Here is a 230,686-nt window from a genome sequence, read left to right as displayed (position 1 = left end):
CCATTGGAGGTCGCGAGGATCTCACGAATATCCTGATTGACGATGGTATCGAAGATGATCGGGCGAAATCCGTCCTTTTCGGCGGCATTGTTGATTTGTTGTACCATGGCCCGCGCTTTGTCCACGCTGTCGATGTACGGCCGTATGGCTTTGCTGAAGGTAATGTTTTCGAACTGCGCCAACAGGCTTTGACCCAGGGTTTCGGCTGTAATGCCCGTGCCATCGGAGATAAAGAAAGCAGATCGTTTCATTTGCGCCTTGGGCCTTAAGCTGGTGACGATTCTTGGATATGATAGGCGCGGTTTGTCGGCCTCGGATGGCCCGCATTCTCACTTATTTTCCAGGTCCAGGCCATATCGCCGGCAAACGCTCCCATTGAGCAGCCGGTGTTCTGAGCTTTTCCAACACAGCTAGTGGAGAGATCACCTTGGTAGAGTACGTAGTTTCCCTCGATAAGCTCGGCGTCCATGATGTAGAGCATGTGGGGGGCAAGAACGCATCCCTGGGCGAGATGATCAGTAACCTTGCGGGTGCCGGTGTATCGGTTCCCGGTGGCTTTGCTACAACGGCTCAGGCTTACCGTGACTTCCTTGAGTTAAGTGGTCTGAACAACCAGATCCACGCCGCCCTTGATGCGCTGGACGTCGATGACGTGAATGCCCTGGCCAAAACCGGCGCGCAAATTCGTCAATGGATCATGGAGGCCGAGTTTCCGGAGAAGCTCAACGCCGAAATCCGCACCGCGTTCGCCACGCTGTCGGCCGGCAACCCCGACATGGCGGTGGCCGTGCGCTCCTCGGCGACCGCCGAAGACCTGCCGGACGCCTCTTTCGCCGGTCAGCAGGAAACCTTCCTGAACATCCGTGGCGTCGAGAACGTCATTCGCGCTGCCAAGGAAGTGTTTGCTTCCCTGTTCAACGATCGCGCCATTTCCTACCGTGTACACCAGGGTTTCGACCACAAGCTGGTCGCCCTGTCCGCTGGCGTGCAGCGCATGGTGCGCTCGGAAACCGGCACCGCCGGCGTGATGTTCACCCTGGATACCGAGTCGGGCTTCCGTGACGTGGTGTTCATCACCGGCGCCTACGGCCTGGGCGAAACCGTCGTACAAGGCGCGGTGAACCCGGATGAGTTCTACGTCCACAAAGGCACGCTGGCAGCCGGTCGCCCGGCAATCCTGCGCCGCAACCTGGGCAGTAAAGCCATCAAGATGATCTACGGCGACGAAGCCAAGGCCGGTCGTTCGGTCAAGACTGTCGATGTCGACAAGGCCGAACGCGCGCGCTTCTGCCTGACCGACGCCGAAGTCAGCGAACTGGCCAAGCAGGCGATGATCATCGAGAAGCACTACAAGTGCCCGATGGACATCGAATGGGCCAAAGACGGTGACGACGGCAAGCTGTACATCGTTCAGGCCCGCCCTGAAACCGTGAAGAGCCGCACCCAGGCGAACGTCATGGAACGTTACCTGTTGAAAGAAACCGGCACCGTGCTGGTAGAAGGTCGCGCCATCGGTCAGCGCATCGGCGCCGGCAAGGTGCGGATCATCAGAGACGTTTCCGAGATGGACAAGGTTCAGCCGGGCGACGTTCTGGTGTCCGACATGACCGATCCGGACTGGGAACCGGTCATGAAGCGCGCCAGCGCCATCGTCACCAACCGTGGCGGGCGTACGTGCCACGCGGCGATCATCGCTCGCGAGCTGGGCATCCCGGCCGTGGTGGGTTGCGGCAATGCCACCCAACTGTTGAAAGACGGCCAGGGCGTTACCGTGTCCTGCGCTGAAGGCGACACCGGTTTCATCTTCGAAGGCCAGTTGGGCTTCGATATCAAGAAGAACTCCGTCGACGCCATGCCTGATCTGCCGTTCAAGATCATGATGAACGTCGGTAACCCGGATCGTGCCTTCGATTTCGCCCAGTTGCCGAACGCCGGTGTGGGTCTGGCCCGTCTGGAATTCATCATCAACCGCATGATCGGTGTGCACCCCAAGGCACTGCTGAACTACGCCGGGTTGCCGCAGGAGATCAAGGAAAGCGTCGACAAGCGCATCGCCGGCTACGATGACCCGGTCGGCTTCTACGTCGAGAAACTGGTCGAAGGCATCAGTACCCTGGCGGCTGCGTTCTGGCCGAAAAAGGTCATCGTGCGTCTGTCGGACTTCAAGTCCAATGAATACGCGAACCTGATCGGCGGCAAGCTGTACGAACCGGAAGAAGAGAACCCGATGCTGGGTTTCCGTGGCGCATCGCGTTACATCAGCGAATCGTTCCGTGACTGCTTCGAGCTCGAATGCCGCGCTCTCAAGCGTGTTCGCAACGAGATGGGCCTGACTAACGTCGAAATCATGGTGCCGTTCGTCCGTACCCTGGGCGAAGCCAGCCAGGTCGTCGATCTGCTGGCGGAAAACGGTCTGGCGCGGGGTGAAAACGGTCTGCGCATCATCATGATGTGCGAACTGCCGTCCAACGCCATTCTGGCCGAAGAGTTCCTCGAGTTCTTCGACGGCTTCTCCATCGGTTCCAACGACCTGACCCAGCTGACCCTGGGCCTGGACCGTGACTCCGGGATCATCGCGCACCTGTTCGACGAGCGAAATCCAGCGGTCAAGAAACTGTTGGCCAATGCCATCCAGGCGTGCAACAAGGCTGGCAAATACATTGGTATTTGCGGTCAGGGCCCTTCCGACCACCCTGATCTGGCCAAATGGCTGATGGAGCAGGGCATCGAAAGCGTCTCGTTGAACCCCGATTCCGTACTGGAAACCTGGTTCTTCCTGGCTGAAGGTCAGGCCTCGGCCTGATGGTGTTGTTGTAGGAGCAGCCGGTCGACGCTCGATTGCTCGCGATGGACGCTAACGATGACGCGTGCTTGCTGGATAAAGCGCGGTGTTCTGAAGTCCATCGCGAGCAATCGAGCGTCGACCGGCTGCTCCTGCACAGATCGACATTGCGGTCATTGATTGGCCTTTTTAGATATTCAAGTAGGGCGGGCATCCATCTGAATGCCGCCCTTTTTTGTGCAAGGCATTATGCAAAGCAGCAGCAATCTATTTCCTGTCGCCCTGATCAGCGCCGAGCGGCGCGGTGATCTGAGCGAAGACGTCTACCGTTTGAAGCCTGGCAATAGTCCTGATGGCACCGTTGAGCTGGCGGTCACCCGCTTGGGCATGGCGGATGCGCCTGAGGTTCGCGGCGTCCCGGTGGTGCTGCTTCATGGCAGTTTTTCCAACCGGCGATTCTGGTACTCGCCCAAAGGTCTGGGGCTGGGCGCTTATCTGGCGCGGGCCGGTTTTGATGTGTGGATTCCGGAGATGCGCGGTCATGGCTTGTCCCGGCGCAATCAGGACTACAGCAAGAACCGCGTCGCCGACTATGCCCGCTACGATCTGCCAGCGATTGCCGCGTTCGTGCGTGAGCAAAGTGGTCAGATTCCCCATTGGTTGGGACATTCTCTGGGCGGCATCACTCTCGCGGCGGCGTTGGGCGGCCAGTATCTGGGCGCGCCTGCCGTTGCGTCTGCAGCGTTTTTCGGCACCCAGGTCAGTCGTACTTACTGGCCATTGAAAATCCCGCCGGTGGAGTGGAGCGGGCGATTCATTTTGAAGCGATTTGCCCGGATATCGGGTTCCCGGCTCAAGCGCGGACCCGAGGATGAGCCGATTGGGCTGGCCCTGGAAGGCATGCGCTGGTACGGGCTGTTCGGTCGTTTTGGTGACTCGGAGAAGGACTGGTGGGCGGGGCTGGCTGAGAGTCAGGTGCCGGTGTTGGGCGTGAGCGCAGCGGGTGATCATCAAGACCCGACGTGGGCCTGCCGTAAACTTTTCGATCAGTTTGGCTCCGAGCTGCGGCAGTTCGTTTGCCTGGGACGGGAGCAGGGCTTTAGCGACAATTTTGGCCATGTGGAGATGCTGGTCAGTAAAAATGCCCAGACTGAGGTCTGGCCATTGGTGGAGCGCTGGTTGAAAGATCAGGAAACTCCGTTGCTGACCCAGGAGTCGAATCTCGCCGCTGCGGTCTGAGCGGTGCGCTCTGACAAGGGCATTTCGCTCTGGTCGGCTTACGGCTAAGATATGACGCGTTGGGCTGTTTTGGTCACATTCAGTTACTGAGTCAGCATTTATGTTCGTGCCGCTTGAGCGTCTGATCAATCTGGATGAAGGTTACCGACGAACTTTTCAGGTCGGCGGGCGTAGCCTGTTGCTCTTGGTGCTGGACAATCAGCCGTTGCTGATTGAGGACAGCTGTCCGCATCGAGGCGCGCCGTTGTCTGCCGGCACGGTGGTGGGCAATGTGTTGCGTTGCGCGCGGCATGGCATGGAGTTCCAGTTGCCCGGCGGGCTTGCCTTGCAGCCGTCCTGCCCTGGCCTGAACATGTTGAAACTGGCGTATGAAGGTGACCGTATCGGTATCGACGTATAAGGTGATGTTTTGAAGATCCAGCGCCGATGCTCGCTTTAACAGCGTATCTCTGAAATTTTCGACAGCCCCGTTCGTGTTTTTTTCTCTTACAGGAGTTTCTCGATGAACCATTACCTTACTCCCGATCTGTGCGACGCCTACCCGGAACTGGTGCAGGTGCTCGAACCGATGTTCAGCAATTTTGGCGGTCGTGATTCCTTCGGCGGCGAAATCGTTACCATCAAGTGCTTCGAAGACAACTCGCTGGTCAAGGAGCAGGTCGAGCTCAAAGGGAATGGCAAGGTACTGGTGGTCGATGGCGGTGGTTCACTGCGCCGTGCGTTGTTGGGCGACATGCTGGCCGAGAAAGCCGCGAAAAACGGTTGGGAAGGGCTGGTCATCTATGGCTGTATCCGTGATGTCGACGTCATCGCGCAAACCGATCTGGGCGTACAGGCGCTCGCCAGTCACCCGATGAAGACCGACAAGCGTGGCATTGGCGATCTCAACGTTGCTGTGACCTTTGCCGGCGTGACGTTCCGTCCGGGCGAATATATCTATGCGGATAACAACGGCGTGATCATCTCGCCAAGTCCGCTGAAGATGCCTGAATAAAATATCGAGTCACAGAAGGGGTGAGGATGTTCGAGGAAGAAAACGCGCAGTGGGGGCTGGTTCATGCCCTGGTGCTGGATGGTAAAGGCGGTGCGCGTTCGATAGCCCGGACTGAACTGGATGACCTGCAACTGCAATCTCACGAAAGCCTCTGGCTGCACTGGGATCGCAGTCACCCGCAAACCCAGACCTGGCTGCGTAAATCCAGTGGTCTGAGTGAGTTCAGCTGCGATCTGTTGCTTGAAGAAAATACCCGACCACGCCTGCTGGCGCTGCCGGACAGCGAACTGCTGCTGTTTTTGCGCGGGATTAACCTCAATCCTGGCGCTGAGCCGGAAGACATGGTTTCAGTGCGGATCTTCGCTTCCGCCCAGCGCGTCATTTCATTGCGCTTGCGGCCATTGCGAGCCACCGATGAGTTATTGGTGCAGCTCACCGAAGGCAAGGGGCCGAAAAGCGCCTCGGAATTGATCCTTTATCTGGCTCAGTACCTGACGAACAAGGTCCAGGATCTGGTCAGCGATCTCTCGGAAATTGTCGACAATGAAGAAGAAAAGCTGGATTCCGACGAGCGGTATTCACCGGAGCATGGATCCGTTTTGCAGATCCGTCGGCGGGCTGCCGGGCTGAAACGTTTCCTCGCTCCGCAGCGGGATATTTTCGGTCAGCTTACCCGGATCAAATTGCCATGGTTCGTCAATGACGATGGCGACTACTGGAACGAATTGAACAACAGCCTGACGCGCTATCTGGAAGAGCTGGAATTGACCCGGGAGCGCGTGGGGCTTGTGCTGGATACCGATGAGCGACGTTTGAACGTGCGGATGAATCGCACGATGTACCGCTTCGGATTTATCACCTGGATCTTTCTGCCGATGAGTTTTCTGACCGGTTTGCTGGGGGTAAATGTCGGTGGATTGCCCTTCTCGGGGAACCCATATGGCTTCCTCATTGCCTGCCTGATGATGGTTTCCGTGGCTCTGGGTCAATGGTGGTTGTTCCGGCGTTTACGTTGGGTCTGATGTTTGGGCATGTGACCCGAGGAATTTTGATCGCGTCTTTCACAGACATCTCGAGAGGTGCGTATGCACGATCCGTTCGAACAGTCTCTGCGTGACATGCTTAAAGCGACGCCGTCCACCCGTGACGACGCTGCTTGCCTGGGCCGTGTACTGAAAACCGCCAACCGTCAGGTGGGGGCGGGTGATCTGTTCAGTTTGCTGGGGCGTTGGTTGCCAGCGCTGATGATTGCCCTCAATAACGGCTCGGCCCACGTCTCGCCGGTTTCCCGTCGTAAACCTATTGCTCGCACTGCTGATAAGGCTGATTGAATATGGAACTTGATCTCTGGACTCAGAGCCTCGTCACTGCGATGACTGCGTTGTGGACCAAGGTAGCGAACTTCATTCCGAACCTGTTCGGCGCACTGGTTGTGTTGCTGTTGGGTTTTGTCGTGGCCAAGCTGCTCGACACCTTGCTCTCCAAATTGCTGGCCAAACTGGGCCTGGATCGCCTGATGGGCGGTACCGGTTTGACCAAATTGCTGTCTCGCGCGGGCCTGCAGGTTCCGATCTCGACCTTGATCGGCAAGATCGTTTATTGGTTCATTTTGCTGATTTTTCTGGTTTCTGCTGCAGAATCACTCGGCCTTGAGCGGGTTTCGGCTACGCTCGACATGCTGGCGCTGTATGTGCCGAAAGTATTCGGTGCGGCGCTGGTGTTGCTGGTAGGGGTGTTGCTGGCGCAGCTGGCCAATGGGCTGGTACGTGGCGCGGCAGAAGGCGTAGGCCTGGATTACGCCGCCGGTCTTGGGCGTATTGCTCAGGGCCTGGTGATCATCATCAGTATTTCGGTCGCGATCAGCCAGTTGGAGGTCAAAACAGACCTGCTCAACCATGTGATCGTGATTGTACTGATAACCGTTGGTCTGGCGGTTGCCTTGGCCATGGGGTTGGGAAGCCGGGAAATTGCCGGGCAAATTCTTGCGGGAATTTATGTGCGTGAGTTGTATGAGGTTGGGCAACAAGTACGTGTTGGTGAGGTCGAAGGCCAGATCGAAGAGATCGGCACGGTTAAAACTACATTGCTGACCGATGAGGGTGAGCTAGTCTCTCTCTCCAATCGGATACTGCTGGAACAGCATGTTAGTAGCCGCTAACCCGGCAAACCCTGCTAATGTATGCCGCCGCAAAATGCCCGCTCACACGGGTTGCGGCGGACATTGACCTGACTGTCGGCACGACTCGTTTTGAATAAAACCCAATCGCTAACCATGCGCTACGACCCCCGAGAGCTCTCCGATGAGGAGTTGGTTGAGCGTTCGCACGGGGAGCTGTTTCACGTAACGCGCGCCTATGAAGAATTGATGCGGCGCTATCAGAGAACCCTATTTAACGTTTGTGCACGTTATTTAGGGAACGATCGTGATGCAGATGATGTCTGTCAGGAAGTGATGTTGAAGGTGTTGTACGGTTTGAAGAACTTCGAGGGCAAATCGAAGTTCAAGACATGGTTGTACAGCATCACATACAACGAGTGCATCACGCAGTATCGCAAGGAGCGGCGAAAGCGTCGCTTGATGGATGCCTTGAGTCTCGACCCCCTTGAGGAAGCATCTGAAGAGAAGATGCCGAAACCTGAGGATAAAGGTGGACTTGATCGCTGGTTGGTGTACGTGAACCCGATCGATCGGGAAATTCTGGTGCTACGATTTGTCGCAGAGCTGGAGTTTCAGGAGATCGCAGACATAATGCACATGGGTTTGAGCGCAACAAAAATGCGGTACAAGCGTGCTCTTGATAAATTGCGTGAGAAATTTGCAGGCATTGCTGAAACTTAGTTCGGCGCAAATATCTCTTACGTGCAGGCAAGTTCTGTTAGACTTGCCGCCGAGTTGTCCCCCGGTTTGCGGGACTGCTTTACAATCACCAGATGGGGATTTAACGGATGAAACTGAAAAACACCTTGGGCTTGGCCATTGGTTCTCTTATTGCCGCTACTTCGTTCGGCGCTCTGGCACAAGGCCAAGGCGCGGTCGAGGGTGAGGCTTTCTACAAGAAGCAGTACAACGACAGCATCAACGACGTTGAAGACGGTCGCCGTCCAGGCGTTTCGATCGGTTACTTCCTGACCGACGACGTTTCGGTCAACGCTACTTACGAGAAAGACGATTACACTCGTTCGAACAACAACACTGGCGGCCAGAAGATCAAAGGCGATCACTTCGGTCTGAAGGCCCAGTACCACTTCCTGCCAGTTGGCAGCCCAGTGCGCCCTTACGTTGAAGGCGGTGTTTCCCACGGCAGCATGACCAACGTCGCTGCTGATGGCCACACTGGTCGTGACAAGTCCACCTTCCTGACCACTGGCGCTGGCGCCAAGTGGTACATCACCGACAACCTGTACGCTCGTGCCGGCGTTGAAGCCGACTACAAGCTGGACAACGGTCGTTGGGACTACGCTCCTGTGATCGGTCTGGGTGTTAACTTCGGTGGCGGCTCCAAGCCTGCCCCGGCACCAGTTCCAGTTGCAGCTCCAGTAGCTGAGCCAGCTCCAGAAACTCCGGTTGCTGAAGTAGTTCGTGTTCAGCTGGACGTGAAGTTCGACTTCAACAAGGCTGTTGTCAAGCCAAACAGCTACGGCGACGTGAAGAACCTGGCTGACTTCATGAAGCAGTACCCGAACACCACCACCGTTGTTGAAGGTCACACTGACAACGTCGGTCCTGACGCTTACAACCAGAAACTGTCCCAGCGTCGTGCCGACGCTGTTAAACAAGTCCTGGTCAAGGATGGTGTTGACACTAACCGCGTTCACTCGGTTGGTTATGGCAAGTCCCGCCCAATTGCTGACAACGCAACTGAAGCTGGTCGTGCTATGAACCGTCGCGTAGAAGCGCAGGTTGAAGCTACCGCTAAGTAATTAGCTTTGTAGTTCGGAAAAGCCCGGCTTAGGCCGGGCTTTTCTTTGTCCTGGATTTGGTGTCGAGCGAAGATTTGCAATGGCATTGAAGATATCGGCGGCTTCAGCAACTCCTGCGCGAGAATGCGCTCAAGCGCGTTCCTGTAGGCGCTGCCGCAGGCTGCAATCTTTTGACGATTGTTCACGTGCTGCGACCGCGCCAATCACCAGAATGGCCGGGCTTTTTAGCTGGAAGACGAGGGCATCTTCCTGCATGGCTGTCAGATCGCTCCGGCATTCCCTTTGCTGGGGTAGCGAAGCGTTTTCGATCATCGCCACTGGTGTGTCAGCGGCAAGGCCGCCGGCCAGCAATTGATCGCGAATTTCGCTCAGCTTGGCGACGCCCATGTAAATCACCAGCGTCGTGCCGCTTTGGGCCAGGGCCTGCCAGTTCAGGCTGCTATCGTCCTGAGTGTGGGCCGTCACCAGGGTCACGCCACGACTGATGCCACGCAGTGTCAACGGGATATCGCATTGCGTCGCACCGGCAAGACCTGCTGTGATGCCATTGACCATTTCGACTTCAACCCCATGGACTCTGAGCCACTGTGCCTCTTCACCGCCACGCCCGAAAATGCACGGATCGCCGCCCTTGAGCCGCACCACGCATTTACCCTGGCGGGCATAGCGCAGCATCAAGCGATGAATGAACTCTTGCGGCGTGGAGCGACAGCCCCCGCGTTTGCCCACCGGGATGATGCGAGCTGTCGGGCAGTGAACCAGAACGGCCTCGTTCACCAGATCATCGATCAGCACCACATCGGCTTCGCCCAGTGCCCGTACCGCTTTGAGGGTCAGCAATTCAGGATCGCCAGGACCTGCGCCTACCAGCCAGACTTTTGCGCTCATGTTCAATTCCTCACGAAGTGATTGCTATCGGTTGGGCAGTGACAGCCAACAGACGCTTGATTTCCGGTACGCAGGAGCCGCATTGAGTGCCGCAGCCCAGTTCTTGTTTCAAACCCTTCAAATCCAGACCGCGACTGATGCCGGCGCAGACCGCGCTTTCGCTGACGTTTTTGCAGTTGCATAAGGTTTTGCTACTGGAGGTGTGGCTAGCGTTGTTGCCTGGTGGGGCGCTCAATGGCGCCAGCAGCCAGCGACGCAATTGCTCGTCGGCGCGACCTTCGAGCCACAGGTTTTGTAACCAATGCCGGGCCAGGGTTTCACCGGCCAGGCGTATGGCCGTGATTCGCCCGTTCTCGATCCGGACCCGTTTACCGATGGAGCGCCGAGGGTCGTCATAGGCCAATACCGGCCCATCGTTGAGCCTCAACAGTTGATCAATGTCCCTGAGCAACTGCGGATCCGGCGCCTGAGCGCTGGCGGCACGAATCAACAGCGCCGGACGCTCGCGGCCGGCCAGACTGAGGCTGACGTAGGCAAAGCCCTCGCAGAGCGGTCTCAGGGCCTCGAAATGCTGCTGCACATCGCCTTCGATCAAGGCAAACAACTGCCAGGGCAACTGCACCGGCTCGATGCGTACGCCGCTGTGTTTGAGCTCCGGTTGTTTGGACAAGGGGTCGAACGCCGGTTGCGTGACGGCATTGATGCCACCCTTGAGGAAACGATCGCCCCAGTGCATCGGCAAGAAGGCCTGGCCCGGGCGCACGCTGTCATCGCTACCCACTGCAACGATCACGTGACCGCGACGGCTTTTGAGGCTGACCAGATCACCGGATTGCAGCCGATGCCGATGCAGTTCATCGGGGTGCAGGCTCAAAACGGCTTCGCTGACATGCCCGAACAGTTGTGCGGCAGTGCCGGTGCGGCTCATACCGTGCCATTGATCGCGCAGACGCCCGGTGATCAGGGTCAACGGGAAGCGAGCGTCACGTTGCTCTTTGGCGGCGCGGTAGGGATCAGCAACGAAGTTCGCCCGGCCGCTTGATGTCGGGAATATGCCATCGCCGTACAAGCGCGCCGTGCCGATTTGTGCCCCATGGGGGAAGGGCCACTGTTGTGGACCGATTTCGTCGAGCAGGGCATGGCTGATGCCGGACAGGTCGAGGTCGCGGTCGCGGGTCAGCTCTTTGTATTCATCGAATACCTGCGCCGGATTGTTGAAGGCGAACAGGCTTGGCTGTGCCGGGCGCAGGCGCTGCTCCAGGCGCTGAGCGAAGTCTACTGTGATCGCCCAGTCAGCCCGTGCTTCTCCCGGGGCGGCAATGGCGCGGCGAACGTGGGAAATACGCCGCTCCGAATTGGTCACCGTGCCTTCCTTCTCTCCCCAGCTGGCGGCGGGCAACAACAGGTCGGCAAACGGCGCGGTTTCGGTGGTGCGAAAGGCTTCCTGCAGTACCACGAACGGGCACGCCTTCAAGGCTTCGCGCACCGCATTCTGATCCGGAAGCGATTGCGCCGGGTTGGTGCAAGCGATCCACAGGGCTTTGATCTTGCCGCTCTGGAGGTGCTCGAACAGCTCGATGGCTGTCAGCCCGGCACTTTCGGGCAAGCGTTCGACACCCCAATAGGCGGCGACTTCTGCTCGGTGTTCCGGGTTGATGGCCTCGCGGTGGCCCGGCAACAGGTTCGACAGGCTGCCGGTCTCGCGACCGCCCATGGCGTTGGGCTGACCCGTCAGGGAGAACGGTCCGGCACCCGGCCGGCCGATTTGCCCGGTGGCCAGGTGCAGGTTGATCAGCGCGCTGTTTTTTGCGCTGCCGGCCGTGGACTGGTTGAGCCCCATGCACCACAGTGACAGGAAGCTCGGTGAGGTGCCGATCCACTCCGCGCATTGCTGCAGTTGCTCGACACTGATCCCGCACAGTTGGGCAACCATTTGCGGGGTGTAATCGCGCACCAGGTTTTTCAGTTCAGCCAGGCCTTCGGTGTGGGCTTTGATGAAGTCACGGTCGACCCAGTCTTCCCACAGCAGCAGATGCAGAATCCCATGAAACAGCGCGACATCGGTGCCTGGCAGAATCGCCATATGCATGTCCGCGAGATCGCAGGTATCGGTGCGCCGAGGGTCGATGACGATGACTTTCATCTGAGGTCGGCGGCTTTTGGCTTCTTCCAGTCGACGAAACAGTACCGGGTGGGCGTAGGCCATGTTACTGCCGACGATCATCACGCAGTCGCTCAGCTCAAGGTCTTCATAGCTGCACGGTGGAGCGTCGGCACCGAGGCTGCGCTTGTAGCCGACCACCGCCGAGGACATGCACAGCCGTGAATTGCTGTCGATATTGTTGGTGCCGACCAGTGCTCGTGCCAGCTTGTTGAAGGTGTAGTAGTCCTCGGTCAGCAGTTGCCCGGAGATGTAAAACGCAACGCTGTCCGGGCCGTGTTCGGTGATGGTGTCGGCAAACACATTGGCCGCGTGATCCAGTGCGGTATCCCAATCGGTGCGGCTGCGGGCCAGGCTTTTGCCCAGCCGCAGTTCCGGGTACAGCGCCCGTGCCGCGAGGTCGCCAGTCAGGTGCAGACTGGCTCCTTTGCTGCACAGTTTGCCGAAGTTGGCCGGGTGTGTCGGGTCGCCGCTGACGCCGAGAATGTGCTCGCCGTCATGCTCGATCAGCACACCGCAACCGACCCCGCAATAACAGCAGGTCGAGGCGGTCGTCTGGCGGTTCATCAGCTCGCATCCCGTAGTGCCAGCATGACCCGGCCATTCTCCACGCGCGCCAGATGGTGGTGCGCGCAGCCAATGTCCGGGGCCTGGGCTTCGCCGGTTTCGAGGTCGATCTGCCAGTTGTGCAGCGGGCAGGCGACCCGTTTGCCATAGATCAACCCTTGAGAGAGAGGACCACCCTTGTGCGGACAGCGGTCGTCGAGGGCGAAGACTTCATCGTCACTGGTACGAAAGATCGCGATATCGCCTTTTGGGCCGTTGATGATGCGTGAACCCAGGGCGTTGATTTCTTCCAGTGCGCAGATATCCAGCCAGTTCATGCCGGCACCTCCAGTTGTTTCACGGCGATGGTGTCGAACTCCTTCTTCAGCAGCGGTTGCTCCAGACGCTCCTTCCAGGGGTCCTGCTCGAACGACAGGGAGAATTGCAGGCGATCATTGAGTGCCTTGCGCCGTTGCGGGTCTTCCAGCACAGCCTTCTTGATGTGCTCCATGCCGACCCGTTGCAGGTAGTGCACGGTGCGCTCCAGGTAGAAGGCTTCTTCGCGGTAAAGCTGCAGGAAAGCGCCGTTGTACTCGCGCACTTCTTCGGCGGTTTTCAGTTTGACGAAGAACTCCGCGACCTCGGTTTTAATCCCGCCGTTACCGCCGATGTACATCTCCCAGCCCGAATCCACGCCGATGATGCCGACGTCTTTGATCCCGGCTTCCGAGCAGTTGCGCGGGCAACCGGAGACCGCCAGTTTGACCTTGTGCGGTGACCACATGTTGAACAGGTCATGCTCCAGCTCGATGCCCAGTTGGGTGGAGTTTTGCGTGCCGAAGCGGCAGAACTCGCTGCCGACACAGGTCTTCACGGTGCGGATGGATTTGCCGTAGGCGTGGCCGGATGGCATATCGAGGTCTTTCCAGACGCCCGGCAAGTCTTGCTTCTTGATCCCCAGCAAGTCGATGCGCTGTCCGCCAGTGACCTTGACCATTGGTACGTTGTACTTGTCCGCCACATCCGCGATGCGCCGTAACTCGGCAGGGTTGGTCACGCCGCCCCACATCCGTGGCACCACTGAATAGGTGCCGTCTTTCTGGATGTTGGCGTGGGCCCGCTCGTTGATCAGGCGCGACTGCGGATCGTCTCTGGCTTCGCCTGGCCAGGTGGAAATCAGGTAGTAGTTCAGCGCCGGACGGCAGGTGGCGCAGCCGTTCGGGGTGCGCCAGTTCAGGTAGCTCATGGTGCCAGCGATAGTCAGCAAGTGCTGTTCGCGGATGGCCTGACGGATCTGCCCGTGGTTGAGATCGCTACAGCCGCAGATGGCTTTTTCGCTTTTCGGTTTGACGTCGGCCGCGCCACCGACGGTATTGATCAGGATCTGCTCTACCAACCCGGCGCAGGAACCGCAGGAGCTGGCAGCCTTGGTGTGCTTCTTGACCTCATCGACGCTGAACAGACCGTGTTCCTGAATCGCTTTGACGATGGTGCCTTTGCACACGCCGTTGCAACCGCAGACTTCCGCGGTGTCAGCCATGCTCATGGCTTTGTCCTGACCCTGGTGGCCGACGTCGCCGAGTGCGTTTTCGCCGAACATCAGGTGGTCGCGGATTTCGCTGATGCCATGGTTCTCGCGGATCTGCCGGAAATACCAGCCGCCGTCGGCAGTGTCGCCATACAGGCAGGCACCGACCAGCACGTCATCCTTGATCACCAGTTTCTTGTAGACACCGCCGATGGGGTCGGAAAGGGTGATGGTTTCGGTGCCTTCGCCGCCCATGAAATCACCGGCGGAGAACAGGTCGATGCCGGTGACTTTCAACTTGGTCGAGGTGACCGAACCTTGATAGCGGGCGAACCCCAGTTGCGCGAGGTGGTTGGCGCAGACTTTCGCCTGCTCGAACAACGGCGCGACCAGGCCGTAGGCAATGCCCCGGTGGCTGGCGCATTCGCCGATGGCATAGATACGCGGGTCGTAGGTTTGTAGCGTGTCGTTGACCAGGATCCCGCGATTGCAGGGAATGCCGGATTTTTCCGCGAGTTCGGTGTTCGGCCGAATACCGGCGGCCATTACCACCAGGTCGGCAGGAATCACGTCACCGTTCTTGAACTGCACCGAGCCGACCCGACCGTTGCCGGCGTCGTGCAAGGCCTGGGTCTGTTCGCACAGACGAAAGTTCAGACCACGGCTTTCCAGGGCGCTTTGCAGCAGCTCGCCGCTGGTTTTGTCCAATTGCCGCTCCAGCAGCCATTCGCCGATGTGCACCACGGTCACGTGCATGCCGCGCAGCATCAGGCCGTTGGCGGCTTCAAGGCCCAGCAGGCCGCCGCCGATGACCACCGCGTGTTTGTGGGTCTTGGCGGTGTCGATCATGGCCTGGGTGTCGGCGATGTCGCGGTAGCCGATCACGCCCTGCAAGGTATTGCCAGGAATCGGCAGAATGAACGGCGTCGAGCCAGTGGCGATCAGCAGGCGGTCGTATTCGGCTTCGGTGCCGTCCTCGGCGATCACCCGGCGTTTGACCCGGTCGATCTGCACCACTTTGCGGTTGAGCAGCAACTTGATGTTGTTTTCCAGGTACCAACTCAAATCGTTGAGCACGATCTCTTCGAACGTCTGCTCACCGGCGAGCACTGGCGACAGCAGAATGCGGTTGTAGTTGGTATGGGGTTCGGCGCCGAAGACCGTGATGTCGTACAGCTCGTTACTCAGCTTGAGCAGCTCTTCCAGGGTGCGAACCCCGGCCATGCCGTTGCCGATCATCACCAGTTTGAGTTTTTTCATAAAAATCTCCGGGGAGCTCAGGCCTGCCTCATCAGGGCGGTCGGGCTGGCTCGACAAATTTTGCGCAAACAAAAAAAGGCGTCCCGCTAGTTACCTAGCGAGGACGCCTTTGTCCTGATCCCGTTCTCTCGGGAAGCGCAACCTTCATCGTTGAAGGCTGGGCTTTATGTCTGTTGCAGGAGCTAATGCAGCGGTTGTGCCAAGTTGTACGGAGCGTGGTTTTATTGGGCTTTGAGCCATGATTTGGCGTTTGGCTTGAGTTTTATGCACCGATTCAAGGCGCTGCGCACACTAGTGGAGCGCAAATCCCTGTAGCAGCTGCCGAAGGCTGCGTTCGGCTGCGAAGCAGTCGTAAATGGGCGTACCGCATTTTTGGCCATGGGTTGGTTGTATGAATTGCGACTGCTGCGCCCGAGCACGGACCGAGCCGAACGCAGGCTTCGCCAGCTGCTACGCAAACAGATCGTCAGCCGTGAAACACCCAATACAGCAGCACCAGATTGATCAGCAACGACACCAGCGCCAAGGTCCGCCAAACCTTCAGCGGCTCTCGCTCCAGCAGCGGCCTGGGTCGAACGTTCAAGCTGCGGCGTTCGCCCTGTTCCAATAGCAGCAACCATTCCTCCGCTGTTTCAAAGCGTTGAGCAGGATTGACTGAAACCGAGCGCTCCAGGCTTTGCTCCAGCCAGTCCGGCAGGTCCGGCCGATAGCGGTTGGCGCTGACTGGCATCCCGAAGCGCGGTCGTTGAAAGGCTTCTATTTCCCCATAGGGATATTGGCCCGTCAGCAGGAAATACAGAGTCACGCCCACCGCATACAGATCCTGTTGCGCCGTGGGTGCGTCGCCATTGAAGGCTTCCGGGGCGATGTAACTTGGCGTTCCCGGAAGCAGGTGTGCCTGGTCCTCCGAGAGGCCAGGGCAATAGGCCAAACCAAAATCCAGCAGGCGCAATTCGCCGTCTTCACCCAGCAGCAGGTTTTCCGGTTTGATATCCCGGTGCAGGATCTGCCGCCGATGCAGCATGCCCACCGCCCGCAGCAGGCGCTCGGCCAGTTCCTGCCATTGAGCCAATGGCAGCGGGCCGTTTTGTGCGAACAGTTCGGCCAGCGTCGCGCCTGGGTACTCGCGCATCACGTAATACAAATGCTGACGCTGACTGGCGGCATGCACTTCGGGGAAGTGTCGACCGGCGACCCGCCGCAGAAACCACTCTTCAGACAGCAGGCCTTGCCCGGCCTGGTTATCGTCATGCAAGTGGGCTGGCAAGGTTTTCAGCAGCCAGGGTTGCTGCTGGGCGTCGCGAACGCGATAGAGCAGGGACTGCTGGCTCTGCCCGAGCAGTGTCTCGACTTGCCAGCCTTCGAACGACTGACCTGGTTTCAAGGGGGGCGGTAACGGCCATTGCTGTAAATGGATCAGCGCATCACCGATGGTCGCCTCACCAAGGGCGTCGACCCGCACCAGTAACGCGCTGGCATTATCCTGACTGCCTGCCAGATGCGCGGCGTTGACCAGCGTCTGCGCGGCGCTATCGAGGTCGGGCTGGTCACGCAGGATCGAGGTGATCGCCGTGTCACCAAGAACCGCCCAGATGCCGTCGCTGAGCAGCACGAAGCTCTCGCCCTGACGCAGTTCACCGTCGAGAAAGTCCAGCACCAGATGTTGATCCAGACCCAATGCACGCTTGAGTACATGCTGCATGCCCGGTTGTTCCCAGACATGATCGTCCGTGATGCGCTGCAACCCCTCGGCGTACCAGCGATAGACCCGGCAATCGCCGACATGGGCCAGGGTAAAGCGCCGGCCACGCAGCACCAGTGCGCTGACGGTGGTGAGCAATGGCTGCCCGCCACCGTTGGCTTGCAGCCAGCGATTCTGTGCCAGCAGCAACCGATCGAGGGCTTGCGCCACGCCCCAGGTTTCCGGTGTGGCGTAGTAGTCCAGCGCCAATGCCTGCAAGGTCGAACGAGCGGCGAGGCCACCGTCGGCGCACTGGCTGACGCCGTCTGCGATGGCGAACAGATTGCCCTTGCTGGCCGCCAGCGCCGGGGTCGGTGTGACCAGACGCAAGGCGTCCTGATTTTCATCGCGTGGGCCGATGGCGCTGGCTTGGGCGAAGCTCAGTTGCAGGCTCATTGATGTGTCAGACCCTTGCCGCGGTCACGGCTGCCGAACCCCAAGTGGTTCTCCAGCGGCGTTTGACCCCGTGCAGACCGAACCAGGCCAACACACCGAGGCTGGCGAATAACCATAGCGCAAGCTGATAGCTGCCGGTGCTCTGCTTGATCGCCCCCATGCCTGCGGCGAGGGCAAAGCCGCCAATGCCGCCAGCCATGCCGATCAGGCCGGTCATCACGCCGATCTCCCGGCGAAAACGCTGCGGTACCAATTGGAAGACCGCGCCATTACCGGCACCAAGACCGAGCATGGTGCAGACGAACAGGGCGAGGGCGGCGTAGGAGCTCGGCAGATTGAAACCCACCACAGTCATGCAGATTGCCGCCACGGTGTACATGCCGAGCAAGGTGCGAATGCCACCGAAGCGATCCGCCAGGGCGCCACCCAACGGGCGCATCAGGCTGCCACCGAATACGCAGGCGGCGGTGTAGTAGCCAGCGGTGACCGGACTCAGGCCGTACTGGTCGTTGAAGTAGCCGGGCAGCGCGCTGGCCAGACCGATAAAGCCACCGAAGGTCACGCAGTAGAAAAACATGAACCACCAGCTATCGCGGTCGCCCAGAGCCTTGAAGTAGTCAGCCATGGATTTTGTTTTTGGCCGCTCCGGGGCATTTTTCGCCAGCCAGGCAAAGACGATCAGGGTCAGGGCCAGGGGGATCAGCGCAAAACCGAACACATTGCTCCAGCCAAACGCCGCCGCCAGCATCGGGGCGATCAACGCCGCGAACACCGTACCGGAGTTGCCCGCACCGGCAATGCCCATGGCCTTGCCTTGATGCTGCGGTGGATACCACTGGGAGGCCAGGGGCAGAGCGACGGCGAACGAGGCGCCGGCCATACCGAGAAACAGGCCAAGCACCAGTGCCTGTTCGTAGCTGTGAATGCCCAGCTTCCAGGCGCCGAACAGCGCGCAGATCACGATGACCTGGCCGATCAGCCCGGCGGTTTTCGGTGACAGGCGATCCGCCAGCAAGCCCATTACAAAGCGCAGAAACGCACCGGCCAGAATCGGCGTGGCGACCACCAGCCCGCGTTGCTGGGTAGTCAGTTGCAGGTCGGCAGCGATTTGCACCGCCAAAGGGCCGAGCAGGTACCAGACCATGAAGCTCAGGTCAAAATAGAGGAAGGCCGAGAACAATGTCGGGGTATGGCCGGATTTCCAGAAGCTTGAATTCATCGCGCACCTCAGCTGTGAAGAGTCTCGAAAGGAGTCATGAGCTTTCAGGTGGGGGCCCATAACGGCCGCACCACCGGCCCCGGGCTGTGGGGCCAAAAACGAAAAAAACGCCGCAACCCGATTCGCTGCGTGGGCGAGTAGGGTGTGCGACGTCTTTGTCGTAGGTGGGGCAACCGCCGTTGGTTACCTGTATGGATTACCTAGCAAGAGCCGCGCCAGGATCAAGATGATCGTTCCCACGCTCTGCGTGGGAATGCATCCCGTGACGCTCCGCGTCACAGCCTGATACGGACGCGGAGCGTCCAGGGCGTGCGCTACCACGCAGAGCGTGGGGGCGATCCTGTTAGCCCAGCAACTCGCTCATGGCGATGATCTGCTCAGCCACCTGAATCAGCTTCTGTTGGCGGCTCATGGCCTGGCGGCGCATCAGGGTGTAGGCCTCTTCTTCCTTGCAGTCCTTCATCTTCATCAGTAAGCCCTTGGCCAGTTCGATGCGCTTGCGCTCGGCCAGTTGCTGGTCGCGGGCCAGTAGCTGCGCGCGCAAGGCCTGGTCGCTTTCAAAGCGGGCCATGGCCACGTCGAGGATCGGTTGCAGGCGCGAGGCGAGGATACCTTCGACGATGTAGGCACTGACCCCGGACTTGATCGCCTGACGCATCACGTCCGGGTCATGTTCATCGGTAAACATCACGATTGGCCGTGGCTGGTCGCGGCTGACCAGTACCACTTGTTCCATCACATCGCGGCTCGGTGACTCGGTATCGATCAAAATCACATCCGGGCGCACCGTTTCGACGCGCGCCGGCAGGTCGATGGTCAGGCCGGATTCATCGATAACTTCAAACCCGGCCTCGGTCAGGGCGGCTTTGAGCCGTCCGACTTTTTTTGCAGTGTCGTTGATCAGCAGGATACGCAACATGTTCGCAGGCTCCTGTCAGCGGCTGGCAAGAAGGGCGGAGGGGGCGTTCATGGCGTGCAGGGTGAAGCTGCGGGCATAACCGGCCGGGTCCGAACCGTCCCAGATCTTGCCGTCGATCAATTGGCTGCTGCGCATTGCCTCCCCAGAGTGGCTCACGCCTACTGCGGTGGCCGCCTCGCGGTACAGGTCCAGTTGCTGAACCTGGCGAGCGACGCCGAGGTAATCCGGGTCGTCACGCAACAAGCCCCAGCGGCGGAATTGGGTCATGAACCACATTCCATCTGTAAAGTATGGCAGGTTGACCTCGCCCGCGCCGTGGAAGCGCAGTGCATGGGGGTCTTGCCAGCGATTGCCGAGGCCATCGGCATAGTCGCCGAGCAAGCGTGGCTGGATGCAGTCTACGGGCGTGTCCAGATATTCTCGACCGCTCAACAGTTGCGCGGTGCTTTGACGGTTCTCGGTGCTCTGTTCGATAAAGCGACTGGCTTCGAGGATCGCCATGACCAGTGCGCGGGCGGTGTTGGGGTACTGTTCGACAAATGCGCGGGTGCAGCCCAGCACTTTCTCCGGGTGATCGGGCCAGATGGTTTGGCTGGTGGCCATGGTGAACCCCAGATCCTGCTTCACTGCACTGGCGCTCCACGGCTCGCCGACACAAAAGCCGTCGATGCGCCCGGCCTGCAAATGCGCGACCATTTGCGGCGGCGGCACCACCACGCTGTCGACATCCTGCAGCGGATGGATGCCTTGGCTGGCGAGCCAGTAATAGAGCCACATGGCGTGGGTGCCGGTGGGGAACGTCTGGGCGAAGGTCAGCTTTGCGCGACTTTGGTGCACGTGCAGGTGAAGCGCTTCAGGACTGGTCACGCCAAGGGCTTGCAGGCCGTGGGACAGATTGATGCTTTGACCGTTCTGGTTCAGACCCATGAGCACCGCCATGTCGCTGGCCGCGATGCCGCCGATGCCCAGGTGCACGGCGTAGATCAAGCCATACAGGCTGTGAGCGGCATCCAGCTCGCCGCTGACCAGTTTGTCCCGCAGGTTGGCCCAGGATGACTGGCGCTTGAGGTTCAAGGTCAGCCCATAGGGCTGGGCGAAGCCCTGGGTGGCGGCGACCACCACCGAGGCGCAATCGCTCAGGGCCATGAAGCCCAGATTGATCGCACTCTTTTCCGGGGCATCGCTGCCATTGACCCAGGCCAGTGGATTGGCTGGAAACTCATTCATCAGGTGTGCACCTTCCATAAAAAAGCGTCGTACCCAGGTCCCTTGCCAAAGCAAAGCCGGGTGACGACGCCGTTGTCCTTCGACTCATCCCGCTGTTGGCATGAGAGCTGATGCAATCGATGGTGCAAGGCATATGCCACTCTCCATTGATTTCATCGCGTGCCTCGCTTGCGGCACCGTTGCCCGGCTATAATCGCCGCCTCATTTCGCCGCCAACCGAGTCAAGCCCGCCCATGTATACCCTGGCCCGCCAGCTATTGTTCAAACTCTCCCCGGAAACCTCCCACGATCTGTCCCTGGACCTGATCGGTGCGGGCGGGCGTTTGGGTCTCAATGGCTTGCTGTGCAAGGCGCCTTTGCAACTGCCGGTGAATGTCATGGGGCTGGATTTCCCCAATCCGGTCGGTCTGGCAGCGGGCCTGGACAAGAATGGCGCGGCCATTGATGGTTTTGCCCAGCTGGGCTTCGGCTTTGTCGAGATCGGCACCATCACCCCACGTCCACAACCGGGTAATCCGAAACCACGGATTTTCCGTTTGCCGCAAGCTGAGGCGATCATCAACCGTATGGGGTTCAACAACCTCGGCGTCGATTACTTGCTGGCACGGGTGGCAGCGGCCAGGTACAAAGGCATTCTGGGTATCAATATCGGCAAGAATTTCGACACACCGGTCGAGCGTGCGGTCGATGATTACCTGATCTGTCTGGACAAGGTGTACGCCCATGCCAGCTATGTAACGGTCAACGTCAGCTCACCGAACACTCCAGGCCTGCGCAGCCTGCAATTCGGCGATTCGCTCAAGCAGTTGCTCGAAGCGCTGCGTCAACGCCAGGAAGACCTGACGCAGCGTCACGGCAAGCGTGTACCACTGGCGATCAAGATAGCCCCGGACATGACCGATGAAGAAACCGTACAGGTCGCGCAAGCATTGATCGAGACGGGGATGGATGCGGTGATCGCTACCAACACCACCCTCAGCCGCGTCGGCGTCGAAGGCATGGAGCATGGCAACGAGGCAGGCGGTCTGTCGGGCGCGCCGGTTCGCGACAAGAGCACCCACACCGTCAAGGTGCTGGCCGGCGAATTGGCCGGTCGCTTGCCGATCATCGCTGTGGGCGGTATCACCGAAGGCCAGCACGCGGCTGAGAAAATCGCCGCTGGCGCGAGCCTGGTGCAGTTGTATTCGGGCTTTATCTACAAGGGCCCGGCGTTGATTCGCCAGTCGGTGGATGCGATCGCGGCATTGCGGTAAGGGCGGTCCATTGTGGCGAGGGGCAAGCCCCCCGGCCACAAAGGTGATTTTTTCAGGCATAAAAAAGGGCTCCGTGAAGGAGCCCCTGGGCCGAAGCCCGCCGTCCGGATGGGACGTGCGTGGTTAAGTCGTTGCGTAATCAGGTGTTGGTGTCGGAATGTGTGCCCTGTTCAGCCGACGGCGTGAAGTTCGTTGAGTCTGTGGATCCCCGCAGTGCCAGTCATACCGTCCCAGTTGTCGCCGCGTCCTTCTCGCCAGCCATTGATCCACGCTTGGCGTACTGACGGTAGAGTAAATGGGCAAAGCTCACGGGATTTGCCACCAACGCCATATTGATATCCGCGTAAAAATGCTCTTTCCAACGGATCACGCTTAAGTCTTCTCATAGGGTGTTTCCCTCAATGTTGACTGTGTAATGTCCTGTCGGCCTCAATCGAGGCCGGGCAGAAAGTCTCTGCCGTTGGTGGCTCGCTGCCGGCGTCGCGAGCCAAGGTGTTGACGTCATTGCGGCGTCAACCTGTATTGAGTTCTAACCAATGCGTCACATCGAGGGAATGATCGTTTTGTCATAAGGACGTAACGATAATGATGTTAAGGCGATAAGCTGGACGGGTTTCGCGACCTGTTTTTTGAGCAAAGCCCGCTATGATCAGCCTCCTGCCAGATTCGGAGGTTAATTCACTCGCGAAAATGTCGGCCTGTTGCAGTCGGGTATTTTTCGACGAAGGGTCGAGATATGACATTTTGTTGCAACGAATTTTTTATCTGCCCTTGCATCTAAGCTCATTTAACCTCTTGGTTGGCTGAGCAGCCGGGGTGGGACGGCACACCTTCGTGCCACGCGAGCGCTCTTCGAGAAAAGCGCTTGATTGAAAACCGGGCGGGCAATGCGTTGCCCGTTCACTCATTGCTTAAAGGCCCTGGAACTCCCCATGTCGGATCGTTACGAACTCTTCCTCACTTGCCCTAAAGGTCTCGAAGGCCTGCTTATCGAGGAAGCCGTCGGGCTTGGCCTTGAGGAAGCGCGCGAGCACACCTCCGCCGTGCGCGGCATGGCCAGCATGGAGACGGCTTATCGCCTGTGTCTGTGGTCGCGTCTGGCCAACCGGGTGTTGCTGGTCCTCAAGCGCTTCCCGATGAAGGACGCTGAAGACCTCTACCACGGTGTGCTGGATGTCGAGTGGCAGGACCATATGCTCAACGATGGCACCCTGGCCGTGGAGTTCAGCGGTCACGGTTCAGGCATCGACAACACTCACTTCGGCGCCTTGAAGGTCAAGGATGCGATTGTCGACAAGCTGCGCACTGCGTCGGGCGAGCGTCCATCCATCGACAAGATCAACCCGGACCTGCGCATTCACCTGCGTCTGGACCGTGGCGAAGCGATTCTGTCTCTCGATCTGTCTGGCCACAGCCTCCACCAGCGCGGTTACCGTCTGCAGCAAGGTGCGGCACCGCTGAAGGAAAACCTCGCGGCAGCGATTCTGATTCGTGCCGGTTGGCCGCGCATTGCTGCCGACGGCGGCGCGCTGGCTGACCCGATGTGCGGTGTGGGCACCTTCCTGGTGGAAGCTGCAATGATCGCCGCGGACATGGCACCGAACCTGCGACGCGAGCAGTGGGGCTTCACCGCCTGGCTCGGCCATGTGCCGGCGCTGTGGAAAAAGCTCCATGAAGAAGCCAAGGCACGTGCCGCTGCCGGTATGGCCAAGCCACCGCTGTGGATTCGCGGTTACGAAGCCGACCCACGACTGATTCAGCCGGGCCGCAACAACATCGAACGTGCTGGCCTGAGCGACTGGATCAAGGTGTACCAGGGTGAAGTCGCGACCTTCGAGCCGCGTCCGGACCAGAACCAGAAAGGCCTGGTGATCTGCAACCCTCCGTATGGCGAGCGTCTGGGTGATGAGGCGAGCCTGCTCTATCTCTACCAGAATCTCGGCGAACGTCTGCGTCAGGCCTGCCTGAACTGGGAAGCCGCGGTGTTTACCGGCGCGCCGGATCTGGGCAAACGCATGGGCATCCGCAGCCACAAACAGTATTCGTTCTGGAACGGCGCCTTGCCGTGCAAATTGCTGCTGATCAAGGTACTGCCGGATCAGTTCGTCACCGGTGAGCGTCGTACCCCGGAACAGCGTCAGGCCGAACGTGAACAGGCGGCCTACGATCAGTCGCCGACCGAGCCGCAAGAGCGTCAGTACAATAAGAACGGCAATCCGATCAAGCCGACGCCTGCACCGGCTCCAGTAGTTGAACAGGCACGTCTGAGCGAAGGCGGGCAGATGTTTGCCAACCGCCTGCAAAAGAATCTCAAGGCCATGGGCAAGTGGGTCAAGCGCGAAGGTATCGACTGCTACCGCGTCTACGATGCCGATATGCCGGAGTACTCGATGGCCATCGACCTGTATCACGACTGGGTCCATGTTCAGGAATACGCGGCACCGAAGTCGATCGATCCGGAAAAAGCCTCGGCGCGTATGTTCGATGCCCTGGCGGCCATTCCGCAGGCGCTGAACATCGACAAGAGCCGCGTGATCGTCAAGCGTCGTGAGCGCCAGAGCGGCACCAAGCAGTACGAGCGCCAAAGCGCCCAAGGCAAGTTTACCGAGGTCAGCGAAGGCGGCGTGAAGTTGCTGGTCAACTTGACCGACTACCTCGACACCGGGCTGTTCCTGGATCACCGGCCGATGCGCCTGCGGATTCAGAAAGAGGCCGCCGGCAAGCGCTTCCTCAACCTGTATTGCTACACCGCGACGGCCAGCGTGCACGCAGCCAAGGGCGGCGCGCGCAGCACGACCAGCGTCGACTTGTCGAAAACCTATCTGGACTGGGCGCGACGCAACCTGTCGCTCAACGGCTTCTCCGACAAGAACCGTCTGGAGCAGGGCGACGTAATGGCCTGGCTGGATACCTGCCGCGATGAGTTCGATCTGATCTTTATCGACCCGCCGACTTTCTCCAACTCCAAGCGCATGGAAGGGATCTTCGACGTGCAGCGCGATCAGGTGCAATTGATCGATCTGGCAATGGCGCGTCTTGCCCCAGGCGGTGTGTTGTATTTCTCCAACAACTTCCGCAAGTTCCAGCTTGAGGAAAACCTCACAACGCGTTACGCCGTTGAGGAAATCACCGCACAAACTATCGACCCGGATTTTTCGCGTAACGGAAAAATCCACCGTGCCTGGAAAATTACCGCCCGCTAAATAGTGATTGGATCCATAGAGCCTTGATTTTTAAAGGCTCTTGGCTCTTTTTACGCTGGTCAAATTAGTGGCAAATAGCTATAACTCAGTCAAAGCCCATGTGACGCCCAAGCTCGCTGGCGTTTTGAGTTCTGCTTATGTCGTTGCATGCCGTACGCCCGAAAATTCTGGGATTCATCAGCGAAGATGTTTCGGCCTGGCTGGTCGCGATACTGGTATTGCTCGCCGGAGGCATTCTGACGGGATTGCTGGCCTGGGCGACGTTCAATCTGTATCAGCAACAATTGCGTCAGCGCTTTCAGTTGCTGGTCAGCGAGCGTTACAGCCGAATTGAGGAGCGTTTCGAAGACCAGGAGCAGCGCCTCGACAGTCTGCGGCGATTTTTTACTTACTCCGATTCGGTAACCCGCCAGGAATTTGATGGCTACGCCAAGCCATTGTTACTCCGAACTCAAGCCTACTCTTGGGCGCCGCGAGTCACTGGCGTCGAACGCTCGTTGTTCGAGCGCAACGTGCGAGCGCAGGGGCTGGCAGGCTTTTCCATTCGTGAATTGAATGCTGCGGGTCAATTGCAACTGGCTGCCGAGCGCGATGAGTACGTGCCGGTGTTGTTCAGCCAGACGCAAAGTGTTCTCGGTGTACCGTTGGGCTATGACTTGCTGGCCCAGCCTTTGCGTCGCTCGACCCTGGAGCGCGCACGCAACCACGGATCTCTGGCGGTCTCGCAACCGATGGACCTGGTCGGGATCGAGCCGGCCTATGCTCGCGGCGTCTTGTTAGTCGCACCGGTCAGCATGCACTCATCCAGCGCAAGCCCGACGCCTGAACCCTATGGCTATGTCATGGCAGTGATCAGCATCCGTCAGTTGGTGGCTGACGGTTTGCCTGAGGCGAGTCATGACAACCTGGCGATACACATTCTCGACCTGTCCACCGGGAATAAGCACGAAACGCTCTATGAATCGGATAATCGGCCAGTGCAAAGTGAGTTATTGGCGTCTCGTACGCTGCGCTTTGCGGATCACGATTATCAGGTGGATATCCGGCCCAGCGCGGCATTTATGCGGGCCAATCATTTTTCGGTCATCAGCCTGGCGGTGCCCGGCGGTTTGCTCAGCGTCCTGCTCAGCGCCTTGCTTTATGTCCTGGTCAGCCAGCGACAACGGGCCTTGGCGCTGGTCGAACAACGCACCCGTGAATTGCGCCTGCGCGAGCAGGAACTGCGCGGTGCCCATGGGCAGTTGCGCAGTGTGTTGAATGCGGCGACGCAGGTGGCGATTATCGCGACGGACTTGCGCGGCGTGATCAGCACCTTCAATGCCGGCGCCGAGCAAATGCTCGGTTATCGAAGTGTCGATGTGCTGGAACACATGACACTGGAAAGCCTGCACCTGGCCACTGAGTTGCAGGCGCGAGCGGAGCAACTGAGTCGGCGTTATGGCAAACCGATCCCGATATGCCAGGCGATGCTCGTCGAGGGTGGCGAAGAGGGTGGGCATGAGGCTCGCGAGTGGACGCTGGTGCGTGAGGATGGCACCCGTCTGACGGTCAATATGCTGGTGGCGCCGGTGTTCGATGAGTTGGGCCTCTGGATCGGGCATCTGGCGATTTGCATCGATATTACTGAGCGTAAGCGGGTGCACGAAGCACTGGCGGCGCGCGATAGCCTGCTGAAGAAGCTCAGCGCACATGTGCCGGGCGGGATTTACCAATTCAAGATGGCGGCTGACGGCAAGTTCAGCGTCATCTATGTCAGTGACGGCATTCGTGACATTTACGAGATTGAGCCGGATGTGCTGCAAACAAACGCGGAGGCAATCTTCGAGCGAATCTATCCGCAAGACTCGACCAGAGTCCGCGCCTCGATTCGCTCCTCTGCCCAGAAGCTTAGCCCGTGGCGTGAGGAGTACCGTGTGCAGCTGCCCCAGCGTGGGCTGCGCTGGGTGCGTGGTGAGGCGACGCCGGAAGAGTTACCCGGTGGCGGGGTGCTTTGGCACGGCTATGTCTCGGATATCTCTGATATGAAGCGGGTTGAGGAGGAACTGCGCGCGCTTTCGGTTACCGACTCCCTGACCGGGATTCACAATCGGCGTTATTTCCAGGAGCGCCTTAAAACCGAAATGGCCCGGGTTGCGCGCGGTGTCGGAGAACTGGCGGTCATCATGCTTGATATCGACCATTTCAAGCGTATCAATGATCAGCACGGTCATGCGGTGGGTGATCGGGTGCTGCAAGGCGTCTGTCAGCGCATCGGCCAGCGGCTGCGGCGTACCGATGTGTTCTGTCGTTTAGGCGGCGAGGAGTTCATGGTGCTGTGTCCGGACACTGATGCGCGGCAGGCTTATACCCTTGCGGTAGAGCTTTGGCAGGGGCTGCGCAGTTTACCGATCGATGGGGTAGGTTCAGTGACAGCGAGCTTCGGGATTGCCAGCTGGCGGTCAGGTGAGGGAGCTGATGCGTTGCTGCTGCGGGCCGACTCGGGTGTGTATGCGGCCAAGCAGGCGGGGCGGGATCGGGTTGAGACGGAGTTGGTTTAAGTTCTGATGCGCTGATCGTTCCCACGCTCTGCGTGGGAATGCATCACTGGACGCTCCGCGTCCGCTCTGAATGTGACGCAGAGCGTCACGGGCTGATCGTTCCCACGCTCCCGCGTGGGAATGATCAGCAATGGTTTTGAGGGTTACAGCGCCGAAGCCGTCGCCGCCGATTTCGGCTGACGGTAAAGATCCAGCAGTACCTGATCGAGCACCGAGGACGCGCCAAATGGTTTCGGATCATTGAGGATCGCCACCACTGCCCAGGTGTTACCGTTGCTGTCACGGCTGAAGCCGGCGATGGCGCGTACGGTATTCAGGGTGCCGGTCTTGATATGCGCTTCACCGGCCATGGCTGTGCGTTTCAGGCGTTTGCGCATGGTGCCGTCCGTGCCGGCAATCGGCATCGAACTGATGAACTCGGCTGAGTACGGGCTTCTCCAGGCCGCCTGCAGCAGCGCGCCCATTTCCCGGGCGCTGACCCGTTCGGCGCGAGACAGGCCGGAACCGTTCTCCATGACCAGATGCGGCGCAGTGATGCCTTTCTTCACCAGCCACTGGCGAACTACGCGTTGGGCGGCTTTGGCGTCATCTGCGTCGGCATCGTTGCGGTATTGAGCGCCGAGGCTGAGGAACAGTTGCTGGGCCATGGTGTTGTTACTGTATTTGTTGATGTCGCGGATGATCTCTGCCAGATCCGGCGAGAACGCCCGGGCCAGAACCTTGGCATCTTTAGGCACGGCGGCCAGACGATCCTTGCCCTGAATGCTGCCGCCCAATTCCTGCCAAATCGCCCGCACGGCACCGGCGGTGTAGGTCGCGTGGTCGAGCAGAGACAGGTAGGTCTGCGAACTGCAGCCGTCACCCAACTGGCCGTTGACTGTCACGTTCACGCCGCCGTCGGCCCGGGTTACCGGGTTGTAGCGCACGTTACCGGTGCACTGCTTGGAGTTGATGGCTTTGACCTGATTGTCGATTTGAATGCTGGCGATTGGCGGTTCGACGGAAATCAGTACCTTGCCCGAGTCATTGCGAGCGACAAAGCGCAACGCCTTGAGGTTGACCATCAATGAATCGGGTTTGACCAGAAACGGTTTGTTCTCGTCATTGCCGTCGTCATTGAACTCCGGCAATTGCGGTTGTACGAAGAAATTGCGGTCCAGCACCAGATCGCCGGTGACTTGCTGCACGCCATTGGCCCGCAGGTCACGCATCAGCAGCCAGAGTTTTTCCATGTTCAGCTTCGGATCGCCGCCACCCTTGAGGTACAGGTTACCGTTGAGGATGCCGCCGCTGAGGGTGCCGTCGGTGTAGAACTCGGTCTTCCACTGGTGGTTCGGACCGAGCATTTCCAGGGCGGCATAGGTGGTGACCAGCTTCATGGTCGATGCCGGGTTGACCGAGACGTCGGCATTGAAGATGGTCGGGGTGCCGGGGCCGTTGAGCGGGATCATCACCAGGGACAAGGCGCTGTCCTGCAACTTGCTGGCCTTGAGGGCCTTTTCAACGTTGGGTGACAGGGCGGTATTGATCGGGGCAGCAGAAACAGGGAGCGCCAGGGGCAAAAGAAGACTGGCAAGCAGCAATGGACGCAAAGATTTGATCATGTGAAGTAAAACCCTACAGCCGAGGGGAAAAAGATGAGGGCATGTTGATAAATTCCCTCAGTGGTCATGAAAGTGTCGGCATTATGCCCCAAGGTGGAGTGGCTTGTGCCTTAGGCTGCCCCCCTAATTCGCTATTTTTTTACCAGCGGTAGGCCCAAGCCCCCAGAGAGTCAGGCAATCGGCGGCTTAAACTGCTAAAGTGCCGCCCGTTATTACTTATGAGGATTGTTCCATGGCGACTAACCGTTCCCAGCGTCTGCGCAAAAAACTGTGCGTCGATGAATTTCAAGAGCTGGGTTTCGAGCTGAACCTGGATTTCAAAGAAGATTTGGCTGATGAAGCTATTGACGCTTTCCTCGACGCGTTCCTGAATCAAGCGATGGAAGCCAACGGCCTCGGCTATGTTGGCGGCGATGACTACGGTCTGGTTTGCCTGATCAAGCGCGGTTCGGTCAGCGAAGAGCAACGCGCCACGGTTGAGTCCTGGCTCAAAGCCCGCACCGAGCTGACCAGCGTTGAAGTCAGCCCGCTGCTGGACGTCTGGTACCCGGAAAAACCAATCAATCCGGTAGCCTGATGTCATGAATCAGCGGCCCGCCCGGGCCGCTGATTCGATACTGCTCTGTAGCAGCTGCCGCCAGGCTGCGTTCGGCCGCGAAGCGGTCGTAAAATCAGTTTGCGCATTTATTCAGAATGACCGCGATATCCATATTGCGACCGCTGCGCGGCCGAACGCAGGCTTCGCCAGCTGCTACGCCCTACGCCAGTTCAGAATCACCAGCGTCAACACCCCCGCCACAATCCCCCAGAACGCCGAACCAATCGAAAACAGCGTCAGTCCCGATGCGGTGACCATGAAGGTTATCAGCGCTGCTTCGCGTTCTTTCACTTCGTACATGGCGATGCTCAGGCCGTTGATGATCGAGCCGAACAAGGCCAGGGCGGCAATCGACAGCACCAGTTCTTTCGGCAACGCAGCGAACAGCGCCGCCAGTGTGGCGCCGAACACCCCGGCAATCCCGTAGAAAATCCCGCACCAGACCGCAGCGGTGTAGCGCTTGTTGCGGTCTTCATGGGCATGCGGCCCGGTGCAAATGGCGGCGCTGATCGCCGCGAGGTTGATGCCGTGGGAACCGAACGGGGCCAGCAGCAGTGAAGCAATGCCGGTGGTGGTGATCAGTGGCGACGCTGGCACGTTGTAACCGTCGGCGCGCAGCACGGCGATGCCCGGCATGTTCTGCGAGGTCATCGCCACTACGAACAGTGGAATGCCAATGCTGATGGTCGCAGCCAGGGAAAAGTGCGGCGTGGTCCAGATCGGCGTGGCGGCCTCAAGGCTGAAGCCGCTGAAGTCCAGCAGCCCCATCAGGCTGGAGAGCGCAGTGCCGATCAGTAACGCGGCAAGCACCGCATAGCGGGGCGACAGGCGCTTGATAACCAGATAGGTGAAAAACATGCCCAGCACCAGTGCCGTGCGGTGTTGCGCGGCGACGAAAATTTCGCTGCCGATCTTGAACAGAATCCCGGCCAGCAACGCCGCGGCCAGCGAGGCAGGAATACGCTTGACCAAGCGTTCGAAACTCCCGGTCAGCCCGCAGATGGTCACCAGCACCGCACAGGTTATATAGGCGCCAATGGCTTCGCCGTAGGTCACGCCGCCCAGGCTGGTGATCAACAGCGCCGCGCCCGGGGTCGACCAGGCGATGGTGATGGGAGTGCGATAGCGCAGGGACAGACCGATGCTGCACACCGCCATGCCGATCGAGATCGCCCAGATCCAGGACGAGATCTGTCCGCTGGTCAGTCCGGCCGCCTGGCCAGCCTGAAACATCAGCACCAGCGAGCTGGTGTAGCCGGTCATCATCGCGATGAAGCCAGCGACGATGGCTGACGGCGAAGTGTCGGCCAACGGGCGTAACTGCACTTGAGTGGCGTCGTTCATGGAGCGGTGTTCCTTGTTTTGGTCAAGATGATCCGTGGCCAGAGCGCAGGAGCTGCCGCAGATTCTATGTTCAAGCCTAAACTCAAACGTATCTGATCATTGCAATACAGCCGCGGGCGTAAACTGCCGTACAGTCGTGTTAGCACAGCCGGTTGTGTACAATGTGCCATGTTTTTTACGCGATACTTGCCCGCGACCCGCCGTGTCGTATTACAGTCACGGTTAATTCGCCGCAGTTTTCCTCACTCGAGCGCCCATGAACGAACAGTTGCAACCCCTCAAGAAACAACCGCGCGCAGGCAAGGCCGGCCGCAGCGGAACCCAGGACGATATTGTCTATGCACATATCTTCGAGGCTATCCTCGAACAGCGTCTGGCGCCCGGCACCAAGTTGAGCGAAGAAGCGCTGGGGGAAATTTTCGGGGTCAGTCGCACCATCATCCGCCGCGCCTTGTCGCGTCTGGCCCATGAAGGCGTGGTGTTGTTGCGGCCCAATCGCGGTGCGGTGGTCGCCAGCCCGAGCGTCGAGGAAGCCCGTCAGGTATTCCTTGCACGACGTTTGGTCGAGCGGGCGATTACCGAGCTGGCGGTGCAGCATGCGACGGCCGAGCAATTGACCGAGCTGCGGCAGATGGTCAACGAGGAGCGCGACAGCTTCTCGCGTGGCGATCGCGGGGCGGGTATCCGGCTTTCCGGCGAGTTCCACTTGAAACTGGCTGAAGCGGCGAAGAATGCACCGCTGATCAGCTTCCAGCGCAGCCTGGTGTCCCAGACTTCATTGATCATCGCCCAGTACGAAAGCGGCAACCGCTCGCACTGCTCCTACGATGAGCACACTCAATTGATCGATGCCATCGAGGCTCGCGACGCGACGCTTGCGGTGGACCTGATGATGCATCACATGGATCACATCGACAGCAAGCTCAACCTCGACGAAGAAGGCGCCTCGGACGACCTGCACGCAGTGTTCTCGCATCTGTTGCAGATCAAGAAACCAGGGCGTTCCGCGGCGAAGATTTGAATCTTTGATCGTTCCCACGCTCCGCGTGGGAACGCCTCTAGGGACGCTCCGCGTCCAGTGACGCAGAGCGTCACGGGCTGCATTCCCACGCAGAGCATGGGAACGATCAATGTCCGGAAAATCTAGCGCTGATGCACCAGATTCCCTGCCGCATAGGTCTGCAATACCGTCCGGTCATCCCCTAGCGTCATCAATACAAACAACGTCTCGGCGATGTTACTGGCCTGTTTCAGGCGATAGCTGAGCAACGGCGTGGCGTTGTAGTCGAGTACCAGGAAGTCGGCGTCGGTACCCGGTTGCAGCGTGCCGATTTTGTCTTCCAGACGCAGTGCCCGAGCACCGCCGAGGGTGGCCAGGTACAACGATTTGAACGGGCTCAGACGTGCACCCTGCAATTGCATGACCTTGTACGCTTCGTTCAGGGTTTGCAGCAGCGAGAAACTGGTGCCGCCGCCGACATCCGTCCCCAGTCCGACATTCAACTTGTGCTTCTCGGCCATCGGCAGGTTGAACAGGCCGCTGCCGAGGAAGAAGTTCGAAGTCGGGCAGAAGGCGATTGCCGAACCGGTTTCGGCCAGACGCGCGCATTCGTCGTCGCACAGATGCACGCCGTGGGCGAACACCGAGCGTTCGCCCAGCAGTTTGTAGTGGTCGTACACGTCCAGGTAGCCGCTGCGCTGCGGGAACAATTCCTTGACCCATTGCACTTCCTGCAGGTTCTCGCTGATGTGCGTCTGCATGTACAGGTCGGGGTATTCGCTGAGCAATTGCCCGGCCAGCGTCAGTTGCTCCGGGGTGCTGGTTGGCGCGAAGCGCGGGGTCACCGCGTAGTGCAGGCGGCCCTTGCCGTGCCAGCGTTCGATCAGCGCTTTGCTTTCGAGGTAGCCGGATTCGGCGGTGTCGGTCAGGTAGTCCGGCGCGTTGCGGTCCATCATCACCTTGCCGGCGATCATCCGCAGGTTCAGCTGCTCGGCAGCCTGGAAGAACGAAGTCACCGATTGCGGGTGCACACTGCCGAATACCAGCGCGGTGGTGGTGCCGTTGCGCAGCAGTTCCTTGATGAATATGTCCGCGACTTCTTCGGCGTGGGCTTTATCGGCGAACTGGCTTTCGCACGGGAAGGTGTAGGTGTTGAGCCAGTCCAGCAGTTGCTCACCGTAGGCACCGACCATCCCGGTCTGCGGCAAATGGATGTGGGTGTCGATGAAACCGGGAGTGATCAGCGCATCCTGATAATGGGTGACATCGATATCGGCTGGCAGCCTGGCGAGTAGTTCGCTGGCATGGCCGATGGCGCTGATCTGGCCGTTTTCAGTCACCAACAAGCCGTCCTCGAAATACTCGTAAGAGGCTTCGATACCAACCACGGCAGGGTCGGCGATACTGTGCAGGATGGCCGCGCGGTAGGCTTTGCGAGTCAAAGGCATGGGATTTCTCAGTTCGTGGCTTGGCTGCGGCGTGAGGCAGGCAGCAGTTTTGCAATGGGTTCGGCTTTCGCGGTGTGCTGGCCGAAATTTGCGTTATAGGTGGCGATGATTTCGCCGGCGATGGAGATGGCGATTTCCACAGGCAGCTTGCCTTTGACTTCGCCGATACCCATCGGGCAGCGCATGCGTTGCAGCAGCGCGTTGTCGAAACCGCGGTCACGCAGGCGATGTTCGAACTTGACCCGTTTGGTTTTCGAGCCGATCAGGCCGAAGTAGGCGAAGTCGTTGCGCTTGAGGATCGCGGCGGTCAATTCCAGATCGAGCTGATGGTTATGGGTCATGACGATGCAGTAGCTGCCGGCGGGCAGATTGTCGATTTCATCCACCGGCTCTTCGCTGACGATCTTGAGCACGCCATGAGGGATCTGTTCGGGGAACTCCTGCTCCCGTGAGTCGATCCAGCGCACCCGGCAGGGCAGGCTGGCCAGTAGCGGTACCAGCGCCCGACCAACATGGCCGGCGCCGAAGACCGCGATCTGCGCCTGGACCTGGCCCATCGGTTCGAACAGCAACACGGTCACGCCGCCGCAGCACTGGCCAAGGCTTGCGCCCAGGGTGAAGCGCTCCAGGTGGGTGTCCTGTTTGCCGCTGGCAAGCATTTCCCGGGCGACCTGCATTGCCTTGTATTCCAGGTGCCCGCCGCCGATGGTATCGAAAGCCTGCGTAGCACTGACGACCATCTTCGAACCGGCATTACGCGGTGTCGAGCCGAGCTCTTCGATGATGGTCACCAACACGCAGGGTTCGCCCTGGTTCTGCAGGTCGGCGAGTGCGCTGATCCAGTTGTACATACACACCTCACAGATCGTTCCCACGCTCTGCGTGGGAATGCATCTCTGGACGCTCCGCGTCCGCTCTTGAAATGTGACGCAGAGCGTCACGGGCTGCATTCCCACGCAGAGCGTGGGAACGATCAACGATCATCACGAAGAAGCCAGTTCAGCCTCGGCTTCCACGGCTTTCGCCGCCTTCAACTGGCGCATCTGCTCACAGCCCCATAACACCCGCTCCGGGGTCGCCGGTGCGTCGATTTTTGGCTGGTGACGGTAATCGCCCAGGCTTGCCACCGCATCCTTGATCGCGCACCAGACGGAGATGCCGAGCATGAACGGCGGTTCGCCGACGGCCTTGGAATGGAACACGGTGTCTTCCGGATTCTTGCGGTTTTCCACCAGTTTCACTCGCAGGTCCAACGGCATGTCCGCGACCGCCGGGATCTTGTAGCTGGCCGGGCCGTTGGTCATCAGCTTGCCCTTGGCATTCCACACCAGCTCTTCCATGGTCAGCCAGCCCATGCCCTGAATGAAGCCACCCTCGACCTGACCGATATCGATGGCCGGGTTCAGCGAGGCGCCGACGTCGTGGAGGATGTCAGTACGCAGCATCTTGTATTCGCCGGTCAGGGTGTCGACGATCACTTCGGTACAGGCCGCACCGTAGGCGAAATAGTAGAACGGCCGACCACGGGCCTGACTGCGGTCGTAATAGATTTTCGGGGTCTTGTAGAAGCCGGTGCTGGACAACGACACTTGAGCGAAATACGCCTGCTGGACCAGCGCTTCGAAGGTCAGGATGTGATCGCGCACCCGTACATGGCCGTTGTGGAATTCAACGTCTTCTTCGCTGACTTTGTATTGGCGTGCGGCAAACTCCACCAAGCGCTGCTTGATGATTTCAGCGGCGTTCTGTGCGGCCTTGCCGTTCAGGTCGGCGCCACTGGAGGCGGCAGTCGGCGAGGTGTTCGGAACCTTGTCGGTATTGGTTGCGGTGATCTGCACCCGATCAATCTCGACCTGGAACACCTGGGCCACAACCTGCGCGACTTTGACGTTCAAACCCTGGCCCATCTCCGTGCCGCCGTGGTTCAAATGGATGCTGCCGTCGGTGTAGATATGGATCAGCGCGCCTGCCTGGTTGAGGAAGCTGGCGGTGAAGGAAATACCGAATTTCACCGGTGTCAGCGCCAGACCTTTTTTCAAAATCGGGCTGTTGGCGTTGTAGCGACGGATCGCTTCACGCCGCTCGGCGTACTGACTGCTTTGTTCAAGTTCAGCGGTCATTTCCTCGAGCATGTTGTGCTCGACGGTCTGGTAGTAATGGGTGACGTTGCGCTCGGTCTTGCCATAGTAGTTGGCCTTGCGCACCGCCAGAGGATCGAGGGCCAGATGGCGGGCGATGGCGTCCATCACTTCTTCGATGGCGACCATGCCTTGCGGGCCGCCAAAGCCCCGATAGGCGGTGTTCGACGCTATATTGGTCTTGCAGCGGTGACCGTTGATGGTCGCATCGCCCAGGTAGTAGGAGTTGTCGGCGTGGAACATTGCGCGGTCGACGATCGACGCCGAAAGGTCCGGCGAGCAGCCGCAGTTACCCGCCAGTTCCAGTTGAATGCCATGTAAGCGGCCAGTGCTGTCGAAGCCGACGTCGTACTCGATGTAGAACGGATGACGCTTGCCGGTCATCAGCATGTCTTCGACCCGCGGCAGACGCATTTTGGTCGGCTGGCCGGTCAGGTGCGCAACCACGGCGCAGAGGCATGCCGGGCTCGCCGCCTGGGTTTCCTTGCCGCCGAAACCACCGCCCATGCGGCGCATGTCGACGACGATTTTGTTCATCGATACGTCGAGCACTTCCGCCACCAGTTTCTGCACTTCGGTGGGGTTCTGGGTCGAGCAGTAAACAATCATGCCGCCGTCTTCGGTGGGCATTACCGAAGAGACCTGGGTTTCCAGATAGAAGTGTTCCTGGCCGCCGATGTGCAGCGTGCCCTGGATGCGATGCTCTGCGGTAGAGAGTGCGGTTGCCGAATCGCCCCGCTGATGGGTATGGCTATCGAGCACAAAATGGCGTTTGCGCAGCGCTTCGACCACGTCAAGCACGGGCTCCAGATCTTCATATTCGATGATCGCGGCCATGGCCGCTTTGCGCGCGGTTTCCAGATCTCTGGCCGCTACTGCCAGTACCACCTGGCCGACGAACTGCACATCATCGATGGCCAGCAACGGGTCGCCGGGCAGCAGCGGCCCGATGTCTTTAAGGCCTGGCACATCTTCATGGGTGATGACGATGCGCACGCCTTCAAAGGCGTAGCACGGCGCGGTGTCGATGCTGATGATTTTCGCGTGGGCACGGTCGGACAGCCGCGCGTACAGGTGCAGCTGATTCGGGAACTCCAGGCGGTCGTCGATGTACACCGCCTCACCGGACACATGTTTGTCCGCGCTATCGTGCTTGACGCTGCGGCCGACGCCGGTGGTCAGGTCCTGGGCAAACAGTTCGGCGAGTTCAGACTGAGTCTTTTCTACGGCGTGATGATTAGACATAAGCGGTCACCCGAGTCTCGATGTGCGGTGTTTGCAGTTCGATGAAGTATTTGCGCAGCAGGTTTTGCGCGCTGAGCAGGCGGTATTCCTTGCTCGCGCGGAAGTCCGAAAGCGGCGTGAAGTCCTCGCCCAAAGCGACGCAGGCGCGTTCGACGGTAGTTGAGTTCCACGGCGAGCCGAGCAGGGCTGCTTCACAGCTTTTGGCGCGTTTTGGCGTTGCGGCCATGCCGCCGAAAGCGACGCGGGCGTCAGCGACCACGCCATTTTCAATGCGCAGATTGAATGCCGCGCAGACCGCAGAGATATCGTCGTCCAGGCGCTTGGAAACCTTGTAGGCGCGGAACATCTGTTGGGTTGTGGCGCGGGGCACGATGATCTTTTCGATGAACTCGCTTTCCTGGCGCGCGGTCACCCGGTAATCGATGAAATAGTCTTCCAGCATCAGTGTGCGGCGGGTTTGGCCTTTGCACAAAACAATTTGCGCGCCGAGGGCGATCAGCAGCGGTGGCGAGTCACCGATCGGTGAGGCGTTGCCGATGTTGCCGCCCAGCGTGCCCTGGTTGCGGATTTGCAGCGAGGCGAAGCGTTGCAGCAGTTCGCCGAAGTCCGGGTACTCGGCCTTGAGTGCTTCATAGCAATCGGACAGCGAGGTGGCGGCGCCGATTTCCAGGCGATCGTCAAAGCGTTCGACGCGCTTCATTTCGGCGACGTTGCCGACATAGATCATTACTGGCAAGGCACGGTGGAACTGTGTCACTTCCAGCGCCAGGTCGGTACCACCGGCCAGCAAGCGTGCTTGCGGGTAGGCATCGTAAAGGTCGGCCAGATCAGCGACGGTCAAGGGCACCAGGCAACGTTTATCGCCGCTGTTGAGTTCGCCGGTTTCGGTCGGCGCGATGGCTTTCAGGCGTGCAATGGTTTCGGCTTCGCGGGCATCGAATTGGTCGCTCGGCTTGCCGCAGCAAGCCTGTTCGGCAGCGGCGAGAATCGGTCGATAGCCGGTGCAACGACAGAGGTTGCCGGCCAACGCTTCGTGGGCTTTATGGGAGTCCGGCTGATCACTGTTCTTTTGCAGCGCGAACAATGACATGACAAAGCCGGGCGTGCAGAAACCGCATTGCGAACCGTGGCACTCGACCATGGCTTTTTGCACGCTGTGAAGCTGACCCTGGTGTTTGAGGTCTTCAACGCTGATCAGCTGTTTGCCATGCAGCGACGATACGAAGGTCAGGCACGAGTTGAGGCTGCGATAGCGAATGTGCTCGCGGCCGTCGTCTTGCGTCTGCAACTCGCCGACGACCACGGTGCAGGCGCCACAATCACCGCTGGCGCAACCTTCTTTTGTGCCGGGTTTGCCCACGTGCTCGCGCAGATAATTGAGCACGGTCAGGTTCGGGTCCAGGGAGTGCTCGCTACGGAGTTCCTGGTTTAGTAAAAACTGGATCACGGAAGGCCTCGCAGACTCATTATTGTTGTTAACCGATTTGTACCGAATTTAGTCATGTCTGACTTTTCGGTCAATGATTTTCTGACTTAAAGGTCAGGAAATTCTGTTTTACCGATTAACGACCCCTCCAATCATTATTGACCCTCCCGGGGTACGGTGCTTTTAGCTTATTTCGTGCCAGATTCAGCGCCCTGGTCATTACCATTCAGCGCCCTGCGCCATGACCTGGCAATTGCGCTACACTGCGCCGCTTGTACCGATCGAAGATTTTGAAGGAAAACCATGACGTTCAAGGCGCCGGACAGCCTCGCCGAGCAAATCGCCCACTACCTCGCCGAACGTATCATTCGCGGGGATCTCAAGCCCGGGGAGCGCATCCAGGAACAGAAGGTTACGCAGGCCCTCAATGTCAGCCGCGGATCGGTGCGCGAAGCGTTGCTGATCCTCGAGCGCCGCCACCTGGTTGCGATCCTGCCGCGTCGCGGCGCCCACGTGACCGAACTCTCCGGACACAAGGTGCAGAGCCTGTGCACGCTAATGAGCGAGCTGTACATCCTGCTTGGCAATTCGGTTGCCAACGGTTGGGCGGTTCAGGCTGATATGGCGCCGTTCCTGCAAATCCAGCAGCGGCTGGTCGCCAGTTACGAACGTCAGGACATCCGCACGTTTGTCGAAGAAAGCTTCAATGTGATGCGTGCTGCGTACCCCTTCGCCAATAACCCGTATTTGCAGGAAACTGTCGAAAATCTGCAGCCGGCCATGAGCCGCGCGTATTTCCTCGCGCTGGAACAACGCAAGGCTGAGATGAGCGGGTTCCTGGACCTGTTCGAGCAACTGCTGGCTGCCGTGCTGGCCCGTGACTTGCCGCAGATTCGCGTAGTGCTCTCGGCTTATGCCCAGCGTAGTTGCGATCTGGTGCTGTCAGCGTTGACGGTTGCCTGAACGTGCGGCTCAAGTGCATCAAACTGGCGGGGTTCAAATCCTTCGTCGACCCGACCACGGTGAACTTCCCCAGTAACATGGCGGCGGTGGTCGGGCCCAACGGTTGCGGCAAGTCGAACATCATCGACGCCGTGCGCTGGGTGATGGGCGAGAGCTCGGCAAAAAACCTGCGTGGCGAGTCGATGACCGACGTCATCTTCAACGGCTCCACCAGTCGTAAGCCCGTCAGCCAGGCCAGCATCGAACTGGTCTTCGATAACTCCGACAGCACGCTGGTCGGGGAATACGCGGCGTATGCGGAGATTTCCATCCGCCGCAAAGTCACCCGCGACAGCCAGAACAGCTACTTCCTCAACGGCGCCAAATGCCGCCGTCGAGACATCACCGATATCTTCCTTGGCACCGGCCTGGGTCCGCGCAGCTACTCGATCATCGAGCAGGGGATGATCTCCAAGCTGATCGAGGCCAAGCCCGAGGACTTGCGCAATTTTATTGAAGAAGCGGCGGGGATCTCCAAATACAAGGAGCGCCGGCGCGAAACCGAAAACCGCATCCGCCGCACTCACGAAAACCTCGCCCGCCTGACCGACCTGCGTGATGAGCTGGAACGTCAGCTCGAGCGTTTGCACCGTCAGGCTCAGGCCGCCGAGAAGTATCAGGAATATAAAGGCGAAGAGCGTCAGCTCAAGGCCCAACTATCAGCGTTGCGCTGGCAGGCGTTGAACGAGCAGGTGGGGCAGCGCGAATCGATTATCGGCACCCAGGAAATCAGTTTCGAAGCCCTGGTTGCCGAACAGCGCAACGCCGATGCCAGCATCGAGCGGTTGCGCGATGGCCATCACGACCTCTCCGAGCGCTTCAATCTGGTGCAAGGGCGTTTCTATTCGGTCGGCGGCGATATCGCACGGGTCGAGCAAAGCATTCAGCATGGCCAACAACGTTTGCGTCAGTTGCAGGACGACTTGCGCGAAGCCGAGCGTTCGCGGCTGGAAACCGAGTCCCATCTGGGCCACGACCGCACCTTGCTGGCGACCCTGGGCGAAGAGCTGCAGATGCTCGAGCCCGAGCAGGAAGTGACCAGTGCCGCCGCTGAAGAAGCCGCCGCTACGTTGGAAGAGTCGGAAACCACCATGCATGGCTGGCAGGAGCAGTGGGACAGTTTCAACCTGCGCTCCGCCGAGCCGCGTCGCCAGGCCGAAGTGCAGCAGTCGCGGATCCAGCAGCTGGAAACCAGCATGGAGCGCCTGGCCGATCGTCAACGTCGCTTGGCCGAGGAGCGTGACTTGCTGTCGGCGGACCCGGAAGATGCGGCGATACTCGACCTCAGCGAACAGCTCGCCGCCAGCCAGGCAACACTCGAAGATTTGCAGGCCAGCGAAGAAGCGCAGGTCGAGCGGCTTGAGCAATTGCGTCAAGCGCTGCAACTGGCTCTGCAAAACCAGCAGCAGGCGCAGGGCGACTTGCAACGACTTAACGGCCGTCTGGCTTCGCTGGAGGCGTTGCAGCAAGCAGCGCTTGATCCGGGCACCGGCGCCGCCGAGTGGTTGCGCGAACAACATCTGGCCGAGCGTCCGCGCCTGGCCGAAGGCTTGAAAGTAGAGGCGGGTTGGGAGCTGGCGGTGGAAACCGTGCTCGGTGCCGATCTGCAAGCGGTGCTGGTCGACGATTTTGCCGGTTTCGATCTGTCCGGGTTTGTCCAGGGCGATCTGCGCTTGCTCAGCCCGGCCAGTGACAGTGTGCGGATCCCCGGCAGTCTGCTCGACAAGGTTGAGGCGCTGATCGATCTGTCGCCGTGGCTGGGGCAGGTCAAACCGGTGGACAGCCTCGAACAGGCGTTGACGCTGCGCGGCCAGTTGTCGAGCGGCGAAAGCCTGATCAGCCGTGACGGCTACTGGGTTGGGCGGCACTTTTTGCGGGTACGCCGCGCCAGTGAAGCCGAGAGCGGCATGTTGGCGCGCGGACAGGAAATCCAGCGTCTGGGGCTTGAACGCGAAGAGCGCGAAGCCACAGTGCAAACCCTGGAAACCACATTGCAAAACCTGCGCGCCCAGCAACGTCAGCAGGAGGGCGGTCGCGAACACCTGCGCCGTTTGCTGCAGGACGAAGCGCGCCAGCAGGGCGAATTGAAAGCTCAGCTGTCCGCCGGTAAAGCCAAGGCCGAGCAGTTGACGTTACGCCGCACTCGACTTGATGAAGAACTCGGTGAGCTGGGCGAACAGCGCGCTCTGGAGCATGAACAGGTTGGCGAGGCGCGTCTGCAATTGCAGGACGCTCTGGACAGCATGGCGGTCGACACCGAGCAGCGCGAGTTGCTGCTGGCTCAACGCGACAGCTTGCGTGAGCGTCTCGACCGAGTGCGCCAGGAAGCCCGCCAGCATAAAGACCACGCGCACCAATTGGCGGTGCGTCTGGGCTCGCTCAAGGCGCAGTACGATTCAACCCGTCAGGCGCTGGAGCGGCTGGAATTGCAATCCGAGCGTCTGACCGAAAAGCGCGAACAGCTCAGCCTTAATCTGGAGGAGGGCGAAGCGCCGCTGGAAGAGTTGCGGCTCAAGCTTGAAGAGTTGCTCGACAAGCGCCTGAGCGTCGACGAAGAGCTGAGGACCGCGCAGATCGCCCTGGAAGATGCCGACCGCGAATTGCGTGACGCCGAGAAGCGCCGCAGCCAGGCCGAGCAGCAATCGCAGTTGATCCGCGGTCAGCTCGAGCAGCAGCGCATGGAATGGCAGGCTCTGACCGTGCGCCGCAAGACCTTGCAGGATCAATTGCTCGAAGACGGCTACGACTTGCACGGAGTGCTCGCCACACTGGTGGCAGAAGCCAACGAAAAAGAAGCCGAAGAAGAACTTGAACGTATTGCTGCGCGAATTCAGCGACTGGGCGCGATCAACCTCGCGGCCATCGACGAGTACCAGCAGCAGTCCGAGCGCAAGCGTTATCTGGATGCTCAGGATGCCGATCTGGTCGAAGCCCTCGATACACTGGAAAACGTGATTCGCAAGATCGACAAGGAAACCCGCAATCGCTTTAAAGATACCTTTGATCAGATCAATGGTGGTTTACAGGCACTATTTCCAAAAGTTTTCGGTGGCGGCAGCGCTTATTTGGAACTGACGGGCGAAGATCTACTCGATACAGGGGTAACGATCATGGCGCGTCCACCCGGAAAGAAGAACAGCACCATTCATCTGCTCTCCGGTGGTGAGAAGGCGCTGACTGCGCTGGCACTGGTTTTTGCGATCTTCAAATTGAATCCGGCGCCATTCTGCATGCTCGACGAAGTTGACGCGCCGCTGGATGACGCTAACGTTGGACGCTACGCCCGATTGGTGAAAGAGATGTCGCAGACGGTGCAATTCATCTATATCACCCACAACAAGATCGCCATGGAAATGGCCGATCAGTTGATGGGGGTGACGATGCATGAGCCCGGTTGTTCACGCCTTGTGGCAGTTGATGTTGAGGAGGCGATGGCAATGGTGGAGGCATAAGTCGTTGTGCGGAATATGATTTTCTACGGGCTGTAGGAGGTTTTATTTTCCGCGACTTGCTGGCCAATCGACATATTGGCTCAAGCCATTGCGACAGACGGTGTAAAGTTATCTTTGGTCGTGCTAGTTTAATGTCAATTTTTCGTATGCGTGGGTAAAACGCCTGTCAGAACATAGAGTTGGCGCCACGTTTTAAAGGGGTTTGCAGCTTGCTAAGCCCTTTATTCATCAGCATTTTTTATAGAGGCACGGGATTACATGGAAATCGGTCTGCGCGAGTGGCTGATAGTCATCGGCATTGTGGTCATTGCCGGTATTCTTTTTGATGGCTGGCGCCGCATGCGCGGTGGCAAGGGCAAGCTGAAATTTCGTCTGGACCGGAGCCTGTCCAATTTGCCCGACGAAGACACTGCTGCCGAATTGCTGGGCCCGCCGCGTGTGCTGGATAATCATAAAGAACCGCAGCTCGACGAGCACGATTTGCCGTCGGTGAGCATGCCTGCCCGTGAACCCCGTGAATCGGGTTCCAAGCGTGGCAAGCGTGGCGGTGAACCGCATCAGGGTGACTTGAATCTCAACCTCGACCTGGATGGCGGCCCGAGCTTCAGCAGTCGTGACGATGACTTCCCGAATGAAACCCGCTCTTCCAGTGCGGCTCAAGAAAAAGATCAGCCTCAAGCGGAAGAAGTCCTGGTGATCAGCGTGATCTGCCGTGATGCTGGCGGCTTCAAAGGTCCGGCGCTGTTGCAGAACATTTTGGAAAGCGGACTGCGTTTTGGTGAGATGGACATCTTCCACCGTCACGAAAGCATGGCCGGCAATGGCGAAGTCCTGTTCTCCATGGCGAACGCGGTCAAGCCGGGCGTGTTCGATCTGGACGATATCGATCACTTCAGCACGCCAGCCGTGAGCTTTTTCCTCGGTTTGCCAGGTCCGCGTCATCCAAAGCAGGCTTTCGATGTGATGGTTGCCGCAGCCCGCAAGCTGTCCCAGGAACTCAATGGCGAACTCAAGGACGATCAGCGCAGCGTACTGACCGCCCAGACCATCGAGCACTACCGTCAACGCATCGTCGAATTCGAACGCCGCGCCCTGACCCAGAAGCGCTAAGGCCCAAGCAGGCCCCTCGCCACGGGGTTTGCTTCTTACGCTATCGTATTTTGAAGATTGAGCAGCCTCGGCTGCTCTTTTGCTTTATGAGAGAACACCCATGACCGCCGTCGAAAACCGCATCCTGGAACTGCGCGCTGAGCTGGATCAGCACAACTACCGATACCACGTCCTCGACGAGCCGAGTATTCCGGACGCCGAGTACGATCGGCTGTTCCATGAACTCAAGGCGCTGGAAGCGGCGAATCCCGAGCTGGTTACCAGTGACTCGCCGACCCAGCGAGTCGGCAGTGCGGCGCTTTTGGCATTCACTCAGGTGCGCCACGAAGTGCCGATGCTCAGTCTCGGCAATGCCTTCGAAGAAACCGACATGCGCGAGTTCGATCGCCGGGTGAACGAAGGCCTCGACCTGCCAGCCGGCGATTTGTTTGGTGGTGGCGCGGCGGTGGAATATAGCTGCGAGCCGAAGCTCGATGGCCTGGCGGTCAGCCTGCTGTATCAGGATGGCGTGCTGGTGCGCGGCGCGACCCGTGGCGATGGCACCACTGGCGAAGACATCAGTGTCAATGTGCGAACCGTGCGCAACATCCCGCTGAAGCTGCAAGGCAGTGGCTGGCCGGCGACTCTGGAAGTGCGCGGCGAAGTCTATATGTCAAAGGCCGGTTTCGAGCGGCTCAACGCCACGCAACTGGAAGTCGGCGGCAAGACCTTTGCCAATCCACGCAACGCCGCTGCCGGCAGTCTGCGGCAGCTGGACTCGAAGATCACGGCTAGCCGTCCATTGGAGTTTTGTTGCTACGGCCTCGGACAGGTGTCGGTCGAGTTTGCCGATACCCATATTGGCAATCTGCTGCAATTGAAAGCCTGGGGCATGCCGGTCAGTCGCGAACTGAAACTGGCCACGGGTATCGACGAATGCCTGGACTACTACCGCGATATCGGTGAGCGCCGTAATGCGCTGCCCTATGAAATCGACGGGGTGGTGTTCAAGGTCAACAGCTTGGCGTCGCAGCGCGAACTCGGTTTTCGGGCTCGCGAACCACGGTGGGCTATTGCCCATAAATTTCCGGCAATGGAAGAGCTCACCGAGCTGCTTGACGTGGAATTCCAGGTGGGCCGCACCGGTGCCGTGACCCCGGTAGCGCGCTTGAAGCCGGTCAAGGTCGCAGGCGTCACTGTCTCCAACGCCACGTTGCACAACATGGATGAAGTGGCCCGGCTCGGCCTGATGATCGGTGACACAGTGATCATTCGTCGCGCAGGTGACGTGATCCCGCAAGTGGCGCAAGTGGTTACCGAACGTCGCCCGGAAAACGCCCGGCCGGTGCAGATTCCCGAACACTGCCCGGTGTGTGGCTCTCATGTCGAGCGCACGCAGCTTGTGAAGCGCAGCAAAGGGCGCGAAACCGTCAGCGAAGGCGCAGTCTATCGCTGCGTCGGCCGACTGGCCTGTGGAGCACAGCTCAAGCAGGCAATTATCCATTTCGTCTCGCGGCGTGCCATGGACATCGAAGGTCTGGGCGAAAAGAGTGTCGAGCAACTGGTGGATGAGGGGCTGGTGACGTCGCCGGCGGATCTCTACACCTTGAGCTTCGAACAGATTGTCGACCTTGAAGGCTTCGCCGAGCTGTCCAGTAAAAACCTGCTCGGCGCCATCGCCGACAGTAAAACACCGGGCCTCGCTCGCTTCATCTACGCACTGGGTATTCCCGATGTCGGCGAAGAGACCGCCAAGGTGCTCGCTCGCTCGCTGGCGTCCCTGGAGCGCGTTCAGCAAGCATTGCCGGAAGTGCTGACGTACTTGCCGGATGTCGGGCTGGAAGTGGCCTACGAGATTCACAGCTTCTTCGAGGACAAGCACAACACCACGGTGATCGAGCAGTTGCTGGCGCGTGGCCTGGATATTCAGGACCAGGGTGAGCTGGGTGCAGAGTTCGCTGCCAGCACGACCCTGGGAGGCTTGATCGACAAGTTGCATATTCCTTCGGTCGGCCCGGGCGGAGCGCAGAAACTGGCCGACAAGTTCGGTTCGCTCGAAGGTGTCATCAAGGCCGACTGGCTGGACATGCGTCAGGCGCTTGCCGAGAAGCAGGCGAAAGCGGTGCGTGAATTCTTCGATCATCCTGGGCACGCTGAGCGTGCGCTGCAGATCGAGACGCAGCTCAGAGCCTTTGGCATGCATTGGCAGAGCGAAAAGAAGGTCGTCGAAGGCCTGCCGCTGGCCGGCCAGACCTGGGTGCTGACCGGCTCCCTGGAGCTGATGAGTCGCGACATCGCCAAGGACAAGCTCGAAAGCCTGGGCGCCAAGGTGGCAGGCTCGGTGTCGGCGAAAACCCATTGCGTGGTGGCCGGGCCGGGTGCCGGCTCCAAACTGGCCAAGGCCAATGAGCTGGGATTGAAGGTGCTGGATGAAGAGGCATTTGTCGCGTTTCTGGGCAAGCACAACATCACCGTGTGATTTTTGATCGTTCCCACGCTCCGCGTGGTAACGCATCCCGTGACGCTCTGCGTCACAGCCGAAGGCGATTGCTGCGCATCCATGGCGGCATTCCCACGCAGAGCGTGGGAATGATCGGGTTCTAAACATGATCCAGTCTTGGCAGGCCCCAGGGAGAGATCGCCATGTACCGTTTCTTCGAACAGCTGAGCTCACGCATCACCGCCCCCTTAATGGGGGAGAGCAGCCGCAACAGTAAGGTCTGGCATTGTCGCTGCGGACAGTCGCTGTTCTTTCGCAACAGTCAATGCCTGGCCTGCCTGGCAGCGCTGGGGTATCAGCCGGAACTGGGGCGCTTGTCATCGCTGCAACCCGGGCCGCAAGTGGATACCTGGCAACTCGATGCGCAACCGCAAGCAGGGCTGTTGCGCCGCTGCGCCAATCTCGATACGCCGGCAGCCTGCAACTGGCTGCTGCCAGCTCACAGCGCAGGCGTTCACTGTGTTGCCTGTAGTCTGAATCGCACCATTCCCGACCTGTCGATCCCCGAGAATCATGAGCGCTGGCGCAAGGTGGAAACTGCCAAGCGTCGCCTCGTCGCGCAGTTACTCGGCCTGGGTTTGAAGGTCATCCCGAAAACCCAGGATGAAGATATAGGTATTTCCTTTGATTTCGTCGGTATGGATCTTGAAGGAAAACCGCCGACCACCGGCCACGCCAACGGCCTGATCACCCTCGATGTCAAAGAGGCGGATGACGTCTATCGGGAACAGGTCCGTGTGCAAATGCACGAACCGTATCGCACCTTGCTCGGGCATTTTCGTCATGAAACGGGGCATTACTACTGGGACCGGCTGATCGCCAGCCGTCACTGGCTCGAACCATTCCGCAACCTGTTCGGCGACGAGCGCGCCAGCTATGTCCAGGCGCTGGAGCGGCATTACCAGCAGGGCGCGCCGGGCGATTGGCAGCAGGGCTATGTCAGCGCCTACGCCACCATGCACCCATGGGAAGACTGGGCGGAAACCTGGGCTCACTACCTGCACATGATGGACGCGGTCGACACCGCTCTGGGCTTCGGCATGAGCGCCCGGGAGATGGATTTCGACTACCAGCCATTCCCGCTCGAGACACTCTACGACCCGCAGCATCCCGGTGGCGCGGCATTCCTGTCCTTCATCAACGCCTGGATCGAATTGGCCGGCATGCTCAATGAGCTGTCCCGCAGCATGGGGCAGCCGGATTTCTATCCGTTTGTCCTGCCACCGCCGGTCATAGCCAAATTGCACTTTATCCATCTGGTCATCCAGCAAGAGGGTGGCCGGGCGAATGATGTGTTGCAGGTGTAGGCGCTGCCGCAGGTTCGGGCCGCGTTCGGACGATCTTTTCCAGAGCAACGCAGGTCCTTGACCTTGCTCATATTTTTTATCTGAAACCGACGGTTGTAAGTTCTTGTCAGATCGGTACAATGGCGCGGCTCGCCACTGGCGAGCGTCGTTATGGTGACCCCATCGGTCCCCCCGCAACGATCAGCCGTGAACCCGGTCAGGCCTGGAAGGGAGCAGCCGCAGCGGTGACATTGTGTGCCGGGGTGTGGCTGGTGGGGTCGCCACCTATCTCTAAATCCTTGATTCTACAAGGATTTGTCAGTAAAAATCTCGAAGTGTGAAAGCGTTCAGGTACACCGAAGTGGTGCACCATACGAGGCGGGTCAGCTTCACGTTCGCACTCTTCAAAGCCTCACTGCATCTTCTCATTTTCTGCACGCTCCAGTTTCCTTTCTGTGGCATGTCTGCACGCTTTCTCACTGCTGGCCTGGGTTGGCAAACTGCCTTGCGCTGGGCGCGTCGTGAGTCAGTGGAGGGAGATAGCAAATTCACCGTAGCCATTTATCACGACCAGGAGTCTTGGTGGCCCGATCAGGAATAATTTCCTGCTGCCCTTCTTGTGTTTGCCGGAGTAATCACCTTAGGCAAATCGAATATCTGGTCATGTTGTTATGAAGATTCGATATTTGCGCGGTTTGCCATTTGGTCCTATTTGTTATTAGCGACAAATGTTTGATTCGATCAAGTTGTAAAGCATAAAAACGCCAGAGCACAAAGATAGGTGTGTATTTAGCGAAAAATCGTGAGAGTGTCAGCATTTTGTCTTGCCGGAAAGTCAGGCAGGGACGGCCTTCGATCTTGCTTTTAGAGTGTTTGCGGGATGGCGCTTGAAGCTTAATCGCCAGTCCCGGCTATGATGATCAGTGATGACGCAATCACAGCATCGAGAATGCCAGTGGGTCAGGGGCGTGTAAGTCAGGGCGCCTCGACATGGATTTGGGTTGCTTTCCAGGCAGGAGTGTGTGGCATGAGTTCATTGTCTGCAGTACTGCAGTCGAGGCGGGTCGGATTTTATAGCGGAGTTGTCCTCGCGGGGGTGTGGGGTGTTTTTGCTTATATTCATTTGACTCAATTTCAAGAAACGCATAAGTGGACTCTGCTTTTGTTCTGTCTCTCCGAAACGCTGACAGCGGTTTTGTACGTTTTTCGAAGCGATCCAAAGACGGTTTCGGTCATTCCTGTCGACTGGTTGATGGCGGTGGTTGGGACTTCTGCCCCGTTATTTTTCCGCCCGGAGGCTTGGGGGGTGTTCCCTTCGGCAAGTGCTCTGATAGTTGTGGGCATGACAATTCAGGTGCTGGGTTTGATTTCTCTAAATCGCAGCTTTGCACTCGTTGCAGCAAAACGGGTTATCAAGACTGCGTGGATGTATCGCGTGGTGCGTCATCCAATCTATGCCAGTTACTGTCTGATGTACACGGGCTATATATTGGCCAATACATCGCCGGCGAATGTCACTATCTATGCAGTAACTATCTGTTTTCTGATCGCGCGAATATTTCGAGAGGAAGCGCATCTTTCTCTCGATCCCTTATATCGAGAGTATATGCAGGGTGTTCGTTATCGGCTTGTTCCATTCGTATTTTAGTCTCCGAGAGTTGGCTAACACGCTTACAAGACCGCCTGGTCAGGAGTAGCCGCAACGATGAGATTGTGTGTCGGGGGGCTGATGGGGTTACCACCTTGACGTCAAGCCTTCGTTCAGCAAGGCTTCTTTGCGCAGCCCCCCGATTTTCTCCTCTCTGTACGCTCATCGATCCTTCTGGATCAGTGTTTGACGCTGTCTGATTTGTCCTTTTTCGTGATCAGTGACGCGTCACTCGGGCGCAAGCGCAAATACCCGCAAGCGATGTCCGTCCGGATCCAGCGCAACGAAGGTGTAACCGAAATCCAGCGCAATCGGTGCCTGGATTATGGACAATCCCTGCATGGTCCACTCTGTATACAAGGTGTCGACGCTCTGGTTGTCGGCAACCGAAAACGCCAGTTCACCGCCACCGCCCGCAGCCTGGGCTGCCGGCTCCACCGTATGCCGGGACCAAAGTCCGAGCTTCAGGCCTGAATCCAGAGCAAAGAGCGCGAAGGTCGGTGACAGCTCGATGGGTGGCTTGTCCAGCAGGCGACTGTAGAGGTTGGCGCTGGTCGCGGGGCTGTCGACGTAAAGCAGAAGATAGTGACTGGCGTTCATGGTGACTCCCTTGTCCTGATTGGGGTTATGCAGTGCGCTCAAGTTTAGTGCTGCGCGCTGTCAGTTCCTGTCAGGAGTCATTAGCAAAAGAGGAGGCGGATTTATCGGGATCGATAAGTCTGCCTCCTCTTTTTTGTTGCTCGGCTCTCAAGGCTTGGACAAGGCTAGGTCTACCGCTGCTATCAGCTTTCCCAGATCCTTCGGGGTGGCTTTGTGAATGACACCGAACAAATAAGCTCGCTGTTCGTCTTCGTCGCCTAAATCCGCGAAAAAGGCTTTCAGCTTTACCCCCAGCACATCGGCGAGCAGGAACAGGGCTTCCACGCTGGGGGTATAGGTGCCGGTTTCGAAGCGGCTGATGGTTTTAGGATCAAAACCGGTTTTCTCGCCTAGTTCAGCCTGAGTAAGCCCTGCTACCTTGCGGTAGCGCCTGATGGCTGGACCCAAACTTGAAATGTGCATTGCTCAATTCCCATTTAGAATCAAGAACTTAACGATAAATCCTTACATTGTACAACGCCATGATTCATCACCTTGCTTTGCAAAATGTGATGTATTTCGTAGAATTGACACTTAAGACGGGTGTTTGGTGATCTGGTTCCAGAAGGCGGGTTTATGGGACAGGAACTCGTTGCATTTGCGTTGTGCCTTTAAACCAGGGACCCGGCAGAGGCGAAAGGGCTTCGTCAATCGTTGCCGACACTGCGCGCTCCAGCCTTGCCTGATTTAATCCTGGTTGATCTTCACCGATCCGAAGTGGAAACGCCGTATAAAACGCTGTGTTGCAGGTAACCGGGCGATCAACCCGGTTGTACAGCGCCGTCAGGGAAAGACGCGAATCATCCGGTCGCCAGTCAAGTCTGGGGCAGGGCATATCGAATGTTGTCTATGGAGTTTTAACGTGCGTCTGAATTGGCCATTCCCTTCTGTTAAACAGGCTCTTGCGGATCCGCTGCGGCTTTTTTTCGCCACCGATTGCAATGGCCTTGGCACTGAGCCTGAAAGCATCTCCTCCGGGTTCGCCCTGGTCGAGCGGTTCAACCGCTAGCGACAGCGAGCCTGACTCATGGATGAGCGATACCGTAGGGCTGTGGATGCAGCCGCCATTTTCTCCGAAACTGACCTTGCGGGGCGGATCACCCATGTCAATGACCAGTTTTGTCTGATCTCCGGGTACAGCCGAGAGGAGTTGCTGGGCGAAAACCACCGGATGCTCAGTTCGGGACTGCATCCTGCCGATTTTTTTACCTCGATGTGGCGCACCATTGCTCTGGGCAAGGTCTGGAAAGGCGAGATTTGTAACCGCGCCAAGGACGGTACGCTGTATTGGGTCGACAGCACCGTGGTGCCGTTACTCGACGATGAGACCGGGCGGGTGCAAAGGTATGTGTCGATTCGTTTCGACATCAGCGAGAAACGTCAGCTCCTGCATTCTCTGCAATGGCGGGTTGGCCATGATGTGCTGACCGGTCTGCCCAATCGTGCCTTCCTGTCCGACCTGCTCGATCAGGCGCTGGCTTATTCCCGGCTGGAGAATATTCCGCTGGCGGTATGCATGCTCGACCTCGACGGCTTCAAGGCCGTCAACGATGGTTACGGCCACGCCAGCGGTGATTTGTTGTTGGTGGAGGTGGCGAAGCGATTGCGCACGATCATTCGCGGTGAGGATGTGGTGGCGCGGTTGGCGGGTGACGAGTTCGTGCTGATTTTGCGCTACGTGCGCGATGTCCCTGAATTACGCGCTGCATTGAATCGAGTGCTGGGAGCGATATCCACGCCTTATTCGATACTCGACAAAGAGATCAAGGTGTTCGCCAGCATCGGCGTCACGCTATTCCCCGCTGACAACGAAGATGCAGAAACCCTCTTGCGTCATGCCGATCAGGCTATGTACGTGGCCAAGCAGGGGGGGCGAAATCGGTTCCACTTGTTCGACGTGTCCCGCGACAGGGAGGTCAAGGTGACCCATCAGGCCGTCGAGCGGGTGCGTCAGGCACTGGCCAGGGGGGAGCTGTGTTTGCACTTTCAACCCAAGGTCAATATGCGCCGCGGTTCCGTCGTCGGTTTCGAGGCGTTGTTGCGCTGGGAACATCCACAAAGCGGGATGGTGCCGCCCAAGGAGTTTTTGCCGCTGGTGATGGAAACGGATCTGATCATCGACATCGGCGAATGGGTGATGGATCAAGTCATGACGCAATTGTATCAATGGCAAGTGGCGGGACAGAGCTGGCCAGTCAGCATCAACATCGCTGCCCGGCATTTTCAGCGGGCGGACTTTGTCGAGCGGCTCAAGGGCGTGCTCGAGCGTCATGCCCGGGTGGCACCACAGCTGCTCGACCTGGAAATAGTCGAGTCGGTAGCCATCGAGAACATCCAGCATGTCAGTGCGTGCCTTGAGGCGTGCCAGGCGTTGGGAGTGCAGTTCTCTCTTGGCGATTTTGGCACCGGTCACTTTTCGCTGAGTTACCTCAAGCGTCTGCGCACGCAAACCATCAAGATCGACAAATCATTTGTCCGCGACATCCTCAGCGACAAGGATGATCTGGCCCTGACCACGGCCGTCATTGGTCTGGCCCGGGCTTTTGGTCGGGAGGTGATCGCCGAGGGACTGGAAACCCTGGAGCACGGTGAGTTATTGCTGCGCCTGGGCTGCGAAGTGGCTCAAGGCTATTTCATAGCCCGGCCTATGCCCGCCAGCGAAGTGCCAGGCTGGGTGGCGACCTTCAAGGCGCCGGTGCAATGGCAGGCGCTGGAGCGAGCGGTCTGACCGTCACTGCCTGCGAGCGGTTTTGCGCAGCGTCCGGCGGTTCGTTAATGCCGGTGTAGAGTTTGATGATGCCATCGATTTCCCCGGACATCTTCATCTTCACCAGTGTGCGCAGAATACGTTGTACCGGCAATTTCGGGTCGTTGCGTACATAACAGCCGACATTTTGCTCCTGTAACACCGCGACTCCATGCAATTGTTTGTCAGGCATCAGCTTGTGATTGAACCAGTCCAGCGTCCATTGGTTGCTCACCGCATACTGATAGCGACCGGCCAGGAGTTTTTCCAATACCTGTTCTTGATTGCGTGCATCGTCGCGCTGCAGTTGGCCGTTGTCGAACAGCGGCTGCAGGCTTGGGTAGCTGTAGCCGAGCACCGTGCCGATATTCTGCAAGGGCAGGTTCGCAGGTAACACGAGCGCTGGCAGGTTTTGCGTACTGACCAGCAGATCGCGCTGAAACAGCAGTGGAATGCTCCACAGATAGTCGCCTGAGGGGTTGGGCAGCCAGGATTGCGCGGCATAGCAACGAACATCGATGTCGCCATGCTCCATGGCGCTTTGCACCCGGGCACGGGCCAGCACGTGAAACTCGGCAGGGTGGCCGACCTGGGTCGCCAGGCTCAGCATCATGTCATGCAAAATACCCTGGGTCGGCTGGCCGTCTTCGATTTGCACCATGGGCATGGCCCAGCTGTCGGTAACCGCGAAACGCAATGGCGCTTCTGCGGCAAAGCCGCTTGCGGTAATCAGCAGCAAAGCTCCCCAGGCTAAATGCATAAACTCTCCGGCAAGACCCCGGCAAGGGTAGAAAAAAGCCTACTCTAGAGCAGCTTAGCCAGATTAGACGAGCGCACCGGATGCAATTTCGCCCTTGCTCCGCTAGCATTACCGGCTTCCGCTTCCCAGTTGCGACGGTTTTCGATGAGTTATCAGGTTCTTGCACGTAAATGGCGTCCGCGCTCGTTCCGCGAAATGGTCGGCCAGACCCATGTGCTCAAGGCTCTGATCAATGCCTTGGACAGCCAGCGGCTGCACCACGCCTATCTTTTTACCGGCACGCGCGGGGTGGGCAAGACCACCATTGCGCGGATCATTGCCAAATGCCTGAACTGTGAAACAGGTATCACGTCGACGCCGTGCGGCACCTGCTCGGTATGCCGGGAAATTGATGAAGGGCGTTTTGTCGACCTGATCGAGATCGACGCCGCGAGCCGGACCAAGGTCGAGGACACCCGTGAGCTGCTGGACAATGTGCAGTACGCGCCAAGCCGCGGGCGCTTCAAGGTCTACCTGATCGACGAAGTGCACATGCTGTCCAGCCATTCGTTCAATGCGCTGTTGAAAACCCTCGAAGAGCCGCCGCCGTACGTCAAATTCATCCTGGCGACCACTGATCCGCAGAAACTTCCTGCGACAATACTGTCGCGTTGCCTGCAGTTCTCCCTGAAAAACATGACACCGGAGCGTGTGGTCGAGCATTTGACCCATGTACTGGGCGTCGAGAACGTACCGTTCGAAGAGGATGCGCTGTGGCTGCTGGGCCGCGCTGCCGATGGTTCGATGCGCGACGCCATGAGTCTGACCGACCAGGCGATCGCTTTCGGTGAAGGCAAGGTCATGGCCGCCGATGTGCGGGCGATGCTCGGTACGCTTGATCACGGCCAGGTCTACGACGTACTGCATTCGTTGCTCGACGGCGATGCCAAGGCGCTGCTTGAAGCCGTTCGCCGTCTGGCCGAGCACGGTCCGGACTGGAATGGCGTGCTTTCGGAAATCCTCAACGTGCTGCACCGCGTCGCTATCGCCCAGGCATTGCCTGAAGGCGTCGACAACGGCTATGGCGACCGCGATCGGGTACTGGCGCTGGCCCAGGCCTTGCCGGCCGAAGATGTGCAGTTCTATTACCAGATGGGGCTGATCGGCCGCCGCGATTTGCCGCTGGCGCCGGACCCGCGCGGTGGTTTTGAAATGGTCCTGCTGCGCATGCTGGCCTTCCGCCCGGCAGACACACTGGACGCGCCGAAGCAGCCGCTAAAGCCAGTGGGGATCAGCCAGGCCACAGTTGATTCCGCAAACTCCGTGGCTGCCGCACCTGTCGTTGCGCCGGTGGTTGTTGCCCCTGCTGCGCCTGTTATCGCGGCACCGGTCGAGCCTGTCGCTGCGGTTGCGGCGCCAGCTCCAGAGCCGGTTGCCCCTGTCGTGGCGCCGGAGCCTGCACCGGTGTTTATGCCGCCGGTTGTGGAACCTGCGGTTGTCGCCGCTGAAGTGGTGGATCTGCCCTGGAATGACCCGGTAGAGCCGGTGATCGAGCAACAGCCGGCGGTAGAGCCGATGCTTGAGACTGTCGCCGAGCAGCCTGATTTGACCCCGATGCCTGTGCCGACGCCTGACAGCGCGGTGCCGGATGTACCCGAGTGGGTGGCAGCACCTGTCCCTGAGCCTTCCGTTGCCCAGGTCGATGCGGCCACGCCAGGAATGGATCTGGATGACGAACCGCCGCTGGATGAGGACTACATCGAGCCGGACATGGATTCGGCGTACAGCTATCTCGATGACCTGGCCAGCGAACACGCTGCCGAGCCGACCCCGGAACCCGAGCCCGCACCAGCGTTGCTACCGGCGACCGGTCTGGCTCTGGAGTGGCTGGAATTGTTCCCGAAACTGCCGATTTCCGGCATGACTGGCAGTATTGCCGCCAACTGCACCTTGATTGCAGTCGATGGCGATCACTGGTTGCTGCACCTGGACCCGGCGCATAGCGCGCTATTCAACGCGACCCAGCAGCGCCGCCTTAACGATGCGCTGAATCAGTATCACCAGCGCACGCTGACCGTGAGCATCGAGCTGATCAAGCCCGAGCAGGAAACCCCGGCCCAGGCGGCGTCCCGGCGCCGTGGCGAGCGTCAGCGCGAGGCCGAAGAGTCGATCCACGGTGATCCGTTCATCCAGCAAATGATGGAACAGTTCGGTGCGGTGATCCGTAACGATACTATTGAACCTGTCGAGGCTCTGGTCAGTCAGGGCTAATAACTCAATGGCGTCCGGCCTGATCGGCCGGGCGCAGTTTTTATCCAAGTACTTTGAGGTGATTCCCATGATGAAAGGTGGCATGGCCGGCCTGATGAAGCAGGCGCAGCAGATGCAGGAAAAAATGGCCAAGATGCAGGAAGAACTGGCCAACGCCGAAGTGACCGGCAAAGCTGGTGGCGATATGGTGACGGTAGTGATGACCGGTCGTCATGACGTCAAACGCGTCACTGTGGATCCGAGCCTGGTTGAAGGCCTGAGCGAAGATGACAAGGAAATGCTGGAGGCCTTGTTCGCTGCCGCCGTCAACGACGCCGTGCGCAAGATCGAAGCCAACAGCCAGGACAAAATGTCCGGCATGACCGCTGGCATGCAATTGCCACCAGGCATGAAGCTGCCGTTCTAAGTCGCCTTGGCGAGTTGGATGCACAACAAGAATGCCAGGCTCATGGCCCAATGCCAGTCAGTTAAGGGTATGTAGGAGCGAGCTTGCTCGCGATGGACCTGAGGGCGACGCGTTTATCCAGCAAACACGCGTCATCGTTAACGTCCATATCGCGAGCAAGCTCGCTCCTACAAAGGCTGCGTTCGCTTAACTGACCGGCATTAGGCTCATGGCCTGGCATTCTTGTTTATGGCGGTTGCCTCGAGAGAGGCAGGTGGGCTCAGTGAATGCTCGACGCCAACTCGAAGATCGGCATGTACATGAGAATCACGATCACACCGATCAGCAAGCCGATAAAGGCCATCAGCAGCGGCTCGAACAGGCGCACGAACCATTCGAGCCAGCGGCTGATTTCCTCGTCATAGAAGTCGGCGCTGCGCTCCATCATGTAGCCCAGATTGCCTGATTGCTCACCGGCCCGCAGCAGACGCAGCGAAACCGGTGTGGTCAGCGCGTTGTGCTCCAGCGCGGCGGACAGCGCGTGTCCCTCCCGGATACGCTCGCTGGCCGAATCCAGCCGGGTTCTGGAGCCGACATTGAGCAGCCCGCGCACCATGCCCATGGCGGTGAGAATGGGGATACCGCCTTGCAGCAATATCCCAAGTGAGCGGTAGAAACGTGCCAATTCGTACATGACGATCCGCCGATGGATCGCCGGTACACGTTCCAGTACGCGGTCGACGCCGCGGCGAAAGCGCGGCTGACGCATCAGCAGCCCCAACGCCACGATAGTTGCGAACAGGCTGGCGAAGAACTCGGTCTGATGGTTGTGCAGGAACATGCCGCTGGACATCAGCACCTGCGACATCCAGGGAAGGTTGGAGCCCAGTCCTTCAAAGACCAGGCTGAAGCGCGGCACGACGTAACCCATCAGAAACAGCACCACACCGCCGCCGACAATCAGCAGCAACACCGGATAGATAGACGCGCTGACGATCTTTTGCCGAACCTCATTCATACGCTGTTGGTAGACCACATAGCGGCCAAGGGCTTCGCTGACGTTGCCGGTTTTCTCGCTGGACTGCACCAGCGCGATGTACAGCGGAGGGAACACTTCCGACAACTGGCTCAGGGCCTGGGAAAAGGATTTGCCTTCGTATAACAGTCGTACCAGTTCGCTGAGGGTCTTGCGTGCCTGGGGTGCGGTTTCTTTTTCCGCCAGGCTTTCCAGGGCGTCGATCAGCGCCAGGCCCGCGTTGAGCAGAGTGGTCAATTCCTGACTGAACAGCAGCAGGGGAAATGCCTCATGACGCCGCCAGGCGCTAAACCTCCAACGCTGTTCGGCACGCAGGCTGATCAAACGCAGCCCCTGTTCCTCGGCCATGTGTCGGGCTTCGACGGGGCCTTGCGCATCGACCACCAGCGCGCTGATGCCACCTTTGCCCATGACCTTCAGATGAAAACGCATGACGGTGCCCTCACTCATTGCCAACTGGTGATTTCGGCGTTTTCGCCTTCGCCACCGGGCTGGCCATCCTTGCCCAACGACAGCAGATCGTATTCGCCGTTCTCGCCGGGGCAGCGATAGATGTAATTGCGCCCCCACGGGTCCTGCGGGATTTTTTTCTGCAAGTAAGGCCCGGCCCAGCGCGGTTCGTCACTAGGTGCGGTATTCAGGGCAGCCAACCCTTGTTCGCTACTGGGGTAGTGCCCCAGTTCGAGCCGGTACAGATCCAGCGCTTTTCCCAGGCCTTCGATCTGCGCCTTGGCCACCTTGGCTTCGGAGCGGCCCAGCTGACTGAAATATTTAGGCGCAACGATCCCGGCCAGCAGGCCGAGGACCACCAGTACCACCAGCAATTCAAGCAAGGTGAAGCCGCTTTGCTGCCGTCGGGTATTTCGAAGATGACCGGACATGTTGACCTCCTTGAGTGGGTAGGTCTGCTTATGCAATTGCTGTGCTCGCGGTCCTGTGTTGCTCTGCAGGCCACGTAATTGCTGGGCTCGCCAGTGCGGCACAGAGCTTGCGTGACCCCTTGAGAATCCTGGTGAGTGGGGCAACAGCCCCAAAAAACGGGGATTATCGAGGGAGAATCGAGCATGCGAGTACTGACAACGGGTTTACTGGTCTGGCTAGCCACGACCTGCGCTGCCCAGGCGGACATTTATGTCTCACGTTCAGCCGACGGTGCTTATAAGCTGTCGAATGTCTATCGACCGGGACACCACTATGAAAAGGTCATCAGCGAGCCGAAGGTGGCGGCTGTAGCGCCTTCTTCGAAGCCGCAAATGATCGCGCAGATGCCCTATGCCGAGATGGTCGCCGCTGCCGCTACAGCCAACGATTTGCCGCCGGCCCTGTTACATGCGGTCATTCAGACCGAGTCGCACTACAACGCGGATGCACGCTCGGTCAAAGGTGCAGTGGGGCTCATGCAATTGATGCCCCGGACTGCCAGGGAAATGGGGGTAACCGATGCGCTCGATCCCGCTGCCAATATCCAGGGCGGGGCGCGCTACCTCAAGCGTCTGATGGTGATGTTCGACAACAATATTTCACTCGCCGTGGCCGCCTACAACGCTGGCCCCGATGCTGTGCTCAGCCGCGGTCGGATCATTCCACCGTTCGCCGAAACCCAGCGTTACGTGCCCAGCGTGCTTCGTCAGTACCGGCGCTTGCAGGGGTTGGCGGTCGACTCGCCGCTGTAGCATTCCCCACATGTGGGGACTCCTGAAAACCGGTTTTTCTTGGTTCTTCACGGAATCCCGGGAAACACAGAAACAAGAACGCCGATTTGATTGATGATGTTCGTGCGAGCAAACACATCTAACAAATCGGCGTTGTTATGCGCGATATTAATACTTTCCTTCCGTTTTGGGAGGGCTTTTCTGTCGTCACGATCAAGCCTGATGGTGACGCGCTACAGATCGATCTGATTCCCCACGCCACCCGATTCCCTTCCTGTGGCGGGAGCCAAAAACCTTGTTCAACTACTCATGAGTATTGCGAACGAATCGTTCGTGATTTGCCCATTCTCGGTCGTGCCGTGCGCCTCAGCGTTTTGCTCAGGCGTGTTGGCTGTCGTGACTGTGGCAAACGCATGGAGGCCGTCGGTTGGCTGGATCGCTACGCCAGCGTTGTCCTGGATGCAGATACACGACGCGTGCTGTGGATTGGCGAAGGCCGCAGCCGGGCGGCGGTCAGGCCATTTTTCGAAGAACTGGGACCCGAGGGGTGCGCTCGAATCGAAGCAGTGGCGATGGACATGAACACCGCTTTTGACCTGGAGGTTCGCCAGCACTGCCCCACAGCACGAGTGGTCTAGACCTCTTCCATGTGGTGGCCAAATATGGCCGAGAGGTGATTGATCGGGTCCGCGTCGACGAAGCTAATCGGCTGCGTCATGACAAGCCTGCTCGTAAGGTCATCAAGCAAGCGCGATGGCTGCTGCTGCGCAACCCGGAGAACCTGAAAAAGCCGGAACAGCAGGTCCGCTTGCAGGATTTGTTGGCGGCTAATCAGGCGTTGATGACGACCTGTCTGATGAAAGCCGAACTTAAAACGCTGTGGACGCCGAGTACTGCCTGGGGCTGGAGATCGGCCTGGAAGCAATGGCTGCGCCACGCCCATGAAAGCGCGATACCTGCGCTGGTCCAGTTCGCCAAACGGCTAAAGAATTACTGGCGGGGCATCGTAAGTCGGGTTCGCTGGCCGATGCACACGGGGCAGTTGGAAGGAATAAACAATCGAATAAAGGTCATCAAGCGGATGGCGTACGGTTACCGGGATAGCGGGTTCTTTTTCATGAAGATCAAGAGCGTCTTTCCCGGTAATCCGTGGAGAACCATTTTTTTGGGGGGCAGGTTCACCCAGTCAACGTTAGTTTTTTTACTTAAGTTATTGAATATAAATAAAAAATTAATTGGCATGGTGATTGCTGCGTCCATTTCACCGATGAACGCGACGCGAGGCCCTCCACCATGAAAGGGACCCACCCAACCGAACGGCTCAATCTGCTCATCCTGCTGAGCGGCTCCCTGCCGGGCCGGTACCAATGCCGCTGTTTCCCGAGGCGAATACAGCCACTCGGAACCAGCGTTTCAAGGAGCAGGACGTGAATAAAACAACCCCACTATGTATCGCAGCGTGCAGTGCGTTGTTGGTGGTTGGTCTGGGTGGATGGCTATTGATTCGGCACGACGTAGCGTCGGCGCATGCCGGCCCTGAGGGGCAGCGTCTGGTTCGCGATGGCGTGGCCATCGAGTTCCAGATACGCCCGATTGATGGCGACGACACGCTGATCGAAGGTGACTTCGCCGACGTGCGCTTCAGAGTTACCGACAGTAACTCGGGTCAGCCGCTGTCGGGCGTTGCGCCCGGCGCCTGGCTCGATCCGGGTCTGCTGGGACTGAGCCACACCGAACCAAAAAACAGCTGCAAATCACGGGTCGAGAAGTTTCTCAAAGGCAGCGTCGGTGCGCGACCGTTGCTTGACCTCACCCGTGACTTCCTGTTGGTGCTGAACAAAGACGCGAGCCTGACGGTGATCGATCCGTCGGATTCGGTGGACACCACCAGCACCCCGATGCAAATCGAGCTCAAGCAGCCACCGATGGACTGGATCAGCAGCGGCGACAACAAACGTGTGTTCGTTTCCATGCCAGCGGCGGGCCAGATCGCCGTGATCGATGCAGAGCAATTCCAGGTGACCGGCAACGTGGCTGCCGGGGTCGAGCCGCTGCGGGTCGCCTTGCAACCGGACGAACGCCTGCTCTGGGTTGGCAATGACACGCACGATGCCGGCAGTAGCGGCGTGACGGTGATCGACAGTTATTCACTCAAGCCCCTCGCGCAACTGGCAACCGGTGTGGGTCACCATGAGATCGCCTTCAGCAAGGATTCGCACTACGCCTTCGTCAGCAACGGCGACAGCGGCACTCTGAGCGTTATCGATATTGCGACGCTGAAGCTGCTTCGGCAGATCAACACCGGACCGCATCCGTTGTCCGTGGCCTATTCAGCATTGTCCGAAGCGGTCTACGTGGCCGACGGCAAGGATGGCAGCATTAGCGTGATCGATGCCCACAGTCTGGCGCTGCGCAAAGTCATTCAGGACAGTCAGGGGCTAGGCCCGATGCGTTTCATCCGCGACGGGCGCTTTGCTTTTGTGCTCAATAGCCTGGAAGACCGCGCATTGGTCATCGACGCGGCCAGCGACACATTGATCCATCGCCTGGAGGTGGCCGACGAACCCTATCAAGTGACGTTCACCGCCGCATACGCCTATATCCGCGGGCTGTCTTCACCCAAGGTCACGATGGTCAATCTGGGCTCGTTGGGGCAGGACCGCGAGCCCATCAGCCAAGACTTCGAGGCGGGGCCGGCGGCACCGCATCAGGCGGGTGACCTGCCGCTGGCCCAGAGCCTGGCGCCGGGTCGCGATGACAACTCGGTCTTCGTCGTCAACCCGGTGGATAACACCACCTATTTCTACGCCGAAGGTATGAACGCGCCGATGTCCGGTTACCCCAACCGCGGTCATACCGCCCGGGCGGCGATGGTGATCGATCGCAGTCTGCACGAAGTCGAACCCGGGGTTTACAGCACGCGGGTGCGCTTGCCGGCAGCAGGGCGCTTCGACGTGGTTTTTCTGATCAACCAGCCGCAGATCATTCACTGCTTCACGGCACAGGTCGAGCCCAACCCAGCGCAACAGCAGTGCCTGGCTATGCCAAAGGTTGGGCCTTTCACCGTGTCGCTGGGTAATCGGTTCCAGTCCCGCGAGGGGCTGGACAAGGCCGGTGCGTGGTACCTGCATGAGCGAGCGGCTTCGTTGGGGGTGGACTTTGGCACCAACACTTACACCAGCCTGCGGGTGTTACCCGCGACAACCTGCCGGTCTACCTATTAAGGAGCGTCATCATGAAACGAGTGACCTCACGGCTCTTGCTCACCTTCTGCACGCTGACACTGGCTCTCTCGACCAGCCTGGCCCAGGCCCATTCAGCCGAGGACCATAGCGAGTACACCAGCCACGGTACACCGGTGGTCTCACCCCAGGGGGCGGTGGTGAAAATCGTCGACGTGCCGCTGATCGATCAACACGGTCGGTCGGTGAGCCTGCAACGAGACCTGGTGGGCGACCGCATCGTGATCATGGGATTCATCTACACCCGCTGCACCACGGTCTGCCCGCTGGTGTCCTCAATCATGGGCAAGGTGCAAAAACAACTGGGCAGGCGGGCCGGAGGTGAGGTGCAACTGGTGTCTATCAGCATCGATCCGCAGCACGATAGTCCGCAGCGGTTGCTCGACTATTCCCGCAAGTTTCAGGACGGGCCGGGCTGGAGCTGGCTGACGGGTGCGCCTGGGGCCATCGCTGCGACCCTCGAGGGGCTGGGCAGTGGCGATGGGAACTTCGAAAATCATGCACCGCTGATTCTCGTGGGGGACGGTACGAGCACCCACTGGACTCGTTTTTACGGTTTCACGGATCCGGCAGTGCTGCTCAAAGAGATCGACCAGCTCAGCCAGAAACGCTTGCATGCCAGGCCAACCGCCATCGCCCAGGAGTCCAGCCATGAGACTTTTTGACTGGATCAGCCTGGTGGTTTGCTTCGAGCAATTGCTCACCCGGCCTGTAGCCGGGCGCTGAGAACAGGTGAACGCCATGTGGCTCACGGCCCGCCGGTGCATGATTCTGCTGATTTGCCTGAGCATGTCGGCCGCGGGGGGCGAACTGACGCCTCGGCTCGGTACTTTGCTGCCGAGCACCATGCGGTGATGCAGGTGAGCGCGTATTGTCACCGTCGATCTGGAGCTACTGCAGTTCTATTTGGTGGCCCCATGTCCCGCTCGACACGACGCCCCTGGGGCAAGGCCGGATCATGATAAAGGTGGGGATTTTGGCTATTTTTCGCGCTCAACGAGGGGGCCCGAGTTCGAGGCCATGGTCTTTTCCCTGTCAGCGGGAGAGATTAGTGATCCGGCGCAAACAAAGTTTGGCTGGCAGTTGATTATCATGGAGAACAATCAACCCCGACAGGATGTCGAACGGCAGCAGAGGCTTGCCATGGCCAGGATCTATCTGGCTGGCCGGGCAGGCCCTGACCCAGGCGCAAAAGAATGCTCTGGCGCGTTTGCGATAGGTGAGTCATGTTGAACAGATTGACGATCGCTGAGGCCTGCTCTCAAACGGATAGACGATCACTCAGGCTTCCCCCAACATTGGGGAAAGGTTCTGGACAGGCCCGCATGCTTCCCCAGCTCTGGGGGAAGCAGGCTACAGCGGAAAAAAATTTCTTATGAAATCAAGAGCATAAATCCAGCGTCAAGCCTGGCATGAAGCGTGCGTAAGCCTAAGTAAGGCACGCACTCCCAGGTTCGACATCGGACCTGAACAGTTTCAAGGAGTCTGCCTTGTTAAACAAAGTACTGGTAGTCGAAGACGAACAGATCCTGGCGCAGAACCTTGGAGCGTATCTCGAGGCTCAAGGCCTGGAAGTCCGAGTCGCCTATGACGGTGGAAAGGCCGTAGCAATGGTTCAGGGTTTTTCACCCGATGTTGTAGTGCTCGATTTCCGTTTGCCCGATATGGACGGTTTTCAGGTGCTCGACGCTGTCCGCCAACACAGGGACTGCCACTTCGTGCTGATTACTGCGCATCCGACCAATGAGGTCTGTGAGCGCGCCGTGCAGCTGGGTGTCAGCCATATCCTGTTCAAACCGTTCCCGTTGGCGGAACTGGCCCGTGCAGTCTGTGACCTGGTGGGTATACGCCGCGAGCCTCGAGCAGGGGCAAACATGTCGGAAGGGTTTGTCGAACGACGTCAGAGCAGGAATGAGAATTTCCCCCTGCAGTTGTACGACGGTAGCTGGTTACTGGCGGATCGCAGACGAATGTCGTCGCCCTCGCCACCAGTCAACGACGAGCCACTGCTTACCGGGGAATAGTGGCGCGATAAGCGTTCAAGGCCCCCGCCGATGACCTGCCGCGCCGAATGGGCAATAGCCCCCGGGACGTTGGAGTGCAGGTCATGGAGTTTCTGTCTTTGGCTGCCGAGCCGGCATCGGCCGTTCGTGCGCCGTCGCGTTTCACCAGTGAGCAACTGGCTCAGGCCAGAACCCTTGCCGCCAGCTCTGGCGAGCGAGCCCTTCACACGCTGGAATCCCTTAGCGAACTGGACCCGGCAGCCTTTGTCCGGTGTTTGGGCACAACCCTGCATTACCCGATACTCGACAGCGCAAGCCTGTTCAAGGCCACGCCACTGTTCGATCGGGTCAGCCTGGCCCAGGCGCTCAAGCACGAGTTCATTCTGTTGCAGCATGGCGATCAATTGCTTGGCGTGTTTGCCGACCCGTTCGACCCGGCGCGCCTTGCCAGGATCGATGATTACCTGCAAGGTGCGCCCCTCTTTCTGGTCCATGCTGCTGACCTCAAGACTTGCCTGGCCCGGCATGAAGAAAGCTTTCACGCCGTTGATGCGCTGGATGCCCAGGCTGACGGCAGCAACGATCACAACAAAGACAACCTGCACAGCCTGTCGCTGACCAGCATCAGCGAAGACGCCAGCGCCGTCGTCAAACTGGTCAACTCCACGCTCTACGATGCGCTGAAAATACATGCCAGCGACATCCATCTGGGCATGACCGGTAACGGGCTGGTGATCAAATACCGGGTCGACGGCGTTCTCAACAACATCAGCAAGGTTCAAGGCAGCGAGTTCGCTGACCAGGTCATCTCGCGGATCAAGGTCATGGCCGAACTGGACATCGGCGAGAAGCGCGTGCCTCAGGACGGGCGCTTCAAGATCGGCATCAGCGGCCGGCAGATCGACTTTCGGGTGTCTATCATGCCGAGCATCTTCGGTGAGGATGCGGTGCTGCGGGTCCTCGATAAACAGGACCTGGCCGACCGGGTCAGCGGTGTACAGCTGCAGGCCCTGGGTTTCGCCGATGAGACTCTGCGCAGCCTGCGCCGACTGGCCGCCGAACCCTATGGAATGATCCTCGTCACCGGGCCCACCGGTAGCGGCAAGACCACCACGCTCTACGCGATGATCACCGAGATCAACCACGGCGTAGACAAGATCATCACCATCGAAGATCCGGTGGAATACCAGCTGCCGGGTGTCTTGCAGATCCCGGTCAACGAAAAGAAAGGCCTGACGTTTGCTCGCGGCCTGCGCTCGATCCTGCGTCATGACCCGGACAAGATCATGGTGGGCGAAATCCGCGACCCCGATACCGCGCAGATTGCCGTGCAGTCGGCTCTCACCGGGCACCTGGTGTTCACCACGATTCACGCCAACAACGTGTTCGACGTCATCGGCCGCTTCAGTCAGATGCAGGTCGACCCCTACAGCTTCGTTTCCGCGCTCAATGCCGTGCTGGCCCAGCGTTTGATTCGTCTGGTGTGCCCGGCGTGTGCGGTCCCGCGTACGCCGGGCAACGAGGAGCTGCTGGCCTGCGGGCTCGACCCGCAGGCCGTGGCCGATTACCGCTTTGTCCACGGCGTCGGCTGCAGTCATTGCCGGGGCACCGGCTATCGCGGGCGCACCGCCATCGCAGAACTGCTGCACCTGGACGACGAAATCCGTCAGCTCATTGTCGAGCGCCAACCCCTGTCGAAAATCAAGGCTGTGGCCTGCAGCCGAGGCTTGCGTCTACTGCGCAGCTCGGCGCTGGAACTGGTGCGCGAAGGGCGCACGACACTGGAGGAGATCAATCGTGTCACTTTTATCGCGTGATCTTTATATCGCCGTGCTGGGTGCCAACGGTATTGGTCTGTGCCACCGGCATGGCCATGAAAACCATTGGCTGGGCAGCGTTGGCCTGATCGGCGAGCGCTACGTAGACTGGTCACTGGCCGTGGATACTCTGGAGCGCCTGCTCGGCGAACAAGCCACTCAGGGCGCTGAACTGTGTGTGGTGCTGTCGGCGCATTACCAACGCTACTGCCTGATCCCCTGGAGCGCACAGATCAGTAGTCCAAAGGAATTACTCGTTTATGCCCAGGCCTGCTTCGACGAGATCTACGGTGTGTCGGCGCAGCGCTGGAGCGTTACGCTATCTCCCGAAGCTGCGGGCTCAAGCCGGGTCGCCGCGGCGCTGCCGCAGGAGCTTCTGCTGAGGTTGCGGGAGCTGGCCACTCAACGCGGTCTTCGTCTGTGTTCAGTCCAACCTTATCTGATGACAGCCTTCAACCGGTTCCACCGCCAATTGGGGCGGGGCGACTTGCTTTTTGTGGTCGCTGAACCGCTGCGCAGTGTGTTGCTGCTCAAGCGTGCCGGTCAGTGGCACGCAGTGCATTCGATGGGGTGCGCCGACAGCGACGAGGCCCTGACGGCGCTTATCGCTCGTCAGTGCGAACTGCAAGACAACCCTGACGCACCGACCTTGAGTGTTTACCTGCACGCACCGGGACGTCTGAACGATTTGCCGGCTCTGGCCGTCGTGCAACTGTGTGTCGAGCCCCAGAGTCCGGTGCTGATGCGTGATGTGTTGTTCACTATGTCCCGGGCGGTGGCTTGACATGCGCCCCTTACTGCTCGACTTCCAGCCTCGTCGGCACACTCCGGTTCTCGGCTTCAGCCTGCTGCTCGCCGCTGTCTTGCTGGTGCTGGCTTGCGCCGCACTGTATCGGTACCTCAGCGAACAGGAACAACTCCAGCAGCAACAGCTGCAGCAGGCCCAGCACCAATTGGGCGGAGATGTTCCCGGCAAGGCCGGCCTGACGCCTGCCGAAAGCCGTGAACAGGAACAGAATCTGGCGCAGATGCGCCAGGTCTCACAGCAAATGCGCAGGCCTTGGGAGCGGTTATTCACCATGCTCGAGTCGCTGCCGCAGGAGGATGTCGCGTTGCTCTCGCTGACTCCCGATGCGCACAAGGGCCAGATCAGTATCAGTGCCGAGGCGCGCAATCTGGAGGCCATGCTGGATTTTCACCGGCGTCTGGAGAGCAGCGCGCAACTGAGCGACGTGTCGTTGCTCAATCACGAAATCCTCGCGCAATCGCCCGATCACGCAGTGCAGTTCAACCTGTCGGCCACTTGGGAGATCAGCGATGGCAATCCCTAGATTGATCGTCCACGAGTATGTGCAGAGCCTCGGCTGGCCCGGGCTTGCGGGTGCGTCGCTGATGGTGTTTGCCATGGCCTTCGGGGTGCTGGGCTTGTTGCCTGGCTGGCAGGCCCTGGAAAACGTTCGTCAACGCAGTCTTGAAGCCGGTGACTATCTGGTGCGTATCGAACAGGGCAGCGCCAGCGCGCCCGTGGTGCCCCAGCGTCAACTGGACGAGTTTCACCGGCAGTTGCCGGCGCAGCCCGAAGCCACGGTGGCCATCGACCGGATCTATGCGCTGGCAGCCGAACAGAACATCACCCTGTCTCGCGGCGAGTACGCCCTGGGGATCGATCCGAAGACGCATCTGGCGCGTTATCAGGTTCTCCTGCCGGTACGCGGCAGCTACCCGCAACTGCGTCGCTTCCTTCACGAATTGTTGGGTCAGTTGCCGGCGATGGTGCTCGAGGATGTCGACTTTCAACGTAAGCGGATCGACGACAGTGAACTGACCGGGCGTATCCGCATGACTCTGTATCTGTCGAGGTCCAAATGAACAGAAAACGCGCCTTTGGCTGGGCAGCTTTCCTGGCGATCACCGGTGCGCTCGCCTGGGGGCCGGAGATGTTTTTCAACGACGGGGAAAATCCGCCCGAGGCGACAAAAATCGCAGCAGCACCGGCCAGCGCCGGCAAGGTTCACTCCGGCGCAGCGGCGGACAAGGCAGCAGCCGTTTCGGCAAAACCCCTGAACATGACCCGCGACCTGTTTGCAGCCAAGAGCTGGAAGCCAGCGCCAACCCTGGCAACGCTGACCGATGAACAAGCGGCTGCAGCACTGCAAGCGACAGTCAAACCGAGCGCACCGCCACTGCCTTTTCAATTCATCGGTCGGATGGACGATCGCAGCGACCTGCAGGTGTTCCTGCAGAGCGGCGAAAAACTCTACGTCGTGCGGCTAGGCGACGTTATCGACGATACCTATCGGATCGAGCACATCTCCGCCACGGAGCTGAGCCTGGTCTACCTGCCCTTGCATCTGTCCCAGACTCTGTCTGTAGGGAGTGCACAATGAAGTCTCTCCGTTGGGTCTCGCCCATGCCTTGCCTGGTTCTCGCGGTTTGCGTGAGCCTGGCCGGATGCGGTGCCACCTCCGCCAGAAAACAGGGCATGGCCCTGATTGAAGATGGTCAGTACGAGGCTGGACTGGCCCGTTTTGAGGAAGGGTTGAAAAAGTACCCCCGCGATACCGAACTGAACATTGCGTTGAGCGCGGGCCATGCCCGTTCGGTCAAGGCGCTGCTGGCCGAGGCCGATCAGGATCGTGCCAAGCGTGACTTCGCTTCTGCACGACAGAGCTACGGGCGAGTGCTGACTATCGAACCCAATAATGTTCGTGCCCTCGATTCACTGCATCAGCTCGATCAGTTGCGCAATGTGGATGACTATCTGCGTCAGGGGCAAGCCGACTTGCGCCGTGGCGACGTGATCGGTGCCCAGCGTCAGGCTCACGACATTCTTGCCCTCGATCCGAAAAACGAAAGCGCACTGGAACTGCGCCGCAGCATCGAACAGATACAAAGCCGCAACGTTGTCTCTTATCCGCAACTGCGCATGCGCATGGATCGCCCGGTCACTCTGGAGTTTCGTGACGCCAACCTGAAGACCATTTTCGAGGTGCTGTCCCAGGTCGCAGGCCTGAATTTTATCTTCGACAAGGACATGCGTCCGGACATGAAAGCCACCATCTTCGTGCGCGATGTGCGCATCGAAGACGCAGTGGCGCTGCTGCTGCAACAGAATCAACTGCATCAAAAGGTGGTCAACGAGAACACGCTGCTGATCTACCCCGACTCACCGCAGAAGATCAAAGACTATCAAGAGCTGGTCATGCGCACCTTTTACCTGACCAGCATCGACGCCAACACGGCGCTGAACATGGTCAAGACCATGCTCAAGACTCGCGATGTATTCGTCGATGAGCGCCTCAATACCCTGAGCATGCGCGACACCCCCGATGCGGTGCGCATGGCCGAAAAACTCCTCCAGTCCCAGGATCAGTCCAACCCCGAAGTGGTGCTGGAAGTCGAGGTCCTGGAAGTGTCCCGGCAACGCATTCTCGACCTTGGCATGCAATGGCCCAACACCTTCGGCGTGGTCAACGGCGACGGCACCGGGGTGAGCATTCTCAACCAACTGCACGGCATAAATTCCGGCCGGATCTCCATGTCGCCGTCACCGCAATTGAAGATCAATGCCCAGGACAACGACATCAATACCCTGGCAAGTCCCGTGATTCGCGTCAGCAATCGCGAGCAGGCCCGTATCCACATCGGTCAGCGGGTGCCGGTCATCAGCGCCACGTCGATGCCGTCGACCCAGGGGCCGGTGATCACCGAGAGCGTCACCTACCTGGATGTCGGTCTCAAGCTGGAAGTAACCCCCATCGTCCACCTGAACAACGAAGTGGCGATCAAGATCGCCCTCGAGGTCAGCAACGCCACGCCGCTGGAACCGACCCGTCAGGGCACGATCCCGGTCCAGATCGATACCCGCAACGCCCAGACCACCCTGCGTCTGCATGATGGCGAAACCCAGGTGCTGGCCGGCCTGGTGCGCAATGATCATGGCGCCACCGGCAACAAGATTCCAGGGCTAGGTGACATTCCTGGACTAGGCCGGCTGTTCGGCAGCAACAAGGATTCGGTGGGCAAATCCGAACTGGTGCTGTCCATCACTCCACGGATTGTGCGCAACCTGCCTTACCAAAGCCCTTCGGACATGGAGTTCCCGACCGGCACCGAGACCAGCATGCATACCCAGAACCTGGACCGCTCGAAGGAACCGTCCGAGTCGAATGGGCCGGCCACTGACGCCGCACCGCTGGCAGCAATGCGTACTACTGCGAGACCTTGAATCATGAAACGCAGCCAAGGGTTCACGCTGATCGAAGTGGTGGTCACGCTGGCGCTGATCGGGCTACTTGCGGGTATCGCTGCGCCCCTGACCGAAACCGTGGTGCGGCGGGGCAAGGAGCAGGAACTGAAGACCGCGCTGTATCAGATTCGCGATGCCATCGATGCCTACAAGCGTGCGTCCGATGCCGGGTACATCGAAAAATCCGTCAGCAGCAACGGCTATCCGCCCAGCCTGCAGGTGCTGGTGGAGGGCGTGCGTGACGTGCGCAGCGCCAAGGGCGCCAAGTTCTATTTCCTGCGACGTCTGCCGCGCGATCCCTTCGTCACGGCGAAGCACAACGACAAGGACGGCTGGGGACTGCGCTCCTATGGCAGTTCCGCCCAGAGCCCGCACGAAGGCGAAGACGTATTCGACGTGTATTCGCTGGCCCATGGCAAGGGCCTCAACGACATCGCCTACAAAGAGTGGTGAAGGTATGCGCCAGAGCAAAGGTTTTACCCTGATCGAGTTGATGGTGGTCATGGCCATCATCGCCACGCTGATGACGATTGCCGTGCCGCGCTACTTCACCAGCCTGGAAAACTCCCGGGAAACCACATTGCGCCAAAGCCTGGCGGTGATGCGCGAGGCGCTGGATCACTACTACGGCGACACCGGGCGTTATCCCGATTCCATCGACCAGTTGGTGGAGCAGCGCTACTTGCGCAGCCAGCCGCTGGACCCGATCACTCAACGCAAGGATCTCTGGGTACTGGTGTCACCACCGGCCGGTGTTGCCGGCGGGGTCGCCGACGTCAAGAGCGGAGCCACCGGGAGGGCGCGTGATGGCAGCCTCTATTCGCAGTGGTAGTGGGCAACGTCAACAGGGGTTCACTTACCTGGGCATGCTGTTTTTGATCGTCTTGATGGGCGCGGCATTGGCCAGCACCGGCCAGGTCTGGTCGAACGTCGCCCGCCGCGACCACGAGCGTGAACTGCTCTGGGTCGGCACTCAGTACGCCCAGGCGCTGCTCAGTTATTACCGCAGTTCGCCGGGCCTGGCGCAGTACCCTGAAAAACTGGAAGAACTACTCGAAGATCACCGCTTTCCGTCCCCCAAACGGCACTTGCGCCGGCTCTATCCGGACCCGATCGGCAGCACCGGTGAATGGGGTTTGTTGCGTGGTTTCGACAACCGCATCACCGGTGTCTACAGCCAGTCCCAGGAGCAGCCGCTGAAGCAGGCTGGCTTTCCCGCCGAGTGGGTCGATTTCAACGGCATGAACCATTACTCAGACTGGCAGTTCATCGCGCAAAAAGACTTTGTCGACAACGCGGGTGGCGCGGCGACAGGCTCGTCCAGTCCGCTGAGTCCGCTGAGTCCGTTAAGTCCGTCCAGTCCATTGAGTCCGTCCAGTCCATTGAGTCCGCAGAGCCCCTGAGTCCTGACAAGGGGAGTCGGCAGCTTCATACAAATGCGCGGGTTTAACCGCAAACCCTTGTACTCAAGCCTTCGCGGCACTGTAGGAGCGTGGCGCAGTCTCGCCGGGACTGGGTGGCTGCCCCCTCGGGTTGGGGGACAAGCGGGGGCGGACCAAGCCGACGCAGCGCTGCGCATTGAGCTATAACCAATGCAAATGCCCCCGGACATCCATCATGCAGACACACGAGCACGCTGCCTCGCTCGATCCGGAAGCGACCAAAGAGCAACCCGCTGAAGCGCAACAGCGCTTCATCCTGCTGCGCTGGTTTTCCTGGGTAAGCCTGGTCGTCGTTGGCTCGGTGGTAGTGGTGCTGGGGGGGCTCTCCACCCGCTTTGTGGTGGTTGAATGTGTCCAGCGTGATGCGTTGCTGACTGCCCAGTTCATCCAGGCCATCGCTTCGACGGAGGTGCGGTACACCTCGATACCGGACCTGCGGACCATGGGTGAGTTGCTCGATCCGCGTCAGGACAAGGACTACCCCGACATCGTCGTGCAAAAGCGGATGAACTCGCGTTGGCAGTTTTTCGACCATGTCGAGCATTTGCCGGACGTGTTGCTGGCCAACGTTTACGCGCCCGACCGGACGATCATCTGGTCGACCAATGCGCAGTTGATTGGCCAGCGGATCATCGATGACGATGATCTCGAGGAGGCCTTTCGTCTCAAGGCCAATGTTTTCATCAGCTACCATGACGGCGACAACGCTCGGGCGCAGCGGAAATTTCCGGTTGTCCCGGATTCGTTTTTCATCGAGAACTACGTTCCGCTCTTCGATGTCGACGAGAACAAGGTCATGGTCATGGTCGAGGTCTACAAGGAGCCCAAGGATCTGATTATCCAAATGATGCGCGGGCTGATCCTGGTCTGGCTGGCGACGCTGCTGAGTGGCGCACTGATCTATTTCGGTCTGCATTGGCTCATGCGCCGCGCCGCGGATTTGCTGGCCGCACAGCAGAAGCAACTGATCACCAATGAAACCTTCGTCGCCCTCGGCGAGATGTCCTCGGCGGTCGCCCATAGCCTGCGAAATCCATTGGCGTCCATTCGCTCGAGTGCCGAGTTGGTACAAGGCATTGAAACCGGTCCGGCGCACAAGAACATCACCGACATCGTCAACCAGGTAGACCGCATGTCGAAATGGGTTCGCGAGCTCCTACAGTCGCTACGCCCGCTCAATGAAGAGGCCGACGCGGTGGATCTGGTGGCCACCGTGCGTGACAGCCTTCAGGCATTCGAACAACAGATCGCCCGAGCCGGGGTTCAGGTGAACTTCGAACCCGCGCAGGTGCCTTTGGTGCTCAGCCAGGAGGTATTGCTCAGTCAGATACTCAACAGCGTCATCGCCAACGCGCTGGAGGCCATGAGCGCGGGCGGGGTGCTGAGCATCGGGATCCAGCAAAACGCCGGGGGTCTGTTGCTGACCCTCGCCGATACGGGCAATGGCATGAGTGCGCAACAGAAACGCATGGTGTTCAAGCCGTTCTATACCACCAAGCAGGGCGGATTGGGGGTCGGTTTGATGCTGGTCAAACGCATCATGGAGCGCTTCGGCGGTTCGGTCACCTTGAACAGTCGTGAACAGCAGGGCACTTGCGTGAGCCTGCGATTCAAGGTGGCAGCAGAAACCGGTTGCTCAACTTAGGTGTAAGTGTTTCCCCGCCTATGGGGCCCATTCCCCAGTTTTTTCCCCTGTTGTTTAGTCTGGATTATTTCTAATCATTTGTTTTGTATTGATTTTTTTATCTGTGCATATTTTGTCACGACTTTGGCGAGGTATTTGCTCAGTTGCATTTATCCCCTGCACGATTTCAGGGTGACGAGGATGGACAGGCAACCGTGTTCGAGCTTTTTTCGAGCCACTGTATCGCGCCTTTTGGGTGTGATGTTGATGCTGATGGGGTGCCTGGATCTCTATGCCAGTCCCATTGATGGAGGCACCCGGTGCACGTGGACTTTGAGGAAGGGATCTTTCTCAGCCGCGGTGGCAAGGCCCCGTCGGAGTGGGAAAAGTGGGCGCGCAAGGACGTCTATCGCATCGGCAGCGAAGACGATGGCAAGGATAACGTCGAGTTCGTGATCAACTTCCGCGAGTTTGCCGCCACCTACATGGAGCACTGTCATAACACCCGGCATGAGGACAACTCGATGCTACTGCGCCGGAATATCGAACACCCTGGACAGTTCCAGTTGATGCCCACGCCGTTGCCGTCCCGGGATGGCGTCAGGTACGTGAATTCCGCTGCGCTGCCGACCTGCCGCAACGGTGATGGCTGGGGCCCGCAAGTCAAGGTCAGCAACTAGCCACCGAGGAGGCGATGTCATGCAACTCAATCGTCAGCATGGCTGGAAAGTCTGGACGCAGCGAGCCCTGATGCTCCTGACCTGTACCCTGAGCAGCCTGGCGCTGGCCGATAACGTGCCATCGGCCACGCCCTGGGGGGCGGACTATTTCCCCAATACGTTGCTGACTGATCAGGATGGCCGACAGCTGCGCTTTTTCGACGATCTGATCAAGGACAAGGTGGTGGTGATCAACTTCATCTTCACCTCGTGCACCGACTCGTGTCCGCTGGAGACCGCCCGCTTGCGCCAGGTTCAACAGTTGTTGGGCGAGCGGGTAGGGCGCGATGTGTTTTTCTACTCCATCAGCATCGACCCGCAGACCGATACACCGCCAGTCCTCAAAAACTATGCGCAGAAGTTCAAGGTTGCGCCGGGCTGGTTGTTCCTGACCGGCGACAATGAAGAGATTACTCAGCTACGGAAAAAACTCGGCCTGTTTATCGATGGCGTCGACAACGGCCGCAGCAAGGATCACAACCTCAGCCTGATCGTCGGCAACCAGGCCACCGGCCGCTGGATGAAAGCCTCACCGTTTGAAAATCCGTGGATTCTGGCTGACCAGCTCGGCAACAGCCTGCAGAACTGGAAGGTCGCAAGCCAAGAGGGCAGCTATGCCGATGCGCCGCAAATTCGCCCGCCGAGCATGGGTGAGGAGCTATTTCGCACCCGCTGCGCTTCCTGCCATACGCTGGGAGTGCTGGACGGGCAGGGCGTTGGTCTGCGTTCGATAGGTCCCGATCTGTTGGACGTGACCCGTCAACGCGACCCGCTTTGGCTCAGTCGCTGGATCAGGGAACCCGACCGGCTGCTGGCCGAGAAGGATCCGCTGGCGCTGGAGTTGTTCGAGCGTTACAGCCGGGTGGCCATGCCCAATCTGCGCCTTGACGAGACCGCCGCCGCAGCGGTGCTGACGTACTTGCAGGAAGAGACCGACCGCCAGCACCCGCCAACGGTTCAGGCAGTCGAGGCGCATGTGCACCAAATACACCAAATGGATCACATGGATCACATGGATCACATGGATCATTCCGGCCACGAGCCGAGAATCCAGCCTATGATCCAGTAGCGGCTGACTACTATTAAGGCGAGCCCTGTTATAGGTAATGATTTTCGACTGCTGACGGGGTGTCGACGATAAGGTTCCAGGCAAGCATCCAGGACGTACCTTATGCAGGTGCTCAAGCACAATAAAATATTCGCCCAGGGACCGTTCAACCTTCTGTACTGGTTCTCCCTGGCCAGCCTGTTCATCATCGCCGCCGTCGCCGTGGGGCTCGGATATACCTCCACACGTCTGGTGGTCAGTGAGAGTGTCCAACGCGACGGACTGCTGACGGCACAGTTCATCCATACCATAGGCGCAGCGGAAGTCCGACACGTCGGTATTCCGCCAAGCCAGACCATCGGCAATCTACTCGACATCCGCGATTTGAGCGCCCGGACCGAACTTGATCGCGATCGCATTATCGCGGCCCGGGGGGAGTTCCTCGACCATATCCAACACTTGCCGGACATTCTGATGGCCACTGTCTATGCCCGGGATCGAACGATCATCTGGTCGACCAACCCGGCGTTGATCGGCGTACGGATCGAGGGCGACAAGGATCTGGACGAGTCGTTCGGATCGAAAGTGCAGGTTTCATCCGAATACCATAAGACCGATGAGAGTCGTCAGGAGCAGAAGTTCCTTCGCCACCCCAGGTACCTGTTTATCGAACACTATATTCCAATGTTCGACGCCGCCGGTGACAAGGTCCTGGCCACGGTCGAGATCTACAAGGAACCTCAGGATCTGGTTTTGCGTATCCAGCGCGGTTTCAAGCTGATCTGGGTGGCGACGATCCTCGGAGGCTGCCTGATCTATTTCGGGCTGTTCTGGATCGTGCGGCGGGCCGCGCGGATGCTGCAGTCGCAACAGAAACAACTGATCACCAGCGAAACCTTTGTCGCGCTGGGTGAAATGTCCTCGGCCGTCGCCCATAGCCTGCGCAATCCGCTGGCGACCATTCGATCCAGTGCCGAACTGGCCCAGGAGATCTCCAGCCAGCCTGCGCAAAAGAACATTTCCGACATCATCAACCAGGTCGATCGCATGTCTCGCTGGGTACGCGAGTTGTTGGTCTCGCTGCAACCGTTGAACTCCGATAGCGAGGCAGTCGACCTGGGCCTGGCCATCGAGGAAGTCGTGCAGGCCTTCGACCAGCAAATCAAGAGCGCCAATGTCCGGGTCCATCTGTCGATACCGCCGCTACCCTCGGTCGTCAGTCAGCACATGCACCTGGTCCAGATACTCAATAGTCTGTTCGCCAATGCCCTGGAAGCCATGGCGGACGGGGGATTACTGATGATCGAGGTCGAGCCGGCGGCGGATGGGCACGTGCGAATGACCTTGACCGATACCGGCAAAGGCATGACCCGGCAGCAAGTACGCATGGCGTTCAAACCGTTTTTCACCACCAAGCAGGGGGGCCTCGGCGTTGGCCTGATGCTGGTCAAACGTGTCATGGAGCGATTCAATGGCTCGGTCAGCCTGACCAGCCGGGAACAGGAAGGAACCCGAATAAGCCTGATTTTCAAGGTGACGGGAGGAGACCGTGGAACACAGTATTCTGTTGGTTGAGGATGATCAGCTCCTCGCCGAAAATATTCAGACGTTTCTGGAACGCAAGGACTTCGAGGTCACTATCTGCCATTCGGCTGAAGAGGCGCTTGAATGCCTGCAGACCTGTCAGCCGGATGCGGTGCTGACCGATAACTCGCTGCCCGGCATGAGTGGGCACGAATTGATTCAGCGTCTGCGGGTCAGCGCGCCGGACCTGAAAGTGATCATGATGACCGGCTATGGCAATGTCGAAGATGCCGTGACGGCGATGAAAGAAGGCGCCTTTCACTACCTGACCAAGCCGGTGGCGCTGGCGGAACTCAAGCTGTTGCTGGACAAGGCGCTGGCCGCTGACCGTCTGGAGCGCACGCTGACGTTCTATCAGGAACGCGAGGCGCAGAAGTCGGGGGTGCAGGCGCTGATCGGCGATTCCCCGGTGATGCTGGCGATGAAAAACACCATCGGCCAGTTGCTCGATGCCGAACGGCGCATGGCCAGCGGCGACTTGCCGCCGGTGCTGGTAGAAGGTGACACCGGCACGGGCAAAGAGCTGGTGGCCCGCGCGCTGCATTTTGACGGACCACGCAGCAAGGGCCCGTTCATCGAGTTCAACTGTGCCTCTATTCCCTCCAACCTTCTGGAAGCCGAATTGTTCGGCCACGAAAAAGGTGCATTCACCGACGCCAGGGATCGTCGGATCGGCCTCGTCGAAGCCGCCGATGGCGGTACGTTGTTTCTCGATGAAATCGGTGAAATGGATCTGCTGCTGCAGGCCAAGCTGCTCAAGTTGCTGGAAGACCGCACCATTCGCCGGATCGGCGCGGTCAAGGAGCGCAAGGTCGACTTGCGGATCATCAGCGCGACCAACTGCAACCTCGAACAGATGGTGCAGCAGGGCAAGTTTCGCCGGGATTTGTTTTTCCGTTTACGCATCATTTCCATCAAGGTTCCGCGCCTGAGTGCTCGCGGCGAAGACGTGTTGAAACTGGCCACGCATTTTCTCGCTCATCATGGCAAGCGCTATGGCAAACCCAACCTGTATTTCAGCCCGCAGGCGGAGGCTCTGTTGCGCGGTTACAGCTGGCCCGGCAATGTACGTGAACTGCGCAACATGCTTGAGCAGACGGTACTGTTGGCTGTCCATGAGATGGTCGGGCCGAGCCAGCTGAACGTCTGCCTGAGCCTGGTCGACGAGCCACTGAGCCTGTCGGTACAGCCTCAACCTCAATCTGAGGCGTACAACCACGGTGAAGACATGACGTCCATGAACCTGCCGGAAGTCGAGCGGGACATGGTCAGGAAAGTGCTCGACAGGACCGACTGGAATGTCACCAAGTCGGCACGCTTGCTGGGCTTGAGCCGTGACATGCTACGCTACCGGATTGAAAAACTGGGTCTCGCCCGGCCGGACAAGCGGCAATGGTGACGCCTTCGGGCGAACGGACGCCGTGTGTATTTGACGGTGAACTGAGGCGCGAGTATAAACCGCGTCTCGTTGTTTTGTCGGACCTTTGCCCATGAGCTTCAGCCCCCTGATTCGCCAACTGATCGATGCTCTGCGCATTTTGCCGGGAGTGGGTCAGAAAACTGCCCAGCGTATGGCGCTGCAACTGCTTGAGCGTGATCGCAGCGGTGGTTCGCGGCTGGCTCAGGCCTTGAGCCAGGCCATGGAAGGAGTCGGGCATTGTCGTTTGTGCCGCACGCTCACTGAAGACGATCTTTGCCCGCAATGCGCCGATCCGCGCCGCGATGACACGATATTGTGTGTGGTCGAAGGGCCGATGGACGTGTATGCGGTAGAGCAGACCGGTTTTCGCGGACGCTACTTTGTGCTCAAGGGCCATTTGTCACCGCTTGACGGGCTCGGCCCAGAGGCCATTGGCATTCCGCAATTGATGGCGCGGATCGAAGAGCAGGGCAGCTTCACCGAAATCATTCTCGCCACCAACCCGACGGTTGAAGGCGAAGCCACGGCCCATTACATCGCGCAGTTGCTGACCAACAAAGGCCTGATCACCTCGCGCATCGCCCATGGCGTGCCGTTGGGTGGCGAACTGGAGCTGGTGGATGGCGGCACTCTGGCGCATTCGTTTGCCGGGCGTAAGCCGATCGCATTGTAGTCATTGGTCAAGGTGATGGTGTCAGACCCATCGCCATCGCGGGCAAGTCGGATCGCCGCCCGCTCGCTCCTACATTCAATCACTGGTGTACACAAAATATGTGTCCGCAGGTGGTCCAGTAGGAGCGAGCTTGCTCGCGATGGCGTCAGTACAGACGACGCCTTACTTATCCGCTAACGCAAACTGCGTCAGGCAGAAGGTCGGTATGCCCATGTCTTCCAGGCGCTGAGAGCCGCCCAGTTCAGGCAGATCGATAATCGCTGCGGCTTCGAAGATCCGTGCGCCCATGCGGCGAACCAGGTTGGCTGCGGCAATCAGGGTGCCGCCGGTGGCGATCAAATCATCGCACATCAGCACCGAGTCGCCTTCACACAGGCTGTCGGCGTGGACTTCAAGGAAGGCTTCGCCGTATTCAGTCTGATAGCCCTCGCTAAGTACTTCGGCGGGCAATTTGCCTTGCTTACGGAACAGAATCAGCGGTTTGTTCAACTGATAAGCGAGGATCGAGCCGATCAGGAAACCGCGGGCATCCATCGCGCCGATGTGCGTGAAGTCGGCTTCGACATAACGATGGGCAAAGCTGTCCGCCACCAGACGCAAGGCTTTTGGCGACTGGAACAGTGGCGTGATGTCGCGAAAGATCACCCCAGGCTTGGGGAAGTCGATCACCGGGCGGATCAGGGATTTGATGTCGAAGGAGTCGAAGACCATCGTCGAAGTGTCCTGGCGGGCTGGAGAAGGGCGGCTCGACAGTATAAACCCGGCCGAGCCTGTTCGCTCGGCCGCAAGGTGGCTGGATCAGCCTTCCAGCGAGCCACCGGCCAGGGCGCAGAGCTGGATCGGATCGAGAATGTGCACTTCCTTGCCTTCGGCAGCGATCAGCTCGTTCTGCTGGAAACGGGTGAACACCCGGGACACGGTTTCCACCGCCAGACCCAGGTAGTTACCGATTTCGTTGCGCGACATGCTCAGACGGAACTGATTGGCCGAGAACCCGCGAGCGCGGAAACGCGCCGACAGGTTGACCAGGAAAGTGGCGATGCGCTCGTCGGCGGTTTTTTTCGAGAGCAGCAGCATCATTTGCTGGTCGTCACGAATCTCGCGGCTCATTACGCGCATCAACTGGCGGCGCAGTTGCGGCAGTAGCAGTGCCAGTTCGTCGAGGCGTTCGAAGGGGATTTCACAGACCGAAGTGGTTTCCAGCACTTGTGCCGACACCGGGTGTTTTTCGGTGTCCATGCCCGACAGGCCGACCAGCTCGCTGGGCAGGTGGAAACCGGTGATCTGCTCCTCGCCGCTGTCGCTCAGGCTGAAGGTTTTCAAGGCCCCGGAGCGTACTGCATAGACGGAATCGAACTCATCGCCCTGGCGAAAAAGGAATTCGCCTTTTTTCAGCGGGCGACCACGTTTGACGATTTCGTCCAGCGCATCCATGTCTTCCAGATTCAGAGAAAGTGGCAGGCAGAGGGGGGCCAGGCTGCAATCCTTGCAATGGGCCTGGTTGTGAGCGCGCAGCTTAACTGGCTCGGACATTTCTTAAATCCTTGTGAGAAAACACACATAAGACGTAAGGGTAACCCACGGGGGGACGTTGAGGCCAGCCTGCGCCATGATGGCATATTGTCATAGGGCATCGGGTGATCGGTTGATGGCCACCTGGGAGATGAAGTCCTAAATCACTCGTGAGAAGCGTTGGCGATTCTGCTGTTCCAGGTACGCATCAAAGACCATGCACACCGAACGTACCAGCAGCCGCCCGGCTGGCAACACGCTGATCCGCTCATTGTCGAGTTCGATCAGGCCATCCCCGGCCATGGCTTGTAACTGCGGCCAGAGATCGGCGAAGTAACCGCGAAAATCGATATTGAAGGCCTGTTCGATCACCGCGAATTCCAGGCTGAAATGACAAATCAATTGCTGAATCACTTCCCGACGCAGGCGATCGTCCCGATTGCATATCAGACCGCGGCTGGTGGCCAGTTGCGTGCCGCCCAAGGCGTTCTGGTAGTGGTTCAGATCGCTGCTGTTCTGGCAGTACAGGTCACCGATCTGGCTGATGGCCGATACGCCGAGGCCAATCAAATCGCAATGACCATGGGTGGTATAGCCCTGGAAGTTGCGTTGCAAGGTCGACTCTTCCTGAGCAATGGCCAGCTCGTCGTCAGGCAGGGCGAAGTGATCCATGCCGATGTATCGGTAACCCGCCGCGGTCAGCTGCTCGATCGTGCGTTGCAGCATTTCCAGCTTTTCGGCGGGGGCCGGAAGGTCGTTGCCGTTGATCCGCCGTTGCGGCATGAAGCGCTCAGGCAAATGCGCGTAGTTGAACACTGAGAGCCGGTCCGGTTGCAGGTTGATGACTTCGTCCACGGTGCGGGCGAAGTTGTCCGGTGTTTGCTTGGGCAGGCCGTAGATCAGGTCGATGTTGATCGAACGAAACTGCAAGGTACGGGAGGCGTCGATCACCGCACGGGTTTCTTCCAGGCTTTGCAGGCGATTGACTGCCCGCTGGACCACCGGGTCGAGGTCCTGCACGCCGATGCTGACGCGGTTCAAACCCAGTTCGCGGAGCAGGCCCATGGTCGACCAGTCGGCTTCCCGAGGATCGATTTCGATGCCGTAGTCGCCGGAGTCATCGTCCAGCAGATTGAAGTGCTTGCGCAACCGGGCCATCAGTTGGCGCAGCTCGTCATGGCTGAGAAAGGTCGGAGTGCCGCCGCCAAAGTGCAGTTGCTCGACCTTCTGGTTCGGGTCGAGGTGGCAGGCAATCAGCTGGATCTCTTGCTCCAGGCGCTGCAAATAGGGCAAGGCACGACCACGGTCCTTGGTGATGACCTTGTTACAGGCGCAGTAGTAGCAAATGTTCGCGCAGAACGGCACATGCACATACAGCGACAACGGTCGCAGCGCCTTGCGGCTTTCGCGCAGGGCGTGGAGCAGGTCGAAGGTGCCGACCTGACTGTTGAATTGCACCGCAGTCGGGTACGAGGTGTAGCGCGGTCCCGCCAGGTCATAGCGGCGGATCAGATCTGTGTCCCAACGAATGGCGTCGAGCATGCGGGCATTCCCCCGGATAGGCTGGCAGTGTTCGCGAGTCTAGGGGGTTCACAGGAGCGGCATGTTGATTTGCATCAAGGGTGGTTGGGCCTCTGCGCTGAGATTGTGTTCGCCAGGGATGACGCCATCGCGAGCAAGCTCGCTCCTACATTTGCTCGATGTCGTGCACAAAATTTGTGTACACCGGAGATCAACTGTAGGAGCGAGCTTGCTCGCGATGGGCGCGCCGCCGATTTAATGCCCCATCAACCAATGCTGATGCGGCCCCGGCAGCGTCCAGATGCCAAACAGCATCACCAACAATCCGCCGCTCATGCGCACACTTTTTTTGCGCAAGAGTGCCGTAACCCGCTCGGCGGCCAGGCCAGTGGCAAGCAGCACCGGCCAGGTACCGAGCCCGAAGGCGAGCATCAGCAGCGCGCTGTCCAGGGCATTGCCCTGGCTGGCGGACCAGAGCAGCGTGCTGTAGACCAAACCGCATGGCAGCCAGCCCCAAAGTGCGCCCAGCAACAAGGCACGGGGCAGGCTCGACACCGGCAGCAAGCGGTTGGCAATCGGCTGGATATGTTTCCAGAGGCCGCGTCCGAGGCTTTCGATACGGGTCAGGCCGCTCCACCAGCCAGCCAGGTACAGGCCCATGGCGATCAGCAGCAGTCCGGCAAGAACTCGCATGAGCATCGCCGCCGGGCTGCTGGCGACTGCCCAACCCGCAAGTCCGATCAGCAGGCCTGCCGTTGCATAGCTGAGAATTCGTCCCAGGTTGTACGCCAGCAGCAGGCGAAAGCGTCGGCTGCGTTGCTCCTTGGGAATTGCCAGGGTCAGCGCGCCCATCAGGCCGCCACACATCCCCAGACAATGACCGCCACCCAGCAAGCCGAGGATCACTGCGGAAATCAGAAGCGGAGCCAGCTCAAGCATGGGGTGGGGCCTTGTCTTTTGATTGGGACGCAGTGGCGGCAGGCGGGTGGCCACTGGCTTCGTCGACGGCGGCCTGATGGTTCGGGTCCTGGTCGTCGAACAGAATGCTGTGGGCCGGGCCGTCGAGGTCGTCGTACTGACCGCTGTCGACCGCCCAGAAGAAGATGTAGATAGCGATGGCCACGATCAGCAGCGCGGCCGGGATCATCACGTAGAGAGCTGGCATGTGAACTCCATGCCCGCGCGGCTCAGGCCGGCAGCGGGCGGGTTGCTGGGGTGGTGTTGGCGGCTGGCGTTCTCGGCATGCGAGTCAGACGCAGCGCATTCAACACCACGGTCAACGAACTGAGCGACATGCCGATCGCCGCCCAGACCGGCGTGATCCAGCCGAGGGCGGCGAACGGCAACATGAGGCCATTGTACAGCCCGGCCCACAGCAGGTTCTCGATGATTACCCGGCGCGTGCGTCGAGCCAGGCTGAACGCTTGCACCAGCGCGTCAAGGCGATTGGACAGCAGCACCGCATCGGCGCTGGTTTTCGCCAGATCGGTGGCCGAACCCATGGCCACGCTGATATCCGCGGCGGCCAGCACCGGTACGTCGTTCACCCCGTCGCCAAGCATCAACACCTTGCGACCTTCTTTATGCAACTGTTGCAGCACTTGCAGCTTGTCATCGGGACGCAGACCGCCACGGGCCTCGTCGATGCCCAGCTCAAAGGCGACGCTGGCGACCATCGGTGAGCTGTCGCCGGACAGCAGCAGCGTGCGCCAGCCACGGGCCTTGCAGGCGGCGAGCAGGGTGGGAGCGTCGGCCCGCAAGCGGTCGTCAAGGACGAACCAGGCCAATGCGCCCTGGCTATCGCCGAGCAGCAGCCATTGGCCTGGCTCATCGGGCATCGCCGGTATCGAGCAGCTGCTGAGCTCACAAACAAACACCGGTTGGCCGATCCGCAGTCGCTGCTCACCTACCAGGCCTTCAAGGCCCAGCCCCGGCGTGCTGAGGACTTCTTCGGCGGCCAGGGGCGCGCGGCCAAAGGCACGGGCGATCGGATGTTCTGAGCGGTTTTCCAGAGCAGCGGCAAGGCCCAGGCACTGGTCACTGTTCAATGCGCCCAGTGTTCGGATCGAACGCAGCGCCAGACGACCTTCGGTGAGGGTGCCGGTCTTGTCGAAAATGACCGTGTCGATCTGGTTCAGGCCTTCGAGCACATGACCGCGAGTCAGCAGCAGGCCGAGTTTGTGCAACGTGCCAGTGGCGGCGGTCAGGGCGGTCGGCGTGGCCAGGGACAAGGCGCAAGGGCAAGTGGCGACCAGCATCGCCAGGACGATCCAGAATGCCCGGGATGAATCCAGCTCCCACCACAGCAGGCCAATGGCGGCGGCTGCCATCAGTGAAAGCAGCAGGAACCATTGCGCGGCGCGGTCGGCGATTTCCGCCAGTCTGGGTTTTTCGGCCTGGGCACGCTCCAGCAGACGGACAATGGCTGACAAGCGTGTGTCTTGACCCAAGGCCAGCACTTCGACGGTCAACGCGCCTTCGACGTTCAGGGTGCCGGCAGTAACCGCGTCGCTCACGGTGCGCGGCTGTGGCAAGTACTCGCCGGTCAGCAGCGACTCATCGATGCTCGACTGGCCGTCGAGGATCCTGCCGTCGGCCGGCAGAATGGCCCCGGGATGCACCAGCACCCGGTCACCCAGGCGCAATTCGCTGAGCAGGATGCGCTCGCTCTGACCGTCATCGCTCATGCGCAGGCAAGAGGCGGGGAGTAAATTGACCAGCTGCGCGGTGGCGGCGGCCGTGCGCTCTCGGGCGCGGCGCTCCAGATAACGACCGGCCAGCAGGAACAGTGCAAACATCCCGACCGCATCGAAATACAACTCGCCCGCTCCGCTGATCGAGGTCCAGATACCGGCGATGTACGCGCTGCCAATCGCCAGCGATACCGAGACGTCCATTGTCAGGTGGCGGGTACGCAAGTCGCGTATGGCGCCTTTGAAGAAGGGCACGCAGCTGTAGAAAACGATCGGGGTGGTAAGGAACAGCGCGACCCAACGCAAGATGGTGTGCAGCTCGGGGCTCAGGTCGATATTGAATTCCGGCCAGGTGGCCATGGTCGCCATCATTGCCTGAAACCACAGCAGGCCGGCGACGCCCAATTGTCGCAAGGCCAGGCGGTTTTCGCTGGCCAGTTGTTCGGCAGCACGGTCGGCCTGATACGGATGCGCGGCATAACCGATGTGCCGCAGTTCTCCGAGCACCTTGCTCAGCGGCAACTGGCTATCGGCCCAGCGCACGTGCAGCCGATGGTTGGACAGGTTCAGCCGCGCTTCGGCCACCGCCGGCAGGCTGCGCAAGTGTTTCTCGATCAGCCAGCCGCAAGCGGCGCAACTGATGCCTTCCATCAACAGGGTGGTTTCGGCGAGGTCGCCTTCGTGGCGGACAAAAGGTTCCTGCACATCGGCGCGATCGTACAGCGCCAGCTCGTCCACCAATTGCACCGGCAAGGCTTCGGGGTTGGCTGAGGCCTCACTGCGGTGGCTGTAATAGCCTTCCAGACCACCGGCGACAATCGCCTCGGCCACAGCCTGACAGCCAGGGCAGCAAAGCTCGCGGGTTTCGCCGAGAACGACTGCGGTAAACCGGCTGCCGGCAGGAACCGGCAGGGCGCAGTGATAGCAGGGGGTTGGCGTGGTCATGGGGCGTTGTCCGATGATCGTTCCCACGCTCTGCGTGGGAATGCCTCCCCGGACGCTCCGCGTCCGCTTCGGCTGGGACGCGGAGCGTCCCTGGCTGCGTTCCCACGCAGAGCATGGGAACGATCAGGGTAAGGCTTACTTCTTCAGGTCTTCGGCACCCTGCAGCGGTTCATCACCGAGCAGCAGGTCTTTGTCGTGGTTGACTTGTTCTTCCTCGAACATGCGCCAGGTCTTGTCGTCCTGCACACCGAGCAGTTCGACGAAGCGCCGGCCTTCGACCTTGTCGCTCAACTGGCCGATATAGCGGCCCTGTTCGGTTTCGCTGCGAGTCAGGGTGATCCTGCGATCCTTCTCTGGCTGGGTTGGCGAGATCAGGTTCAGCTCCAGGGTTTTTGGCTGGCTGTTGCCGCTCAGGCGCAGGTCGACTTCGCCGGTCACCTCATCCAGATGCACGCTGGCGCGCAGCAGCAGGGCCTGAGCCAGCAGCTCACGGTCCAGCGAGCGGTTGATGCCTTTACCGGCCTCGTAATAGTTGTCGTTGACCAGGTTGTCCGGGTTGTTCACCGCGATGGTCACCATGGACAGGGTCAGGGTGACCGAACAGGCCAGAATACCGATGATGATCCACGGCCAAAGGTGCTTGTACCAAGGGCTTGTGGCAGTTGCTGCGGGCATGGTGACTTCTCTCAACGAATTTGTGGGCCGATGAATCGGCTCTTGGCTTCAACATGGACATCCGCGTCATCGGCATCCTTGAGAGTGAATTTCACCTCGTTGGTACTCGACGGCAGTTGTTCCGGCGCGCTCGATAACTCGACCGGCATGCTGAAAATCTCGCCGGCGCTGACCTTGATCTCACGCTTGCCTTGCAGCTTGAGATCCGGCAGGCCAGAGGCTTCAAGCAGGTAAGTGTGGTCGCGCTGGTCTTTGTTCATGATTTTCAGGCTGTAGACGTTTTCGATCCGCCCCTCGGCGTTCTCGCGATAGAGCACGCGGTCCTTGCTGACGTCGAAACCGACCAGCGAACGCATGAAGAACGCCGTCACCAGCAGGCCGATCATCGTCAGCAATACCAGTGCATAGCCGATCAGGCGCGGGCGCAGTTTATGGGTTTTTTGCCCGGAAAGGTTGTGTTCGGTGGTGTAGCTGATCAGCCCGCGAGGGTAGTTCATCTTGTCCATGATGGTGTCGCAGGCGTCGATACACGCGGCGCAGCCGATGCATTCGATCTGCAGGCCGTCGCGAATATCGATGCCGGTCGGGCAGACTTGAACGCACATGGTGCAGTCGATGCAGGTGCCCAGCCCCATTGCCTTGTAGTCGGCGTCTTTCTTGCGCGGGCCGCGACCTTCACCGAGACGCGGATCGTAGGAAACGATCAGCGTGTCCTTGTCGAACATCACGCTCTGGAAGCGCGCATACGGGCACATGTAGATGCACACCTGCTCGCGCAGCCAGCCGGCGTTGCCGTAAGTGGCGAGGGTAAAGAAACCGACCCAGAAATACGACCAGCCATCGGCCAGGCCAGTGAAGAAGTCGATGGTCAATTCACGAATCGGCGAGAAGTAACCGACAAAGGTCATGCCGGTGACAAAGCCGATCAGTAGCCAGAGGCTGTGTTTGCTGAACTTGCGCAGGAACTTGTTGGCGCTCATCGGCGCCTTGTCGAGCTTGATGCGCTGGTTGCGGTCGCCTTCGGTGACCTTTTCGCACCACATGAAGATCCAGGTCCAGACGCTTTGCGGGCAGGTATAACCGCACCAGACGCGCCCGGCATACACCGTGATGAAGAACAGGCCAAAGGCGCTGATAATCAGCAGGCCAGAGAGCAGAATGAAATCCTGAGGCCAGAAGGTCGCGCCGAAGATAAAGAATTTGCGCTCCGGCAGGTTCCACCAGACGGCCTGATGAGCGCCCCAGTTCAGCCAGACCGTACCGAAATACAGCACAAACAGTGCGGCACCGCCCGCCATCCGCAGGTTGCGGAACAAGCCGGTGAAGGCGCGCGTGTAGATTTTTTCCCGAGAGGCATAGAGATCGACGCTGTTATTCGGGTTTTTGGCAGGCGGGGTAACGTCGTGTACCGGAATCTGGTTGCTCATCGTTGCATCCCACGGCAGTGGAAAAATGCCTCGGTCAGTACATGCCGACCGCGGTCAGAAAGTGTGTTGCAGTGGCGCAATGATACGCCTGTAGCTCTAGATCAAGGGTGCGACCCTTGGTCGCGTTGGGTAAAACCAATTGATGGTGTAGTGACTTGAATCAATTGACTTATGAATTATGGCCGAAAGTTAGCGTACGCGTTGCGTCGCTTTGGCCTGTCTGGAGGTCCCGATCCTTCGTAGCAACTGCCGAGCCCGCGAGGCTGCATTCTGCCCGTAGCAGTTGACGAGTGGTGCGAGGCTACGTTCGACTGCGCAGCAGTCGTAAAGCCAGGTACCGCGGTGCGTCAGGTTGATTGAGGGGGGGACTCTACGACTGCTGCGCAGCCGAACGCAGCCTCGCGGGCTCGGCAGCTGCTACGGGCCGAACGCAGCCTTGCAAGTTCTGATCGCCAACGAGTGCCACCATCGGCCCCCAAACAAAACGGCCCCGCCAATCTTCACTGGCGGGGCCGCTTGTTGTTGCGATCAAGCGTTTGACTTACTTGGCGTCAGCCGCCTTGTCACCGTGGGACAGGCTGTAAACGTAAGCGGCCAGCAGGTGAACCTTGTCGTTACCTTGCAGTTGCTCCTGGGCAGGCATCTGGCCCTGACGGCCGTAGCGGATGGTCTGCTGCAGTTGAGCGAAGCTCGAGCCGTAGATGAACGCCGCCGGGTGAGTCAGGTTAGGTGCGCCCATCGCTGGGGTGCCTTTACCTTCCGGACCATGGCAAGCCACGCAGTTGGTGGCGAAGAGCTTCTGGCCAGCGACCGGATCAGCCTTGGCGCCTTCCGGCAGTTTGCGGCCATCGAGGTTGGTCAGCACGTAAGCAGCAACGTCGCTGACGCCTTGCTCGCCAATCACTTCGCCCCATGCTGGCATCATCGCGTGGCGGCCACCCATGATGGTGGTCTTGATGGTTTGTGGCTCGCCGCCCCAACGCCAGTCTTCGTCGGTCAGGTTAGGGAAGCCATAAGCACCCTTGGCGTCGGAACCGTGGCAGACCGAGCAGTTGGAGGCGAACAGGCGGCCACCCATCTTCAAGGCTTGTGGGTCTTTAGCGACTTCTTCGATCGGCATGGCAGCGTACCTGGCGAAGATCGGACCGAACCTGGCGTCCGATCTGGCCATTTCCTTTTCCCATTCGTGCACGCCAGTCCAGCCGGACTGACCATTGGCGAATGCGGTCTGCTTGTCGTTGTCGAGGTAGCTGTAGCCTGGCAACAGGCCTTTCCAGTTTCCCAGGCCCGGGTACAGCGCCAGGTAGCCCAGGGCGAAAATGATGGTGCCGACGAACAGCATGAACCACCATTTCGGCAGCGGGTTGTCGTACTCCTCGATCCCGTCGAAGGAGTGGCCAACAGTCTCTTCGGTGGCTTCGCTGCGCTGGCCCTTACGGGTGGACAGCAGCAGCCAGGTCAGGGCGAAGATGGTACCCAGACTGAGGACTGTGACGTACAGACTCCAGAACGTAGTCATTCTTTGTTACTCCTAGAAGCTTGCTCGACGTGCTTGATGGCTTCGGGATCATCCGCGAAAGGCAGCAAGGTCGCGTCTTCAAACTCCGACTTGCGTTTGGGGCTGAACACCCACAGCGCCAGACCGATAAAGGCCACCATCACGACAACGGTGCCCAGGCCACGAATCATCCCGATATCCATCTAAATCACCGTTTGCTTTTGATGATGGTGCCCAGGCCTTGCAGATAGGCCACCAGCGCGTCCATTTCGGTTTTGCCCTTCACCGCATCCTTGGCGCCGGCGATGTCTTCGTCGGTGTAAGGGACGCCGAGCGTGCGCAAGACTTCCATTTTTTTCGCGGTGTCTTTGCCGTCGAGCTTGTTTTCCACGAGGAACGGGTAAGCCGGCATTTTCGACTCAGGCACTACGTTGCGCGGGTTGTACAAGTGCGCACGCTGCCAGTCATCGGAGTAACGACCGCCGACCCGGGCCAGGTCCGGACCGGTACGCTTGGAACCCCACAGGAACGGGTGATCCCAGACGCTTTCACCGGCAACCGAGTAGTGGCCATAGCGTTCGGTTTCAGCGCGGAAGGGGCGGATCATCTGCGAGTGGCAGCCGACACAACCGTTGGCGATGAAAATGTCACGGCCTTCAAGTTCCAGCGCTGGACGCGGCTTCATGCCTTCGACCGGTTTGTTGGTGACGTCCTGGAAAAACAACGGAACGATTTGGGTCAGGCCGCCGATGCTGACGGCGATGACCATGAAGAAGGCCAGCAGGCCGATATTCTTCTCGACTACATCATGATTCATCAGTGAGCTCCAACTACAGCGATCTGAGCGGCGGCTTCAGCTTCAGCCGGGTTCGAGGCGCGTACGGTACGGAACACGTTGTACGCCATGAACAGCATGCCGCTGGCAAAGAACGCACCGCCCAGGGCACGAACGATGTAACCAGGGTGGCTGGCTTGCAGCGCTTCGACGAAGGAGTAGGTGAGGGTGCCGTCATCGTTGATTGCACGCCACATCAGACCCTGGGTGATGCCGTTGACCCACATCGAAGCGATGTAGAGCACGGTACCGATGGTCGCGAGCCAGAAGTGGGTGTTGATCAGGCCGACGCTGTGCATCTGTGCACGACCGAACAGTTTCGGAATCATGTGGTAGATGGCGCCGATCGAGATCATCGCAACCCAGCCCAAAGCACCGGCGTGTACGTGGCCGATGGTCCAGTCAGTGTAGTGGGACAGCGAGTTGACGGTCTTGATGGCCATCATCGGGCCTTCGAAGGTCGACATGCCGTAGAACGCCAGGGAGACGACCAGGAAACGCAGGATCGGGTCGGTACGCAGCTTATGCCAGGCGCCCGACAGGGTCATCATGCCGTTGATCATGCCGCCCCAGCTTGGCGCCAGCAGGATGATCGACATCGCCATGCCCAGGGACTGTGCCCAATCCGGCAGAGCGGTGTAGTGCAAGTGGTGCGGACCGGCCCAGATGTACAGGGTGATCAGTGCCCAGAAGTGCACGATCGACAGGCGATAGGAGTAGATCGGACGCTCGGCCTGCTTGGGTACGAAGTAGTACATCATCCCCAGAAAGCCCGTGGTCAGGAAGAAGCCCACGGCGTTGTGGCCGTACCACCACTGGATCATCGCGTCAGTCGCACCGGCATAGGCCGAGTAGGACTTGAAGAGGCTGACCGGCAGGGAGGCGTGGTTGACGATGTGCAGCATGGCCGTCACGACAATGAAGGCACCGTAGAACCAGTTACCGACATAGATGTGCTTGGTCTTGCGCTTGACGATGGTTCCGAAGAACACCACAGCGTAGGTGACCCAGACGATAGCCAGCAGGATAGCCAGAGGCCATTCCAGTTCCGCGTATTCCTTGGTGGTGGTGTAACCCAGCGGCAAGGTAACGATCGCGCCGACGATTACCGCCTGCCATCCCCAGAAGTGGAAGGCGGCCATGCTGTCGGAAATCAGTCGCGTTTGGCAGGTTCGCTGCACGACGTAATAAGAAGTGGCAAACAGTGCACAACCACCGAAGGCGAAAATCACCAGGTTGGTGTGCAACGGGCGTAGGCGTCCGAAAGTCGTCCACGGCAGGCCAAAGTTAAGTTCTGGCCATACGAGCTGTGAGGCGATGAAGACACCGAGCCCCATGCCAAGGATCCCCCAGACCACCGTCATGATGGCGAACTGGCGGACTACCTTATAGTTATAAGCAGTCGGACTGATTGCTGTGCTCATTCTAAGGTTCCACGGTTTGGGTGTTTTATTAGGAGTAAAAATCGGTCGCAAGTATGGAGAAAGCAGGGTGTCATTGCAACGCGCCATGACCTGGGTCAATGCTTCCCGACGCTGATTCTGCGGCCTTTCCATGCGCCGCGTAAGGACAAAAATGCCCTCGGAAAAAATGTCGCAGTGGATGAAAAAGGCGAGGGGTGCAGGTTAGTTGTAACGAGGTGTGTTGAAACGAGAAGATCAGGTGACAGGCGGTAATTTGCACGACAGCCGGTATAAACCAGCCTTTGCGGCCTGTCATCGAGCAGAATCGTCGAACCCATCGGTTACAGCTTGCCTGTGACCGACATGTGCCAGTCCACTGACGGGCAAGCTTAGACCCGAATCCTGAGAGTGGAAAGGCGGACCATTTGGGGGGTGCGACACTTGGTCGCGTAGAGGCAGGGAACTACCGCATCCTGAGCGGATGCGGCAGCGAAGCAGTCACCGGTTATTCGCTTTTGCTTTCAGTACGCTCCTGTTCATCAGTACTGCGCGACAGGCTGAAAACATACGCGGCCAGCAGTTGCACCTTGTCGTTGCCGAGCAGTTCGTTCTGCGCCGGCATATGGCCCTGGCGGCCATGACGAATGGTCTGTTGCAGTTGCGCCAGGCTTGTACCGTAGATAAATCCGGCCGGTTGCGTCAGATTCGGCGCTCCCATGGCTTCAGTGCCCTGGCCGTTTGCCCCATGACAGGCTACACAGGTGGTGCTGAATACTTGCTGTCCGGCTTGCAGATCGGCGCCGCTGTCGGCAGGCAATGGCAGCCCTGCCAGCTCATGACGGACATAGGCCGCCACGTTCTTGACTCCCGTTTCACCGAGGATTTCACCCCAGGCCGGCATGGCCGCCATGCGACCGCCCATGATGGTGGTTTTGATCGTGTCGGCGTTGCCGCCCCAGCGCCAGATGTTGTCGGCGAGGTTGGGGAAGCCGAACGCGCCCTTGGCATCCGAGCCGTGGCAAACCGCGCAGTTGGAGGCAAACAGGCGACCTCCCATCTTCAATGCTTGCGGATCTTTGGCGACGTCTTCCAGGGGCATAGCGGCGAATTTAGCGAAGATCGGACCGAACCTGGCGTTGGCCTTGTCCATTTCCTTTTCCCATTCGTGTACGCCGGTCCAGCCGTTTTCATAGCCCGGCAGCACGCCTTTCCAGTTGCCCAGGCCGGGGTAGAGGACCAAATAGCCCACGGCAAACACCAGGGTGCCGGCGAAGAGCATGAACCACCATTGCGGTAACGGGTTGTCGTACTCCTCGATGCCGTCGAAGCTGTGGCCCATGGTCTGGTCGACACTGCCTTTGGTTTCGCCCTTGCGCGTACCGATCAATAGCCAGGTCAGACCGATCAGGCTGCCAATGGTCAGTACGCAGATGTACGTACTCCAGAAGGTGGTCATGGCCGAATGCTCCTTGTCGCGTGCTCTTCGAATTGAGCGTCATCAGGTTGAAGGCCGGGCGTTTGCACACCGGGCATCGGTTCGTCGGCAAACGGCAGCAGGCGCGCCTGAGCGAACTCAGGATTGCGCCTGGCGTTGAAGACCCAGAGCGACAGGCCGATGAAGGCGATCATCACCACCAGAGTGCCGAGGCCGCGGATCATTCCACTATCGAGTTCAAAACCCATGGCTCACCTCTTGCTCTTGATCGCAGTGCCAAGCACTTGCAGGTAAGCGACCAGCGCGTCCATTTCGGTCTTGCCCTTGAGTGTCTCGGTGGCGCCGGCAATGTCGGCGTCGGTGTACGGGACGCCAAGGGTGCGCATCACCCGCAGCTTGGTTTCGGTGTGGCTGCTGTCGAGCGGATTGGCCACCAGCCATGGGTAAGCGGGCATCTTCGATTCCGGCACCACGTTGCGCGGGTTGTACAAGTGCGCGCGGTGCCAGTCTTCGGAGTAGCGACCGCCGACCCGGGCCAGGTCTGGCCCCGTGCGTTTGGAGCCCCAGAGGAACGGGTGATCCCACACGCTTTCCCCGGCCACCGAGTAGTGGCCGTAGCGCTCGGTTTCGGCGCGGAACGGACGAATCATTTGCGAGTGGCAACCGACGCAGCCTTCGCGGATATAAATGTCGCGACCTTCCAGTTGCAAGGCGGTATAGGGCTTCATGCCCTCGACCGGTTTGTTGGTCACGTCCTGAAAGAACAGCGGGACGATCTGGGTCAGACCACCGATGCTGACGGCCAGAACCATCAACAGCAGCAACAGGCCGACGTTTTTCTCGATTGTTTCGTGTTTCATGGCGGACTCCTCAGGCCATCTGCGCCGCGGTGGCGACTTCGGCAGGCTCGGCAGCGCGCACGGTGCGCCAGGTGTTGTAGGCCATCAGCAACATGCCGCTGAAGAAGATCGCGCCCCCCACCAACCGCACGACGAAGCCTGGATGGCTGGCTACCAGGGTTTCGACGAAGGAGTAGGTCAACGTGCCGTCTTCATTGACTGCGCGCCACATCAGGCCCTGGGCGATGCCGTTGACCCACATCGAGGCGATGTAGAGCACGGTGCCAATGGTTGCGAGCCAGAAGTGCGCGTTGATCAGACCGATGCTGTGCATGGCCGGGCGGCCGAAGATTTTCGGGATCATGTGGTACAGCGCGCCGATCGAGATCATCGCTACCCAGCCCAGAGCGCCAGCGTGAACGTGGCCGATGGTCCAGTCGGTGTAGTGGGAGAGGGCGTTGACGGTCTTGATCGCCATCATCGGCCCTTCGAAAGTCGACATGCCGTAGAACGCCAGGGAGACCACCAGGAAGCGCAGGACCGGGTCGCTGCGCAACTTATGCCAGGCGCCCGACAGGGTCATCATGCCGTTGATCATCCCGCCCCAGCTGGGCGCCAGCAGAATCAACGACATCACCATGCCCAGTGACTGTGCCCAGTCCGGCAGTGCGGTGTAGTGCAGGTGGTGCGGGCCGGCCCAGATGTACAGGGTGATCAGTGCCCAGAAGTGCACGATCGACAAACGATAGGAGTAGACCGGACGCTCGGCCTGCTTGGGCACGAAGTAATACATCATCCCGAGAAAGCCCGCGGTGAGGAAGAAGCCCACGGCGTTGTGGCCGTACCACCACTGAACCATGGCATCGGTCGCCCCGCCGTAGAGCGAGTAGGACTTGGTCAGGCTGACCGGAATTTCCAGATTGTTGACGATATGCAGAATCGCCACGGTGATGATGAACGCACCGAAGAACCAGTTCCCGACATAGATGTGCCTGGTCTTGCGCTTGATCAGCGTGCCGAAGAACACATAGGCGTAGGCGACCCAGACGATGGTGATCAGGATGTCGATCGGCCATTCCAGCTCGGCGTACTCTTTGGAACTGGTGTAACCCAATGGCAAGCTGATGGCCGCCAGCAGGATCACCAGTTGCCAGCCCCAGAAGGTGAATGCGGCGACTTTCGGTGCAAACAGCTGCGTTTGGCAGGTGCGTTGTACTGAATAGAAGGAACTGGCAAACAGCGCGCAGCCACCGAAGGCGAAAATCACCGCATTGGTGTGCAAGGGGCGCAGGCGACCGAAACTGGTCCACGGCAGGTTGAAGTTGAGTTCGGGCCAGACCAATTGGGCAGCGAGAAAAACCCCGAGTCCCATGCCGACGATGCCCCACACCACCGTCATAATGGCGAATTGGCGGACCACCTTGTAGTTATAGGCGGTACTGATAGAAGTGTTCATGGTTCCCCATCCACGGTTCAGCTGAAGTGAAAGCGCCTGCGCACGGCAACGGCGCGCTCACTTCTTCTGGAGTTATAGGCAGACTAAAAGCGAGGCAAGCATGGACAAAGAGCACAAGGCCAGTATTGACGGGGATCAATGGGGCAAGTGCCTGCGGGATCACGGCTGGCTGTGGAATGCCGCGCAACTATCCGCTGCGACGGCTGAGCCGCTGACGCTGATCCTGGCCCACGGTGCCGGTGCGCCGATGGACAGCAGCTTCATGAGTGACATGGCCGCACGCCTTGCCGGGCGCGGGATCAACGTGCTGCGCTTTGAGTTTCCCTACATGGCCCAACGACGCCTGGACGGCGGTAGACGCCCGCCTGATCCAGCGCCGAAACTGCTGGAATGCTGGCGCGAGGTGTATACCCAAGTGCGACGCCATGTCGCTGGGCGTTTGGTCATCGGCGGCAAGTCCATGGGCGGGCGCATGGCCAGTTTGCTGGCGGATGAATTGCAGGCGGATGCGCTGGTGTGTCTGGGGTATCCGTTTTATGCGGTGGGTAAACCGGAAAAACCTCGAGTCGAGCATCTGGCCGAATTGAGAACCCCGACCTTGATCGTTCAGGGTGAGCGGGATGCATTGGGTAATCGGCAGGCGGTGGAGGGTTATGTATTGTCGCCGAGCATCGAGGTGATGTGGCTGGTGGCGGGGGATCATGACCTTAAGCCGTTGAAGGCCTCGGGCTTTACCCATGAGCACCATTTGGAGTCTGCTGCCAAAAAGGTCGCCGAATTTCTCCGTTAAGTGATCATTCCCACCCTCCGCGTGGGAATGCCGCCAGGGACGCTCCGCGTTCCGCTTCTGGATGTGACGCAGAGCGTCACGCGATGCATTCCCACGCAGAGCGTGGGAATGATCGGTAGGGGTGCATCTGTCAGCGGTTAAAGCGTTCCACCAACGAATACTGGGTATTCGCTGTACGGGTCAACTCTTCACTGAGCAGTGCCGAGTTTTGCGCTTGTTCCGAGGTCTGATCAGCCAGCTGCGCGATGGTGCTGATATTGCGGCTGATCTCTTCAGCCACGGCGCTTTGTTCTTCGGTCGCAGCTGCAATCTGAGCGGTCATGTCGGTGATGTTGGCCACCGCTTCGCTGATGCCCACCAACGCCTTGTCGGCCTCGAGTACCCGCGCGACACCTTCTTCAGCCTGGCGATGGCCGGCGTCCATGGTTTGTACGGCGGTGCTGGCGGTCTGTTGCAGTTTGGCGATCAAGCTGTGGATCTGCCCGGTGGACTCACTGGTACGTTGCGCCAGTTGCCGTACTTCATCGGCAACCACCGCAAAGCCACGCCCCATTTCCCCGGCGCGGGCCGCTTCGATAGCGGCGTTCAAGGCCAGCAGGTTGGTCTGGTCGGCGATGCCTTTGATCACATCGACCACGCCGCCGATTTCATCGCTGTCTTTGGCCAGTTGGGTTACCGTGGCGCCGGTTTCACCGACCACCTGGGACAGACGCTGGATGGCTTCGCGGGTTTCGCCGGCGACGTCGCGGCCGCGACTGGTCAGGCGATTGGCTTGCTGAGTGGCGTCGGCGGTGCGCTGGACATGGCTGGCGACTTCCTGAGTGGTGGCAGCCATCTGGTTGACGGCAGTGGCCACTTGCTCAGTCTCAACCCGCTGGCGCTCCAGCCCGGTGGAGCTCTTGTGGGCCAGGGCGTCGGATTGACGGGCTTGCTCGTTCAGGTGCTCGGCGGTGTCCTGGAGGCGGGTCAGGCAGGTTTTCAGGCGTGCCTCCTGGCTGAGAATGGACATCTCCAGGCGTGCCTGGGCGCCGCGACTGTCGGTGTACATCTGTGCGATCAGCGGGTCCGAGGTGGTCTGTTCAGCCAGGCGCAGCAAGCGCTTGAGGCCACGTTGTTGCCAGCTCAAACCGAGCAGACCCAGCGGCACCGAGAGCCCGGCAGCCAGGGCGAAGCCCCAATGGGAGTTGAGCCAGATGCCAATCAGAAAGCTGAGCTGGCTGACCAGAATGAACGGCAACCAGTCTTGCAGCACCGGCAACCATTTATCACTTTGAGGAATGGCCGACTTGCCCTGGTTGATACGTTGGTAGAGCGCTTCGGCGCGGTGGATCTGTTCGGCGGTGGGTTTGACCCGTACCGACTCGTAACCGACCACCTGATTGCCTTCGAAAACCGGTGTGACATAGGCGTTGACCCAGTAGTGGTCACCGGATTTACAGCGATTCTTGACAATGCCCATCCAGGGCAAGCCTTGCTTCAGAGTGCCCCACATGTGCGCAAACACCGCTGCCGGGACGTCTGGATGACGTACCAGGTTGTGCGGTGCACGGATCAGTTCCTCACGAGAAAAACCACTTATTTCAACGAAAGCGTCGTTGCAGTAGGTAATCACGCCTTTGGCATCGGTGGTGGAAATCAACCGTTGCTGAGCCGGGAAGGTACGTTCACGTTGTGTAACGGGTTGGTTGTTACGCATGGTTTTTCAATCCGCAAGGCTTTGTCAGGTTGTCGGCAGTGCCTGGGGATTATTGAAAATATTTTTCAAAAATCGGTGGTGCGTCTCAGGTGAGCGGTTTGCGCCTTGAAATGGATAGTGAATGGACTGTTGCAGAATTTTGCGCAGAGTCGGCCAAGTTGTTCTTCCTGACCGACAATGGTACTGAAGCTCATGTTATCTGGTACTTCAGTACCTGTTTGATCCGGTAATGTCTTACCCCGCCAGCATCGGATAAGTAAACAGCCCGAAGTGCAACAGATTCAAACCAAAGTGCGTGGCGATTGCCGCGCTCAGTCCGCCAAAACGGTAGGCCAGGCCGTAGCCGACTCCGGCAATACTCGCCAGCAATACCCATTGCCAGCCGGCGCCCAGATGCACCAGGCCAAAGAGCAGCGCCGCGCATATCAGTGCAAGGGTTTCGCCATAAGGCAGCTGTTTGAAGCGCTGGCTCAAACCGCCCTGAATATAGCCACGAAACAGGGCTTCTTCGACCAGAGTCACCAACAGCAGGTTGTTCAGTACCCAAAGCCAACCTTGATCCGGCCACTTCGGTTCCCAATGAATGATGCCCAGCAACACCGCACCACCGAGCGCGGCCAGTGCACTCAGGGTCAAGGCCAGGGCGGTCGCGTATAGCGAAAGACGCAGGGAGCGCCGTCCGACAATCCATGGGCATACCAACAACAGCCAGAAGCCAATCAGCGGTTTGTCCAGATTGAGGTACATCGAGAACGGCACTGCATCTTCGGTAAAGACTTCGGGGCCAATGACGCTACCGTTGTAGAAGCCCGGTAGCCAATGCAGAGCCAGCGCGAGGGCCAGTACCACGAACAAGCCGTGTCCGAGATAACGGCCATAACGGCTCTTTTGCTGGCGCACGGCAAAACCTGCGAACAGCAGCAAGGCAACGGCGATCAGTGCTTGCACCTCCAGTTGTCCGGCAAACATTGCCAGGCTGTAGCCGATGCAGAGGAGTGCCAGATAAAGCCATGGCAAAGCGATCATGTGAAGTCCTTTCAGGCGGGAGTCTTACCTTAAAAAGCTGGAGCGGTCTGAGTCGCCCGGATCGTCCGAATGTGCCCGAACCTATCGGGGGCGCAATTATAAACAGAGGAACACTCGCATCAGCCAAACAAAAACACCGCCCGAAGGCGGTGTTTCAGGTGAGGTGGAATTACGACGCGATCAACTGCCGCAACACGTAATGCAGAATCCCCCCCGACTTGAAGTACTCAACTTCATTCAAGGTGTCGATCCGGCACAGCACTTCGATCTTCTCGCTGCTGCCGTCTTCACGGGTGATCACCAGTGTGAGGTTCATGCGCGGTTGCAGTTCGACGCCGGTCAAGCCCTGAATATCCAGGGTTTCCTTGCCTGTCAGTTTCAGGCTCTTGCGGTTCTGATCAAGTTTGAACTGCAACGGCAGTACGCCCATGCCCACCAGGTTGGAGCGGTGGATACGCTCGAAACTCTCGGCGATCACCGCCTTGACCCCCAGCAGGTTGGTGCCCTTGGCTGCCCAGTCGCGGCTTGAGCCGGTGCCGTATTCCTGACCTGCGATCACCACCAGTGGAGTGCCGGCTGCCTGATAACGCATAGCCGCATCGTAGATCGGCAGTTTTTCGCCGGTGGGGATGTAGATCGTGTTGCCGCCTTCTTCGCCCCCAAGCATTTCGTTGCGGATACGGATGTTGGCGAAGGTGCCGCGCATCATCACTTCATGGTTGCCGCGACGTGAGCCATAGGAGTTGAAGTCGCGCGGCTCCACACCCAGTCCGCGCAGGTAGCTCCCGGCAGGGCTGTCGGTCTTGATGTTACCGGCAGGGGAGATGTGGTCGGTGGTCACCGAGTCGCCGAGCAGCGCCAGAACCCTCGCGCCCTTGACGTCTGCGACTACCGGCAACGGGCCTGCGATGTCATCGAAGAACGGTGGATGCTGGATGTAGGTGGAGTCCTGCTGCCAGACATAGGTCGCCGCTTGCGGGACTTCGATGGCTTGCCATTGTGCGTCACCGGCAAACACTTCGGCGTATTCCTTGTGGAACATTTTGGTACTGACCTGGGCCACCGCGTCGGCGATTTCCTTGGCACTGGGCCAGATGTCGCGCAGGTATACCGGCTGGCCATCGGTACCGATACCCAGCGGCTCGCTACTGATATCGATCCGCACGCTGCCAGCCAGGGCGTAGGCCACCACCAGCGGTGGCGACGCCAGCCAGTTGGTTTTTACCAGGGGATGCACGCGACCCTCGAAGTTGCGGTTGCCGGACAATACCGAGGCGACGGTCAGGTCTGCCTTTTGAATGGCCTTTTCGATTGGCTCCGACAACGGCCCGGAGTTACCGATGCAGGTCGTGCAGCCGTATCCGACCAAGGAAAAACCCAGTTCATCGAGATACTGGGTCAGGCCCGCGGCGTTGTAGTAGTCGGTGACGACTTTCGAGCCGGGTGCCAGGGAACTCTTGACCCAGGGTTTGCGTTTGAGGCCTTTCTCCACGGCTTTTTTCGCCACCAACCCGGCTGCCATCATGACGCTGGGGTTGGAGGTGTTGGTGCAGGAGGTGATCGCGGCAATCACCACGGCGCCGTTTTTCAAGCGATAGGTCTGGCCTTCATAGTCATAATCCGCTTCGCCTACAAATTCAGCGCTGCCCACCGCGACGCCACCGCCGCCTTCGCTTTCCAGGCGACCCTCTTCTTTGCTGGTGGGTTTGTATTGCAGGCCGAGAAAGTCGGTAAAGGCCTGGCCGACGTTCGGCAGCGAGACCCGGTCCTGTGGGCGCTTGGGGCCGGCCAGGCTGGCCTCGACGCGGCCCATGTCCAGCGCCAGGCTATCGGTGAATACCGGTTCTTTGCCGGGCAAGCGCCACAGGCCCTGAACCTTGCTGTAGGCCTCCACCAGTTTTACGGTTTCAGTCGACCGGCCGGACAAACGCAGGTAGTCCAGGGTGACGTCATCCACCGGGAAAAATCCGCAGGTAGCGCCGTATTCCGGGGCCATATTGGCAATGGTTGCGCGGTCCGCCAGCGGTAAGTCGGCGAGGCCGTCGCCATAGAACTCGACGAATTTGCCGACCACGCCTTTCTTGCGCAGCATCTGTGTGACGGTCAGCACCAGGTCAGTGGCGGTGATGCCCTCCTTGAGCTTGCCGGTCAGCTTGAAGCCGATCACTTCCGGAATCAGCATCGACACCGGTTGGCCGAGCATCGCGGCTTCCGCTTCGATACCGCCGACACCCCAGCCGAGTACGCCGAGGCCATTGATCATAGTGGTGTGGGAATCTGTACCGACCAGTGTGTCCGGGAAGGCATAGGTACGGCTGTCTTCATCCTTGGTCCAGACCGTGCGGCCGAGGTATTCGAGGTTGACCTGGTGACAGATCCCGGTGCCCGGTGGCACCACGCTGAAGTTGTCAAAGGCGCTTTGGCCCCAACGCAGGAAGGCATAACGTTCGCCGTTGCGCTGCATTTCGATGTCGACGTTCTGTTTGAACGCACTGGCACTGGCAAATTTGTCGACCATCACCGAGTGATCGATCACCAGGTCCACCGGCGACAGCGGGTTGATGCGTTGCGGATCGCCGCCGGCCTTGGCCACGGCGGCGCGCATGGCAGCCAGGTCGACCACCGCGGGTACGCCAGTGAAGTCTTGCATCAGCACCCGCGCCGGACGGTACTGAATTTCCCGGTCGGAGCGGCGTTCCTTGAGCCAGGCCGCGAGGGCCTTGAGGTCGGCGCCGGTAACGGTTTTTTCGTCTTCCCAGCGCAGCAGGTTTTCCAGCAGGACTTTCAACGACATGGGCAGTTTGTCGAGATCACCAAGAGACTTGGCGGCTTCCGGCAGGCTGAAATAGTGATAAGTCTTGTCGTCGACTTTTAATGTTTTAAGGGCTTTCAGGCTATCGAGGGACGGCATTGAATGACTCCTTTTAGTCCGCACGGCTACGGACCTGGCGGGACGGGCAGAGCCTTTAACCTAGCTCTGATTGGGGAATCTGGCTAATAACCGGACTCTATGGACAAGTCCAGGGTTCCGAACTCGGCTATCATGCGCCGGTTTTCGTGACAGGCTTTGCTTTAGGGTCTGGACATCGCGCAGTGGCTGAATTGTTCGCCAACTGCCCAGGAGTATGAATGAACACCCTCTTTATGCATTGCCGGCCCGGCTTCGAAGGCGAAGTCTGTTCCGAGATATCCGAACTCGCCGCGCGTCTGAATGTGGCCGGTTATGCCAAGGCCAAGGCCAGCAGTGCCTGCGCCGAGTTTGTCTGCACCGAAGACGATGGCGCCGAGCGGCTGATGCACGGTCAGCGTTTCGCCGAGCTGATCTTTGTGCGGCAATGGGCCCGCGGCATGTTTATCGACTTGCCGGAAACCGACCGTATCAGCGTGATTCTTGCTCATATGGCAAGGTTCCCTGTCTGCGGCAGCCTATGGCTGGAAGTCGTCGATACCAATGACGGTAAAGAACTGTCGAATTTCTGCAAGAAGTTCGAAGGCCCGTTGCGCAAGGCGCTGACCAGTGCCGGAAAACTGGTGGAAGACGCTGGCAAACCTCGACTATTGCTGACCTTTAAAAGCGGTCGCGAGGTGTTTCTCGGTCTGGCTGAAAGCAACAACTCAGCGATGTGGCCGATGGGGATCCCACGTCTGAAGTTCCCCCGCGAAGCGCCAAGCCGTTCGACGCTGAAGCTGGAAGAGGCCTGGCACCATTTCATCCCCCGCGATCAGTGGGACGAGCGCTTGCACAGCGACATGACCGGTGTCGATCTCGGTGCCGCACCTGGCGGCTGGACCTGGCAACTGGTCAATCGCGGGATGCTGGTGACCGCCATCGACAACGGCCCGATGGCTGAGAGCTTGATGGACACAGGGCTGGTTCAACATTTGATGGCTGACGGTTTCACCTTCAAACCCAAGCAACCAGTGGACTGGATGGTCTGCGATATCGTCGAGAAGCCTGCGCGCAACGCGGCGCTCCTGGAAACCTGGATTGGCGAGGGGCATTGCCGGGAAGCGGTGGTAAACCTGAAGCTGCCGATGAAACAGCGCTACGCGGAAGTAAAGCGCTTGCTCGAACGTATCGAAGAAGGCTTCAAGGAACGCGGCATCCGCGTCGCCATTGGCTGCAAGCAGCTGTATCACGACCGCGAAGAAGTGACCTGCCATTTGCGTCGTCTGGATGTGAAAAAGCCGAAATCCCGCTGAGCCTTTCGCGGGCAAGCCCGGCTCCCACAAGGTCGGCGCAGGATCTGTAGGAGCCGAGCTTGCTCGCGATGAACGATGACGCGGTTTGCCTGATGCACCTCGCCGCCTGCATCGCGAGCAAGCTCGGCTCCTACATTAGGTAAAACGCCACAGATGACTCGACACCCGGCTTTGCGCGACAATGCCGGCCAGTTTCAGGAGTGAAGTATGAGCCAAACCATCGATACGCCCGTCGACGCGATCCTCGACGCCACCGGCCTCAACTGCCCGGAGCCGGTGATGATGCTGCATCAGCACATCCGCGACCTGCAGCCCGGCGGCCTGCTCAAGGTGATCGCCACCGATCCGTCGACCCGTCGCGACATCCCCAAGTTCTGCGTGTTTCTCGACCACGAACTGGTAGAGCAGCGGGAAGAGGCGGGCACCTACCTGTACTGGATTCGCAAGAAGCTCGATTAACCCCTCGAGCGGCTGATCCGGATCCGCTTGCGTGCACTGCGTGTCAGGCGGATCGACAGCATCAGTGCCGCGCAACTCAAACCGACGATCAAACCTTGCCACAGCCCGCTCGGGCCACTGGCAGTACCGAGCCAGTCGGTCAGGCCCAGGGCGTAACCCACCGGCAAGCCAATCCCCCAGTAGGCGAACAGCGTCAGGATCATCGTCACCCGAGTGTCCTGATAACCGCGCAAGGCGCCGGCCGCAGTCACCTGAATCGCATCCGAGAACTGGAACAACGCCGAATAGATGATCAGCATCGACGCGACCTGAGTCACCATCGGGTCGGCGGTATAGATCGCCGCGATGTGCTCACGCAGCAGCAACATCATGCTGGCGGAGATGCAGGCATAGGCCAGCGCCGTCCCCATGCCGACACCGGCGGCAAAGCGCGCCTCACGGGGCTCTTCACGCCCCAGTGCCTGGCCGACACGCACGGTCACAGCCATTGCGAGGGAGTAGGGGATCATGAACACCAGCGAGCTGAAGTTCAGGGCGATCTGGTGTCCTGCCACTACCGTGGCGCCGAGGCTGCCGATCAACAGGGCGATCACCGCGAAAATGCTCGACTCGGCGAACACGGCAATACCGATTGGCAGACCGATGCTCAGCAGGCGCTTGATCACTGCCCATTGTGGCCAGTCGAAACGACTGAACAACTGGCTCGACTGATACGCCGGTGCCCAGCGGGTCCAGCCCGCCATGCCGAGCATCATCACCCACATCACGATTGCCGTGGCCCAGCCGCAACCGACACCGCCCATGGCCGGCACGCCGAGGTGGCCATAAATGAACACATAGTTGAGCGGAATATTCAGCGCCAGCCCGCACAGACCCAGCACCATGCTCGGGCGGGTGCGGCCCATGCCATCGCTGAAGCAGCGCAGCACATGGTAGAGCGCAACGGCTGGCAACCCGGTGGCAATGCCGCGCAGGTATTCCATGCAAGGGCCGATCAATTCGGGATCGACCTTCATTACATGCAAAACCGGCTCGGCATTGAACAGTATCAGTGTCGCCATCAAGCCGACCACCAACGCCAGCCATAACGCCTGACGCACAATCGGGCCGATCTCGCCGTGAGTGCCGGCCCCGAAACGTTGCGCGACTTTCGGCGTCGTCGCCAGCAGCGTACCAGTCATCAGCAGGAACACTGGCACCCAAATCGAGTTGCCCAGCGCCACCGCGGCCAGATCTCGCGGCCCGACACGACCAGCCATCACCGCATCGACGAAGCCCATCGCGGTAGTGGCCAGCTGCGCGATCATGATCGGCAAGGCCAGGCCGAGCAGATTACGCAGCTCAAGACGAACCCGGGCAGGGCGGTTGAGGGAAATAGCAGCGGGGCTGTCAGTCACGGAATTCACAAGCGAAGCGTCCAGAGGTTTTGATGCGCAAGGCGGCGCATTCTACGCCTTGACACAATGGTCAGGAAAACTCCTGTGTTGCGGATTTGTAAGTGAGGAAAAACACATAGCTTCAATGCAGCTGCTACGGGAGGGCATGCAACTGAGTTCTTCGCGTCACTGGCCCCTCACCCTCAACTACGCCTACACTGCGGCTCCGCGAAAGGAGCCTGCCATGCTGATTGTTGCCGACGAAAATATCCCGCTGCTCGATGCCTTCTTTGCCGGTATCGGCGAAATCCGTCGCTTGCCGGGGCGCGCGATCGACCGCGCCGCCATCGAGCAGGCCGATGTTCTGTTAGTGCGCTCGGTGACCAACGTCGACCGTGCGCTGCTCGAAGGCAGCAACGTACGCTTTGTCGGCACCTGCACCATCGGTACCGATCACCTGGATCTCGATTACTTTCAGCAGGCTGGTATCACCTGGTCCAGCGCTCCGGGTTGTAATGCCCGTGGCGTAGTTGACTACGTTCTCGGCAGTTTGCTGACGTTGGCGGAAATCGAAGGCACTGACCTGAGCCGACGCACTTATGGTGTGGTCGGCGCCGGTGAAGTGGGTGGTCGGCTGGTCAAGGTGCTACGAGGGCTGGGCTGGAACGTGCTGGTTTGCGATCCACCACGGCAAGCCGCTGAAGGGGGTGATTACGTCAGCCTGGAACAGATTGTCGAGCAGTGCGATGTCATCAGTCTGCACACCCCGCTCAGCAAAAACGGCGATCTGCCAACCTGGCACTTGTTCGATAAAACACGGTTGAGCCAACTCAAATCCGGCACCTGGCTGATCAATGCCAGCCGTGGCCCGGTAGTGGACAACGCTGCCCTGCGCGAAGTGCTGCTGCAGCGTGAAGACCTGCAAGCGGTGCTGGATGTCTGGGAGGGCGAGCCGCAGGTCGATGTGGCGCTGGCTGATCTTTGCGTGCTGGCCACCCCGCATATCGCCGGCTACAGCCTCGACGGCAAACAACGCGGTACCGCGCAGGTCTATCAGGCGTTTTGCGAGTACCAGGGGCAGACGCCTCAGGTCCGTCTCGATCAATTATTGCCCGCGCCGTGGTTGGCTGAAGTCAGCCTGAATGCCAGCAGCGATCCGGGCTGGGCTTTGGCCATGTTGTGCCGTGGCGTTTACGACCCGCGCCGTGACGATGCGGATTTTCGTCGTAGTCTGGTGGGCAGCGTGCAAGAGCAGCGCGCGGCGTTTGATGCCTTGCGCAAGCATTATCCAGAGCGGCGGGAGATTGATGGACTGACGGTAAGGATCAAGGGGGAGTCGCATGTCCTGCGCAATATCGTATTGGCGCTGGGGGCGGTGGCAGTCTAGGAAGCGGATTGACCCCATCGCGAGCAAGCTCGGCTCCTACAGGATTTCGGTGTTTTTGCAGGAGCGAGGCTTGCCCGCGATGGGTCGCGCAGCGGCCCCAAAAAGTGCCCAGAAAAAACCCGGCATCAAGGCCGGGTCAAGAGGACGTGAGGCTATGTGTCAGTCTTGCTTGGCAGGCTTGACCAATCGTTGCTCCAGTTCGCGGCAAGCGCTCTGGATCATGTCTTCAGTGATCGGTACTTCGCGCCCTTTAGCGTCGATAATTGAGCAACCCAGAGATTGACCTGGCTGGGTGCGGATCACTTGAATTTTGTCATCGCTGCTATGTTGCAAGGACATGGCCTGTCTCCTCATCAGGTTGTGTGCCTACTCTAAAACCGCCAGGTGACCAAGCTGTGACAACTCCCTACAGGATTCACAAGCGGCGTCCTCAGTCCATCAGAAATGTCCTTGAACTTCCAGACAGACTTTAGACCAATAACATCTAGGGTCTATTGTCAGAGGTCATATTTAACCTGACTCATTGTGATTTACAGAGAACCGGCGGATTGGTCGGTGTAGGCTTGGTGGCGTTTATCCTTTCTGGTTGTGCTATTGGATGATCTTCATGCTCTCTTCCCGTCACCGCCGCGCGATCCGCCTGGCCACTCATTTCATTGCGCCGTACCGCTGGCCGGCGTTTGGCGCTTTGTTCGCCCTGATCGTTACCGCCGGCATCACCTTGTCCATGGGGCAGGGCATTCGCCTGCTGGTGGATCAAGGCTTCATGACCCGGTCGCCGCACCTGCTCAACCAGTCCATCGGTTTGTTTCTGATGCTGGTGATGGGGTTGGCGGTGGGCACCTTCGTGCGTTTCTATCTGGTGTCCTGGATTGGCGAGCGTTGCGTGGCGGATATTCGCCGGCAGGTGTTCAACCATTTGATCTACCTGCACCCGGGCTTCTATGAGGACAACCGCAGCTCGGAAATCCAGTCGCGGTTGACCGCCGACACCACGCTGCTGCAATCGGTGATCGGCTCGTCGCTGTCGCTGTTCCTGCGTAATGCCTTGATGGTCATTGGCGGCATCGTGCTGCTGTTCATCACCAATCCCAAACTCACTAGTATCGTAGTGGTTGCCTTGCCGCTGGTGTTGGCGCCGATCCTGATCTTCGGCCGCCGGGTGCGCAGCCTGTCGCGTTTGAGCCAGGACCGTATCGCCGATGTCGGCAGTTACGTGTCCGAAACCCTTGGACAGATCAAAACCGTGCAGGCCTACAACCATCAGGTGCAGGATGAGCAACGCTTCGCGGTGACCGTTGAAGAGGCGTTCGACACTGCGCGTAAACGCATCATGCAGCGGGCCTGGTTGATCACCCTGGTGATCATGCTGGTGCTCGGTGCTGTTGGGGTGATGCTCTGGGTCGGTGGCATGGACGTGATCGCCGGGCGCATTTCCAGTGGTGAACTGGCGGCCTTTGTCTTTTACAGCCTGATCGTCGGCGGTGCCTTTGGCACCTTGAGCGAAGTGATCGGCGAGTTGCAGCGGGCGGCGGGTGCGGCCGAGCGGATTGCTGAATTGTTGCGTTCGGAAAACATCATCCAGGCGCCGGTCACCGGGCGGGTCCAATTGCCGGAGCGTGTCGAAGGTAATCTGGTTTTGCAGGACCTGCGTTTCTCCTATCCGTCGCGCCCGGAAAGCTATGCCATCGACGGACTCAATCTGACCATCCAGGCCGGCGAAACCCTGGCGCTGGTCGGGCCTTCGGGTGCTGGCAAATCAACCGTTTACGATCTGCTGCTGCGTTTCTACGACCCGACGCAGGGCCGCATCCTGCTTGATGGGCACCCACTGACCCGGCTCGACCCCATGGACCTGCGCCGCTGTTTTGCGCTGGTTTCGCAAAGCCCCGCGTTGTTTTTTGGCAGCATCGAAGAGAACATCCGCTACGGAAATCCATCGGCGACCCTGGCCCAGGTGCAAGAAGCGGCAAAAATTGCCTACGCTCATGAATTCATCGAGAAAATGCCCCACGGCTACCAGACCCACCTCGGCGACAGTGGCCTGGGTCTCTCCGGCGGACAGCGCCAGCGCCTGGCAATCGCCCGGGCGCTGCTGGTGGACGCGCCGATCCTGTTGCTGGACGAAGCCACCAGTGCCCTCGACGCCCAAAGCGAACACTTGATCCAGCAGGCCCTGCCAAGCCTGATGAAAAACCGCACCACCCTGGTCATCGCCCATCGCCTGGCCACGGTCAAAAACGCTGATCGTATTGCGGTGATGGATCAAGGAAAACTGGTAGCGATCGGCACCCATCAGGAGCTGATCGCCAGCAATACGCTGTATGCACAGTTGGCGGCGTTGCAGTTTAATGATGGCAAGCCTGAACTCGATGTCCGACCGTGAATGATCGTTCCCGCGCAGAGCGTGGGAACGATCAATCTACAGGATCATTGATCATCAAAATACCGCTCATGCCAGTCCACAAGTGGTTGTGGGGCGTTGAGTTTCTGGCCGTAGATCACCGAGTAGGACAGCACGTTTTGCACATACTGGCGGGTTTCGTCGAAGGGGATGCTTTCAACCCAGACATCGAAGCTCAGGTGATCGGCGCCTCTGAGCCATTGCCGAACGCGGGCGGGGCCTGCGTTGTAGGCGGCGGAGGCGAGTACCCGGTTACCGTTGAACTGGCTGTGGACCTGGCTCAGGTAGGCGGCACCGAGCTGGATGTTCTTGTCCGGGTCCAGTATTTGCTGCGACGAGGCCAGGGGAATGCTGAATTTTCGCGCGGTTTCCCTGGCGGTAACGGGCATCAGTTGCATCAAGCCGCTGGCGCCGACACCGGAGCGAGCGTCGTCCATGAACGCGCTTTCCTGGCGAGTGATAGCGAACACCCAGCTTGAATGCAGGCCGCGGATCCTGGCTTCTCGCACCAGGGTCTCGCGGTGGGCCATCGGGAAGCGAATGTCCAGATCATCCCAGTATTGCGCCTGGCTGATGGTACGGATCGCCGGGAAGTACCATTTCAGGTCGTAGGCCAGTTTGGCCTGAGCGACCATTTCGTCACGGTTGAAGCGACGGCTGACGTGGTACCACTCGCGGCGCCCGTCGACGATCTGGCCACGGGCATGGAATTCCAGGGCGCGACGCACGCCCGGGGTGTTGCGGACCTTGTTGATGATCGCCTGGCTGAGCACCAGGGGTTTGTTGATCAGCGAATACGGCGACTGTGCGCGATCGGCGGCGAGGAAACCGTAGAAATCGCGCTCATGAGCGAGGTTCTTATAAAGGACCAGCGCTTCCGGATTCTGCGGCTGAGCCAGTTCCAGGCTGCGAGCCTGCCAGTAACGCCAGCGGTTGGTGGTGGCCAGGTCCTGCGGCAGTCTGCGGGTCAACTGATAGGCGTCATCCCAGCGCGCCAGGCGCAACAGCAAACGCAGGCGCCATTCGGAGACGGTGTTGTCACGCAGTTCAGGGTCGTACTTGGTCATCACGTCGAGGGCACGGCTGTCGAATCGCCGCGCCAGAGTCAGGCCGATTTCCCGGGCGATTGCCACTTTTTCGTCACGTGAGAAGTGCATACTGCTGGCATAGCTGTCGAGCAGGCTCATGGCGATGTCCGGATCCTGGCGTGCCAGGCGGCGCAGGCCCAGACCGACGACGTCGGACATGGCTTCATCGACGGGCGTGAAGCGCGATGGCTGGCTGAGCAGTTCCGGTCGCTGGGCGACGTCGATCAGCAATCTGCCCTGCGGGGCGAGGGTGGTCATGCTGTTGACCAGGCTCTTGGCCAGCGGGTAGTTGCGGGCGTCGGCGGCCAGCTTGGCGCGCTGCCAGCGTTTCTGTTCGGTCAGCTGACCTTCTGCGGCCCACTGAGCGAACAGTGCGTCGCAAGCGGCGGGCTGGGACTTTCCTGTCAGCCAGAGCTTTTCAGTGTTGGCATAGCCTGCGGCCTTGAGGTTGTGGCCCAGCTGATATTGAGCATTCAGACAGTCCAGCTCGGTGAAATTGAGCTTGGGGTCGTAGTATTTGACGAAAGGTTGCCAGTCGCCACGCTCGGCCAGCCAGCGTAGCCAGCGCAGTTTCATCCAGTTGGCTTGCGGCAGGTCACCGTGTTCGGCGAGGAATCTCTCGATCTCGTCGTTGCTGGCGGTTTTCAGTCGGGCGGTCAGTTCGTCGTAGGCCAGGTACGGCTCCAGCGGGTAATCGCTGAGCGCTTGGCTGTATCGGAAGTACGGGCCCGAATCACCCTTGGCCAAGGCGCGCTTGGCTTCATCGTAATACTGGCGTTGTTGCGACAGGTCCACCGCCTGGGCGGATTGCACGGTAGTGGCAGAGAGAAGCAGACAAGATAAAAAGCTGAAAAGGCGACTGCGCATGAGACGTCCGGGCAGAGAAAACGTGGCAAGTGCCGACGGTGCCAACACTGATTGCCTGTAGCTTAGCCTTTTGCCAGCAGCCGGCGAAAGCTTTGCCGGTCCGCCGGTGCAAGTTCCGGGTAATTGTTGTTCAGGGTGCTGCGAAGATGAAAATGCCGGCCGCATCAAACCTCAAGTCAGGTAGAATGCGCGCCCGATTTTTGGAGAAGCTCATGACCCTGCTCAAATTCAGCGATGTGTCCCTTGCTTTCGGCGCTATGCCGTTGTTGGACAAGGTGTCCTGGCAGATCGCCCGTGGTGAGCGGGTGTGCATCATCGGCCGCAACGGCACTGGCAAATCCAGCATGATGAAGCTGGTCAAAGGTGACCAGAAGCCCGATGACGGCTCCGTCTGGCGCGCGCCGGGGCTCAAAATCGGCGAATTACCGCAAGAATTGCCACTGGCCGACGAGCGGACTGTGTTCGACGTGGTTGCCGAGGGCCTGGACGGCGTCGGCGAGCTGCTCGCGCAGTATCACCACCTCAGCCAGAACATCGTCACTGACGCTGATCTGGACAAGCTGATGCACGTCCAGCACGACCTCGAAGCCCGTGACGGCTGGCGCTTGCAGCAATTGGTAGACAGCACCTTGAGCCGTCTGCAACTGCCGGCCGACAAGACCCTCGCCGAATTGTCCGGCGGCTGGCGTCGTCGCGTCCTGCTGGCTCAGGCGCTGGTATCGGAACCGGATCTGCTGCTGCTCGACGAACCGACCAACCACCTGGACATTGGTGCGATTGCCTGGCTCGAAGAGGCGCTGAAGGATTTCCAGGGCGCCGTGCTGTTCATCACGCACGACCGTTCATTCCTGCAAAACCTGGCGACCCGGATCCTCGAACTGGACCGTGGCGGCCTGATCGACTGGAACGGCGACTACGCCAGCTTCCTGGTTCACAAGGAAGCCACTCTGGCAGCCGAAGAGACCGCCAACGCCTTGTTCGACAAGCGCCTGGCCCAGGAAGAAGTCTGGATCCGTCAGGGCATCAAAGCCCGTCGCACCCGTAACGAAGGCCGCGTTCGTGCCCTGAAGGCCCTGCGCGTTGAGCGTAGCGAGCGTCGTGAGCGTACCGGCAAGGCCAACATTCAGCTGGACACTGCCGACAAGTCCGGCAAGCAAGTGATGGTCCTCGAGAACGTCAGCTTCGCTCACCCGGATGGCCCGTTCCTGATCAAGGATTTCTCCATGGTCCTGCAGCGCGGCGACCGTATCGGTCTGCTGGGTGCCAACGGTACTGGCAAAACCACATTGCTGAAGCTGATGCTCAGTGGTTTGCAGCCTACCAGCGGTAAAGTTGAGGAGGGCACGCGAATCGATGTGGCCTATTTCGACCAACTGCGCCATCAGCTGGATCTGGAAAAGACCGTGATCGATAACGTCGCCGAAGGTCGCGACTTCATCGACATTGACGGCCAAAGCCGCCACGTTCTGAGCTACCTCGGCGACTTCCTGTTCAGCCCGCAGCGTGCCCGCACGCCGGTCAAGGCGTTGTCCGGTGGTGAGCGTGCCCGTTTATTGCTGGCCAAGCTGTTCAGTAAGCCGGCCAACTTGCTGGTACTCGACGAACCGACCAACGACCTGGATGTGGAAACCCTCGAACTGCTGGAAGAGGTCCTGCTGACCTTCCAGGGTACAGTCTTGATGGTCAGCCACGACCGGGCATTCCTCGATAACGTGGTCACCAGCACCCTGGTCTTCGAAGGTGAAGGCAAGGTTCGTGAATACGTCGGTGGTTATCAGGACTGGCTGCGTCAGGGCGGTTCGCCGCGTCTGTTGGGCGTGACCGAGAACAAGTCCGGCAAAGCCGAGCTGAACTCTGCGGTCGTTACTGCCGCACCTGCGCCAGTGGTTGCTCAAGAAGCACCAGTGGCCAAGAAAAAGCTCAGCTACAAACTGCAGCGCGAACTGGAAGCCTTGCCAGGCGATATTGAAGCCAAAGAGCAGAAAATTGCGGGTGTCGAGGCTGAAATGGCGGATGCGGGCTTCTATCAGCGTCCTGCCGCACAGACTGCTGCGGTAATCGCTCAGCTTGAGCAATTGCAGGCTGAGCTCGAAGTGTTGGTCGAGCGTTGGGCAGAGCTGGATGCCTGATTGATCTGCTAGCTGTATAAAAAAGCCCGGCCTTACCTATGTGAGCGCCGGGCTTTTTGTATGAAACACGGTTTCCCCTGTAGGAGTGAGCTTGCTCGCTCCTACAGGGGCTAGGGTTCAGCTCTTGACCAGTCGCACAGCAAGTACATCGCAGGGTGCGCCGTGCAGGACGTCATTGGCGGTGGACCCGAGCAGCAGCGCCAGCCCATGTCTGCCGTGGCTGCCGACGACAATCAGGTCGCAGCCTTGCTCCTTGGCCAGATGATGGATCTCCTGGCGTGGCTGGCCGTAGGTCAAATGGCTGTTGGCCTTGGTGGCCTCCGGGTATTTCAGGATCAATCGCTCAAGACGCTCTTTGGCCTGATCGAACTGTTGTTGCTGCAATTGCGAGAGGTCCATCGGAACATCGCCGCCAAAAGCCATGGCCATGGGCTCGACAATATGGACCAGTGAGAGTTTGGCGCCGCTGCTGACTGACAGTTCACGAGCGCGCTTGATGACAGGGTCGCATTCTTCAGTGAGGTCAACAGCGACCAGGATGTGTTCATAGGACATGGACGGCGCTCCGGAGGATTGCGATGACGGTAAGTATGGCTGGTTTCAAGCGGATTGGTTTCAGTGTGGCGCAATCCGCTCCTCAAGAATCGGGAGTACACATATGACGGTCTGGATAGTGGTGTCAATCCTTGCGTTGGTTCTGAGTCCGCTGGCCTGGTTGCGACCTTCGCGCCATCAGAGCGGGCGGATGGCTCTGCGCATGGAGGCGCGACGCATGGGTCTGGCCATGCAACTGGCCCCTCAGGAATGGCCGCACTGGCTGGAGCCGGAGCCGCCGAGCCCTTGCGGCCAATACCATCGGCCGCGACGCAGCGTTCAAGCGGCGTGCTGGAGTTATTGGCAGACAGCGCCGGGTGTCTGGGTCAATCAGTGGCGAGAAGTTTGTCAGGATGATGCGTTGCTGGAGCATTTCAAAACGTTGCCGGCCAATGTGTTCAAAATCGAAGCGGACAAGCAAATGATTGCGTTGTATTGGGGGGAGAAGGGCGAGGCTAGTGTTTTGCAGGATATTGCAGCTGTTCTCAAAGCGCTCGCCTGAAAGCATTTCCCTGTAGCAGCTGCCGCCAGGCTGCGTCCGGCCGCGAAGCGGTCGTAAAACCGGTATCCCGAATCTTTCTATTGGATCGCGGTTAAGCATTCTACGACCGCTTCGCGCTCGGACGCAGCCTGGCGGCAGCTGCTACAGGTGCTTCGCTTGATTGGCAGGCAATAAAAAGCCCGACATCATCATCGGGCTGGAGTTGGCCAGGCAGGCCGGTAATTCGCTAAATCGCAACGGCACAGGTTCCGTGGCACTGATCTTACGCTTGGCATTCGCTCAAAGCGTTCATGTTTTTCTTTGTGGTGCTTGCCAGCTTAGCTCGATAAACGAAGAGCGATGCGGGTTAGGGCGACTTTTCTAAATATTGACTCTATGAATGATCAAACATGGATTGGCATGTTGATGATCTCTGCAGCGCTGGCATGACTGCAAAGTCGAGTTTCAACCAGCATTTTGGGCGATTGACAATTGCCTGAAATTCCGTGAAGGTGGCGTACCCAAATCAAACGGGCGTATGAAATGAGCGTTTGTATTACAGACGGCTCCTACAGAATCCCGACTATCGCGTTGGCGGGTGTGCCTGGCGGATTGGCGTAGCATCGACGGTAACGTCAATGCCGAGCCAGAAGTTAGCGTCCGACGTGTACTGTTCAGCTTCCATATCGTGGAGATCAGTTGATGATTTACGAAGGTAAAGCCATCACGGTTAAGGCTCTTGAAAGTGGCATCGTCGAATTGAAATTCGACCTCAAGGGTGAGTCCGTCAACAAGTTCAATCGTCTAACCCTGAACGAATTGCGTCAGGCCGTAGACACTATCAAGGCAGATGCTTCGATCAAGGGTGTGATCGTCAGCAGTGGCAAGGACGTGTTCATCGTCGGTGCCGACATCACCGAATTCGTCGACAACTTCAAGCTGCCTGATGCAGAGCTTGTTGCAGGCAACCTCGAAGCGAATAAGATTTTCAGCGATTTCGAAGACCTGAATGTTCCGACCATCGCCGCGATCAACGGCATCGCTTTGGGCGGCGGTCTGGAAATGTGCCTGGCAGCGGATTACCGCGTCATGGCCACTACTGCCAAAATCGGCCTGCCGGAAGTCAAGCTGGGCATCTACCCAGGCTTCGGCGGTACTGTACGTCTGCCACGAATCATCGGTGCCGACAACGCCATCGAATGGATTGCCGCCGGTAAGGAAAATCGTGCCGACGACGCGCTGAAAGTCGGCGCCGTCGATGCTGTGGTTGCTCCAGAGAAGCTGCAGGAAGCCGCACTGGAACTGATCAAGCGCGCCATTTCCGGCGAGTTCGATCACAAGGCCAAGCGACAGCCGAAGCTTGAAAAGCTCAAGCTCAACGCAATCGAACAAATGATGTCTTTCGAAACCGCCAAAGGTTTCGTAGCCGGTCAGGCGGGCCCGAACTACCCGGCGCCGGTCGAAGCGATCAAGACCATCCAGAAAGCCGCGAACTTCGGTCGCGACAAGGCACTGGAAATCGAAGCCGCCGGCTTCGTGAAACTGGCCAAGACCTCTGCTGCGCAAAGCTTGATCGGTCTGTTCCTGAACGATCAGGAGCTGAAGAAAAAGGCCAAGGCCTACGACGAAGTCGCCAAAGACGTGAAGCAGGCTGCCGTACTCGGCGCCGGCATCATGGGCGGCGGTATCGCGTACCAGTCGGCTTCCAAAGGCACGCCGATCCTGATGAAGGACATCAACGAGCACGGTATCGAGCAGGGCCTGGCGGAAGCCGCCAAGCTGCTGGTGAGCCGCGTTGATAAAGGTCGCATGACCGCAGCGAAAATGGCTGAAGTGCTCAACGGCATTCGTCCTACGCTGTCTTACGGTGATTTCGGTCACGTCGACCTGGTGGTCGAAGCGGTCGTCGAGAACCCCAAGGTCAAGCAAGCTGTTCTGGCTGAAGTCGAAGACAAGGTCAAAGAGGACACCATCCTCGCGTCGAACACTTCGACTATTTCCATCAGCCTGTTGGCCAAGGCCCTCAAGCGTCCGGAAAACTTCGTCGGCATGCACTTCTTCAACCCGGTGCACATGATGCCGTTGGTGGAAGTGATCCGTGGTGAGAAGTCCAGCGAACTGGCGGTTGCCACCACCGTTGCCTACGCCAAGAAAATGGGCAAGAACCCGATCGTCGTCAATGACTGCCCGGGCTTTCTGGTCAACCGTGTCCTGTTCCCGTATTTCGGCGGTTTCGCCAAGCTGGTCAGCGCCGGTGTGGACTTCGTCCGTATCGACAAGATCATGGAAAAATTCGGCTGGCCGATGGGTCCTGCGTACCTGATGGACGTTGTCGGTATCGACACCGGTCACCACGGTCGTGACGTGATGGCTGAAGGCTTCCCGGACCGCATGAAGGACGACCGCCGCTCGGCCGTCGACGTGCTCTACGAAGCCAAGCGCCTGGGCCAGAAGAACGGCAAGGGCTTCTACGCCTATGAGGCCGACAAGAGCGGCAAGCAGAAGAAGGTCGCCGACCCGTCGGTGCTGGAAGTGCTCAAGCCGATCGTCTTCGAGCAGCGTGAAGTGACCGACGAAGACATCATCAACTGGATGATGATCCCGCTTTGCCTGGAAACCGTGCGTTGCCTGGAAGACGGCATCGTTGAAACCGCTGCCGAAGCCGACATGGGTCTGGTCTACGGTATTGGTTTCCCTCCATTCCGTGGCGGCGCGCTGCGTTACATCGATTCCATCGGTGTTGCAGAGTTCGTTGCCCTGGCTGACCAGTACGCTGATCTGGGCGCCCTGTACCACCCGACCGCGAAGCTGCGTGAAATGGCCCAAAACGGCCAGCGCTTCTTCGGTTAAGCGCCCACACTAGAGCGAGAGTGAACTATATGAGCTTGAATCCTAGAGACGTCGTGATTGTCGACTTCGGTCGCACCCCGATGGGCCGCTCCAAGGGCGGCATGCACCGCAACACCCGTGCCGAAGACATGTCGGCGCACCTGATCAGCAAGCTGCTGGAACGTAACGTCAAGGTTGATCCGGCTGAAGTCGAAGACGTGATCTGGGGCTGCGTCAACCAGACCCTGGAGCAGGGCTGGAACATCGCCCGTATGGCGTCCCTGATGACTCAGATCCCTCACACCGCTGCCGGCCAGACGGTCAGCCGCCTGTGTGGCTCGTCGATGAGTGCGTTGCACACCGCTGCGCAAGCGATCATGACCGGCAATGGTGACGTGTTCGTCGTTGGCGGCGTCGAGCATATGGGCCATGTGAGCATGATGCACGGTGTCGATCCGAACCCGCACATGTCTCTGTACGCGGCAAAAGCCTCGGGCATGATGGGCCTGACCGCAGAAATGCTCGGCAAGATGCACGGCATCACCCGTGAGCAGCAGGATGCCTTTGGCGTGCGTTCCCACCAGCTCGCCCATAAAGCGACCGTCGAAGGCAAGTTCAAAGACGAAATCATCCCGATGCAGGGTTACGACGAGAACGGTTTCCTGAAACTGTTCGACTACGACGAAACCATCCGTCCGGAAACTACCCTGGAAAGCCTGGCGGCATTGAAGCCAGCGTTCAACCCCAAGGGTGGTACCGTGACGGCGGGTACTTCCTCGCAGATCACTGATGGTGCTTCGTGCATGATCGTGATGTCGGCGCAGCGTGCTCAGGACCTGGGTATCCAGCCAATGGCGGTCATTCGCTCGATGGCAGTGGCAGGTGTGGACCCGGCGATCATGGGCTATGGTCCAGTACCGGCAACACAGAAAGCACTGAAGCGCGCAGGTTTGGGTATTGCTGATATCGACTTCTTCGAACTCAACGAAGCGTTCGCTGCACAGGCGCTGCCGGTGCTGAAAGATTTGAAAGTGCTCGACAAGATGAACGAGAAGGTTAACCTGCACGGCGGCGCGATTGCTTTGGGCCATCCATTCGGTTGCTCCGGTGCGCGTATCTCCGGCACCTTGCTCAATGTGATGAAGCAAAATGGCGGCACCTTCGGTGTGTCCACCATGTGCATTGGTCTCGGCCAGGGCATTGCCACCGTCTTCGAACGCGTTTAAGCGTTTCGTCGATGGAAGCCGGGGCCTTGTGCCCCGGTTTTTGTTTTTCTGAAGATTTATTTTTTATGTGCAGGAGGGCCAGAACATGAATTTACTACCCGGGCTCTATGAGCATTACAAGGGGCCGCAATACCGTGTTTTCGCAGTCGCGCGGCATTCCGAAACCGAAGAAGAAGTGGTGTTCTACCAAGCTCTGTATGGCGATTACGGCTTTTGGGTGCGTCCCTTGAGCATGTTCCTGGAGTCGGTCGAAGTTGACGGCGAACAGGTGCCACGCTTTGCTTTGGTTCAGGCCGAACCAAGCCTTTTTTCCAGGCCATAAGCGCAGGTCGCGCAGAACCCTGCGCTTGACCTCACCTTGTTGCCACTATATATAGCGGTGCCGCGTCAGGCGCCAACCGCCTTTCACTTCTAGAATTCAGGAATTTTCTGATCCATGGGCAAATCGCTGGTCATTGTGGAATCCCCGGCTAAGGCCAAGACCATCAACAAGTATCTGGGCAACCAATACGTGGTGAAGTCGAGTATCGGCCATATCCGAGACCTGCCCACCAGCGGTTCGGCTAGCGCCAGCAAAGAGCCTGCTGCCAAGCGTGGCAAGGCCGCCGCAGGTGAAGCGCCCGCGCTCTCTCCGAAAGAGAAGGCGCGCAAGCAACTGGTCTCGCGCATGGGTGTCGATCCGGATCATGGCTGGAAAGCCAAGTACGAGATCCTTCCCGGCAAGGAAAAAGTCATCGAAGAGCTGCGCCGGCTCGCCAAAGATGCTGACACCATCTATCTCGCAACCGACTTGGATCGCGAGGGGGAAGCCATTGCCTGGCACCTGCGCGAAGCCATCGGTGGTGATGACAGTCGCTATAAGCGCGTGGTGTTCAACGAAATCACCAAGAAGGCGATTCAGGAGGCCTTCTCCCAGCCAGGCGAGCTGGACATCGATCGGGTCAACGCCCAGCAGGCGCGTCGTTTCCTCGACCGCGTGGTGGGCTACATGGTCTCGCCGCTGCTGTGGCAGAAGATCGCCCGTGGTTTGTCCGCAGGTCGTGTGCAATCGGTTGCGGTGAAGCTGGTCGTTGAGCGTGAGCGCGAAATTCGTGCGTTCAACCCGGAAGAGTATTGGGAAGTCCATGCGGACCTCGGTACCACCAAGGGCGCCAACGTGCGTTTTGAAGTGGCCCGTGAAAACGGCGAAGCCTTCAAGCCGCTCAACGAAACCCACGCCATGGCCGCACTGGAAAAGCTCAAGGCTTCCAGTTACACCATTGCCAGGCGTGAAGACAAGCCGACCAGCAGCAAGCCGTCGGCACCGTTCATTACTTCCACCCTGCAACAGGCCGGTAGCAACCGCTTGGGCTTTGGTGTGAAGAAAACCATGATGATGGCTCAGCGTCTGTACGAAGCGGGTTACATCACTTATATGCGTACCGACTCGACCAATCTCTCGGTCGATGCCGTGGAAATGGCGCGTACTTACATTGAAGGCGAGTTCGGCAGCAAATACCTGCCGGCCGCACCGAACGTCTACGGCAGCAAGGAAGGCGCGCAAGAGGCCCACGAAGCAATTCGTCCTTCCGACGTGAATACCCATCCAAGCAAGCTGGTGGGCATGGAACGTGACGCTGAGCGCCTCTACGAGCTGATCTGGCGCCAGTTCGTCGCTTGCCAGATGCTGCCGGCGCAATACCTGTCGACCACCGTCAGTGTCACTGCCGGCACCTTCGAGCTGCGGGCCAAGGGTCGTATCCTAAAATTCGACGGCTACACCCGCGTCATGCCGCAAATGACCAAGCCGGGCGACGACGATGTGCTGCCAGACATGGCCCAGGGCGATGTCATGAAGCTGATCAAGCTCGACCCGAGCCAGCACTTCACCAAGCCGCCTGCGCGTTATTCCGAAGCGAGCCTGGTCAAGGAAATGGAAAAGCGCGGTATCGGTCGTCCTTCGACCTACGCGGCGATCATTTCGACGATCCAGGACCGTGGCTACGTTGCACTGCATAACCGTCGTTTCTACTCCGAAAAGATGGGTGACATCGTTACCGAGCGACTGTCCGAGAGCTTCTCCAACCTGATGGATTACGGTTTCACCGCCGGTATGGAAGAGAATCTCGATGACGTCGCCCAAGGCGAGCGCGACTGGAAAAACGTGCTCGACGAGTTCTACGGCGACTTCAAGAAGAAACTCGAAGTGGCTGAAGGCGCGGAAAGCGGCATGCGTGCCAACGAACCGGTCATGACCGACATCCCGTGCGTCCAGTGCGGTCGTGCGATGCAGATCCGCACCGCCTCGACTGGCGTTTTCCTCGGTTGCTCGGGCTACAGTCTGCCGCCGAAGGAGCGTTGCAAGGCTACCGTCAACCTCGTTCCGGGCGATGAAATCGCCGCCGATGACGAGGGCGAGTCGGAGTCTCTGGTACTGCGCGGCAAGCACCGTTGCCCGATCTGCAGCACGGCGATGGATGCCTACCTGCTGGACGAGAAGCGCAAACTGCACATCTGCGGAAACAATCCGGATTGCGTAGGCTTCGAGATCGAAGAGGGTAATTATCGCATCAAGGGCTACGAAGGCCCGAGCCTGGAGTGCGACAAGTGTGGCAGCGAGATGCAGCTCAAGACTGGCCGTTTCGGCAAGTTCTTCGGTTGTACCAACGCGACCTGCAAGAACACTCGTAAACTGCTGAAAAGCGGCGACGCGGCGCCGCCGAAGATGGATCCGGTGAAAATGCCGGAACTCAAGTGCGAGAAGGTCAACGACACTTACATTCTGCGTGACGGTGCTTCCGGTCTGTTCCTGGCGGCGAGCCAGTTCCCGAAAAACCGCGAGACCCGTGCTCCGCTGGTGATCGAGATTGTGCCGCACAAGGATGAGATCGATCCGAAGTACCACTTCCTCTGCGAAGCGCCGAAGAAGGATCCGGACGGCCTGCCTGCCGTGATCCGTTACAGCCGCAAGACCAAAGAGCAGTACGTGCAGACTGAGGTTGACGGTAAACCGACTGGCTGGAAGGCATATTACGACGGCGGCAAGTGGACGGTTGAAGACAAGCGTCCATCAGCCAAGGCTTAAAAGGCGCTGTACACAAAAGGCCGCATGACAACCCTCGGGTTTTCATGCGGCCTTTTGTTTTGTGCTTGCGGGAAGCGGAGGTGATCCATGACACTGTCTGACCTGCGTGAAGCAATTATTTCGTTGTGGAGGCTGCCGTCATGGCCCACGAACTCTATACCCGTACCAATCAGAAAATTTATTTCGCCGGTCTTTCATTGGAAGCGCTGGCCAGAGCCGAAGAGGGGCGGGCGATTAACTCCCAGGCGCTGGTTCAGGCGGGGCGCGAGTCAGTGTTGTTTCACCTGTACGGTGCGTTGCTTGGTTTGTGTCATGAGATTGCGGGCTTTTACCGCCTGCCTCAGGCCAATGCGCCACGGGCGGAAATGCTACTGACTCGCGAAGTACTCGAAACCATTGCCATTCCCGAGCTGGCTGAATTGGTGGAATTGGCGCAAAACCCTGAAACCTGGCTGGCGAAGCTGCTGGCGGCGCATGCTGCGCTGTTTCAGCCGCCACGAGCGCCGCACAAACCCAAGGGTGATGTGACGCAGCCGTTGATCGTTGCGGTCAACCTCGATGAGGAAGTGGAGTCAGAGTTGAGTCGGGAAGAATTGGAAAGCTGGCGTCAGAACCTGAAAGAGCTGGCGATTCGGTTTCGGGATGGGCTTAACGAGTGTTGAGGTGACCTGTAGCAGCTGCCGAAGGCTGCGTTCGGTTCGGGCCGCGTTCGGACGAAGCAGTCGTAAATCCTGCCTCCACGGTTTGTCTGGAATACCGCAGAGTCTGATTTTACGACTGCTTCGCAGCCGAACGCAGGCTTCGCCAGCTGCTACAAGGACGCAGGCTTCGCCAGCTGCTACAATGCCGGCCTTTCGTGGAGAACAGACCTTTATGCCAACGTCCTTTCTAGAAATTGTTGAGTTGCCTGACGGCCGTATCGAGCTGCGCAGGGCTGAGGACGAGGGTTCTCTGGTTACTTTGAACTTTTCCGAAGATGCCAAAGCGTTTCTGCAAGGTCAGCACGTTGAAGTGGCCAAGGCCATGTTGAGCGTTGGTGTGCAGATGGCTGGACGTCTGGTTGAAGGCGAATTTGAGAGAGAAGACGGGCCACGGGTTCTTCACTGAGTCCGTTTGTCGGTTTTTTTGGTGCAATTCGTTGCTTCAAATCGGCTTCTCTATTCTTGAGAAGCCCCATGGTATTCAAGTTTCGTTACAGTCCTGTTGATCAACCCAGACGAATATTCAGGCTTTGCGCGTCCCCTGTGCGGGCAGCGCTGATCAGCTGTTGCCGTGCGCTGGGCGCCAGTGGATTGAGCCAGCTGACAACGGTGTGGCTGCGGCCCAGGCGCAACGCCTCGCAAGTCAGTTGCTGAGCGCTTTGTGTGCCTCGTGGTTGCAGAAGCAAAATCCGCTCGCGGTTCAATCCTGCGTCCCGTAGCCAGGCCTGGGTCAGGCTCGCTGGCGGGGCAATCAGTGTCAGCCAGCGAGCGTCCTGGTCCTGGCTCAACTCTCTGAGAATAGGGGCCAGCAGGTTCAGGCAGTTCCCGGCTGCACCGCGTAACGACAGTTCACTGAAAGCTTCGGGCTCGGCGCTCCAGGGCGACTCGACCACGTCTTTGAGGATCGGGGCGAGTGGCTGCGCCATAAACGCCTCGAACAGTGACAGTTGTGCTTGCTGTGGTGTGTGTGGGAACTGCATAAAGCCTCCTTTAGCGGCGAATGACGCCGACACTCAAGCCTTCGATCACCAGGTCCTGATCTTTCAGGTTCACTTCGATAGGGGCGAACTCGGGGTTTTCGGCAATCAGCCAGACTTTGCTGCCTTCACGCTTGAAGCGTTTCACGGTGACTTCATCGCCGATCCGGGCAACCACGATCTGGCCATTGCGCGCTTCGCGAGTGGTATGTACAGCGAGCAGATCACCGTCGAAAATGCCGACGTCTTTCATGCTCATGCCGTGTACGCGTAGCAGGTAGTCGGCACGAGGATGGAAGAAGGCAGGGTTGATGTTGCAGGACTCTTCGATGTGCTGCTGTGCGAGAATCGGTGCGCCGGCGGCAACCCGGCCGATGATCGGCAGGGTAGAGTCATCGCCTGCCTTGGCTTCGAAGCCTGGGATGCGAATTCCGCGGGAAGCGCCTGGCGTCATCTCGATTGCACCCTTGCGGGCCAGTGCCTTGAGGTGTTCTTCAGCGGCGTTGGGTGACTTGAAACCCAGCTCCTGAGCGATTTCCGCGCGAGTCGGCGGGTAGCCGTTGTCTTCGAGGCAGCGTTTGATAAAAGCCAGAATCTCAGCTTGGCGTGGCGTCAGTTTTAGCATTTCGATCGCTCTGTCTTTTTATACAGTGACTGGGATTATATACAGTGGATCGTTCTTGGCAATCCTCCTTTTTATCCAGTCCGCCGGGCGGTCGAATTGCAGCTGATCGTGCCATGAGTTACAGGACTGACTACACAGTCAGACTTGTGTGATTTAATAGGTGACTGACCGGCCGGAAAACGGACAGGCAGGCTTGACAAGGTAAAGTCTGAAACGTATGTTTCAAACAAGTGTTTGTCAGGCGGAGTAGCCATGGCCCAGTCCGAAACCGTTGAACGTATTCTCGATGCTGCCGAGCAGTTGTTCGCGGAAAAAGGGTTTGCCGAAACCTCATTACGGCTGATCACCAGCAAGGCCGGGGTTAACCTGGCGGCGGTGAACTATCATTTCGGTTCAAAAAAAGCGCTGATTCAGGCGGTTTTTTCGCGTTTCCTCGGTCCCTTCTGCGTCAGTCTCGATCGCGAGCTCGAGCGGCGTCAGGCCAAGCCGGACAACAAGCCGAGCCTGGAAGAACTGCTGGAAATCCTCGTCGAGCAAGCTCTGGTGGTTCAGCCACGCAGTGGCAACGACCTCTCTATTTTCATGCGTTTGCTGGGGCTGGCTTTCAGTCAGAGCCAGGGGCACTTGCGTCGCTATCTGGAAGACATGTACGGTAAGGTGTTCCGCCGCTACATGATGCTGGTCAACGAGGCTGCGCCGCGTATTCCACCTATCGAACTGTTCTGGCGCGTGCATTTCATGCTGGGTGCAGCGGCGTTCAGCATGTCGGGTATCAAGGCCCTTCGGGCAATTGCCGAGACCGATTTTGGGGTCAATACCTCGATTGAGCAGGTAATGCGTTTGATGGTGCCGTTTCTGGCGGCCGGTATGCGCGCTGAAACCGGCGTCACCGATGATGGCATGGCCACCGCACAGCTAAGACCGCGCAGTAAATCGACCCCAGCGGTCGCCAAGGTTTAGCCCACACGGGTGGGCGCGACTGCTTACATCCGCTAAGCTAGCCGCCTATGCCGACTCCAGTTTTAGATCCGCTCCATATCCTCTGCGCCGGCCCTCTATTGCCGGGCTTTGCCTGTGGCGATCCGGTCGTGCGTCTGCATCGGGCCGGGCTCATCGTTGATGTGCCGTGCGCGCATCCCGTTATTAAGGAATTTCTATGACATCTGGCCTGCAAGGCTCCTTGATGGTGGACGTCGCCGGTACCTGGCTGACGGCTGAAGATCGCCAATTGTTGCGCCAACCAGAAGTGGGTGGCTTGATCATTTTTGCGCGCAATATCGAGCATCCGCGCCAGGTGCGTGAGCTGAGTGCATCGATCCGCGCCGTGCGTGCGGACCTGCTGTTGGCGGTAGACCAGGAAGGCGGTCGGGTACAACGTCTACGCCAGGGCTTTGTGCGTTTGCCGGCGATGCGGGCGATTGCCGATAACCCCAATGCCGAGTATCTGGCCGAGCAGTGTGGCTGGATCATGGCGACTGAAGTGCTGGCGGTCGGCCTCGACTTGAGTTTCGCCCCGGTACTGGACCTGGACTATCAGCGCAGCGCTGTCGTGGGCAGTCGTTCATTTGAAGGGGATCCAGAGCGCGCGGCTTTACTGGCGGGAGCTTTTATTCGCGGAATGAACAGCGCCGGTATGGCTGCCACCGGCAAGCACTTTCCCGGTCACGGCTGGGCGGAGGCTGACTCCCATGTGGCCATACCGACCGACGAGCGCAGTCTGGAAGACATTCGCGCCAATGACCTGGTGCCGTTTGCCCGTTTGAGCAAACAGTTGGCGGCGGTGATGCCGGCCCACGTTATCTACCCTCAAGTCGATTCTCAACCTGCTGGTTTCTCTCGCCGTTGGTTGCAGGACATCCTGCGCGGTGAATTGCAATTTGATGGCGTCATCTTCAGCGATGACCTGTCCATGGCCGGTGCTCACGTAGTTGGCGATGCGGCGAGTCGAATCGAGGCAGCGCTGTCGGCCGGTTGCGATATGGGGCTGGTGTGTAACGATCGTGCGGCTGCCGAGCTGGCCTTGAGCGCCGCCCAGCGATTGAAGGTCACGCCGTCTGCGCGTATCGCGCGAATGCGCGGCAAAGCGTTCGCGACTAGCGAATACCGCCAGGATCCGCGCTGGCTGGCGGCCCTTGGCGCGCTCAAAGATGCCCAACTGATTGATTAAGGATTTTTGCAATGACGGTTTACGCGATTATTGGTGGCACTGGTCTCACTCAGCTCGAAGGCTTGAGCATTCGCCAATCGTTGCCGCTGGATACGCCGTACGGGACGCCTTCGGCGGACATCCAGTTTGGCGAATACGCCGGGCGTGAAGTGCTGTTTCTGGCGCGTCACGGCCATCCTCACCGTTTTCCACCGCATCAGGTGAATTACCGGGCCAATATCTGGGCCTTGAAACAGGCGGGTGCCGAGGCGATTCTGGCGGTCAACGCAGTGGGCGGAATTCATGCGGCAATGGGCACAGGGCATTTTTGTGTGCCCCACCAGCTCATTGATTACACCAGCGGTCGTGAACACACCTACTTTGCCGATGATCTTGAGCAGGTTACTCACATCGACTTCAGCTATCCCTACAGCGAACCACTGCGAGAGAAGCTGATCGCCGCGCTGGCGGCTGAGGGTTGTGCCTACAGCAGTCATGGCGTGTATGCCTGCACCCAGGGGCCGCGTCTGGAAACCGTAGCCGAGATCGCCCGACTGGAGCGCGATGGTTGCGATATCGTTGGCATGACCGGCATGCCGGAAGCTGCACTGGCTCGTGAGCTGGATCTGGCTTACGCGTGTCTGGCACTGGTGGTGAACCCGGCGGCGGGCAAGTCCACCGCGGTGATCACCATGGCCGAGATCGAGCAGGCGTTGCATGATGGTATGGGCAAGGTCAAATCGACCCTGGCGCGGGTATTGGCGGGCTGAGTTGTAGGAGCAGAGCTTGCTCCGGGCCGCGTTCCGACGATGACGATCTCAAGGACGCCATCGCCGGCAAGCCGTGCTCCTGCAGGATGGCGGTATAACCGGCGCCGCTATCCTTTTGACTTATGCGGCAGCGGCGCAAACAACGCCTCGATATCCTCACTCTGCAGCTTCCAGTCCCCGGCCACGCGTCCATCCAGCACTCCCGCCGCCAGGTCGGATTTTTCCTTTTGTAGATGCTGAATCTTCTCTTCGACGGTTCCGCGAGCAATCATCTTGTAGACGAATACCGGCTTCTCCTGACCGATGCGATAGGCGCGGTCGGTGGCCTGGTTTTCGGTGGCCGGGTTCCACCACGGATCGTAGTGGATGACGGTGTCGGCCTCGGTCAGGTTCAAGCCCACACCACCGGCCTTCAGGCTGATCAGGAAGATTTGCAGCTTGCCACTCTGAAATGCCTTCACCGGCGTGCGTCGATCCCGGGTTTGTCCGGTCAACAGTGCATAGGCGACGCCGCGGCGTTTCAGTTCCTCTTCGATCAGGGACAGCATCGAGGTGAATTGCGAGAACAGTAGAATGCGTCGACCCTCTTCGAAAAGCTCCTCGAGCATTTCCATCAAGCTGTCGAGTTTGCCGGACGAGCTGCCGCGCGCTGGTGGCGCCTCATTGACCAGTCGCAAATCACAGCAGACCTGACGCAGTTTGAGCAGCGCCTCGAGGATGATGATCTGGCTGCGGGCAACGCCTTTGCGGGTGATCTCGTCGCGGACTTTTTTATCCATGGCCAGGCGCATGGTTTCATAGACGTCACGCTGCGCTTCGTTGAGCTCGACCCAGTGGATGATCTCGGTTTTCGGCGGCAGTTCGGTGGCGACCTGTTCTTTGGTCCGGCGCAACAGAAAGGGTTTGATCCGGCCATTGAGATGCTGCAGCCGTACTTCACTGGCGCGTTTTTCGATCGGCACGCGGTAATCGCGATTGAAGGTCTTCACGTCACCGAGCCAACCGGGCAACAGGAAGTGAAACAGCGACCACAGTTCGCCTAAATGATTTTCCAGTGGCGTACCGCTCAAGCACAGGCGTTGCCGGGCATTGAGCTCGCGCGCGGCATGGGCAGCCTTGCTGTTGGGGTTCTTGATGTATTGTGCTTCATCAAGGATCAGAACGTGCAGCGGCAGGGCGGCGAGACGCTCGACATCTTTGGGCAGCAGCGCATAAGTGGTCAGGATCAGGTCGTAATCCGTCAACTCGTCGAAGTGCTTTTTGCGCCCGGCACCGTACAGCGCCAGAATTTTGAGTTGCGGGGTGAAGTGCGCCGCCTCATCAAGCCAGTTGGGGATCAGGCTGGTAGGCATCACCACCATGCATGGCCGGTCCAGGCGTCCCGCGTTCTTCTCGCTCAGCACATGGGCCAGGGTTTGCAGGGTCTTGCCCAGCCCCATGTCGTCCGCGAGGATCCCGCCGACTTCCAGTTGCCGCAGCGACTGCATCCAGCTCAAACCTTCCAGCTGATAATGCCGTAGTGTGGCGTTCAGTCCGTCGGGTGCAGTCGTTGTGTAGTCTTTGATGTCCCGCAGACGCTGGGCGAAGGTGCGGATGTGGTCGCCACCTTCCCAGAGCAGCGGCAATTCCTCCAGTGGGTTCAGGCGCGTTGCATCGGCGCTGCTCAAGCGCAGGGTGGTTGTGCCGGGCTCTTGCAGATAAAACTCGCCAAGGGTCGCCAGCACCGGCTTCAAACGGCCGAACGGCAGGGCCACCTGTAATGGGCCGTGCTCGGAGTTGGGGCGTTTGGGGATGTTCACCAGAATCAGCTCGTCGTCGCGGCGTTTGGCAAGCCGTTCCGGGTTGAGCAATTCGGTGTGCGAGCGCATCAGATTGAGCAGGATTGGCAGCAGGCTCAGCCGCTCGCCATTGACGATAATTCCCAGCTCAAGGTCGAACCAGTCCCGCTCAGGTGCTTCTTCAACTGTGGCATACCAGTCATCGACGGCCGTCAGATCAAAGCCGAAGTCCTCATCGATCTGCAGCTCCCAGCCTTGGCTGCGCAGCTTTGGCAGCTCATTGAGGGTGAGGGTCAGCCAGGCGCTGTCGTTGACCATCTCAAACAGTTCGCCGGCGCTTTCCGGGAGTGCCTTGCTTTGTCGGGTAGCGATCTTGAAACCCAGGATTCGAAGCTGTTCGCGATAGGCGTTTTCGACTTCGGGATGGCGTTTGATCCGCAGTGTTTGCTGCTCCTGGCGAATCAGGATGTCAGCATTCTTCTGGCCACTGACGTATTCATCCAGATAGTTGAAAGAGAGGGCGGCGCGATGCTGGATGTAGCGCTGCATTTTGCCGTTGCGCGGCTCGAAGGCGCTGAACTCAATGCTCGCAAGCCACAGACGCGGAACCGGTTGCACGTTATCCACTAACAGTTGTGGCAAGGCGGCCGGGCTACGGTTTTCCAGAACGGCCTGAAGCTTTTCCAGCAGTTCGGCATCTTGTGCGGCGGCCGGGTAAGCGAGGGTTTCCTGCACTTGCAGCAACACCGCCGCGCAGTGCTTGCAGTTGCTGCGGACCGGGCAGGTGCAGGTGGCATCGACCATCAGCAAGGTGCCTTTGGCTGACTCGCGCAAGCGAATGGTCTGACGGTAAACGTTGCCACCTGAGCCTTCGCAGCTGGCGGTGATCGTACTGTCGCCGGCCTGGATGATTCTGGCGCGCTTTTCCAGGGCGTAGCGGCGTCCACGCTCCAGGCTTTGTTCTTTGAATCGACTGACCCAGGAAGGTGCCAGAGGTTTGGTCAGGGTCGGGGACATAGGGACTTCAGTCAGTCCGGAATTTCAAGAGGGATTGGTGGCTTGGCCGGCGCCGAAAGCGAAGTGATCTTGATCAGCAGGCCCAGATGCCCGTTGTCGAGAAAGTTGAGTTGGCCATTTTTGGTGTGGCTGTTCTGCTTCAGTTGCTCGCTGGCGGTCACCAGGCCGTTGCTGTTGATCTGATTGATCCAGAACTCCGCGTCGACGTCAGTGAAACGTCCCAGTTTCAGGTTAAGCGTGCCCTCGATCGGGAATTGGCCGTATTGCTCCTTGCCAGCGCTGACCGCGATTTTGCTTGGCTCATCGTCCAGTTTTTGTTGCCAGGTTTTATGCAGAAGCACCGTGTAATCGCTGTTCGCCGCGAGCTTGGAGGCTTCGCTGTTGAGACTTGGCGAGCGTTCGTCTTGCGGTGCGATGCGCTGGGCACCAGCTGCCCAGTCTTCCGGTGCGGCTCGGCTGGCGATCGCCGGCACTGCGTTCTGGCGGATCAGAATCATTTCAACCAGATACAGGTTGTCGGCAAACGCCATGGGTGCGACCAGTGCCAGAAGCAAGGTCAGTGAGCGAAACAGGCGCATTCGGCGTCCTTCAAGCAGTTTTCGGAATGAGGCGCTCGAACAGCGCCTCCAATGTATTGAAACGCTCTTGCGCAGTTTCCATCGGCACCATGAATTTGAACAGCGTGGCGCCTTCGAATTTGTAGCGGTTGGGTTGGCCCTGGATCAGCTTGATCAGCACCAGTGGGTCGACCGGAGTTTGCGCCGCGAACTCGATACGACCGCCTTGCGGGCCGCCGTCGACCTTTTTGATGCCAAGCTGTTCGGCCTGCAGTTTGAGCAGGGTCAGGCGCACCAGATTCTTGGTCGGCTCCGGGAGCAGGCCGAAGCGGTCGATCATTTCCACTTGCAGATCTTTCAGGCCTTCTTCGTCGGTGGCTGAGGCGATGCGCTTGTAGAGAATCAGCCGCGCGTGGACGTCGGGCAGATAGTCTTCGGGAATCAACGCAGGCAAGCGCAGGTTGATTTCCGGGCCGCCGCCTAGCGGTTGATCGAGGTTTGGCTGTTCACCCTTGCGAATGGCTTTGACCGCACGCTCGAGCATTTCCATATACAGCGTAAAGCCGACCGCTTGAATCTGGCCGCTCTGACCGTCGCCGAGCAATTCGCCGGCACCGCGAATTTCCAGGTCATTGGTGGCAAGCACGAAGCCTGCGCCGAGATCCTGGGTGTTGGCGATGGCTTCCAGGCGCTTTTCCGCGTCCGGAGTGATTTGCTGGCGTGGTGGTGTCAGCAAGTAGGCGTAGGCCTGGTGGTGACTGCGACCGACCCGGCCGCGCAGCTGATGCAATTGAGCCAGACCGAATTTGTCGGCGCGCTCGATGATGATGGTGTTGGCGCTTGGAACGTCGATACCGGTCTCGATGATGGTCGAGGCGATCAGGACGTTGAAGCGCTTGTGATAGAAGTCGCTCATCACTTGTTCGAGTTCGCGTTCACGCATCTGCCCGTGGCCGATGCCGATCCTTGCCTCCGGCACCAGCTCGGCGAGGTCGGCGGCGCATTTCTCGATAGTCTTCACGTCGTTGTGCAGGTAATAGACCTGGCCGCCACGCAGCAGCTCGCGGAGCAGGGCTTCCTTGACTGTGCTCTTGTTCTGCTCCATGACGAAGGTGCGTACCGACAGGCGACGGGCCGGCGGGGTGGCGATGATCGACAGATCGCGCATGCCCGACACGGCCATGTTCAGCGTTCGCGGAATCGGCGTGGCGGTCAGGGTCAGGATGTCGACCTCACTGCGCAGGGCCTTGAGCTGTTCCTTCTGACGGACACCAAAACGGTGCTCTTCGTCGATGATCACCAGCCCGAGGTTTTTGATCTTCACGTCGTCTTGCAGCAGCTTGTGCGTGCCGATGACGATGTCGATCTTGCCTTCGGCGAGATCGGCGACCGCGGCGTTCACTTCCTTGGTCGACTTGAACCGGCTCATCACTTCCACGCTCACCGGCCAGTCGGCGAAGCGGTCGCGGAAGCTGTTGTAGTGCTGTTGGGCGAGCAGGGTGGTCGGCACCAGGATCGCTACCTGACGACCGCCGTGCACGGCGATGAACGCCGCGCGCATCGCCACTTCAGTCTTGCCGAAGCCCACGTCGCCGCAGACCAGGCGATCCATGGGTTTGGGGGCGAGCATATCGGCGCGCACCGCGTCGATGGTGGTTTGCTGGTCCAGGGTTTCTTCGAACGGGAAACCGGCACTGAAGGTGACGTAATCGGCTTTCGGGTCGGCGAAGGCGTAACCCTCGCGCGCCGCGCGACGGGCATAGATGTCGAGCAGTTCGGCAGCCACGTCGCGTACTTGCTCGGCGGCTTTGCGTTTGGCTTTCTGCCAGGTTTCCGAGCCCAAGCGGTGCAACGGGGCCAGGGCATCGTCGCTGCCGGTGTAGCGGGCGATCAAATGCAGGTTGGCTACCGGCACGTAGAGCTTGGCACCTTCGGCGTAGGCGAGGGTGAGGAATTCGGCGACCTGATTATCGATTTCCAGCGTCGCAAGGCCCAGGTAGCGGCCGACGCCGTGATCGATATGCACGACCGGCGCACCGTCACGCAGCTCGGTGAGGTTCTTGATGACCGCGTCGTTGTTGCCGTCGGCGCGCTTTTCCCGGCGGCGACGCTGCATCACGCGCTGACCGAACAGCGGGCTTTCGGCAATCAGCGCCAGTGAAGGATCATCCAGCACCAAGCCTTCGTCCAGCGGTGCGATAGTGATTGCCAAGCGATGTTTACTGGCGACAAAGTCCGGCCAGTTGTCGACGGTTTTCGGGCGCAGCTTCAGCCGTTCAAGCAGCTCCAGCAACACTTCGCGGCGACCGGCGGATTCGGCGGTAAACAGCACGCGGCCGGGAAACTCATCAAGGAAGCCGGCCAGCGCTGCCAATGGCTGATTGGCCTTGGCTTCGATAGCAAGATTGGGCAATGGCTGGGTCGGGAAGCGTTCGCGGCCGACTCCGGTTTCTATGTCCTGCTGGCTGGCGACGACGCGCGGCCAGTTTTTCAGGCGCGCAAAGCAGTCTTCCACCGGCAGGAACAGCTCGGCCGGTGGCAGCAATGGGCGCGACGGATCGACGCGACGCTCTTCGTAGCGGTTGCGCACATCGTTCCAGAAATTCTCGGCGGCCTGTTCGATGCCCGGCAGGGAAAACACCTGGGTGTCCTGGGGCAAATAGTCGAACAGGGTCGAGGTTTCGTCGAAGAACAGCGGCAGGTAGTACTCGATACCGGCCGGAGTAATGCCGCTACTCAGGTCCTGAAAGATCGGGCAGCGACGGAAGTCGACATCGAAACGCTCCCGGAAGCGCGCCTTGAAGCGCGTGACCGCATCCTTTTGCAGCGGAAACTCCCGCGCCGGCAGCAGCCGCACTGATTCGACCTTGTCGATGGAACGCTGGTTTTCCGGGTCAAAGGTGCGCAGGGTCTCGATTTCGTCATCGAACAAGTCGATGCGGTAGGGCAGTTTGCTGCCCATCGGGAACAAGTCGATCAGTGCTCCGCGGACCGCGAACTCGCCGTGCTCGTACACGGTATCGACGCAGCGGTAGCCACTGGCTTCCAGTCGTGTACGCATCTGCTCGACATCGAGCTTCTGGCCGATATCCAGTACCAGGCTGCTGCCGAGCAGGAATTTGGTCGGCGCCAGGCGATGTAGGGCCGTAGTGATCGGCACTACCAAAACGCCATGACTGAGCTCCGGCAACCGATACAGGCTGGCGATGCGCTGGGAAATGATGTCCTGATGCGGCGAAAACAGGTCGTATGGCAGGGTTTCCCAGTCCGGGAAATGCAGGACCGGCAAATCAGGCGCGAAGAAACTCAGCTCCTGTTCCAGCCGTTCGGCACTTTGGCTGTCGGCGGTCAGTAACAGGGTGAAGCGCTTGGCAGCGCTGGCAGCCTCGGCAATGGCCAGGCTCAGGGCGGCACCGGGCAGGTTGCCCCAGTGCTGTTTACCTGCGGCGGCAGGGAGTAGCGGTAGACGCAGAACGGGCACGGAAGGTTCAGCTCCAAGCGTTGCGACAAAGTCGACAATTGTAGCGGGCGAAGGTGCCAGCTGTCAGTTGCAGACTGCCAAACGAAGGGCGAAAACCACGTCGCGACAGGCGCGCATTGATCCGGCGGTGAGTCGGCGGCATAATGTAGCCCCTTTTTTCTGCCCCTACATGTGGAAGGTTCCCGTGACTCAGAAGCCCGACCAGTGTCTTGGTGAATGGATCGATCGTGAAGCGCTCGCTGAGGCGATGATTCCGCTTATCGGTCAGCTTTACCGCAATAACAACGTGGTGAGTTCGATCTATGGCCGCAGCCTGATCAATCGTTCAGTCATCGCGATTCTCAAAGCTCACCGCTTTGCTCGCCATCGCCAGTCCGACGACAGCGAATTGTCCGTCCACGAAACTTTCCCGCTGCTCAAAGCGATGAGCGAGCTCAAGCTCGGCGCCGCTTCGGTAGACCTGGGCAAGCTGGCCGTCAAGTTCAAGACCGAAGGCAATGGCCGTACTGCCGAGCAGTTCGTCCGTGACGAATTGGCCGATGTGGTTGGCAAGCAAAATGGTTCCGGGCGTAAAGGCACTGACGTTGTACTGTACGGCTTCGGTCGTATCGGCCGTCTGCTGGCGCGCATCCTGATCGAAAAAACCGGTGGTGGCGACGGCCTGCGTCTGCGCGCCATCGTTGTCCGCAAGGGCGCCGAGAACGATCTGGTCAAGCGTGCCAGCCTGCTGCGTCGTGACTCGGTTCATGGTCCGTTCGATGGCACCATCACTATTGATGAAGCCAACAACACCATCACCGCCAACGGCAATCTGATCCAGGTGATCTACGCGAAGAACCCTACTGAAGTGGATTACACTCAGTACGGCATCAACAACGCACTGCTGGTGGACAACACCGGCGTATGGCGTGACGCCGAGGGTCTGGGTCAGCACCTGTCCTGCCCGGGTATCGACCGCGTTGTTCTGACCGCGCCAGGCAAAGGCAAGCTGAAGAACATCGTGCACGGTATCAACCATGCCGAAATCACTGCTGACGACAAGATCGTTTCCGCCGCTTCCTGCACCACCAACGCCATTGTGCCGGTGCTCAAGGCCGTCAACGACAAGTTCGGCATCGTCAACGGTCACGTTGAAACGGTTCACTCGTACACCAACGACCAGAACCTGATCGACAACTTCCACAAAGGCGATCGCCGTGGTCGTAGCGCCGCGTTGAACATGGTAATCACCGAGACCGGTGCTGCCACCGCCGCTGCCAAGGCACTGCCTGAGCTGGCTGGCAAGTTGACCGGTAACGCGATCCGCGTTCCGACGCCAAACGTGTCGATGGCCATTCTCAACCTCAACCTTGAGAAAGCCAGCACCCGCGAAGAGATGAACGAGTACCTGCGCTACATGGCGCTGCACTCCGATCTGCATAAGCAAATCGACTACGTCAACTCGCAGGAAGTGGTTTCCACCGACTTCGTTGGCTCGCGTCACGCCGGCGTGGTGGATGCTGAAGCGACCATCTGCAACGATAACCGCGTTGTTCTGTACGTTTGGTACGACAACGAATTCGGTTACAGCTGCCAGGTAGTCCGCGTGATGGAAGACATGGCCGGTGTAAACCCGCCAGCGTTCCCGCGCTAAGCGATTGCACAAACAAAAACGCCCCGACTTGTCGGGGCGTTTTTGTTTGTGCGGGTTGCTTGGGGTTGAGATCGTCTGATCTGGCGTCTCGCGGGCAAGCCTCGCTCCTACAGGATTTGCGCAACCCATGCAGGAGCGAGGCTTGCCCGCGATCGATCTGTCAGGCGCCGCCGACTACAGACGCTTGCGCGGTGCGCAGCGCATGCTTGTTGCCACGGAACAACACCAGCGTTGCGACCAACCCAAGAACCGCTGCACCACTGAGCCAGATTCCCGGTGCCGCTTTGTTGCCCAGAACATGGATCAGGTAGGTGCACGCCGCTGGCGTGAATCCGCCAAAGGTCGCAGTCGCCAGGCTGTAGGCCAGGGAGAAGCCGGTCGTCCGTACTTCAACCGGCATGATTTCGGTCAGGGCTACCACCATGGCGCCGTTATACGAGCCATAAAGGAATGACAGCCACAACTCGACGATCAGCAAGTGGCTGAAGCTCGGGTTGGCCACCAGCCAGGACAGCGCCGGATAAGCCGTCAGCAGAGCCAGGATGGTCGCCGCCAACAGTAGCGGTTTGCGGCCGATCTTGTCGGAAAGCGCCCCCATGACTGGTAGCCAGAAGAAGTTCGATAGACCGATACAGACCGTGACCAGCAGCGCGTCCAGGTCCGACAGGTTCAGCTCGGCTTTGCCGAAGGTCGGGGTATAGGCGGTAATCAGATAGAACGACACAGTGGTCATCACTACCAGCGCCATGCCACCTAGCACCAGTCCAAAGTTCTGACTGATCGAGCGAACAATGTCCTTTAGGGTCGGGCGATGTTGGCGTGCCTGGAACTCCGGAGTTTCTTCCAGCGAACGACGAATCACGAAGATGACCGGCACGATCATGCAGCCGATCAGGAACGGCACGCGCCAGCCCCAGTCGCCCATTTGATCCGGGCTCAGCCAGTGGTTCAGGCCCACGCCGAGCAGACCGGCGAAGACCACCGCGGCTTGTTGGCTCGCGGATTGCCAGCTGACGAAAAAGCCTTTGCGGCCCACAGTAGCGATTTCTGCCAGATACACCGACACGCCGCCCAGTTCCACGCCGGCCGAGAAGCCTTGCAGCAGTCGACCGAACAACACGATCAGTGGCGCGGCGAGGCCCAGTGTGGCGTAACCCGGCACACAGGCAATCAGCACGGTGCCCGCGGCCATCAGTGCGAGGGTGATGATCAAGCCTTTGCGGCGGCCATGGCGGTCGATGTAGGCGCCGAGGAAAACTGCACCCAGTGGGCGCATCAGGAAGCCGGCCCCGAAGGTGGCCAGCGACAGCATCAATGACGCAAAAGCGCTATCGGCAGGGAAGAAGGTTTTAGCGATGGCCGTGGCGTAAAAGCCGTAGACCATGAAGTCGAACATCTCGAGAAAGTTGCCGCTGACAACGCGAAAAATCGCTTTGCCTTTGCCCGTATTCGAGGACATTTTAAGGTGCTCACTTTTGGCTGTCTTATTTGGAATCCCTGGTCTTGACGCTTCCTTTTGCCGAAGTCGGGCATTCGCCGTCCCATCGAGCAGTTTGTAACAATATGTGTATCCATGGAGGGAGGCAACAAATAGTTAGCTTGCTGCTTAAACGATAAAGCCACTTAAATGAGTTGATTAAAACGGGTTTAGCCTAAGCATGGTCTGGCGCAGGTGGGTATCTGTCGCATAATGCCCGGCCCTGAGAGGTGTGTATTTGCAGGGAGAGTCAATTCTCGGGAGGTGCAGGTTTGTTGCGCAAGAGCCGAATGCAGGTCGTCAGTCTTTTTGTGGTACTCGGCACGTTGTCGGGCTGTGGCAATGGCGACTCGCTGGAAAGTTTCGGCGGTCCGACCATGGGCAGTACCTATTCAATCAAATACGTGCGCCACAAGGGCGTCCCCGGGCCAGCCGAGGTCCAGCCGCAGGTCGAGAGGATCCTGGCCGAGGTCGATCAGCAGATGTCGACCTACCGCGGCGACTCGGACATCGAGCGCTTCAACGATTTGCCGGCGAACAGTTGTCAGCGAATGCCTGCGTCGATCCTGCAGTTGGTGCGTGTCGGCGAGCAGCTGTCCGTTACAAGCGATGGTTCGTATGATCTGACGGTGGAGCCGCTGATGAACCTGTGGGGCTTTGGTCCGCAAGCCCGCGAGGAGAAAGTCCCAAGTACCGAAGCGCTGGCTCGGGTCCGGCAGCGGGTAGGCCATACTCATTTGCGAATCGAGGGTGATCAACTGTGCAAGGATGCGCCGGTCGAGGTCGACTTCAACAGCATTGCCGCCGGTTATACCGTGGACCGGATCGCCGCGAAGCTGACAGCCATGGGCATCGACAGCTACCTGGCTGAAGCCACAGGCGAACTCAAGGCTGTCGGTAAAAAGCTCGACGGCTCGCCCTGGCGGATTGCTCTGGAAGAGCCTCGGGACGATCAACAAGTGGCTGAGCGAGTGATCGCGGTGGATGGTTACGGTGTTTCCACCTCTGGCGACTATCGTAATTACTTCGAGCAGGATGGGCGGCGTTATTCCCACACCTTCGACGCCCGTACCGGCGCACCGATCGATCACGCTCTGGCGTCAGTGACGGTGATTCATCCTTCGACGTTGATGGCCGATGGCTTGTCGACACTGCTGCTGATTCTTGGCCCGCAACGAGGTTGGGAATACGCAGAAAAAAATGATATCGGTGCATTTTTTGTGATTCGTACCGATACAGGTTTTGTCACGCGTACCAGTCAGGCTTTTGATCGTCTGGTTGCCGGTAAAACCGAGTAATGGCGGTGGTGTCCGTGATTCGCGATAGCGATTTAGTGCAGGCAAAAGTAGCCTACGACGCGACCAAGGGTTAATGTGCGCGGCGTTGACGCTTCTATAGACTGTGTCCGGATTCGTAACCGACCCAAATTGTTCCTTCATGCCGCCGGCCGCGGCATGATTTAGCCGGAGACGCCAGAGTGGTGTCTCGGCCTGTTCTGAGGAGTACGCATGGCTGTCTACAACTACGACGTGGTGGTGCTGGGTTCCGGCCCTGCTGGAGAAGGTGCGGCAATGAACGCCGCCAAAGCAGGGCGCAAGGTGGCGATGGTCGATAGTCGTCGCCAGGTCGGCGGCAACTGCACCCACCTGGGGACCATCCCGTCCAAGGCTTTGCGTCACTCGGTACGGCAGATCATGCAGTTCAACACCAACCCGATGTTCCGGGCCATTGGTGAGCCGCGTTGGTTCTCTTTCCCTGACGTACTCAAGAGTGCGGAAAAGGTCATCTCCAAGCAGGTTGCTTCGCGCACCGGCTATTACGCGCGCAATCGGGTTGACCTGTTCTTCGGCACAGGCAGCTTCGCCGACGAGCAGACGGTCGAAGTGGTGTGCGCCAACGGCGTGGTCGAAAAACTGGTGGCCAAGCAGATCATCATTGCCACCGGCTCGCGCCCGTATCGTCCGGCCGACATCGATTTCCACCACCCGCGTATCTACGATAGCGACACCATCCTGAGCCTGGGTCACACGCCGCGCAAACTCATCGTTTACGGCGCCGGGGTAATTGGTTGCGAATACGCCTCGATCTTCAGTGGCCTGGGTGTGCTGGTAGAGCTGGTGGATAACCGCGAGCAGCTGCTCAGTTTCCTGGATTCCGAGATTTCCCAGGCGCTGAGTTACCACTTCAGCAACAACAACATCACTGTGCGCCACAACGAAGATTACGATCGGGTCGAAGGCGTGGACAACGGCGTGATCCTGCACCTCAAATCCGGCAAGAAGATCAAGGCCGACGCCTTGCTCTGGTGCAACGGTCGCACTGGCAACACCGATCAGCTGGGCCTGGAAAATATCGGGATCAAGGTCAACAGCCGTGGCCAGATCGAAGTGGACCAGACCTATCGCACCTGTGTGGCGAACATCTACGGTGCTGGCGACGTGATCGGCTGGCCGAGCCTGGCCAGTGCCGCCCATGACCAGGGGCGTTCGGCAGCCGGTAGCATTGTCGATAACGGCAGCTGGCGCTTCGTCAACGATGTGCCGACCGGTATCTACACCATTCCGGAGATCAGCTCGATCGGCAAGAACGAGCAAGAGTTGACCCAGGCCAAAGTGCCTTACGAAGTGGGCAAGGCGTTCTTCAAGAGCATGGCGCGCGCGCAGATCGCCGGTGAGCCCCAGGGCATGCTCAAGATCCTCTTCCACCGCGAAACCCTGGAGATCCTCGGGGTGCACTGCTTCGGCTATCAAGCTTCCGAGATCGTCCACATCGGTCAGGCGATCATGAACCAGAAGGGTGAGGCCAACAGCCTCAAGTACTTCGTCAACACCACGTTCAACTACCCGACCATGGCCGAAGCCTATCGGGTCGCTGCTTACGACGGCCTCAACCGGCTTTTTTAAGCGGCTCCGGCCGGTGGCCTGAGCCGGCCGGGGAGACCGATTTCAGCAATTCTCGAGAGTGGCGCTGGCCAAACCGGGAAAGTCTGTAATCAGGCTATCTACGCCGAAGTCGGCGAGCCTGCGCATCAGCGCGGGTTCGTTGACTGTCCACACCGACACATGCAGACCCTGGCGCTGGGCTTTCTGCAGGCGCTCGGGCGTGCACAGCGTCCAGTTCAACGCCAGAATCTCACAGCCATAGCTCTGCGCGACCTTCAGTGGGTCGAGCCAGGCGTATTCGGCTACCAGTCCGCGTGACACATCCGGTGTCAGATCCAGTGCAGCTTTCAGTACTTCCCTTGAGCTCGACGTGATGGTGACTTTGTCCAGCAGCCCGAAGCGCTGAGCCATTTCTCGAATGGCCAGCACGGTGGTTGCTGCGCGGGTTCGCGAAGCACTTTTGACTTCCAGTTGCCAATGCTCGAAGTCGCATTTTTCGAACAGCTCTTCCAAACGCGGAATCGGGCATGGTTTGATCCATCCCGGGCCGCCCTTGCGTGCGTCATAGGTCACCAGGTTGGCGGCCGAATGTTCGACCACCTTGCCGCGCCGGTCGGTGGTGCGCTTGAGCGTCGGGTCGTGAATCACCATCAACTCGCCGTCCATGGACAAATGCAGGTCCAGCTCGCAGCGTCGTACCCCGTGCTTGAGGCATTGTTGAAAACTGGTCAGGGTGTTTTCCGGTGCTTCGCCTTTGGCGCCGCGGTGGCCGTAGATAAGGGTCACGGTTGTTCCTTAATGATTGCCTGGTTCGTTCTGTTCGCGCGCAAGGCGTCGTTCTTGAGCCTGTTTGTGCAAGATATAGCGGGCCAGCAATTGGCGCTGCGCATCGGTGAGGGATTCGAACTCGGTGCCAATCTGGAAAGTGCCGAAGCTTTCCGGTTCACAGTGAGTGACCTTGGCCCGTAACAGCAGACCCAGCGCTTGCGGCATCAGCAATAGCTTGATCGCCAGATGGCTGCCGGTCGGGTAGGCGAGGTGATGCTCGAACTCGATACCGCCTTCGGACAGCACCACATGCCGTGGCTCTTCGAACTTGCCGAGCACGGTCTGCGCAACAACCTGGCCGAGCAGGTCGATACGCTTGTTCATGACTTTCAGGTAGCTGGCGGTGTTTCGATCACGCTCGCTGATCTGTCTGAGCAGGTGTTGCGACTCGAATTCGCTCAGATGCAGTTCACTGAGCAGATTGAACAGCGGTGACTCATCCTGCAACACTTCCTGGCCTGCGGCTTCGTGGGCAGACAGGGGCCTAATTTCCAGTGCGATCGTGTCCTTGATACGGTAGTATTCGCGGCGATCTTCTTCATCTAATGTCGACATGGCGAACCCATGGTAGCGGCGGTGGTCTGAGTGTAAAGCTGGTTACCGACCCCCGCCACAAGGACGTTCCTCTTTCCTCCGAACAAGCCCCGACATGTTCAGACCTCTCTTCGTATTTATCGGCACGCGTTATACCCGTGCAAAACGCCGCAATCATTTTGTGTCATTTATTTCCCTGACCTCGATGATCGGACTCGCCCTCGGCGTAGTCGTGATGATCGTCGTGTTATCGGTGATGAATGGCTTCGATCATGAGATGCGCACCCGTGTATTGGGCATGGTGCCTCACGCGACCATCGAATCCGATGAACCCATCGGCGACTGGCAAAGCCTGGCCGCCAAGGTCAAGCAAAACCCGCAGGTGCAGGCGGTTGCGCCGTTCACCCAGATGCAGGGTTTGCTGACCAACAACGGTCAGGTGCAGAAAGTCCTGCTCAATGCCGTCGACCCGGCCCAGGAGCGGAAGGTCTCGATCATTGACAACTTCATGACGCAGGGCAAGCTCGACGACCTGGCGCCGGGCAGCTTCGGCATTGTGATCGGCGACAAGGCCGCGACCAAACTCGGCGTGGGCCTTGGCGAGAAGCTGACCTTCGTCGCTCCGGAAGTCACCGTGACCCCGGCCGGGATGTTCCCGCGGATGAAGCGCTTCACGGTGGTCGGCATTTTCCATGTCGGCGCCGGTGAGCTGGACGGTTACCTGGGTTTGACCAATCTTGACGATCTGGCACGCCTGCATCGCTGGAAGCCGGATCAGGTACAGGGTCTGCGCTTGAAGTTCGACGACCTGTTCCAGGCACCGCGCACCGCGTGGAACATCGCCCAGAAGCTGGGCGAGAACCATTACTTCGCTCGTGACTGGACCCGCACCCACGGCAACCTGTATCAGGCCATCCGCATGGAAAAAGCCATGATCGGCCTGCTGTTGTTGCTGATCGTGGCCGTTGCTGCGTTCAACATCATTTCCACGCTGGTGATGGTGGTGAATGACAAGAAAGGCGACATTGCGATTCTGCGCACCCTCGGCTCCACACCGGGACAGATCATGGCGATCTTCATGGTCCAGGGCACGGTGATCGGCGTCGTTGGTACGGCAATCGGCGCCGTGGTCGGCATGTTCGCCGCGTTGAATGTCAGTGCCGCGATTTCCGCCCTCGAAGGCCTGATCGGGCACAAATTCCTTAATGCTGACGTGTACTTCATCGACTACCTGCCGTCGCAACTGATGGCCGAAGACGTGTTGATGGTCTGCGGCGCGGCGTTGGTCCTGAGTTTCCTCGCCACCCTGTATCCAGCCTGGCGTGCTGCGCGCACCCAGCCTGCGGAGGCGCTACGTTATGAGTGATTTGGGTATGAGTACTAAAGCAGTCTTGAGTTGCCGCGATCTGGGTAAGTCCTACGAGGAAGGCCCGGAATCGGTGGTGGTGCTGTCCGGTTTGCAGCTGGAGCTGCACCCGGGTGAGCGTGTGGCAATTGTCGGCACCTCCGGTTCCGGCAAGAGTACCTTGCTCAACCTGCTTGGCGGCCTCGATACACCCACCAAAGGCAGCGTCTGGCTGGCCGGTGAAGAGCTGTCGGCACTCAACGAAAAGTCCCGCGGCCTGTTGCGCAACCGTTCGCTGGGTTTCGTTTACCAGTTCCACCACTTGCTGCCCGAGTTCACCGCGCTGGAAAACGTCTGCATGCCGCTGTTGATCGGTCGCACGGCGATTCCCGAAGCCCGTCAGCGGGCCAAGGCCTTGCTGGATCGCGTCGGTTTGGGCCATCGCCTGGAGCACAAACCGGCCGAATTGTCCGGTGGCGAACGTCAGCGCGTGGCCATCGCCCGTGCTCTGGTGAACAAGCCGGGGCTGGTGATGCTCGATGAGCCGACCGGCAACCTCGACTCCCACACCGCCCAGGGCATTCAGGATTTGATGCTGGAACTCAGCACCTCGATGCGCACCGCGTTCCTGGTGGTGACCCACGACATGAACCTGGCCCGCCAGATGGATCGCGTCCTGCACCTGCAGGAAGGTCGCCTGACGCCCATCTGATTGGCCGAAACCCGGCACGCCTGAAAAGCGCGTCGGGTCTTTTATTTTTATACGGTGCCCCAGCGAATGTTCAGACCGTTATCGATCTTTATCGGCACGCGCTATACCCGCGCCAAGCGCCGCAATCGCTTTGTTTCCTTCATCTCGATGACCTCGATGATCGGCCTCGCCCTGGGTGTGTTGGCGATGATCGTGGTGCTGTCGGTGATGAACGGCTTTCAGCGCGAAATGAGCTCGCGCATCCTCGGTATGGTGCCCCACGCGACCATCGTCGGCGTCAATCCGATCAATGATTGGCAGCCGGTGGCGGCTGCCGCCATGAAGAATCCCGAAGTGACGGCTGCGGTGCCGTTCACCGAGATGGAAGGCATGCTGTCCTACAAGGGCTCGATGCAACCGATCCAGATCAGCGGCGTCGATCCGGCTCAGGAAGGCAAGGTGTCCATCGTTGCCCAGCACATCGTGCAGGGTCGTCTGGACGACCTGAAGCCCGGTGAGTTCGGGGTGGTGGTCGGTGAAATCACTGCGCGCCGTTTCCGCTTGAACGTCGGCGACAAGATCACCCTGATCGTGCCGGAAGTCAGCACCGCGCCGGGTGGCATCACACCGCGCATGCAGCGGCTGAATGTGGTCGGCGTGTTCAAGGTCGGCGCTGAGCTGGATGGCTCCATGGCGCTGATTCACGTCGCCGACGCCGCGCAAATGCAGCACTGGGAGCCCAATCAGGTACAAAGCGTTCGTCTGGCGGTGAAGGATCTGTATGCCGCGCCACAAGTGTCGACGGACATCGCCACCGGCCTGGGCGATAGCTACAAGGCCGATGACTGGACCCACACCCAGGGCAGCCTGTTCAGCGCGATGAAGATGGAAAAGACCATGATCGGCCTGCTGTTGCTGATGATCGTCGCCGTGGCTGCATTCAACATCATCGCCACCTTGATCATGGTGGTGAACGACAAGGGCGCGGACATCGCGATCCTTCGCACCATCGGCGCTACGCCACGGCAGATCATGGCGATCTTCATGGTTCAGGGGACCGTGATCGGGATTGTCGGCACCTTGATCGGCGGCGTTCTTGGGGTGATCGCGGCGTTGAATGTGAGCGAGCTAGTGGGTTGGCTGGAGCGGGTCAGTGGCCAGCATATCTTTAGTTCCGATGTGTACTTCGTCAGCAATCTGCCGTCCGAACTGCAAGGCGTGGATGTGGCGCTGATCTGCACAGCCGGTTTTGCCCTGAGCTTTCTGGCCACGGTGTATCCCGCCTGGCGCGCGTCGAAGATCCAGCCGGCGGACGCGTTGAGATATTCGTAAGGGCCTCTGATCGTTCCCACGCTCTGCGTGGGCATGCAGCCCGTGACGCTCTGCGTCACAAGCGGACGCGGAGCGTAGGAACGATCAGATTCTCGGCAACTCAATCACAAACCGGGTCCATCCCTTATCCGACTCGCAATGAATCTGCCCGCCATGGGCGCGGATGATCGACTGGGTGATCGCCAATCCCAATCCCGCATGTTCGCTGCTGCCCTCACGGCGAGCCGGATCGGCCCGGTAAAAGCGATCGAACAAACGCGGCAATAACGCCTGGTCAATTGCGCTTCCGCTGTTCTCGATGCTCAGGCTCAAGCCCTTGGGTCGATCAACAACTCGTACCCGCACCTCTCCGTTCGCCGGGGTAAAACGCAGCGCATTGTCCAGCAAGTTGGAGAGGGCGCGGCGCAGCATGCTGCGGTCCCCGGTAAAGCGTGCGTTGCCTTCGCGGGTCAGACTGATTTGCGTTTCTTCTGCAAGCGGCGCGAAGAACTCCAGCAACAGGTCCGCCTCATCCCCCAGTTCCAGGGGCTCGCGTTTCGGGATCAGCAAGCCATGATCGGCTTTGGCCAGATACAGCATGTCGTTGACCAGTTGCGCCATCCATTGCAGCTCTTCCAGATTGCTGTGCAACGCCTCGCGATAGTCCTCCAGCGGCCGTGGTCGGGTGAGGGTGACCTGAGTATGGGTGAGCAAATTCGACAGCGGTGTGCGCAGTTCATGGGCGATGTCGGCGGAAAACGCCGAAAGTCGCTGGAACGAATCGTCCAGGCGCCCGAGCATGGCGTTAAACGTGTGGGCCAGTTCGGCGAGTTCGGCCGGCATCTGATCGTGGGGCAGGCGCTTGGTCAGCGAACTGGCGGAAACACTGGCGGCGACTTCACTCATGCGTCGTAGCGGGCGCAAACCGCTGCGGGCGGCCCAGGCACCCAATAACGCCGTGGCGAGCGCCGACAGGCCAACGGTCAACCAGATCAAATGCTGCATGCGTTGCAGGAAGTGTTGATGGTGGGTGATGTCGAGCATCAGCGTCAGCTGTGGGGAGCCCGGCTTGCCCGGCTCTAGCGCCGCGTTGTAGACCCGGTAGGCAGTGCCAGCGCTTTGCAGGCTGTGCAAACCGGGTTCGGTTGGCAAGCCGGAGGGCAGGGTGGTTGAGCTGTCGAACCAGACGCTGCCATTTGCAGTACTGACGCGCAGCGCCAGGTCTGGTTGATGATTGAGTTCATCCTGCAACGAGGCTTGGCGATCAGCGAAACGGGCCGGGTCATCGGCACCTTGCAAAGCACTGCGCAATGCGATCAATTTGCCATCGAGCAATTGCTGATCGAGTTCGATGAAGTGTCCTTCGCTGGCGCGACTGAAGAGCACGCCAGCCAGTAACGAAACCACTGCAGTGCAGGCGGCAAACAGCAAGGCCAGGCGGCTGCTCAGGGAAAGACAGCGCATCAGACAGGACGCTCTTCAAGGACGTAGCCCATGCCGCGCACGGTATGAATCAATTTGTTCGTGTAGTCATCGTCGATCTTCAGGCGCAAGCGGCGAATCGCCACTTCAATCACATTGGTGTCGCTGTCGAAATTCATGTCCCACACTTGCGAGGCGATCAGCGATTTGGGCAGCACTTCGCCCTGGCGCCGCAACAGCATCTCCAGCAGGGCGAACTCCTTGGCGGTGAGGTCGATGCGCTGGCCGCTGCGTTCGACCCGGCGACGGATCAAGTCCAGGCGCAAGTCGGCCAGTTGCAGGCTGGTTTCTTGAGGCGTGGCACTGCCTCGGCGCAACAGGCTTCGTACACGGGCGAGGAGTTCGGAGAAGGCGAAGGGTTTGACCAGGTAGTCGTCGGCGCCGAGTTCGAGGCCATGCACGCGGTCTTCCACAGCGTCGCGGGCGGTCAGAAACAGCACCGGCATGTCCAGGCCCGCGCTGCGCACGGCTTGTAGAATTTGCCAACCGTCACGACCGGGCAGCATCACATCCAGGATCAGCAGCGCGTAATCACCGGTCAGCGCAAGGTGCTGACCGGTGGTGCCATCGGCCACCAGTTCGGCGTTAAAGCCGGCTTCACTCAGCCCTTGGCGCAGATACTGCCCGGTTTTCAGTTGGTCTTCGACGATCAGCAGTTTCATGGGCGACTCATGGCAAACGGACGGGAGCTTTATACCGTGGGCGGTGGCAATGCGGCGTAACCTGACAAAGTTGTAATCTAGCAGTCAGCTGGCTGGCAGCGATGCAGCTTTAGAGTTTCCCACAGGCTGAACCTCATCTTGTAGGAGCGTGACTATGTTTTTGGAAAAACGGTTTTTGCGAAATCGACTGGTGCTGGCGGGTTGTCTGCTGGTATTGAGCTTCCCCGTCTGGGCCTCACCACCGGCACAGACCTACGCCTTCGGCGCGCCTGCGCCTGCAGCGAAAGCCACGCGGACAGTCGAAGTGGTAATGGACGATATGTCCTTCAGCCCCAAGTCACTGGATATCAAGGCCGGTGAGACAGTGCACTTTGTGCTGGTCAACAAGGGGCAGCTGCTGCACGAGTTCAACCTGGGCGACGCAGCGATGCATGCCAGGCACCAGCAGGAAATGCTCCAGATGCAGCAGAGCGGCATGCTGACTCCGAGCACAATGAACAGCGCGCCGGTGTCGTCTGGCTCCATGGATCACGCAGCGATGGACCACGGTTCGATGGCTGGTATGGATCATGGATCGAGCATGCGGCACGACGACCCGAACAGTGTACTGGTAGAGCCGGGTAAAACCGCCGAATTGACCTGGACCTTCAGCAAAGCGAGCAATCTGGAGTTCGCCTGCAACATCCCCGGTCACTATCAGGCGGGGATGGTCGGCAAGATTAGCGTCGCCCAGTAAGCGCTTCACACTCAAAGGCGGGAGCAAAGGCTGGTAGACTTGTCGGGTTTATTCAGTCAGGTTTCCGCCATGCATCCCGCAGCCGAACACTCGCCGCTGGGCAAGTCCAGTGAATACATTTCTACCTACACCCCGTCTTTGCTGTTTCCGATCCCGCGCGCGGCGAAATGGGCCGAGCTGGGCTTGAGCGCCGAGACCCTGCCGTATAAGGGCGTGGACTTCTGGAATTGCTTTGAGTTGTCCTGGTTGCTGCCGTCCGGTAAGCCGGTGGTGGCGATCGGCGAGTTCAGCATTCCGGCAGATTCGCCGAACATCATCGAGTCGAAGTCCTTCAAGTTGTACCTCAACTCGCTGAACCAGACGCCGTTTGCCGATCGCCAAAGCCTTGAAGCAACCTTGCAGGAAGATTTGTCCATTGCGGCCGGCAAGCCGGTGGGCGTGCGGATTCGCAGTCTGAGCGAAGTCCAGGCTGAAGGCGTGGCCGGGTTGCCGGGCGTTTGCATCGATGAGCTTGATGTCAGCGTCCGCGACTACGAGCAGCCGCGGCCAGAACTGCTGCGCTGCGACGATTCGCAGGTGATCGAGGAGCGTGTGCACAGCCATCTGCTTAAATCCAATTGCCCGGTGACCGGTCAGCCAGACTGGGGCAGCGTTGCCGTGCACTATCGCGGCGCAGCGCTGGATCACGCGAGCCTGCTGGCTTATCTGGTGAGTTTCCGTCAACACGCGGACTTTCACGAGCAGTGCGTGGAGCGGATATTTCTCGACCTGCAACGCCTGTTGAAACCGGAGACACTCACGGTCTATGCGCGTTATGTGCGCCGTGGCGGTCTGGATATCAATCCGTACCGCAGCACTGAGGCGGTGGAGCTGCCCAACCTCAGACTGGTTCGCCAATAAAGATCTGGTGTGGGTTGGCGGTGTTCGCTAGACCGCGTTCATTACCGCAAAATGAAAAAGCCCCGCTTTAAAGAGCGGGGCTTTTGTATGTGGGGTGTCTAGATTCCCATGTTACCTAGCGCGAGCACGATATTGCGCAAGGTGCCGGCGATCGCGGGATGATCAACTTCGAAGCGTTCTACGGCGAGGTTTACGCCATCGGCCAGGTTGGTGCCCTGAGTTTTTTTCTCAAGTTCGAGCTCAAGCTCGATCTGTTGCATCAGCAATTGCAGATCGGCGCGTTCTGCTTCCGAAAGCGGTGGGTTTTGCTCCAATTGCTCGCGCAGGGTATTGAGCTGTTCTTGCAATTCGCGGGCAGGCATGGCGTTCTCCCTTTATTGATAGGCACAGGTATGGATCGCGGCACAGGCCTAAAGATCCATACCCTGACCTTAGAGTAATCCACTCCATCGCCGCGTGCATGATCTCGATCAAGATCGCTCGATCAGGGTTTTTCACCCTTGAGTCGCCGCAGGCCGATGTCCGCCAGGCAGGTGGTGAGTTCGCCCAGGTGATCAATCACCGAATGTACGCCGAGACTGAACAGTTGCAGCGTTGCCTTGCCGCGTTTGCGCTCGCGCTCTTGCTGGCTCAAAGCCTGCCATTCGCTGGGTGCCAGCCCGCACAGTGAGCCGCATGATGCCAGGCCGATAGTCCAAAGCCCGGCGTTGAGTCCTGACTGCAGCAAGCGTGGTTCACCGCTGACCAGTACACAGCCATCCAGGCGACTGACATTCAGCGTCATCAACGCCTGCCAGCAAGCGTTAGGGGCCGGCCATTGACGGGCTGCTTCGGTGTTGTGGGTGGGTTTGATCCAGTCCGGCAGCGATGCCGCGAGGGAGTGGCTGACCCCGGGCGGCAGCTCATCCAGCCAGGCGCAGGGGACGCCCTGGCGTTGCAAGCTGTGCAGGATATCCAGTGCTCCCGGGGTGGCATTGGCGGGTTCGTGGGGCGGCTGGTCGGCGCTGTGTTGGCGCGTCCGGGCGCCGAAATCGACCAGGCAGCCACTGAGGCCAAAAAGTACGGCAGTCAGGGCTGGAGCAGCTACGGGTAAGGCTTCAGCGTGCGGCATATCAACGTCCCTGAAATAGCATCGCAGGCTAGCCGTTGCCGATGACAGTTGAGTGACATCCGTATGAATGGAAAAAGGCAAAACCGAGTCCTGTTGCAAGACTCCTCTGGAGGGATGCTGCCTAATCAGGTAGTTCCACCTTATACTAGCCCGATTACCGCCAGGGCATAGCGCCCGCGCCAGAACCATCCAAGGAGTTTTTGCTATGCGCTGGAGCAATCGTCTAGCTCAGCTTTGTGTGTGTACCAGTATCATGTTGGTTCCATTTGTGGCTCAGGCCTCGGAAGAAGACCCTTGGGAAAGCATCAACCGGCCGATTTTCCGGTTCAACGATTTTCTTGATACCTACGCCCTTAAACCCCTGGCGCAGGGCTATGAGGCAATCACACCGCAGTTCCTCGAAGACGGCATCCACAACATGTTCCGCAACATCGGTGACGTTGGCAACCTGGCCAACGACGTCTTGCAGGCCAAGCCTCGCGCCGCTGGCGTCGACACCGCGCGCTTGTTGATGAACACCACGCTTGGCGTGGCCGGGTTCTTCGATCTGGGCACCAAAATGGGCCTGCAGCGCAACGATGAAGACTTCGGTCAGACCCTCGGCCACTGGGGCGTGGGCAGCGGTCCATTCGTGATGCTGCCGTTCTTTGGTCCGAGTACTCTGCGTGATGCACCCTCCAAGTACGTGGACAGCTACACCAAACCCTACCGTTATATGAATGACATTCCGGCGCGCAATATGGCTTACGGCCTGGATGTGATCGATACCCGCGCCAGCCTGCTGTCGGCCGAGAAACTGATCAGTGGCGACAAATACGTGTTTATCCGCAATGCCTTCCTGCAGAACCGCGAGTTCAAAGTCAAGGATGGCAAGGTCGAAGACGATTTTTAAGCCTGACTCTGCAAACACAGAAGGCGGCCACGTGGCCGCCTTCTGTGTTTGTGTCCCGGATCAACTCATCTCCAGGATCGTAAAACCAAGTTTCTGACTGCCGCCGTCCTGTTCTTTAATCCAGACGACCTCTGTGTCGGCTTCCAGACCTTTGAGGGCGGCATGTTCAGAGTCAATCCGTACCTTCAGCCTGTCGCCCACCTTGAATGAGCGTGGAGCCTGGACTTGCATACCGCTGCTGGAAAGGTCCACGCAGACCGCTGGAATCACCTGGCCAGCGTGGATCAGGGTGACCTCGGCATCCACCCGCATGCGGATGTAGTCGCGTTTTTCGCTGTAGTCACGGTCATTTTGACTCATGGGCTCTGTCCTTCGATTCTGTTACGGATTTGCTTGTTCTTATAACTCCCGGTGATTTGCGGTGTAAAGACGTCAAGCGACCATCCGCATGAGCTTGAAACGCCCCGCGGATGGGAGTACCGTCTGCGCCTTAGAAGGGCACCTCTGATTAACGCGCGAGTAGGGCAACAGCTCAAAAGTCTGCGACCCGGAGAGGCTAGAAAGCGAATCCAGTAGTGTGAGCCCGGCCAATGCCTCGCCACCTACGCCAACCTAATTCTGGCGCCGTTTGCCCACATGCAAAAAACCAGTGCCACGCTGCTGATAATCGATGACGACGAAGTAGTACGCGCGAGCCTCGCGGCCTATTTGGAAGACAGTGGATTCAGCGTCCTTCAAGCCAGCAATGGCATGCAGGGTCTTAAGGTATTCGAGCAAGCAAAGCCCGACTTGGTGATCTGCGATCTGCGCATGCCGCAGATGGGCGGACTCGAGCTGATTCGTCAGGTGACTGACCGTGCTCCCCAAACACCGGTGATCGTTGTCTCGGGCGCCGGCGTCATGAACGATGCTGTCGAGGCCTTGCGTCTCGGGGCGGCGGATTACCTGATCAAGCCCCTGGAAGATCTGGCAGTGCTCGAGCACTCAGTGCGCCGGGCGCTGGATCGCGCGCGTCTGTTGCTGGAAAACCAGCGCTACCGCGAAAAGCTGGAAACCGCCAATCGCGAGCTCGAAGCCAGCCTGAACCTGCTGCAGGAAGACCAGAACGCCGGGCGCCAGGTGCAGATGAACATGCTGCCGGTCAGCCCTTGGTCGATCGACGAGTTTCAGTTTGCGCACCAGATCATTCCGTCCTTGTACCTTTCCGGTGATTTCGTCGACTACTTTCGGGTCGACGAGCGTCGGGTAGCGTTTTATCTGGCAGACGTTTCCGGTCATGGCGCGTCTTCAGCATTCGTGACGGTGCTGTTGAAATTCATGACCACGCGGTTGTTGTTCGAGTCCAAGCGCAACGGCACCCTGCCGGAGTTCAAGCCTTCGGAAGTCCTTGGTCATATCAATCGAGGCCTGATCAGCTGTAAGCTGGGCAAACATGTCACGATGGTCGGTGGCGTCATCGACGAGGAGACGGGTTTGTTGACCTATAGCATTGGCGGTCACCTGCCATTGCCTGTGTTGTACACCCCAAACAGTGTTTGCTATCTGGAAGGGCGTGGTCTGCCGGTGGGCTTGTTCAATGAAGCCACCTACGAAGATCGCGTACTGGAATTGCCGCCGACATTCAGCCTGACGCTGATGTCCGATGGCATTTTGGACCTTTTGCCCGAACAGACACTCAAAGAGAAAGAGGCCGCCTTACCTGAAAGGGTGAGAACGGCGGGCGGCAGCCTGGATGGTCTGCGGCAGGTTTTTGGATTGGCCACGCTAGGGGAGATGCCGGATGATATCGCCCTGTTGGTGTTGAGCAGGAATCTTTAATGAGTACCGGTAGAATCCAGTTCGCCGAGCAGGACGGCACCTTCGTCCTGAAGTTCATCGGTGAAGTTCGCCTGACCCTTTGTTCGGCGTTGGATGCGACTATTGAGAGGATCTTCACCGCGCTGAATTTTTCAGCGATCGTGATCGATCTGACCGAAACCCGCAGCATCGACAGCACGACACTTGGCCTGCTGGCCAAACTGTCGATCCTTTCGCGGCAAAAGGTCGGCCTTTTGCCGACTGTCGTTACCACCCACGAAGACATCACCCGGCTCTTGCAGTCGATGGGCTTCGATCAGGTGTTCAACATCGTTGATCGCCCGATTCCGTGCCCGGAATGCCTGACCGACCTGCCATCCCAGGATCAGTCGGAAGAAGTGGTGCGGATCAAAGTGCTCGAAGCGCACAAGATCCTCATGGGCCTGAACGACTCAAATCGCGAAGCTTTCCACGACTTGGTGAACGCCCTGGAGCGTCACTGATCCCCTGAAGCGGTGAGCGCTGGTCCGGCCCCGTCGCAAGCAAGCCCGCTCCCACACGAGTCCTGCGTCGATCACACCAGCGCGATCCGACACCGATCCCCTGTGGGAGCGGGCTTGCCCGCGATAGCGGCATAACACTCGACAAATCCCTCAGCGCGAAGCCAGCAGTCTTCGCCGCCAAACCGCATAAAAAAGGGCGAACCCACCAGGGTTCGCCCTTTTTGCATCACGCTGAATCAGATCAAAGCTTGGCTTGCAGCAGCGCTTCGAGCTTTTCCTGGTCGCGAGCGAACTGACGAATGCCTTCAGCCAGTTTCTCGGTGGCCATGGCGTCTTCGTTGGAAGCCCAGCGGAACTGCGCTTCGGTCAGGCTCTGACGCGCTTCGCCAGCATGGCTCGGCGCCAGTTTGCGTTCCAGCTTGCCGTTATCGGCGGCCAGTTTCTCGATCAGTTCAGGACTGATGGTCAGGCGATCACAGCCGGCCAATTGCTCGATCTGGTTCAGGTTGCGGAAGCTGGCGCCCATGACCACCGTCTTGTAGTCATTGGCTTTGTAGTAATTGTAGATGCGGGTGACCGACTGCACGCCCGGATCATCGGCGCCGGTGTAGTCGTTGCCGTTGGCCTTCTTGTACCAGTCGTAGATGCGGCCTACGAACGGCGAGATCAGGAACACCCCGGCCTCGGCACAGGCAACGGCCTGAGCGAAGGAGAACAGCAGGGTCAGGTTGCACTGAATGCCTTCGCGTTCCAGCTTTTCGGCGGCGCGGATGCCTTCCCAGGTAGAAGCGATCTTGATCAGTACGCGATCGCGGCCAATGCCAGCCTTTTCATACAATTCGATCAGACGGTGCGCGCGTTTCAACACAGCGTCGGTATCGAACGACAGGCGCGCATCCACTTCAGTGGAAATACGCCCTGGAATCACTTTCAGAATCTCTTGCCCAACCGCCACGCCAAAGCGATCACTGGCCAGACCGACATCGCCCTTGCAGTCGCTGACGCAGTCGTTCAGCAACTGGGCATAACCTGGAATGGCCGCGGCTTTGAGCAGCAGCGAAGGGTTGGTGGTAGCGTCCACCGGTTTGACGCGAGCGATAGCTTCAAAATCGCCAGTATCGGCAACAACGGTGGTGAACTGCTTGAGTTGATCCAGCTTGGAAGTCATTGGCGTGCTCTGTCCTGTGAGTCTGTTGACATTACCCGAGCGCTGACAGCCACTCAAGGGCAGTTATGCTTAACGACGGCCCCGACCGCAATAACCTGAAAACAGATGTTTGAATAGCGGGGCGTCATTCAGATAATTTCGATGCCAAATCAGCCGGCAGGTTCAACATGCCTGAGATCTACCGACCTTCGAGCAACTGCGCAGCCTGATCCAGCAACGCCAAAGGCTCCTTGGCCTTATGGATATCCACCGACAGCAACTGCCGAAAACGCCGGGCTCCCGGAAAGCCCGTGCCCAGCCCCAGCACGTGCCGAGTGATATGGTGCATCGCCCCGCCAGCCGCCAGATGCTCAGCAATATAAGGACGCAAACGCGCCAAAGCCTCAGCCCTGGAAATCACTGGTGCCGTACTGCCGAACAACTGCTGATCCACCTCAGCCATCACATAGGGGTTGTGATACGCCTCGCGCCCCAGCATCACCCCGTCGAACCGCTGCAAATGCTCGTGACACTGCGCAAGGGTCTTGATCCCGCCGTTGAGAATAATCTCCAGCTCCGGGAAATCCGCTTTCAACTGTGCCGCCACGTCATACCGCAAAGGCGGAATATCGCGGTTCTCCTTCGGCGACAACCCCTCCAGAATCGCAATCCGCGCATGCACGGTAAAACTCGTACAACCGGCATCCCGCACCTGACCGACGAAATCACACAACTGGGCATAACTGTCGCGACCATTAATCCCGATCCGATGCTTCACCGTCACCGGAATCGACACCGCATCGCGCATTGCCTTCACACAATCCGCCACCAAGGCAGGATGGGCCATCAAACACGCGCCGATCATATTGTTTTGCACCCGGTCGCTTGGGCAGCCCACGTTGAGATTGACCTCGTCGTAACCGTGTTCCTGAGCCATGCGAGCGCACGCCGCCAAATCCGCCGGGACGCTGCCGCCCAGTTGCAGGGCGAGCGGATGTTCGGCTTCGTTGTGACGCAGAAAACGGTCATGGTCGCCATTGAGGAGCGCGCCGGTGGTGACCATCTCTGTGTAGAGCAAGGCATGCCTGGAAAGCAGGCGTAGGAAGAATCTGCAATGGCGATCGGTCCAATCCATCATCGGCGCAACGCTGAAGCGGCGGGAGAGGGACTGGGGTGTGGCTGGCGTGGTGTGTAAGGGCATGGGTATCTGGATGGGTGGGGCGAGGCAGCAGTTTATCAGGAATGGAGTGGGATGGCTGAAAGGGGTGAGCTGAGTCAGGTGTCTCGGTGAGTCTTCAGCTCTAGACTATTATGAACTGTCAGGAAGGCAGTCTTGGTTGACCAATGCCTGCGTGCTCAATATCCCCGACCTCGTTCAAACCGCTCTGAGGAGAATACGATGAACAACAAGCTCGCAGCGTTATCTGTTGTCCTTGCGATGGGGTGCCTCGGGTCTTCAATGGGTTGGGCTGAGCCTGGCGATTACATCATGGTTACCCCAAATGACATAAAATGGGCCGATAACCCTGCTTTACCAAAGGGGGCACAAACCGCCGTCCTCCAGGGCAACCCCAACGTTGGCCCCTATATCGTGCGAGTAAAACTCCCGCCGAACTATATTATTCCCGCCCATACTCATCCCGACGAGCGCACAGTCACGGTGATCTCGGGTACGTGGTATCACGGCGATGGGGATAAGTTCGATGCGACAAAATTGCATGAATTTCCGGCCGGAAGCATTTTTGGCGAGGGTCACGTGAGGCACTTTGGGGCAAGCAAAGGCACAGAGGTAATCCTTCAGGTGCAGGGCCCCGGCCCAATCGGGATTGACTACGTCAACCCTGCAGACGATCCAAGAAAAAAATAACGTTCACTCTGACCGGTTGCCCAGTCTAGTGGGCCGTTTGTTAAGGGTAACAAAAAAGACCTCCGCACTGCGGCGGGTGGCAGGTGACTGCCATTCCTGCCGCGACCTTTAGTCGTGTCCAGACGCTCCTACCAACGCAACTCGAAGGCATTTTTCGCGCCTGGCTGGATGCTGCCGCCCAAGCGTGCGCACTCGCGAGAAAGGGTGTCGTGCAGCCATTGACGGTCATCCCCTTCGGCGCGACAGAGGCGAAAGCGACGCAGGCGCATGGGTATCAGGTCCAGCGACTGCAGGTGCCCGCCCGGGTCCAGCGAGGCAAAATATAGAAGCCCCAGGTCACCGCGAAAGGCTGCGTGGTCCTCGATGCCTTCGTAATCGTTCAGGAGATCACCGCAGCCATAGAGAATCAGGCGTTCGCGGTACACCTCAATGCCCTTGATGTGGTGCGAGGAGTGCCCGTGCACCAGGTCAACTCCGGCCTCGTCGATCAAGGCATGGGCGAACCGGACCTGCTCGCGCGGGATCTCGAACCCCCAGTTGCCGCCCCAGTGAATGGAGGCGACCACCAGGTCCCGCGGATTTTTGCCCTCGAGAATCCGTTTGGCGACAGGGCGCAGGCTTTGCATCGACAAATCCTCCAGCCGCGCGACGCCCGCGCGCTTATCCGTGGCGGCCCAGTCCGGCGCAATGCCGCAGTCGGGTGCGCCGAGGCCAAACACCAGCAAGCGCCGCCCACCTGGCTGCGGCAGCACGGCGGGCGCTTCGGCAGATTGCCGGTTGTGCCCGGCGCCGGCGCTGCACATACCGTTGCTCAATAGGGTATCCAGCGTATCGGCCAGGCCGGCTGCCCCCCAGTCCAGCACATGGTTGTTGGCCAGCACGCAGCAGTCGATGCCGGCTGCGCTGATGACCGGGAAGTTCTCCGGGCTCATGCGGTAATTGATGCCCTTTGGTTCCGGTCGTCCGCGGCGGGACACCGCAGTTTCCAGATTGATGATGCGTGCGTCTGGCTGGCGAAGTTCGAACTCATCCAGCGCAGCGCCCCAGACATAGGTGAAATCGACTGGGCGGGGAATCGAGCCATTGAGTCTTTCTGCCAGCCGGACGTAATCGCCGGCATTCTTGACGTAAGCTTCGTAAAGCCGCGGATCGCCAGGATGCGGCAGTACTGAGTCGATGCCGCGGGCGGTCATGACGTCGCCGGCGAGAAACAGCTTCAGCGTATCGGTAACAGCTGCCATGGCACCCTCCCGGATATCCCGAATAACGTAAACCGGGGACAGGCCCCGATCAGCTCACCTGCGGCCCCATCACAACGATCATCACGCCTCGACAATAGCCAGGTGGTGTTCTCAATCAGGCCAGCCAGATGACGGCTGACACCAGGCTCGGCATCGACTGATAGTTTCTTGCCAGTCGTTCATACCTTGTTGCGATCCGGCGAAATGGCTTCAGCTTCTGGAAAAAGCGCTCCACCAGGTTGCGCGCCTTGTAGAGATGCCGATCCAGCCGGCGAGGTTTCAGGCGATTTCTTTTCGATGGGATGACCGCTACCGCGCCCCTGCACTGGATAACCTCAATTATGCGTCCTTTTTGTGCGGTCTTGTCAGGCGCGGAGGCGGGCCTGGGAGTTGGATGTTAAAAAATGTTATTCTAAAAAAATACTTCACATAATGTGATCATTGGTGGATTATCTCTCCAGCCGGTATGACCGCCTGATAACAAGACAAAAGCAGGATTGCCTCGATGTTCGACAAGATCCCGACTCAGGTGCCGAGCGATAGCGCCGCTCAACCGGGTGATCCGTTTGTCATGCCCGCGCTCATTTCTACAACGCGGTCCGCCTTCTGCACCTTGCTCGCATGGAATCGGCCGCTGCTTTCCTCTGGAGTACCCCATGAATAACAAGAATGTCGGTGTTGTCGGTCTGGGCGCGATGGGCCTGGGCATTGCCCGTTCACTGTTGCGCAGCGGTTTCAATGTGCATGCCTGTGATGTGCGCGCGGCGGTGACGGAGCAGTTTGCCAGCGAGGGCGGCGTGGCTTGCTCTTCGCCCGCGCAGATGGCTGGCGAGTGTGACGTGATCATTACTGTTGTGGTGAATGCCGAGCAGACTGAAACCGTATTGTTTGGCGAGGGTGGTGCCGTGGCGGCTTTGCGTCCGGGCAGCCTGGTGATCGGCTGCGCCACCGTGGCCCCGACCTACGCCGTAGACCTGGGGCAGCGTCTGGCCGAACAAGGCCTGCTGTATCTGGATGCGCCGATCTCCGGTGGCGCGGCCAAGGCTGCCGCTGGCGAGATGACCATGATGACTTCGGGCCCGGCCGATGCCTACGCCAAAGCCGAAGCGATCCTTGCGGGCATGGCCGGCAAGGTCTATCGCCTGGGTGATGTCCATGGCCTGGGTTCGAAGGTCAAGATCATCAACCAGCTGCTTGCCGGGGTGCACATCGCTGCATCCGCCGAAGCCATGGCGCTGGGCCTGCGTGAAGGGGTCGATGCCGATGCGCTGTATGAGGTTATCACCCATAGCGCCGGTAATTCCTGGATGTTTGAAAACCGCGTGCCGCACATTCTCAAGGCCGACTACACGCCGTTGTCCGCGGTGGATATTTTCGTCAAGGACCTGGGCCTGGTGCTGGATACCGCACGAGCCAGCAAATTCCCGCTGCCACTGTCGGCCACCGCCCACCAGATGTTCATGCAGGCTTCCAGCGCCGGCTTCGGCCGCGAGGACGACTCGGCGGTGATCAAGATTTTCCCGGGCATCGAGTTGCCAACTGCCAAGCCTGAGCCTGTTTGAGGAGCGCTCCATGACTACATCCACCGCACGCCCGCTGCTGGGCTGCATCGCCGACGATTTCACCGGTGCCACGGACCTGGCCAACATGCTGGTACGCGGCGGAATGCGCACCGTACAAAGCATCGGCATCCCGAGCAGTGAAGTGGCCGCAGGGCTCGACGCCGATGCGATCGTCATTGCCCTGAAGTCGCGCACCATTGCGGTCGCCGACGCAGTCGAACAATCCCTCGCGGCACTCGCCTGGCTGCGTGAGCAAGGCTGTGAGCAGATCTTTTTCAAGTACTGTTCGACGTTCGACTCCACTGCGGCCGGGAATATTGGCCAGGTCAGCGAAGCGCTGCTGAGCGCACTGGGCAGCGACTTCACCCTCGCGTGCCCGGCGTTCCCGGAAAATGGCCGGACGATCTTTCGGGGCCACTTGTTTGTTCAGGATCAGCTGCTGAGCGAGTCGGGCATGCAGCATCACCCGCTGACGCCGATGACCGATGCCAATCTGGTTCGGGTTCTGCAATCGCAGACCCGCCTGAATGTCGGCCTGTTGCGCTACGACAGCATTGCCCAAGGGGCCGGGCAGGTTCGTGCGCGAATCGCCGAGTTGCGGGCTCAAGGCGTTGGCATGGCGATCGCCGATGCCTTGTCCGACAGTGATCTTTACACACTGGGTACCGCCTGCGCCGATCTGCCGTTGTTGACCGGTGGCTCGGGGCTGGCCTTGGGCTTGCCGGATAACTTCCGGCGCGCTGGCAAGCTGCGTGACTTCGATGCCTCCAGGCTCCCAGCGGTGTCTGGCGGCGAAGTGGTGTTGGCCGGTAGCGCCTCCGTGGCCACCAATGGCCAAGTGGCGGCCTGGCTCGAAGCCGGTCGGCCCGCCCTGCGGATTGATCCGTTGGCCCTGGCTGCTGGCGAGCCGGTCGTTGCGCAAGCCATGACCTTCGCCCGTGAGAATGAACAAACCGTATTGATCTACGCCACCAGCTCGCCGGAGGAGGTCAAGGCCGTGCAACAAAAGCTGGGCGTCGAACAGGCCGGCAGTCTGGTGGAAAACGCCTTTGGCGAAATCGCCCAGGGTCTGCGCCAGAGCGGCGTGCGTCGTTTCGTGATCGCCGGTGGTGAAACCTCGGGCGCCGTGGTTCAGGCACTGGGCGTGCAGTTGTTACAGATCGGTGCGCAGATCGATCCTGGTGTGCCGGCGACGGTCAGCAGTACTGATGAGCCTTTGGCGCTGGCACTCAAATCGGGCAACTTCGGTGGCCGGGACTTCTTCAGCAAAGCCTTGAAGCAACTGGCCCAGGCCGGAGGTGCACAATGAGCTGCGCAATGAGTCGCGAAAACGCCTTGCGCGAAGAAATCTGTGAGGTTGGTCGCAGCCTCTACCAGCGCGGTTACACCGTCGGCAGCGCCGGCAATATCAGCGCCCGCCTGGACGACGGCTGGTTGATCACGCCGACTGATGTCTGCCTCGGTCGCCTCGACCCGGCGACGATTGCCAAGGTCAATCTGGCCGGCGAATGGGTGTCCGGTGACAAGCCTTCAAAGACCCTGGCGCTGCATCGCCAGGTCTACGACCGCAACCCGAGTGTCGGTGGTGTGGTGCATACCCATTCCACCCATCTGGTGGCGTTGACGCTGGCGGGTGTCTGGCAGCCAGACGACATTCTTCCGCCGCTGACGCCGTATCAGGTCATGAAAGTCGGGCACATCCCGTTGATTGGCTACCAGCGACCCGGCTCGCCAAAGGTCGCCGAGCAGGTCGCGCAACTGGCCAACAGCGTTCGCGGCGTGATGCTCGAACGGCTTGGCCCGGTGGTCTGGGAGAGTTCGGTGTCCAGGGCCAGCTACGCCCTGGAGGAACTCGAGGAAACCGCACGGCTCTGGCTGATGAGCAATCCCAAGCCCGAACCGCTCGATCAAGCAGCGCTGGACGAGCTGCGAGAGACCTTCGGCGCGCACTGGTAGAGCGCATTTTCGAACACGATAGAACACAACAGATCGATTACGCAGGCCCGGTCCGGGAGACGCGCAGCGACTCTCGATAGCCGCGGCTTGCCTAAAAATACAATAACAAGAGGAAATCCAGGCATGACTCACGTTCACTGCGGCATTTTCAGAAGAACCGTTTCGTTCACCCGGCGTGGAGGGTTTCTGAAATGAGCCCGTTAATCCTGATGGTTACCGCAGGGGTGGGCATCGCGCTGTTGTTGTTCCTGGTGCTCAAGTACAAGTTCCAGCCCTTCGTGGCCTTGATGCTGGTGAGCATTCTGGTGGCACTGGTGGCCGGGGTGAAACCGGCCGATCTGGTTGCCACCATCGAAGGCGGCATGGGCAAGACCCTGGGCCATATCGCGATCATCATTGCCCTGGGCGCGATGATCGGGCGGATCATCGAGCTCTCCGGCGGTGCCGAGGCTCTGGCCAAGACGTTGATCACCCGTTTCGGCAACCGACGCACGCCGCTGGCGCTGACGATTGCCGGTTTCATGGTCGGGGTACCTGTGTTCTTCGAGGTCGGTGTGATCATCCTCATGCCGCTGGCCTATGGCGTCGCCCGCAGTGCGCGTAAGCCGTTGCTGGTGTTCGCACTGCCGATGTGCGCTGCCTTGTTGACCGTACACGCCTTCCTGCCGCCACACCCGGGCGCAGTGGCTGCTGCCAGCCAGTTGGGCGCCGACCTCGGTCGCGTGCTGATGTTCGGTCTGCCGATCACCGCGCTGCTCTGCTATGTCGGTTATCGCGTGGCCGGGCGCATGACCCGCCGGGTGTACCCGATGACCGACGATATTCGTGCCGAGGTCTACGGCCCGCATGTCACCAACGAAGATCTGGCCGCCTGGGCCAATGGCAACGGCAAGAGCACTGAACAAGCCGCTGTGGCGGTGTCACACATGGGCCTGGAAGAGGCCACCAGCAGCATTGTCGCGAAGTTGCCGCCGGCACCCCCACCGGGTTTCGGTCTGATCGTCAGCATGATCCTGCTGCCGATCATTCTGATTTTGCTGGGGACTCTGGCCACCTCGTTGCTGCCGGCTGAATCGACCCTGCGCAGCATCATGACCGTGCTCGGCGCGCCATTGGTGGCGCTGCTGATCGACACCTTGCTGTGTGCCTGGTTGCTGGGTTCGCGTCGGGGCTGGAGCCGTTCTCAGGTGTCCGACGTGATCGGCTCGGCGTTGCCCGGCGTGGCCATGGTGATCCTGATTGCCGGCGCTGGCGGTGTATTTGGCAAGGTGCTGGTGGATACCGGTATCGGCGCCGTGGTCTCCGACATGCTGCGCACCACCGGTCTGCCGGTGCTCGCGCTGGGCTTTCTGCTGACTATGCTGTTGCGCGCGGTCCAGGGCTCGACCACTGTGGCGCTGGTGACCACCGCCGGCATCATCAGTCCGCTGATTGCTACCCTCAATCTGACCCCGAACCACATGGCCCTGCTGTGCCTGGCCATGGGCGGTGGCGGGCTGGCCATGTCCCATATCAATGATGCCGGTTACTGGATCTTCACCAAGCTGGCCGGGCTGAATGTGGCCGACGGCTTGCGCACCTGGACGGTACTGACCACCTTGCTTGGTACATTGGGTTTCGGTATTACGTTGCTGATCTGGCCGTTTGTCTAACGAACTGTCGACCTGTAGGAGCACGGCTTGCCGGCGATGGCGTACTTGAGATCGCCATCGTCGGAACGCCGCCTGGAGCAAGCTCGGCTCCTACAAAAAGCCATCTGTTTCAATGAACTATTTTTAGTTCTTATAGGAGCTAACATGCCTCGTTTTGCTGCCAACCTCAGCATGCTCTATCCCGAACATGAGTTTCTGGATCGCTTCGCCGCCGCTGCCGCCGATGGTTTCGAAGCGGTGGAGTATCTGTTTCCCTACGACTACAGCGCTCAGGAACTCAAGCAGCGCTTGAGCGACAACGGCCTGGTACAGGCGCTGTTCAACGCACCGCCCGGCGATTGGGCGGCCGGCGAGCGGGGCACGGTGTCGTTGCCGGGCCGTGAGAGTGAATTTCGCAGCGGTTTTGATCGCGCCCTGGAATACGCCGCCGTGCTGGGGAACTCACGAATCCATGTCATGGCAGGCCTGCTGCCCCGCGAGAGCGATCGGGCACGGCATCACGGCATTTACCTGGAAAACCTCGCTTACGCCACCGCTCAGGCGGCCAAGGTCGGGGTCACGGTATTGCTCGAACCGATCAACACGCGGGACATGCCGGGCTTTTTCCTCAACCGGCAGGATCAGGCCCAGGCCATTTGCAAGGAGGTGGGCGCCAGTAACCTGAAGGTTCAGTTCGACTGCTACCACTGCCAGATCGTCGAGGGTGACCTGGCCAGCAAACTGCGTCGGGACTTCGACGGTATCGGCCATATCCAGATCGCTGGCGTACCGGATCGCCACGAACCGGACCTGGGAGAAATTAACTATCCTTATCTGTTCGAGCTGATCGACCAGTTGGGGTATGACGGCTGGGTAGGGTGTGAATACCGGCCGCGTGGCAATACCTCGGCAGGCTTGCAGTGGTTGCGGGACTGGAAGAGCCGCTAGCGCTCAAAACCCTGCGCGCCACTATCGGAAGGCAACAGCAGTTCCACACCCTGCTTGCGGATGCTATCGACCGCGGCAGGGGTCAGCGCATCGTCGCTGAGGATGATATCGAACTGCTCGAGCCCGGCGATCTTGTACATGCTGAACGTGCCGTACTTCGAACTGCTGGCCACCAGCACCACTTGCGAGGCCGATTGCATCGCGACTTGCTTGACCTCAACCTTCAGTGCCGAAGGCGTGGTGAGGCCGCGACGCAAATCCCAGGAACTGGTCGATATGAAGGCGATATCGGTGACGACCTGGCGCAAGGTGGCAACCGCCAAACCGCCCACGCACGATTGATTGGAGTGATCCAGCTGCCCGCCGGTATGAATCACCGTGACATGGGGCGCCTCGATCAACGCCTGGACAATGCCGAAGTCGTTGGTCACCACCGTCATGCCCGACAGCGCCTTGATGTAGGGGACGATCTCCAGCGTGCTGGTTCCCGCATCCAGATAAATCGTCATGTCGGGGTGCAGTAAGCGCGCGGCGAGTTTCGCCATCGCCTGCTTCTGCGGCAACTCGACCACCGCCTTGAACTGATGGCTGGGCTCACTGTGGAGCTGGCTGGCGATTCGCACCCCACCCGTTACCGAGTAAGCACGTCCTTCCTGTTCAAGCAGCGCGATATCGCGGCGTATGGTCATGTGCGAACAGTCGAACATTTCCATTAACTGATGAACGCTCAGCACCTGATGCTTGCGCAACTGTCGCAGCATCAATTCACGGCGCTGCTCAGGAATCATCGGTGCGCCGCTTTGCGCGGCGATGTCCTTTTGACTAGGCATTCAGGCTCCAAAGTGAGGAAAGCTGAGGGTAAAGGTGCGGTCAAACATAGTAGCGAATCTGTGACTGGATCAGTAGCGCAACGCTGTAATGGATCCAGGCACCACGGCGGTCATTCAGGTTTGATGGCCAGCCCGCCAGCCGATCCGCAAAAAGAGGTTGCCTCTTGAGGGGATGTGTTCTTTTTTTGAGGGCCGCACATAAATGGCCTCTGGTACGAAAATGGTACAAAGAAATTTTGAGGCTTTTGCTTCTACTGAGTGGAGCGAATCGCCCCGCCGTCAATCAATAGATTCTGCCCCGTCAGGTAGCTAGCGTGAGCGCTGCAGACAAAGGCGCACAATGCACCGAACTCTTCAGGCGTGCCGAAGCGTTTGGCCGGAATCTCTCGGCGGCATTCGGCGAGGAAAGCCTCGCTGTCCTGCCCCAGATCCTGCGCGGCGGCGACCAGGTTATTGCGCAGCCGATCGGTGTCGAAGGAGCCCGGTTGCAGGTTGTTGATGGTCACGTTGCGGCTGGCGATGTTGTCTTGTCGGGCCAGCCCTGCGATGAATCCGGTCAGCCCGCTGCGCGCACCGTTGGACAGGCCCAGGCTCTCGATGGGGGATTTGACCGCGTTCGAGGTGATGTTGACGATACGGCCGAACCCGCGTTCGGCCATGCCGTCCACCGTTGCCTTGATCAGTTCGATGGGGGTGAGCATGTTGGCGTCCAGGGCCTTGATCCAGGCCTCCCGGTCCCAGTCGTGGAAATCCCCCGGAGGCGGCCCGCCGGCGTTGTTGATCAGGATGTCGAAATGCGAGTGAGCCGCCAGCGCAGCGGTTCGACCCGCTGGCGTCGAGATGTCGCCCACGACCGCTATCACGGTTACAGCGGGGTTCAACGCGCGTAGCTCAGAGGCCGTAGCCTTGAGTGCATCTTCGCCGCGAGCGGTGATCACAACGTTCACGCCTTCGCTGACCAGCGCTTGCGCGCAGGCTTTGCCAAGCCCTTTGCTGGCGGCACAAACCAGTGCCCAACGCCCCTCGATGCCGAGATTCACAAGCGGTCTCCTTCAGTGGTGTTCAATAGGAATGTAAAAAAACTGGCGACAAGGTAAGGCCGGTATGACTCACCCACATAGCTAACAAAACAGTTCAAGCACATAGGTAACAGTTTTTAGCTGGCGCTGGTCGATTCCGAGGATCTGACTATGCTGTGGCGGGTCGCAGAGAGTCCATTAAGGTGCAGGAATATAGCAGCTCCGCAGTTTGGCTTCGAGCCGGTCCCGATCCGGAGTTTGCCTTGGGCCCGGCCGGGTCTGGCTGCCACCGCTGGCGTAATTTTCGAGAAATAAAAATGCCGACAGCATGACTGTCGGCACTATTCAGACATCCATGCCCCCGGCGCTGCCGAAGGCACACAGGTTTATGTGATCAGGCCTGGGCGAGGAACGCTGAATTGATCTTCCCACCGGCAGAAGTCGTGGCCAAGGTTGAGAAACAGGCCGAAGTCTTCAAAAGTGGCGACGGTCCGGGCGTTGCACGGCATCGGGACGCGCTGATCCGGCAGCTGGAACGCACCGATACGGCTTATAAAGAGTGAGTTGAAAGGGTTTCTCACATGGCGACTTTCATCGGTGGCTTCCAGCCGCCGCCCAAGGCCTTGTACAGGTTCACCTGATTGATTTCCCGCGCCAGTTCCAGTGCGAACCACTGCTGTTGCGCAGAGAATAACGAACGCTGGGCGTCCATGGTGGAGAAATAGCTGTCCAGACCCGCTTCGAAGCGAAGGCGAGACTGGCGATAGGCTTCTTGATAGTCAGCGACCAGGTGTTTCTGATTGTCGACCTGGGTCAGCATCTCCTGACGCGCATTGAGCGCGTTGGCCGCTTCGCGAAAGGCATTCTGCACGGTTCCTTCGTAAGCGGCGGTTTGTCCATCGTAGCGGGCATGGCTGGCATCCACCTGAGCGCGTCGAGCCCCGCCATCGAACAGCGTCAAAGACCCGGCTACCGCGACTGACCATAACTCGGCCGGGCCGCTCATCAGATTGGCAAACTCTCCAGACAGACTCCCCAACGCAGAGGTGAGTGAAAGTCTGGGGAAGTAGGCGCTGCGCGCAGCGCCTATATCGGCGTTGGCGGCCCGCAAAAGCGCTTCGGCTGCCATGATGTCCGGCCTGCGCTCGATCAGCGATGACGGCAGCCCGGCAGGTACATCGGCGGTCGCAAGGGTTTTGCCCAGTTCGCCTTCCGGTAACAGTTGGGTGGGCACGGGTTGACCCACCAACACGCGTAACGCATTCATATCCTGCGCCACTTGCATGCGATAGGTGTTGATCTGTACTGCCGCGGTGTTGGTTTGGGCATCGGCCTGGTGGACATCGATCCGTGCGGTAGAGCCATAGTTGTAACTGGTGCGCAACAGCTGTCCGTAGTGATTTTGCGAGTCGTAGGTGTTTTGTGCCAACGCCAACAGATTCTGGTTGGCTTTCAGGCTCAGCCAGGTGCTGGCGACTTCACCGATCAATGCCAGTCGGGCCGTCTGGTAGTCTGCTTCGGAGGCTTCGAAACGGGCCTGCGCCGAATTTCTCTGGCTGCGGATACGGCCGAACAGGTCCAACTCGTATGAAGTGAAACCGGCCGTGGCCTGAAAGGTGTTGGCCACGCTGCCTGTGCTGTCGCCTCCGGTGGGCGTCCTGACGATCGATGGCATCTTGCTGCGCCCGGCATAGGTGTCGATGCCAATGGCGGGAAACAGCTTGGCCCGGGCTCCAGCATAACCCGCTCTGGCTTCCTCCATGCCGGCGGCGAACTGACGCAAGCCACGGTTGTTATTCAGGGCCAGTTCGATCAATTGCCGGAGCCGGTCGTCAAGAATGAAGCCGCGCCAGTCCTGTTCGAATGCCTTTTTGGCGCTGCAACAATCGGCTGACGCGGATTGCGGCCACTGTTGATCGATCGGTGCGTCCGGCCGCTCATAAGTGGGTTCCATCGAGCAGCCGCTCAGCATGAGCAGGGATGCCAGACAGGTCGTGGATAAGGAGTTATTCATGATGGCTCTCCTAAAGGCGTTGACCGAGCAATGCTCGCAGCTGGGAAACAAGGAGGGATAACAAGCTGCCTCTGCTGCCGGATCCTTCAGGGCCGGACACCTGCGGCACAGGCTTTTTTATCAAACTGCCCTTGAAGGACTTGAAGCGAACCATAGAAGGCCTGGACGGTTGGCTGGTGCGTCGTGGCAGTACCGGTCTGGCTGCCTTTTCACCCAGTAACGAGCGGCGCAACAGGCTATTGAAAGCCATCAATGGCCTGGCCTTGCCGGCAACATTGGCCGTCGCGTCGCTGAACAACCGCGCGATGAGCCGATGGCGAAGTGCATCGGACAGGTCGATGAATTGCAGTCCCAACTGATCAATTCGGGGGTGGCGCATGACTTCCACGCCGATCCAGCCAACCTTGTCGACCCATATTTCACCGCGCATTCCCTGCTTTATCAATTTCGCTAACGTGCAGGAGAAAGCGGCCCCGCTAATGGAAATGTCGACCATTCGGCCCGGCAAGGTCACCCCGGCGATACGCAAGCCGGCGGGTTTGTCGAAAGGGAATCGCTCTTCACCGTGCAGCCGGGGCCTGTCGACGCAGGCCACCAGGGTCGCGAGGTTGTAGACCAATGCGACCACGGTCCAGCAAAGATTGAACAGCATGTTGCCGTCGAATGCGGCAGCAGTCGAAATGGCGGCATAAGCGCCGATCTGTGAGAGCAAGGTCAGCGCACAGAAGAACCCGAACAACTTCCAGTGAATCACCGTTCTGGAGCGATCGAGTCCTTTTGCCGTCACTTTGAACGGCCGGCCGAAGGGGCGGATCATGGCGCTGATGAGGGTGGCAGTCACCGCCAGCGAAGCCACGATTTGGGTGACTTCGGTAAAAATCGGTAGCGTTCGCCGGTCGGTGACCCAGGTGCCGTAACCCCAGAAGGCAATCAGCGCGGGCATCCCGTGGGCGAGAAAATCAACAGGGTTGGCATAAAATCCGGCGATACCGAAGTACCAGTACAGCACCGGTGAGATCAACAGCATCAAGATGAATGGCTTGGAGGCCCAATGCGTCAGGCCGTGCAGGAAGTGCAGACGATCATTGAGCGTGTAGCCCTTGCCACGTAAAGGACCGTCCTTGAGCAGTGCGACCTGAATCGTACCCAGGCACCATCGCCCACGCTGATTGATGTACTCGGTCAAGCCCTCGGCCGACAGGCCGATGGACAAGCGTTCGTTCAGCCAGCGAGTGACATAACCTTGTTGCAGTAACCGGTAAGTGGTGTTGATGTCTTCGCAAATCGACTCGGTGGGAAACCCGCCGAACTCGGTGATGAGGTCGCGGCGGATGACGAACGACGTACCGACGCAGAACGCAGAATCCCAGCTGTCCTTCGCCGGTTGGTAGACGTCGAAGAATACCCGCTGTTCGTCTACCCAGCAGGTCGAGGAACCGAGGTTGTGCTGGATTGGATCGGGGTTGTAGTAAAACTGCGGTGTCTGCACCAACCCGACTCGAGGGTCTTCAAACAGCCCCAGGGTGCGCAACAGAATGGGTCGCTGCGGCGCGAAGTCCGCGTCCAGCACCAGAATGTAGGGCGCATTGGTGCTGGCAGCCGATTGCTGTAAACCATTGTTGAGATTACCCGCCTTGGCGTGCGAATTGTCCCCACGACGTGCGTAATTCACGCCGACCTCGCAGCAATAGTCGCGCAACCAGTCACGCCGGGTATCGTCCAGCACCCAGACAGCGAAGTTGGGGTAGTCGATGGCTTGAGCGGCGGCGATGGTTTTCTCCAGGATATTGAGCCCCTCGTTATAGGTCACGATGAACACATCTACTGCGGGCACATCCTGGCCTGCGGCTCGCAGGCGACGCTCTCCGGCATCGGCGCTGGCGTGGTGATCCGAGCGACACAGCATCACAATGATTGAAAACAGCGTGTAAACGATCGCCAGCAGCTCAAAGAACAGAAAGCTGTATGACCAGACCGTGGCAGCACCGGCATGGGCGTCAGGCAGGGTGTCGCGGATCCGCCAGACGGCATAGTTGATCAGCAGCAGCGCGGTCATTGCGCCGAAAGCGCTTCGCGCCGGCCATTGGTCGCGGTGCGTCAGGCATCCGAACAGGATGACCATGGCCAGCGTCCAGAAATTGATTTGCAGCAGTTGTAGCGTGTCCAATGTATGCATGTCAGTTCGCCTCGCGAGAACCTGTGAAGGGGTTGATGCCGGTTGCGGCGATTGCCGCCCATGCGGTGGCTCCCAAATGAGGCAGGTGGTAATAGTAAAAATCATCGATGACCGAGTCCGGACCTATGGCCAGTCCGGTACTGATGCGCGCCTGGGGTGTTGCAAACAGCCAGCCGTCGCTGGTTTGCTGCGCGGCCAGAACCGCCCATAGCGGCTGTGCTTTTTCCGGTGCTCCGCTCAGCCGAGCAACCGCAGCAGTCTGCGCAGTTCCTTCGGTCCACAGACCATCCGGATTGCGCTTGAAGCCGTAACCGGCCCCGGAACGATGCGCCTGATCGATGAAACTGAAGACCCGCTGCCAATCGGCAGGGGGATGGTGCAGGGCAATCAACGGCCAGATCTGCGCGTCCAGCCCTGAGCGCGAGCGATCGGATGTTTGCCCGTCGCCCAGTGTGCCGATCAGAAAGCGGCCTTCACGGGCGTCCCACTGACTGAAGACGAACTGGCGCGCAATCTTCGCCTGGCGCGCTGCATGTTCATCCGCATGCAACTGGTCAAGCGCGGTCCAGGCGGCAGCCAGATCGGCATTGTGTTCGGTGGACTTCCAGTCCTGCCTGGCTTGCTCCGGGGGATAGCCGTAGTAGCCGCCGATGAATCCTTCGGGAGGCCGACTGTCGTAGGTTTTCTGTTCGGTCCAGCGCAGAACCCTTTGGGCCGCCTTCAGATAAGGCTCCTCGCCGGTTTGGCGAAATGCCTCCAATAGCGCCAGTGCCCCCCAGGCCTGATTGCCGGTAGCGCTACTGATCTGGTAGGCATCCTGATTCCAGGCGTTGCGTTGCGTGCTCCAGTAGCCAGGTAGCGTCATCGGTCCGCTTTTGAGTGGTCCGGCAGCGTAGGCGTTGCGCAATCGGCCGTCCTGATAGTCAGGGTCGTGCAAGGTCGCGTATGCCAGCGCATCCGCGATCCGGCGTGCCGATTGCGCTTTGCCGCAGGCGAACAGAGCGATGCTGGCCAAGGCGTTATCGTAAGTGAACGCGACCCCGCGCAAGGCCTGGATCTCAGGCTGCTGACCGGCCACGGGCGGATAGCTGGCCAATAACAAAGGGCCCGCCGCTTGCGCTTGCACCGCCTGGTCGAGCGCTGTGCAGGTCATCTCGGCCAGGCGTGGCATCGGGTCCGCAGCCAGTGCCGGGCTCGCGCCATGGCTGGCTGCCAGGAGCCCGAGTGTCAGCACCCAGCGCCTGCTGGCATAGCTGGAAGTAATCATCAGCGTGACACCTCGGCAGTGACCCAATGCCCGGGGTTGCAGACCGCGGCTCGCTGACTTTTTGTGAGATTGCTGCCGAAGGCGCCGACCACATAGACCGAATTCTGTTCGGCATAGGGAAATGGAACGCTATAGCTACTGACCTGAATATCCGAGGGGCTGGACAGCAGTTGCACGACCTTGGCTGTCAGGGTATGGCTCAAACCGCGGATACTCACCCGCAGAACACTGTCGCGTTCGATCTTGCTCGCCATTCGCTCCGGGAACACTGCAATCACGTAACTCTCATTGCAGTTGGTGGCGCGCAGCAATGTCGCACCCGCGCGCACCTGTGTCCCTTGCGGTGCCACCAATTCCTGGACGGTGCCGGGTGAATAGGCGATCACGTCGTACCCGCTCATCAGCTTGATTCTGTCTTGCTCGGTGGCAATCAGGTTATTGAGGTTGTCCAGTTCCTGTTGTTGTGTCGCCTGATTCTTGGCCTGATTGGCCAGGCTCAACTGCAGAGTGGTTATTTTCGCCTTGAGTTCGAACAGGCGCAGCTGCTCAGGGTCCAGATACACCTCTTTGCTGGCAGCGCTGAGGTCACCATCGTTGATCCGCAGTTGCGACTTGACGGACTCGGCGGCGCCTTGCAGTGATGCCAGTTGCGCCTTGGAGGAGGCCACCGCGGCCTGGCTGATGGCGCCTTGGCGAAACAGCTCCAGGTTACGATCGACCGTCTCCTGGGCGTCCTCCAGGCGCACACTGGCAGCACTGCTCTCGGCTTTCAGGGCTTTCTGGGCATAGAGCTGTCGGGTATGGAATGCCGATTGATATTGCTGACTGGTTTTCTCCAGCTCGTTGAGAAGCTGCTGATCGTGCTCTGCCTCGCTGGTCAATGAAGACAGTTGCTGTTCCAGGGACAAACGGCGCGTTTGCAAGGTCAGCAACGCCTCTTGATTGGCCCGCGGATTATCGATGGTGGCGATTTTTTGCCCTGTGGCAAAGCTGGCTCCCGGTTCGATCGTGAGCGAACTGACCACTCCATCGATAGGCGTCGTCAGCAAAATCACAGGTGCGTTCAACACCGCCCGCGTCGCGGAGGAAGACATCAAGGGCATGAACAGTGTCGAAAACAGCAGCCAGATAATGAATGCCAGGACGCCGAATCCGACCAGTCGCGGCAGGAAGGAAAATGAAAAGCGTTTTGAGCGGGTATCAGCCATTCTCCAGCACTCCTTGAAAGAGCAATGAATTAGTTCGGCACGTGGCCGGTCCGACCCGACAGTCAGGTAATAGAACCCATGACTGCACAGGGCAGAAGTCAGGTGGAGCTCAAGTTGAATCGCCGTTCATTTGCCGGGCGATATGTCTCTGACCCAGCGATGGTTTGAAAGTTGTTTTCTGGTGCGCAGGAATTTTGCCCTGTCTTGTTGGTGTAATTAGATAATAAACTACGCGTAATTTATTACTTATTTACATATCGAAGCGGCTGCGGTAAAGCCGGTCGAAGCCTGCCATGTATGAGGTGCCGGGCTTCTGCGTTCAGATGTACGGCTCATTCAAAGCCAGTGTTTGTCTACGTCTCGAGCTTGCGACGGTAAATGTGCTCTCGGCGACTGTCAACATCTGATGTTCTAAGGTTTTAGATTGCCGACAAACTGAGGGTGTTCTTCTGGGTGCTGTTTCTTGTCCTGTTTAAAGAAGTATTCAGCACGAAAGCGGGGAGGATATAAGGCAAAAAAATATAAGGATCCATATGTTCATATATTTGAATAAGGCCGAAACATACCAGGACTGGTTTATAAGGGGACGCACCCGCAGGCTCGCCCCAAAGCGCACGGACATCCGCATCAATCCGCTCAAACGAAAGGCGGTCAACGATGTGTTGCAGCGTTTCGCCAAGGCGTTCGAGTGGGGCCGGCAAAATCCCGACGAGTACGCTCGGGTCTTCGCCAGGGTCAACGATATACCGCTTGATGTCTCGCAACGCCTGCGCAGTTGGGGCGACGAGTCCCCAAGCCAAAGCCTGTGGCTAAACCGGTCCGCAAACCCGTGGCGCAGGCACCGGCGCCACCCGCGCCAGCAGACCCGGACCAGACAGTTATTGCCCCGTCCTGAATAAGGTTTACACCCCCCTGATCTATCTTCAGGAGGGTGTAATGGATGCGGGAAAAGGCGATGAGGTGAAGGGAGATGAATAGCACGACTCTCCCGAACCAGACTACTTAAAAGCTTGTACTCGGTTTGGACGCGTCAGCCACGGTGGAGCGGTCGCAATTTATAAATGAAGACGAATTCAGCCAGCGTTGATCAGGATAATAAGAAAACAGTAACTGGCCGTCTTTCATTGAGTCGATGAGTTGATGAGCAATAGCGGGGCGCACGGCCGGGCAACCTAAACTTCTGCCAATACGGCCGTTCAACTGCGCCAGGTCGCGACTGACATAGGCTGCCCCGTGGATGACGATAGCCCGGTCGAGTGCATGATCGTTGAAGCCAGGCTCCAATCCCTCCATGCGCAAGGAATAGCCGTTATGACCGACATAGGTCGAACTCGTCCGATACAACCCAAGGCTGGTGGCCATGCTTTCATTCTGGTTGGAAAATTGACTGGCCATATTTTCGCCGCTGTTGCGGCCGTGCGCGACCAGTTCGTGAAAAAGTAATGTGCGGTGTTGCAGGTCAAACACCCACAGTCGTTGCTCGGTTGAGGGGAGAGAGTAATCAATCACTGCAAGTCTTTGGACAGGTGCCGCGCCTTGCGCCAATCGGCACTGAGACGCATGTACGGCCAGCGCGATAACCTTGGCGTTAGCGTCTGGTGCCGCTTTGACCAGCGCGGCCTCAAGCGAATCGGCGTAGGCGGCCTCTACAGACATGGACATCACAAGCATGGCTGCCATTAAAAAGCCCGAGCGGTCTAGCGTCATGTGCGTATCCCATCACTATTTATACGAGTCTAGCAGTGTCAGTGGGTCTGAGTGACGATGCTCGAGTGACTTTTAAACCCGAGGTGCAGGGGGATGATTGCGCAGTGCTGCGAGCACTGAATCTAGTTCAGAACTGTCCATTTCATATTTGCCGCGGGCAGGACTTTCCGCTGTGGCGATGAGGCAAAACAAACAATAAAACTCTTTTCATAACCCTTGACGGAACGTGTGACAGGTTTATATTCGCCACTTCTTCGGCCGGTATCACGCTTTACTGGTTATTGTCTTTAAAGCGTGCAGTTCAAGTCATGTTGTTGAAACGTCAAGGTGACAAGAATGTTTCCTGGTCTAGACTGACTCATCAACTATATGAAATAGCCGGACGAACCGGTATTCAAAGAGAGGGAAAATGAGAAAACTTTATGTACTGGGCGCGCTTATTGCGCTGACGATTTGCAGTATTGGTATGAGCGATGCTCGCGAGGGGCGAAACGGCAAGCATCAGTCTGATTCGGTTGCGGGGGTGTTTGACTACTATCTGTTGACGTTGTCCTGGTCGCCCACGTTTTGCCTGACCCATCGCGACAATGAGCAATGCTCGGGGAAAGGCTATGGCTTTGTGCTCCACGGTCTCTGGCCTCAATACGCCAAGGGCGGCTGGCCGCAGTCGTGCCCGCCGATGGTTCCTTTAACGCAAGCGGAGCAGGCGAGGGGGCTGACGTTGTTTGCGACGCGCAAGTTGCTGGAGCATGAATGGACAAAGCACGGCACCTGCAGTGGCCTGGGCGCCTCGGGTTATCTGGACACAGCGGACAAGGCCGTGGGCGCTGTCCGGATCCCGGAGCAACTGCAACCCTTCAGCACTGCCCATTACTTTGAAGCGCAAGAGATTGCACAAATGTTCCGGCAGAGTAATCCCGGTATCCCTGCTGATGGCATCGCTATTCTGTGTAGCGGGCCCGAGCTCTCCGAGGTTCGTGTCTGCATGGGCAAGGACTTGGCATTCGGGGCCTGCGGCAAGGGCGTCAAAACTCAATGTCGGTCCGGAGAGATTCGCGTGCCGCCTATTCGATGAGCGAGCCGGTTGGAGCCGTCAGCACTCTCGGCCAAGGGGGGGCTGACGATAGTTCAAGAAAAGATTTGCCCTTGAACAGGTACACTGGAGGCGACGTTTACTTGAGCTTTTTTTAATAGTGCTGCGGCTGTAATAAAAAATATTATTATCAGTAGCGCCAACAAGAGTAATCATACTCAACAGTATTCATCACATTCTCCTGATTTTTTGAAGAAGATTGAGATGTTGAGCTGGATGTTTAAATATAACCAGTCAGTCTATGAATAATGACGGTTGGTTTATGTTGCAATGCTGGGCTCTCAGGGTCTTTATCGTCTTTAGCCTGGCAGGCCGAGGCTACTGTGAGGCTCGCCATGCAGGAATTGATTATGAGAAACATAAAAATATATCTGTCCCATTTTCCATGTCCCATTTTCCAATGTGATCGAGCTGGATGGAGCGCCGCCGAATTGAGTCTATATTTAATGGCGGGTTACGTGTAACGCACCGAAAGGATCCCCCGTGAGTTTTATAAAAGGCTACGCTGAACACTCAAGCTCAATCAGAGGGAGCCGGGCCATGCAGTTGCACGAAGCGCAAACGATCACCGAGGTATACACCTCACAAGAGGTGAACAAGGCCTTGCGGGAGGGTTGGAAACTGCTGGCCGTGACGCCGGTAAGCAGTCCTCACAACCCCAACTGTATTACCACCTGTTATGTACTGGGCAAGAAAAAGCCCGCTGAACCGATTCGGCCATAAATCCCTCAGGCCGAAAGAATTCGGCTGCTCCGGGAGCGGGGGGATCACCGCTAGACCACTAACACTGTACCCCTGTGCAGGCATGAGCAATGAGGCTGTCAGCTTATTTCATCGGGATGAAGCACATGAAAAAACAGGTCATGGCGATAATTATCCTTCTCGCTCTATCTCCCTGCTCATGGGCAGGCGATAAATTTGGGGCGTTGGCTGTAGACAAAAATAATGGTTTCTATTACGGCTGGTCGTACGATCACTGAACCATGGAGCAGGCCAATACGAGGGCACTCAATGAGTGCGCGCAGCGAGGCGGAAACTGTAGTGTTGTATTGGAATTATTTGGCGCTGACAGGTGTGGAGCATACCGTACGATAGACGGCGCGGTAGGAACAGCTTATGGCTGGGGAAAAGGTTCGGATCAATCAGTGGCAGATCGTATGGCCAATGAACAGTGTCTGGGGCGCTCAAATGGAAATAGTTGCAATAATCACGTATAGGCGTGTAATACAAATGTAAAAGGTGCTGATTCAAAAAGTGCACCCGCCGACTTGACCGCTATTCGTAATGCGGTTGTCGATTACTATGATAATAATGGTGAGTGGGCTGGAAAGTTCCGCATGAGCATTGAAAAGATCAGAGTGGACGGGGCTGGGTCAACGATCAAGGCGCACGTGAAGTACATATACTCCCCATACCTGGAAACAATAGTTCGTCAGGTTATGATTAGCGGATTTTTACCATCAATGTTAATGGCAATGCATACACCGTAACTCATATGGATGAGTATATGTCTGCAAAATTTTAACCAGGGCATGACAAGGCCTGTATGACACCGTGTGTTGGTATTGTGATGGGTCATGTCAGCCTGGGGGAAGTGGCTGAACCACGTCCCCCCGCTTGGCACTATTTAAAGTGCTGCTCGTAAGTCGCCACCAGGTCCGGCGTGATCAGCTTGAAGGGCACCCAGACATTCGCTTCGACCGGTTCGCCTTTGATCATTTTGATGGCGGCTTGCAGGGCGCTGGTCGCCTGGGCTTTGGGGTCTTGAAACACCGAGGCCGCCAACTGGCCGCGTTTGATGGCCGCCAGTCCGTCAGGCAAGCCGTCTATGCCGACCACCGGAACCGAGCCTTTGGCCTTGCCGGCCTGTTGCAGGGCCATGGCCGCGCCGATGGCCATCTCGTCGTTGTTAGCGACGATGGCATCGAAGTTTGAGCCTGCGAGCACCCAGTTGCTGGTCAGGTCCATCCCTTTGTTGCGCTGCCACTCGGCACTTTGCTGCTCGACGATCTTGATCCCGGGATAGTCCTTGAGTACATCTTTGACCCCATCGGTTCGGCCTTGGGTGGCGTTTTGCGCCAGGTCGCCCATGATGATCGCCAGGTTGCCTTTGCCACCCATCTTGTCGACCAGGTAACGCATCTGCAGTTGTCCGGCCTCGATGTCGTTGGACGCCACGGTGACCACGCCTTTGGGCAAGACGCGCTCGTCCGGGCGGCGGTTGACGTAGACCAGTGGTGTTTTCGCCGCGACGGCAGCGCGGGTCATGTTGGCGGTGGCGGCAGTGTCCACGGGCAGGACGATGACCGCGTCCACTTTCTGGTTGAGGAAGCCTTCGATCTGATTCAGCTGACGCACCACGTCACCCTGAGCGTCCTCGAACTGGATCTGCACCTTCTCCTGTTTGGCGGCCGTTTCCAGGCCGCTGCGCACATAGGTCATGAAGTTATCGTCCACCCTGGCAATGCTCACGCCAATGCGATAGTCGGCGAGGGCCCATTGGCTGCTGAGGAGCAGCAGCGAGGCAATAAACAGTGTGCAACGTCGCATGATGGTTTTCCTTTTGTTGTTATGAGTTGAAATTCATCAAAGGTGAGGCGTTTCTGGCGCTCTCTGCATCAAACCTGCCGAGAGCGCCAGTGAGGTCCCAGGCGTTGCCGGCCTCGTCAATCAAACGTGAAGGCTTGCCGAAAGCGCTCAAGTGCCTGTTCGGAGTCGCCAGAGGCCCAACCCTCTAGCCCGACGACGCCGGTGTATCCCATGCGCAACAAAGCTCTGGCAATGGCCGGATAATGGATCTCGCCGGTGCCGGGTTCCATGCGGCCGGGTACATCGGCGACCTGGATTTCTCCAATGGCCGGGCCGGCACGCTGGATCAGTTCAATCAGGTTTCCTTCGCCGATCTGGGCATGGTAAAGGTCCAGGTTCATCTTCAGGTGCGGGCTGCCCACGGCTTCGATCAGGGCCAGGGTTTCTTCGGCGCGAGCGAAGGGGGTGCCGGGGTGGTCAACCTGGGTGTTGAGGTTTTCCAGCAAAAATACCCTGCCAGCCTCTTCCCCCAGCCTGGCGATTTTTTCCAGGGTCTTGCAGGCGCTCAGCCACATTCGTCCGTTGGTGTGGGCCACAGGTTTGACCGGCAGGCCTTTGTCGTCCAGGCCGCTGCCATGCAGGTTGAGACTGGGGCAGTTCAGCTGTGCGGCCACGGCCAGCGATTCCCGTGCACTGTCGAGCAGGTGCTTGATGTCCTCGGGATCGGTCAGGTTGCCCGAGATATAGCCGGTCATGGAGGTGAAGTCAGCGCCGGTGGCGACCAGGGCCGCAATGTCCTTCGTGGTCCAGTCCCAGAGTTCGGCGCTGAAGCCCAGCGCATGAATACGTTTGACGCGCTCTGTGAACGGGAGATCCAGGAAGACCATCTCGGCACTGATCGCCAGTTTGAAGGGTGTAAAGCTCATGCGTGTGCTCCTTACAGGCGGACAGGTTTGCCCTGCTGGACGGACTCGATGCAGGCGCGGGCAATGGCCAGTGCGGCCCGGGCATCTTCGCCGCTGGCGAGTGGTTTCTCCCCGGTGCGCAGGCAATCGACAAAGTGATTGAGCTCGGCAATGTAGGCATCGCGCAGCAGGTCGGTATCCATGCGCTGGGTGTCGGCCTGGATGCCGTCAGCCAGGTAGCGAACCATGTCGGAGTGATTGATGCTGCCCATGGTCAGCATGCCGGCACTACCGAATACTTCCCCACGAACATCGTAGCCATAGACCGCCTGGAAATTGGCCTCGGCCGTCGCGATGGCGCCGTTGTCGAAGCGGATCGTGACAACAGCGGTATCCAGCAGGCCCTTGTCCTTGTATTGCGGTGCAACCAGGGCATCGGCCATGACATAGACCTCGACAGCCTTGGCGCCTGGATTCAAATAACGCAGGGTATCGAAGTCATGGATCAGGGTTTCCAGGAAAATCACCCACTGCGGCGAGGCGGCCGGGTTATGCAGCGTTGGATCGCGGGTCAGCGAGCGCAGTAACTGAGGCGTGCCGATGCGACCGGCGACCACGTCCAGATGGGCTGCCCGGAAGCTTCTGGCAAAGCGGCGGTTGAAGCCGACCTGCAGCGGCACTCGTGCCTCGGCGGCCGCGGCGATGGCGCGGTCGGCCTCGTCAAGGGTGATGGCCATGGGTTTTTCACAAAAGACACCTTTGCCGGCCCGGGCAGCGCTGATCACCAATTCGGCATGGCTACGGGCCGGAGCGGCGATCAATACACCGTCTATTTCCGGGTCTTCGAGCAGTTGCTGTGGATCGGTATAGACCCGTTGCACAGCCAATTCTGCCGCCAGGCGTGCGGCTTGACCGGGTGTGGGGTCGGCAATGGCGGCCAGGCAAGCACCGGGAATGTGTCGAGCAGCGGTCTGGGCGTGAAAGCTGCCCATGCGGCCGGCGCCGATGAGTCCAAGGCGGATGGTCTTGGGTGTATTCATGAAGTGACTCCTTTTTATTGTTGTTCAAGTGGCTGAGCAGCAAGAACTGTCCTCGCTGGTATAAGCTCCTGAGCAAGGCCTGTGCCAATCTTTAACTACTTGATATTTATACAAATATTTCAGATTGAAAGAGGGGGAGTGTTCATTGGAGTGACATGTCTATAATGACATGTCAAAAATATGAACATTGGTGCGGATCTCAATGATGGCTAACCAACCGCTCATGGCCTTCAGCCTGGAAGACCTCGATTACATTACGGCCATCGGGCCGGCGTCCTTGAATGAAGGACCCATCGCCGAGCTGGACCAGGCTTGGCTGGCTTGCCTGAAGGGTCGCACTGATCGACCTGCCGGGGTCAGACAGGCCATCTGGGACTCCTGGCTGCGCAGTGTCAGGGCTGGCCTCAACCCTGATGATTTTGTATACCGTTTTGTCGATCCCGACGTGCTGGCTGCAACACTTGCGGTCAATCGCGTATTGATCGGGGTGGCGGCAGAGGTCATGAGCGGGCTGCTGGCTTACAACCCCAGGGGGCATATCAACCTCACCGATGCCGAAGGGACGACCCTTTACTTCTGCGGTCTGGACCTTACGCCGGTGGGCAGCCGGCTGCTGGAGTCGGTGCAGGGCACCAACTGCACGGGACTGGCGATTGCCGAAGACCGATTGGTGTATGTGCTGGCGCAGGAAAATTTCGCGACTGGCCTGCGTCAGCGACGCATGCATTGTGCCGCCGCGCCGATCAGGGATGCCAAGGGCACGACCCTGGCCATTCTGACGTTGACCGCGGAGCCGGGCTGGTTCCATTTCCACACGCTGGGGACTGTCCAGGCGGCGGCCGAAGCCGTCTCGCGACAGATGGCGCTGCAGACGCTGCTGGAAGAACAGCAGACCGTCCTTGAAGTGCTGAACGAGGGGCTTGTGGTGCTGGATGAGCGGGGCTGCATCAAGGCGCTCAACCGCTATGCCCGTCAATTGTTCCGGGTGGGTCGGGATCTGTTGGGGTGCCCGTTCCAGCGTCTGGGGCAGAGCGAGCTGACTGACGAGATTCTGCTGCGCAGCGGCGAGGGGCTACGGGATCTGGATTGCACCTTTGAGCTGCACGATGGTAGTCACCTGGCATGCCTGGTATCCGTGTGCTCCCTGGAGCAGGGCGGGCACATTGTCTCGTTGCGGGAGAGCCGGCGTATCCGGGAAATCACCCGGCGGATCATAGGGACTCAAGCCAGCTATACCTTTGAGACCATTCAGGGAAGCTCGCGCGTCATACAGGATGCGCTGCGTCTGGGACGGATTGCCAGTCGCAGTGACTCGACCACGCTGATCCTGGGGGAAAGCGGGACCGGCAAGGAGTTGTTCGCACAGGCCATCCATAACGCCAGTGACCGTTCCAGCGGTCCTTTCGTGGCCGTCAATTGCGGGGCTATTCCGCGAGATCTGGTGCAAAGCGAACTGTTTGGTCATGTCGAGGGCGCCTTCACCGGGTCGGCCCGCGGAGGGTCTGCCGGGAAGTTCGAATTGGCCGATGGCGGAACGATCTTCCTGGACGAGATCGGTGACATGTCTTTCGATGCCCAGGTCAGCCTGCTGCGAGTTTTGCAAGAAGGCGAGGTGACTCGTGTTGGCGCGAAAAAGTCGCAGCATGTGGATGTACGCATCATTGCAGCCACGCACCGCAATCTGAGCCAGGCGGTTGCCGATGGCGCCTTCCGCGAGGATCTCTATTACCGGCTCAATGTGCTGAACCTTACGGTTCCGCCGCTGCGGATGCGCCGGGAGGACATTCCATTGCTGGCGCGGCATTTTCTCAATCGCTGTGCCCAGTCGCTGCGCAAGCCTGTGCAGGGGATCTCGCCGGCGGCATTGGATATTCTTTCAGCCCACACTTGGCCGGGTAATGTTCGCGAGCTGGAAAACACGATCGAGCGCGCGACCAATCTGGCGGTTACCGGGCTGATCCAGCCGGGTGATCTTCCTCTCGAAATCATGCAGGGGCTGCGCCGGCCGGCGTTGGGACGTTTGCCAGAGCCCAGGGCTGCCCTGGACTTGGGAACCCATGAGATGAATGCGATTATGACGGCCCTCAGGGACACTCGCGGTAACATTCGGCTGGCCGCGAAGCAGCTGAATGTTTCTCGTGGTGGGCTGTACAACAAGATGAACCGGTTCGGACTCAGTGCCGATGCTTTTCGTTCGGGACCAAACATCTGATTGTCTTCTGTAGCGTCTTCCCAAGGTGCTCCACCACAGTGGCCTGTCGCGCGACGGCGTTGCAGGGCTGCTTGAATCAAGTCAGCGTGAGCCTCCTGTCTCACTGAATGATCGCCAGTTCGTCACCCTGTGTCAGCAACCAAGCCTGATCACCTCTTCGACGCTATCGAGCAAACAATCCAGCCCCCTCGTCATCAAGAGCTGTCATCCGACCGCTCGGTCACCCTGCGATAAAAAATTTTCGACGACGGTTGACAGTTCGATTCGTTCAAATCTAATCTGCATACAGCGCTGCACACATGACGGCGCACAACGTTGTTAGTTTGTACCTTCCTGCCTACAAGAACGAAATCATCGGAGAGGTCAAAATGGCTCGGTTCCTCACTCGCTCCATCCGCAACATGCTCGTTTGCGCATCCGCCATCGGGGCGTTGCTCACCCAGGTCCCAGCCCAGGCGGCTGATGTATCACTCTGGAAAGACATTCAGAAGGCGGGGGTCTTGCGGTGCGGGGCTGCTGTCGCCGCGCCTTACGTCATGCGCGATGCCCGCTCTGGTGAATACAGCGGCTATTTCGTGGACCTGTGCCGCGACTTCGGCGAGAAAGTGCTGAAGGTGAAGGTCGAGTTCGTCGATACCAATTGGGACAACCTTGTTGCAGGGCTGCAAGGCGGCAAATGGGACATGGCCATGGCACTGAACCAGACCCCCGAGCGTGCTCTGGCTGTCAGCTTTTCAGTGCCGGCGACTGACTATCAAGTGTCGCTGTTGATCAACAAAGACAATCCCAAATTTGCCGGTGCCGCAAACTCCGTCGCCGACTATGACAAGCCAGAAGTTACCTTCGCAGTGATGTCCGGGACGGCTCAGGACAAGGCCATTTCAGCCGTCGTCAAGAAAGGCAAGATCATGCGCCTGCCGGGCATGGATGAAGTGCGTCTGGCCGTCATGTCCAAGCGGGCCGATGTATTGGTCGATGCCAGCGACACCAACCACCTGTTCGCCGTGGCCAACCCGGACTGGTCGAAGGAAGTCCTGCCCAAGCCCGCTTTGGCCAAGCAGGGTGTCGCCTTCGGTATCCGCAGAGACGTCAGTGCTGCGGACCTGCAGACGTTGAACATCTATCTCACGCAACGCCGTGAGACCGGTGAAATCGATGCTCTGGTCGACAAGGCTTCGCAACTCGCCAACGCCGACAAAACCCCTCAGTAACCCCCGCCGATGTCGAGCGCGCAGCGGGCTGCGCGCTCCCGGAGAATGTTCGATGAAAGCTTCCAGTCTAGCGGCGGTGCCGCCACGGCCCCTGCACGCCTGCGATCCGAAGAGCAGTGAGTTCATTCAGCTGCGCGATGTCTATAAGTCCTATGGCGAAAATCTGGTGGTGATGGACCACCTCGATCTGGATATGCGTGCTGATGACCGCTTGGTCATCATTGGTCCCAGCGGTAGCGGGAAAAGCTCTTTGCTGCGGGTCATGATGGGGCTCGAGAGCATCCAGGGTGGAACCATCAGGTTTCAGGGCAAGCCCTATATCGATGGCAATGCCAGAGGTAAAGGCAAACCCATGGACTGCTCACTGCAAACCCAGGTGGGCATGGTGTTTCAGCATTACACGCTGTTTCCACACCTGTCCGTTCTGGGCAATCTGATCCTTGCGCCCATGAAAGTCCATGGCCTGTCCAGGCCTCAGGCGATCGAGAAGGCTCGACTGTTGCTGGCCCGGCTGGGGCTGGAGAGCAAGCTCAACGTTTACCCCAGCCAGTTATCCGGTGGCCAGAAACAGCGTGTGGCGATTGCCAGGGCGCTGATGCTCGAGCCCAGGCTGATGCTGTTCGATGAGGTCACTTCCGCACTCGATCCTGAGATGGTCATTGAGGTGCAGAACGTGATGCTGCAACTGGCCGAACAGAAGATGGCGATGATCATCGTCACCCATGACATGCATTTCGCCCGTCATATCGCTACCCGGGTGGTGTTTTGCGCCAACGGCAAAGTGGTCGAGCAAGGCCATCCCGATCAGTTGTTCACTCAGCCCAAGGAACCTCGCACTCGCGAGTTTCTGGAAAAAGTGCTGCATCTGAGCTGAGGAGCGCAGTCATGAATTATCAATTCGACTTCAACTTTCTGAACGGCAATATCGGTTTGTTGTGGGATGGCTTGAAAGTCACCCTGCAACTGGCCCTGGTATCGAACGTCGTCGGTCTGGTGCTTGGGTTCGGCCTGTGTTTGATGACGTTGAGTCGCTGGTTTTTCCTGCGTTGGCCCGCGCAGCTGTTTATCGAGTTCTTTCGTTGCACGCCGGTATTGCTGCAAATCGTCTGGTTCTTCTACTGCGTGCCGATGCTGTTCGACGTGTTCATCGACCCCATCACCATGGGGGTTCTGGCCCTGGGACTGAATCTGACGGCGTTTAACGCCGAAGCCTATCGAGCCGGCGTTCAGGCAGTACCGCGTGAACACCTGGATGCCTGCGTTGCGTTGGGTCTACGACCTTGGCAGCGCACGCTCTACGTGATTCTTCCGCAAGCATTGCGCAGTGCCATACCGGTATTGATGACCAACGGCATCTCGATTCTTCAGCAAAGTGCACTGGTGGCGATCGTCGCAGTGGCAGACCTGATGTACGTCGGCAAAAGCATTGCTACCCAAGCCTACCGACCGCTGGAAACCTATTCACTGATCGCGCTCATCTACTTCGCGCTGTCGCTGCCCATCGCTCAGCTGGTGCAGTGGCTGGAGCGTCGTCAGGACGCTGCGCTCGCGCGCTGAGGAGAATGTCATGCATATCGATTTCACTGTGGTGTTCTCCTACTGGCAATCCTTGCTACAAGGTCTGGCACTGACCCTGGCGTTCACCGTGGGTTGCGCCATTCTGGGCAGTTTGTGCGGTTTTCTTCTGAGTCTGTTGCGAGCGTCCCGCACACGCTGGATCAGCGTACCTGCGGGACTGTATGTGGAACTGTTTCGCGGTACGCCGCTGTTGATCCAGCTGTTCTGGGTGTTTTTCTGCTTCCCGGTGGTGTTCGGCATCGATGTACCTCCCTACGTTTCGGTGTTGCTGGCACTCACTCTGTATATGGCAGCCATCACCAGCGAGACCTTCCGGGGCGCTCTGAAATCCATTCCTGGCGAACAGCATGATGCGTGCGTCGCATTGGGGCTGGCCTCATGGAATAAAACGATCTTTGTGGTGTTTCCCCAGGCCTTGCTCAGGGGCATTCCACCCTTGCTGTCCAACGTGGTTTCTCTATTCAAAGAAAGCGCGCTGATTTCCTCGGTGGGGATCGCCGACCTGATGTTCGTGGGCCAGAACATCTCCAACAGCACGGCCCGCCCGGTCGAGTTTCTCTCGGCGGTGGCGGTCATCTATTTCCTCGTGGCGTTCCCGTTGACCCGTCTGGTCGGCGTGATCGAGGCGCGGATGCTGCGACGCTATGCGTACTAACCCCAACCCTGTTATTCAACTTAAGTGGAGTGTCTTCAATGACTCAACTCAAAGGCATCCTGCCTGCTCTGGTCACGCCTTTCGACAAGTCCGGCACTGTCGATTACGACATGCTCTCCAACATTATCGAGTTTCAACTCAAGGCCGGTGTCAAAGGCTTCGTGCCCCTGGGCTCCACCGGTGAGTATTACGCGCTGACCAACGAAGAACGGCGTCAGGTATTGGCCACTGTGCGAGAGGTGGTCGGTGACCGTGGTGTGCTGATTGCCGGCGCCAACGGGTCCTGCACCCGTGAGGTCATCGAGCAGGTGAAGCAGACCCGGGATGCGGGCTATACCAACCTGCTGATTGCTCCGCCTTACTACGCACTGCCGTCCCAGGAAGAGCTGATCGGCCACTACCAGGCCATTCTCGATGCAGTGCCCGATATCAATGTGGTTTTGTACAACTATCCGGTTCGAACCAACGTCGAAGTCGGCTTCGGCGTGCTGGAGGCGTTCAAGGACAACGAGCGCGTTATCGGTATCAAGGAAAGCAGCGGCAACCTGCTGCGTGCCATCGAAATTGGCGGCACCTACAAAAATCACTACCAGTTGTCCTGTGGTTCCGATGACCAGGCCCTGGACTTCTTCCTGTGGGGAGCGACCAGCTGGATCTGCGGTCCGGCCAACTGCCTGACCCGGCAGGTGTGCGACTTCTACAGCAAGTACAGCAGCGGTGACCTGGCAGGTGCGCAGTCGATCGTGCGCTCGCTGTTCCCGGTATTGGCGGATATGGAGTCCGGCAAGTTCATCCAGAAGGTCAAGTACGGTTGTGAACTGGCCGGTTTCGACGCGGGCAATGCACGGATGCCGTTGCAGCCGCTGACCGTCGATGAGAAAGCGAGCTTCCGCAAGGCCTTCGAACTGGCTCAGGGTTAATGGTGCTTGCCGCATCGGTCGCCCACGCACGGCCGGTGCGGTCCTACGGAGTGATATGACATGACCCGACACGTATTCAACTGCATCGAAGGCCATACCGAGGGTATGCCCGTGCGCATGGTAGTCGCCGGTGCTCCGACGCTTGCAGGCGCGACCATGAGCGAGCGACGTGAACACTTCATTGCCGAATTCGACTGGATTCGCCGCGCCTTGATGCTTGAGCCCCGAGGGCACTCGCACATGTCGGGCACGATCTTCTATCCGCCGATGCGCGCCGACAGTGACTTCAGTCTGCTGTTCATCGAGACCTCCGGCTGCCTGCCGATGTGCGGGCATGCCACCTTGGGTTCCATTACCTTCGCGCTGGAGTCCGGTCTGATTGTTCCGAAGGTTGCAGGTACCGTGGTGGTGGATGTTCCGGCGGGCCAGATCCACGCAACCTACACCCGTAGCGGCGACAAAATCAGCTCAGTGTGCTTCACCAATGTTCCGTCATTTTTGCTGCACCGTGATCTGACCATCGAATTCCCGCCACTGGGATTGCTGAATGTCGATATTGCGTATGGAGGCAACTTTTATCCCATTATCGACGTGCAACCCAACTACCCGGGTTGTGAACATTTCAGCCCGCAGCAGTTGCTGGAATGGGGGCGGCAAATCCAGGAGCTGGTCAACCGGTCCGTGGACGTGGTCCATCCGGAAAATCCGGCGATCAAAGGCCTCAAGCATTGCATGTGGACAGGCGCACCGCTGTCATTGGAGTCCCAGGGGCGGGCGGTGGTGATTGCCGGGGCCAGTCTCGTCGATCGCTCCCCATGCGGCACCGGCAGCTCGGCGCGGGTCGCTCAGCGTTTTGCCCGTGGCTGGCTGGCGGAAGACGCTGCCTATCGCCACGAAAGCCTGATTGGCAGTTTTTTTGTCGGTCGCGTGGCGCAGCAGCTTGAATTGGAAGATGGTCGCTCCGCGATTCGCCCCAGCATAGAAGGGCGCGCATGGATCACCGGGCGCGCCGAGTTTATTGTCGACGATACCCAACCCTGGTGGGACGGCTTCAGCCTGGAAGATTATGCCGCTCCAGCCTCTGCTCAAGAGACTTCCCTATGACACCTCTGCAGTCCGCTGCACAAGCACCCGCCCTGCGTGAGAAGGCCGTCGTGGTCGGCGGGGGAATCGTTGGCGTCTGCTGTGCTCTTTATCTACAGCGGGAAGGTTATGCCGTCACCCTGATCGACCCCGCACCAGCGGGTGACAGCACCGCCAAGTGGAGTTGCGGGCAGATGGCGGTCAGCGAGGTCATTCCGCTGTCCAAGCCCGGGATCCTGAAGAAAATACCCGGTTGGCTGCTCGATCAGAAAGGCCCCCTGGCATTAAGACCCGGCGCATTGCCCGGCATCCTGCCGTGGTTCCTGCGGTTTCTGGCCTGTGCTCGCCACTCGAAAATCGTCGAAATTTCCGAGGACATGGCGACACTCACACACCATGTCTATGAAGACTACGCCCCCTTGCTGGCGGCATGCCCGGACAAGACCCTGATGGGGGAGAGGCCGATCATCGAAGTGTTCGACTCGCCATCGGGGCTGGATCATGAACGCCCTCATCTGGAGTTGCGCAAAGCCCTGGGCTTCAAGTCCGAGGTGCTCGACCGCGCCGCAATCTCCGACCTTGAGCCATCCCTGGCGGGTAAATTCAGCCATGGCCTGCTGTTTCCGGAATGGCGCGCGGTTAGCGACACCAAAGGCTTTATCGCGGCGCTGACGCAAAGCTTTATCGACCAGGGCGGCGTTCGTGTGCGTGGCCAGGTCAAACGTATCGATGAAGTGGCAGATCGCGCCAGCGGAGTTACCCTCACGACGGGTGAGCGCTATGGCGCGGAGCACGTGGTGATTGCGGCAGGAACAGGTTCACGGCAGTTCTTCGATCAGATCGGCACTCAGGTTCCTCTGGCCGGGATTGCCGGTTATCAGGTGCTGCTGCCCAACCCTGGGGTGGAGGTTCGCCACTCGGTGATTTATGCCGATGGCGGGTTCTGCTTCAGCCCGATGACTCGGGGCCTGCAGATCGGCGGAACCATCGAGTTCGCAAGCCCCAATGCCGAGCCGAACTTCAAACGTGCCGACATCATTCTTGAGAAAGCCCGAAAAATTTTGCCTCAGTTGCAGCTGGACAACATCGAGTACGGAGTCGGCTATCGCCCATTCCTTCCCGACACCAAACCCGTCATTGACCGCAGCAGCCGTTTATCGAACGTATTCCTGGCGTTCGGTCACGGTCAGCTGGGTCTGACCCTGGGCGCGACGACCGGGCGACTCATTGCCGACATGGTCGCCGGTCGCACACCCGCCCAGGACTTGAGCCCTTTTAGCGCCACGCGCTTTGCCCTTTTTGGAGACCACGCATGAAATCCTATGACCAGCTCTATATCGATGGCCAGTGGGTTCGCCCGAAGAAAGGGGGCACATTTGGCACCGTCGACCCCTGCACTGAGTCGGTCATCACTCAAGTCGCTGCGGCAACGGCAGAAGATGTCGACTTGGCGGTAAAGGCCGCGCGCCGTGCCTTCGATGAAGGCCCGTGGCCGAAAATGACCGGAGCCGAACGTGCGACGATTCTGCGGGCAATCGCTAGTGGCATTCGCGAACGTCAGGACAAGCTCGCTGAGCTTGAGGTACGTGACAACGGCAAACCATTGCCCGAAGCCCTTTGGGACATTGGTGATACGGCGGGGTGTTTCGATTTTTACGCCGATTTGGCGGACGACTTGGACGGTCACCGTGAACAGAGCATTTCACTCGCGGATGAGCGCTTCACTTCGATCGCACGCAAGGAGCCGATGGGGGTCGCCGGGGCCATTATTCCCTGGAACTTCCCGATGTTGATGGCCGCCTGGAAGGTCGCACCGGCCTTGGCTGCCGGTTGCTGCATGGTGCTCAAACCGTCGGAGCTGACGCCGCTGACCGCCCTCGAACTGGCAGATATTGCCCATCAGGCGGGTCTGCCCGCCGGGGTACTCAATGTCGTGACAGGCTCGGGCCCGGATGCCGGCGCGTCGCTTGGCGAGCATCCCGGTATCGATAAACTGGCTTTCACCGGTAGCGTTCCCACCGGCACCCGGATCATGCAAGCGGCTGCTCGCGATATCAAAAACATCAGCCTGGAGTTGGGCGGTAAATCGCCATTCATCATCTTCAACGACAGCGATATCGAAGCCGCTGTCGAATGGATCATGTTCGGGATTTTCTGGAACCAGGGCCAGGTGTGTTCGGCCACTTCCCGAGTGCTTGTTCAGCGTGATCTGTATGAGCCTCTGCTCAAGCGTCTGGTCGAGCAGACGCAACGTATCAGCATCGGTAACGGCATGAGTGAGGGTGTACTGCTCGGGCCTTTGGTCAGTCGCGGCCAATATGACAAGGTCCAGGAGGCAATCGCCCGAGGTCGAGAAGAGGGCGCAACGCTTCTGACAGGCGGCACTCGCCCGGCACATTGCGATAAGGGCTATTTTATGACTCCGGCGATTTTTGCCGATGTGCCGCAGGACAGCTGGATCTGGCAAGAGGAAATCTTCGGGCCGGTGGTTTGCGTTTGTCCTTTCGACGATGAAGCTCAAGCACTGCGTAGCGCCAACGATTCGCGCTTCGGCCTGGCAGCAGCCGTGATGTCTCGGGATCTGGAGCGCGCCGAGCGAGTCGCCCGTCGTCTGCGCGCAGGTATCGTCTGGATCAACTGCTCCCAACCGACATTCACCGAAGCACCGTGGGGTGGCTATAAGCAAAGCGGGATCGGTCGCGAACTCGGGGAGTGGGGCCTGAACAATTATCTGGAAACCAAGCAGATCACTCGATACGACAGTGAGCAACCGTGGGGCTGGTACATCAAGTAAGGGATCTCGCTATGCGCTGGAAAAAAACGCTGCAAATGGTCGACGTGCATTGTGAAGGTGAAATCGGCAAGGTCATTACCGGGGGAGTCATTGATGTTCCCGGCACGACCATGCTCGACAAGATGAACTACATCAACGAGGTGGATGACAGTTTGCGTCGGTTGGTGGTGCTCGAGCCCCGTGGCTGTCTTCAAATGTCGGTGAATCTGCTGCTGCCACCGACCCGGCCAGAGGCTCAGGCAGGCTTTATCGTCCTGCAGGCGGACAAGGCTCACCCCATGTCCGGCAGCAACTGCATCTGCGTCGTGACGGCGTTGCTGGAGCTGGGCATGCTGACGATGGAGGAGCCAGTGACGACTGTCGTGCTGGATACTCCGGCAGGTTTGGTGACAGCCCGGGCACACTGTAAGGAGGGGCGTTGCTTGAGCGTTTCCCTGGATATGGTTCCTTCGTTTGTCGAGCAATTGGATGCCCCCATCCAGACTGCCGAATTCGGAACCATCAAGGCCGACATTGCGTTCGGCGGGGTGTATTACGCGTTGGTCGATGTCGATCAGGTCGGTTTGACTATCGCCCCCGAAAATGCCCGCGAACTGGCGACTCGAGGTGTGCGTCTCAAAGGGCTCATCAACGAGCAGGTCAGCGTCAGTCATCCGCTGTTGAAGGGCCTCAACGAGGTTGCCTATGTGATGTTTCGCAACCGTGTGGACCGGAAAACCTACCAGACTTGCACGACGTTACCGCCAGGCCGGGTGGACCGGTCGCCTTGTGGAACGGGGAGCTCAGCTAACCTGGCCACATTGAGCGCGCGAGGTTTGGTCGACGTGGGGGACACGCTTGTTTCCCGTTCCACCATCGGTGGCGAGTTCCAGGTCGAGCTGCTTGGCCTGACCGCAGTGGGGGACAGGGCTGCGGTTCTGCCCAGGATCACAGGTCGTGCCTGGATTTACGGGTTGCACCAGGTCGGCGTAGACCCGGATGACCCATTGTCTGAAGGTTTCATGCTAAGTGATACCTGGGGCGAAGGATTCTAACTATGGCGGGGCAGGTGTTAAAGTTGCAGGCTGGCCGGATGTCTGGCCAGCACGGCTGAGAGCGACCCAATGAGTAAAGACACCACTGAAACGACCGGAAGTGCAAAACGCCATGGCGGCCGCTACATCTACGAGGAATTGCGCAAGCAAATTCTGACGCTGAAGCTCAAGCCTGGTACGCCCCTGGATGAGGTGTCTTTAGCAGCGCAGTTTGGCCTGTCCCGTTCACCTGTGCGCGATGCGCTTGCCCGGTTGATCAGCGAGGGGCTTGTCACCATTTTGCCTAACCGCACGACGTTGGTGACACCCTTCGAAATCGAGGAATTTCCCAACTATATTTCCGCCCTCGATCTGATCCAGCGCGCAGTGACCCGGCTCGCTGCCATGCACCGCACCGAGGAGGACCTGATTCGTATACGCAAGGCCGATGCCGCTTATCTGGCCGCTGTGGATACGGGGGATTTCCAGTCAATGTCCGAAAGGAACAAAGCCTTTCACATGGCTATCGCCGAGGCCGGGAAAAATCCATATTTCATCAGCTACTACGAAAAACTGTTGGGCGAAGGACAGCGTCTTGCGCATCTGCACTTCGACTACATTATCGGCGCGGCGAGCACCACAACCCGATTAGGTCGGGACCACGACGAGATTGTCGATGCCATAGCCGCGCGTAAACCCGACGAAGCCGAGCACGCGGCCCATGAACATACAATGTTGTTTCAGCGCCGGTTCCTGGCGTATATGCAACAGAACCTGACGGAAAATATGTCCGTTGCTTGAACCGCGTCGTCGGCAATGCTTGCCCCACGAGGGGCACGGGGCGGCTTTTCCTCTACTCCGTCGGCAACCTCAGATGCTTTCGGCGACGTCGATCTGCGGTGAAAGCATGAACCTGGCGCCAGCATCGGAGGAGGGATCTATCGTAGCGTCCACCATGGCCTTCACGGCGGTCTGCGCCAGCGCCACAACCGGGTGAGAAAGAACACACTGAACCACGCCATCGCGCAGGGCCGCCGACGTGATCGGGGTCAAGTCGTGACACACCACCGTCGGCAACGGGACGTTCTGCGTTTTCAGTACGCGCAGTGCGCTGACCACACCCTCGATTCCTCCACCGGCCACATAGAGGCCGACCAGGTCGGGCTCACTGGTCAGGAGGTCCAGGGTACTGGCATAGGCGAACTCCTCATCCTCCAGAGTCAGGCGAGTAGCCAGTAATTCCCAATCCGGGGATTGTTCCGAGAGGAACGAGCGCAAACTCATCTCGCACAGCTCCTGGCATTGAAAGCGCTGTGTTCCGAGCATCACTGCCACCGGGCCGGGTTGTGGCGCCAGATGTTTGATGAACCAGCCTGCGGTGCGGCCCATGCGCCGGTTGTCTACACCGACATAGCCTGCGGCTGCCGAAACTTCCAGCTCGGATACCAGGGCAACCACCGGGATGCCTGCAGCACGCATGTGGGCAACGGCCTTGCGCACCACTGAATGGTCAGCCGCAACGACACCCAGCGCATCGACCTCACCTTGTAGCTGCAGGATGCGCTGCGCCGTGGCTGTCGGGTCCAGGTCATCGATGTAGTTGATCATCACCCGAACCTGCGCCCGAACGCTGGCCGCCGCGGCCTCGGCCAGGGCTTTTGCCAGGCCCTGATAAAAAGCGACGCCGCGCTTGTGAAGCAGGAACCCCAAGCGCACGGTCGGGCGCTTCTGAAGCAGCCTTTGCTCGATCACATTGCGCCCGTAGAACCCCAGCCTGGCGGCGGCTTCGGCAATGCGCTGCGCGGTATCGGCGCGCACATTGGCGCGCAGATTCATCACTCGGTCAACGGTGGACAGGCTGACTCCTGCAGCCTGCGCCACATCCTCCATGGTTGAACGGCGTTGCGACGGGTTGTTTGGCTCTGACATGAAATGAAAGCCTTGCAGAAAGTTTTGACGGGTTTTGACAGCTATCGCCTGGCGACTATAGCAGCAGTGGCCGGGCTCGCCTTAGGATTCCTCCGAGCGAAACAGCACGACTCATAACAATAATCATCGGAGCCTGACATGACCCTCCATATCTCGACCGCCCCCTGTTGCTGGGGCGTAGACGATGCCAAGAATCCTCATTTACCGGCGTGGCAGCAGGTGCTCAGTGAAGCCGCGCAGGCGGGCTATCGCGGCATCGAGCTTGGGCCTTACGGTTACCTCCCGCTCGACTCCCGGGTGCTGGGCCCGGTGCTGGCTGAGCAGGGGTTGCACGTCGTAGCCGGGACCATTTTCGACAATCTGGTCGATCCCTCCAATTTGCCGAATCTTCTCAGTCAAACCCGCAACATCTGCGCCTTGCTCAAGCAATTGCCGGTGATCCCACAGGAGCCGGGACAGCGCTTTGGCATGCCTTGCCTTGTGGTCATCGATTGGGGTCACGAGGAGCGTGACTACGCTGCCGGTCATTCCGACCGCGCCCCGCGTCTGGCGCAAGATGCCTGGCGAGGCATGCTGAGCCATATCCGTGCGATTGCCGAGCTGGCATGGACGCAATACGGCGTGCGAACGGTCATTCATCCTCACGCCGGGGGCTACATTGAGTTCGCTGATGAGTTGGCTCGGCTGGTCGACGACATCCCCTATGAAGTGGCGGGTTTGTGCCTGGACACCGGCCACCTTTACTACGCCGGCATGGACCCGGTTCAGACCCTGCGCCAGTACGCGGATCGCCTGGATTACCTGCATTTCAAAGACATTGATCAGGCCGTGTTTGATCAGGTGCTGGGCGAGCACATCAGCTTCTTCGCTGCGTGCGGCAAGGGTGTGATGTGCCCGATCGGTCAGGGTGTCATCGACTATCACGCCTTGCGCCAGCTGATCGCCGAGCTCGGTTACCAGGGCTACATCACCGTCGAGCAAGAACGCGATCCCCGTAACGCCCATGGCAGCCTGCGGGACGTCACAGCCAGCCGTGCCTACCTCTCCCGGGTGGGTTTCTGACCCGCTCTCACGCCAAGGACTTATCGATGATCAATGGCAGCAAGCGTATTCCCCAACCTATTCGTTGGGCCATGGTAGGCGGTGGCCGCGATAGTCAGATCGGCTACATCCACCGCAGCGCAGCGTTACGTGACCAGGCATTTGTGCTGGTGGCCGGCGCATTCGATCTTGATCCAGAACGCGGCCGGGCGTTTGGTGTGCAGCTGGGGGTCGACCCTGAACGCTGCTATGCCGACTACCGTAGCTTGTTCGAGGGTGAGGCGGGGCGGCCGGATGGCATCCAGGCGATTTCCGTAGCGACGCCCAATGGCACCCATTTCGCAATTACCAAAGCGGCGCTGGAAGCAGGGCTGCACGTGGTCTGCGAAAAACCCTTGTGTTTTACCCTGGAGGAGGCGCAAACCCTGCGGGAAATTGCCTCAGCCAGGAACAGGATCGTGGGGGTCACCTATGGCTATGCCGGACACCAGCTTATCGAGCAGGCCCGTGAAATGATCGCCCAGGGCGAGCTGGGTGAGATCCGCATGGTTAATATGCAGTTCGCCCATGGTTTTCACTGTGAGCCCGTGGAAGCTCGAAGCGACGCCACCAAGTGGCGGGTCGATCCACGCCTGGCAGGGCCCAGTTATGTTCTGGGGGACGTCGGTACCCACCCGTTGTACCTGTCGGAAGTCATGTTGCCCGAGCTAAAAATCAAGAAGTTGCTGTGTGTCCGTCAAAGCTTCGTCAAAAGCCGGGCACCTCTTGAGGACAATGCCTACACCCTTATGGAATATGAGGGAGGGGCGATGGGGACATTGTGGTCCAGCGCGGTGAATGCCGGCTCCATGCATGGCCAGAAGATTCGGGTAATAGGCTCCAGGGCCAGCCTGGAATGGTGGGACGAGCGCCCGAACCAGCTGTCTTTCGAGGTCCAGGGCAAGCCCGCCCAGGTGTTAGAACGTGGCATGGGCTATTTGCATCACAACGCACTACTGGATGACCGCATTGGTGCCGGACACCCCGAAGGACTGTTCGAGGCCTGGTCCAACCTTTATTACCGTTTCGCCATGGCCATGGACGCAGCCGACCGCGGGGACCAGGCACTGCTGGCGACGCTGCGCTATCCGGATATCCACGCGGGTGTCGAGGGTGTGCGATGGGTCGAACGTTGTGTCAGCTCTGCCGACAGCGGTGGGGTGTGGATCGATTACTGACCCACGATACGGTTTGCCCCCAGGCGTGAACCGGTCACTCATAGTGTGAAATTATCTTCAGAGGGGATGAAGCCCGGCTCCAGGTTGGGCTTCATCCAGGGTGAACACCAGCGCCTTCAAGCCGCATTCAGCGTCGGCGTCGGCAAATTCCGGCGGGTTTTCCAGGCGTTGTTCGAAGCGCAGGCTCGGGGCTTCGCGAGTTACGCCGTCGATGAGGAAATCCGGGCCTATGGCCGGGTCGTTCATGCAGGCCAGTACGGTGCCGTGGCTGCTGAGCAGTTCCGGCAGCCGGCGCAACACGCGCTGGTAATCCTTGGTCAGCAGAAAGCTGCCTTTCTGAAAGGAAGGTGGGTCGATGATCACCAGATCGTAAGGGCCGCTGTTGATTACCTTGCCCCAGGACTTGAACAGGTCATGGCCGAGAAAACTCACCTTGCCCAGGTCGTGACCGTTGAGCCGGTGATTGTCGCGCCCACGGCTCAGGGCAACGCGGGACATGTCCAGATTGACCACATGATCCGCGCCACCCTCGATGGCGGCCACTGAAAACCCGCAGGTATAGGCAAACAGATTCAAGACACGCTTGCCATGGGCGTTGGCCCGTACCCAATTGCGGCCGTAGCGCATGTCGAGAAACAGACCGTTGTTCTGTTTCTTGCCCAGGTCCACCTTATAACGCAGGCCTCCCTCGGTGATCGTCCATTCCTCGATCGTTTCCCCCAGCAGCCATTCGGTGGTGCTTTGCGGCAGGTAGCGGTGTTGCAGCAATAACCTATGGGCGCCGGATTTTTCCCACGCAGGCGACTGAGTAATCTCCATCAGCAGCCGCTTCAATGCCTCCAGCTGCGTCTGCTCAGGCTCCTTGAACAGCGAGACCAGGACCACGCCCTGCATCCAGTCGACGGTCAGTTGTTCCAGCCCCGGCCAGCATCGGCCCCGGCCGTGGAACAGCCGGCGGGTTTCGTCGGGCACAGCTGCCAGGGCCGTCAGCAAATGGTGGTGCAGGGTAGAGAGGGCGTCAGGATTCATTGGGCAGGGCTGGCAATTTGAAGGGGCGGCATTTTAAACACAATTAGCCGGATATATAGGTCACCGGGATTGAAACCGCCACTGAGCTCGCAGCGTTATCTCAATGACACTGCCTGTTGGAAGAATCCCGCTCAAGTCATCTTGGGCGGGATTTTTGTGCTTCTTGAATGTCCAGCACGCAGGCAGGGCACCGAAGCGTGAGGAAGGCCCCGGGTTTGAAGAGGGAGGATTTCGCCAGCGTGGAGTCAGTAGACGGCCGTTTTTGTTGGAAGGATCCCAAATGACTTTCTTATATCAAGTGAAGGAGATTTTAATTGTCTCTCTCCGGTCAGTTGATTGTACGCCTTGACCCTTCGGTGATTTTCCGCATAACCGCCTATCGCTGAAACCGTTCCGCTTTGAATATGGTCCAGGTAACGGAATATCTTTTGTGGCGAAAGAAAGCTGATCTTGTAGTTCAGCGCTGCCATTCTATCTTGCAGTTCATAACCGGGATTACGCTCATCCATTTGAAAATGTAGCCCGTGTTTTTTAATCAGCCGCACATTCCACAGGGTACAAAAGCTCTTCAAGTGAGTTTCTCTGAACGGTTTCGGCGACTTTGCTTTCAAGCCCAGGGCTCGCATGCCACGCCGAGCGTAATGCTTGAAAAATCGTGAAACCAGGCGCCAGACCGAACGGCCCACACCTCGATTCAACTGTTCCAGGCATCCGACCGCTGCCACTTCGCGTGGACCGGTGCACTGGCCGATCATCATGGTAAAAAACAGTCGGATCGTAAATAAAAGTATCGGTGTGCAACAGAAACAGATACTCGGTTTCAACGTGATCCAAAGCAAGATCCAGGGCTCGGCCGTGAGCAACGCTTCCTGCTTCAGGGGCGGCTACTTTACGTTCAATCAGGTTGATCCAGTTCAGTGTGCGCAGGTATTTGCTGCTCGCATCGTCCGAATGGTTATCCACCACAAAAACAGGAACGCCAGTCTCCTGCAACCCCTCGCGCAGCAGCTCCAGGCAAGTCCTGGTCAGCTCCAGTGATTTGTAATTAACCAGCACAACACTGTAGTTGGCCTTGGTCGCAAGTGGGTACGTCATAAGTTCTTCAACCTCGATGGCTGACTGCTGTTCCGGTAATGCCAGTTCGAAGGGGGGCTGGCATAAGCTTCAGGCTTGCGCTCATCCTAGAGCGGGTAACCTTTCAGCCTGTTCCCCGGCGGATAAAATTTCTGACAGGATTGTTTTTCGATCCCGATGGGCTGGCGCTGCTGCGTACTGCGTTGATGGTTAACCTGTCCGGCATTGCGGCCAACGAACAGGAACAGAGTTCCCGGCGGGCGATACAGGGACAGGACGTGACTTCTGGATTGTGCGCTGCGCCGCAGTGACGGCCTGGCAGCCGGGGCAGGGCGATGGGCAAGCCGCGCCATCCGTTGTTAGCGCAAAGACGGGTTATGATGACCCCGCCCAGCGCTGATCCTTGAAGTCACGGGCAAGCCTTAACCCTCGGAGTCAGAAACTCGATGTTCACCATCACCCCCTTTGAAACCCCGCCGCCCGAGGCCATCAAAAGCCAGATCCTGCAGATGGTCGTCGACTACGTAACCGATATCAGCATGGTGGCCATCGCGCCGAGCAATCCGCTCTACAACCTCTATCAATACGGTATCGGATACGAGGTTCATCTCTATCTGGACGCTATGGACGGTTCCAGAGGCATTCCCGTCGAATTGATCGTGGCCTCGGATGCCCAGGACCCTTCCACTGTCGTCGGCTTCTTGCTGTATCTGCCGGTGAAGGACGATCCCGAGGCTTGCGCAGTGGCCTATATGGCCGTGCGGGAAGGCCACCGACGTCGGGGTGTTGCGCGCGCGATGCTGCAGGACATGGTCAGTCGATACCCTCATGCCGAGCTGGCCTGCTTTGTTGGCAAGGTGCCGTATTTCGAGTCGATGGGTTTTCAGGTTGTGGGTGCGCGCGGTCCTCAGGTCGTCATGAATACCCGCGACCACGGTACGGACGGCCTGTTGGCGGTGTTGGACGTAGCGCCGATCTATAGCTCTGTGGAGGTGCGGCAGATTCATACTTATCTGCTTGCGCAAAACGGTAGAAAAGCGATGGTGGACGCCGAGAAGAAGCGTGACCGGCATCTCGACCAGATGACACGCCACGCGAAGGCCTTTGTGCTGGACCGTCTTGGAGAGGCCGCCTTGCAAGACACCGGGCGCGGACCACGCTTGCTCTAACAGGCGGTGATTCGCCGTGGGGGCGATCACCGGTGTACTTGGTTGCGCCCGTTACGCTTGGCCTGGTAAAGCGCGTCATCGGCGCGAGTCAGGAGGCTCTCCAGGTTGTCACCGGTTCTGGCGAGGGCGACACCAAAGGACGCGGTTACCGTGTCCAGCACCTTTTCGGAGCGACGAGCCTTGATCCGCAACGACTGAATTTTCAGACGCAGTTGCTCCGCGAAGGCATGGGCGCTGGTGATATCGGTACACTCCTGCAGGATCACGCAGAACTCTTCGCCGCCATAGCGTGCCGCCATGGCATGCGGTGGAAGCGAGTTTCGCAGCACCTGACCGACATGTTGGAGTACGCGGTCGCCTAAAGGATGACCGTACTGGTCATTGAATTGCTTGAAGTGATCGATATCCAGCATGACCAGAGCCACACCCTGGGGGGCGTTGCTCAGCGCTTGCTCCAGCAAGCGAGTGAAGGTGTTTCGATTGAGCACCTGAGTCAGGCTGTCCAGCGTCGCGGCCAGCTGGACGCGCTCAAGCTTGTCTCGCAGGCTTTTAATCTCATTTTGAGCAGTTTGCAGTTGGGAAAGGAAACGCTGCTGCTGGTTCTGCATGAGCTGGGTGCTCTGTTGCAATTCGCTGAGTACGGCGGGCAACCGGTTAATGACCGGCTCCTCAAGCATACCCAGGCAGTGTTCCAGGCTGGCCTGAAAGTTGAGATTGCCCATCACGCTGCTCGAGATGTCGCGTTCAATGTCGTCAACCAGGTTGATCGCTTGTTGCTGCCCGGCGCGGGCGTCCTCCAACTCATCGCGAATGATGTAGTCGCGAAAGAGCCTGGCGGCGGATTCCGGGGGGAAACTGTCGAAGTCTTCGACCACCCTATCCAGGTGGCGATTCAGTTCAGGCTCCAGGCCTTTGCTGTAGGTGTACCAGAGGGCGTAGTGCACTGGGTTGGGTGGAATATTGTGACGCACCATCAGCGGTATGGCTTGCTTGAGCAGGGCCGCCGCCTCGCGGGTATCCTCTGGATATAGCGATAGGGCAGTCGCCCGCTTCTCTGATTGGCTCATAACGTCACTGTCGTTGTTGATTTTTGTCGAACATAAAGCAAGAGGAGCATAACCATACCTCTTGCAGACGGCCATCCTATTCTAAGCTGATCAGCGTATAGACCTGATGTAGACCTGGCTTGACTGCAGCAATTCGTTGATCAAGCAGCCCGGACTGTCCTGATTGAGCTTGAAGTGCAAAGGTTACAGGACATGCTTGAAGGCACCGTCATTACTCCAGTCGCCAAATCGAAGCAGGCACGAGCGTAACGCCATGAAGTGTTCAATCGAGCGACATGGGCAGCCAGGATGGTCGTTTCTGTTGGCCTCTACCCAGGGCGACGCTAAGACTCCTGGCGAAACCTCTCCGCAATGGCATCCGCATATGGATAGAGCGAAAAGTAGGGCCTGGCTTCGTCGATCACCCGTTGGAATGACGGTCTGTGCGTCAACCTGTCGAAATAGGCGCTCAAGTGACTGAACCCGTCCGGGAACGGCTGGACGGTACTGGCATAGAAAAGCGCCGGGGCAGCGGCGCAATCGGCCATGCTGAAGTCCTGACTGGCAACCCAGGTCCTGGATGCCATCTGGCGGTCGAGCATGCCATATGCGGTCTCCAGCGTGGATCGTGCTTTTGTCAAATCACCGTTAGCACCGCTCAAGCGATCACCGACTATCTGTTGCATCGGCCCTTGGACATAGTTGTCGAAAAAGCGGTCCCATAGACGCACATCCAGCGCGGTGTCCCAATTGCCTGGAATCAAAGGGTGTTCACCGGCATAGAAGCGATCCAGGTACTCAATGATGACTGTGGACTCTGGCAGGTCGCGCATGCGAGCGTGGTCACGGATGACCGGGAATTTGCAGATTGGCCATATGGCTTGAAGCTGTGCTCTGTCTGCATCGTCGGTGAGATCGATGATCCGCTTTTCGAATTCGACAGCGTTTTCGTAGAGCGCGATGAGTACTTTGTGGCAGTACGACGCCAGCGGATGATAGTAAAGAGTCAGCGACATCTTTCGGCTCCTGGGGGGACGTGTGGGACGCACTACTTGAAGACGGGAAAACCAGTGCAGTCTGCGCTGTCGTTCGGGGGGAGGCCTGGCACGAGGCGAAATGGCATCTGGTCGACGATAACGCTTGTGCACGCAGGCGTTCCGAGTCCGTTGTACCCATCATCATAGTCGCTGGATTGACTGCCCGAAGAGGTCGTAGCGGCGGCGACAGCCGAATCAGGTTCGATCATTGATCCCTGACAATAAGTTTTAATAACGAATCAGTAGGCTGTTCGCAGTAATAACACGAATTATTGATGACAATTTTTTCCACTGTAATGATTCTGTTGCCACTTGCAGTGGTGGAATGCATATATAAAAGTTGCCAATGGGAAATGCATTTTTTATGACATGAGCTAGCCTTTCCTCCAGGCATAAAGGATGAACGCCGGGGGGTGCATGGAAGCGCGGAAATATTCCTGGATCTGGCTGGCTCTTTTTCTTTGCGATGGTGTGGGGGTGACGGCTGTTTATAAGAGCCATCTAAGTGATACGCCACAAGATTCTCTTGCCTGGGGCGGGTACGTCGTACTGATTCTTGTGACAACAAGCCTGGCTGCAGCGCCGCTTATCCGCTTTCTGGAACATGGGTGGTTTGCCCGGTATGAGGAGTTCAGGAACCGGCTTAACAACGGGGCCCTCGTTTTTTATTTGAGGCAGTTTTGGCAGCCACGAACCGATAAAAACCGCATTTTGAAGACGTGGCCCATTCCCGAAGACGCGGACACCAAAAAAGCTGCCGAGCTAGCGGCAGATGTCTTGTTTACCACGATCTATGAGGAGAACTACGGCCGCAATGCATTCTTGATTCCTATGACGCTGATGCTTGTTTCAGTTTTCGTAGGTGCAACGCTGTATATCGCATGGGCTTTTGGCGGACTGAAATCTGGCTCGTTTGTGAATGCCCAGATTGCCGCTGCCTCCCTGGGCGGCGCGTATCTGTTTGTCATCAGTGATCTTGTGGTCAGCGTGCGCAGGCGCACTTTGAACGTGGCGGATGTCTATTGGTATGCGCTGCGGATGGTTCTGGCGATCCCTATCGGTATGGCTTTCAGTGCGACCACAGATACAGCGCCCAGCCTGCAGGCTACGACGGCGTTTGTTGTGAGTACCCTTCCTATGGATGTGTTGTTCAAGGCACTGCGCCGGCTGGCTGCACGCAGTCTGAATAATGCAGAAAAGGGGCAAGAAAGTGATCAGTTGATTCAGCTTGAGGGGGTCACGGCCAACATTGCTGCGGTGTTATCAGCCGAGGGGGTCGATTCAATCGAACAGCTTATCGGGATAGATCCTGTTCTTCTTTCCATTCGAACCGGCTTTTCTTTCAAGTACGTCTTGCGATTGGGATCTCAAGCGATCGTCTGGAGGCATTTTGGCCAAAATGCACACAGTCTGGTTCCCCTTGGACTTGCTGATGCGCCCGCCATTGCATCGCTGATGAAAGTGTTTGTTCACCCCCCGCAAAACCCGAACTTGTCTCTGGAGTCAGCCAATAGTGTGCTGGCTGACGCGGCCGCCTGCATGCACGACCAGGACCATCCGGCCCTGAGTGTAGAAACGCTGAAGTTCAGTTTTTTCGAAATCACGAAAGAGAGCTACACCCTTTTCTTGTTGGCGACCCAAAAACAGGACTATCACCCACCGGATTAACTGGCCACTAGCGTATTAATCCATTGCCTTTGTATTGGAGACGGCTTTGCTAACGAGAAAATAATTTCCGACCTCGATGCAGGGGTGCCAATACCCTGCTTACTCAACGCATGCGCATGGCTTACGCCGATATTCGGTCATCCTGGAGCCAAGGGCACGCAACGTTTCATTAAGGAGACGGCCATGGCTGTAAACCATGTTTTTGTACTGATGCTGGAAAACCGGTCATTTGATCATCTACTCGGGTATTCCGATATTTCCGGTATTTCGTCACCGCCGCCGGATGCCACTGCAGCGAAAGACAGCATGGGTGGGAGAGTGGCTGTATCAGATGATGCCGTGGATCAAATGGGCGATATTGACCATGAGTACCCGGCAGTTCGAGTACAGCTTCATGGGAAGGGGCAAAGCGACACAGACCCCGTCACAATGGATGGCTTCTATCAAGCCAATGGCGCCGAGTCTTTACGTTGTTTTACAGCAGGCGCACCCCAGGTTCAGGTGTTACGCCACTTGGCCAAGGAATACTGTGTTTTCAATAATTGGTTCTCTTCTGTCCCCGGGCCTACCTGGCCCAATCGGTTTTTTGTGCATGCCGCGACATCAGGGGGGTTGGACAACAGTCCGAGCAATCTGGAATCGATGGGGGCGGTGACGCTTGAAAGTCTCGGCTTCGATTTTTTGTACGGTACGATTTACGACTGGCTGGACAAGGCCGGTCTAGAGTGGCGTGTATACCATGATGACCTGCTTCCCCAGATACTTTCTATCAAGGGCATGCCGGATTACTTCGTCGATCCGGGTGACAAGCATTTTCGCTGGCTACATGAGATGGCAAAGGATCTCAATGGCAGTTACACCCCTAGCTATACATTCATTGAGCCGTCGTACGATGTCGTGAATGGGTATAAAAAAGGCAACTCCCAGCATGCAGCAGGCACTGTATCGTCTGGTGATGCACTTATTAATTGGGTCTACCAACAGATCCGTGGGTCCAGTATCTGGGAGTCGAGCGCGCTGTTGATCCTGTATGACGAACATGGAGGATTCTATGATCATGTCGTCCCTCCAAAATGTACGCCGCCTGGTGACGACCAGCGTAATAGGAGTAAGGCAGCGCAGCCGCAAAAAAGCGCGTTCGATCAACTAGGCGTGCGAGTACCCGCCGTGCTTGTTTCGCCCTGGGTTCCCAAAGGTAAAGTCGTCACCACCGAAGAAGGCCAACCCGCTTTCGATCACAGTTCTGTCATTCGAAGTCTCACTGATCTATTCCCCACTCTGCGAGGTGCCCTTCAACAGGCGGGCAAAACATCCTTGACCCGGCGCGACGGTGCAGCAGCCTCCGCTGCGCCCCTTTTCTCGTTAGTGCAGCCTCGAACGGATGACGAGCCGGTGTACCAATCGCTTCGAACGCTCCCCGCCAGTGTTTCCAGCGCGAACGCTCTTTTGGATGGCGCGGCGAGCATTAATCTGGATAGTTTGCCGGTCAGTGGGTTCAAGACCGGGTTCACCCATTTGGCTTGCGCCGTTGAACTTGCACGGCAACAGCTTTCGGCCCAGCCCACGTTACATACCTCTCTTGGCACAAATGATTTATCGACGGAGGGTGGTGCACAAAGTTTTATACGGCAGCTGGCTACGCTGAATCCGAAGTTGAAAGGGGCTTGATGAGACGCGCAGTGGGTAGCACTTCGGTAAAAAACGCTACCGGTCAAACCTGACGACGGCGCAAGACGATATCCCGCCAGGGTTGTCGGCGTTTGTCCGGGCGATGCCTGCTGCGCAACATCAGCGGCTTGGGCGCTTCCATCGCCAGCGCCACATTGCAACAGGCGCTTCAGGCGTCGGCCGCTGTCCCGCTCGTATGAGCCTGCAGGCACCGTACCAGAGCATCGAATGTCGCCTTGCAGCGCGGGCTCGCATACGCTGTCGAGCAGCGGGAGGGCATCGCGGTTTGCAACTGAAGTGGTTGATGGTGAATCGGAACCACGAGCAGTATGCAAATATCGCCCATGCCTACCGACGGCGGGCAAGACGAGTTTCTCAGCGCTACTACGCTGTCATTACAGCAAAGATGATGAATCACCCCCCCTGAGGCCTCTGCATCGCCAGCGTCCAGGCGCAAAGCCGATCACTCGGGGATGACCTGACGGGTATCGCTGCGCTCAGCCCAACCTGGAGGTGCAATGAATGAGTAATGACTCTCGTGAGCACGGCGAACCGTTCAAACGTGTGTTTTTCGCGCTGCCCTGCGCGTATGCACAACGCCGGGCCATAGCCCAATGGCGCAGTGCTCTTGGTCTAAGTAGCGGACGCCCGGTTCCAGCGGAAAACTTTCATTTGACTCTGATGTTTCTGGGATCAGTAGCCATGACGCAGATTCCGGGCATCTGCGCTGCCGCCGCCAGTATTCGCATGCCAGGCGAGCATTTGACGGTACCTCTTGACCACCTCGATGTATGGCGCCGCGCCGGCATTTTGTTACTCGCTCCAGCGCAGGAACCACTGGTGTTGCGCCAGCTGGTCTATGCCTTGCAACAGGCACTGCTGCCTCTCGGGTTTGTGGACGCCCCCCGGGAATTTCGCCCGCACTTGACCTTGATGCGGGACTATCGAGCACCTGTCCCTGAATCGAATGCCCCACCAGACTTTCACCTGAGTGCCAGACACTTCACCCTGTTCGAGTCGCATAAAGGCCGCTATCGGTCGCTGGCCGAATGGCCCCTGGTTCCGTAGACGCACCCGACTGTCCCTCGGTATGGCCGGTTACGAATGGCAGGAGTCGGTCGAGACTGTGTAAATAAACCGGTTCGGCGCTGCCCAGGCTTTTTGAGGGTTGCCAATGCTGCGAGGCCTGGCTTACCAAATTGGGGAGCGATTTATTAGACCACTGCACATCGCCACTCGGGAGGGCGCACTCGCTGAAGCTAACCGCCGGGCAGGAATATTCAGATCAACGCTCAATTGGTAAGCTCCGTCCTTTATCGAACAAGGACAGCTCGTGTGATTACCTGCCATGTGAAGTATCTGATTGACCCTTACCAAATCCCTGCTTTTGAAAGCTATTCACGATTGTGGATCCGGCTGGTGACTCGAATGGGAGGCTTGCACCATGGCTATTTCCTGCCTGCCGAAGGTGCAAACAATATCGCGTATTGCCTATTCAGCTTTCAAAGCCTCTCGGACTACGAACGCTATCGCAAAGAAGCCGAAACCGATGCCGAATGCATCAAGGCGGTGACGTTGGCGCTAGAGAAGAAATTCATTGTCAGCTATGAGCGTAGCTTCATGCGCCCCGTGCTCGATTGACCTTGCTATCAGCGATACATGATTGGAACCTCAAGTGCCAGGGCTGAGAGGGCCCTGGCATGCGCTGACCTCAGTCGTGATGCACGTCGGCGCGTTTGAGCAGTTGCTTGCACCGCTCGGACAAGTGAAACACACGCAGGTGCTTGCCGGCCTTGACGTAGCGCTCACGCAGCGTCTTCAGCGCGGCGATGGCCGAGTAGTCGACAACACTCAGGTGGCGACAGTCGAGGGTCACCTGGGGCGGGTCGTTGGCGGGGTCGAACTGGTTGAGGAAGGGTGTGGTCGAGGCGAAGAACAGCGTGCCATGCAGGCGGTAGAGCTTGCTGCCGTCGGCTTCCAGATGACTGTCGGCGTAGAGCTCGCGGGCCTGCTGCCAGGCGAAGTTGAGCGCGGCAATGATGATCCCGCAAAGCACCGCGGTGGCCAGGTCGGTGAACACCGTGATGGCTGTTACCGCGAAGATCACCAGCACGTCGTTCAGCGGCACCTTGTTGAGCACCCGCAGCGAGGCCCAGGCGAAGGTCTGCTGCGACACCACGAACATCACCCCGACCAGTGCGGCAAGCGGGATGTGCTCGATCAGCGGCGAAAGGAACAGCACGAACAACAGGATCATTACCCCGGCGACCATGCCCGAGAGCCGGCCGCGGCCGCTGGAGCTGAGGTTGATCACGGTTTGACCGATCATGGCACATCCGCCCATGCCGCCGAAGAGACCGGAGACAATGTTAGCCGCCCCCAGTGCCACGCACTCGCGATCCGGGTAGCCACGGCTCTCGGTGATCTCATCGGTCAGGTTCAGCGTCAGGAGGGTTTCCAGAAGGCCGACCAGGGCCATCAATACGGCGTAGGGGGCCACGATGCGCAGGGTTTCCAGGTTCCAGGGCACCTCCGGAAAGGCTAATTCAGGCAAGCCGCCGGCAATCTGCGCCATGTCGCCAAGGGTGCGGGTCGGCAGGCCGAGCAGGTATGTCGCCAGACCGACGCCAAGGATCGCAACCAGCGCCGGCGGCACGGCGCGGGTCAGGCGCGGCAGCAGGTAGACGATGGCCATTGTCAGCGCCACCAGCCCGATCATCATGTACAGCGGTGTACCGCTCAGCCAGGCCTCGCCGCTCTTGAAGTGCTCCAGCTGGGCCAGGGCGATGATGATCGCCAGGCCGTTGACGAAGCCGAGCATCACCGGGTACGGCACCATGCGCACCAGCTTGCCCAGCCGTAGCAGGCCGAAAGCGATCATGATCAGTCCACCCATCAACACGGTGGTGAGCAAGTACTGCACGCCGTGCTGCACCACCAGCGCGACGATCACAACGGCCATCGACCCGGCGGCGCCGGACACCATACCCGGCCGGCCCCCGAACAGGGCGGTCAGGGTGCAGATGATGAAGGCGCCGTATAGCCCCATCAGCGGATTGAGGTGGGCAACCAGGGCGAAGGCGATGCACTCGGGCATTAGGGCGAAAGAGGTGGTGAGTCCGGCCAGGGCGTCGGCGCGCAGACGTTTTGCTTTCATGGTTTACCTAAAATACAGGCCGGCGAAACCGGCCGCAGGGAGTGGCGGAAAAGAGGGCTGCGGATGTTACGGAATTGAAGGCAGCCCGGCCACTTTTCAGGTAGTTGCAACCCTTGCTTGATCTTCTGCTGGTTGATGTTTTTTTGCTTTCGAGCGTCAGCTTCACGCCCTGAGGAAGTCAGTCAACCGTATTCGAGGTTCTTTAGCTGCGGTCAGCGCCGATCCAGCCACACAGTCTGGGCATTACAAAATTCGCGTACCCCGAAATGCGACAGCTCCCGGCCAAATCCGCTTTTCTTCACGCCGCCGAAGGTGACGCGTGGGTCGGTGGCGCAATAGCCGTTGATGAACACGCCACCGGTTTCAAGCTCGCTGGCCATCTGCTGGGCAAGCTCGACATTGCCGGTGTAGATGGTGGCGGCGAGTCCGAACTCACTGTCATTGGCCAGCGCCAACGCATGTGCGGCATCGCGCGCCGTGATGATCGAAGCCACTGGGCCAAACAGTTCCTGTTTGAACGAGGTCATCTGGTCGGTGACATCAGCGAAGACAGTGGGCTCATAAAAGTTGCCGGGGCCTTCAGCCTTCTTCCCACCCATCAACAACGTCGCGCCTTCTTCCAGTGTGTCTCGCACCTGTTGATCCAGTTCATCACGCAGATCAAAGCGAGCCATGGGGCCGATGTAGGTGTCCGCAGCCAGCGGATCGCCAACGACCAGCTGGCGGGTGGCGTCGACGAACTTGCGGGTGAACGCCTCGACAACACCTTGCTCGACAATCAGGCGTTTGGCCGCTGCGCAGACTTGCCCGGTATTCTGGTAACGGCCAATAACGGCGGCTTTGACCGCTTCGTCGAGGTCGGCATCGTTGAGCACAATGAAGGGATCGGAACCGCCCAGCTCCAAAACACACTTCTTCAAGGCCGCACCGGCTTGCGCGCCGATGGCAGTGCCGGCTCGCACACTGCCGGTGAGGGTCACCGCAGCGATGCGTGGATCGGCAATCGCCTTGGAGACACCGTCTGGCGTGACATTGATGACTTCGAAGACACCTTCGGCAAAGCCGGCGCGCTTGAAGGCATCCAGCAGCAGATAGGCGCACCCCATCACGTTTGGCGCATGCTTGAGAACGTAGGTGTTGCCGGCGATCAACGCTGGAACGGCGCCACGAAGCACCTGCCAGATGGGAAAGTTCCACGGCATCACGGCGAGAATCGGGCCCAGCGGGCGATATTCAATGCGCGCCTTGCCACCTTCAACCATCGTCGGCTCGGCGGTCAGCATGGCGGGGCCGTGTTCGGCGTACCACTCGCAGAGCTGCGCACACTTTTCAATTTCACCGCGCGCCTGGGTGGTGGGCTTGCCCATCTCCAGAGTAATCATGTTCGCCAGCTTTGCTGCGTCGTCACGCAATGCCTGAGCCAGGGCGATCAATGACTGCGAGCGTTCCTCTACGGGTTTGCTCCGCCAAGCCTTGAACCCGGCAGCGGCACGGGACAGTGCGGCCTGCAGCGCCGATTCGGATTCAAAAGGGTAGTGGCCGATCTGCTCGCCGTTGGCGGGGTTGATCGAAATGGCATGGGTGAGGCTGGAAACGTTGGTCATGGCACCGTCCTGCGAGGTGGGGATGGGTTCAGGTTACGGTGGCATTTATTTTCTGGAAACTGAATAATACTGAGCATATCGTTCACGATTGGAGAATGACTTGGATCTGGTTCAGCTGGAGATTTTCAAAGCTGTTGCCGAGCAGGGCAGCATCAGCGCGGCGGCTCAGCACATCCACCGGGTGCCTTCGAACCTGACGACACGGATCAAGCAACTGGAGCAGGATCTGGGGGTGGATCTGTTTATCCGCGAGAAAAGCCGCTTGCGCCTGTCGCCGGCCGGTTGGAGTTTTCTCGACTACGCCCGGCGCATCCTTGACCTGGTCCAGGAGGCCCGCGCGACGGTGGCCGGTGAAGAGCCGCAAGGATCGTTTCCCCTGGGGTCGCTGGAGAGCACGGCGGCGGTGCGCATTCCTGAGCTGTTGGCCGCCTATAACCAGCAATACGCCAAGGTCGAGCTGGACCTGTCCACCGGGCCTTCCGGGACCATGATCGAGGGTGTGCTCTCTGGTCGATTGGCCGCCGCGTTCGTCGACGGACCGGTTCTGCACCCGGCACTGGAAGGCGTGCCGGCGTTTGAGGAGGAGATGGTGGTCATCGCACCGCTCAACCATGCCCCGATCCATCGTGCACGGGATGTCAACGGCGAGAACATTTATGCCTTCCGCGCCAATTGTTCGTACCGGCACCACTTCGAAAGCTGGTTCACCAAGGACGCATCGGTACCCGGCAAGATTTTCGAAATGGAGTCCTATCACGGCATGCTGGCCTGCGTCAGCGCCGGTGCAGGCCTGGCATTGATGCCCCGCAGCATGCTCGAGAGCATGCCAGGGTGTACCACGGTGAGCATCTGGCCGCTGTCGGAATCATTCCGCTATTTGCGGACCTGGCTGGTGTGGCGCCGCGGCACGGTGTCACAAAGTTTGAGCATGTTTGTGCGCTTGCTTGAAGAGCGCGGCGTGGTGCGGGAAGAGGCCTGAAAAGTCTGGGGAGACAGGTACGCTAAAAAAACGGGAGTCGCTTGCGACTCCCGCTAAATGCGCAGCTTCGAAGAACGGTTGTGCTAGTTCGCGCGCCCGAGAATGGATTGAGCGCGAGCAATGACCGGCGCATCCACCATTTGCCCATCCAGCACGAACACGCCTTCACCCGAGCTCGCGGCGTCCATGATGCGTTGCGCCCAGTGCAATTGCTCAGTGCTGGGTTTTAACGCCTGATGGATGATCTGCACCTGGCTTGGATGGATACACAGCGCGCCACCAAATCCCATGTCGCGGGCAAATTGAACGGTACTGTGCAGGCCTGCGGTGTCCTGAATAGAGGGGAACACTCCGTCCAGCGCCGGGGCGAGGCCAGCAACCCGAGTGGCGAGCAGCACGGCGTAGCGGGCGTGACTGAGGATCTCTTCGGCGGCAGGGCTGGCGGTGGTCAGATTCAGGTCCAGGCCCAGATCGAGGCTGCCGAACGACAAGCGCTCAACACCTCGGGCTTCGGCAATCGCGCTGAGTGCCGACAGGCCCTTGGCACTCTCGATGATGGGCCAGATCGGCTTGCCGGTGCTGCCAGCGGTGAACACGTGCGCCGCGCTTTCTGCCTTGGGCAGCAAGGTCCCGATCACGCCGGCATGGCGTCGGCAAAGATCCAGATCCGCAGCGTGCGCCCAGTGACTTGGGGCATTCACACGAACCAGAACCTGAACATCGGGGCTCTCGCTCAAAAAGCGCTCCAGGTTATCCCTGGCCTGTTCCTTGAGGTTTTCCTGCACCGCATCCTCCAGGTCGACGATGACCCGGTCAGCGCCGGTGGCGATGGCTTTGGGGATGCGCTCTGGACGGGTTGCCGGCACAAACAGGGCGGAGCGAACAATCGATGTATTCATGGTGCTTCTCCCTCGTTGAACTCCACCTCACCGATCTGCGCGGTGCCGTCCTGGTTGCCAGCCCATAGCTGGGCCTTGCCGTTGTCGATCAAACGTCCACCGACCTCGAAAGGTTGCGGTGAAATCAGTGGCCTGATGCCCCGGAAAGAGAAGCGCTTCAAGCGAGCGCTGGGGTGCGCTTTGGTAAAGGCGCGCAAGTTCAGGGTGGCGATCAATGGACCATGCACCACCAGCCCCGGATAACCTTCGGTCTGTGTAACGTAAGGCCAGTCATAGTGAATTCGATGGCCATTGAAGGTGACCGCGGAGTAGCGCAACAGCAAGGTCGGGGAGGGTTCCACCGCTTCGCGCCATTGGCCTTCAGGCAGCGCTTCGGTGCCGCTGAGTTTGGGCGGCGTGGGTTCTCGGTAGACGATGTCCTGCTCATCTTGCAGAGCCCGTTGGCCGTCCTGGAAATACTCATGACGTACCGTGACAAACAGCAGGGAGCCTGTACGCCCGTGCTTTTCCTCGACATTGACGATGGTCGAGACGCAGGACACCTCGGCCTCCACCGTTAATGGTTGGTAAAACTCCAGTCGGCTGCCGGCCCACATGCGATTGCGGTTGTGCGCGGGCGGCAAGAAACCACCGAGCGCCGGATGACCGTCAGGGCCTAGTTCGCTTGCTGCAACCGGTTCCTGAAAGAATGCCCAGTGCCACAAGGGCGGTAGCGCTTCGCCGGGCAGCGGTGCCACCTCGCCCAAGGTCGCGGCAATGCGTTTAACCAGGTTGAAACTGATCCGGTCCTGGCTTTCCTGACGGCGTCCAATCCAGGCTTGAAGATCGACATTACTCATAGACATCGCTCCTGTCGGTCGGTGATCAGGCCAGGGCGGCCAGTTCGGGTACGGCGTCAAACAGATCGGCTACCAGACCGTAATCGGCCACTTGGAAGATCGGCGCTTCTTCGTCCTTGTTGATCGCCACGATCACTTTGGAGTCTTTCATGCCGGCCAGGTGCTGGATCGCGCCGGAGATACCGACGGCGATGTACAGCTGTGGCGCGACGATCTTGCCGGTCTGACCGACCTGCATGTCGTTGGGGACGAAACCGGCGTCGACCGCCGCGCGGGAAGCGCCAACAGCAGCGCCCAGCTTGTCGGCCAGGGCGTACAGGTGTTTGAAGTTGTCGCCGTTCTGCATGCCGCGACCGCCGGAAACGACGATCCTGGCAGCGGTCAGTTCCGGACGATCGGACTTGGCCAGTTCTTCACCGACGAAGCGGGAAGTGCCCGCGTCGTGAGCAGCCGCGACCGCTTCGACAGCAGCCGAACCACCCACAGCGGCCACCGGGTCGAAACCGGTGGCGCGAACGGTGATGACTTTCACGGCAGCGTTCGACTGCACGGTAGCGATAGCGTTACCGGCATAGATCGGGCGCTTGAAGGTGTCAGCGCTTTGAACCGAGATGATCTCGGAGATCTGGTCTACGTCCAGTTGCGCAGCAACGCGCGGCAGGATGTTTTTGCCGTTGGAGGTGGCAGCGGCCAGAACATGGCTGTAAATAGAGCGCTGCTCGATCACCAGGCCGGCCACCAGCGGCGCGACGTTTTCTGGCAACTGGTGCGCGTAGGCGGAGTTGTCGGCGACCAGCACTTTAGCCACGCCAGCGATTTTCGCCGCGGCTTCAGCTACCGCGCCCACATTGGCACCCGCCACCAGCAGGTGAATGTCACCACCGATTTTCGCGGCAGCCGCCACGGTGTTCAGCGTGGCCGGGGCCACTACTTTGTTGTCCTGTTTGTCGTTTGAAAAGTCAGCAATCACCAGGATCGTCATTCAGATCACCTTCGCTTCGTTCTTGAGTTTCTCGACCAGCTCAGCCACCGACTTGACCTTGATACCCGCGCTGCGTGCAGCCGGCGCTTCGACTTTCAGGGTCTTGGTGGTGGAGGCGGTGCAAATGCCCAGAGCGTGCGCAGTCACTACGTCGAGAGGCTTCTTCTTGGCTTTCATGATGTTGGGCAGGGACGCGTAGCGCGGTTCGTTCAAACGCAGGTCGGTGGTGACGATGGCTGGCAGTTTCAGGGAAACCGTCTGCGCGCCGCCGTCGATTTCGCGGGTCACGGCCACGCTGTCGCCGCTGACTTCGACTTTCGAAGCGAAGGTGCCCTGACCGTAACCAGTCAGTGCCGCGAGCATCTGGCCGGTCTGGTTGTTGTCGCTGTCGATGGCCTGTTTGCCAAGGATCACCAGCTGCGGCTGTTCCTTGTCGACCACAGCCTTGAGCAGCTTGGCCACGGCCAGGGAGTTCAATTCATCAGCGGATTCGACGAGGATGGCCCGATCGGCCCCCAGCGCCAGAGCGGTACGCAGCTGCTCTTGAGCAGTGGACGGACCCACAGAGACGACAACGATTTCAGTCGCAACCCCTTGCTCTTTGAGGCGTACGGCTTCTTCCACGGCGATTTCGCAGAAAGGGTTCATCGACATCTTGACGTTAGCCAGGTCGACATCGGTGTTATCCGCTTTGACGCGAACTTTCACGTTGTAATCGACCACGCGTTTCACAGCTACCAGGATCTTCATTGGGCAGTGTTCTCTCGAAAATCTTTGATCGTTGCAGTCAGGCTGCTTGTTATCGGATCGCGGCTAAATCGCCCCGGCTGCGCGCATTTGTTCAATGCGGTCCGCTCCCAACCCCAGTTCCCTGAGCACCTGTTCGGTGTGTTGGCCAAGGCCCGGCACAGCGTCCATGCGTGGTTCGAAAGCGCTGTTGGTGCCAGGAGGTATCAGGCTTGGGACGTGCCCGGCAGAGGTTTCAACTTCCCGCCAGCGATCACGGGCCTGAAGTTGTGGATGATCCCAAACACCTTGCATGTCATTGACCCGGGCGTTGGCAATCTGCGCATGGTCCAGCCGATCGATCACCGCATCGAAGTTGAGCGTGGAGAACGATTGAACGATGAGATCCCGAAGCGCATGACGGTTTTCGACACGTTTGAAGTTGGCAGAGAAGCGTTCGTCTTCAGCCAGTTCGGGCTGGAGCAGAACCTTGTCGCAAAACAGCTGCCATTCGCGCTCGTTCTGCAAGCCCAGCATGACGGTGGTGCCGTCACCGATGGGAAAGGGCCCATAGGGGTAAATGGTGGCATGCGCAGCACCCGCGCGAGGTGGCGGTGGTGCGCCGTTGTAGGCGTAGTACATCGGGTAGTTCATCCACTCGACCAGGCTTTCCAGCATGGACACATCGATGTGGCTGCCTTCGCCGGTTCGAGCGCGCAGCAACAGGGCGGACAGGACGCCCGTGTAGGCGTACATGCCCGCCGCGATGTCGGCGATCGAGCAACCGGCCTTGGCCATTTCCTCTTCACCCGGGCCGCCGGTCACCGACAGAAATCCACCTTCGCTCTGGATCAACAGGTCGTAAGCTTTTTTCTTTTCATAGGGCCCACCGACGCCATAGCCTGAAATGTCACAGACAATCAGGCGCGGAAAGCGTTGATGCAAGGCCTCGAATGACAGCCCCATTCGCGCAGCCGCACCGGGTGCCAGGTTCTGCACGAGCACATCGGCGGTGGCCAGCAAAGCGTCCAGCACCTCGATGGCCGAGTCCTGCTTCAAGTCGAGGGTCAGGCTTTCTTTCGAGCGATTGGTCCAGACGAAGTGCGAGGCCAGGCCGTTGACGCGTTGGTCATAGCCCCGGGCGAAATCGCCTGTGCCTGGACGTTCGACCTTGATCACGCGGGCGCCGAGGTCGGCCAGTTGTCGGGTGCAGAAGGGCGCGGCGATTGCATGTTCGAGGCTGACGACGGTGATGCCATCGAGCGGGCGTGTACCGTTGGGCTGGCTCATGATTTTTTATCTCTCTTGTCATGGCTCCCCAGCTGCGCCTGCCTGGGCCGACGCACTGGGCTATTACGCTGCAGATCGCTTAGAAAGAACGCGGCAGCTCGAGCAGATGTTCCGCCACGTACGACAGGATCAGGTTGGTGGAGATGGGGGCCACCTGATACAGACGGGTTTCACGGAATTTGCGCTCGACGTCGTACTCGCAGGCGAAGCCAAAGCCGCCGTGGGTCTGCAAGCAGGCGTTGGCCGCTTCCCAGGAGGCCTTGGCCGCCAGGTACTTGGCCATGTTGGCGCTGGCCCCGGCGTTCTGGCCGCTGTCATATTCTTCGCAAGCGCGCCAACGCATCAGGTCCGCCGCTTCGATCTCGATATGGGCTTCGGCGATCGGGAATTGCACGCCCTGGTTCTGCCCGATGGGGCGGCCGAACACTACGCGGTCGCGGGCATAGGCGCTGGCCTTTTCGATAAACCAGCGACCGTCACCGATGCATTCGGCGGCGATCAGGGTGCGCTCGGCGTTCAAACCGTCGAGGATGTACCTGAAGCCTTTGCCCTCCTCACCGATCAGGCAGTCAGCGGGAATTTCCAGGTTGTCGAAGAACAACTCGTTGGTCTCGTGGTTGACCATATTGGCGATGGGCTGCACGGTCAGGCCGTTGCCGATGGCCTCGCGCAGATCCACCAGAAAGATCGACATGCCTTCGGACTTTTTCGTGACCTCGGCCAACGGCGTGGTACGTGCCAGGAGGATCATCAGGTCGGAATGCTGGATCCGTGAAATCCACACCTTCTGCCCGTTGATCACGTACTTGTCGCCACGTTTGACCGCAGTGGTCTTGATCTTGGTGGTGTCGGTGCCGGTGGTGGGTTCTGTCACACCCATCGATTGCAGGCGCAATTCACCGCTGGCCAGTTTGGGCAAGTAGTAGCTTTTCTGCGCCTCGCTGCCGTTACGCAGCAGGGTGAACATGTTGTACATCTGCCCGTGGACGGTGCCGGAGTTGCCGCCGCAGCGGTTCACTTCTTCAAGGATCACCGAAGCCTCGGCCAGCCCCAGGCCGGAGCCGCCATATTCGGTCGGGATCATCGCCGCCAGCCAGCCGGCGTCGGTCAGGGCTTTGACGAAGGCTTCGGGGAAGCCTTTTTCTTCGTCGATCCTGCGCCAGTAGGCCGCATCGAATTCGGCGCACAGGGCACGCACGCCCTCGCGGATGGCATTGAGTTCTTCAGAGTTGCGGTCGGTCATTATTATTCTCCTCAACGCGTCACGCATGGCATCTGCCTTGCGTGACCGGGTCCGGGCATAGAGCAATCAGATCGGGTCGAAACCCAACGCAGCACGAAAGCGATTCTTGATGTAGTGACCATCGCGCGGTGGCAGCACCCGTGGCGGGTTTTCCGCTTTGATCTTGATCGTCGCGAGCTTGACGCCATCGCGCGTCGCGAAGCGCTCGCGCAGGTCGTGTACGCCTTCCATGTCGCGGATTTCATCGGTCCAGCTGAAGCCGCAAGTTTTCGCCACCTGGTCCAGGGAAATACCAAACCCCGCGTGGCTGACTTGCATGCCGGTTTCGCCAAAGTGACCGTTATCCAGCACGGCAATGGTCAGGTTGGCCGGCTTTTGCAGCGCGACGGTAGCCAAGGCGCCGAAGCCCATGAGCAACTCACCGTCACCGGTGACCACCACTACCGACTTGTCCGGCTGGGCGTTGGCCAGGCCCAGGCCGACGGTGATCGCACTGCCCATGGCAGCCCAGAGGTAGTAGTTCGAATCATGGTCGCCAGCGGCCATGACGTCATAGGAAGCCGAACCCAGACCGGTCACGACCAGCAGGTCTTTGCGGTCTGCCAGCAGGGTCTTGACCACCTCGCGGCGGCACAGGGTGTGGTTGGCGCTTACTTGACCCATTTCTTTTCTCCAATCAGGCGCTGACCGAGCAGCAGGGCAGTGGCGGAGTCACCGTTGAAGGCCATGGTGGCGGCGCCGTGCAGCAGCGGCGCGACGTCTTCGGGAACGTCGGCACGCCAGGTCATGACCTTCATCAGATTCAAGGAGGCTTCGGTGGCCTGGCCCATGGGGTTCTGCCAGGCGTTGAATTCGGCCCAGTCGCCGCGCATGGTGACCACCATCAGCAGCGGGAAGCCTGCACAGACCTGCAGTGCCAGGGTATTGATGCAGTTGCCGACACCGCTGGATTGCATCAGCAGGGCACCACGTTCACCGCCGAGCCAGGCGCCGGCGAGGTAACCGATGCCTTCTTCTTCGGTGGTGAGGACCACAGCTTTGATGTCCGGATCTGCATACGACATGCGGATGGCCGCCGAATGACCGGCATCCGGTACGAAGACCACGTGTTTGACGTCGTGGGCCTTGAGCACGCGGAACACGTCCTCCTGCCAATCCTGCCCCACGGTTTGTTCACCTTCTGTAGACATGCCAGTCTCCCAAGCAGTGCTGCTTTTGTGTTTTCACACATTCTGGGAGGGATGGAAGGGAACGACGACTACCGTTTTTGTCTTTGAGATATGCCGATTTTCTATAGCTCGACAGCGAATAGGTGCAGCACAGAAGAACTGCGATAGCCACGCATTATAGGAAGTGAAAAACCATGATCAGTCTGCGCACCAGGTTCCAGGCCTGAGGGTGTCGTCATAGCATTTGGGCATATCAGTTAGAGCGCGATCCGCACTTATTGAGTGAGCAGGACTAGGGTAGTTTTCCGGCAACGTCGTTACGGCGTGTAACCGACGCAACTACAACTATAAGATCCGAGGGTTGCACCTATGTATGACAGCCTCCTGCAGTTGGCTCGCCCCGTCCTGTCCTCCATGACCTGTTTGGGTCGCATCCAGCCTCGGCCTGCCGGTACCGGAATTTTGCACTTGCCATTTTCATTGCGTAGCACTGCGGTCGCACACCCGCTTTTCAAGGCCATTGGCTGATAAAGCGGACGTTTGCCCAGGCTACCTTCCAGAAAACACGACAACAGGTGCGTTATGAAAAACAGGCTACCGGCTGCAGCTGGCATTCTGATCGCCATGCTGCTGGGGATCCTTATCGGCTACATGATTTTCCTCAACTTCCCGGACAAAGCGATGGCGACCAAGGTCGCCGGTTACATCTCGATCATCTCGGACATTTTTCTACGTCTGATCAAAATGCTTATCGGCCCTCTGGTGTTCTCGACCCTGGTGGTGGGCATCGCTCACATGGGGGATGCAAGCGCTGTCGGCCGGGTATTCGGCAAAGCGCTGGGCTGGTTCGTCACCGCTTCATTGATTTCACTGTCGGTGGGGCTGGTCATGGCCAACATGCTGCAGCCCGGGCACAACCTGGGGTTGCCGCTGCCGGACGTCACCAGCCCGACCAACCTGCAAACGTCGGTGTTCACCCTCAAGGATTTCATGACGCATCTGGTGCCCAAGTCCTTTGCGGAGGCCATGGCCACCAACGAAATTCTGCAGATCGTGGTGTTCTCGCTGTTTTTCGGCGTGGCTTTGGCCTCCTTGGGCAAGAAGGCCGAGGGCCTGGTGAAGGTGATCGAGGATCTGTCCCACGCGATGCTGAAGGTCACCGGTTATGTCATGAAACTGGCACCGCTGGCGGTGATGGCCGCCATGGCGGCGACCGTGGCGATCAACGGGCTGTCCATTCTGGTCAAGTTCGCGGTCTTCATGCGCGACTTCTATCTGGGGCTGATCGTGCTCTGGGCGATGCTGGTGTTTGCCGGCTGGATGTTCCTGGGGCGGCGTGTGTTCAAACTGGTGGTGTTGATCAGGGAGGCCTTCATCCTGTCTTTCGCCACGGCCAGTTCCGAGTCGGCTTACCCGAAGATTCTTCACGCGCTGGACCGATTCGGGGTCAAGCGCAAGATCTCCAGTTTCGTCATGCCCATGGGGTATTCCTTCAACCTGGACGGCTCGATGATGTACTGCACGTTTGCCGTGCTGTTCATCGCTCAGGCGTATGGCATCGAGATGTCCATCGGTACGCAGATCACCATGCTGTTGACGCTGATGCTCACCTCCAAAGGCATGGCCGGCGTGCCGCGCGCTTCGCTGGTGGTGATCGCCGCGACCCTGACCCAGTTCGATATTCCCGAAGCCGGCTTGCTGCTGATCCTGGGGATCGACACCTTCCTCGACATGGGCCGTTCGGCGACCAACGCGGTGGGCAACTCCATTGCAACCGCGGTGGTGGCCAAATGGGAGGGCGCGTTGGTGAGTGAGGATGAGGCCGAGCGAAGCGCCGCGGCTCAGGATGTTCCGGGTGGGAAACTGCTGACGGTCTGACCTGTTCACGGCGGTTGTTCAAGAGGTAAGGGTGGGCATTCACCAAGGTGGCTGCTCACCCTTCGCGACTGAAGCGAGTTGAGGCAGTGTGAGTGACCAGACGTCACCCTGCGCCATTGTCAGCCGTGCACGCTGCTTAGATACTCGAATAAATTAGCCGCTTGCGGGGAAAGTTGCGTCTGACTGCCGACACCCACGAACAAGGTGCGATGAGCCCAGTCATCGGCCAAATCGACAGCAACCAGGCGGGTACCGAGCAATTCGGCACGTACTGATGACAACGGCAGTATCCCGATACCCAAGCCCGCTTCGATCATGCGACAGATGCCGTCGAAGCTGCTGACCTGGATGCGCACTTTGAGAATTTTTCCGGCACTCACGGCTGCATCGGTGATTCTGCGCAGCAACGAACTACCTTGGTTAAGCGCTACATAATCAAAGCCGAGCGTATCCGCGAAGGACACGCTGCTTTCACCGGCCAGTTCGTGTCCTACAGGTACCAGCAGCACGAGTCGGTCGTCACGATAGGGCAGTTTGTACAGACCCTCAGCCGGTACGTTATCGGCAAAAATGCCGATATCGGCTCGCCCGCTTTCCACGGCCTGGATAATGGGCTCGCTGAGCGCTTCTTCCAACCCGATACGCACGTTCGGGTTTGCTCGCAGGAACGCTGCCAGATCATCAGGCAGGAACTGGACCACGGCGGAGGTGTTGGCGCACAACCGTACATGCCCGCGCACACCGACGGCGTAGTCACTGGCGTCGCACGCCATGCGGTGCACGCCCTCCAGAATCACCCTCGCGTGTTCAACCATCCCTTGGCCGGCTGCCGTCAGCTCAAGTCCTCTTGGCAAGCGAACGAACAGCGGGCACTGGGTCGTTCGTTCAAGCTCCGCCAGACGTTTGCTGGCGGCCGAAACCGTCATGTTGGCCTTTTCAGCTGCGCGAGTCAGATTGCCGGATTCGGCGGCGAAGATCAGCAGGCGCAATGACGACAGATCGAAATGCAGGGGATTGATCATCAAGGGGGTCCGAGGGTTTCCAGTCTGGAAAGAGTAATGGCGAAATATGAAATTTTCATCCGCCATGTTTGCGTCGATTATCCACGCACAAGTACTCAACAAGAACGGAAAACGTCATGAGGTTACCTCTTCAAGGTGTCAAGGTCGTGGAGCTCGGTCAACTCATTGCCGGACCATTTGCGGCGAAAATGCTCGGTGAGTTTGGCGCGGAGGTGATCAAGATCGAGCCTCCGGTCACTGGCGATCCGCTGCGCAAATGGCGCTTGCTGCACGACGGTACTTCCGTCTGGTGGGCCGCGCAGTCGCGCAACAAGCGCTCGCTTACCCTCGACCTGCGCCAGTGTGAGGCTCAGCAGGTGGTGCGCCGGTTGGTGGCCGATGCGGATGTGCTGATAGAGAATTTCCGTCCGGGAACCCTGGAAAGCTGGGGGCTGGGTTGGGACACGCTGCACGCGCTTAATCCGAAACTCATCATGCTCCGGGTCTCCGGTTACGGTCAGACCGGGCCCTACCGTGACCGCCCCGGGTTTGGTGTGATTGGTGAAGCGATGGGGGGGCTGCGTCATCTTTCCGGTGAACCCGGGCGAACGCCGGTCAGGGTGGGCGTTTCCATTGGCGACTCGTTGTCGGCTTTGCACGGGGTGATCGGGATTCTGCTCGCCCTGCGTCATCGCGAGCAGAACGGTGGCGATGGTCAGCAGATCGATGTTGCGCTGTACGAGTCGGTGTTCAACATGATGGAAAGCCTGTTGCCCGAATACTCGGTGTTCAACTCCGTTCGTGAGCCCGCCGGCAGCAGTTTGCCAGGGATCGCTCCGACTAATGCCTATCGTTGCCGCGATGGTGGTTTTGCCTTGATCGCCGGCAATGGCGACAGCATCTATCAACGTCTGATGGAGGTGATTGGTCGCGCTGATCTGGGGGCTGACCCTGAGCTTGCGCAGAACCATGGTCGAGTGTTGCAGGTTGAGCGCATCGATGCCGCCATCTCGCAATGGACCGCACGGCTCACCCTCGACGAAGTCTTGTCGATTCTGACCGAGGCACGCATCCCCGCCGGCAAGATTTACAACGCTGCCGACATTGCCCGGGACCCGCATTACCGGGCGCGAGACATGCTGCTCGCCAGCCAGCTGGACGATGGCACTCCAGTGACCTTGCCGGGCATCGTCCCCAAGCTGGGCAGCACTCCTGGCGGCGTGACTCGCCCGGCACCGACCCTGGGTCAGCACACAACCGAGATCCTCGACGAGCTCGGCATCGACGCCGCACAGCAAGCCGACTGGCGCCAACGCGGCATCATTTGAATCTGAGGAATGCACATGCAACGTCTCTATCTGCAGGAAGTCGCCACCCGTGACGGCTTCCAGAATGAAGCGCGTTTTATCGAAACCGCCGACAAGATCGCCATGATCGACGCACTCAGCCAGTGCGGTTTCGCCAAGATCGAGGTCACCTCGTTCACTTCGCCCAAGGCCATCACCGCGCTGCGCGACGCCGAAGTGGTGATGCAGGGCATCTGCCGTAACCCGGCGGTGGAGTACACCGTGCTGGTGCCTAACGTGCGCGGTGCCGAGCGGGCTCTGGCGTGCAACATCGATGAAGCCAACCTGGTGATGTCGGTCAGCGAACCGCATAACCGTTCCAACCTGCGCATGAGTCGCGAGCAGTCATTCGCCCAGCTCAGCGAAGTGGTCAGCGTGATTGGTCAGGGCCCGGTGGCGATCAATGTGTCGTTGTCGACGGTGTTCGGCTGCCCGATGCAGGGCGATGTACCGGTGGGGGAGGTGTTGCACTGGGTCGAGCGCTTTGCCGAGCTGGGCGCCCGCGGTGTGACCCTGTGCGACACCACTGGCATGGCGTATCCAAGTCAGGTCGAGACGCTGTCCCGGGCGGTGCGCGAGCGTTTTCCGGCGCTGCAACTGACCCTGCATTTTCACAACACCCGGGGCATGGCCCTGGCTAATGCTTTGGCGGCCATCGAGGCCGGGGTCGATCGTTTCGATTCGTCTCTTGGCGGCTTGGGCGGTTGCCCTTATGCGCCGGGGGCCAGCGGCAATGTGTGCACCGAAGACCTGTTGCACATGCTGCAGTTGATGGGTTTCAAAACCGGTATCGACCTGGACCGGGTGCTGGCGGTCGCTGCGCAGCTGCCGGGCCTGATTGGCCACGATATTCCCAGCCAGATCCTCAAGGCCGGCAAGCGCCTGGACCTGCACCCGATACCTGCCCACGTCGCCAATCTGGAAAAACAGGTGCCGTCGGCCAGAACCCGGGAGCTGCACCCATGATCGACCATCTTGACCACCTGGTGCTGACCACCATCGACCCCGTGGCCGCCGAGGATTTCTACGTGCGGGTCATGGGCATGCAGTTGCAAACCTTCGGTGACGGGCGCAAGGCGTTCGCCTTCGGCCAGCAGAAAATCAACCTGCACGTGCGTGGCCATGAGTTCGAGCCCAAGGCGCACTTGCCCGTGCCGGGGGCGCTGGACCTGTGTTTTATCGCCTCGATCACCCTGGATCAGGTGATTGCGCACCTGACCCGTGTCGACTGGCCCATTATCGAAGGCCCGGTGTTGCGCACCGGTGCCACGGGGCCGATCCGTTCGGTGTATGTGCGTGATCCGGACCTGAACCTGATCGAGATTTCCGAACCCGTGCAGCCGGAGCGTGCAGCATGAAAGTGGTATTTCTCGACAGCGACAGCCTGCCTGTGAGCATTGCCCGGCCGGCCTGGGTCACGGACTGGCAGGACCGCCCCGACACAATGCCAGACCAAGTGGTGGAAGCCGCCCGGGATGCCGAAGCCGTGATCACCAACAAGGTGCGCATCGGCCGGGCCGAGCTTGAACAGCTGCCGAACCTGCGGTTTATCTGCGTCGCGGCCACCGGTTATGACTGCATTGACCTGGCGGCCTGCCGTGATTTTGCCGTGACGGTGTGTAACGTTCCGGCTTACTCGGCGCAAAGCGTCGCCGAGTCGGTGATCGCGTCAATCTTCGCCCTGCGTCGACAGCTGTTCGCCTACCAGTCTGCAGCGCAGCAGGACTGGCCGGATTCGCGGCACTTTTGCGTGCACCGCGCGCCGATCCAGGATGTGCAGCGCAGCGTGCTGGGCATCGTCGGCAAGGGCGGTATTGGCCTGGCCACGGCGCGTCTGGCGAGTGCCCTGGGCATGCAGTTGATCTTTGCCGAACACCGTGGCGCGATCCCGGTGCGCAAGGGTTACCAGGCCTTTGAAACGGTGCTGGCGCAAAGCGATGTGATCTCGCTGCACTGTCCGTTGACCGAGAGCACCCGTCACCTGATCGGGGCCCCGGAACTGGCACAGATGAAACCCGGCGCCTTGCTGATCAATACCGCCCGCGGGCCGTTGGTGGATGAGGCAGCGGTGCTCGATGCGCTGGACAGCGGTCGCCTCGGGGGGGCAGCTCTCGATGTGCTGTGCCAGGAGCCGCCACCGGCCGACCATCCGTTGCTCAACAGCCGCCACGCCAACCTGATCGTCACTCCCCACGTGGCCTGGGCCAGCCAGAGCAGCCTGCAGCGGCTGGCCGACGGCATCCTTGGCAACCTGCAGGGCTATCACTCGGGAAAGCCGATCAACCTGGTGTCGTAAACGCTTCACCACCCCACAAGTAGGTCCACTGATGAAAACAATAACAATCGCCCCGACCCGCAAGCGACGATTTGCTCGGTGTACCTGTGTGATCCCGATCTCAACCTGATCGAGATTTCCGAGTACATCCAGCCGTAGTCATTCCCCCGAAACAACCTTTCCCTGGCGACTGGCCGCGCACCTGTATCGCGACCGGCTGCCTGGGGAAATGCATCACGCCTGCGAGGAAGCCATCATGACAACAACAATTACACCCTCGATTGCCGAAAATAAACCGAGCCGTCCGCGACTGCGCAGAGTGTTCCGCCACCTGTATGTGCAGGTGCTGCTGGCGATTGTGCTGGGCATCATCTTCGGTCATTTCTACCCCAGCCTCGGCGAAGAAATGAAGCCCCTGGGCGACACCTTTATCAAGCTGATCAAGATGCTGATCGCTCCGATCATCTTTTGCACCGTGGTCAGCGGCATTGCCAGCATGCAGAGCCTCAAGCGCATCGGCCGGGTCGGCTTCAAGTCGTTGCTGTACTTCGAAGTACTGACCACCCTGGCGCTGGTGATCGGGCTGATCGGGGTGAACCTGATGCAGCCTGGTACGGGCATGCACATCAATCCGGCGACCCTCGACGGCCATGCCGTCGAGAGCTACAGCAAGCTGGCCCATGAGCAGAGTGTGGTGGGTTTTCTGACGCATATCGTGCCCAGTACCGTATTCGGAGCCTTTGCCGAGGGCGATATCCTTCAGGTGCTGTTCATTTCCATCCTGTTTGCCTTCGCCTTGCAGATGCTCGGTGCTGCCGGCAAGCCGCTGCTGAACCTGATCGACCTGGTGGCCCAGGCGTTTTTCCGCATGGTCAGGATCGTGATGTATGTCTCGCCGCTGGGGGCCTTCGGCGGTATGGCCTTTACCATCGGCAAGTACGGCGTGGGATCCCTGGGGGCCTATGGCAATTTGTTGATCTGCTACTACGTGACGGCGCTGTTTTTTGTGTTCGTGATTCTCAATCTGGTGGCGCGCCTTGCGGGTTTCAGCCTCTGGCAGTTTCTCAAGTACATCCGCGATGAGCTGTTCCTGGTGCTGGGTACCTCGTCTTCGGAGTCGGCATTGCCGCGGTTGATGGGCAAGCTTGAGCGTCTGGGGTGCGAGAAGTCGGTGGTGGGGCTGGTGGTGCCTTCGGGTTACTGCTTCAACCTCGATGGCAGCTGCATCAACATGACAGTGCTGGCGATTTTCATCGCCCAGGCGCTGGATATCCCCCTCGACCTTTGGCATCAGGTCACCTTGTTATTGATTCTGCTGCTGACCTCCAAGGGCGCGGCCAGTGTCACCGGAGGCGCGTTCATTACGCTGGCGGCCACCCTGGGTAGCCTGGATGTGATTCCGGCGGCGGGGCTGGTGCTGGTGCTTGGGGTCTATCGGTTCATTTCCGAGGGCGGGGCGTTGATCAACGTCATCGGCAACGGTGTCGCCACGCTGTTCATTGCCAGGTGGGAAGGTGCGCTGGACGCAGAGAGGCTGGCGGTCGAACTGCACAAGGGGTGTGCCCGGGAAGTGGAGGCACAGCCCTGAACGAGTTGTCGAAAGACAACCCCAGGACCACCCAGTCCACGAAAGCTGGGTGGTTTTGGGTTTCTGAACGAAATCCGGCCATGGCCTAATGCCAGTCAGTTAAGGAATTTCAGGTTCAGCACTGTCCCCCGTAGCAGCTGCCGAAGGCTGCGTCCGGCGGCGAAGCCGTCGCAAATCCTGCTTCCACGATTTGTCTGGAATACCGCAGTGACTGTTTTACGACTGCTGCGCAGCCGGACGCAGGCTTCGCCAGCTGCTACGGTTCGCGGAATGTCTTAACTGACCGGCATTAGGCCATGGCCGGGTTTTGTTTGTTCACATCCGAATTAACGCAGGGCAGTACAAAACGCGCGTATTGCCTCGCAGGCCTTCTGCAATGAGGCGTCATCCAGGGCATAGGCAATGCGAATGTAGGGGCCAAGGCCAAAGGCGCTGCCATGCACCACGGCCACATCCGCTTCGTCGAGCAGCGCGTGGGCGACATCCTCATCGGTGAGCAACACGCGACCGCCCGGCGAGGTGCGGCCGATCAGCCCCGCACACGAGGCGAACGCGTAGAACGCTCCCGCTGGACTGACGCATTCGAGGCCCGGCGTGGCGTTCAGCAGCGCCACCATCAAATCGCGACGACCCTGGAAGGCGGCGCGGCTTTCGCGGATAAAGTCCTTGGGCCCTTCCAGCGCGGCGAGTGCGGCCTGCTGCGAGATCGAGCTGGCGCCGGAGGTCTGCTGCCCTTGCAGTTTTTCCATGGCCTCAAGCAGCCAGCGTGGCCCGGTGGCAAAACCAATGCGCCAGCCGGTCATGGCATAGGCCTTGGAAACACCGTTCATGGTCAGGGTGCGCGGGGCCAGTCGGGGTTCCACCTGGGCCAGGGTGTGGAACTGCTGATCGTCGAAGAGCAGGTGCTCATAGATGTCATCGGCCAGGATCAGCACCTGGGGATGGGTCAACAATACCTCGGCCAGGGCTTTGAGCTCGTCCAGGCTGTACACCGCGCCGGTGGGATTGGACGGCGAATTGAGGATCAGCCAGCGGGTCTGCGGGGTGATCGCGGCGGCCAGCGCCGCGGGTGTCAGCTTGAACCCCGCAGCGGCATCACAAGTGACGATCCGCGCTTCACCGCCACACAACTGCACCATCTCCGGGTAACTGACCCAGTAAGGCGCCGGCACGATGACCTGGTCACCTTCATTGAGGGTCGCGGCCAGGGCGTTGTAGATCACCTGCTTGCCACCGTTGCACACCAGGGTGTCCTGCCAGCTGACGTCCAGGCCGTTCTCGCGCCGAAACTTGGCGGCCACCGCTTCACGTAATGCACGCACGCCAGCCACCTGGGTGTAGCGGGTGTGGCCCTGCTCGATCGCGGCTATGGCTGCCTCGCGAACATGTTTGGGGGTATCGAAATCCGGCTCGCCAGCGCACAGCGAGATGATCTGCGCGCCTTGCGCCCGGCGTTCCGCCACGCGGTCCATGATGCGGTAGGTGGCCGATGGCTGCGCGCTGGCCAGGCGTTGGTTCAGGCGCTGGATATCGGCGCTCATGCCCGGGTTCTCCAATCGGTCAGGTTCATCAGTTCCAGGGTCGAGCGGCCTTCGGTCAGCGCCTGCATCATCTGTGCTTCCTTGTTCGCCCGCGCCTCGCCTTCGGCCAGGGTACGTGCCGCATCAGCCTTGGGGATGATGATCACGCCGTCGTCGTCTGCCACCACCAGATCGCCCGGAGCCACGAAAGCGCCGTTGAAATTGAACGGTTGCCCCACCGAGGGCGCACAGGCCTTGACGGTGCCTTTTACCGAGATACCGCGGGCAAACACCGGGAACTGGCGTTTCTTCAGGGCGGCGATATCGCGTACGCCACCATCTATGACCAGGCCGACCACGCCCGCCGCTTCGGCCGCAACGGTGAGCACCTCGCCCCAGTAGCCGGCGATGAAGCTCCCCGTGCCCACGACCAGCACGCTGCCACGGGGCACGCGTTCCATGGCCAGGTGCAGGGCCAGGTTGTCACCCGGTGAGCACTCCAGCGGGTAGGCGGGGGCAGCGATGAACGCACCGTCCCAGATCGGCCTGATGGCACTGTCCACGGCGCAGGCCAGGTGGGACGCCTCATACAGCGTCGAGCTGCCGAGCATTTTTGCCCGCTCGTGGTAATCCGATGGAAAGGGAAGAATGGACGAGCTCATCAGGCTTTCCTCTGCAGGCTGTGGTAACCCAGGGCGGCCCGGGCTTCTTCAAGGGTTTTGCCTTGACTGATCAGGGCGCGAATATCGGCTTCGATGGATTCAATCTGGCGAGCGGTCGCCGCCACTTCAGCAGCACGAGCGCGAGGAACGATCACCACGCCATTGGCGTCGGCCACTACGATGTCGCGGGCACAGACCCGCGCCGTGCCGATGGACACCGGCTGGTTGACCGACTGAACTTGCACGCGGTCTTTGCCGGTGCGCATGAAGCGGCCTTTGCTGAAAATCGGGTACCCATCGCCCAGCGCTTTGTTCACGTCACGGCACACACCGTCAATGACGGTGGCGGCGATCTGTCGAGTCCCGGCGTACTGGGTCATGATGTCGCCCCAGACGGTGCAGTCGGTGCGACCAGCGTTGTCGATCACCACCACGTCACCAGGCGCCACGTCTTCGATGAAATCACCCACGGTGCCTGGAGGCACGCCGGCCGACACGTACTGCACGGTGAATGCCGGTCCGACGACAACCTTGCCGTAGTTGTCCAGCGGCATCACGCCGAGGCATTGGCCGGGCAGCCCGAGTTTGTCCAGGGCATCGGAGACGCCAGGGGTGTCCAGGCCCTCGAACAAGGCGACCAGTGCTTGATCTTCAAGATTCATCAGACGTGCTCCACGTGGATCGCTTCGAACTGGGTGTCATGCATCACCTCGGCCACCGAGCGGCCGCTGCGAACAGCCGCCAGCATGCCGTCCTGGCGGCGGGCGATGCGCGCGCCAAGGTCGAGTACCTTTTGGATTTCAGCTTGGGGTACGAACACCGTCCCGCAGCTATCGGCGATGACATAGTCATCCTCGTTGACGTCGACACCGGCCACCTTGATCGTCACGGCCGCATCAATTTGCACCAGCCGATTGCGCGCACTGATCATGGTCACCCCGCGCCCGTAAACCGGGTAGCCAATCGACTCGCTGCCGTCGATGTCGCGACTGAAACCGTCGATCACCGTGCCGCGCACTTTTTTGCCGGCCGCTGCATTGGCGAGGATGTCGCCCCAGCAGGAGATGCCCTCGATACCGCCGGCGATCACCAGCACACGATCGTCGCTGTCGATCTGTTCAACCACGGGGGTAATCAGGTGCACGGTAGGGATGTTGTCGGACTTGGCGGCCAGCAGCACGGTGCTGGCGCGGCCGACGATTTTCGGGCAGTTCCACAGCGGGCACAGTCCCACGGTGGCACCCGGCAGGCCGAGGAAGTCGAGCGCATCGGAAACCGTGTTGGTATCCAGCGCCGCCAAGCGATCCAGCAAACTCTTGTTGGTCATGCTCTTATTAGTCATGGGAGAGCCCCTGTGGTTACGGAGGCGCCCAGTGTCGGTGAGACAATTTGATAGGTATATTACTAATCACAGAAGCGTTAGATACGTTAAACCTATGGATTAGCCATGATCAATTTTCGTCTGATTCGTCACCTCTGGTTGTTCCTGGCTGTTGCCGAGGAACAGAATTTCGGCCGCGCCGCCAAGCGCCTGGGGATGTCCCAGCCGCCGCTGAGCGAGCAGATCCAGGTGCTGGAGCAGGCGCTCAAGGTCAAGCTGTTCGACCGCTCGCGGCGCGGCGCGAACCTGACCCCCGTGGGGGCGGCGATCCTGCCGGCCGTGCGCAAGTTCGCCGAGCAGCTGGAGCGCCTGGAACTGGCTGTGGAAGAAGCGGTGGCGGGGCAGTCGGGGATGTTGACCATCGGCGCGATTTCCACGGCCATGTTCGATGTCTTGCCGGGCTTGATCGAGCAGTTGAAGAGCGATTATCCGCACCTCACCGTTTCCGTGCGGGAAATCGACAGCGTCGAAGCCGTCCCGGCACTGGAGGCCGGGGACATAGACCTGGCATTCGCCCGGCTGGACGGTGACCTGGGGGCCTCGATCAAATCACTGCCGCTGAGGGAGGATCGCCTGGTGGTGGCCCTGCCCAGTAATCACCCCTTGGCTTCGCGCACGCGAATCAGCCTGTCCAGCCTGGCCACAGAACCCTTGGTAATGTTTTCTCGAAAGGTCAGTCCGGTCTACTTCGACAATTTGATTGCGACCTGCCGGGCCAGCGGTTTTTCCCCGCGCGTGCTGCATGAAGTGCGCTCAGTCGCCTCGCAAATCGCCTTTGTCAGCTGTGGCCAGGGCATCGCACTGGTACCGGCGTCACTGAAAAAGCTGGCGCCCGACAATGTGGTGTTTCGCGCGCTGAGCCAGAAGCTCAATGTCGTGACCACCGCGGTGGCCTGGAATACGGAACGGCCCAACCCGCTGGTGGAGGCGCTGGTCGCCCGGCTCCAGTCCAGGGCGTGAGTCGACCAAGGCCTGTAAGCGAATATGGCTTGATAGGTTTGGCGTATGAAAGCTTTCCCGAATCAGGAATTTACAGAAGGCTCGATTCCCTTGAAATTGTCTGTCTTGCTGTCGGCAACCCCAGCCGAGCGGCAGTCTTTTCGTTCAAGGAGTCAATAACGTGCCCTCACCAGAAACGTTCACTCAAGTTCAACTCCCTCTGATGGTGGAGGGTGTCCAGTTGAATGTTGCCGCCCTTCAGCGGGACGGCGTCCTGGCGCCGATTGTGTTCCTGCATGGTTTTGGTTCGACCAAAGAAGACTATGCCGACATCGTGCAGCAGCCCGCATTCGCCGGTCACCCTTTTGTCGCTTACGACGCACCGGGTTGCGGCGAAAGCCAGTGCAGCGACCTTTCCCGGATTTCCATTCCATTCCTGATGCAGACGGCGCTACAGGTGCTGGCGCATTTGGGCATCGAGCGCTTCCATCTGATTGGCCACTCCATGGGCGGGCTGACTGCGCTGATGCTGGCTCACCAGATCCCGGATCGAGTGCTCAGCTTCGTCGATATCGAGGGTAATATCGCCCCGGAAGACTGCTTCCTCAGCCGGCAGATCGTCGACTATCCAAGCAATGATCCCGAGGCGTTTTTCGCCGCCTTCATCGAACGTGCCCGGCATGCTCCGGCCTATGCCAGTGCGCTCTATTCATCGAGCTTGAGGCACAAGGTTCGCGCCGGTGCCGTGCGAGGGATTTTCCAGTCGATGGTCGAGCTTTCCGATAACGCCGACCTGATGAGCAAATTCCTCGGGTTGAAGTGCCCCCGTATGTTCATGTACGGCGAACAGAACGCGTCACTGTCCTATCTGTCGCATATCGAGGCCGAAGGTGTCCGTCTGGCGCAAATTCCGGCCTGCGGACACTTCCCCATGTATTCCAATCCGATCGCCATGTGGCAGCAGATCGCCGAGTTCCAGGCGAGCACTGCACACTGATGCAAAAAGGGCCCGTTGGGCCCCTGTAGGAGCGAGCTTGCTCGCGATGGACTCAAGGGCAGCGCGTTCATTCAGAAGACACGCGTTATCGTTAACGTCCATCGCGAGCAAGCTCGCTCCTACAGGGGCCTCATTTCCTTCAATAGTGCAGCTGTGCCTGTCAAACCCTCGCAGCGTGCGGCTTTGCACAGCCCTTCAAACCGGTACGCTCTTCGATCTCGCCGCAACCGCTGATGTACCCATAGCGAGACAGGTTCGGCATCAGCATCGCTGCGATGAAGGTGATGGTCACTACGGCCGCGACATAGAAGAAAAAATACTCTTCGATACCCTGTGAGCGCAGCGACAAGGCGACGTATTCGGCGGTACCGCCGAATGCCGCATTGCCGACTGCATAAGGAAAGCCCACGCCCAGTGCACGCACCGCAGGCGGGAACAGTTCGGCTTTGACGATCCCGGCAATGGGGGTGTAGAGCGACGCAATGGCCAGGCCGCCAAACACCAGCAGGAACGCCGTGAACGGGCTGCTGACCGACTGCAGCGAATAGAGCAGGGGGATCACCAGCAGCATGGCCAACCCGGAAAACATCAGCATGTGTGCCTTGATCCCGATCCGGTCGGCCAGCATGCCAAAGAGTGGCTGGCAGAACATGAAGCAGACCAGGGCCGCGGTCATGATAAAGCTGACCGCTTCTGGGCTGAAGCCAGCGGAAATCACCAGAAACTTCTGCATGTACGTCGTGAAGGTGTAGAAGTACAGCGAACCTCCGATGGTGAAAGCAACCACCAGCGCGACCGCCCGTTTGTGCTTGAACATTCCGCGCAGAGAGCCGGCATCTTTGTGGTTCATATCTTTCCGGGAGGCGGTTTCATGCATGGAGCGTCGCAGGTAAACCACGACGACCGAGCTCAAGGCGCCGATGAAGAATGGAATCCTCCAGCCCCATGCGCTCAATTGCTCGGCGGTGAGGGTTTGTTGAAGAATGACGACGGTCATCAAGGCCAGGAGCTGACCGGCGATGATGGTGAAGTACTGAAAGGATCCATAGAAACAACGACGACCCGGTGTGGCGATTTCACTGATGTAGGTGGCGCCGGTGCCGTACTCTGCGCCGACAGACAGGCCCTGAATCAGCCTGGCGACCACGAGCAGAACCGGGGCAGCCACACCGATGGTTTGGTACGTCGGCATGACCGCGATCAGCAACGATCCTGCGCACATCATGAACACCGAGATAATCATCGAGACCTTGCGGCCGCGAGTGTCAGCAATCCAGCCGAAGATCCAGCCGCCGAGTGGGCGCATGAAAAAGCCGACGGCGAATACCCCGGCGGTTGCGAGCAGTTGGCTGGTGGTGTCGCCTTTGGGGAAAAACGAAGCGGCAAAGTAGATGGCGGTATAGGCGTAAATGAAAAAGTCGTACCACTCCACCAGATTGCCCGAGCAGGCACCCATGATGGCTTTGACGCGATTCGGACTTTTCACCGGATCGGTCCCGGCAGCGCGGTCTGTCTGGTTTGTGCTTGATGCGGACATGATGTTCACCCTTTCTTCAAGGCGAGACGATACGAGGAGCACACTGAGGCGTTTGCTCTGTAGTTGGCTCGATGAGTTGATGTGCTTAGCGCAGGGGGATGAACCTGCTGACGGTCAGGTTTTCTGAAGAGAGAACCGAAGGGGGTTGCACGTGGGAGTCCTGCTGTTCGTTGTCGGCGTAAATCGAACAGGTCAGGTCAGGCGAAAGATGAAAAATCATGGCGCAAGTCCTCGTATCTTATTCTTGTAGTGAGTCGAGCGCTCCTGGCGCCGACGTTGATTGCAAGCTACCGCAGAGTGAGGAGGGTAATAAGCCGTCAGCCAGGCCTAACTGATATACCTAAATTCTATAGCTTGGCCCGCAGCCCCGGCGGGCTGGGGGATACAGCCGGCTCAAAAGACGTCGAGCCACATGCCACGGGGTTTGCAGGGCATTCAAGGGCTCGCAAATGCGTTTACACTCACACTACCCTTCGACGCATAACGCGCCGACCCCCCGACCCTGGCTGGCCTGGTAATGGATGTCGTTCAACTCAAAACCCTGATTCATGTCGCCGAGCTAGGCAGTCTCAGCAAAGCTTCGGATCGGCTGCACATCGCGCAACCGGCACTC

Annotated in this window: 200 protein-coding genes, 1 other RNA gene and 5 pseudogenes (2 of these 206 cut by a window edge); 113 read left to right on the top strand and 93 right to left on the bottom strand. The window is 59.1% G+C overall.

What is annotated here, in order from left to right:
* Nucleotides 1-251: the beginning of a posphoenolpyruvate synthetase regulatory kinase/phosphorylase PpsR gene (ppsR, locus tag AC07UI_RS10335; RefSeq protein WP_494992395.1), read on the bottom strand. 568 nt of this gene lie to the left of the window's left edge; only the first 251 of its 819 coding nucleotides appear in the window; the start codon lies at nt 249-251; its stop codon lies beyond the left edge, outside the window.
* A 176-nt stretch (nt 252-427) separates the two neighbouring features.
* On the opposite strand from ppsR, the gene ppsA reads away from it, so the two are divergent.
* From ppsA to AC07UI_RS10290, 9 genes are all read left to right on the top strand, one after another.
* Nucleotides 428-2,803, top strand: a complete 2,376-nt coding sequence (gene ppsA, locus AC07UI_RS10330) for a phosphoenolpyruvate synthase (RefSeq protein WP_494992394.1) — start codon at nt 428-430, stop codon at nt 2,801-2,803.
* Between the two features lie 201 nt (nt 2,804-3,004).
* Complete coding sequence (locus AC07UI_RS10325) at nt 3,005-4,021, top strand: alpha/beta fold hydrolase (protein ID WP_494992393.1); 1,017 nt, start codon at nt 3,005-3,007, stop codon at nt 4,019-4,021.
* Nucleotides 4,022-4,121: 100 nt separating this feature from the next.
* A complete protein-coding gene (locus AC07UI_RS10320) occupies nt 4,122-4,421 on the top strand; it encodes a Rieske (2Fe-2S) protein (protein WP_494992392.1) in 300 nt (99 codons plus the stop codon).
* Nucleotides 4,422-4,523: 102 nt separating this feature from the next.
* Nucleotides 4,524-5,015 (top strand): ribonuclease E activity regulator RraA, encoded by a 492-nt coding sequence (gene rraA / locus AC07UI_RS10315; protein ID WP_262112211.1) that lies wholly within the window; start codon nt 4,524-4,526, stop codon nt 5,013-5,015.
* A gap of 26 nt (nt 5,016-5,041) precedes the next feature.
* On the top strand, nt 5,042-6,037 hold the full coding sequence (locus AC07UI_RS10310) for a zinc transporter ZntB (RefSeq protein WP_494992391.1): 996 nt from the start codon (nt 5,042-5,044) through the stop codon (nt 6,035-6,037).
* A 63-nt stretch (nt 6,038-6,100) separates the two neighbouring features.
* Nucleotides 6,101-6,346: a CrfX protein gene (locus AC07UI_RS10305; protein WP_494992390.1), complete on the top strand. Its 246-nt coding sequence runs from the start codon at nt 6,101-6,103 to the stop codon at nt 6,344-6,346.
* A 2-nt stretch (nt 6,347-6,348) separates the two neighbouring features.
* Nucleotides 6,349-7,173, top strand: coding sequence for a mechanosensitive ion channel family protein (locus AC07UI_RS10300; protein WP_494992389.1), 825 nt, complete (start codon nt 6,349-6,351; stop codon nt 7,171-7,173).
* 90 nt (nt 7,174-7,263) lie between these two features.
* The gene (gene sigX / locus AC07UI_RS10295; RefSeq protein ID WP_494992388.1) at nt 7,264-7,854 is read left to right on the top strand and encodes an RNA polymerase sigma factor SigX; all 591 of its coding nucleotides are present in this window, start codon (nt 7,264-7,266) and stop codon (nt 7,852-7,854) included.
* 107 nt (nt 7,855-7,961) lie between these two features.
* Entirely contained in the window at nt 7,962-8,936 is a 975-nt protein-coding gene (locus AC07UI_RS10290) for an OmpA family protein (protein WP_494992387.1), read from the top strand.
* Nucleotides 8,937-9,065: 129 nt separating this feature from the next.
* Here AC07UI_RS10290 and cobA read toward each other — a convergent pair whose 3' ends face one another.
* The 8 genes from cobA to AC07UI_RS10250 all read right to left on the bottom strand — a co-directional run bounded on the left by cobA (nt 9,066) and on the right by AC07UI_RS10250 (nt 20,821).
* A complete protein-coding gene (cobA, locus tag AC07UI_RS10285) occupies nt 9,066-9,824 on the bottom strand; it encodes a uroporphyrinogen-III C-methyltransferase (RefSeq protein ID WP_494992386.1) in 759 nt (252 codons plus the stop codon).
* Between the two features lie 10 nt (nt 9,825-9,834).
* A complete protein-coding gene (locus AC07UI_RS10280; protein ID WP_494992385.1) occupies nt 9,835-12,552 on the bottom strand; it encodes a nitrate reductase in 2,718 nt (905 codons plus the stop codon).
* Nucleotides 12,552-12,869 (bottom strand): nitrite reductase small subunit NirD, encoded by a 318-nt coding sequence (gene nirD, locus AC07UI_RS10275; protein WP_494992384.1) that lies wholly within the window; start codon nt 12,867-12,869, stop codon nt 12,552-12,554. Before nirD ends, AC07UI_RS10280 begins: the two co-directional genes overlap by 1 nt.
* The gene (gene nirB, locus AC07UI_RS10270) at nt 12,866-15,319 is read right to left on the bottom strand and encodes a nitrite reductase large subunit NirB (protein ID WP_494992383.1); all 2,454 of its coding nucleotides are present in this window, start codon (nt 15,317-15,319) and stop codon (nt 12,866-12,868) included. The genes nirD and nirB overlap by 4 nt, the downstream gene beginning before the upstream one ends.
* Before the next feature lie 466 nt (nt 15,320-15,785).
* A complete protein-coding gene (locus AC07UI_RS10265) occupies nt 15,786-17,456 on the bottom strand; it encodes a bifunctional protein-serine/threonine kinase/phosphatase (RefSeq protein WP_494992382.1) in 1,671 nt (556 codons plus the stop codon).
* Between the two features lie 7 nt (nt 17,457-17,463).
* Nucleotides 17,464-18,675 carry a nitrate/nitrite transporter gene (locus tag AC07UI_RS10260; RefSeq protein WP_494992381.1) on the bottom strand — a complete coding sequence of 404 codons (1,212 nt, stop codon included), beginning with the start codon at nt 18,673-18,675 and terminating at the stop codon, nt 17,464-17,466.
* A gap of 343 nt (nt 18,676-19,018) precedes the next feature.
* Nucleotides 19,019-19,594, bottom strand: a complete 576-nt coding sequence (locus AC07UI_RS10255) for an ANTAR domain-containing response regulator (protein WP_494992380.1) — start codon at nt 19,592-19,594, stop codon at nt 19,019-19,021.
* A gap of 15 nt (nt 19,595-19,609) precedes the next feature.
* Complete coding sequence (locus AC07UI_RS10250; RefSeq protein WP_494992379.1) at nt 19,610-20,821, bottom strand: CmpA/NrtA family ABC transporter substrate-binding protein; 1,212 nt, start codon at nt 20,819-20,821, stop codon at nt 19,610-19,612.
* A gap of 233 nt (nt 20,822-21,054) precedes the next feature.
* Here AC07UI_RS10250 and AC07UI_RS10245 point away from each other — a divergent pair, with 233 nt between their 5' ends.
* Entirely contained in the window at nt 21,055-22,074 is a 1,020-nt protein-coding gene (locus AC07UI_RS10245) for a quinone-dependent dihydroorotate dehydrogenase (protein ID WP_494992378.1), read from the top strand.
* A 170-nt stretch (nt 22,075-22,244) separates the two neighbouring features.
* Here AC07UI_RS10245 and rmf read toward each other — a convergent pair whose 3' ends face one another.
* Entirely contained in the window at nt 22,245-22,460 is a 216-nt protein-coding gene (gene rmf, locus AC07UI_RS10240; protein ID WP_003223300.1) for a ribosome modulation factor, read from the bottom strand.
* A gap of 546 nt (nt 22,461-23,006) precedes the next feature.
* Here rmf and rlmKL point away from each other — a divergent pair.
* Nucleotides 23,007-25,277 (top strand): bifunctional 23S rRNA (guanine(2069)-N(7))-methyltransferase RlmK/23S rRNA (guanine(2445)-N(2))-methyltransferase RlmL, encoded by a 2,271-nt coding sequence (gene rlmKL, locus AC07UI_RS10235; protein WP_494992377.1) that lies wholly within the window; start codon nt 23,007-23,009, stop codon nt 25,275-25,277.
* Between the two features lie 137 nt (nt 25,278-25,414).
* Nucleotides 25,415-27,814 (top strand): sensor domain-containing diguanylate cyclase, encoded by a 2,400-nt coding sequence (locus AC07UI_RS10230; RefSeq protein WP_494992376.1) that lies wholly within the window; start codon nt 25,415-25,417, stop codon nt 27,812-27,814.
* Nucleotides 27,815-27,957: 143 nt separating this feature from the next.
* On the opposite strand, the gene dacB is transcribed toward AC07UI_RS10230, so the two are convergent.
* Nucleotides 27,958-29,418 carry a D-alanyl-D-alanine carboxypeptidase/D-alanyl-D-alanine endopeptidase gene (dacB, locus tag AC07UI_RS10225; RefSeq protein ID WP_494992375.1) on the bottom strand — a complete coding sequence of 487 codons (1,461 nt, stop codon included), beginning with the start codon at nt 29,416-29,418 and terminating at the stop codon, nt 27,958-27,960.
* A gap of 232 nt (nt 29,419-29,650) precedes the next feature.
* Here dacB and AC07UI_RS10220 point away from each other — a divergent pair, with 232 nt between their 5' ends.
* Nucleotides 29,651-29,995: a YggL family protein gene (locus AC07UI_RS10220; RefSeq protein ID WP_494992374.1), complete on the top strand. Its 345-nt coding sequence runs from the start codon at nt 29,651-29,653 to the stop codon at nt 29,993-29,995.
* Nucleotides 29,996-30,169: 174 nt separating this feature from the next.
* Here AC07UI_RS10220 and AC07UI_RS10215 read toward each other — a convergent pair whose 3' ends face one another.
* Nucleotides 30,170-31,360, bottom strand: a complete 1,191-nt coding sequence (locus AC07UI_RS10215; RefSeq protein ID WP_494992373.1) for a benzoate/H(+) symporter BenE family transporter — start codon at nt 31,358-31,360, stop codon at nt 30,170-30,172.
* A 256-nt stretch (nt 31,361-31,616) separates the two neighbouring features.
* Between AC07UI_RS10215 and AC07UI_RS10210 the strand changes: the two genes are divergently transcribed.
* Entirely contained in the window at nt 31,617-32,381 is a 765-nt protein-coding gene (locus tag AC07UI_RS10210; protein WP_494992372.1) for a GntR family transcriptional regulator, read from the top strand.
* A gap of 122 nt (nt 32,382-32,503) precedes the next feature.
* On the opposite strand, the gene guaD is transcribed toward AC07UI_RS10210, so the two are convergent.
* From guaD to xdhA, 4 genes are all read right to left on the bottom strand, one after another.
* A complete protein-coding gene (gene guaD, locus AC07UI_RS10205) occupies nt 32,504-33,808 on the bottom strand; it encodes a guanine deaminase (protein ID WP_494992371.1) in 1,305 nt (434 codons plus the stop codon).
* Nucleotides 33,809-33,816: 8 nt separating this feature from the next.
* Nucleotides 33,817-34,659 (bottom strand): xanthine dehydrogenase accessory protein XdhC, encoded by an 843-nt coding sequence (gene xdhC / locus AC07UI_RS10200; protein WP_494992370.1) that lies wholly within the window; start codon nt 34,657-34,659, stop codon nt 33,817-33,819.
* Nucleotides 34,660-34,791: 132 nt separating this feature from the next.
* On the bottom strand, nt 34,792-37,191 hold the full coding sequence (gene xdhB / locus AC07UI_RS10195; protein WP_494992369.1) for a xanthine dehydrogenase molybdopterin binding subunit: 2,400 nt from the start codon (nt 37,189-37,191) through the stop codon (nt 34,792-34,794).
* A complete protein-coding gene (xdhA, locus tag AC07UI_RS10190) occupies nt 37,184-38,638 on the bottom strand; it encodes a xanthine dehydrogenase small subunit (protein ID WP_494992368.1) in 1,455 nt (484 codons plus the stop codon). Before xdhA ends, xdhB begins: the two co-directional genes overlap by 8 nt.
* A 282-nt stretch (nt 38,639-38,920) precedes the next feature.
* Between xdhA and AC07UI_RS10185 the strand changes: the two genes are divergently transcribed.
* From AC07UI_RS10185 to AC07UI_RS10155, 7 genes are all read left to right on the top strand, one after another.
* Nucleotides 38,921-39,580: a GntR family transcriptional regulator gene (locus AC07UI_RS10185; RefSeq protein WP_494992367.1), complete on the top strand. Its 660-nt coding sequence runs from the start codon at nt 38,921-38,923 to the stop codon at nt 39,578-39,580.
* Nucleotides 39,581-39,582: 2 nt separating this feature from the next.
* Complete coding sequence (gene smc, locus AC07UI_RS10180; protein WP_494992366.1) at nt 39,583-43,071, top strand: chromosome segregation protein SMC; 3,489 nt, start codon at nt 39,583-39,585, stop codon at nt 43,069-43,071.
* A 258-nt stretch (nt 43,072-43,329) separates the two neighbouring features.
* Nucleotides 43,330-44,181 (top strand): cell division protein ZipA, encoded by an 852-nt coding sequence (gene zipA, locus AC07UI_RS10175; RefSeq protein ID WP_494992365.1) that lies wholly within the window; start codon nt 43,330-43,332, stop codon nt 44,179-44,181.
* Nucleotides 44,182-44,281: 100 nt separating this feature from the next.
* The gene (ligA, locus tag AC07UI_RS10170; RefSeq protein ID WP_494992364.1) at nt 44,282-46,639 is read left to right on the top strand and encodes an NAD-dependent DNA ligase LigA; all 2,358 of its coding nucleotides are present in this window, start codon (nt 44,282-44,284) and stop codon (nt 46,637-46,639) included.
* A 164-nt stretch (nt 46,640-46,803) separates the two neighbouring features.
* On the top strand, nt 46,804-47,967 hold the full coding sequence (locus AC07UI_RS10165) for a zinc-binding metallopeptidase family protein (RefSeq protein ID WP_494992363.1): 1,164 nt from the start codon (nt 46,804-46,806) through the stop codon (nt 47,965-47,967).
* Between the two features lie 160 nt (nt 47,968-48,127).
* An RNA gene (gene ffs / locus AC07UI_RS10160) (signal recognition particle sRNA small type) lies at nt 48,128-48,224 on the top strand.
* Between the two features lie 749 nt (nt 48,225-48,973).
* Nucleotides 48,974-49,594, top strand: a complete 621-nt coding sequence (locus AC07UI_RS10155; RefSeq protein WP_494992362.1) for a methyltransferase family protein — start codon at nt 48,974-48,976, stop codon at nt 49,592-49,594.
* 228 nt (nt 49,595-49,822) lie between these two features.
* Here the strand turns inward: AC07UI_RS10155 and AC07UI_RS10150 are convergent, their stop codons facing one another.
* The gene (locus AC07UI_RS10150) at nt 49,823-50,194 is read right to left on the bottom strand and encodes a VOC family protein (RefSeq protein WP_494992361.1); all 372 of its coding nucleotides are present in this window, start codon (nt 50,192-50,194) and stop codon (nt 49,823-49,825) included.
* A gap of 147 nt (nt 50,195-50,341) precedes the next feature.
* Nucleotides 50,342-50,656, bottom strand: a complete 315-nt coding sequence (locus tag AC07UI_RS10145) for a helix-turn-helix domain-containing protein (RefSeq protein WP_494992360.1) — start codon at nt 50,654-50,656, stop codon at nt 50,342-50,344.
* A 604-nt stretch (nt 50,657-51,260) separates the two neighbouring features.
* On the opposite strand from AC07UI_RS10145, the gene AC07UI_RS10140 reads away from it, so the two are divergent.
* Nucleotides 51,261-52,961, top strand: coding sequence for a putative bifunctional diguanylate cyclase/phosphodiesterase (locus AC07UI_RS10140; protein WP_494992359.1), 1,701 nt, complete (start codon nt 51,261-51,263; stop codon nt 52,959-52,961).
* On the opposite strand, the gene AC07UI_RS10135 is transcribed toward AC07UI_RS10140, so the two are convergent.
* Entirely contained in the window at nt 52,918-53,739 is an 822-nt protein-coding gene (locus tag AC07UI_RS10135) for a substrate-binding periplasmic protein (protein WP_494992358.1), read from the bottom strand. The genes AC07UI_RS10140 and AC07UI_RS10135 overlap by 44 nt on opposite strands.
* 144 nt (nt 53,740-53,883) lie before the next feature.
* Between AC07UI_RS10135 and dnaX the strand changes: the two genes are divergently transcribed.
* Both dnaX and AC07UI_RS10125 read left to right on the top strand, forming a co-directional pair.
* On the top strand, nt 53,884-55,989 hold the full coding sequence (gene dnaX, locus AC07UI_RS10130) for a DNA polymerase III subunit gamma/tau (RefSeq protein WP_494992357.1): 2,106 nt from the start codon (nt 53,884-53,886) through the stop codon (nt 55,987-55,989).
* A 67-nt stretch (nt 55,990-56,056) separates the two neighbouring features.
* Nucleotides 56,057-56,395, top strand: coding sequence for a YbaB/EbfC family nucleoid-associated protein (locus AC07UI_RS10125; protein ID WP_347905073.1), 339 nt, complete (start codon nt 56,057-56,059; stop codon nt 56,393-56,395).
* A gap of 259 nt (nt 56,396-56,654) precedes the next feature.
* On the opposite strand, the gene AC07UI_RS10120 is transcribed toward AC07UI_RS10125, so the two are convergent.
* Together AC07UI_RS10120 and gspG are read right to left on the bottom strand one after the other, a co-directional pair.
* Complete coding sequence (locus tag AC07UI_RS10120; protein ID WP_494992356.1) at nt 56,655-57,842, bottom strand: type II secretion system F family protein; 1,188 nt, start codon at nt 57,840-57,842, stop codon at nt 56,655-56,657.
* A gap of 14 nt (nt 57,843-57,856) precedes the next feature.
* Nucleotides 57,857-58,291, bottom strand: a complete 435-nt coding sequence (gene gspG / locus AC07UI_RS10115) for a type II secretion system major pseudopilin GspG (protein WP_494992355.1) — start codon at nt 58,289-58,291, stop codon at nt 57,857-57,859.
* A gap of 183 nt (nt 58,292-58,474) precedes the next feature.
* Between gspG and AC07UI_RS10110 the strand changes: the two genes are divergently transcribed.
* The 21 genes and pseudogenes from AC07UI_RS10110 (at nt 58,475) to recR (ending at nt 78,883) form a co-directional block, all read left to right on the top strand.
* Entirely contained in the window at nt 58,475-59,083 is a 609-nt protein-coding gene (locus tag AC07UI_RS10110; RefSeq protein ID WP_494992354.1) for a lytic transglycosylase domain-containing protein, read from the top strand.
* Nucleotides 59,084-59,220: 137 nt separating this feature from the next.
* A pseudogene (locus AC07UI_RS10105) lies at nt 59,221-60,215 on the top strand (ISL3 family transposase); the annotation flags it as partial.
* A gap of 274 nt (nt 60,216-60,489) precedes the next feature.
* Nucleotides 60,490-62,286, top strand: coding sequence for a cytochrome D1 domain-containing protein (locus AC07UI_RS10100; RefSeq protein ID WP_494992353.1), 1,797 nt, complete (start codon nt 60,490-60,492; stop codon nt 62,284-62,286).
* An 11-nt stretch (nt 62,287-62,297) separates the two neighbouring features.
* On the top strand, nt 62,298-62,969 hold the full coding sequence (locus AC07UI_RS10095; RefSeq protein ID WP_494992352.1) for an SCO family protein: 672 nt from the start codon (nt 62,298-62,300) through the stop codon (nt 62,967-62,969).
* A gap of 244 nt (nt 62,970-63,213) precedes the next feature.
* Nucleotides 63,214-63,537: a peptidylprolyl isomerase gene (locus AC07UI_RS10090; protein ID WP_494992477.1), complete on the top strand. Its 324-nt coding sequence runs from the start codon at nt 63,214-63,216 to the stop codon at nt 63,535-63,537.
* A 257-nt stretch (nt 63,538-63,794) separates the two neighbouring features.
* Nucleotides 63,795-64,328, top strand: coding sequence for a response regulator (locus AC07UI_RS10085; RefSeq protein ID WP_494992351.1), 534 nt, complete (start codon nt 63,795-63,797; stop codon nt 64,326-64,328).
* A gap of 83 nt (nt 64,329-64,411) precedes the next feature.
* Nucleotides 64,412-66,124, top strand: a complete 1,713-nt coding sequence (locus AC07UI_RS10080) for a GspE/PulE family protein (protein ID WP_494992350.1) — start codon at nt 64,412-64,414, stop codon at nt 66,122-66,124.
* Entirely contained in the window at nt 66,105-66,908 is an 804-nt protein-coding gene (locus tag AC07UI_RS10075; RefSeq protein ID WP_494992349.1) for a hypothetical protein, read from the top strand. Before AC07UI_RS10080 ends, AC07UI_RS10075 begins: the two co-directional genes overlap by 20 nt.
* Before the next feature lies 1 nt (nt 66,909).
* Nucleotides 66,910-67,455 (top strand): PilN domain-containing protein, encoded by a 546-nt coding sequence (locus AC07UI_RS10070; RefSeq protein ID WP_494992348.1) that lies wholly within the window; start codon nt 66,910-66,912, stop codon nt 67,453-67,455.
* Nucleotides 67,442-67,993 carry a GspMb/PilO family protein gene (locus AC07UI_RS10065; protein WP_494992347.1) on the top strand — a complete coding sequence of 184 codons (552 nt, stop codon included), beginning with the start codon at nt 67,442-67,444 and terminating at the stop codon, nt 67,991-67,993. The genes AC07UI_RS10070 and AC07UI_RS10065 overlap by 14 nt, the downstream gene beginning before the upstream one ends.
* Nucleotides 67,990-68,511, top strand: coding sequence for a hypothetical protein (locus AC07UI_RS10060; RefSeq protein ID WP_494992346.1), 522 nt, complete (start codon nt 67,990-67,992; stop codon nt 68,509-68,511). Before AC07UI_RS10065 ends, AC07UI_RS10060 begins: the two co-directional genes overlap by 4 nt.
* Nucleotides 68,508-70,352: a type II secretion system protein GspD gene (locus AC07UI_RS10055; protein WP_494992345.1), complete on the top strand. Its 1,845-nt coding sequence runs from the start codon at nt 68,508-68,510 to the stop codon at nt 70,350-70,352. Before AC07UI_RS10060 ends, AC07UI_RS10055 begins: the two co-directional genes overlap by 4 nt.
* 3 nt (nt 70,353-70,355) lie before the next feature.
* The gene (locus AC07UI_RS10050; RefSeq protein ID WP_494992344.1) at nt 70,356-70,826 is read left to right on the top strand and encodes a type II secretion system protein; all 471 of its coding nucleotides are present in this window, start codon (nt 70,356-70,358) and stop codon (nt 70,824-70,826) included.
* Between the two features lie 4 nt (nt 70,827-70,830).
* Complete coding sequence (locus AC07UI_RS10045; protein ID WP_494992343.1) at nt 70,831-71,205, top strand: type II secretion system protein; 375 nt, start codon at nt 70,831-70,833, stop codon at nt 71,203-71,205.
* Nucleotides 71,180-71,776, top strand: a complete 597-nt coding sequence (locus AC07UI_RS10040) for a type II secretion system protein (RefSeq protein ID WP_494992342.1) — start codon at nt 71,180-71,182, stop codon at nt 71,774-71,776. The genes AC07UI_RS10045 and AC07UI_RS10040 overlap by 26 nt, the downstream gene beginning before the upstream one ends.
* A gap of 214 nt (nt 71,777-71,990) precedes the next feature.
* Nucleotides 71,991-73,460 (top strand): sensor histidine kinase, encoded by a 1,470-nt coding sequence (locus AC07UI_RS10035; RefSeq protein WP_494992341.1) that lies wholly within the window; start codon nt 71,991-71,993, stop codon nt 73,458-73,460.
* A 287-nt stretch (nt 73,461-73,747) separates the two neighbouring features.
* Nucleotides 73,748-74,119 (top strand): annotated as a pseudogene (locus AC07UI_RS10030) (multicopper oxidase domain-containing protein); the annotation flags it as partial.
* A gap of 70 nt (nt 74,120-74,189) precedes the next feature.
* Complete coding sequence (locus tag AC07UI_RS10025) at nt 74,190-75,227, top strand: SCO family protein (protein WP_494992476.1); 1,038 nt, start codon at nt 74,190-74,192, stop codon at nt 75,225-75,227.
* Between the two features lie 102 nt (nt 75,228-75,329).
* Nucleotides 75,330-76,781 (top strand): ATP-binding protein, encoded by a 1,452-nt coding sequence (locus AC07UI_RS10020; protein WP_494992340.1) that lies wholly within the window; start codon nt 75,330-75,332, stop codon nt 76,779-76,781.
* Nucleotides 76,756-78,189, top strand: coding sequence for a sigma-54-dependent transcriptional regulator (locus AC07UI_RS10015; RefSeq protein WP_494992339.1), 1,434 nt, complete (start codon nt 76,756-76,758; stop codon nt 78,187-78,189). The genes AC07UI_RS10020 and AC07UI_RS10015 overlap by 26 nt, the downstream gene beginning before the upstream one ends.
* 91 nt (nt 78,190-78,280) lie before the next feature.
* Entirely contained in the window at nt 78,281-78,883 is a 603-nt protein-coding gene (recR, locus tag AC07UI_RS10010; protein ID WP_494992338.1) for a recombination mediator RecR, read from the top strand.
* A gap of 162 nt (nt 78,884-79,045) precedes the next feature.
* Here recR and AC07UI_RS10005 read toward each other — a convergent pair whose 3' ends face one another.
* The 16 genes from AC07UI_RS10005 to ccoN (AC07UI_RS09930) all read right to left on the bottom strand — a co-directional run bounded on the left by AC07UI_RS10005 (nt 79,046) and on the right by ccoN (AC07UI_RS09930) (nt 95,122).
* A complete protein-coding gene (locus AC07UI_RS10005) occupies nt 79,046-79,594 on the bottom strand; it encodes an adenine phosphoribosyltransferase (RefSeq protein WP_494992337.1) in 549 nt (182 codons plus the stop codon).
* Nucleotides 79,595-79,681: 87 nt separating this feature from the next.
* Nucleotides 79,682-80,416 carry a fumarate/nitrate reduction transcriptional regulator Fnr gene (gene fnr, locus AC07UI_RS10000; protein ID WP_494992336.1) on the bottom strand — a complete coding sequence of 245 codons (735 nt, stop codon included), beginning with the start codon at nt 80,414-80,416 and terminating at the stop codon, nt 79,682-79,684.
* A gap of 138 nt (nt 80,417-80,554) precedes the next feature.
* Complete coding sequence (gene hemN, locus AC07UI_RS09995; RefSeq protein WP_494992335.1) at nt 80,555-81,937, bottom strand: oxygen-independent coproporphyrinogen III oxidase; 1,383 nt, start codon at nt 81,935-81,937, stop codon at nt 80,555-80,557.
* 234 nt (nt 81,938-82,171) lie between these two features.
* On the bottom strand, nt 82,172-82,855 hold the full coding sequence (locus tag AC07UI_RS09990; protein ID WP_494992334.1) for a sulfite exporter TauE/SafE family protein: 684 nt from the start codon (nt 82,853-82,855) through the stop codon (nt 82,172-82,174).
* On the bottom strand, nt 82,848-83,081 hold the full coding sequence (ccoS, locus tag AC07UI_RS09985) for a cbb3-type cytochrome oxidase assembly protein CcoS (RefSeq protein WP_494992333.1): 234 nt from the start codon (nt 83,079-83,081) through the stop codon (nt 82,848-82,850). Before ccoS ends, AC07UI_RS09990 begins: the two co-directional genes overlap by 8 nt.
* 22 nt (nt 83,082-83,103) lie before the next feature.
* Nucleotides 83,104-85,554, bottom strand: coding sequence for a heavy metal translocating P-type ATPase (locus AC07UI_RS09980; protein ID WP_494992332.1), 2,451 nt, complete (start codon nt 85,552-85,554; stop codon nt 83,104-83,106).
* 135 nt (nt 85,555-85,689) lie between these two features.
* Entirely contained in the window at nt 85,690-86,229 is a 540-nt protein-coding gene (locus tag AC07UI_RS09975) for a FixH family protein (protein WP_494992331.1), read from the bottom strand.
* Nucleotides 86,230-86,240: 11 nt separating this feature from the next.
* On the bottom strand, nt 86,241-87,656 hold the full coding sequence (gene ccoG / locus AC07UI_RS09970; protein ID WP_494992330.1) for a cytochrome c oxidase accessory protein CcoG: 1,416 nt from the start codon (nt 87,654-87,656) through the stop codon (nt 86,241-86,243).
* 541 nt (nt 87,657-88,197) lie between these two features.
* Nucleotides 88,198-89,175 carry a cytochrome-c oxidase, cbb3-type subunit III gene (ccoP, locus tag AC07UI_RS09965; protein WP_494992329.1) on the bottom strand — a complete coding sequence of 326 codons (978 nt, stop codon included), beginning with the start codon at nt 89,173-89,175 and terminating at the stop codon, nt 88,198-88,200.
* Nucleotides 89,172-89,357 (bottom strand): CcoQ/FixQ family Cbb3-type cytochrome c oxidase assembly chaperone, encoded by a 186-nt coding sequence (locus AC07UI_RS09960; RefSeq protein WP_003175465.1) that lies wholly within the window; start codon nt 89,355-89,357, stop codon nt 89,172-89,174. The genes ccoP (AC07UI_RS09965) and AC07UI_RS09960 overlap by 4 nt, the downstream gene beginning before the upstream one ends.
* Before the next feature lie 5 nt (nt 89,358-89,362).
* Complete coding sequence (ccoO, locus tag AC07UI_RS09955; protein ID WP_494992328.1) at nt 89,363-89,971, bottom strand: cytochrome-c oxidase, cbb3-type subunit II; 609 nt, start codon at nt 89,969-89,971, stop codon at nt 89,363-89,365.
* Entirely contained in the window at nt 89,971-91,413 is a 1,443-nt protein-coding gene (gene ccoN, locus AC07UI_RS09950; protein ID WP_494992327.1) for a cytochrome-c oxidase, cbb3-type subunit I, read from the bottom strand. The genes ccoO (AC07UI_RS09955) and ccoN (AC07UI_RS09950) overlap by 1 nt, the downstream gene beginning before the upstream one ends.
* Nucleotides 91,414-91,897: 484 nt before the next feature.
* Nucleotides 91,898-92,848, bottom strand: a complete 951-nt coding sequence (ccoP, locus tag AC07UI_RS09945) for a cytochrome-c oxidase, cbb3-type subunit III (RefSeq protein ID WP_494992326.1) — start codon at nt 92,846-92,848, stop codon at nt 91,898-91,900.
* Nucleotides 92,845-93,075: a cbb3-type cytochrome oxidase subunit 3 gene (locus AC07UI_RS09940; protein ID WP_494992325.1), complete on the bottom strand. Its 231-nt coding sequence runs from the start codon at nt 93,073-93,075 to the stop codon at nt 92,845-92,847. Before AC07UI_RS09940 ends, ccoP (AC07UI_RS09945) begins: the two co-directional genes overlap by 4 nt.
* A 3-nt stretch (nt 93,076-93,078) precedes the next feature.
* A complete protein-coding gene (gene ccoO / locus AC07UI_RS09935; protein WP_494992324.1) occupies nt 93,079-93,687 on the bottom strand; it encodes a cytochrome-c oxidase, cbb3-type subunit II in 609 nt (202 codons plus the stop codon).
* A 10-nt stretch (nt 93,688-93,697) separates the two neighbouring features.
* Nucleotides 93,698-95,122: a cytochrome-c oxidase, cbb3-type subunit I gene (ccoN, locus tag AC07UI_RS09930; RefSeq protein WP_494992323.1), complete on the bottom strand. Its 1,425-nt coding sequence runs from the start codon at nt 95,120-95,122 to the stop codon at nt 93,698-93,700.
* 100 nt (nt 95,123-95,222) lie between these two features.
* On the opposite strand from ccoN (AC07UI_RS09930), the gene AC07UI_RS09925 reads away from it, so the two are divergent.
* The gene (locus AC07UI_RS09925) at nt 95,223-95,912 is read left to right on the top strand and encodes an alpha/beta family hydrolase (RefSeq protein ID WP_494992322.1); all 690 of its coding nucleotides are present in this window, start codon (nt 95,223-95,225) and stop codon (nt 95,910-95,912) included.
* Between the two features lie 130 nt (nt 95,913-96,042).
* Here AC07UI_RS09925 and AC07UI_RS09920 read toward each other — a convergent pair whose 3' ends face one another.
* The 3 genes from AC07UI_RS09920 to acnA form a co-directional block, all read right to left on the bottom strand.
* Entirely contained in the window at nt 96,043-97,608 is a 1,566-nt protein-coding gene (locus AC07UI_RS09920; RefSeq protein WP_494992321.1) for a methyl-accepting chemotaxis protein, read from the bottom strand.
* Between the two features lie 234 nt (nt 97,609-97,842).
* Nucleotides 97,843-98,634, bottom strand: coding sequence for a CPBP family intramembrane glutamic endopeptidase (locus tag AC07UI_RS09915; protein WP_494992320.1), 792 nt, complete (start codon nt 98,632-98,634; stop codon nt 97,843-97,845).
* A 169-nt stretch (nt 98,635-98,803) separates the two neighbouring features.
* Nucleotides 98,804-101,545: an aconitate hydratase AcnA gene (acnA, locus tag AC07UI_RS09910; protein ID WP_494992319.1), complete on the bottom strand. Its 2,742-nt coding sequence runs from the start codon at nt 101,543-101,545 to the stop codon at nt 98,804-98,806.
* 218 nt (nt 101,546-101,763) lie between these two features.
* Between acnA and rlmM the strand changes: the two genes are divergently transcribed.
* On the top strand, nt 101,764-102,837 hold the full coding sequence (rlmM, locus tag AC07UI_RS09905; protein WP_494992318.1) for a 23S rRNA (cytidine(2498)-2'-O)-methyltransferase RlmM: 1,074 nt from the start codon (nt 101,764-101,766) through the stop codon (nt 102,835-102,837).
* Nucleotides 102,838-103,056: 219 nt separating this feature from the next.
* A complete protein-coding gene (gene tusA / locus AC07UI_RS09900; RefSeq protein ID WP_419118550.1) occupies nt 103,057-103,296 on the top strand; it encodes a sulfurtransferase TusA in 240 nt (79 codons plus the stop codon).
* Here the strand turns inward: tusA and AC07UI_RS09895 are convergent.
* On the bottom strand, nt 103,293-104,702 hold the full coding sequence (locus AC07UI_RS09895; RefSeq protein ID WP_494992317.1) for an MATE family efflux transporter: 1,410 nt from the start codon (nt 104,700-104,702) through the stop codon (nt 103,293-103,295). The genes tusA and AC07UI_RS09895 overlap by 4 nt on opposite strands.
* A gap of 214 nt (nt 104,703-104,916) precedes the next feature.
* Here AC07UI_RS09895 and pdxB point away from each other — a divergent pair, with 214 nt between their 5' ends.
* The gene (gene pdxB, locus AC07UI_RS09890) at nt 104,917-106,059 is read left to right on the top strand and encodes a 4-phosphoerythronate dehydrogenase PdxB (protein WP_494992316.1); all 1,143 of its coding nucleotides are present in this window, start codon (nt 104,917-104,919) and stop codon (nt 106,057-106,059) included.
* Between the two features lie 159 nt (nt 106,060-106,218).
* Here pdxB and AC07UI_RS09885 read toward each other — a convergent pair whose 3' ends face one another.
* Nucleotides 106,219-106,398 carry a PA1571 family protein gene (locus AC07UI_RS09885; RefSeq protein WP_494992315.1) on the bottom strand — a complete coding sequence of 60 codons (180 nt, stop codon included), beginning with the start codon at nt 106,396-106,398 and terminating at the stop codon, nt 106,219-106,221.
* A gap of 268 nt (nt 106,399-106,666) precedes the next feature.
* Here AC07UI_RS09885 and AC07UI_RS09880 point away from each other — a divergent pair, with 268 nt between their 5' ends.
* On the top strand, nt 106,667-108,445 hold the full coding sequence (locus tag AC07UI_RS09880) for an ABC transporter transmembrane domain-containing protein (protein ID WP_494992314.1): 1,779 nt from the start codon (nt 106,667-106,669) through the stop codon (nt 108,443-108,445).
* A gap of 44 nt (nt 108,446-108,489) precedes the next feature.
* Here AC07UI_RS09880 and AC07UI_RS09875 read toward each other — a convergent pair whose 3' ends face one another.
* Nucleotides 108,490-110,418 carry a transglycosylase SLT domain-containing protein gene (locus AC07UI_RS09875; protein ID WP_494992313.1) on the bottom strand — a complete coding sequence of 643 codons (1,929 nt, stop codon included), beginning with the start codon at nt 110,416-110,418 and terminating at the stop codon, nt 108,490-108,492.
* A gap of 212 nt (nt 110,419-110,630) precedes the next feature.
* On the opposite strand from AC07UI_RS09875, the gene AC07UI_RS09870 reads away from it, so the two are divergent.
* The gene (locus tag AC07UI_RS09870) at nt 110,631-112,547 is read left to right on the top strand and encodes an ATP-binding cassette domain-containing protein (RefSeq protein WP_494992312.1); all 1,917 of its coding nucleotides are present in this window, start codon (nt 110,631-110,633) and stop codon (nt 112,545-112,547) included.
* 117 nt (nt 112,548-112,664) lie between these two features.
* On the opposite strand, the gene AC07UI_RS09865 is transcribed toward AC07UI_RS09870, so the two are convergent.
* Nucleotides 112,665-113,102 carry a universal stress protein gene (locus AC07UI_RS09865; protein WP_494992311.1) on the bottom strand — a complete coding sequence of 146 codons (438 nt, stop codon included), beginning with the start codon at nt 113,100-113,102 and terminating at the stop codon, nt 112,665-112,667.
* Between the two features lie 103 nt (nt 113,103-113,205).
* Here AC07UI_RS09865 and AC07UI_RS09860 point away from each other — a divergent pair, with 103 nt between their 5' ends.
* The 7 genes from AC07UI_RS09860 (at nt 113,206) to AC07UI_RS09830 (ending at nt 121,848) form a co-directional block, all read left to right on the top strand.
* Nucleotides 113,206-113,643, top strand: coding sequence for a hypothetical protein (locus tag AC07UI_RS09860; protein WP_494992310.1), 438 nt, complete (start codon nt 113,206-113,208; stop codon nt 113,641-113,643).
* Between the two features lie 681 nt (nt 113,644-114,324).
* Nucleotides 114,325-116,472, top strand: coding sequence for a fatty acid oxidation complex subunit alpha FadB (gene fadB / locus AC07UI_RS09855; protein ID WP_494992309.1), 2,148 nt, complete (start codon nt 114,325-114,327; stop codon nt 116,470-116,472).
* A 29-nt stretch (nt 116,473-116,501) separates the two neighbouring features.
* Nucleotides 116,502-117,677, top strand: coding sequence for an acetyl-CoA C-acyltransferase FadA (fadA, locus tag AC07UI_RS09850; protein WP_494992308.1), 1,176 nt, complete (start codon nt 116,502-116,504; stop codon nt 117,675-117,677).
* Nucleotides 117,678-117,762: 85 nt separating this feature from the next.
* Complete coding sequence (locus AC07UI_RS09845; protein ID WP_494992307.1) at nt 117,763-117,999, top strand: DUF1653 domain-containing protein; 237 nt, start codon at nt 117,763-117,765, stop codon at nt 117,997-117,999.
* Nucleotides 118,000-118,113: 114 nt separating this feature from the next.
* Nucleotides 118,114-120,741 carry a type I DNA topoisomerase gene (gene topA / locus AC07UI_RS09840; RefSeq protein ID WP_494992306.1) on the top strand — a complete coding sequence of 876 codons (2,628 nt, stop codon included), beginning with the start codon at nt 118,114-118,116 and terminating at the stop codon, nt 120,739-120,741.
* Between the two features lie 140 nt (nt 120,742-120,881).
* A complete protein-coding gene (locus AC07UI_RS09835) occupies nt 120,882-121,403 on the top strand; it encodes a DUF6586 family protein (protein ID WP_494992305.1) in 522 nt (173 codons plus the stop codon).
* Nucleotides 121,404-121,614: 211 nt separating this feature from the next.
* Entirely contained in the window at nt 121,615-121,848 is a 234-nt protein-coding gene (locus AC07UI_RS09830; protein WP_494992304.1) for a hypothetical protein, read from the top strand.
* A gap of 100 nt (nt 121,849-121,948) precedes the next feature.
* On the opposite strand, the gene sulA is transcribed toward AC07UI_RS09830, so the two are convergent.
* Together sulA and lexA are read right to left on the bottom strand one after the other, a co-directional pair.
* Entirely contained in the window at nt 121,949-122,422 is a 474-nt protein-coding gene (gene sulA / locus AC07UI_RS09825; RefSeq protein WP_494992303.1) for an SOS-induced cell division inhibitor SulA, read from the bottom strand.
* 10 nt (nt 122,423-122,432) lie between these two features.
* Nucleotides 122,433-123,044 (bottom strand): transcriptional repressor LexA, encoded by a 612-nt coding sequence (lexA, locus tag AC07UI_RS09820; protein WP_494992302.1) that lies wholly within the window; start codon nt 123,042-123,044, stop codon nt 122,433-122,435.
* Between the two features lie 252 nt (nt 123,045-123,296).
* Between lexA and AC07UI_RS09815 the strand changes: the two genes are divergently transcribed.
* From AC07UI_RS09815 to AC07UI_RS09805, 3 genes are all read left to right on the top strand, one after another.
* The gene (locus AC07UI_RS09815) at nt 123,297-124,004 is read left to right on the top strand and encodes a TetR/AcrR family transcriptional regulator (RefSeq protein WP_494992301.1); all 708 of its coding nucleotides are present in this window, start codon (nt 123,297-123,299) and stop codon (nt 124,002-124,004) included.
* A gap of 208 nt (nt 124,005-124,212) precedes the next feature.
* Nucleotides 124,213-125,211, top strand: coding sequence for a beta-N-acetylhexosaminidase (gene nagZ, locus AC07UI_RS09810; protein WP_494992475.1), 999 nt, complete (start codon nt 124,213-124,215; stop codon nt 125,209-125,211).
* Between the two features lie 11 nt (nt 125,212-125,222).
* Complete coding sequence (locus tag AC07UI_RS09805) at nt 125,223-125,960, top strand: S-methyl-5'-thioinosine phosphorylase (RefSeq protein ID WP_494992300.1); 738 nt, start codon at nt 125,223-125,225, stop codon at nt 125,958-125,960.
* A gap of 107 nt (nt 125,961-126,067) precedes the next feature.
* Here the strand turns inward: AC07UI_RS09805 and AC07UI_RS09800 are convergent, their stop codons facing one another.
* From AC07UI_RS09800 to mfd, 3 genes are read right to left on the bottom strand one after another with little or no spacing between them, the layout of a single operon-like run.
* Nucleotides 126,068-128,755 carry a DEAD/DEAH box helicase gene (locus AC07UI_RS09800; protein ID WP_494992299.1) on the bottom strand — a complete coding sequence of 896 codons (2,688 nt, stop codon included), beginning with the start codon at nt 128,753-128,755 and terminating at the stop codon, nt 126,068-126,070.
* 11 nt (nt 128,756-128,766) lie between these two features.
* The gene (locus tag AC07UI_RS09795; protein WP_494992298.1) at nt 128,767-129,333 is read right to left on the bottom strand and encodes a CsiV family protein; all 567 of its coding nucleotides are present in this window, start codon (nt 129,331-129,333) and stop codon (nt 128,767-128,769) included.
* A gap of 10 nt (nt 129,334-129,343) precedes the next feature.
* A complete protein-coding gene (gene mfd / locus AC07UI_RS09790; RefSeq protein ID WP_494992297.1) occupies nt 129,344-132,793 on the bottom strand; it encodes a transcription-repair coupling factor in 3,450 nt (1,149 codons plus the stop codon).
* 169 nt (nt 132,794-132,962) lie between these two features.
* Between mfd and AC07UI_RS09785 the strand changes: the two genes are divergently transcribed.
* Nucleotides 132,963-134,426 (top strand): glyceraldehyde-3-phosphate dehydrogenase, encoded by a 1,464-nt coding sequence (locus tag AC07UI_RS09785; RefSeq protein WP_494992296.1) that lies wholly within the window; start codon nt 132,963-132,965, stop codon nt 134,424-134,426.
* A 160-nt stretch (nt 134,427-134,586) separates the two neighbouring features.
* On the opposite strand, the gene AC07UI_RS09780 is transcribed toward AC07UI_RS09785, so the two are convergent.
* Nucleotides 134,587-135,885: an MFS transporter gene (locus tag AC07UI_RS09780; RefSeq protein WP_494992295.1), complete on the bottom strand. Its 1,299-nt coding sequence runs from the start codon at nt 135,883-135,885 to the stop codon at nt 134,587-134,589.
* Between the two features lie 308 nt (nt 135,886-136,193).
* On the opposite strand from AC07UI_RS09780, the gene AC07UI_RS09775 reads away from it, so the two are divergent.
* On the top strand, nt 136,194-137,201 hold the full coding sequence (locus tag AC07UI_RS09775) for an FAD:protein FMN transferase (RefSeq protein ID WP_494992294.1): 1,008 nt from the start codon (nt 136,194-136,196) through the stop codon (nt 137,199-137,201).
* Between the two features lie 210 nt (nt 137,202-137,411).
* The gene (gene sthA, locus AC07UI_RS09770; RefSeq protein WP_494992293.1) at nt 137,412-138,806 is read left to right on the top strand and encodes a Si-specific NAD(P)(+) transhydrogenase; all 1,395 of its coding nucleotides are present in this window, start codon (nt 137,412-137,414) and stop codon (nt 138,804-138,806) included.
* Between the two features lie 42 nt (nt 138,807-138,848).
* On the opposite strand, the gene AC07UI_RS09765 is transcribed toward sthA, so the two are convergent.
* Complete coding sequence (locus AC07UI_RS09765) at nt 138,849-139,571, bottom strand: glycerophosphodiester phosphodiesterase (RefSeq protein WP_494992292.1); 723 nt, start codon at nt 139,569-139,571, stop codon at nt 138,849-138,851.
* Nucleotides 139,572-139,580: 9 nt separating this feature from the next.
* Nucleotides 139,581-140,168 carry a PilZ domain-containing protein gene (locus AC07UI_RS09760; protein WP_494992291.1) on the bottom strand — a complete coding sequence of 196 codons (588 nt, stop codon included), beginning with the start codon at nt 140,166-140,168 and terminating at the stop codon, nt 139,581-139,583.
* Nucleotides 140,169-140,262: 94 nt separating this feature from the next.
* On the opposite strand from AC07UI_RS09760, the gene AC07UI_RS09755 reads away from it, so the two are divergent.
* From AC07UI_RS09755 to AC07UI_RS09745, 3 genes are all read left to right on the top strand, one after another.
* On the top strand, nt 140,263-141,513 hold the full coding sequence (locus AC07UI_RS09755) for a lipoprotein-releasing ABC transporter permease subunit (protein WP_494992290.1): 1,251 nt from the start codon (nt 140,263-140,265) through the stop codon (nt 141,511-141,513).
* Between the two features lie 7 nt (nt 141,514-141,520).
* Nucleotides 141,521-142,204 carry a lipoprotein-releasing ABC transporter ATP-binding protein LolD gene (gene lolD, locus AC07UI_RS09750; RefSeq protein WP_494992289.1) on the top strand — a complete coding sequence of 228 codons (684 nt, stop codon included), beginning with the start codon at nt 141,521-141,523 and terminating at the stop codon, nt 142,202-142,204.
* 66 nt (nt 142,205-142,270) lie between these two features.
* Nucleotides 142,271-143,515, top strand: a complete 1,245-nt coding sequence (locus tag AC07UI_RS09745) for a lipoprotein-releasing ABC transporter permease subunit (RefSeq protein ID WP_494992288.1) — start codon at nt 142,271-142,273, stop codon at nt 143,513-143,515.
* Nucleotides 143,516-143,599: 84 nt separating this feature from the next.
* Here the strand turns inward: AC07UI_RS09745 and AC07UI_RS09740 are convergent, their stop codons facing one another.
* The gene (locus AC07UI_RS09740; RefSeq protein WP_494992287.1) at nt 143,600-144,958 is read right to left on the bottom strand and encodes a heavy metal sensor histidine kinase; all 1,359 of its coding nucleotides are present in this window, start codon (nt 144,956-144,958) and stop codon (nt 143,600-143,602) included.
* On the bottom strand, nt 144,958-145,638 hold the full coding sequence (locus AC07UI_RS09735) for a heavy metal response regulator transcription factor (RefSeq protein WP_494992286.1): 681 nt from the start codon (nt 145,636-145,638) through the stop codon (nt 144,958-144,960). Before AC07UI_RS09735 ends, AC07UI_RS09740 begins: the two co-directional genes overlap by 1 nt.
* Nucleotides 145,639-145,792: 154 nt before the next feature.
* Between AC07UI_RS09735 and copI the strand changes: the two genes are divergently transcribed.
* A complete protein-coding gene (copI, locus tag AC07UI_RS09730) occupies nt 145,793-146,374 on the top strand; it encodes a copper-resistant cuproprotein CopI (RefSeq protein ID WP_494992285.1) in 582 nt (193 codons plus the stop codon).
* A 69-nt stretch (nt 146,375-146,443) separates the two neighbouring features.
* Nucleotides 146,444-147,274, top strand: a complete 831-nt coding sequence (gene queF / locus AC07UI_RS09725; protein ID WP_494992284.1) for an NADPH-dependent 7-cyano-7-deazaguanine reductase QueF — start codon at nt 146,444-146,446, stop codon at nt 147,272-147,274.
* 98 nt (nt 147,275-147,372) lie between these two features.
* Here queF and AC07UI_RS09720 read toward each other — a convergent pair whose 3' ends face one another.
* Nucleotides 147,373-147,636, bottom strand: a complete 264-nt coding sequence (locus tag AC07UI_RS09720; RefSeq protein ID WP_489075281.1) for a DUF4404 family protein — start codon at nt 147,634-147,636, stop codon at nt 147,373-147,375.
* A gap of 122 nt (nt 147,637-147,758) precedes the next feature.
* The gene (gene pcrP, locus AC07UI_RS09715) at nt 147,759-148,385 is read right to left on the bottom strand and encodes an HAD superfamily inactivated hydrolase PcrP (RefSeq protein WP_494992283.1); all 627 of its coding nucleotides are present in this window, start codon (nt 148,383-148,385) and stop codon (nt 147,759-147,761) included.
* 205 nt (nt 148,386-148,590) lie between these two features.
* Here pcrP and AC07UI_RS09710 point away from each other — a divergent pair, with 205 nt between their 5' ends.
* Nucleotides 148,591-149,277, top strand: a complete 687-nt coding sequence (locus AC07UI_RS09710) for an MlaA family lipoprotein (RefSeq protein ID WP_494992282.1) — start codon at nt 148,591-148,593, stop codon at nt 149,275-149,277.
* 60 nt (nt 149,278-149,337) lie between these two features.
* Here AC07UI_RS09710 and AC07UI_RS09705 read toward each other — a convergent pair whose 3' ends face one another.
* Nucleotides 149,338-149,637: a PilZ domain-containing protein gene (locus tag AC07UI_RS09705; protein WP_494992281.1), complete on the bottom strand. Its 300-nt coding sequence runs from the start codon at nt 149,635-149,637 to the stop codon at nt 149,338-149,340.
* Nucleotides 149,638-149,913: 276 nt separating this feature from the next.
* Between AC07UI_RS09705 and rssB the strand changes: the two genes are divergently transcribed.
* Together rssB and rssC are read left to right on the top strand one after the other, a co-directional pair.
* A complete protein-coding gene (gene rssB / locus AC07UI_RS09700; protein ID WP_494992280.1) occupies nt 149,914-151,095 on the top strand; it encodes a two-component system response regulator RssB in 1,182 nt (393 codons plus the stop codon).
* On the top strand, nt 151,095-151,577 hold the full coding sequence (rssC, locus tag AC07UI_RS09695; RefSeq protein ID WP_016968051.1) for an anti-sigma factor antagonist RssC: 483 nt from the start codon (nt 151,095-151,097) through the stop codon (nt 151,575-151,577). The genes rssB and rssC overlap by 1 nt, the downstream gene beginning before the upstream one ends.
* Nucleotides 151,578-151,818: 241 nt before the next feature.
* On the opposite strand, the gene tal is transcribed toward rssC, so the two are convergent.
* Together tal and dusA are read right to left on the bottom strand one after the other, a co-directional pair.
* A complete protein-coding gene (gene tal, locus AC07UI_RS09690; protein ID WP_494992279.1) occupies nt 151,819-152,745 on the bottom strand; it encodes a transaldolase in 927 nt (308 codons plus the stop codon).
* 178 nt (nt 152,746-152,923) lie between these two features.
* Nucleotides 152,924-153,925: a tRNA dihydrouridine(20/20a) synthase DusA gene (gene dusA, locus AC07UI_RS09685; protein WP_494992278.1), complete on the bottom strand. Its 1,002-nt coding sequence runs from the start codon at nt 153,923-153,925 to the stop codon at nt 152,924-152,926.
* Between the two features lie 198 nt (nt 153,926-154,123).
* On the opposite strand from dusA, the gene AC07UI_RS09680 reads away from it, so the two are divergent.
* Nucleotides 154,124-154,591, top strand: a complete 468-nt coding sequence (locus tag AC07UI_RS09680) for a cupin domain-containing protein (protein ID WP_494992277.1) — start codon at nt 154,124-154,126, stop codon at nt 154,589-154,591.
* A 128-nt stretch (nt 154,592-154,719) separates the two neighbouring features.
* Here the strand turns inward: AC07UI_RS09680 and AC07UI_RS09675 are convergent, their stop codons facing one another.
* The gene (locus tag AC07UI_RS09675; RefSeq protein WP_494992276.1) at nt 154,720-155,832 is read right to left on the bottom strand and encodes a CapA family protein; all 1,113 of its coding nucleotides are present in this window, start codon (nt 155,830-155,832) and stop codon (nt 154,720-154,722) included.
* A 115-nt stretch (nt 155,833-155,947) separates the two neighbouring features.
* The gene (locus AC07UI_RS09670; protein WP_494992474.1) at nt 155,948-156,163 is read right to left on the bottom strand and encodes a transposase; all 216 of its coding nucleotides are present in this window, start codon (nt 156,161-156,163) and stop codon (nt 155,948-155,950) included.
* 174 nt (nt 156,164-156,337) lie between these two features.
* Here AC07UI_RS09670 and AC07UI_RS09665 point away from each other — a divergent pair, with 174 nt between their 5' ends.
* The 6 genes from AC07UI_RS09665 (at nt 156,338) to otnI (ending at nt 161,929) form a co-directional block, all read left to right on the top strand.
* Nucleotides 156,338-156,496 carry a hypothetical protein gene (locus AC07UI_RS09665; RefSeq protein ID WP_494992275.1) on the top strand — a complete coding sequence of 53 codons (159 nt, stop codon included), beginning with the start codon at nt 156,338-156,340 and terminating at the stop codon, nt 156,494-156,496.
* Nucleotides 156,489-157,394: an L-threonate dehydrogenase gene (gene ltnD / locus AC07UI_RS09660; RefSeq protein ID WP_494992274.1), complete on the top strand. Its 906-nt coding sequence runs from the start codon at nt 156,489-156,491 to the stop codon at nt 157,392-157,394. Before AC07UI_RS09665 ends, ltnD begins: the two co-directional genes overlap by 8 nt.
* 10 nt (nt 157,395-157,404) lie before the next feature.
* Nucleotides 157,405-158,703 (top strand): 3-oxo-tetronate kinase, encoded by a 1,299-nt coding sequence (gene otnK, locus AC07UI_RS09655; RefSeq protein WP_494992273.1) that lies wholly within the window; start codon nt 157,405-157,407, stop codon nt 158,701-158,703.
* Between the two features lie 8 nt (nt 158,704-158,711).
* On the top strand, nt 158,712-159,350 hold the full coding sequence (gene otnC / locus AC07UI_RS09650) for a 3-oxo-tetronate 4-phosphate decarboxylase (protein WP_494992272.1): 639 nt from the start codon (nt 158,712-158,714) through the stop codon (nt 159,348-159,350).
* Between the two features lie 191 nt (nt 159,351-159,541).
* Nucleotides 159,542-161,002 carry a GntT/GntP/DsdX family permease gene (locus AC07UI_RS09645; protein WP_494992271.1) on the top strand — a complete coding sequence of 487 codons (1,461 nt, stop codon included), beginning with the start codon at nt 159,542-159,544 and terminating at the stop codon, nt 161,000-161,002.
* Between the two features lie 144 nt (nt 161,003-161,146).
* Entirely contained in the window at nt 161,147-161,929 is a 783-nt protein-coding gene (gene otnI, locus AC07UI_RS09640; protein ID WP_494992270.1) for a 2-oxo-tetronate isomerase, read from the top strand.
* Here the strand turns inward: otnI and AC07UI_RS09635 are convergent.
* Both AC07UI_RS09635 and AC07UI_RS09630 read right to left on the bottom strand, forming a co-directional pair.
* Entirely contained in the window at nt 161,926-162,759 is an 834-nt protein-coding gene (locus AC07UI_RS09635; RefSeq protein ID WP_494992269.1) for a DeoR/GlpR family DNA-binding transcription regulator, read from the bottom strand. The two genes, otnI and AC07UI_RS09635, sit on opposite strands and share 4 nt — an antisense overlap.
* Nucleotides 162,760-163,010: 251 nt before the next feature.
* Complete coding sequence (locus tag AC07UI_RS09630) at nt 163,011-163,799, bottom strand: SDR family oxidoreductase (protein WP_494992268.1); 789 nt, start codon at nt 163,797-163,799, stop codon at nt 163,011-163,013.
* A 383-nt stretch (nt 163,800-164,182) separates the two neighbouring features.
* Between AC07UI_RS09630 and AC07UI_RS09625 the strand changes: the two are divergent.
* Nucleotides 164,183-164,341: pseudogene (locus AC07UI_RS09625) on the top strand (class II aldolase/adducin family protein); the annotation flags it as partial.
* 14 nt (nt 164,342-164,355) lie between these two features.
* Here AC07UI_RS09625 and AC07UI_RS09620 read toward each other — a convergent pair.
* The 4 genes from AC07UI_RS09620 to AC07UI_RS09605 are packed head-to-tail and all read right to left on the bottom strand — an operon-like array spanning nt 164,356 to nt 170,443.
* Nucleotides 164,356-165,792 carry an efflux transporter outer membrane subunit gene (locus tag AC07UI_RS09620; RefSeq protein WP_494992267.1) on the bottom strand — a complete coding sequence of 479 codons (1,437 nt, stop codon included), beginning with the start codon at nt 165,790-165,792 and terminating at the stop codon, nt 164,356-164,358.
* Nucleotides 165,793-165,802: 10 nt separating this feature from the next.
* On the bottom strand, nt 165,803-167,968 hold the full coding sequence (locus AC07UI_RS09615) for a glycosyltransferase family 2 protein (RefSeq protein ID WP_494992266.1): 2,166 nt from the start codon (nt 167,966-167,968) through the stop codon (nt 165,803-165,805).
* Nucleotide 167,969: 1 nt separating this feature from the next.
* A complete protein-coding gene (locus AC07UI_RS09610; RefSeq protein WP_494992265.1) occupies nt 167,970-169,235 on the bottom strand; it encodes a hypothetical protein in 1,266 nt (421 codons plus the stop codon).
* Nucleotides 169,235-170,443 (bottom strand): HlyD family secretion protein, encoded by a 1,209-nt coding sequence (locus AC07UI_RS09605; protein ID WP_494992264.1) that lies wholly within the window; start codon nt 170,441-170,443, stop codon nt 169,235-169,237. Before AC07UI_RS09605 ends, AC07UI_RS09610 begins: the two co-directional genes overlap by 1 nt.
* Nucleotides 170,444-171,072: 629 nt before the next feature.
* Between AC07UI_RS09605 and AC07UI_RS09600 the strand changes: the two are divergent.
* Nucleotides 171,073-171,234: pseudogene (locus AC07UI_RS09600) on the top strand (ABC transporter substrate-binding protein); the annotation flags it as partial.
* A 211-nt stretch (nt 171,235-171,445) separates the two neighbouring features.
* On the opposite strand, the gene AC07UI_RS09595 reads toward AC07UI_RS09600, so the two are convergent.
* Nucleotides 171,446-172,150 (bottom strand): murein L,D-transpeptidase catalytic domain family protein, encoded by a 705-nt coding sequence (locus AC07UI_RS09595; RefSeq protein WP_494992263.1) that lies wholly within the window; start codon nt 172,148-172,150, stop codon nt 171,446-171,448.
* Nucleotides 172,151-172,559: 409 nt separating this feature from the next.
* On the opposite strand from AC07UI_RS09595, the gene AC07UI_RS09590 reads away from it, so the two are divergent.
* The 4 genes from AC07UI_RS09590 to AC07UI_RS09575 all read left to right on the top strand — a co-directional run bounded on the left by AC07UI_RS09590 (nt 172,560) and on the right by AC07UI_RS09575 (nt 174,460).
* Nucleotides 172,560-173,225: a ribonuclease T2 gene (locus AC07UI_RS09590; protein WP_494992262.1), complete on the top strand. Its 666-nt coding sequence runs from the start codon at nt 172,560-172,562 to the stop codon at nt 173,223-173,225.
* A gap of 558 nt (nt 173,226-173,783) precedes the next feature.
* Nucleotides 173,784-173,966 (top strand): hypothetical protein, encoded by a 183-nt coding sequence (locus AC07UI_RS09585; RefSeq protein ID WP_494992261.1) that lies wholly within the window; start codon nt 173,784-173,786, stop codon nt 173,964-173,966.
* Nucleotides 173,967-174,091: 125 nt separating this feature from the next.
* Complete coding sequence (locus AC07UI_RS09580; protein ID WP_494992260.1) at nt 174,092-174,223, top strand: hypothetical protein; 132 nt, start codon at nt 174,092-174,094, stop codon at nt 174,221-174,223.
* A 3-nt stretch (nt 174,224-174,226) separates the two neighbouring features.
* Nucleotides 174,227-174,460 carry a DUF4189 domain-containing protein gene (locus AC07UI_RS09575; protein ID WP_494992259.1) on the top strand — a complete coding sequence of 78 codons (234 nt, stop codon included), beginning with the start codon at nt 174,227-174,229 and terminating at the stop codon, nt 174,458-174,460.
* Nucleotides 174,461-174,866: 406 nt separating this feature from the next.
* Here AC07UI_RS09575 and AC07UI_RS09570 read toward each other — a convergent pair whose 3' ends face one another.
* The 3 genes from AC07UI_RS09570 to AC07UI_RS09560 form a co-directional block, all read right to left on the bottom strand.
* Nucleotides 174,867-175,793, bottom strand: a complete 927-nt coding sequence (locus AC07UI_RS09570; RefSeq protein WP_494992258.1) for a sugar ABC transporter substrate-binding protein — start codon at nt 175,791-175,793, stop codon at nt 174,867-174,869.
* Nucleotides 175,794-175,909: 116 nt separating this feature from the next.
* Nucleotides 175,910-176,698, bottom strand: a complete 789-nt coding sequence (locus tag AC07UI_RS09565) for a TIM barrel protein (RefSeq protein WP_494992257.1) — start codon at nt 176,696-176,698, stop codon at nt 175,910-175,912.
* Nucleotides 176,699-176,709: 11 nt separating this feature from the next.
* Nucleotides 176,710-177,717: a Gfo/Idh/MocA family oxidoreductase gene (locus tag AC07UI_RS09560; RefSeq protein WP_494992256.1), complete on the bottom strand. Its 1,008-nt coding sequence runs from the start codon at nt 177,715-177,717 to the stop codon at nt 176,710-176,712.
* Between the two features lie 205 nt (nt 177,718-177,922).
* On the opposite strand from AC07UI_RS09560, the gene AC07UI_RS09555 reads away from it, so the two are divergent.
* From AC07UI_RS09555 to AC07UI_RS09505, 11 genes are all read left to right on the top strand, one after another.
* Nucleotides 177,923-179,929, top strand: a complete 2,007-nt coding sequence (locus AC07UI_RS09555) for a sigma-54 interaction domain-containing protein (RefSeq protein ID WP_494992255.1) — start codon at nt 177,923-177,925, stop codon at nt 179,927-179,929.
* A gap of 368 nt (nt 179,930-180,297) precedes the next feature.
* Nucleotides 180,298-181,140, top strand: a complete 843-nt coding sequence (locus tag AC07UI_RS09550; RefSeq protein ID WP_494992254.1) for a transporter substrate-binding domain-containing protein — start codon at nt 180,298-180,300, stop codon at nt 181,138-181,140.
* 52 nt (nt 181,141-181,192) lie between these two features.
* Complete coding sequence (locus AC07UI_RS09545; RefSeq protein ID WP_494992253.1) at nt 181,193-182,014, top strand: amino acid ABC transporter ATP-binding protein; 822 nt, start codon at nt 181,193-181,195, stop codon at nt 182,012-182,014.
* 11 nt (nt 182,015-182,025) lie between these two features.
* On the top strand, nt 182,026-182,697 hold the full coding sequence (locus AC07UI_RS09540; protein WP_494992252.1) for an amino acid ABC transporter permease: 672 nt from the start codon (nt 182,026-182,028) through the stop codon (nt 182,695-182,697).
* 10 nt (nt 182,698-182,707) lie between these two features.
* Nucleotides 182,708-183,373: an amino acid ABC transporter permease gene (locus AC07UI_RS09535; RefSeq protein ID WP_494992251.1), complete on the top strand. Its 666-nt coding sequence runs from the start codon at nt 182,708-182,710 to the stop codon at nt 183,371-183,373.
* A 38-nt stretch (nt 183,374-183,411) separates the two neighbouring features.
* The gene (locus AC07UI_RS09530) at nt 183,412-184,293 is read left to right on the top strand and encodes a dihydrodipicolinate synthase family protein (RefSeq protein WP_494992250.1); all 882 of its coding nucleotides are present in this window, start codon (nt 183,412-183,414) and stop codon (nt 184,291-184,293) included.
* A 60-nt stretch (nt 184,294-184,353) separates the two neighbouring features.
* Entirely contained in the window at nt 184,354-185,397 is a 1,044-nt protein-coding gene (locus AC07UI_RS09525) for a 4-hydroxyproline epimerase (RefSeq protein WP_494992249.1), read from the top strand.
* Nucleotides 185,394-186,692 carry an NAD(P)/FAD-dependent oxidoreductase gene (locus tag AC07UI_RS09520; RefSeq protein ID WP_494992248.1) on the top strand — a complete coding sequence of 433 codons (1,299 nt, stop codon included), beginning with the start codon at nt 185,394-185,396 and terminating at the stop codon, nt 186,690-186,692. Before AC07UI_RS09525 ends, AC07UI_RS09520 begins: the two co-directional genes overlap by 4 nt.
* Nucleotides 186,689-188,170, top strand: coding sequence for an aldehyde dehydrogenase family protein (locus AC07UI_RS09515; protein WP_494992247.1), 1,482 nt, complete (start codon nt 186,689-186,691; stop codon nt 188,168-188,170). Before AC07UI_RS09520 ends, AC07UI_RS09515 begins: the two co-directional genes overlap by 4 nt.
* Nucleotides 188,171-188,181: 11 nt before the next feature.
* A complete protein-coding gene (locus AC07UI_RS09510) occupies nt 188,182-189,204 on the top strand; it encodes a proline racemase family protein (protein WP_494992246.1) in 1,023 nt (340 codons plus the stop codon).
* 69 nt (nt 189,205-189,273) lie between these two features.
* Entirely contained in the window at nt 189,274-189,984 is a 711-nt protein-coding gene (locus tag AC07UI_RS09505) for a GntR family transcriptional regulator (protein ID WP_494992245.1), read from the top strand.
* 69 nt (nt 189,985-190,053) lie between these two features.
* On the opposite strand, the gene AC07UI_RS09500 is transcribed toward AC07UI_RS09505, so the two are convergent.
* Nucleotides 190,054-191,112: a LacI family DNA-binding transcriptional regulator gene (locus AC07UI_RS09500; protein WP_494992244.1), complete on the bottom strand. Its 1,059-nt coding sequence runs from the start codon at nt 191,110-191,112 to the stop codon at nt 190,054-190,056.
* Nucleotides 191,113-191,250: 138 nt separating this feature from the next.
* On the opposite strand from AC07UI_RS09500, the gene AC07UI_RS09495 reads away from it, so the two are divergent.
* Both AC07UI_RS09495 and AC07UI_RS09490 read left to right on the top strand, forming a co-directional pair.
* On the top strand, nt 191,251-192,174 hold the full coding sequence (locus tag AC07UI_RS09495; protein ID WP_494992243.1) for a TIM barrel protein: 924 nt from the start codon (nt 191,251-191,253) through the stop codon (nt 192,172-192,174).
* A 26-nt stretch (nt 192,175-192,200) separates the two neighbouring features.
* Nucleotides 192,201-193,370, top strand: coding sequence for a Gfo/Idh/MocA family protein (locus AC07UI_RS09490; protein ID WP_494992242.1), 1,170 nt, complete (start codon nt 192,201-192,203; stop codon nt 193,368-193,370).
* A 57-nt stretch (nt 193,371-193,427) separates the two neighbouring features.
* Here AC07UI_RS09490 and AC07UI_RS09485 read toward each other — a convergent pair whose 3' ends face one another.
* Together AC07UI_RS09485 and AC07UI_RS09480 are read right to left on the bottom strand one after the other, a co-directional pair.
* Nucleotides 193,428-194,399 carry a class I SAM-dependent methyltransferase gene (locus AC07UI_RS09485; protein WP_494992241.1) on the bottom strand — a complete coding sequence of 324 codons (972 nt, stop codon included), beginning with the start codon at nt 194,397-194,399 and terminating at the stop codon, nt 193,428-193,430.
* A 245-nt stretch (nt 194,400-194,644) separates the two neighbouring features.
* Nucleotides 194,645-195,494 (bottom strand): annotated as a pseudogene (locus tag AC07UI_RS09480) (glycosyltransferase family 2 protein).
* A 425-nt stretch (nt 195,495-195,919) separates the two neighbouring features.
* Between AC07UI_RS09480 and AC07UI_RS09475 the strand changes: the two are divergent.
* Nucleotides 195,920-196,642, top strand: a complete 723-nt coding sequence (locus tag AC07UI_RS09475) for a GNAT family N-acetyltransferase (RefSeq protein WP_494992240.1) — start codon at nt 195,920-195,922, stop codon at nt 196,640-196,642.
* Between the two features lie 26 nt (nt 196,643-196,668).
* On the opposite strand, the gene AC07UI_RS09470 is transcribed toward AC07UI_RS09475, so the two are convergent.
* Together AC07UI_RS09470 and AC07UI_RS09465 are read right to left on the bottom strand one after the other, a co-directional pair.
* Nucleotides 196,669-197,709 (bottom strand): GGDEF domain-containing protein, encoded by a 1,041-nt coding sequence (locus tag AC07UI_RS09470; protein WP_494992239.1) that lies wholly within the window; start codon nt 197,707-197,709, stop codon nt 196,669-196,671.
* Between the two features lie 323 nt (nt 197,710-198,032).
* On the bottom strand, nt 198,033-198,704 hold the full coding sequence (locus AC07UI_RS09465; RefSeq protein ID WP_494992238.1) for a glutathione S-transferase family protein: 672 nt from the start codon (nt 198,702-198,704) through the stop codon (nt 198,033-198,035).
* 438 nt (nt 198,705-199,142) lie between these two features.
* Here AC07UI_RS09465 and AC07UI_RS09460 point away from each other — a divergent pair, with 438 nt between their 5' ends.
* The 4 genes from AC07UI_RS09460 to AC07UI_RS09445 all read left to right on the top strand — a co-directional run bounded on the left by AC07UI_RS09460 (nt 199,143) and on the right by AC07UI_RS09445 (nt 203,702).
* Nucleotides 199,143-200,393, top strand: coding sequence for a hypothetical protein (locus AC07UI_RS09460; protein ID WP_494992237.1), 1,251 nt, complete (start codon nt 199,143-199,145; stop codon nt 200,391-200,393).
* A gap of 183 nt (nt 200,394-200,576) precedes the next feature.
* A complete protein-coding gene (locus AC07UI_RS09455; RefSeq protein ID WP_494992236.1) occupies nt 200,577-202,061 on the top strand; it encodes an alkaline phosphatase family protein in 1,485 nt (494 codons plus the stop codon).
* A 522-nt stretch (nt 202,062-202,583) separates the two neighbouring features.
* Nucleotides 202,584-203,129, top strand: coding sequence for an RNA 2',3'-cyclic phosphodiesterase (gene thpR / locus AC07UI_RS09450; RefSeq protein WP_494992235.1), 546 nt, complete (start codon nt 202,584-202,586; stop codon nt 203,127-203,129).
* 267 nt (nt 203,130-203,396) lie between these two features.
* Nucleotides 203,397-203,702: an NIPSNAP family protein gene (locus tag AC07UI_RS09445; RefSeq protein WP_494992234.1), complete on the top strand. Its 306-nt coding sequence runs from the start codon at nt 203,397-203,399 to the stop codon at nt 203,700-203,702.
* A gap of 70 nt (nt 203,703-203,772) precedes the next feature.
* On the opposite strand, the gene AC07UI_RS09440 is transcribed toward AC07UI_RS09445, so the two are convergent.
* Together AC07UI_RS09440 and AC07UI_RS09435 are read right to left on the bottom strand one after the other, a co-directional pair.
* Nucleotides 203,773-205,218 (bottom strand): SulP family inorganic anion transporter, encoded by a 1,446-nt coding sequence (locus tag AC07UI_RS09440; protein ID WP_494992233.1) that lies wholly within the window; start codon nt 205,216-205,218, stop codon nt 203,773-203,775.
* Nucleotides 205,219-205,430: 212 nt separating this feature from the next.
* On the bottom strand, nt 205,431-206,822 hold the full coding sequence (locus AC07UI_RS09435; protein ID WP_494992232.1) for an aldehyde dehydrogenase family protein: 1,392 nt from the start codon (nt 206,820-206,822) through the stop codon (nt 205,431-205,433).
* 100 nt (nt 206,823-206,922) lie between these two features.
* On the opposite strand from AC07UI_RS09435, the gene ptrR reads away from it, so the two are divergent.
* Complete coding sequence (gene ptrR / locus AC07UI_RS09430; RefSeq protein WP_494992231.1) at nt 206,923-207,801, top strand: putrescine utilization regulator PtrR; 879 nt, start codon at nt 206,923-206,925, stop codon at nt 207,799-207,801.
* Nucleotides 207,802-207,884: 83 nt separating this feature from the next.
* Here ptrR and AC07UI_RS09425 read toward each other — a convergent pair whose 3' ends face one another.
* From AC07UI_RS09425 to AC07UI_RS09390, 8 genes are all read right to left on the bottom strand, one after another.
* Nucleotides 207,885-208,700: an HpcH/HpaI aldolase/citrate lyase family protein gene (locus AC07UI_RS09425; RefSeq protein WP_494992230.1), complete on the bottom strand. Its 816-nt coding sequence runs from the start codon at nt 208,698-208,700 to the stop codon at nt 207,885-207,887.
* Entirely contained in the window at nt 208,697-209,539 is an 843-nt protein-coding gene (locus tag AC07UI_RS09420) for an HTD2 family dehydratase (protein WP_494992229.1), read from the bottom strand. The genes AC07UI_RS09425 and AC07UI_RS09420 overlap by 4 nt, the downstream gene beginning before the upstream one ends.
* A gap of 25 nt (nt 209,540-209,564) precedes the next feature.
* Complete coding sequence (locus tag AC07UI_RS09415) at nt 209,565-210,521, bottom strand: electron transfer flavoprotein subunit alpha/FixB family protein (RefSeq protein ID WP_494992228.1); 957 nt, start codon at nt 210,519-210,521, stop codon at nt 209,565-209,567.
* Nucleotides 210,522-211,271: an electron transfer flavoprotein subunit beta/FixA family protein gene (locus AC07UI_RS09410; protein WP_494992227.1), complete on the bottom strand. Its 750-nt coding sequence runs from the start codon at nt 211,269-211,271 to the stop codon at nt 210,522-210,524.
* 63 nt (nt 211,272-211,334) lie between these two features.
* Nucleotides 211,335-212,537 carry a CaiB/BaiF CoA transferase family protein gene (locus tag AC07UI_RS09405; RefSeq protein WP_494992226.1) on the bottom strand — a complete coding sequence of 401 codons (1,203 nt, stop codon included), beginning with the start codon at nt 212,535-212,537 and terminating at the stop codon, nt 211,335-211,337.
* 79 nt (nt 212,538-212,616) lie between these two features.
* Nucleotides 212,617-213,780 carry an acyl-CoA dehydrogenase family protein gene (locus AC07UI_RS09400; protein WP_494992225.1) on the bottom strand — a complete coding sequence of 388 codons (1,164 nt, stop codon included), beginning with the start codon at nt 213,778-213,780 and terminating at the stop codon, nt 212,617-212,619.
* Nucleotides 213,781-213,846: 66 nt separating this feature from the next.
* Entirely contained in the window at nt 213,847-214,443 is a 597-nt protein-coding gene (locus AC07UI_RS09395; RefSeq protein ID WP_494992224.1) for a thiamine pyrophosphate-dependent enzyme, read from the bottom strand.
* Nucleotides 214,431-214,970, bottom strand: a complete 540-nt coding sequence (locus tag AC07UI_RS09390) for a thiamine pyrophosphate-binding protein (protein WP_494992223.1) — start codon at nt 214,968-214,970, stop codon at nt 214,431-214,433. The genes AC07UI_RS09395 and AC07UI_RS09390 overlap by 13 nt, the downstream gene beginning before the upstream one ends.
* 561 nt (nt 214,971-215,531) lie before the next feature.
* Here AC07UI_RS09390 and AC07UI_RS09385 point away from each other — a divergent pair.
* Nucleotides 215,532-216,827 carry a dicarboxylate/amino acid:cation symporter gene (locus tag AC07UI_RS09385; protein ID WP_494992222.1) on the top strand — a complete coding sequence of 432 codons (1,296 nt, stop codon included), beginning with the start codon at nt 215,532-215,534 and terminating at the stop codon, nt 216,825-216,827.
* A gap of 119 nt (nt 216,828-216,946) precedes the next feature.
* Here AC07UI_RS09385 and AC07UI_RS09380 read toward each other — a convergent pair whose 3' ends face one another.
* A complete protein-coding gene (locus AC07UI_RS09380) occupies nt 216,947-217,849 on the bottom strand; it encodes a LysR family transcriptional regulator (RefSeq protein ID WP_494992221.1) in 903 nt (300 codons plus the stop codon).
* 116 nt (nt 217,850-217,965) lie between these two features.
* Between AC07UI_RS09380 and AC07UI_RS09375 the strand changes: the two genes are divergently transcribed.
* The 5 genes from AC07UI_RS09375 (at nt 217,966) to AC07UI_RS09355 (ending at nt 223,037) form a co-directional block, all read left to right on the top strand.
* Nucleotides 217,966-219,156 carry a CaiB/BaiF CoA transferase family protein gene (locus tag AC07UI_RS09375; RefSeq protein ID WP_494992220.1) on the top strand — a complete coding sequence of 397 codons (1,191 nt, stop codon included), beginning with the start codon at nt 217,966-217,968 and terminating at the stop codon, nt 219,154-219,156.
* Nucleotides 219,157-219,171: 15 nt separating this feature from the next.
* Nucleotides 219,172-220,140, top strand: coding sequence for a hydroxymethylglutaryl-CoA lyase (locus AC07UI_RS09370; RefSeq protein ID WP_494992219.1), 969 nt, complete (start codon nt 219,172-219,174; stop codon nt 220,138-220,140).
* Nucleotides 220,137-220,532, top strand: a complete 396-nt coding sequence (locus tag AC07UI_RS09365; RefSeq protein WP_494992218.1) for a VOC family protein — start codon at nt 220,137-220,139, stop codon at nt 220,530-220,532. The genes AC07UI_RS09370 and AC07UI_RS09365 overlap by 4 nt, the downstream gene beginning before the upstream one ends.
* Nucleotides 220,529-221,470, top strand: coding sequence for a D-2-hydroxyacid dehydrogenase (locus AC07UI_RS09360; RefSeq protein ID WP_494992217.1), 942 nt, complete (start codon nt 220,529-220,531; stop codon nt 221,468-221,470). The genes AC07UI_RS09365 and AC07UI_RS09360 overlap by 4 nt, the downstream gene beginning before the upstream one ends.
* A gap of 235 nt (nt 221,471-221,705) precedes the next feature.
* Nucleotides 221,706-223,037: a dicarboxylate/amino acid:cation symporter gene (locus tag AC07UI_RS09355; protein WP_494992216.1), complete on the top strand. Its 1,332-nt coding sequence runs from the start codon at nt 221,706-221,708 to the stop codon at nt 223,035-223,037.
* A 326-nt stretch (nt 223,038-223,363) separates the two neighbouring features.
* Here AC07UI_RS09355 and AC07UI_RS09350 read toward each other — a convergent pair whose 3' ends face one another.
* From AC07UI_RS09350 to AC07UI_RS09335, 4 genes are read right to left on the bottom strand one after another with little or no spacing between them, the layout of a single operon-like run.
* Nucleotides 223,364-224,578 (bottom strand): pyridoxal phosphate-dependent aminotransferase, encoded by a 1,215-nt coding sequence (locus tag AC07UI_RS09350; protein WP_494992215.1) that lies wholly within the window; start codon nt 224,576-224,578, stop codon nt 223,364-223,366.
* Nucleotides 224,575-225,219 carry an RraA family protein gene (locus AC07UI_RS09345; RefSeq protein WP_494992214.1) on the bottom strand — a complete coding sequence of 215 codons (645 nt, stop codon included), beginning with the start codon at nt 225,217-225,219 and terminating at the stop codon, nt 224,575-224,577. Before AC07UI_RS09345 ends, AC07UI_RS09350 begins: the two co-directional genes overlap by 4 nt.
* Nucleotides 225,219-225,881, bottom strand: a complete 663-nt coding sequence (locus AC07UI_RS09340) for an RraA family protein (RefSeq protein WP_494992213.1) — start codon at nt 225,879-225,881, stop codon at nt 225,219-225,221. Before AC07UI_RS09340 ends, AC07UI_RS09345 begins: the two co-directional genes overlap by 1 nt.
* Nucleotides 225,881-226,546 carry an RraA family protein gene (locus tag AC07UI_RS09335; protein ID WP_494992473.1) on the bottom strand — a complete coding sequence of 222 codons (666 nt, stop codon included), beginning with the start codon at nt 226,544-226,546 and terminating at the stop codon, nt 225,881-225,883. Before AC07UI_RS09335 ends, AC07UI_RS09340 begins: the two co-directional genes overlap by 1 nt.
* Nucleotides 226,547-226,666: 120 nt before the next feature.
* Between AC07UI_RS09335 and AC07UI_RS09330 the strand changes: the two genes are divergently transcribed.
* Both AC07UI_RS09330 and AC07UI_RS09325 read left to right on the top strand, forming a co-directional pair.
* Nucleotides 226,667-227,560 (top strand): LysR family transcriptional regulator, encoded by an 894-nt coding sequence (locus AC07UI_RS09330; RefSeq protein ID WP_494992212.1) that lies wholly within the window; start codon nt 226,667-226,669, stop codon nt 227,558-227,560.
* A 160-nt stretch (nt 227,561-227,720) separates the two neighbouring features.
* Entirely contained in the window at nt 227,721-228,536 is an 816-nt protein-coding gene (locus tag AC07UI_RS09325) for an alpha/beta fold hydrolase (RefSeq protein ID WP_494992211.1), read from the top strand.
* A gap of 160 nt (nt 228,537-228,696) precedes the next feature.
* Here AC07UI_RS09325 and AC07UI_RS09320 read toward each other — a convergent pair whose 3' ends face one another.
* Together AC07UI_RS09320 and AC07UI_RS09315 are read right to left on the bottom strand one after the other, a co-directional pair.
* A complete protein-coding gene (locus AC07UI_RS09320; protein ID WP_494992210.1) occupies nt 228,697-230,073 on the bottom strand; it encodes an MFS family transporter in 1,377 nt (458 codons plus the stop codon).
* An 85-nt stretch (nt 230,074-230,158) separates the two neighbouring features.
* Nucleotides 230,159-230,293, bottom strand: a complete 135-nt coding sequence (locus AC07UI_RS09315) for a hypothetical protein (RefSeq protein WP_494992209.1) — start codon at nt 230,291-230,293, stop codon at nt 230,159-230,161.
* Nucleotides 230,294-230,590: 297 nt separating this feature from the next.
* On the opposite strand from AC07UI_RS09315, the gene AC07UI_RS09310 reads away from it, so the two are divergent.
* Nucleotides 230,591-230,686: the start of a LysR family transcriptional regulator gene (locus tag AC07UI_RS09310; protein ID WP_494992208.1), read on the top strand. Its footprint extends 828 nt past the window's final position; only the first 96 of its 924 coding nucleotides appear in the window; it begins with the start codon at nt 230,591-230,593; its stop codon lies off the right edge, out of view.

This window comes from Pseudomonas sp. GW821-FHT04C07, from assembly GCF_059420325.1.
This window is presented reverse-complemented; position numbering and strand designations above follow the sequence as displayed.

Bases quoted from the DNA above. Each gene is read 5' to 3' on its own strand.
- AC07UI_RS09735 (WP_494992286.1), bottom strand. From the start codon at position 145,638: ATGAAACTGCTGATCGTCGAAGACCAACTGAAAACCGGGCAGTATCTG.
- ccoS (WP_494992333.1), bottom strand. From the start codon at position 83,081: ATGCCAGCTCTCTACGTGATGATCCCGGCCGCGCTGCTGATCGTGGCC.
- AC07UI_RS09830 (WP_494992304.1), top strand. From the start codon at position 121,615: ATGCCAACGTCCTTTCTAGAAATTGTTGAGTTGCCTGACGGCCGTATC.
- AC07UI_RS09990 (WP_494992334.1), bottom strand. From the start codon at position 82,855: ATGCTTGAGCTGGCTCCGCTTCTGATTTCCGCAGTGATCCTCGGCTTG.
- fnr (WP_494992336.1), bottom strand. From the start codon at position 80,416: ATGTCCGAGCCAGTTAAGCTGCGCGCTCACAACCAGGCCCATTGCAAG.
- AC07UI_RS09455 (WP_494992236.1), top strand. From the start codon at position 200,577: ATGGCTGTAAACCATGTTTTTGTACTGATGCTGGAAAACCGGTCATTT.
- AC07UI_RS09375 (WP_494992220.1), top strand. From the start codon at position 217,966: ATGAGGTTACCTCTTCAAGGTGTCAAGGTCGTGGAGCTCGGTCAACTC.
- AC07UI_RS09465 (WP_494992238.1), bottom strand. From the start codon at position 198,704: ATGTCGCTGACTCTTTACTATCATCCGCTGGCGTCGTACTGCCACAAA.
- dacB (WP_494992375.1), bottom strand. From the start codon at position 29,418: ATGATCAAATCTTTGCGTCCATTGCTGCTTGCCAGTCTTCTTTTGCCC.
- pcrP (WP_494992283.1), bottom strand. From the start codon at position 148,385: ATGCCGCACGCTGAAGCCTTACCCGTAGCTGCTCCAGCCCTGACTGCC.
- AC07UI_RS09320 (WP_494992210.1), bottom strand. From the start codon at position 230,073: ATGTCCGCATCAAGCACAAACCAGACAGACCGCGCTGCCGGGACCGAT.
- ccoP (WP_494992329.1), bottom strand. From the start codon at position 89,175: ATGACTACGTTCTGGAGTCTGTACGTCACAGTCCTCAGTCTGGGTACC.
- AC07UI_RS09605 (WP_494992264.1), bottom strand. From the start codon at position 170,443: ATGGCTGATACCCGCTCAAAACGCTTTTCATTTTCCTTCCTGCCGCGA.
- AC07UI_RS10035 (WP_494992341.1), top strand. From the start codon at position 71,991: ATGCAGACACACGAGCACGCTGCCTCGCTCGATCCGGAAGCGACCAAA.
- AC07UI_RS09675 (WP_494992276.1), bottom strand. From the start codon at position 155,832: ATGGCAGCTGTTACCGATACGCTGAAGCTGTTTCTCGCCGGCGACGTC.
- thpR (WP_494992235.1), top strand. From the start codon at position 202,584: ATGAGTAATGACTCTCGTGAGCACGGCGAACCGTTCAAACGTGTGTTT.
- rlmM (WP_494992318.1), top strand. From the start codon at position 101,764: ATGAACACCCTCTTTATGCATTGCCGGCCCGGCTTCGAAGGCGAAGTC.
- AC07UI_RS10320 (WP_494992392.1), top strand. From the start codon at position 4,122: ATGTTCGTGCCGCTTGAGCGTCTGATCAATCTGGATGAAGGTTACCGA.
- AC07UI_RS10060 (WP_494992346.1), top strand. From the start codon at position 67,990: ATGAACAGAAAACGCGCCTTTGGCTGGGCAGCTTTCCTGGCGATCACC.
- AC07UI_RS09565 (WP_494992257.1), bottom strand. From the start codon at position 176,698: ATGAGCTTTACACCCTTCAAACTGGCGATCAGTGCCGAGATGGTCTTC.
- AC07UI_RS10120 (WP_494992356.1), bottom strand. From the start codon at position 57,842: ATGCGTTTTCATCTGAAGGTCATGGGCAAAGGTGGCATCAGCGCGCTG.
- AC07UI_RS09595 (WP_494992263.1), bottom strand. From the start codon at position 172,150: ATGACGCTAGACCGCTCGGGCTTTTTAATGGCAGCCATGCTTGTGATG.
- AC07UI_RS10185 (WP_494992367.1), top strand. From the start codon at position 38,921: ATGACGTTCAAGGCGCCGGACAGCCTCGCCGAGCAAATCGCCCACTAC.
- AC07UI_RS09875 (WP_494992313.1), bottom strand. From the start codon at position 110,418: ATGCGCAGTCGCCTTTTCAGCTTTTTATCTTGTCTGCTTCTCTCTGCC.
- AC07UI_RS10045 (WP_494992343.1), top strand. From the start codon at position 70,831: ATGCGCCAGAGCAAAGGTTTTACCCTGATCGAGTTGATGGTGGTCATG.
- AC07UI_RS10080 (WP_494992350.1), top strand. From the start codon at position 64,412: ATGGAGTTTCTGTCTTTGGCTGCCGAGCCGGCATCGGCCGTTCGTGCG.
- sulA (WP_494992303.1), bottom strand. From the start codon at position 122,422: ATGCAGTTCCCACACACACCACAGCAAGCACAACTGTCACTGTTCGAG.
- AC07UI_RS09575 (WP_494992259.1), top strand. From the start codon at position 174,227: ATGGAGCAGGCCAATACGAGGGCACTCAATGAGTGCGCGCAGCGAGGC.
- AC07UI_RS10150 (WP_494992361.1), bottom strand. From the start codon at position 50,194: ATGAACGCCAGTCACTATCTTCTGCTTTACGTCGACAGCCCCGCGACC.
- AC07UI_RS09980 (WP_494992332.1), bottom strand. From the start codon at position 85,554: ATGACCACGCCAACCCCCTGCTATCACTGCGCCCTGCCGGTTCCTGCC.
- rmf (WP_003223300.1), bottom strand. From the start codon at position 22,460: ATGAGAAGACTTAAGCGTGATCCGTTGGAAAGAGCATTTTTACGCGGA.
- AC07UI_RS10065 (WP_494992347.1), top strand. From the start codon at position 67,442: ATGGCAATCCCTAGATTGATCGTCCACGAGTATGTGCAGAGCCTCGGC.
- AC07UI_RS09490 (WP_494992242.1), top strand. From the start codon at position 192,201: ATGATCAATGGCAGCAAGCGTATTCCCCAACCTATTCGTTGGGCCATG.
- AC07UI_RS09420 (WP_494992229.1), bottom strand. From the start codon at position 209,539: ATGAGTAATGTCGATCTTCAAGCCTGGATTGGACGCCGTCAGGAAAGC.
- AC07UI_RS09400 (WP_494992225.1), bottom strand. From the start codon at position 213,780: ATGACCGACCGCAACTCTGAAGAACTCAATGCCATCCGCGAGGGCGTG.
- AC07UI_RS09845 (WP_494992307.1), top strand. From the start codon at position 117,763: ATGAATTTACTACCCGGGCTCTATGAGCATTACAAGGGGCCGCAATAC.
- AC07UI_RS09920 (WP_494992321.1), bottom strand. From the start codon at position 97,608: ATGCGTAACAACCAACCCGTTACACAACGTGAACGTACCTTCCCGGCT.
- AC07UI_RS09635 (WP_494992269.1), bottom strand. From the start codon at position 162,759: ATGCCTAGTCAAAAGGACATCGCCGCGCAAAGCGGCGCACCGATGATT.
- ltnD (WP_494992274.1), top strand. From the start codon at position 156,489: ATGAATAACAAGAATGTCGGTGTTGTCGGTCTGGGCGCGATGGGCCTG.
- AC07UI_RS09415 (WP_494992228.1), bottom strand. From the start codon at position 210,521: ATGACGATCCTGGTGATTGCTGACTTTTCAAACGACAAACAGGACAAC.
- AC07UI_RS09510 (WP_494992246.1), top strand. From the start codon at position 188,182: ATGCGCTGGAAAAAAACGCTGCAAATGGTCGACGTGCATTGTGAAGGT.
- rraA (WP_262112211.1), top strand. From the start codon at position 4,524: ATGAACCATTACCTTACTCCCGATCTGTGCGACGCCTACCCGGAACTG.
- AC07UI_RS10110 (WP_494992354.1), top strand. From the start codon at position 58,475: ATGCGAGTACTGACAACGGGTTTACTGGTCTGGCTAGCCACGACCTGC.
- AC07UI_RS10220 (WP_494992374.1), top strand. From the start codon at position 29,651: ATGGCGACTAACCGTTCCCAGCGTCTGCGCAAAAAACTGTGCGTCGAT.
- AC07UI_RS09475 (WP_494992240.1), top strand. From the start codon at position 195,920: ATGTTCACCATCACCCCCTTTGAAACCCCGCCGCCCGAGGCCATCAAA.
- AC07UI_RS09645 (WP_494992271.1), top strand. From the start codon at position 159,542: ATGAGCCCGTTAATCCTGATGGTTACCGCAGGGGTGGGCATCGCGCTG.
- ccoG (WP_494992330.1), bottom strand. From the start codon at position 87,656: ATGAGCAACCAGATTCCGGTACACGACGTTACCCCGCCTGCCAAAAAC.
- AC07UI_RS09535 (WP_494992251.1), top strand. From the start codon at position 182,708: ATGCATATCGATTTCACTGTGGTGTTCTCCTACTGGCAATCCTTGCTA.
- copI (WP_494992285.1), top strand. From the start codon at position 145,793: ATGTTTTTGGAAAAACGGTTTTTGCGAAATCGACTGGTGCTGGCGGGT.
- AC07UI_RS09710 (WP_494992282.1), top strand. From the start codon at position 148,591: ATGCGCTGGAGCAATCGTCTAGCTCAGCTTTGTGTGTGTACCAGTATC.
- AC07UI_RS09315 (WP_494992209.1), bottom strand. From the start codon at position 230,293: ATGATTTTTCATCTTTCGCCTGACCTGACCTGTTCGATTTACGCCGAC.
- AC07UI_RS09665 (WP_494992275.1), top strand. From the start codon at position 156,338: ATGTTCGACAAGATCCCGACTCAGGTGCCGAGCGATAGCGCCGCTCAA.
- sthA (WP_494992293.1), top strand. From the start codon at position 137,412: ATGGCTGTCTACAACTACGACGTGGTGGTGCTGGGTTCCGGCCCTGCT.
- ccoO (WP_494992324.1), bottom strand. From the start codon at position 93,687: ATGAAACACGAAACAATCGAGAAAAACGTCGGCCTGTTGCTGCTGTTG.
- AC07UI_RS09590 (WP_494992262.1), top strand. From the start codon at position 172,560: ATGAGAAAACTTTATGTACTGGGCGCGCTTATTGCGCTGACGATTTGC.
- AC07UI_RS09885 (WP_494992315.1), bottom strand. From the start codon at position 106,398: ATGTCCTTGCAACATAGCAGCGATGACAAAATTCAAGTGATCCGCACC.
- AC07UI_RS09525 (WP_494992249.1), top strand. From the start codon at position 184,354: ATGACCCGACACGTATTCAACTGCATCGAAGGCCATACCGAGGGTATG.
- AC07UI_RS10135 (WP_494992358.1), bottom strand. From the start codon at position 53,739: ATGCATTTAGCCTGGGGAGCTTTGCTGCTGATTACCGCAAGCGGCTTT.
- zipA (WP_494992365.1), top strand. From the start codon at position 43,330: ATGGAAATCGGTCTGCGCGAGTGGCTGATAGTCATCGGCATTGTGGTC.
- AC07UI_RS09370 (WP_494992219.1), top strand. From the start codon at position 219,172: ATGCAACGTCTCTATCTGCAGGAAGTCGCCACCCGTGACGGCTTCCAG.
- AC07UI_RS09540 (WP_494992252.1), top strand. From the start codon at position 182,026: ATGAATTATCAATTCGACTTCAACTTTCTGAACGGCAATATCGGTTTG.
- AC07UI_RS09975 (WP_494992331.1), bottom strand. From the start codon at position 86,229: ATGCCCGCAGCAACTGCCACAAGCCCTTGGTACAAGCACCTTTGGCCG.
- AC07UI_RS10140 (WP_494992359.1), top strand. From the start codon at position 51,261: ATGGATGAGCGATACCGTAGGGCTGTGGATGCAGCCGCCATTTTCTCC.
- xdhB (WP_494992369.1), bottom strand. From the start codon at position 37,191: ATGTCTAATCATCACGCCGTAGAAAAGACTCAGTCTGAACTCGCCGAA.
- AC07UI_RS10290 (WP_494992387.1), top strand. From the start codon at position 7,962: ATGAAACTGAAAAACACCTTGGGCTTGGCCATTGGTTCTCTTATTGCC.
- otnC (WP_494992272.1), top strand. From the start codon at position 158,712: ATGAGTCGCGAAAACGCCTTGCGCGAAGAAATCTGTGAGGTTGGTCGC.
- AC07UI_RS10310 (WP_494992391.1), top strand. From the start codon at position 5,042: ATGTTCGAGGAAGAAAACGCGCAGTGGGGGCTGGTTCATGCCCTGGTG.
- AC07UI_RS09345 (WP_494992214.1), bottom strand. From the start codon at position 225,219: ATGAGCTCGTCCATTCTTCCCTTTCCATCGGATTACCACGAGCGGGCA.
- nirB (WP_494992383.1), bottom strand. From the start codon at position 15,319: ATGAAAAAACTCAAACTGGTGATGATCGGCAACGGCATGGCCGGGGTT.
- ligA (WP_494992364.1), top strand. From the start codon at position 44,282: ATGACCGCCGTCGAAAACCGCATCCTGGAACTGCGCGCTGAGCTGGAT.
- AC07UI_RS09515 (WP_494992247.1), top strand. From the start codon at position 186,689: ATGAAATCCTATGACCAGCTCTATATCGATGGCCAGTGGGTTCGCCCG.
- AC07UI_RS09440 (WP_494992233.1), bottom strand. From the start codon at position 205,218: ATGAAAGCAAAACGTCTGCGCGCCGACGCCCTGGCCGGACTCACCACC.
- AC07UI_RS09780 (WP_494992295.1), bottom strand. From the start codon at position 135,885: ATGTCCTCGAATACGGGCAAAGGCAAAGCGATTTTTCGCGTTGTCAGC.
- AC07UI_RS09335 (WP_494992473.1), bottom strand. From the start codon at position 226,546: ATGACCAACAAGAGTTTGCTGGATCGCTTGGCGGCGCTGGATACCAAC.
- nirD (WP_494992384.1), bottom strand. From the start codon at position 12,869: ATGAACTGGCTGGATATCTGCGCACTGGAAGAAATCAACGCCCTGGGT.
- ccoN (WP_494992327.1), bottom strand. From the start codon at position 91,413: ATGAGCACAGCAATCAGTCCGACTGCTTATAACTATAAGGTAGTCCGC.
- AC07UI_RS09435 (WP_494992232.1), bottom strand. From the start codon at position 206,822: ATGACCAACGTTTCCAGCCTCACCCATGCCATTTCGATCAACCCCGCC.
- AC07UI_RS10245 (WP_494992378.1), top strand. From the start codon at position 21,055: ATGTATACCCTGGCCCGCCAGCTATTGTTCAAACTCTCCCCGGAAACC.
- AC07UI_RS09805 (WP_494992300.1), top strand. From the start codon at position 125,223: ATGACGGTTTACGCGATTATTGGTGGCACTGGTCTCACTCAGCTCGAA.
- AC07UI_RS09330 (WP_494992212.1), top strand. From the start codon at position 226,667: ATGATCAATTTTCGTCTGATTCGTCACCTCTGGTTGTTCCTGGCTGTT.
- ccoP (WP_494992326.1), bottom strand. From the start codon at position 92,848: ATGACCACCTTCTGGAGTACGTACATCTGCGTACTGACCATTGGCAGC.
- AC07UI_RS10215 (WP_494992373.1), bottom strand. From the start codon at position 31,360: ATGAACGACGCCACTCAAGTGCAGTTACGCCCGTTGGCCGACACTTCG.
- AC07UI_RS09620 (WP_494992267.1), bottom strand. From the start codon at position 165,792: ATGAATAACTCCTTATCCACGACCTGTCTGGCATCCCTGCTCATGCTG.
- AC07UI_RS10300 (WP_494992389.1), top strand. From the start codon at position 6,349: ATGGAACTTGATCTCTGGACTCAGAGCCTCGTCACTGCGATGACTGCG.
- AC07UI_RS09940 (WP_494992325.1), bottom strand. From the start codon at position 93,075: ATGGGTTTTGAACTCGATAGTGGAATGATCCGCGGCCTCGGCACTCTG.
- AC07UI_RS09560 (WP_494992256.1), bottom strand. From the start codon at position 177,717: ATGAATACACCCAAGACCATCCGCCTTGGACTCATCGGCGCCGGCCGC.
- AC07UI_RS09680 (WP_494992277.1), top strand. From the start codon at position 154,124: ATGAACAACAAGCTCGCAGCGTTATCTGTTGTCCTTGCGATGGGGTGC.
- dnaX (WP_494992357.1), top strand. From the start codon at position 53,884: ATGAGTTATCAGGTTCTTGCACGTAAATGGCGTCCGCGCTCGTTCCGC.
- AC07UI_RS09530 (WP_494992250.1), top strand. From the start codon at position 183,412: ATGACTCAACTCAAAGGCATCCTGCCTGCTCTGGTCACGCCTTTCGAC.
- AC07UI_RS09485 (WP_494992241.1), bottom strand. From the start codon at position 194,399: ATGAATCCTGACGCCCTCTCTACCCTGCACCACCATTTGCTGACGGCC.
- AC07UI_RS09380 (WP_494992221.1), bottom strand. From the start codon at position 217,849: ATGATCAATCCCCTGCATTTCGATCTGTCGTCATTGCGCCTGCTGATC.
- dusA (WP_494992278.1), bottom strand. From the start codon at position 153,925: ATGCCCTTACACACCACGCCAGCCACACCCCAGTCCCTCTCCCGCCGC.
- AC07UI_RS09925 (WP_494992322.1), top strand. From the start codon at position 95,223: ATGGACAAAGAGCACAAGGCCAGTATTGACGGGGATCAATGGGGCAAG.
- AC07UI_RS09795 (WP_494992298.1), bottom strand. From the start codon at position 129,333: ATGCGCCTGTTTCGCTCACTGACCTTGCTTCTGGCACTGGTCGCACCC.
- AC07UI_RS10040 (WP_494992342.1), top strand. From the start codon at position 71,180: ATGGCAGCCTCTATTCGCAGTGGTAGTGGGCAACGTCAACAGGGGTTC.
- recR (WP_494992338.1), top strand. From the start codon at position 78,281: ATGAGCTTCAGCCCCCTGATTCGCCAACTGATCGATGCTCTGCGCATT.
- AC07UI_RS10095 (WP_494992352.1), top strand. From the start codon at position 62,298: ATGAAACGAGTGACCTCACGGCTCTTGCTCACCTTCTGCACGCTGACA.
- AC07UI_RS09495 (WP_494992243.1), top strand. From the start codon at position 191,251: ATGACCCTCCATATCTCGACCGCCCCCTGTTGCTGGGGCGTAGACGAT.
- fadB (WP_494992309.1), top strand. From the start codon at position 114,325: ATGATTTACGAAGGTAAAGCCATCACGGTTAAGGCTCTTGAAAGTGGC.
- AC07UI_RS09860 (WP_494992310.1), top strand. From the start codon at position 113,206: ATGACGGTCTGGATAGTGGTGTCAATCCTTGCGTTGGTTCTGAGTCCG.
- AC07UI_RS09520 (WP_494992248.1), top strand. From the start codon at position 185,394: ATGACACCTCTGCAGTCCGCTGCACAAGCACCCGCCCTGCGTGAGAAG.
- AC07UI_RS10265 (WP_494992382.1), bottom strand. From the start codon at position 17,456: ATGAGCCTGCAACTGAGCTTCGCCCAAGCCAGCGCCATCGGCCCACGC.
- AC07UI_RS10230 (WP_494992376.1), top strand. From the start codon at position 25,415: ATGTCGTTGCATGCCGTACGCCCGAAAATTCTGGGATTCATCAGCGAA.
- AC07UI_RS09555 (WP_494992255.1), top strand. From the start codon at position 177,923: ATGGCTAACCAACCGCTCATGGCCTTCAGCCTGGAAGACCTCGATTAC.
- AC07UI_RS09740 (WP_494992287.1), bottom strand. From the start codon at position 144,958: ATGCGCTGTCTTTCCCTGAGCAGCCGCCTGGCCTTGCTGTTTGCCGCC.
- AC07UI_RS09960 (WP_003175465.1), bottom strand. From the start codon at position 89,357: ATGGATATCGGGATGATTCGTGGCCTGGGCACCGTTGTCGTGATGGTG.
- AC07UI_RS09395 (WP_494992224.1), bottom strand. From the start codon at position 214,443: ATGGGTCAAGTAAGCGCCAACCACACCCTGTGCCGCCGCGAGGTGGTC.
- AC07UI_RS09755 (WP_494992290.1), top strand. From the start codon at position 140,263: ATGTTCAGACCTCTCTTCGTATTTATCGGCACGCGTTATACCCGTGCA.
- AC07UI_RS10125 (WP_347905073.1), top strand. From the start codon at position 56,057: ATGATGAAAGGTGGCATGGCCGGCCTGATGAAGCAGGCGCAGCAGATG.
- hemN (WP_494992335.1), bottom strand. From the start codon at position 81,937: ATGCTCGACGCCATTCGTTGGGACACAGATCTGATCCGCCGCTATGAC.
- AC07UI_RS10280 (WP_494992385.1), bottom strand. From the start codon at position 12,552: ATGAACCGCCAGACGACCGCCTCGACCTGCTGTTATTGCGGGGTCGGT.
- AC07UI_RS09505 (WP_494992245.1), top strand. From the start codon at position 189,274: ATGAGTAAAGACACCACTGAAACGACCGGAAGTGCAAAACGCCATGGC.
- AC07UI_RS10070 (WP_494992348.1), top strand. From the start codon at position 66,910: ATGCGCCCCTTACTGCTCGACTTCCAGCCTCGTCGGCACACTCCGGTT.
- AC07UI_RS09760 (WP_494992291.1), bottom strand. From the start codon at position 140,168: ATGTCGACATTAGATGAAGAAGATCGCCGCGAATACTACCGTATCAAG.
- AC07UI_RS10255 (WP_494992380.1), bottom strand. From the start codon at position 19,594: ATGTTGCGTATCCTGCTGATCAACGACACTGCAAAAAAAGTCGGACGG.
- rlmKL (WP_494992377.1), top strand. From the start codon at position 23,007: ATGTCGGATCGTTACGAACTCTTCCTCACTTGCCCTAAAGGTCTCGAA.
- AC07UI_RS10260 (WP_494992381.1), bottom strand. From the start codon at position 18,675: ATGAATTCAAGCTTCTGGAAATCCGGCCATACCCCGACATTGTTCTCG.
- AC07UI_RS09460 (WP_494992237.1), top strand. From the start codon at position 199,143: ATGGAAGCGCGGAAATATTCCTGGATCTGGCTGGCTCTTTTTCTTTGC.
- ccoO (WP_494992328.1), bottom strand. From the start codon at position 89,971: ATGAATCATGATGTAGTCGAGAAGAATATCGGCCTGCTGGCCTTCTTC.
- AC07UI_RS09350 (WP_494992215.1), bottom strand. From the start codon at position 224,578: ATGAGCGCCGATATCCAGCGCCTGAACCAACGCCTGGCCAGCGCGCAG.
- AC07UI_RS09610 (WP_494992265.1), bottom strand. From the start codon at position 169,235: ATGATTACTTCCAGCTATGCCAGCAGGCGCTGGGTGCTGACACTCGGG.
- AC07UI_RS10050 (WP_494992344.1), top strand. From the start codon at position 70,356: ATGAAACGCAGCCAAGGGTTCACGCTGATCGAAGTGGTGGTCACGCTG.
- AC07UI_RS10025 (WP_494992476.1), top strand. From the start codon at position 74,190: ATGCTCCTGACCTGTACCCTGAGCAGCCTGGCGCTGGCCGATAACGTG.
- AC07UI_RS09340 (WP_494992213.1), bottom strand. From the start codon at position 225,881: ATGAATCTTGAAGATCAAGCACTGGTCGCCTTGTTCGAGGGCCTGGAC.
- AC07UI_RS09865 (WP_494992311.1), bottom strand. From the start codon at position 113,102: ATGTCCTATGAACACATCCTGGTCGCTGTTGACCTCACTGAAGAATGC.
- otnK (WP_494992273.1), top strand. From the start codon at position 157,405: ATGACTACATCCACCGCACGCCCGCTGCTGGGCTGCATCGCCGACGAT.
- AC07UI_RS09545 (WP_494992253.1), top strand. From the start codon at position 181,193: ATGAAAGCTTCCAGTCTAGCGGCGGTGCCGCCACGGCCCCTGCACGCC.
- AC07UI_RS09580 (WP_494992260.1), top strand. From the start codon at position 174,092: ATGAAAAAACAGGTCATGGCGATAATTATCCTTCTCGCTCTATCTCCC.
- xdhC (WP_494992370.1), bottom strand. From the start codon at position 34,659: ATGTACAACTGGATCAGCGCACTCGCCGACCTGCAGAACCAGGGCGAA.
- rssB (WP_494992280.1), top strand. From the start codon at position 149,914: ATGCAAAAAACCAGTGCCACGCTGCTGATAATCGATGACGACGAAGTA.
- queF (WP_494992284.1), top strand. From the start codon at position 146,444: ATGCATCCCGCAGCCGAACACTCGCCGCTGGGCAAGTCCAGTGAATAC.
- tal (WP_494992279.1), bottom strand. From the start codon at position 152,745: ATGACTTCCAAGCTGGATCAACTCAAGCAGTTCACCACCGTTGTTGCC.
- pdxB (WP_494992316.1), top strand. From the start codon at position 104,917: ATGCTGATTGTTGCCGACGAAAATATCCCGCTGCTCGATGCCTTCTTT.
- lexA (WP_494992302.1), bottom strand. From the start codon at position 123,044: ATGCTAAAACTGACGCCACGCCAAGCTGAGATTCTGGCTTTTATCAAA.
- AC07UI_RS09815 (WP_494992301.1), top strand. From the start codon at position 123,297: ATGGCCCAGTCCGAAACCGTTGAACGTATTCTCGATGCTGCCGAGCAG.
- AC07UI_RS09775 (WP_494992294.1), top strand. From the start codon at position 136,194: ATGCAGGTCGTCAGTCTTTTTGTGGTACTCGGCACGTTGTCGGGCTGT.
- AC07UI_RS09365 (WP_494992218.1), top strand. From the start codon at position 220,137: ATGATCGACCATCTTGACCACCTGGTGCTGACCACCATCGACCCCGTG.
- AC07UI_RS09880 (WP_494992314.1), top strand. From the start codon at position 106,667: ATGCTCTCTTCCCGTCACCGCCGCGCGATCCGCCTGGCCACTCATTTC.
- AC07UI_RS10210 (WP_494992372.1), top strand. From the start codon at position 31,617: ATGAACGAACAGTTGCAACCCCTCAAGAAACAACCGCGCGCAGGCAAG.
- AC07UI_RS09410 (WP_494992227.1), bottom strand. From the start codon at position 211,271: ATGAAGATCCTGGTAGCTGTGAAACGCGTGGTCGATTACAACGTGAAA.
- ccoN (WP_494992323.1), bottom strand. From the start codon at position 95,122: ATGAACACTTCTATCAGTACCGCCTATAACTACAAGGTGGTCCGCCAA.
- AC07UI_RS09585 (WP_494992261.1), top strand. From the start codon at position 173,784: ATGCAGTTGCACGAAGCGCAAACGATCACCGAGGTATACACCTCACAA.
- AC07UI_RS09705 (WP_494992281.1), bottom strand. From the start codon at position 149,637: ATGAGTCAAAATGACCGTGACTACAGCGAAAAACGCGACTACATCCGC.
- guaD (WP_494992371.1), bottom strand. From the start codon at position 33,808: ATGCCTTTGACTCGCAAAGCCTACCGCGCGGCCATCCTGCACAGTATC.
- acnA (WP_494992319.1), bottom strand. From the start codon at position 101,545: ATGCCGTCCCTCGATAGCCTGAAAGCCCTTAAAACATTAAAAGTCGAC.
- AC07UI_RS09385 (WP_494992222.1), top strand. From the start codon at position 215,532: ATGAAAAACAGGCTACCGGCTGCAGCTGGCATTCTGATCGCCATGCTG.
- gspG (WP_494992355.1), bottom strand. From the start codon at position 58,291: ATGTCCGGTCATCTTCGAAATACCCGACGGCAGCAAAGCGGCTTCACC.
- AC07UI_RS10145 (WP_494992360.1), bottom strand. From the start codon at position 50,656: ATGCACATTTCAAGTTTGGGTCCAGCCATCAGGCGCTACCGCAAGGTA.
- cobA (WP_494992386.1), bottom strand. From the start codon at position 9,824: ATGAGCGCAAAAGTCTGGCTGGTAGGCGCAGGTCCTGGCGATCCTGAA.
- AC07UI_RS10325 (WP_494992393.1), top strand. From the start codon at position 3,005: ATGCCGCCCTTTTTTGTGCAAGGCATTATGCAAAGCAGCAGCAATCTA.
- AC07UI_RS09360 (WP_494992217.1), top strand. From the start codon at position 220,529: ATGAAAGTGGTATTTCTCGACAGCGACAGCCTGCCTGTGAGCATTGCC.
- AC07UI_RS10055 (WP_494992345.1), top strand. From the start codon at position 68,508: ATGAAGTCTCTCCGTTGGGTCTCGCCCATGCCTTGCCTGGTTCTCGCG.
- AC07UI_RS10305 (WP_494992390.1), top strand. From the start codon at position 6,101: ATGCACGATCCGTTCGAACAGTCTCTGCGTGACATGCTTAAAGCGACG.
- AC07UI_RS09570 (WP_494992258.1), bottom strand. From the start codon at position 175,793: ATGCGACGTTGCACACTGTTTATTGCCTCGCTGCTGCTCCTCAGCAGC.
- AC07UI_RS09785 (WP_494992296.1), top strand. From the start codon at position 132,963: ATGTGGAAGGTTCCCGTGACTCAGAAGCCCGACCAGTGTCTTGGTGAA.
- AC07UI_RS10165 (WP_494992363.1), top strand. From the start codon at position 46,804: ATGTACCGTTTCTTCGAACAGCTGAGCTCACGCATCACCGCCCCCTTA.
- AC07UI_RS09470 (WP_494992239.1), bottom strand. From the start codon at position 197,709: ATGAGCCAATCAGAGAAGCGGGCGACTGCCCTATCGCTATATCCAGAG.
- AC07UI_RS10005 (WP_494992337.1), bottom strand. From the start codon at position 79,594: ATGGTCTTCGACTCCTTCGACATCAAATCCCTGATCCGCCCGGTGATC.
- AC07UI_RS09720 (WP_489075281.1), bottom strand. From the start codon at position 147,636: ATGCCTGCCCGCGAATTGCAAGAACAGCTCAATACCCTGCGCGAGCAA.
- AC07UI_RS09405 (WP_494992226.1), bottom strand. From the start codon at position 212,537: ATGAGCCAGCCCAACGGTACACGCCCGCTCGATGGCATCACCGTCGTC.
- AC07UI_RS09870 (WP_494992312.1), top strand. From the start codon at position 110,631: ATGACCCTGCTCAAATTCAGCGATGTGTCCCTTGCTTTCGGCGCTATG.
- rssC (WP_016968051.1), top strand. From the start codon at position 151,095: ATGAGTACCGGTAGAATCCAGTTCGCCGAGCAGGACGGCACCTTCGTC.
- lolD (WP_494992289.1), top strand. From the start codon at position 141,521: ATGAGTACTAAAGCAGTCTTGAGTTGCCGCGATCTGGGTAAGTCCTAC.
- AC07UI_RS09390 (WP_494992223.1), bottom strand. From the start codon at position 214,970: ATGTCTACAGAAGGTGAACAAACCGTGGGGCAGGATTGGCAGGAGGAC.
- AC07UI_RS09500 (WP_494992244.1), bottom strand. From the start codon at position 191,112: ATGTCAGAGCCAAACAACCCGTCGCAACGCCGTTCAACCATGGAGGAT.
- topA (WP_494992306.1), top strand. From the start codon at position 118,114: ATGGGCAAATCGCTGGTCATTGTGGAATCCCCGGCTAAGGCCAAGACC.
- AC07UI_RS09550 (WP_494992254.1), top strand. From the start codon at position 180,298: ATGGCTCGGTTCCTCACTCGCTCCATCCGCAACATGCTCGTTTGCGCA.
- AC07UI_RS10250 (WP_494992379.1), bottom strand. From the start codon at position 20,821: ATGAATGAGTTTCCAGCCAATCCACTGGCCTGGGTCAATGGCAGCGAT.
- AC07UI_RS09615 (WP_494992266.1), bottom strand. From the start codon at position 167,968: ATGCATACATTGGACACGCTACAACTGCTGCAAATCAATTTCTGGACG.
- AC07UI_RS09745 (WP_494992288.1), top strand. From the start codon at position 142,271: ATGTTCAGACCGTTATCGATCTTTATCGGCACGCGCTATACCCGCGCC.
- AC07UI_RS09835 (WP_494992305.1), top strand. From the start codon at position 120,882: ATGGCCCACGAACTCTATACCCGTACCAATCAGAAAATTTATTTCGCC.
- AC07UI_RS10020 (WP_494992340.1), top strand. From the start codon at position 75,330: ATGCAGGTGCTCAAGCACAATAAAATATTCGCCCAGGGACCGTTCAAC.
- AC07UI_RS09425 (WP_494992230.1), bottom strand. From the start codon at position 208,700: ATGAATACATCGATTGTTCGCTCCGCCCTGTTTGTGCCGGCAACCCGT.
- AC07UI_RS09355 (WP_494992216.1), top strand. From the start codon at position 221,706: ATGACAACAACAATTACACCCTCGATTGCCGAAAATAAACCGAGCCGT.
- fadA (WP_494992308.1), top strand. From the start codon at position 116,502: ATGAGCTTGAATCCTAGAGACGTCGTGATTGTCGACTTCGGTCGCACC.
- AC07UI_RS10155 (WP_494992362.1), top strand. From the start codon at position 48,974: ATGAGTTCATTGTCTGCAGTACTGCAGTCGAGGCGGGTCGGATTTTAT.
- AC07UI_RS09915 (WP_494992320.1), bottom strand. From the start codon at position 98,634: ATGATCGCTTTGCCATGGCTTTATCTGGCACTCCTCTGCATCGGCTAC.
- otnI (WP_494992270.1), top strand. From the start codon at position 161,147: ATGCCTCGTTTTGCTGCCAACCTCAGCATGCTCTATCCCGAACATGAG.
- AC07UI_RS09800 (WP_494992299.1), bottom strand. From the start codon at position 128,755: ATGTCCCCGACCCTGACCAAACCTCTGGCACCTTCCTGGGTCAGTCGA.